At 70.9% G+C, this 230686-nt stretch carries 202 protein-coding genes and 12 pseudogenes (2 of these 214 only partly in view); 112 read left to right on the top strand and 102 right to left on the bottom strand.

Annotation, left to right across the window (positions count from 1 at the left end; all coding sequences use genetic code 11):
* Positions 1–28, bottom strand: partial view of an ABC-F family ATP-binding cassette domain-containing protein gene (locus tag CES90_RS33275; protein ID WP_189787318.1) — the start only. It extends 1592 nt beyond the left edge of the window; only the first 28 of its 1620 coding nucleotides appear in the window; the start codon lies at positions 26–28; its stop codon lies beyond the left edge, outside the window.
* Between the two features lie 148 nt (positions 29–176).
* Between CES90_RS33275 and CES90_RS33270 the strand changes: the two genes are divergently transcribed.
* The 3 genes from CES90_RS33270 to CES90_RS33260 all read left to right on the top strand — a co-directional run bounded on the left by CES90_RS33270 (position 177) and on the right by CES90_RS33260 (position 2823).
* Positions 177–1670 carry a bifunctional phosphatase PAP2/diacylglycerol kinase family protein gene (locus tag CES90_RS33270; protein ID WP_189787317.1) on the top strand — a complete coding sequence of 498 codons (1494 nt, stop codon included), beginning with the start codon at positions 177–179 and terminating at the stop codon, positions 1668–1670.
* Between the two features lie 108 nt (positions 1671–1778).
* Positions 1779–2600: a class I SAM-dependent methyltransferase gene (locus CES90_RS33265; RefSeq protein WP_189787316.1), complete on the top strand. Its 822-nt coding sequence runs from the start codon at positions 1779–1781 to the stop codon at positions 2598–2600.
* A 52-nt stretch (positions 2601–2652) separates the two neighbouring features.
* A complete protein-coding gene (locus CES90_RS33260) occupies positions 2653–2823 on the top strand; it encodes a hydrophobic protein (RefSeq protein ID WP_189787315.1) in 171 nt (56 codons plus the stop codon).
* 25 nt (positions 2824–2848) lie between these two features.
* On the opposite strand, the gene CES90_RS33255 is transcribed toward CES90_RS33260, so the two are convergent.
* The 12 genes from CES90_RS33255 to CES90_RS33195 all read right to left on the bottom strand — a co-directional run bounded on the left by CES90_RS33255 (position 2849) and on the right by CES90_RS33195 (position 11657).
* On the bottom strand, positions 2849–3130 hold the full coding sequence (locus CES90_RS33255; RefSeq protein WP_189787335.1) for a gas vesicle protein K: 282 nt from the start codon (positions 3128–3130) through the stop codon (positions 2849–2851).
* Positions 3131–3144: 14 nt separating this feature from the next.
* On the bottom strand, positions 3145–3333 hold the full coding sequence (locus CES90_RS33250) for a gas vesicle protein (RefSeq protein WP_189787314.1): 189 nt from the start codon (positions 3331–3333) through the stop codon (positions 3145–3147).
* On the bottom strand, positions 3330–4136 hold the full coding sequence (locus CES90_RS33245) for a GvpL/GvpF family gas vesicle protein (protein ID WP_189787313.1): 807 nt from the start codon (positions 4134–4136) through the stop codon (positions 3330–3332). Before CES90_RS33245 ends, CES90_RS33250 begins: the two co-directional genes overlap by 4 nt.
* Positions 4133–4498, bottom strand: coding sequence for a gas vesicle protein (locus tag CES90_RS33240; protein ID WP_189787312.1), 366 nt, complete (start codon positions 4496–4498; stop codon positions 4133–4135). The genes CES90_RS33245 and CES90_RS33240 overlap by 4 nt, the downstream gene beginning before the upstream one ends.
* Positions 4495–5286 (bottom strand): SRPBCC family protein, encoded by a 792-nt coding sequence (locus tag CES90_RS50165; protein ID WP_229914334.1) that lies wholly within the window; start codon positions 5284–5286, stop codon positions 4495–4497. The genes CES90_RS33240 and CES90_RS50165 overlap by 4 nt, the downstream gene beginning before the upstream one ends.
* Complete coding sequence (locus tag CES90_RS33225; RefSeq protein ID WP_189787311.1) at positions 5283–5570, bottom strand: gas vesicle protein GvpG; 288 nt, start codon at positions 5568–5570, stop codon at positions 5283–5285. The genes CES90_RS50165 and CES90_RS33225 overlap by 4 nt, the downstream gene beginning before the upstream one ends.
* Positions 5571–5592: 22 nt before the next feature.
* The gene (locus CES90_RS33220; protein ID WP_189787310.1) at positions 5593–6342 is read right to left on the bottom strand and encodes a GvpL/GvpF family gas vesicle protein; all 750 of its coding nucleotides are present in this window, start codon (positions 6340–6342) and stop codon (positions 5593–5595) included.
* A complete protein-coding gene (locus tag CES90_RS33215; RefSeq protein WP_189787309.1) occupies positions 6339–6758 on the bottom strand; it encodes a gas vesicle structural protein GvpA in 420 nt (139 codons plus the stop codon). Before CES90_RS33215 ends, CES90_RS33220 begins: the two co-directional genes overlap by 4 nt.
* A 61-nt stretch (positions 6759–6819) precedes the next feature.
* The gene (locus CES90_RS33210; RefSeq protein WP_189787308.1) at positions 6820–7146 is read right to left on the bottom strand and encodes a gas vesicle protein GvpO; all 327 of its coding nucleotides are present in this window, start codon (positions 7144–7146) and stop codon (positions 6820–6822) included.
* 52 nt (positions 7147–7198) lie between these two features.
* Positions 7199–8128, bottom strand: a complete 930-nt coding sequence (ligD, locus tag CES90_RS33205) for a non-homologous end-joining DNA ligase (RefSeq protein ID WP_189787307.1) — start codon at positions 8126–8128, stop codon at positions 7199–7201.
* 29 nt (positions 8129–8157) lie between these two features.
* Positions 8158–10005, bottom strand: coding sequence for a transketolase (locus CES90_RS33200; protein ID WP_189787306.1), 1848 nt, complete (start codon positions 10003–10005; stop codon positions 8158–8160).
* Positions 10002–11657 (bottom strand): NAD(P)/FAD-dependent oxidoreductase, encoded by a 1656-nt coding sequence (locus CES90_RS33195; RefSeq protein ID WP_189787305.1) that lies wholly within the window; start codon positions 11655–11657, stop codon positions 10002–10004. Before CES90_RS33195 ends, CES90_RS33200 begins: the two co-directional genes overlap by 4 nt.
* 199 nt (positions 11658–11856) lie before the next feature.
* On the opposite strand from CES90_RS33195, the gene CES90_RS33190 reads away from it, so the two are divergent.
* Positions 11857–12822: an LLM class F420-dependent oxidoreductase gene (locus CES90_RS33190; RefSeq protein WP_189787304.1), complete on the top strand. Its 966-nt coding sequence runs from the start codon at positions 11857–11859 to the stop codon at positions 12820–12822.
* 92 nt (positions 12823–12914) lie between these two features.
* Here the strand turns inward: CES90_RS33190 and CES90_RS33185 are convergent, their stop codons facing one another.
* Both CES90_RS33185 and CES90_RS33180 read right to left on the bottom strand, forming a co-directional pair.
* Positions 12915–13943 (bottom strand): SDR family oxidoreductase, encoded by a 1029-nt coding sequence (locus tag CES90_RS33185; protein WP_229914333.1) that lies wholly within the window; start codon positions 13941–13943, stop codon positions 12915–12917.
* A 54-nt stretch (positions 13944–13997) separates the two neighbouring features.
* On the bottom strand, positions 13998–14513 hold the full coding sequence (locus tag CES90_RS33180; protein WP_189787303.1) for a phage holin family protein: 516 nt from the start codon (positions 14511–14513) through the stop codon (positions 13998–14000).
* Positions 14514–14628: 115 nt separating this feature from the next.
* On the opposite strand from CES90_RS33180, the gene CES90_RS33175 reads away from it, so the two are divergent.
* The gene (locus CES90_RS33175; RefSeq protein ID WP_189787302.1) at positions 14629–14982 is read left to right on the top strand and encodes a VOC family protein; all 354 of its coding nucleotides are present in this window, start codon (positions 14629–14631) and stop codon (positions 14980–14982) included.
* A gap of 10 nt (positions 14983–14992) precedes the next feature.
* Here the strand turns inward: CES90_RS33175 and CES90_RS33170 are convergent, their stop codons facing one another.
* The 4 genes and pseudogenes from CES90_RS33170 to CES90_RS33155 all read right to left on the bottom strand — a co-directional run bounded on the left by CES90_RS33170 (position 14993) and on the right by CES90_RS33155 (position 17257).
* Positions 14993–15397, bottom strand: coding sequence for a DUF5709 domain-containing protein (locus CES90_RS33170; RefSeq protein ID WP_189787301.1), 405 nt, complete (start codon positions 15395–15397; stop codon positions 14993–14995).
* Between the two features lie 61 nt (positions 15398–15458).
* Positions 15459–16375 (bottom strand): annotated as a pseudogene (locus tag CES90_RS33165) (arginase family protein).
* A 46-nt stretch (positions 16376–16421) separates the two neighbouring features.
* Positions 16422–16982, bottom strand: a complete 561-nt coding sequence (locus tag CES90_RS33160; RefSeq protein ID WP_189787300.1) for a GNAT family N-acetyltransferase — start codon at positions 16980–16982, stop codon at positions 16422–16424.
* A gap of 26 nt (positions 16983–17008) precedes the next feature.
* On the bottom strand, positions 17009–17257 hold the full coding sequence (locus CES90_RS33155; RefSeq protein WP_189787299.1) for a LapA family protein: 249 nt from the start codon (positions 17255–17257) through the stop codon (positions 17009–17011).
* A 136-nt stretch (positions 17258–17393) separates the two neighbouring features.
* Here CES90_RS33155 and CES90_RS33150 point away from each other — a divergent pair, with 136 nt between their 5' ends.
* The 5 genes from CES90_RS33150 to CES90_RS33130 are packed head-to-tail and all read left to right on the top strand — an operon-like array spanning position 17394 to position 21565.
* Positions 17394–17954 (top strand): RNA polymerase sigma factor, encoded by a 561-nt coding sequence (locus tag CES90_RS33150; protein WP_189787298.1) that lies wholly within the window; start codon positions 17394–17396, stop codon positions 17952–17954.
* On the top strand, positions 17951–18769 hold the full coding sequence (locus CES90_RS33145) for a zf-HC2 domain-containing protein (protein WP_189787297.1): 819 nt from the start codon (positions 17951–17953) through the stop codon (positions 18767–18769). Before CES90_RS33150 ends, CES90_RS33145 begins: the two co-directional genes overlap by 4 nt.
* Complete coding sequence (locus tag CES90_RS33140; protein ID WP_189787296.1) at positions 18766–19608, top strand: ABC transporter ATP-binding protein; 843 nt, start codon at positions 18766–18768, stop codon at positions 19606–19608. The genes CES90_RS33145 and CES90_RS33140 overlap by 4 nt, the downstream gene beginning before the upstream one ends.
* Entirely contained in the window at positions 19605–20993 is a 1389-nt protein-coding gene (locus CES90_RS33135) for a hypothetical protein (protein WP_189787295.1), read from the top strand. Before CES90_RS33140 ends, CES90_RS33135 begins: the two co-directional genes overlap by 4 nt.
* On the top strand, positions 20990–21565 hold the full coding sequence (locus CES90_RS33130; protein ID WP_189787294.1) for a hypothetical protein: 576 nt from the start codon (positions 20990–20992) through the stop codon (positions 21563–21565). The genes CES90_RS33135 and CES90_RS33130 overlap by 4 nt, the downstream gene beginning before the upstream one ends.
* Before the next feature lie 60 nt (positions 21566–21625).
* On the opposite strand, the gene CES90_RS33125 is transcribed toward CES90_RS33130, so the two are convergent.
* The 4 genes from CES90_RS33125 to CES90_RS33110 form a co-directional block, all read right to left on the bottom strand.
* Positions 21626–22510, bottom strand: a complete 885-nt coding sequence (locus tag CES90_RS33125) for a S66 peptidase family protein (protein WP_189787333.1) — start codon at positions 22508–22510, stop codon at positions 21626–21628.
* A gap of 86 nt (positions 22511–22596) precedes the next feature.
* Positions 22597–24576 (bottom strand): S9 family peptidase, encoded by a 1980-nt coding sequence (locus tag CES90_RS33120; RefSeq protein ID WP_189787293.1) that lies wholly within the window; start codon positions 24574–24576, stop codon positions 22597–22599.
* A 48-nt stretch (positions 24577–24624) separates the two neighbouring features.
* The gene (locus CES90_RS33115; protein WP_189787292.1) at positions 24625–25968 is read right to left on the bottom strand and encodes a M20/M25/M40 family metallo-hydrolase; all 1344 of its coding nucleotides are present in this window, start codon (positions 25966–25968) and stop codon (positions 24625–24627) included.
* Entirely contained in the window at positions 25961–26794 is an 834-nt protein-coding gene (locus CES90_RS33110) for a M55 family metallopeptidase (RefSeq protein WP_189787291.1), read from the bottom strand. The genes CES90_RS33115 and CES90_RS33110 overlap by 8 nt, the downstream gene beginning before the upstream one ends.
* 303 nt (positions 26795–27097) lie before the next feature.
* Here CES90_RS33110 and CES90_RS33105 point away from each other — a divergent pair, with 303 nt between their 5' ends.
* Genes CES90_RS33105 through meaB form a run of 3 tightly spaced genes read left to right on the top strand, consistent with a single transcriptional unit; the run spans position 27098 to position 32054 of the window.
* Positions 27098–28900 carry a methylmalonyl-CoA mutase family protein gene (locus tag CES90_RS33105; RefSeq protein WP_189787290.1) on the top strand — a complete coding sequence of 601 codons (1803 nt, stop codon included), beginning with the start codon at positions 27098–27100 and terminating at the stop codon, positions 28898–28900.
* On the top strand, positions 28900–31074 hold the full coding sequence (scpA, locus tag CES90_RS33100; protein WP_189787289.1) for a methylmalonyl-CoA mutase: 2175 nt from the start codon (positions 28900–28902) through the stop codon (positions 31072–31074). The genes CES90_RS33105 and scpA overlap by 1 nt, the downstream gene beginning before the upstream one ends.
* Positions 31071–32054, top strand: coding sequence for a methylmalonyl Co-A mutase-associated GTPase MeaB (gene meaB, locus CES90_RS33095; RefSeq protein WP_189787288.1), 984 nt, complete (start codon positions 31071–31073; stop codon positions 32052–32054). Before scpA ends, meaB begins: the two co-directional genes overlap by 4 nt.
* A gap of 165 nt (positions 32055–32219) precedes the next feature.
* Here the strand turns inward: meaB and CES90_RS33090 are convergent, their stop codons facing one another.
* The 4 genes from CES90_RS33090 to CES90_RS33075 all read right to left on the bottom strand — a co-directional run bounded on the left by CES90_RS33090 (position 32220) and on the right by CES90_RS33075 (position 38663).
* Positions 32220–32945, bottom strand: coding sequence for a class I SAM-dependent methyltransferase (locus CES90_RS33090; RefSeq protein WP_189787287.1), 726 nt, complete (start codon positions 32943–32945; stop codon positions 32220–32222).
* A gap of 162 nt (positions 32946–33107) precedes the next feature.
* A complete protein-coding gene (locus CES90_RS33085; RefSeq protein ID WP_189787286.1) occupies positions 33108–35588 on the bottom strand; it encodes an ATP-binding SpoIIE family protein phosphatase in 2481 nt (826 codons plus the stop codon).
* Between the two features lie 180 nt (positions 35589–35768).
* Entirely contained in the window at positions 35769–38060 is a 2292-nt protein-coding gene (locus tag CES90_RS33080; RefSeq protein WP_189787285.1) for an MFS transporter, read from the bottom strand.
* A 159-nt stretch (positions 38061–38219) separates the two neighbouring features.
* Entirely contained in the window at positions 38220–38663 is a 444-nt protein-coding gene (locus CES90_RS33075; protein WP_189787284.1) for an SRPBCC family protein, read from the bottom strand.
* Between the two features lie 209 nt (positions 38664–38872).
* Between CES90_RS33075 and CES90_RS33070 the strand changes: the two genes are divergently transcribed.
* Together CES90_RS33070 and CES90_RS33065 are read left to right on the top strand one after the other, a co-directional pair.
* Complete coding sequence (locus tag CES90_RS33070) at positions 38873–39916, top strand: Rv2578c family radical SAM protein (RefSeq protein WP_189787283.1); 1044 nt, start codon at positions 38873–38875, stop codon at positions 39914–39916.
* A gap of 146 nt (positions 39917–40062) precedes the next feature.
* A complete protein-coding gene (locus CES90_RS33065) occupies positions 40063–41634 on the top strand; it encodes an alpha/beta hydrolase (protein ID WP_189787282.1) in 1572 nt (523 codons plus the stop codon).
* Positions 41635–41682: 48 nt separating this feature from the next.
* Here CES90_RS33065 and CES90_RS33060 read toward each other — a convergent pair whose 3' ends face one another.
* Positions 41683–42258 carry an adenylosuccinate lyase gene (locus CES90_RS33060; RefSeq protein ID WP_189787281.1) on the bottom strand — a complete coding sequence of 192 codons (576 nt, stop codon included), beginning with the start codon at positions 42256–42258 and terminating at the stop codon, positions 41683–41685.
* Positions 42259–42562: 304 nt separating this feature from the next.
* Here CES90_RS33060 and CES90_RS33055 point away from each other — a divergent pair, with 304 nt between their 5' ends.
* From CES90_RS33055 to pssA, 9 genes are all read left to right on the top strand, one after another.
* Entirely contained in the window at positions 42563–44362 is a 1800-nt protein-coding gene (locus tag CES90_RS33055; protein WP_189787280.1) for a 3-hydroxyacyl-CoA dehydrogenase family protein, read from the top strand.
* Positions 44363–44543: 181 nt separating this feature from the next.
* Positions 44544–45353 carry a TetR family transcriptional regulator gene (locus CES90_RS33050; protein WP_229914332.1) on the top strand — a complete coding sequence of 270 codons (810 nt, stop codon included), beginning with the start codon at positions 44544–44546 and terminating at the stop codon, positions 45351–45353.
* A gap of 417 nt (positions 45354–45770) precedes the next feature.
* Positions 45771–47108, top strand: a complete 1338-nt coding sequence (ccrA, locus tag CES90_RS33045) for a crotonyl-CoA carboxylase/reductase (protein ID WP_189787278.1) — start codon at positions 45771–45773, stop codon at positions 47106–47108.
* An 18-nt stretch (positions 47109–47126) separates the two neighbouring features.
* On the top strand, positions 47127–49217 hold the full coding sequence (locus CES90_RS33040) for a protein meaA (protein ID WP_189787277.1): 2091 nt from the start codon (positions 47127–47129) through the stop codon (positions 49215–49217).
* A complete protein-coding gene (locus CES90_RS33035) occupies positions 49214–50227 on the top strand; it encodes an HpcH/HpaI aldolase/citrate lyase family protein (RefSeq protein WP_229914330.1) in 1014 nt (337 codons plus the stop codon). Before CES90_RS33040 ends, CES90_RS33035 begins: the two co-directional genes overlap by 4 nt.
* Before the next feature lie 2 nt (positions 50228–50229).
* Positions 50230–50742, top strand: coding sequence for a MaoC family dehydratase (locus tag CES90_RS33030; RefSeq protein ID WP_189787276.1), 513 nt, complete (start codon positions 50230–50232; stop codon positions 50740–50742).
* Between the two features lie 2 nt (positions 50743–50744).
* Positions 50745–51950: an acyl-CoA dehydrogenase family protein gene (locus CES90_RS33025; RefSeq protein ID WP_189787275.1), complete on the top strand. Its 1206-nt coding sequence runs from the start codon at positions 50745–50747 to the stop codon at positions 51948–51950.
* Positions 51951–52131: 181 nt separating this feature from the next.
* Complete coding sequence (locus CES90_RS33020) at positions 52132–52788, top strand: phosphatidylserine decarboxylase (protein ID WP_149829657.1); 657 nt, start codon at positions 52132–52134, stop codon at positions 52786–52788.
* A complete protein-coding gene (pssA, locus tag CES90_RS33015; RefSeq protein ID WP_189787274.1) occupies positions 52775–53647 on the top strand; it encodes a CDP-diacylglycerol--serine O-phosphatidyltransferase in 873 nt (290 codons plus the stop codon). The genes CES90_RS33020 and pssA overlap by 14 nt, the downstream gene beginning before the upstream one ends.
* 345 nt (positions 53648–53992) lie before the next feature.
* On the opposite strand, the gene CES90_RS33010 is transcribed toward pssA, so the two are convergent.
* Positions 53993–55111 carry a glycerate kinase gene (locus CES90_RS33010; protein ID WP_189787331.1) on the bottom strand — a complete coding sequence of 373 codons (1119 nt, stop codon included), beginning with the start codon at positions 55109–55111 and terminating at the stop codon, positions 53993–53995.
* A gap of 232 nt (positions 55112–55343) precedes the next feature.
* Between CES90_RS33010 and CES90_RS33005 the strand changes: the two genes are divergently transcribed.
* From CES90_RS33005 to CES90_RS32995, 3 genes are read left to right on the top strand one after another with little or no spacing between them, the layout of a single operon-like run.
* Positions 55344–56336, top strand: a complete 993-nt coding sequence (locus CES90_RS33005) for an ADP-ribosylglycohydrolase family protein (protein ID WP_232791425.1) — start codon at positions 55344–55346, stop codon at positions 56334–56336.
* Positions 56337–56344: 8 nt separating this feature from the next.
* Positions 56345–57607, top strand: coding sequence for an Hsp70 family protein (locus CES90_RS33000; RefSeq protein ID WP_189780462.1), 1263 nt, complete (start codon positions 56345–56347; stop codon positions 57605–57607).
* Positions 57594–58082, top strand: a complete 489-nt coding sequence (locus tag CES90_RS32995; RefSeq protein ID WP_189780463.1) for a hypothetical protein — start codon at positions 57594–57596, stop codon at positions 58080–58082. The genes CES90_RS33000 and CES90_RS32995 overlap by 14 nt, the downstream gene beginning before the upstream one ends.
* Before the next feature lie 322 nt (positions 58083–58404).
* On the opposite strand, the gene CES90_RS32990 is transcribed toward CES90_RS32995, so the two are convergent.
* The 5 genes from CES90_RS32990 to CES90_RS32970 form a co-directional block, all read right to left on the bottom strand.
* A complete protein-coding gene (locus CES90_RS32990; protein WP_189780464.1) occupies positions 58405–60435 on the bottom strand; it encodes a caspase family protein in 2031 nt (676 codons plus the stop codon).
* A gap of 1 nt (position 60436) precedes the next feature.
* The gene (locus CES90_RS32985; RefSeq protein WP_189780465.1) at positions 60437–63922 is read right to left on the bottom strand and encodes a CHAT domain-containing protein; all 3486 of its coding nucleotides are present in this window, start codon (positions 63920–63922) and stop codon (positions 60437–60439) included.
* Positions 63923–64593: 671 nt separating this feature from the next.
* A complete protein-coding gene (locus tag CES90_RS32980; RefSeq protein ID WP_189780466.1) occupies positions 64594–65907 on the bottom strand; it encodes a hypothetical protein in 1314 nt (437 codons plus the stop codon).
* A gap of 5 nt (positions 65908–65912) precedes the next feature.
* Positions 65913–69458, bottom strand: coding sequence for an Hsp70 family protein (locus tag CES90_RS32975; protein ID WP_189780467.1), 3546 nt, complete (start codon positions 69456–69458; stop codon positions 65913–65915).
* A gap of 36 nt (positions 69459–69494) precedes the next feature.
* Entirely contained in the window at positions 69495–72173 is a 2679-nt protein-coding gene (locus CES90_RS32970; protein ID WP_189780468.1) for a P-loop NTPase family protein, read from the bottom strand.
* 316 nt (positions 72174–72489) lie between these two features.
* Between CES90_RS32970 and CES90_RS32965 the strand changes: the two genes are divergently transcribed.
* Complete coding sequence (locus CES90_RS32965) at positions 72490–73908, top strand: NAD(P)/FAD-dependent oxidoreductase (protein ID WP_189780469.1); 1419 nt, start codon at positions 72490–72492, stop codon at positions 73906–73908.
* Positions 73909–73915: 7 nt separating this feature from the next.
* On the opposite strand, the gene CES90_RS32960 is transcribed toward CES90_RS32965, so the two are convergent.
* The 5 genes from CES90_RS32960 to CES90_RS32940 form a co-directional block, all read right to left on the bottom strand.
* Entirely contained in the window at positions 73916–75133 is a 1218-nt protein-coding gene (locus CES90_RS32960; RefSeq protein ID WP_229913532.1) for an MAB_1171c family putative transporter, read from the bottom strand.
* A gap of 190 nt (positions 75134–75323) precedes the next feature.
* Positions 75324–75731, bottom strand: coding sequence for a peptide-methionine (R)-S-oxide reductase MsrB (gene msrB / locus CES90_RS32955; protein WP_189780470.1), 408 nt, complete (start codon positions 75729–75731; stop codon positions 75324–75326).
* Between the two features lie 13 nt (positions 75732–75744).
* A complete protein-coding gene (gene murC, locus CES90_RS32950; RefSeq protein ID WP_189780471.1) occupies positions 75745–77130 on the bottom strand; it encodes a UDP-N-acetylmuramate--L-alanine ligase in 1386 nt (461 codons plus the stop codon).
* A gap of 240 nt (positions 77131–77370) precedes the next feature.
* Positions 77371–77844, bottom strand: a complete 474-nt coding sequence (locus tag CES90_RS32945) for an indole-3-glycerol phosphate synthase (protein WP_189780472.1) — start codon at positions 77842–77844, stop codon at positions 77371–77373.
* 129 nt (positions 77845–77973) lie between these two features.
* Entirely contained in the window at positions 77974–78747 is a 774-nt protein-coding gene (locus CES90_RS32940; protein ID WP_189780473.1) for a pyrimidine reductase family protein, read from the bottom strand.
* Here CES90_RS32940 and zapE point away from each other — a divergent pair.
* From zapE to CES90_RS32905, 7 genes are all read left to right on the top strand, one after another.
* On the top strand, positions 78746–79894 hold the full coding sequence (zapE, locus tag CES90_RS32935; protein ID WP_229913533.1) for a cell division protein ZapE: 1149 nt from the start codon (positions 78746–78748) through the stop codon (positions 79892–79894). The genes CES90_RS32940 and zapE overlap by 2 nt on opposite strands.
* Positions 79895–80099: 205 nt before the next feature.
* The gene (locus CES90_RS32930) at positions 80100–80501 is read left to right on the top strand and encodes a hypothetical protein (protein WP_189780475.1); all 402 of its coding nucleotides are present in this window, start codon (positions 80100–80102) and stop codon (positions 80499–80501) included.
* Positions 80502–80597: 96 nt separating this feature from the next.
* A complete protein-coding gene (locus CES90_RS32925) occupies positions 80598–81176 on the top strand; it encodes a carbonic anhydrase (protein ID WP_189780476.1) in 579 nt (192 codons plus the stop codon).
* A 17-nt stretch (positions 81177–81193) separates the two neighbouring features.
* Complete coding sequence (locus CES90_RS32920; RefSeq protein WP_229913534.1) at positions 81194–82720, top strand: SulP family inorganic anion transporter; 1527 nt, start codon at positions 81194–81196, stop codon at positions 82718–82720.
* A 209-nt stretch (positions 82721–82929) separates the two neighbouring features.
* Positions 82930–83829, top strand: a complete 900-nt coding sequence (locus tag CES90_RS32915; RefSeq protein WP_229913535.1) for a slipin family protein — start codon at positions 82930–82932, stop codon at positions 83827–83829.
* A 145-nt stretch (positions 83830–83974) separates the two neighbouring features.
* Positions 83975–84826: a polysaccharide deacetylase family protein gene (locus tag CES90_RS32910; RefSeq protein ID WP_189780477.1), complete on the top strand. Its 852-nt coding sequence runs from the start codon at positions 83975–83977 to the stop codon at positions 84824–84826.
* A 36-nt stretch (positions 84827–84862) separates the two neighbouring features.
* Entirely contained in the window at positions 84863–85057 is a 195-nt protein-coding gene (locus CES90_RS32905; protein ID WP_189780478.1) for a hypothetical protein, read from the top strand.
* Here CES90_RS32905 and CES90_RS32900 read toward each other — a convergent pair.
* Together CES90_RS32900 and CES90_RS32895 are read right to left on the bottom strand one after the other, a co-directional pair.
* Positions 85049–85720: an ABC transporter gene (locus tag CES90_RS32900; RefSeq protein ID WP_189780479.1), complete on the bottom strand. Its 672-nt coding sequence runs from the start codon at positions 85718–85720 to the stop codon at positions 85049–85051. The two genes, CES90_RS32905 and CES90_RS32900, sit on opposite strands and share 9 nt — an antisense overlap.
* Positions 85720–86646: an ABC transporter ATP-binding protein gene (locus tag CES90_RS32895; protein ID WP_189780480.1), complete on the bottom strand. Its 927-nt coding sequence runs from the start codon at positions 86644–86646 to the stop codon at positions 85720–85722. The genes CES90_RS32900 and CES90_RS32895 overlap by 1 nt, the downstream gene beginning before the upstream one ends.
* A gap of 81 nt (positions 86647–86727) precedes the next feature.
* Between CES90_RS32895 and CES90_RS32890 the strand changes: the two genes are divergently transcribed.
* Positions 86728–87447, top strand: coding sequence for an aminoacyl-tRNA hydrolase (locus CES90_RS32890; RefSeq protein ID WP_189780481.1), 720 nt, complete (start codon positions 86728–86730; stop codon positions 87445–87447).
* 70 nt (positions 87448–87517) lie between these two features.
* Here CES90_RS32890 and CES90_RS32885 read toward each other — a convergent pair whose 3' ends face one another.
* Positions 87518–87940 (bottom strand): hypothetical protein, encoded by a 423-nt coding sequence (locus CES90_RS32885; RefSeq protein WP_189780482.1) that lies wholly within the window; start codon positions 87938–87940, stop codon positions 87518–87520.
* Between the two features lie 278 nt (positions 87941–88218).
* Here CES90_RS32885 and CES90_RS32880 point away from each other — a divergent pair, with 278 nt between their 5' ends.
* From CES90_RS32880 to CES90_RS32865, 4 genes are all read left to right on the top strand, one after another.
* Positions 88219–88827, top strand: a complete 609-nt coding sequence (locus CES90_RS32880) for a DUF4142 domain-containing protein (protein WP_189780483.1) — start codon at positions 88219–88221, stop codon at positions 88825–88827.
* 128 nt (positions 88828–88955) lie between these two features.
* Positions 88956–89765 carry a DUF4142 domain-containing protein gene (locus CES90_RS32875; protein WP_189780484.1) on the top strand — a complete coding sequence of 270 codons (810 nt, stop codon included), beginning with the start codon at positions 88956–88958 and terminating at the stop codon, positions 89763–89765.
* Positions 89766–89945: 180 nt separating this feature from the next.
* On the top strand, positions 89946–91286 hold the full coding sequence (locus tag CES90_RS32870) for a DUF692 domain-containing protein (RefSeq protein ID WP_189780485.1): 1341 nt from the start codon (positions 89946–89948) through the stop codon (positions 91284–91286).
* Positions 91287–91588: 302 nt separating this feature from the next.
* Positions 91589–92377 (top strand): DUF4142 domain-containing protein, encoded by a 789-nt coding sequence (locus CES90_RS32865; protein WP_189780486.1) that lies wholly within the window; start codon positions 91589–91591, stop codon positions 92375–92377.
* Between the two features lie 116 nt (positions 92378–92493).
* Here the strand turns inward: CES90_RS32865 and hemQ are convergent, their stop codons facing one another.
* Complete coding sequence (gene hemQ, locus CES90_RS32860; RefSeq protein ID WP_189780487.1) at positions 92494–93225, bottom strand: hydrogen peroxide-dependent heme synthase; 732 nt, start codon at positions 93223–93225, stop codon at positions 92494–92496.
* 4 nt (positions 93226–93229) lie between these two features.
* Positions 93230–94684: a protoporphyrinogen oxidase gene (gene hemG / locus CES90_RS32855; RefSeq protein WP_189780488.1), complete on the bottom strand. Its 1455-nt coding sequence runs from the start codon at positions 94682–94684 to the stop codon at positions 93230–93232.
* Between the two features lie 171 nt (positions 94685–94855).
* Here hemG and CES90_RS32850 point away from each other — a divergent pair, with 171 nt between their 5' ends.
* Entirely contained in the window at positions 94856–95794 is a 939-nt protein-coding gene (locus CES90_RS32850) for a DUF4349 domain-containing protein (protein ID WP_189780489.1), read from the top strand.
* A 41-nt stretch (positions 95795–95835) separates the two neighbouring features.
* Positions 95836–97245 carry an FAD-dependent oxidoreductase gene (locus tag CES90_RS32845; RefSeq protein ID WP_189780490.1) on the top strand — a complete coding sequence of 470 codons (1410 nt, stop codon included), beginning with the start codon at positions 95836–95838 and terminating at the stop codon, positions 97243–97245.
* Here the strand turns inward: CES90_RS32845 and CES90_RS32840 are convergent, their stop codons facing one another.
* Both CES90_RS32840 and hemE read right to left on the bottom strand, forming a co-directional pair.
* Positions 97246–97584, bottom strand: a complete 339-nt coding sequence (locus tag CES90_RS32840; RefSeq protein WP_189780491.1) for a hypothetical protein — start codon at positions 97582–97584, stop codon at positions 97246–97248.
* A gap of 60 nt (positions 97585–97644) precedes the next feature.
* Complete coding sequence (hemE, locus tag CES90_RS32835; RefSeq protein WP_189780492.1) at positions 97645–98712, bottom strand: uroporphyrinogen decarboxylase; 1068 nt, start codon at positions 98710–98712, stop codon at positions 97645–97647.
* 238 nt (positions 98713–98950) lie between these two features.
* Between hemE and CES90_RS32830 the strand changes: the two genes are divergently transcribed.
* The 3 genes from CES90_RS32830 to CES90_RS32820 all read left to right on the top strand — a co-directional run bounded on the left by CES90_RS32830 (position 98951) and on the right by CES90_RS32820 (position 101975).
* Entirely contained in the window at positions 98951–99580 is a 630-nt protein-coding gene (locus CES90_RS32830; RefSeq protein WP_189780707.1) for a DUF3000 domain-containing protein, read from the top strand.
* Between the two features lie 307 nt (positions 99581–99887).
* Entirely contained in the window at positions 99888–100547 is a 660-nt protein-coding gene (locus CES90_RS32825) for a helix-turn-helix transcriptional regulator (RefSeq protein WP_033529424.1), read from the top strand.
* 132 nt (positions 100548–100679) lie between these two features.
* Positions 100680–101975 (top strand): HRDC domain-containing protein, encoded by a 1296-nt coding sequence (locus CES90_RS32820; RefSeq protein WP_189780493.1) that lies wholly within the window; start codon positions 100680–100682, stop codon positions 101973–101975.
* 16 nt (positions 101976–101991) lie between these two features.
* Here the strand turns inward: CES90_RS32820 and CES90_RS32815 are convergent, their stop codons facing one another.
* Genes CES90_RS32815 through CES90_RS32805 form a run of 3 tightly spaced genes read right to left on the bottom strand, consistent with a single transcriptional unit; the run spans position 101992 to position 105127 of the window.
* A complete protein-coding gene (locus CES90_RS32815; protein WP_189780494.1) occupies positions 101992–102846 on the bottom strand; it encodes a carbohydrate ABC transporter permease in 855 nt (284 codons plus the stop codon).
* Positions 102843–103787, bottom strand: a complete 945-nt coding sequence (locus CES90_RS32810) for a carbohydrate ABC transporter permease (protein WP_189780495.1) — start codon at positions 103785–103787, stop codon at positions 102843–102845. The genes CES90_RS32815 and CES90_RS32810 overlap by 4 nt, the downstream gene beginning before the upstream one ends.
* On the bottom strand, positions 103787–105127 hold the full coding sequence (locus tag CES90_RS32805; protein WP_189780496.1) for an ABC transporter substrate-binding protein: 1341 nt from the start codon (positions 105125–105127) through the stop codon (positions 103787–103789). Before CES90_RS32805 ends, CES90_RS32810 begins: the two co-directional genes overlap by 1 nt.
* A 158-nt stretch (positions 105128–105285) precedes the next feature.
* Here CES90_RS32805 and CES90_RS32800 point away from each other — a divergent pair, with 158 nt between their 5' ends.
* From CES90_RS32800 to CES90_RS32785, 4 genes are all read left to right on the top strand, one after another.
* On the top strand, positions 105286–107688 hold the full coding sequence (locus tag CES90_RS32800; protein WP_189780497.1) for a glycoside hydrolase family 2 protein: 2403 nt from the start codon (positions 105286–105288) through the stop codon (positions 107686–107688).
* Entirely contained in the window at positions 107685–108710 is a 1026-nt protein-coding gene (locus tag CES90_RS32795; RefSeq protein WP_189780498.1) for a LacI family DNA-binding transcriptional regulator, read from the top strand. The genes CES90_RS32800 and CES90_RS32795 overlap by 4 nt, the downstream gene beginning before the upstream one ends.
* Positions 108711–108925: 215 nt before the next feature.
* Complete coding sequence (locus CES90_RS32790) at positions 108926–110143, top strand: thiolase family protein (RefSeq protein ID WP_189780499.1); 1218 nt, start codon at positions 108926–108928, stop codon at positions 110141–110143.
* Entirely contained in the window at positions 110140–112269 is a 2130-nt protein-coding gene (locus tag CES90_RS32785; RefSeq protein ID WP_189780500.1) for a 3-hydroxyacyl-CoA dehydrogenase NAD-binding domain-containing protein, read from the top strand. Before CES90_RS32790 ends, CES90_RS32785 begins: the two co-directional genes overlap by 4 nt.
* 78 nt (positions 112270–112347) lie before the next feature.
* On the opposite strand, the gene galE is transcribed toward CES90_RS32785, so the two are convergent.
* Positions 112348–113340, bottom strand: a complete 993-nt coding sequence (gene galE / locus CES90_RS32780; RefSeq protein WP_189780501.1) for a UDP-glucose 4-epimerase GalE — start codon at positions 113338–113340, stop codon at positions 112348–112350.
* An 85-nt stretch (positions 113341–113425) separates the two neighbouring features.
* On the opposite strand from galE, the gene CES90_RS32775 reads away from it, so the two are divergent.
* Positions 113426–113794: an NYN domain-containing protein gene (locus tag CES90_RS32775; protein WP_189780502.1), complete on the top strand. Its 369-nt coding sequence runs from the start codon at positions 113426–113428 to the stop codon at positions 113792–113794.
* 25 nt (positions 113795–113819) lie between these two features.
* Here CES90_RS32775 and CES90_RS32770 read toward each other — a convergent pair whose 3' ends face one another.
* The 9 genes from CES90_RS32770 to CES90_RS32730 form a co-directional block, all read right to left on the bottom strand.
* Positions 113820–115289, bottom strand: a complete 1470-nt coding sequence (locus tag CES90_RS32770; protein WP_189780503.1) for a glycosyltransferase family 39 protein — start codon at positions 115287–115289, stop codon at positions 113820–113822.
* A 93-nt stretch (positions 115290–115382) separates the two neighbouring features.
* The gene (locus CES90_RS32765) at positions 115383–116906 is read right to left on the bottom strand and encodes an amino acid permease (protein ID WP_189780504.1); all 1524 of its coding nucleotides are present in this window, start codon (positions 116904–116906) and stop codon (positions 115383–115385) included.
* A gap of 228 nt (positions 116907–117134) precedes the next feature.
* Positions 117135–119054 (bottom strand): 1-deoxy-D-xylulose-5-phosphate synthase, encoded by a 1920-nt coding sequence (gene dxs, locus CES90_RS32760; protein WP_189780505.1) that lies wholly within the window; start codon positions 119052–119054, stop codon positions 117135–117137.
* Positions 119055–119217: 163 nt separating this feature from the next.
* Entirely contained in the window at positions 119218–120564 is a 1347-nt protein-coding gene (locus tag CES90_RS32755) for a sugar ABC transporter permease (RefSeq protein ID WP_189780506.1), read from the bottom strand.
* Positions 120561–121352 carry an ATP-binding cassette domain-containing protein gene (locus CES90_RS32750; protein WP_189780507.1) on the bottom strand — a complete coding sequence of 264 codons (792 nt, stop codon included), beginning with the start codon at positions 121350–121352 and terminating at the stop codon, positions 120561–120563. The genes CES90_RS32755 and CES90_RS32750 overlap by 4 nt, the downstream gene beginning before the upstream one ends.
* Positions 121353–121584: 232 nt before the next feature.
* Entirely contained in the window at positions 121585–122685 is a 1101-nt protein-coding gene (locus tag CES90_RS32745) for a sugar ABC transporter substrate-binding protein (protein WP_373313241.1), read from the bottom strand.
* Between the two features lie 124 nt (positions 122686–122809).
* On the bottom strand, positions 122810–124009 hold the full coding sequence (locus CES90_RS32740) for an ROK family transcriptional regulator (protein WP_189780709.1): 1200 nt from the start codon (positions 124007–124009) through the stop codon (positions 122810–122812).
* A 195-nt stretch (positions 124010–124204) separates the two neighbouring features.
* Positions 124205–125125, bottom strand: coding sequence for a carbohydrate ABC transporter permease (locus CES90_RS32735; RefSeq protein ID WP_189780508.1), 921 nt, complete (start codon positions 125123–125125; stop codon positions 124205–124207).
* Complete coding sequence (locus tag CES90_RS32730) at positions 125122–125379, bottom strand: hypothetical protein (RefSeq protein WP_208921998.1); 258 nt, start codon at positions 125377–125379, stop codon at positions 125122–125124. Before CES90_RS32730 ends, CES90_RS32735 begins: the two co-directional genes overlap by 4 nt.
* A gap of 84 nt (positions 125380–125463) precedes the next feature.
* On the opposite strand from CES90_RS32730, the pseudogene CES90_RS32725 reads away from it, so the two are divergent.
* From CES90_RS32725 to CES90_RS32710, 4 genes and pseudogenes are all read left to right on the top strand, one after another.
* Positions 125464–126147, top strand: a pseudogene (locus CES90_RS32725) (glycoside hydrolase family 32 protein); the annotation flags it as partial.
* A 285-nt stretch (positions 126148–126432) separates the two neighbouring features.
* Positions 126433–127350, top strand: a complete 918-nt coding sequence (locus CES90_RS32720; RefSeq protein WP_189785632.1) for an aminoglycoside phosphotransferase family protein — start codon at positions 126433–126435, stop codon at positions 127348–127350.
* A gap of 104 nt (positions 127351–127454) precedes the next feature.
* A pseudogene (locus tag CES90_RS32715) lies at positions 127455–127733 on the top strand (alpha/beta hydrolase family protein); the annotation flags it as partial.
* A gap of 157 nt (positions 127734–127890) precedes the next feature.
* On the top strand, positions 127891–128493 hold the full coding sequence (locus CES90_RS32710) for a sugar O-acetyltransferase (RefSeq protein ID WP_189785633.1): 603 nt from the start codon (positions 127891–127893) through the stop codon (positions 128491–128493).
* Between the two features lie 555 nt (positions 128494–129048).
* On the opposite strand, the gene CES90_RS32705 is transcribed toward CES90_RS32710, so the two are convergent.
* Entirely contained in the window at positions 129049–129522 is a 474-nt protein-coding gene (locus tag CES90_RS32705) for a nucleotidyltransferase domain-containing protein (protein ID WP_189785634.1), read from the bottom strand.
* Between the two features lie 564 nt (positions 129523–130086).
* Here CES90_RS32705 and CES90_RS51690 point away from each other — a divergent pair.
* Positions 130087–130206, top strand: a pseudogene (locus tag CES90_RS51690) (IS5 family transposase); the annotation flags it as partial.
* 701 nt (positions 130207–130907) lie between these two features.
* Here CES90_RS51690 and CES90_RS32700 read toward each other — a convergent pair.
* The 8 genes from CES90_RS32700 to CES90_RS32665 form a co-directional block, all read right to left on the bottom strand.
* Positions 130908–132665, bottom strand: a complete 1758-nt coding sequence (locus tag CES90_RS32700) for a class I adenylate-forming enzyme family protein (RefSeq protein ID WP_189785635.1) — start codon at positions 132663–132665, stop codon at positions 130908–130910.
* Complete coding sequence (locus CES90_RS32695) at positions 132662–134482, bottom strand: CoA transferase (RefSeq protein WP_229914125.1); 1821 nt, start codon at positions 134480–134482, stop codon at positions 132662–132664. Before CES90_RS32695 ends, CES90_RS32700 begins: the two co-directional genes overlap by 4 nt.
* The gene (locus tag CES90_RS32690) at positions 134479–135300 is read right to left on the bottom strand and encodes a class I SAM-dependent methyltransferase (RefSeq protein WP_189785636.1); all 822 of its coding nucleotides are present in this window, start codon (positions 135298–135300) and stop codon (positions 134479–134481) included. The genes CES90_RS32695 and CES90_RS32690 overlap by 4 nt, the downstream gene beginning before the upstream one ends.
* 250 nt (positions 135301–135550) lie before the next feature.
* Positions 135551–137119, bottom strand: a complete 1569-nt coding sequence (locus tag CES90_RS32685; protein WP_189785743.1) for a class I adenylate-forming enzyme family protein — start codon at positions 137117–137119, stop codon at positions 135551–135553.
* Between the two features lies 1 nt (position 137120).
* Complete coding sequence (locus CES90_RS32680; RefSeq protein WP_189785637.1) at positions 137121–138491, bottom strand: FAD-dependent oxidoreductase; 1371 nt, start codon at positions 138489–138491, stop codon at positions 137121–137123.
* A complete protein-coding gene (locus CES90_RS32675; RefSeq protein ID WP_189785638.1) occupies positions 138488–139462 on the bottom strand; it encodes a UbiA family prenyltransferase in 975 nt (324 codons plus the stop codon). The genes CES90_RS32680 and CES90_RS32675 overlap by 4 nt, the downstream gene beginning before the upstream one ends.
* A gap of 113 nt (positions 139463–139575) precedes the next feature.
* Complete coding sequence (locus tag CES90_RS32670; RefSeq protein WP_189785639.1) at positions 139576–140718, bottom strand: DegT/DnrJ/EryC1/StrS family aminotransferase; 1143 nt, start codon at positions 140716–140718, stop codon at positions 139576–139578.
* Positions 140715–141809 (bottom strand): DegT/DnrJ/EryC1/StrS family aminotransferase, encoded by a 1095-nt coding sequence (locus CES90_RS32665; RefSeq protein ID WP_229914127.1) that lies wholly within the window; start codon positions 141807–141809, stop codon positions 140715–140717. Before CES90_RS32665 ends, CES90_RS32670 begins: the two co-directional genes overlap by 4 nt.
* 356 nt (positions 141810–142165) lie before the next feature.
* Between CES90_RS32665 and CES90_RS32660 the strand changes: the two genes are divergently transcribed.
* From CES90_RS32660 to CES90_RS32635, 6 genes are all read left to right on the top strand, one after another.
* Positions 142166–143242 (top strand): Gfo/Idh/MocA family protein, encoded by a 1077-nt coding sequence (locus CES90_RS32660; RefSeq protein WP_189785640.1) that lies wholly within the window; start codon positions 142166–142168, stop codon positions 143240–143242.
* A gap of 1 nt (position 143243) precedes the next feature.
* On the top strand, positions 143244–144179 hold the full coding sequence (locus CES90_RS32655) for a sugar phosphate isomerase/epimerase family protein (protein ID WP_189785641.1): 936 nt from the start codon (positions 143244–143246) through the stop codon (positions 144177–144179).
* Complete coding sequence (locus CES90_RS32650) at positions 144176–145468, top strand: M20/M25/M40 family metallo-hydrolase (protein ID WP_189785642.1); 1293 nt, start codon at positions 144176–144178, stop codon at positions 145466–145468. The genes CES90_RS32655 and CES90_RS32650 overlap by 4 nt, the downstream gene beginning before the upstream one ends.
* 63 nt (positions 145469–145531) lie before the next feature.
* Positions 145532–146659 (top strand): Ldh family oxidoreductase, encoded by a 1128-nt coding sequence (locus CES90_RS32645; protein WP_189785643.1) that lies wholly within the window; start codon positions 145532–145534, stop codon positions 146657–146659.
* Positions 146656–147606, top strand: a complete 951-nt coding sequence (locus tag CES90_RS32640; RefSeq protein WP_189785644.1) for a Gfo/Idh/MocA family protein — start codon at positions 146656–146658, stop codon at positions 147604–147606. The genes CES90_RS32645 and CES90_RS32640 overlap by 4 nt, the downstream gene beginning before the upstream one ends.
* Entirely contained in the window at positions 147603–148049 is a 447-nt protein-coding gene (locus CES90_RS32635) for a DUF6917 domain-containing protein (protein WP_189785645.1), read from the top strand. The genes CES90_RS32640 and CES90_RS32635 overlap by 4 nt, the downstream gene beginning before the upstream one ends.
* Before the next feature lie 104 nt (positions 148050–148153).
* Here CES90_RS32635 and CES90_RS32630 read toward each other — a convergent pair whose 3' ends face one another.
* From CES90_RS32630 to CES90_RS32615, 4 genes are all read right to left on the bottom strand, one after another.
* Positions 148154–148687 carry an EF-hand domain-containing protein gene (locus CES90_RS32630; RefSeq protein WP_189785646.1) on the bottom strand — a complete coding sequence of 178 codons (534 nt, stop codon included), beginning with the start codon at positions 148685–148687 and terminating at the stop codon, positions 148154–148156.
* Between the two features lie 197 nt (positions 148688–148884).
* Positions 148885–150144 carry a nucleotide sugar dehydrogenase gene (locus tag CES90_RS32625; protein ID WP_189785647.1) on the bottom strand — a complete coding sequence of 420 codons (1260 nt, stop codon included), beginning with the start codon at positions 150142–150144 and terminating at the stop codon, positions 148885–148887.
* Positions 150145–150192: 48 nt separating this feature from the next.
* Positions 150193–150501 (bottom strand): hypothetical protein, encoded by a 309-nt coding sequence (locus CES90_RS32620; RefSeq protein WP_189785648.1) that lies wholly within the window; start codon positions 150499–150501, stop codon positions 150193–150195.
* A gap of 709 nt (positions 150502–151210) precedes the next feature.
* The gene (locus CES90_RS32615) at positions 151211–151915 is read right to left on the bottom strand and encodes a transposase (RefSeq protein ID WP_229914128.1); all 705 of its coding nucleotides are present in this window, start codon (positions 151913–151915) and stop codon (positions 151211–151213) included.
* On the opposite strand from CES90_RS32615, the gene CES90_RS52095 reads away from it, so the two are divergent.
* Both CES90_RS52095 and CES90_RS32605 read left to right on the top strand, forming a co-directional pair.
* On the top strand, positions 151890–152021 hold the full coding sequence (locus tag CES90_RS52095; RefSeq protein WP_189785745.1) for a hypothetical protein: 132 nt from the start codon (positions 151890–151892) through the stop codon (positions 152019–152021). The two genes, CES90_RS32615 and CES90_RS52095, sit on opposite strands and share 26 nt — an antisense overlap.
* A 45-nt stretch (positions 152022–152066) precedes the next feature.
* On the top strand, positions 152067–153020 hold the full coding sequence (locus CES90_RS32605) for an IS3 family transposase (RefSeq protein WP_373313508.1): 954 nt from the start codon (positions 152067–152069) through the stop codon (positions 153018–153020).
* A 112-nt stretch (positions 153021–153132) separates the two neighbouring features.
* On the opposite strand, the gene CES90_RS32600 is transcribed toward CES90_RS32605, so the two are convergent.
* Together CES90_RS32600 and CES90_RS32595 are read right to left on the bottom strand one after the other, a co-directional pair.
* Complete coding sequence (locus tag CES90_RS32600; protein ID WP_189785650.1) at positions 153133–153783, bottom strand: TetR/AcrR family transcriptional regulator; 651 nt, start codon at positions 153781–153783, stop codon at positions 153133–153135.
* Between the two features lie 741 nt (positions 153784–154524).
* Entirely contained in the window at positions 154525–154692 is a 168-nt protein-coding gene (locus tag CES90_RS32595) for a hypothetical protein (RefSeq protein WP_189785651.1), read from the bottom strand.
* Positions 154693–154752: 60 nt separating this feature from the next.
* Between CES90_RS32595 and CES90_RS32590 the strand changes: the two genes are divergently transcribed.
* The 6 genes and pseudogenes from CES90_RS32590 to CES90_RS32565 all read left to right on the top strand — a co-directional run bounded on the left by CES90_RS32590 (position 154753) and on the right by CES90_RS32565 (position 161451).
* Positions 154753–155460, top strand: coding sequence for a nitroreductase (locus CES90_RS32590; RefSeq protein ID WP_189785652.1), 708 nt, complete (start codon positions 154753–154755; stop codon positions 155458–155460).
* A 149-nt stretch (positions 155461–155609) separates the two neighbouring features.
* Positions 155610–155955, top strand: a pseudogene (locus CES90_RS52460) (helix-turn-helix domain-containing protein); the annotation flags it as partial.
* A 175-nt stretch (positions 155956–156130) separates the two neighbouring features.
* Positions 156131–156304, top strand: a complete 174-nt coding sequence (locus CES90_RS32580) for a hypothetical protein (protein ID WP_189785653.1) — start codon at positions 156131–156133, stop codon at positions 156302–156304.
* A gap of 743 nt (positions 156305–157047) precedes the next feature.
* Complete coding sequence (locus CES90_RS32575) at positions 157048–158553, top strand: aldehyde dehydrogenase family protein (protein ID WP_189785654.1); 1506 nt, start codon at positions 157048–157050, stop codon at positions 158551–158553.
* A 22-nt stretch (positions 158554–158575) separates the two neighbouring features.
* Positions 158576–159130 carry an SDR family NAD(P)-dependent oxidoreductase gene (locus CES90_RS32570; RefSeq protein WP_189785655.1) on the top strand — a complete coding sequence of 185 codons (555 nt, stop codon included), beginning with the start codon at positions 158576–158578 and terminating at the stop codon, positions 159128–159130.
* A gap of 398 nt (positions 159131–159528) precedes the next feature.
* The gene (locus CES90_RS32565; RefSeq protein WP_189785656.1) at positions 159529–161451 is read left to right on the top strand and encodes a linalool dehydratase/isomerase domain-containing protein; all 1923 of its coding nucleotides are present in this window, start codon (positions 159529–159531) and stop codon (positions 161449–161451) included.
* Positions 161452–161524: 73 nt separating this feature from the next.
* On the opposite strand, the gene CES90_RS32560 is transcribed toward CES90_RS32565, so the two are convergent.
* Complete coding sequence (locus tag CES90_RS32560; protein ID WP_189785657.1) at positions 161525–162253, bottom strand: TetR/AcrR family transcriptional regulator; 729 nt, start codon at positions 162251–162253, stop codon at positions 161525–161527.
* A 289-nt stretch (positions 162254–162542) separates the two neighbouring features.
* Here CES90_RS32560 and CES90_RS50160 point away from each other — a divergent pair.
* The 13 genes and pseudogenes from CES90_RS50160 to CES90_RS32505 all read left to right on the top strand — a co-directional run.
* A pseudogene (locus tag CES90_RS50160) lies at positions 162543–162824 on the top strand (hypothetical protein); the annotation flags it as partial.
* Positions 162825–162924: 100 nt separating this feature from the next.
* The gene (locus CES90_RS50155; RefSeq protein ID WP_332836406.1) at positions 162925–163599 is read left to right on the top strand and encodes an aldehyde dehydrogenase family protein; all 675 of its coding nucleotides are present in this window, start codon (positions 162925–162927) and stop codon (positions 163597–163599) included.
* A complete protein-coding gene (locus CES90_RS32550; RefSeq protein WP_229914145.1) occupies positions 163524–164564 on the top strand; it encodes an NAD(P)-dependent alcohol dehydrogenase in 1041 nt (346 codons plus the stop codon). Before CES90_RS50155 ends, CES90_RS32550 begins: the two co-directional genes overlap by 76 nt.
* Before the next feature lie 40 nt (positions 164565–164604).
* The gene (locus CES90_RS32545; RefSeq protein ID WP_189785660.1) at positions 164605–165474 is read left to right on the top strand and encodes a cytochrome c oxidase assembly protein; all 870 of its coding nucleotides are present in this window, start codon (positions 164605–164607) and stop codon (positions 165472–165474) included.
* 16 nt (positions 165475–165490) lie between these two features.
* Positions 165491–165679: a hypothetical protein gene (locus tag CES90_RS32540; RefSeq protein WP_189785661.1), complete on the top strand. Its 189-nt coding sequence runs from the start codon at positions 165491–165493 to the stop codon at positions 165677–165679.
* 59 nt (positions 165680–165738) lie between these two features.
* On the top strand, positions 165739–166569 hold the full coding sequence (locus tag CES90_RS32535) for an SDR family NAD(P)-dependent oxidoreductase (RefSeq protein ID WP_189785662.1): 831 nt from the start codon (positions 165739–165741) through the stop codon (positions 166567–166569).
* Between the two features lie 19 nt (positions 166570–166588).
* Positions 166589–167059, top strand: a pseudogene (locus CES90_RS51385) (Nramp family divalent metal transporter); the annotation flags it as partial.
* A 67-nt stretch (positions 167060–167126) separates the two neighbouring features.
* A pseudogene (locus tag CES90_RS52090) lies at positions 167127–167881 on the top strand (Nramp family divalent metal transporter).
* Between the two features lie 27 nt (positions 167882–167908).
* On the top strand, positions 167909–168058 hold the full coding sequence (locus tag CES90_RS32525; RefSeq protein WP_189785663.1) for a hypothetical protein: 150 nt from the start codon (positions 167909–167911) through the stop codon (positions 168056–168058).
* 147 nt (positions 168059–168205) lie between these two features.
* Entirely contained in the window at positions 168206–168547 is a 342-nt protein-coding gene (locus CES90_RS32520; RefSeq protein ID WP_189785664.1) for a hypothetical protein, read from the top strand.
* 268 nt (positions 168548–168815) lie between these two features.
* Positions 168816–169394 (top strand): helix-turn-helix domain-containing protein, encoded by a 579-nt coding sequence (locus tag CES90_RS32515; RefSeq protein WP_208921475.1) that lies wholly within the window; start codon positions 168816–168818, stop codon positions 169392–169394.
* 87 nt (positions 169395–169481) lie between these two features.
* Positions 169482–169871 carry a transposase gene (locus CES90_RS32510; RefSeq protein ID WP_229914130.1) on the top strand — a complete coding sequence of 130 codons (390 nt, stop codon included), beginning with the start codon at positions 169482–169484 and terminating at the stop codon, positions 169869–169871.
* A 335-nt stretch (positions 169872–170206) separates the two neighbouring features.
* Entirely contained in the window at positions 170207–170392 is a 186-nt protein-coding gene (locus CES90_RS32505) for a hypothetical protein (protein WP_189785665.1), read from the top strand.
* 16 nt (positions 170393–170408) lie between these two features.
* Here the strand turns inward: CES90_RS32505 and CES90_RS32500 are convergent, their stop codons facing one another.
* Positions 170409–171014 carry a TetR/AcrR family transcriptional regulator gene (locus CES90_RS32500; RefSeq protein ID WP_208921474.1) on the bottom strand — a complete coding sequence of 202 codons (606 nt, stop codon included), beginning with the start codon at positions 171012–171014 and terminating at the stop codon, positions 170409–170411.
* A gap of 164 nt (positions 171015–171178) precedes the next feature.
* On the opposite strand from CES90_RS32500, the gene CES90_RS32495 reads away from it, so the two are divergent.
* From CES90_RS32495 to CES90_RS32480, 4 genes are all read left to right on the top strand, one after another.
* The gene (locus CES90_RS32495; RefSeq protein WP_189785666.1) at positions 171179–173305 is read left to right on the top strand and encodes an acetate--CoA ligase family protein; all 2127 of its coding nucleotides are present in this window, start codon (positions 171179–171181) and stop codon (positions 173303–173305) included.
* A 40-nt stretch (positions 173306–173345) separates the two neighbouring features.
* Positions 173346–175724, top strand: coding sequence for an acetyl-CoA acetyltransferase (locus CES90_RS32490; RefSeq protein ID WP_189785667.1), 2379 nt, complete (start codon positions 173346–173348; stop codon positions 175722–175724).
* Positions 175725–175849: 125 nt separating this feature from the next.
* Positions 175850–176167, top strand: coding sequence for a hypothetical protein (locus CES90_RS32485; RefSeq protein WP_189785668.1), 318 nt, complete (start codon positions 175850–175852; stop codon positions 176165–176167).
* Between the two features lie 29 nt (positions 176168–176196).
* Entirely contained in the window at positions 176197–176883 is a 687-nt protein-coding gene (locus CES90_RS32480; RefSeq protein ID WP_229914131.1) for a transposase family protein, read from the top strand.
* Here CES90_RS32480 and CES90_RS32475 read toward each other — a convergent pair.
* A complete protein-coding gene (locus CES90_RS32475; RefSeq protein ID WP_189785669.1) occupies positions 176777–177163 on the bottom strand; it encodes an alcohol dehydrogenase catalytic domain-containing protein in 387 nt (128 codons plus the stop codon). The two genes, CES90_RS32480 and CES90_RS32475, sit on opposite strands and share 107 nt — an antisense overlap.
* A gap of 364 nt (positions 177164–177527) precedes the next feature.
* A complete protein-coding gene (locus CES90_RS32470) occupies positions 177528–178301 on the bottom strand; it encodes an NADPH-dependent F420 reductase (RefSeq protein ID WP_189785670.1) in 774 nt (257 codons plus the stop codon).
* 216 nt (positions 178302–178517) lie between these two features.
* On the opposite strand from CES90_RS32470, the gene CES90_RS32465 reads away from it, so the two are divergent.
* Positions 178518–179132, top strand: a complete 615-nt coding sequence (locus tag CES90_RS32465; protein ID WP_229914132.1) for a TetR/AcrR family transcriptional regulator — start codon at positions 178518–178520, stop codon at positions 179130–179132.
* Positions 179133–179604: 472 nt separating this feature from the next.
* Here the strand turns inward: CES90_RS32465 and CES90_RS32460 are convergent, their stop codons facing one another.
* From CES90_RS32460 to CES90_RS32445, 4 genes are all read right to left on the bottom strand, one after another.
* The gene (locus CES90_RS32460) at positions 179605–180300 is read right to left on the bottom strand and encodes an NAD-dependent epimerase/dehydratase family protein (RefSeq protein WP_189785672.1); all 696 of its coding nucleotides are present in this window, start codon (positions 180298–180300) and stop codon (positions 179605–179607) included.
* A 15-nt stretch (positions 180301–180315) separates the two neighbouring features.
* Positions 180316–181194 (bottom strand): TIGR03620 family F420-dependent LLM class oxidoreductase, encoded by an 879-nt coding sequence (locus tag CES90_RS32455; protein WP_189785673.1) that lies wholly within the window; start codon positions 181192–181194, stop codon positions 180316–180318.
* Between the two features lie 96 nt (positions 181195–181290).
* A complete protein-coding gene (locus CES90_RS32450) occupies positions 181291–182787 on the bottom strand; it encodes an MFS transporter (RefSeq protein WP_229914133.1) in 1497 nt (498 codons plus the stop codon).
* Positions 182788–182827: 40 nt separating this feature from the next.
* Positions 182828–183943: an XdhC family protein gene (locus CES90_RS32445; RefSeq protein WP_189785674.1), complete on the bottom strand. Its 1116-nt coding sequence runs from the start codon at positions 183941–183943 to the stop codon at positions 182828–182830.
* A 46-nt stretch (positions 183944–183989) separates the two neighbouring features.
* On the opposite strand from CES90_RS32445, the gene CES90_RS32440 reads away from it, so the two are divergent.
* Genes CES90_RS32440 through CES90_RS32425 form a run of 4 tightly spaced genes read left to right on the top strand, consistent with a single transcriptional unit; the run spans position 183990 to position 188352 of the window.
* The gene (locus tag CES90_RS32440) at positions 183990–184574 is read left to right on the top strand and encodes a (2Fe-2S)-binding protein (protein ID WP_189785675.1); all 585 of its coding nucleotides are present in this window, start codon (positions 183990–183992) and stop codon (positions 184572–184574) included.
* Positions 184571–185584: an FAD binding domain-containing protein gene (locus CES90_RS32435; RefSeq protein ID WP_189785676.1), complete on the top strand. Its 1014-nt coding sequence runs from the start codon at positions 184571–184573 to the stop codon at positions 185582–185584. Before CES90_RS32440 ends, CES90_RS32435 begins: the two co-directional genes overlap by 4 nt.
* Entirely contained in the window at positions 185581–187710 is a 2130-nt protein-coding gene (locus CES90_RS32430) for a xanthine dehydrogenase family protein molybdopterin-binding subunit (RefSeq protein WP_189785677.1), read from the top strand. Before CES90_RS32435 ends, CES90_RS32430 begins: the two co-directional genes overlap by 4 nt.
* Positions 187711–187719: 9 nt before the next feature.
* The gene (locus CES90_RS32425) at positions 187720–188352 is read left to right on the top strand and encodes a TetR/AcrR family transcriptional regulator (RefSeq protein WP_189785678.1); all 633 of its coding nucleotides are present in this window, start codon (positions 187720–187722) and stop codon (positions 188350–188352) included.
* A 171-nt stretch (positions 188353–188523) separates the two neighbouring features.
* On the opposite strand, the gene CES90_RS32420 is transcribed toward CES90_RS32425, so the two are convergent.
* Positions 188524–189168, bottom strand: coding sequence for a TetR/AcrR family transcriptional regulator (locus CES90_RS32420; RefSeq protein ID WP_189785679.1), 645 nt, complete (start codon positions 189166–189168; stop codon positions 188524–188526).
* Positions 189169–189302: 134 nt separating this feature from the next.
* Between CES90_RS32420 and CES90_RS32415 the strand changes: the two genes are divergently transcribed.
* The gene (locus CES90_RS32415; protein WP_189785680.1) at positions 189303–190073 is read left to right on the top strand and encodes an SDR family NAD(P)-dependent oxidoreductase; all 771 of its coding nucleotides are present in this window, start codon (positions 189303–189305) and stop codon (positions 190071–190073) included.
* A gap of 272 nt (positions 190074–190345) precedes the next feature.
* Here the strand turns inward: CES90_RS32415 and CES90_RS32410 are convergent, their stop codons facing one another.
* The 5 genes from CES90_RS32410 to CES90_RS32390 form a co-directional block, all read right to left on the bottom strand.
* A complete protein-coding gene (locus CES90_RS32410; RefSeq protein WP_189785681.1) occupies positions 190346–190501 on the bottom strand; it encodes a hypothetical protein in 156 nt (51 codons plus the stop codon).
* A 732-nt stretch (positions 190502–191233) separates the two neighbouring features.
* Entirely contained in the window at positions 191234–192463 is a 1230-nt protein-coding gene (locus CES90_RS32405) for an epoxide hydrolase family protein (RefSeq protein ID WP_189785682.1), read from the bottom strand.
* A gap of 196 nt (positions 192464–192659) precedes the next feature.
* Positions 192660–193883 carry a cytochrome P450 gene (locus CES90_RS32400; RefSeq protein ID WP_189785683.1) on the bottom strand — a complete coding sequence of 408 codons (1224 nt, stop codon included), beginning with the start codon at positions 193881–193883 and terminating at the stop codon, positions 192660–192662.
* A gap of 47 nt (positions 193884–193930) precedes the next feature.
* Positions 193931–195910, bottom strand: coding sequence for a maltotransferase domain-containing protein (locus tag CES90_RS32395; RefSeq protein ID WP_208921473.1), 1980 nt, complete (start codon positions 195908–195910; stop codon positions 193931–193933).
* Between the two features lie 60 nt (positions 195911–195970).
* Positions 195971–196243, bottom strand: a complete 273-nt coding sequence (locus CES90_RS32390; protein WP_189787265.1) for a DUF5133 domain-containing protein — start codon at positions 196241–196243, stop codon at positions 195971–195973.
* Positions 196244–196558: 315 nt separating this feature from the next.
* On the opposite strand from CES90_RS32390, the gene CES90_RS32385 reads away from it, so the two are divergent.
* The 3 genes from CES90_RS32385 to CES90_RS32375 all read left to right on the top strand — a co-directional run bounded on the left by CES90_RS32385 (position 196559) and on the right by CES90_RS32375 (position 200078).
* A complete protein-coding gene (locus tag CES90_RS32385) occupies positions 196559–197152 on the top strand; it encodes a pep a2 (protein ID WP_189787264.1) in 594 nt (197 codons plus the stop codon).
* 161 nt (positions 197153–197313) lie between these two features.
* Positions 197314–199512: a glycogen debranching protein GlgX gene (gene glgX / locus CES90_RS32380; protein ID WP_229914329.1), complete on the top strand. Its 2199-nt coding sequence runs from the start codon at positions 197314–197316 to the stop codon at positions 199510–199512.
* 47 nt (positions 199513–199559) lie between these two features.
* Positions 199560–200078, top strand: a complete 519-nt coding sequence (locus CES90_RS32375) for a hypothetical protein (RefSeq protein WP_189787263.1) — start codon at positions 199560–199562, stop codon at positions 200076–200078.
* A gap of 16 nt (positions 200079–200094) precedes the next feature.
* On the opposite strand, the gene CES90_RS32370 is transcribed toward CES90_RS32375, so the two are convergent.
* From CES90_RS32370 to CES90_RS32360, 3 genes and pseudogenes are all read right to left on the bottom strand, one after another.
* Positions 200095–200895, bottom strand: a complete 801-nt coding sequence (locus CES90_RS32370) for a VOC family protein (protein WP_189787262.1) — start codon at positions 200893–200895, stop codon at positions 200095–200097.
* 188 nt (positions 200896–201083) lie between these two features.
* A pseudogene (locus CES90_RS32365) lies at positions 201084–201311 on the bottom strand (substrate-binding domain-containing protein); the annotation flags it as partial.
* Positions 201312–201513: 202 nt separating this feature from the next.
* Complete coding sequence (locus CES90_RS32360) at positions 201514–202347, bottom strand: ATP-grasp domain-containing protein (RefSeq protein ID WP_189787261.1); 834 nt, start codon at positions 202345–202347, stop codon at positions 201514–201516.
* Between the two features lie 222 nt (positions 202348–202569).
* Between CES90_RS32360 and crcB (CES90_RS32355) the strand changes: the two genes are divergently transcribed.
* The 10 genes and pseudogenes from crcB (CES90_RS32355) to CES90_RS50135 form a co-directional block, all read left to right on the top strand.
* Entirely contained in the window at positions 202570–203052 is a 483-nt protein-coding gene (gene crcB / locus CES90_RS32355) for a fluoride efflux transporter CrcB (RefSeq protein ID WP_189787260.1), read from the top strand.
* Complete coding sequence (locus tag CES90_RS32350) at positions 203049–203414, top strand: DUF190 domain-containing protein (protein WP_189787259.1); 366 nt, start codon at positions 203049–203051, stop codon at positions 203412–203414. Before crcB (CES90_RS32355) ends, CES90_RS32350 begins: the two co-directional genes overlap by 4 nt.
* Positions 203411–203785 carry a fluoride efflux transporter CrcB gene (crcB, locus tag CES90_RS32345; RefSeq protein WP_189787258.1) on the top strand — a complete coding sequence of 125 codons (375 nt, stop codon included), beginning with the start codon at positions 203411–203413 and terminating at the stop codon, positions 203783–203785. Before CES90_RS32350 ends, crcB (CES90_RS32345) begins: the two co-directional genes overlap by 4 nt.
* A 98-nt stretch (positions 203786–203883) precedes the next feature.
* Entirely contained in the window at positions 203884–204615 is a 732-nt protein-coding gene (locus CES90_RS32340; protein WP_189787257.1) for a FadR/GntR family transcriptional regulator, read from the top strand.
* Entirely contained in the window at positions 204612–206054 is a 1443-nt protein-coding gene (locus CES90_RS32335) for an amino acid permease (RefSeq protein ID WP_189787256.1), read from the top strand. Before CES90_RS32340 ends, CES90_RS32335 begins: the two co-directional genes overlap by 4 nt.
* Before the next feature lie 11 nt (positions 206055–206065).
* On the top strand, positions 206066–207106 hold the full coding sequence (locus CES90_RS32330; protein WP_189787271.1) for an asparaginase: 1041 nt from the start codon (positions 206066–206068) through the stop codon (positions 207104–207106).
* A gap of 256 nt (positions 207107–207362) precedes the next feature.
* A complete protein-coding gene (gene aspA, locus CES90_RS32325) occupies positions 207363–208778 on the top strand; it encodes an aspartate ammonia-lyase (protein ID WP_189787255.1) in 1416 nt (471 codons plus the stop codon).
* A 37-nt stretch (positions 208779–208815) separates the two neighbouring features.
* Positions 208816–209754 carry a glutaminase gene (locus tag CES90_RS32320; RefSeq protein WP_189787254.1) on the top strand — a complete coding sequence of 313 codons (939 nt, stop codon included), beginning with the start codon at positions 208816–208818 and terminating at the stop codon, positions 209752–209754.
* Between the two features lie 101 nt (positions 209755–209855).
* Positions 209856–211247, top strand: a complete 1392-nt coding sequence (mptB, locus tag CES90_RS32315) for a polyprenol phosphomannose-dependent alpha 1,6 mannosyltransferase MptB (protein WP_189787270.1) — start codon at positions 209856–209858, stop codon at positions 211245–211247.
* A pseudogene (locus CES90_RS50135) lies at positions 211244–212080 on the top strand (glycosyltransferase family 87 protein); the annotation flags it as partial. The gene mptB and the pseudogene CES90_RS50135, both read left to right, overlap by 4 nt.
* A 275-nt stretch (positions 212081–212355) precedes the next feature.
* On the opposite strand, the gene CES90_RS32310 reads toward CES90_RS50135, so the two are convergent.
* Positions 212356–213531, bottom strand: a complete 1176-nt coding sequence (locus tag CES90_RS32310; protein WP_189787253.1) for a D-alanyl-D-alanine carboxypeptidase family protein — start codon at positions 213529–213531, stop codon at positions 212356–212358.
* A gap of 210 nt (positions 213532–213741) precedes the next feature.
* A complete protein-coding gene (gene rho / locus CES90_RS32305) occupies positions 213742–214869 on the bottom strand; it encodes a transcription termination factor Rho (RefSeq protein ID WP_189787252.1) in 1128 nt (375 codons plus the stop codon).
* Between the two features lie 336 nt (positions 214870–215205).
* On the opposite strand from rho, the gene CES90_RS32300 reads away from it, so the two are divergent.
* On the top strand, positions 215206–217095 hold the full coding sequence (locus CES90_RS32300; protein WP_189787251.1) for a sulfatase-like hydrolase/transferase: 1890 nt from the start codon (positions 215206–215208) through the stop codon (positions 217093–217095).
* 51 nt (positions 217096–217146) lie between these two features.
* Positions 217147–217317: pseudogene (locus CES90_RS32295) on the top strand (barstar family protein); the annotation flags it as partial.
* 106 nt (positions 217318–217423) lie between these two features.
* Here CES90_RS32295 and CES90_RS32290 read toward each other — a convergent pair.
* Positions 217424–219013: an alpha-amylase family glycosyl hydrolase gene (locus CES90_RS32290; protein ID WP_189787250.1), complete on the bottom strand. Its 1590-nt coding sequence runs from the start codon at positions 219011–219013 to the stop codon at positions 217424–217426.
* A 63-nt stretch (positions 219014–219076) separates the two neighbouring features.
* Between CES90_RS32290 and CES90_RS32285 the strand changes: the two genes are divergently transcribed.
* Entirely contained in the window at positions 219077–219802 is a 726-nt protein-coding gene (locus CES90_RS32285) for a class I SAM-dependent methyltransferase (RefSeq protein ID WP_189787249.1), read from the top strand.
* A 60-nt stretch (positions 219803–219862) separates the two neighbouring features.
* Here CES90_RS32285 and CES90_RS32280 read toward each other — a convergent pair whose 3' ends face one another.
* The 5 genes and pseudogenes from CES90_RS32280 to CES90_RS32260 form a co-directional block, all read right to left on the bottom strand.
* Positions 219863–220837 carry an acetylxylan esterase gene (locus CES90_RS32280; protein WP_189787248.1) on the bottom strand — a complete coding sequence of 325 codons (975 nt, stop codon included), beginning with the start codon at positions 220835–220837 and terminating at the stop codon, positions 219863–219865.
* Positions 220838–220920: 83 nt separating this feature from the next.
* Positions 220921–221034: pseudogene (locus CES90_RS32275) on the bottom strand (acetylxylan esterase); the annotation flags it as partial.
* 111 nt (positions 221035–221145) lie between these two features.
* On the bottom strand, positions 221146–222768 hold the full coding sequence (locus CES90_RS32270; RefSeq protein WP_229914328.1) for a solute symporter family protein: 1623 nt from the start codon (positions 222766–222768) through the stop codon (positions 221146–221148).
* Positions 222762–223100, bottom strand: a complete 339-nt coding sequence (locus CES90_RS51375) for a DUF485 domain-containing protein (RefSeq protein ID WP_373313578.1) — start codon at positions 223098–223100, stop codon at positions 222762–222764. The genes CES90_RS32270 and CES90_RS51375 overlap by 7 nt, the downstream gene beginning before the upstream one ends.
* A 366-nt stretch (positions 223101–223466) precedes the next feature.
* The gene (locus tag CES90_RS32260; RefSeq protein WP_189787246.1) at positions 223467–224051 is read right to left on the bottom strand and encodes an Rv1733c family protein; all 585 of its coding nucleotides are present in this window, start codon (positions 224049–224051) and stop codon (positions 223467–223469) included.
* 244 nt (positions 224052–224295) lie between these two features.
* On the opposite strand from CES90_RS32260, the gene CES90_RS32255 reads away from it, so the two are divergent.
* The 4 genes from CES90_RS32255 to CES90_RS32240 all read left to right on the top strand — a co-directional run bounded on the left by CES90_RS32255 (position 224296) and on the right by CES90_RS32240 (position 228773).
* On the top strand, positions 224296–225057 hold the full coding sequence (locus CES90_RS32255; protein ID WP_189787245.1) for a GNAT family N-acetyltransferase: 762 nt from the start codon (positions 224296–224298) through the stop codon (positions 225055–225057).
* Positions 225058–225219: 162 nt separating this feature from the next.
* Entirely contained in the window at positions 225220–226026 is an 807-nt protein-coding gene (locus CES90_RS32250) for a putative protein N(5)-glutamine methyltransferase (protein ID WP_189787244.1), read from the top strand.
* Between the two features lie 126 nt (positions 226027–226152).
* Positions 226153–228168, top strand: a complete 2016-nt coding sequence (locus CES90_RS32245) for an NADPH-dependent 2,4-dienoyl-CoA reductase (RefSeq protein ID WP_189787243.1) — start codon at positions 226153–226155, stop codon at positions 228166–228168.
* Positions 228169–228200: 32 nt separating this feature from the next.
* Complete coding sequence (locus CES90_RS32240) at positions 228201–228773, top strand: PadR family transcriptional regulator (protein ID WP_189787242.1); 573 nt, start codon at positions 228201–228203, stop codon at positions 228771–228773.
* Positions 228774–228811: 38 nt separating this feature from the next.
* Here CES90_RS32240 and CES90_RS32235 read toward each other — a convergent pair whose 3' ends face one another.
* The 3 genes from CES90_RS32235 to CES90_RS32225 form a co-directional block, all read right to left on the bottom strand.
* Positions 228812–229348, bottom strand: a complete 537-nt coding sequence (locus CES90_RS32235; protein ID WP_189787241.1) for a hypothetical protein — start codon at positions 229346–229348, stop codon at positions 228812–228814.
* 220 nt (positions 229349–229568) lie between these two features.
* Positions 229569–230432 (bottom strand): hypothetical protein, encoded by an 864-nt coding sequence (locus CES90_RS32230; protein ID WP_189787240.1) that lies wholly within the window; start codon positions 230430–230432, stop codon positions 229569–229571.
* Between the two features lie 54 nt (positions 230433–230486).
* Positions 230487–230686, bottom strand: partial view of a right-handed parallel beta-helix repeat-containing protein gene (locus tag CES90_RS32225; RefSeq protein ID WP_189787239.1) — the 3' portion only. Its footprint extends 2485 nt past the window's final position; 200 of the gene's 2685 nt are visible here — the last part of the coding sequence; the start codon falls outside the window, past its right edge; its stop codon occupies positions 230487–230489.

The following is a 230686-nucleotide window of genomic DNA, read 5'->3' as shown; positions in this document are numbered from 1 at the left end:
CCAGGTGAGCGGCTTCGAGGTGTCCCATGGGGCGCATTGTCCGGGGCTCCTGACACGCCGGGCAAATCGATTTCCGACGCCGTCCCAACTGCGGGCCGCTGCGCCCAGCCGCAGCCACGGGGCCTACGTGGACCCCGCCCGACACAGATCCACGGCCATGGGGTACCCGTGGACCCATGACCGCAGACGTCGACCTCACCGTACGCCCGCCCGGCCACCACATCCTCCGCGACCGTTTCCTGGCCGCGGACAGTCGCCTGTTCAACGCGGTGGCGACCCGCCACTGGCCCGGCGCCCATCCCATGCTGCCGAGGCTGAGCCGCGCAGCGAACCACGGCGTGCTGTGGTTCGCCACGGCGGCGGCCCTCGCGGCGACCCGCAGCCCGAGGGCCCGCAGGGCGGCAGCGAGGGGCGTGGCCTCGCTCGCCCTCGCCTCCGCGACCATCAACACCCTCGGCAAGCGCTCGGTACGCCGCCCCCGCCCGGCCCTGGACAACGTCCCGCTGATGCGCCAGCTGAAGCGCCAGCCGATCACCACGTCCTTCCCGTCGGGGCACTCCGCGTCGGCCGCCGCCTTCGCGACGGGCGTCGCCCTGGAGTCCCGCGGCTGGGGCGCGGCCGTCGCCCCAGTGGCGGCCGCGGTCGCGCTGTCCCGCGTGTACACGGGTGTGCACTTCCCGAGCGACGTCCTGGTCGGCGCCGCCCTGGGCGTGGGCGCCGCCTACGCCGTACGGGGTCTCGTGCCGACCCGCGACCAGCTCCCGGCGCCCGGTCGCCCGCACGTGGACGCGCCCGCGCTGCCCGACGGGGACGGCCTGGTCGTCGTCGCCAACAGGGCCGCGGCGACCGCCGACCGCGTACACGCCCTGCGGGACGCGCTCCCCGCCGCCGAGACCGTGGAGTGCGAACCGGAGGATGTGAAGGCCGAGTTGGAGAAGGCGGCCGCGCACGCCCGGGTGCTCGGCGTGTGCGGCGGCGACGGCACGGTGAACGCCGCCGCCGAGGTGGCCCTGCGCCACGGCCTCCCCCTCGCCGTACTCCCTGGTGGCAAGCTCAACCACTTCGCGTACGACCTCGGCGTCGAGGACGCCCGTGATCTGAGCCGCGCGCTGAGCCGGGGCGAGGCCGTCCGCGTGGACCTCGGGCACTTCGCGTCCGGTGAGACGCAAGGGCACTTCCTCAACACGTTCAGCCTGGGCGTCTATCCGGAGCTGGTGGGGGAACGCGAGCGTTGGGAGCGGCTGATCGGCGGCTGGCCGGCCGGGGTGATCGCGGCGCTGCGCGTCCTGCGCTCCGACCGCCGTCCGCTCCAGGCCACCCTCCGGGGCCGCCCGCACCCGTTGTGGCTGCTCTTCGCCGGCAACGGCACGTACCACCGGATGGGCCTGACCCCGGCCCGCCGCTACGACCTGGCCGACGGTCTGCTCGACGTCCGGATCGTGCACGGCGGCCGCCGCCCGGCCCTGCGCCTGCTGGCGGCGGCGATCGCGGGCCCGCTGACCCGTTCCCCGGCGCACGCGGCCGTGCGCGTACGACAGCTCCGGGTCGAGGGCATCGCGCCGGGCACGCCCCTCGCGTACGACGGAGAAGTCGCCGTGGCGGAAGGGGATCTGACACTCCGGAAGCTGCCGGAGGCGCTCACGGTCTACCGCCCCCTGCGCCTCCACTGACGACAACCGTCACCATCCGTCCAACATTCAAGACGGCGGTCTCAATATTCGACATGAGCGCGTACGGTTCGAGTACGACCTCGCGGACCTCGCGGAAGGGGAACGGTCATGTCGAAGGCACGGGAGACCGCCGTCTACACGCACGGACATCACGAGTCGGTGCTGCGCTCGCACACCTGGCGGACCGCCGCCAACTCGGCGGCGTATCTCCTCGGTTCGCTGAGGCCGCACATGAGGATCCTGGACATCGGCTGCGGCCCGGGAACCATCACCGCGGACCTGGCCGCCCTGGTCCCGGACGGGCGCGTCACCGGCGTCGACCACGCCCCCGGCATCCTGGAGCAAGCCCGGGCCACGGCGGCCGAACGCGGCCTGGGCAACGTCGACTTCGCGGTCGCGGACGTCCACGCGCTGGACCACGCGGACGCCACCTTCGACGTGGTCCACGCGCACCAGGTGCTCCAGCACGTCGGCGACCCGGTGCAGGCGCTGCGCGAGATGCGCCGGGTCACGAAACCGGGCGGCATCGTCGCTGTCCGGGACTCCGACTACGCGGCGATGACCTGGTTCCCCGAGTCCCCGGGCATGGACGACTGGCTGGACCTCTACCGGCGCGTGGCCCGCGCCAATGGCGGGGAGCCGGACGCCGGGCGCCGGCTGAAGTCCTGGGCGCTGTGGGCCGGGTTCACCGAGATCACGGCCACCTCCGCCACCTGGACGTACGCGACGGCGGAGGAGCGGGCCTGGTGGAGCGGACTGTGGGCGGACCGGACGGTCGCCTCCGCCTACGCCGAACGGGCCACGGAGGGCGGTCACGCGACGACCGAGCAACTGCGGGCGATCGCGGCGGCCTGGCGGGAGTGGGGGCGGCAGGAGGACGGCTGGTTCGCCGTGCTGCACGGAGAGATTCTCTGCCGTAGAACGGCCTGATCAGGCGTATTCGGGCGTATTCTGGAAACCCGAGCCGTCAGGAGGTTCGGAAATGGTTCCCATCCTGCTGGTACTGCTTCTGGTGCTGATTCTTTTCGGCGCCGGATTTGCGGTGGAAGTTCTCTGGTATCTGGCACTGGCCGTTCTTGTCCTGTGGCTGCTCGGTTTCCTGGTGCGCGGCACATCCGCCACCGGGGGCAGGGGCCGGTGGTACAGGTGGTGAATTCGCTCCCATACAGGTGGTGAATTCACTTCCTGGGGAGCAATGGCCCGAGCGGCCCGAGGTCCAGATTCAGGTCCTCGGGCCGCAGGTCGTAGCGCTCGCGCAGTTCCGTCATGCGGTCGTCGAGGAGCATCAGGGTGAGGCCGATGCGCTCCTCCTGCTCCTCCGTGAGCTCGCCGGTGTCGAAGCGGCGCACGGCTTGGCGCTCCATGAGCTGACGGAGGAGTTCGACGACGGTCAGCACCAGCTTGACCAGGTCGCGTTCCACCGTGTCCGGTTCCAGTTCGAGCCGGTTACGGCCTTCCAGACGGTCGGGGCCGGTCACTCCAACCCTCCCCAGGGCGCCGGGACTTGTGCGTTCACCGAGCTGATGAGCGCGTTGAGGTCGATACGGACGAGGTCGACGTCCGCGATCCGGAGTGTGAGGTCTCCGGTGATGACCACCCCGCCCGCGAGAAGCCGGTCCAGGAGATCGACGAGGGCGACCTCACGGCGTTCTATGACCGTCATGCGCCCACCCCGTCACCGTTCGTCTCATCCCCGTTCATTTCCTCTCCGTCCGGTTCTTCCCCACTGAAGGAATATGCCGCCCAGGGCCCCGTTAGTTCCACGCGCAGCCCCGGTTCCTCGCTTTTCGTGCGGTCCACCAGTTCCACGAACTCCTCGGAATGCGCGCGCGAGACCAAATAGGCCGCGTTGAGCACATTGCGGCCGGGCACGCCGGAAAGCGCGGAATTCTGGGGCGCGTGCAAACGGGTGTCCTCGGCGCGTTCCGCGAGCGTCTCGTGCAGGCGGCGGGCGAACCTGTCCGCCCGCTCCCACAGCTCCTCGTCGGCCCGGTGGCTCAGGCGCCGCTGCCGCAGGTAGTCACGCCCGCTGGCGGCCTTCGCCGGCTCCCGGGGCTCCTGCTGGGCCTCGGGCTCCGCGTACACCTTCACTCCCCACTCCACCCGCCCGGCCAGCCGGTCCAGAGTCCGCCGGAAGCCCTCCTCTCGGGCCTCCAGCATGACCCGTACACCGCTGTCGTCGTGGAAGACGGTGCCGAGCCGCAGCGGCAGGGGTGTGGTGACGGCGGTGAGCGCGTCGATCACGTTCTGGTGGGCGTGGGCGGTCTCGGTCAGCCAGTCCAGGTCCTCCAGATGGGCGCGGAGCGGCCGCTCGGCGAAGTCGCGCTCCGGCACCTCGCTGACGACGGCGACCAGGTCGTGGTGGCGCAGCAGCCGGGGAGGCGCCCCGCCGACCCCGGTGAGCTGGCGTTGGAGAGCCGCGCCGAAGGGGCGGCAGACGGCGTACACATACCGCAGTCCGGTCATGAGGGCTCCTCTCTGGCGCGGCCGCGTTCGATGGCCGGCTCCGGCTCCCGCCGGGGCCCGCTCTCGTCCAGCTCGGCGAGCCGGGCACGCAACTCGGCGTTCTCACGGGAGAGTTCGTCGCGGCGGGCGTGGGACGACAGGGACGGGTCGGTCTCCCACCAGTCGATGCCCATCTCCTTCGCCTTGTCGACGGAGGCGACGATGAGGCGCAGCTTGATCGTGAGCAGCTCGATGTCGAGCAGGTTGATGCGGATGTCGCCCGCGATCACCAGCCCCTTGTCGAGCACGCGCTCCAGGATGTCGGCCAGGTTGGCGCTGCCGTTCTGGCCGTACGGCTCCGGGACTCGGCTCGGGAATGTCATCGTCGGCTCCCGCCCACGGTGGCCCGTTCCACGTCCTCATCCTCGTACGGTTCCTCGTCGATGTCCTCCTCGAAGTCCTCCCCGATGCCCCGCAGTGCGCTGAAGCGGACGAAGTTCTTCAGGTCGAGGCGGGCCCGGCGGCCCCGGGTGCCGTTCGCGCCCTGCGATGTCCAGGCGATGCGGCCGCCGGACACCTGTTCGATGGTGTGTGTGGTGCTCTGGAAGCGGGTCCACTGGTCGTACGCCGTGCGTACGGGTACGCCGACGTCGACGGACTCGATGATCACCGTGGGCTTGAGGGTGCCGAGTACGTTGCCCTTGCCCTTGGCGATGTCGTTGACCTTGACGGCTGTCTCGCCGAGTTTGCGGCCGAGGGTGGTCGGCAGGCGCTGGGCCTGGGCGTCCCCGCCGCCCCTACCCGTCCCATCCCCGGGGCTCCGCCCCAGACCCCGCTCCTCAAACGCCGGAGGGGCTGGATCCTGCTGGTCTCGTACCCGGGCCGTGCGGGCGTGCAGGTGGTCGGCCAGGGCTTCCAGGCGGTCTTCCAGTAGGGCTCCGGTGGCTGCCTTGCCCGTGCCTCGCAGGTCCTCACGGAGCTGGTCACCCATCTCCTTGAACTGCGGGTTGTTCCGCAATTGGTGTGACACCAGGTCCGCGAGCGCCCGTGGGCTCAGGTGCGGGCGCTCGCCGGCGACGATGGTGCCGACGCCGAACGCGAGCTTCATCTTCTTCGTACGTCCGAGGACGTAGCCGGCCCCGATGGCGAGGCCCAGTCCCAGTCGGTTCATCCTGTCGTCCCGTTGGCCCTTCGTGTTCCGGTGCCCCTTCGTGTTCCGGTGCTCCTGGCCAGGCTGATCTCCAGCCGGTCCAGGAGCTCGTCCTCCAGGCGGTCGAACTCCTCCTCATCGATCTCGCCCGCCTCGAGCCGCTGCTCGAGGCGGGCGAGATCGGCGCGCACGGCCGCCGGGTCGTAGTACTGGCGCTCGGCCTCGGCGACCACTTGTCCGATCGCCCAGAAGCTGCCGCGGACGGGCGCGAACGGCAGCAGCAGGACCTCGGTGATCAGTCCCATGTGCTCGTCTCCCTCGGCACCGTCAGTGCGTCGTCTCCGCCGGCTGCGACGGGCCCGGTTCCACGAAGCTGTACGGCGGCAGCGGGCCGTTCACGCGCAGTTCGATGTGCGGGTGGCTCTTGCGGACCTCGTCCACCGCGGCGAGGAACACCTCGGCCGAGCGCCGGTCGACGAGGAACGACACATTGGCCAGCCAGCCGGTGGAGTCGGGGCCCACCTTGACGGCTGAGGCGGCCGGTTCGAGCACGCGCTGGATCTCCACCGCGTCCTCGGCCTCCCGGGTCTGCACGGCGGCGGCCACCATCTCCCCGAGCCGCAGCCGGTCCTCGTAAGTACCGCCGCCCGCCTGCCGGTTGGCCTCGGTGAGGGCGCGCAGCTCGGGGTTCTCCCCCATCACGAGGTGCAGCACGGCCTCTTCGTCATGGCTGGCCTTGACGTTGTACTCGACCTTGCCGTCCAGGGCGCCCAGTCGTTCCAGGTAGTGCTCACCGCGTTCGGCGAGCACACCTGTGACGGCCGGGTCGTCCGGGGCGACGCTGCCGAACCGCATCGGCAGCACGGGGCCGCCCGCTCCCGCCTCGTTCAGGACGTTCTGGTGAGCGAGCAGATCCCGGCGCTTGGGGCGCAGCCCCTCGGGGGCGTCGCTGACGATCGCCGCCAGCTCGCCCTCCTCCAGGACGCGCACGGGGAGCGCGGGGTCGCCCACGCCGCCCATGCCCTCGGGGAGTGCGGGATGTGAGCGCGCGGTGATCCCGTACACGTACGTGCTCACTCCTGTTCCTCCTTCTTGCGCGAGCTCGTGGTCCTGCGCGCCGGCCGCGGTTCGGAATGGCCCTCCTCACGGGCCTGCCGGAAGGCCTCGGAGACCTTCTCGGCGGCACCGGACAGCGCCCCCTTGGACTTGCCGCGCGCGCCGGACTCGGTGATCTCACCGACGAGGTCCGGCAGGCCGGGTTCCTTCCGCGGCCCGGCCTCCAGGTCGAGTCGGTTGCACGCTTCGGCGAAACGCAGATAGGTGTCGACGCTGGCGATGACGACACGCACGTCGATCTTCAGGATCTCGATCCCGACGAGGGATACGCGGATGAAGGCGTCGATGACGATTCCTCGGTCGAGAATGAGTTCCAGGACGTCGTAGAGGCCGCTGGTGCCACCGCCGCCGGACTGCTGTGCCGGGACTACGGTCATGCCGGCCGGTCCTCCTTGTCTGTGGATGGCTTGTCTGTGGATGGGGGAGCGAGAGGGCGGCCTAGCCGCGGCGCGGATGTGGGTCGGCCCTCCCGCGTTCGTAACGGCGAACGCGCCGATAGCCGGTGAGCTCGCCCTCGGGGTCGAGCTCCACCTGATAGCTCGCGAGCAGGCTCATCGTGTCGGGGACCCGGGCGACTTCCAGGACCTCGACCTCCAACGTCCAGCCGTTCTCGGTCTGTTCGAAGGACGACACGGACTCGGGCGCCATGCCGGTCAGCTCCGCGAGCTGGGCCCGCGCGTGGCGCAGCACCTGCATGGGGCCGGGCCGGTCGTCGTCCGGCTTCGGCGAGTCGGATGTGTTGGATGTGCTGGATGTGTTCGACATGGCCACCTCGAACACCGAGTGGCCCCACGGCCGTTGGCCAAACCTTTCGGTGTCAGGCCCGCCGCTCGGCGAGCCGTCGGCGGGCCGGGCCGAGGGCGCGGGCCCTGCTCATCAGCCCCGACCAGGGGTTGGTGTGGGCCTGTTCGACGGCGTCGGCCAGGGTCCAGCGGCGGGCGTGGACGGCAGGGTCGTCGAGTTGCTCCCAGGCGATCGGTGTGGCGACGGGCGCACCGGGCCTGGCCCGTACGGTGAAGGGGGCGACGGCGGTCTGGGCGTAGGCGTTGCGCTGTACGTCGAGGTAGAGCCGCTCGCCGCGGTCCTTCTTGCGGGCGGCGGTCGTGAACCGCTCGGGCTGGGCCCGTACGAGTTCCTCGGCGATGTCCCTGGCGAAGTCGCGCACGCTGTCGAAGTCGTCGTGCCCTTTGAGGGGGACCACGACGTGCACGCCCTTGGAGCCGGTGGTCATCGGCGCGGACGGCAACTCGAGCTCGTCCAGCAACTCCCGTACGTCCCTTGCCGCTTCACGTACCTGTTCGAAGTCGTCCGCGGCCGGGTCGAGGTCGAACACCATCCGGTCGGGCCGGTCGAGGCGGCCGACCCGGGAGAGCCAGCGGTGCAGGGTCAGGCAGGCCTGGTCGGCGAGGAGGATCAGGGTGGCGGTGTCGTCGCACACGGTGTGCACGACCGTGCCGTCCTCCTTGGGCACCTCGACCCGCTCGATCCAGTCCGGGTAGTGCTCGGGGGTGTTCTTCTCCATGAACATGGGCCCGTCGAGGCCGTCGGGGTGCCGTTCCAGCATCAGCGGGCGCCCCCGCAGATGGGGCAGCATGAAGGGGGCGACGGCGCGGTAGTACGCGACGAGATCGCCCTTGGTGTATTCCTTGCCCTCGCCAATTGCAGGGAACAGCACCTTCTCCGGGCGGTGGATCTCGACCGCCCGGCGGCCGACCCGCAGCGTGCTCGCGGTGTCGTCGTCGCCCATTCTCCGACTCCCCTCCTGTGGAAGTCCGTTCAGCGCACGATGGCGTGTTCCACCAGCAGCCGTCCCGCCGCCGCGATCGACTCCGCGTCGATGCCCGCCCCGTGGAGCTGCTCCTCGGGGGTGGCCGAGCCCGGCATGGTGCGGACGGCCAGGCGTACCAGGCGGGGCACCGGGCGGCCGTCGAGGAAGGCGCCGAGGACCGCGTCGCCGAGGCCGCCCTCCTCGTGGTGGTCCTCGACGGTGAGCAGGCAGCCGGTGCGTTCGGCGGCCTCGCGCAGGGTGCGGTGGTCGACGGGCTTGACCGAGTAGAGGTCGATCACCCGGACCTGGATGCCCTCGCCGTCCAGCGCCTCGGCGGCCTTCAGGGCCTCGTGGACGGTGACGCCGGCCGCGACGACGGTGAGCCGGTCGCTGTCCGAGGCGCGCAGCACCTTGCTGCCGCCGATCTCGAACTCCTCGGTGGGGCTGTAGATGACGGGGGTCTCTCCCCTGGACGTCCGCAGATAGCGGATGCCGTCGAGCCCGGCCATGGCTCCCACCAGTTTGGCGGTCTGGTTGGCGTCGCACGGGTACAGCACGGTCGAGCCGTGCACCGCGCGCAGGGTCGCCAGGTCCTCCAGGCCCATCTGAGAGGGCCCGTCCTGTCCGATGGCGACGCCCGCGTGCGAGCCGACGAGGTTGATGCCGGACCCGCTGACCGAGGCCATGCGGATGAAGTCATGGGCCCGGGTGAGGAACGCCGCGAACGTGGAGGCGTACGGCAGCCATCCGCGCGCCGCGATCCCCACCGCGGCGGCCACCATCTGCTGTTCGGCGATGTAGCACTCGAAGAACCGCTCGGGGTGTTCCTTGGCGAAGAACTCCGCGCGTGTGGAGTCGCTGACCTCGCCGTCCAGGGCGACGATGTCGCCGCGCGCGGTGCCGAGCGCGGCGAGGGCCTGCCCGTAGGCATTGCGGGTGGCGACCTCCTCGCCTATCTCGTAACGCGGCAGCTCCAGATGCCCGGTCCGTACGGCGTGCAGCATGCGTGCGGCGGGCGGCCCGGGGACCTCGACGCGGATGTCGCGTACGCCGCCGAGTTCGGCGATCCCCTCGTCCGGGTCCTTGAGCGGTTTGCCGTGCAGTCCCTCGCGGTCCTGGACGGACTCGACGCCCTTGCCCTTGAGGGTGCGGGCGAGGATCACGGTCGGCTGGGCCCTGGTGGACTCGGCTTCGCCGTACGCGCGGTCGACGGCGTCCACGTCGTGCCCGTCGATCTCGATGGTGTGCCAGCCGAAGGCGGCGAAGCGGCGGGCGTAGGCGTCCAGGTCGTGCCCGTGCCGGGTGGGCCCGCGCTGGCCGAGCCGGTTGACGTCGACGATCGCGACAAGGTTGTCCAGATGCTCGTACGAAGCGTGCTCGGCGGCCTCCCACACCGAGCCCTCGGCGAGTTCGCTGTCCCCGCACAGCACCCACACCCGGTATCCGGTACGGTCCAGCCGCTTCTCGGCCAGCGCGATGCCGACGCCGACGGGCAGCCCCTGGCCGAGCGAGCCGGTGGCCGTCTCCACCCAGGGCAGACGCCGTGGCGTGGGGTGTCCTTCGAGGCGGCTGCCGTGCTTGCGGTAGGTCATCAGCTCGGTCTCGCTGATCGCGCCGGCCGCCTTGTACGCGGAGTACAGCAGCGGCGAGGCGTGGCCCTTGGACAGCACGAAGCGGTCGTTGCCCGGGTGCTGGGGGCGGTCGAAGTCGTAGCGCAGGTGCCGGGCGAGGAGCACCGCCATCAGCTCGGCCGCCGACATGGACGACGTGGGGTGCCCGGAACCGGCGGCGGTCGAGGCACGAATGCTGTCGACCCGCAACTGCTGGGCCAGCTCGGTCAGTTGACGGGTGTTCATGTGTCTCCTTCCGAACCCTTGGCGGGCTCCTGCGCGGCGTCGGGCGCCGACGTCCGGGGCTGTCGCCGGGGACTCTCGGGGGCACCCGGCACCGCGGTCGGCCCCGGCTTCGCGGGACCGTCCTGCTGCCGGGCGGGCCCGGACCGCTCCGATGCCCCGGGTACCGGTGAGGCGTGCGGTTTCCCGGCGGCCCCCGGCACCGCCACGGGGCCCGGCTTGTCAGGGGTTTCCTGCCATTGTGCGCCGCCCCGGCCACCGGACGCCGCCGGCGACTCGGCCCCGGTCTTGTCCGGCCCTGCTTTCTTCTGCCCGCCCGGCACCCGCGCCAGCTCCGGTGACGCCGTGTCGAGGGGCACCGACCAGGACCGTACGAGGCCCAACTGGACGCCCTGGCGCGGAAGTACGGCGTCGAGGAGCCAGTCGGCGGCGACGCGGACGCGGTTGCCGGGCATCGCGGCGAGGTGGTAGCCGCGGGTGACCGCTCCGGCGACGGCGCCGGACAGCGGTACGCCGAGCGAAGCGAGATGGGGGTCCCCCCGCCCGAAGGGTGGGGGAGGGTTGGCGGCGGCCTTGATCCCGCCGAGGTCGACGACGAAGCCCAGGTCGCTGTGGCGGTAGGGCTTGGGTTCGCCGATGCCGAGCGAGGCGGCGACGTTGTGGCCGGCGACCTTGCCCTGCCGCCAGGCATGCTGGGCCGTCATCGGCGTGTACTCGCCCGGCTTGGTCAGATCGGGCACGGCGGCCGCGTCCCCGCAGGCGAACACCTCGGGTCGGCCCGGCACGTGCAGCGTGGGCTCGACGAGCAGCCGGCCGCGCTCCATCGGCAGTCCGAGCGACGCGGCGAGCGGATCGGGCCGTACACCCACGCACCACACCAGGGTGCGGGTGTCGACGAACTCCCCGTCGGTCAGCAGCACTCCGGTGTGCGTGGCCTCCTTCACGGAGGTCCCCATACGTACGTCGACGCCCCGCTGCCGCAGGACCCGGTCGGCGGTCCGCGACAGCTTCTCGTCCATCTCCGGCATGACCCGCTCGGCGATGTCGAGCAGCAGCCAGCGGGGCCGCACACCCTGCCACAGCGGCTGCTTGCGTACCAGTTCGTCGGTGAACAGCTGCCCCTGGGCCGCGACCTCGGTCCCCGTGTACCCGGCGCCGACCACCACGAAGGTGCAGCGCGACCGGCAGCTCTTGGGATCCTCGGCACCGGCGGCCAGCTCCACCTGCCGGGTCACGTGGTCCCTGAGGTACAGCGCCTCCGGCAGTCCGCGGAAGCCGTGGGCGTGCTCGGCGACGCCCGGGATGGGCAGCAGCTTGTTGACGCTGCCGGCCGCGAGCACGAGCCGGTCGTAGGTGAGGGTGCCGATGCCGCCCTCGGGGTCCGAGTAGTGCACGGTACGGGCGTCGAGGTCGATGTCGTCGGCCTCGCCGAGCACCAGACGTACGTGGCGCAGGGTGCCGGTGAGGGAGACGGTGACCCGACGCGGCTCCAGGATGCCTGCGGCGACCTGGGGCAGCAGGGGCAGGTACAGAAAGTAGTCGGTCGGGTTGAGCAGGGTGATGTCGGCACGGTTCCGGGTCAGCCGCGACAGGGTGCGGGCCGTCCGGTAGCCGGCGAAGCCGGCACCGACGATCACGATGCGGGGTCGACTCACGTTCGCCTCCGGCGGGGTCGCCCGTAGGAGCCCTCGGACATACGGGTCCTGTGACGTACGGGCCTTCCGCGTCCCCCTGGTCAAGGGGCCCCAAACCGGCGAGGAACCATCGGGGCGCCCGAACGTCCGTGGGTTTCCACGGTGACTCCCGGGTACTCGGACCGCGACCCGGCTCGCACGGTTCGCGGAGGTACCCCCCATGCCCGAGTTCGGCTACTTCCTGGCGACCGAGGAGTTCGGTCCCGCCGACCTGATCGAGCAGGCGAGGATGGCCGAGCAGGCCGGATTCGAGTGCCTGTGGATCTCGGACCACTATCACCCGTGGAACGACACGCAGGGGCACAGCCCGTTCGTGTGGTCGGTGATCGGCGCCCTCTCGGAGGCCGTGTCGCTGCCGATCGAGACGGCGGTGACGTGTCCGACGGTCCGGATCCACCCGGCGGTCGTGGCGCAGGCCGCGGCGACCAGCGCGGTGATGACCGGCGGCCGGTTCCGTCTCGGCCTCGGCTCGGGTGAGGCCCTCAACGAGCACATCCTCGGCACGCACTGGCCGCCGGCGAACGTCCGTCTGGAGATGCTGGAGGAGTCGATCCAGATCATGCGGCGTCTGTTCACCGGCGAGGAGGTCACGCACCACGGCGTCCACTACACCGTGGAGAACGCCCGCCTCTACACGGTGCCCGACGAGCCCGTCCCGATCGACGTCTCCGCCTTCGGCCCGAACGCCGCCGGGCTCGCCGCCCGCGTCGCCGACGGCTTCATCACCATGGGGCCCAACGAGGAGCTCGTGGCGCAGTACCGCAAGGGCGGCGGGGGCGGCAACCTCGTCAGCGGCGGTACGAAGCTGTGCTGGGGCCAGGACCGCGACGCCGCCGTCCGTACGGTCCACCGCCTCTGGTCCAACCAGCTCCTGCCCGGCGAGATGGGCCAGATCCTCCCCTCTCCCCGCCACTTCGAGCAGCTGGAGCCCCTGGTCACCGAGCAGATGGTCGCCGAGAACACGGTCTGCGGCGAGGACGTCGACGAACACGTCGCCGAACTGACCTCCTTCGCCGACGCCGGCTTCGACCGCGTCTACGTGAGCCAGATCGGCCCCGCCCAACGCGGCTTCTTCGACTTCTACCGCACGAAGGTGCTCCCACAACTCCAGCAGGGAAACCGCTGACAGGCCCCCGAGTCCCGACTCCCCCAGTCCTCGGTCCAGATGGTGCTTCCTCTCCCCATCATCTGGGCCGAGCCATCATCCGGGCCGGGCCATCATCCGTTGGCCGCCGAGCGCAGACGGCGGAGACCAGCGGTGGTCGCGGCACTCAGACCGCACACCACCAATGCCGCACACGCGCGGTTCCGGTTGCGTGAAACCCACTCCTGCGCGCTCTTCGGCCGCGCCTCGTCGTCGAAGCGCCCGTGCGCCCCGAAGTCCTCCCCGTGCGGCCCGTCGGCGGGGCTCCACAGGTTCCCGTACCCACCGGAATCCGCCTCACCCTGCTCACCCTGCTCGTCCTGCTCGTCCTGCTGGGCGTCGAATCCCGTACGAGCGAGATACCGGTCGAGCAGGCCCGGGGCCACCGCGTTCGCGACCAGCGTCGCCACCGTGGATCCGCCCACCCAGTACTCCCGCCGCCGCCCATGGGCCGCCGCGTGGACGACGGCGCGCGCGGCGACCTCCGGCTGGTAGATCGGCGCCACGGGGCGCGCTCGCCCCGGCACTCGGCTCAACACCCAGTCGAACTGGGGGGTGTTGACGGCGGGCAGCTGCACCATGGTCGTACGCACCCGCGTCCCGCCGTGCCGCAACTCGCACCGCAGCGCCTCGTTGAAGCCCTGGATCGCGTGCTTGGCCCCGCAGTACGCGGACTGCAGCGGAATCCCCCGGTAGGCGAGCGCGGAGCCGACCTGGACGATCGTGCCGTGGTCGCGCGGCAGCATGTGCCGGAGCGCGGCCCGCGTACCGAACACATAGCCCAGGTAGGTCACTTCGGTGACCCGCCGGTACTCGTCGGGCGTGATGTCCAGGAACGGCGCGAAGACCCCGGCGAAGGCGTTGTTGACCCACACGTCGATGCGCCCGAAGGCGTCGACGACCTGCTGGGCCGCGTCCTCGACCGCATTGGCGTCGGCCATGTCGACGCTGACGACGAGCGCTTCGCCCCCGGCCCGCTCCACGTCGTCGGCGGCGGCCGCGAGCCCCTCGCGTCCCCGGGCGAGCAACGCCACCCGATCACCCCGGGCGGCGAAGGCCACAGCGGTGGCCCGGCCGACGCCACCGCTCGCCCCCGTCACCACGACGGCTCTGCGGCGCCGCGGCAGGGATGACGTACTGGATGGGGTACGCACCACTCACCGGGCCCGGTGATGCGGCGCCTCGGGATCGGTACCGGTCGGCGGCAGACCCCCGGCGGCCGTACCGCCGGGCGCGACGGGCGGCACCGGCGGATAGCCGGCCGGCCCGGCCCCGCCCGGGGGTGCCCCCGGCGCCGTGAAGCCACCCACACCGCCACCACCACCGGCCTGGTCACGCCCCGCCGCGAGCTCCGCCGCACGCTCGGCCGTCGGCCGGGACGCCGAGGGCCGGGCGGCGCTCCGCAGCACGTAGGCCACCGCTCCCAGGACGACGGCCGTGATCAGCGCGGCGGCCCAGTCGGGGAGACCCAGCGCGAGCGCCAGACCGAGGGCGAGCGCCAGGGCGGCACCCGCGTACAGGGCGACGGCGCCGGACGCGGCGTACAGGGCAGCCCTGCGGCGCTGCTTGCGGGTCTGCTGCCGCAGCTCGTCGCGTACGGTCTCACGGGCCACCAGCGCCAGCTCGTCGACCAGGGCCTTGTCCAGATGTTCCAGATGATCCAAGCGGTCCATGGCGCCCGAGTACCCGGGCGCACGCCCGCGTAACGCCGCCCCCCAGGGAGAGCCGGCCGGTTCGAACCGGCCGAAACGATCTCGTCCCCGGTCGGCCCCAACTAGGCTCGTACGCATGGAGATTCTCGGTACCACGCTCCGTATCTGTGTCGACGACCTGGAAGCCGCCGTCCCCTTCTACGAGAGACTCTCGGGCGGACCGGCGATGCGCTTCGAGCGCGGTGGTGTCCAGGTCGCCGCCGTCGGCTGTTTTCTGCTGATGAGCGGGCCCGAGTCCGAGCTGGAGGTGTTGCGGAAGGTCACCGCCACCATCGCGGTCGAGGACGTCGACGAGGCCCATCAGGTTCTCACCGACTCGGGCGCCCGCGTCCTGGCGGGCCCGGTGCCGACCCCCGTCGGCCGCAATCTGATCGCGGTGCACCCGGACGGCTCGGTGTACGAGTACGCGGACCGCCGCGCGGCCGGGTAGCGCAGGTCGCCTACATCAACTCGTCGTCCCCGAAGTCCTCTTCGTCCCTGATCCGCACCGCGGACTCCTCGGCGGACAGCCCGCTCGTCGAGCCCTCCTGGGAGTAGACGTCCTGGTCGCGGGGGAGATCGGGGTCGGGCTCGTCGTACAGCAGTCCGGCCGGGGCCTCGGGCTCGCCGGGCTCGACACCGGGGTCGATCTCCGGCTCCTCGTCCGCCAACCGCTCGTCCAGGGACTCGCGTTCGAGGACCTCGTCGACGGTGGTGTCGCGTTCCTCGGCGATCGTCGGCTCGTCTCCGGCCACGGGCAGCTGCTGCGGATCGCTCGACCGCTGCTGCTCCGGCGTCCCGTCCTGCAGATCGGGCATGCCCTCGTCCTCGGGGTCGGCCCCGGGATCGTGCGGCCTCGTGCTCATGGGTCCGCCTCCTTCCCGCGTTCAGTCGTTCGAGCAGGTCGGGTGCCCCGCAGCCGGCGGATCAGTCCCCGGCGCGAGGGGTGAAGGCGGTCACCACGATGTCGGTGAGCAGCGCGCCCGCCGTGCCGTCCGGATCCAGGTCGGGGTCGTAGATGGTGATGTTGAGGCCGACGCAGTGCGGTGAGGTGAGCAGCGGGCCGAGCAGTGCGGTGAGCTCGTCGGGGAGCAGTCCGTCAGGGTCGGGGCTGTCGACAGCGGGCATGACGGAGGGATCGAGCACGTCGGCGTCGAGGTGCACCCAGAAGCCCTCGAGCTCCGGTGTCCCGAAGCTCTGCGCGGTGACGCGGGCGAGATCGTCGGGGCCCCAGGTCCGCAGGTCGCCGACGGTGACGACGGGGATCTTCAGGGCGGCCAGCTCGGTCCGGTCGTCCTCGAACTCGTCCCGGATGCCGAAGAGTCGTACGTCCTCGTCCCGCAGATACGGCTTCAGTCCCTCCAGATCGGTCAGGTCGTCCTGGCCGCGCCCGGTGGCGAGCGCCAGCTCCTCGCCGCCGGCGGCCCCGATGAGGTCGGAGTTCCCCGGATGCCGGAAGTCGGCGGACGCGTCGATCGCGACCAGCCCGTACCGCCCCATCCGGCGCATGGCGAGCGAGGCGCCGAGCTGGATCGAACAGTCACCGCCGAGGACGACGGGCAGCTCACCGGCGCGCAGATGCCGCTCGATCCGGTCGGCGAGCTTGCGAGTGTACGAGGCGATCGCGGCCGCGTTGAAGACGCCGTCGCCGAGCCGCCAGTCCCCCCGGTCGTAGCGCGGCGGTACGACCACTCCGCCGTCCAGCGCGCCGAGCCGCCGCACGATCCCCTGCTCCCGCAGGGCGCCGGCGAGCTTGTAACAGCCGGGCACGGTGCCCGGGGCGGGCGGCTTGAGACCGAGGTTAGGTTGGAGGGGGCGTCCAGGACGACGATGTTCTTCGGCATGGGACTCATCCTGCGGGACGGCAGGCCGCAGGGGGGCGGGAAACCGTCATCTCCCCGGTCGGCCCCGGCGGCGCATCTCGGTGGTGAGGGCCCAGCGCTCGTGGTCCCGCCACGCCCCGTCGATGAACAGGAAGTCCGGCGAGAACCCCTCCAGCCGGAACCCGCACCGCCGGGCCAGGGCGACGGAGGCGGCGTTCCCGGGCTGCACATTGATCTCCAACCGGTGCAGGCCCAGGACTCCGAACGCGTACTCGACGACCAGCCCGAGCCCCTCCCTCATCAGCCCCCGCCCGGCGGCGTGCGCGAAGGCCCCGTATCCCAGCGCCCCGCACGCGAAACCGCCCCCGACGATGTTGTTGATGTTGATGAACCCGGCGATCCCGCCACCCTCCCGCTCGCACACCAGGAACCCCGCCTTCGTCGGATCCTCGACGAGCCGCCCCGCGTAGGCGGCGTACGCGGCAGGTGTCGTCGGCGGGAACAGCCACGGTTGATGCAGGCTCTTGCTCTCCCGCGCCCGCGCGGTGAACTCGGGACCGTCGTCGAGCGTGAAGTGCCGTATCCCCACGCGGGCCCCTGCGGCGAGGTAGCGAGCGTTCTCGTACACACCGCCACGGTAAGCCGCCCCAGGCGTCACCCGCGCCGCTTCATGAAATAGGCCCCGCAGAGCGCCCCGATCACTCCCGTCCCCAGCAGCGCCAGCCACAGCGGCATGGTGACCTCGGGGATCAGCAGCCGGATCTCGGTGCTCCGGGTGTTCTCGAAGATGAACACCAGAGCCAGCACCATGAGCAGTCCCACGATCACCCTGCCGGGCGTCAGCAGATCACCCCACTGCCGGTGCCCGCGCGTCCGGACACGGTCCGATGTCTTCGGGCTCATACCTCCAGGATGACGCGCGCGAGCCGGATGCGCCCGGTAGGTGGCTCCCGCAGCTGGACTCCAAGTTGCCCACCCGCATGTGGCGCGGATCACATCGAAGGGAAAACCCGCGGCCCGGCTCGGGCGTCTAGCCGGTGTGAGATCAGTCAGGAAGGCACCGGGCGAGCTGGACGAGGAGCGTCTCGTCCGACTGGTGGCCAGAGGCGACCGCGCGGCGTTCGAGGAGTTGTACCGGCGTACCTCGCCGTGGATGGCGGTGCGGCTGCGCCGCCGCTGTGCGGACGAGGAGATCGTCGCCGAGGTCATGCAGGAGACGTATCTGGCGGTGTGGCGCGCGGCGGGTGCCTTCGTCGGGACCGCGGCCGGGGGAACCGCCGTCGGCTGGCTGTGGACGATCGCGGCGCGCCGGCTCGTCGACGCGTTCCGGCGCAGGGCCCACCACGCGGAGCCGCCGCCCGCGGCCGCCCCGCAGCCCATGGCGCCCGCCGCCGAGGAGGAGGCGCTCGCGGCGACCGTCGGCGGTGACGTCGGCGACGCGCTTCGGCGCCTCGCGCCGGAGCTCAGACAGGTACTGCAGGCCATGGTGCTCGACGGGCTGTCCGTCCGGGAGACCGCGGTCCTGCTCGGGCTGCCCGAGGGCACGGTCAAGACCCGTGCCCGCCGGGCCCGGATCGCGATGCGGGAGGCGCTGGCATGAGCGTGGAACACGCGTCGATGCGGATCATCGACGGTTACGCGCGCGGCGACACGGACATCGCCGCCGACGAGGTGTGGGCCCTGGAAGCCCACCTGGAGGCTTGCGGGGTGTGCCGCGACCGGCTGTCGGCCGCCGTCGGGGCCGAGGTCCCCGCCGTGGCGGCGTTGGTCGACACCGTGTGGTCCGGCCTCGAACCCCAGTTGGCCACGGCCGTCACGATGCCGCGCCGGCGGCGCTGGTCGTCGCGGCTGTCGGGGTGGATGACGCCGGCGATGGTGCCGTGGCTGGCCATGGCCATGGGCGTGACGCTGCTCGCGCTCCTGCTGGACCTGGTCGGCCCCGGCTCCGGAGAGGTGTCACTGGTGCTGCTGCTCGCCCCGGTGCTGCCCGTGCTCGGCGTCGCGGCATCGTGGTCGCGCGGTCTGGACCCGGCGTACGAGCTGACGGCCTCGGTGCCCAGGGCCGGGCTCCATCTGGTGCTGCGGCGCACCGCGTCCGTGCTCGCCGTGGTCGTCCCCGCGCTCCTGGTGGGCGGATGGGTGACGGGAGTGATGGTCGCTCAGTGGCTGCTGCCCTGTCTGGCCTTCACCTCCGCGACCCTGGCGCTCGGCGGTGTCGTCGGCGTGACCCGCGCCGCCGCCTCGCTGGTGGCCGTGTGGGCCGCCGTGGTCGTGGCACCGACCCTCGCCACGAGCCGTACGACCTTCGCCCTGCACACCGGCGGCCTGCCCGCGTGGGGGCTGATCCTCGCGCTCGGCATCGGTGTCCTGATCGCCCGCAGGGGCGCGTACGCCGTGCTGGGAGCCCATCGATGACCATCGGACCATCGCGAAAGGAACACCACATGATGCCCGCGGTGAGCGCGGCTGATATCGCGCCTACGCCCTACGCCTGGGAGATCCGGGCCACCGGACTGAAGGTCAGGGTCGGCAGGAACCACATGGCCGTCGACGGGCTCGACCTGTCGCTCGGCCGTGGCGTACACGGCCTGCTCGGCCCCAACGGGGCGGGCAAGACCACCCTCATCCGGACGCTGGCCACCGTGCTGCGCCCCACCGAGGGCACCCTGGAGCTGCTCGGCGAGTCCGCGGGCGGCAGGGGCGAGCACCGTGCGCTGCGCCGCCGGATCGGCTATCTGCCGCAGGAGTTCGGCTACTACAAGCGCTTCACGGTGCGCGAGTTCGTCGAGTACATGGCGTGGCTGAAGGAGGTGCCCAAGGCGGACATCCCCGCGGCGGTGCAGCGTGCCGTGGAGCGGGTGGGCCTGGCCGACCGCGCCGACCAGCGGATGAAGGCCCTGTCCGGGGGCATGGTGCGGCGGGTGGGCATCGCCCAGGCCATAGTCAACGACCCGTCGATCCTGCTGCTGGACGAGCCGACGGTGGGCCTGGACCCGGCGCAGCGACTGCGCTTCCGCGAGCTGCTTCAGCAGCTCGGCACGGACACCTGTGTGGTGGTCTCCACCCATCTGGTGGAGGACGTCGCCGCCGCCTGCACCGACGTGGTGCTCTTTGCCGAGGGACGGCTGGTCTTCCAGGGCCCTCCGGACGAGCTGGCCTCGGTGGGCGGCCCGGAACACGAGGGTGACAGCCCGCTGGAGCGCGGCTATTCGGCCATGCTGCTCAACCCCGAGCAGGGAAGGGGAACTTGGTGAACGTCCGTGTCCTGCGCATCGAGCTGAGGCGCTCCGTCGCCCTGTGGGCCGGCGCCGTGGTCCTCACGACCGCGCTGGCGTTCCTGTACCTGCTGAGCGGCCCCTGGTGGAACGGCACCGCGCTGTGGACGGCCCAGTGGACGTCCATGGCCCTGTGGACCCGCTCTCTGCTGATCTTCCTGTGGCCGCTCGCCGTAGGTCTCGGGGCACTCCAGGGGCTGCGCGACCACCGCTCGAACGTCTCCGAGCTGCTGACGAGCACACCACGGCCCGCCTGGCACCGCGCGGCCACCCTTGCGGGCGCGACGGCGATCACGCTGGCCTCGGCCTTCGGGCTCCTCGTCCTCCAGGGCGCGGTCCACGTACCGGCCGTCACCGAGTACACACACCTCGGATGGCTGCCGATCTCGCTGGTGGGGGCACTCTCGCTGGTCGCGGGGGCCGTGCTCGGCATGGGGGTCGCACGGGCGCTGCCGTCCCCGCTCACCCCGCCGGTGCTGGCCGTGTGCGCCTTCCTGTTCACCAACTTCCTGCGGCAGGTGCCGGACTCGCTGGAGTCGGCGGTGCCGACGGCCATGGTGCCCAACCGGATCTCGCTGCTGTCACCGCCGGTGGCAGGGGTGCGCGAGGTGCTCCTCACCCTCTCGCCCTCCGTACATGTCGGGCAGACGCTCTGGCTGCTCGGCATGATCGCGACGGGCTTCGCCCTGCTGGCCGCCGCGACCCCCCGCGCCCGTCTGCTCGCCCTGACACCCCTCCTGGCGGGCGCGGCGCTCGCCCTGCTGGTCCTTCCCTCCGACCCCCGCCGGACGTACGTCGTCGACGAGGCCGCCGCGGCGATGGTGTGCGACGGCCCGGTGTGCGTGACGAAGGCGCACCAGACACGCCTCGACGACCTCGCGGGCCCCGGCAGGAAAGCGCTGCGCCTGCTGCACGACGCCTTGGGCGGCCAGGCGCCGGTCGCGATCCGGGAGAGCACCGCCCTGCGGTCGCTCAGCGACGCGCCGGAACGGCCCCGTGACGCCGTGCTCTTCGACTTCGACGACGGGGTGATCGCCACCGCGAAGGGCGAGGAGCTGACCCGGGCCCTGGTCGCCCAGGGCATGGCGCCGGTGTGCTTCGCCCGCAGCGACAACGAAAGTGGCACGTCCGGGGAACTCGCCGGGCAGAGCGTCGCGGCGGGCTGGGTCCTCGGAGACCTCAAGCCGCTTGGCGGCACCGTCCACTCCTTGCGCGACCAACTCGACCTGGCCCGCCCGGTGTGGAAGGAACTCAAGGCGCTGCCGCGGTCCGAACAGCTCTCGCGGATCAGGGCCATGCACGCCGCCGCGGTCTCCTGCAAGGGCGACCCGCTCGACGTGCTGGCCGGCGGTGAGTCCCGGTGAGGTGGCTGACGCTGTACGCGCGCTCGCGGCAGGTGCCCGCCTCGTTCGCCGCGGTGGTGATCAGCGCGGTGGCGGTGTGGGCGCTTGCCCGGGACGGCGGCGGGGGGCCCGGTGATCCGCGGCTGTCCGCGCTCGTCCTCGCCGCGGGGGTGACGGCGGCCTCGATCGGGCTCGGCGGGCAGGACGTCGCGCTGGAGCGGACGGCTGCGATCCGCTGGGTGCCCCGCAGGGCGGCGCATGTGCTGCTCATCGGGACGGTCGTCGGGGCGGTGCTGCTGGCGGTGCAGACGATGGGCGAGGACCTGGCCACCACCGCGTTCGTCGTCCGCGACAGCGCGGGGCTGATGGGGCTGGTCGCCGTCGGGGCGACGGTGTTCGGGGCGCAGTACGCGTGGACGCTGCCGATCTCCTGGCTGTCGTTCTCGCTCTTCGCCCCGCCCTCGACGAATACGCCGACGCAGGTGGCGACCTGGATGCTGCTGCCGCCCGGCACGGCGGCGGGCACCTGGACGGCCCTGGTCCTCACGGTCGCGGGCACCGCGGCCTACGCCGTCGCGGGGCCGAGACGGTGACCGGATCGGTCCAGCGGGTGAACACCTAGGGGGTGTTGTGAAAGTCCCGCACAGCACCCCCTAGACGAGCGCCGGCTCGTCCAGCGTCAACGTCCCCGCCTCCGCGTCCAGTTCGGCCGTCACCCCGAACGGGATCGTCAACGCCCCTTCCTCGTGGCCGAAGCCGAACTCCTCCACCATCGGCACCCCGAGTCCGCCCAGCCGGTCGACGAGGAGCGCGCGGACGCTCTCGTACGACTCGCACTGCGCCCAGGAGCCGAGGAGGATCCCGGCGACGCCGTCGAGCCAGCCGGCGCGCAGGAGTTGGGTGAGGTAGCGGTCGAGGCGGTAGGTCTCCTCGCCTACGTCCTCCAGGCAGAGGAGGGCGCCTCGGGCGGAGGGTCGGGCGTGCGGGTGGCCGAGCTCGGCGGCGAGCAGGCACAGGCAGCCACCGAGTACGACGCCTCGGGCCCGGCCTGGTACGAGCGCGGTGCTGCCCTCGGCGGCCGTGATCGTGCGGACCGACTCGGGGGCGAAGAGCGTGGCCCGCAGATGCTCCTGCGCACGGGTGTTCTTGATGAAGTCGACGCCCGCGGCCATCGGGCCGTGCAGGGTGACCAGCCCCGCCCGGCTGGCGAACGCCTCGTGGAGTGCGGTGATGTCGCTGAAGCCGACGAACACCTTCGGGCCCGCCGCCCGTATCGCGTCCCAGTCGAGCAGGTCGACCATCCGCTGCACCCCGTAGCCGCCGCGGGCGCACAGCACGGCGGACACCGACGGGTCGCACCAGGCGGCCTGGAAGTCGGCGGCGCGGTCCGCGTCCGTGCCCGCGAGGTAGTCGAACCCGGGGTGCCGGTCGAGCGTGTGGGGTGCGACGACGGGGTCGAGGTCCCAGCCGCGCAGGATGTCCAGGCCGGCGCTGAGCCGCTCATCGGGCACCGGCCCGCTCGGGGCGACGACGGCCACGCGGGCGCCCGGGGCGAGGCGGGTGGGCCGGGTCAGAGGGGAGACGGCGCGGGCCGAGGTGGCGGGGCGGGTCGGCGAAGGCAGTGTCACTTGGCGAGCTCCAGAGTAGGGATTCCGGGGGGATTCAACCCGAAGACCTGCGCGTACAGCGAGAGTTCGGCCTCCAGTACCCGCACCATCGTCTCCGCCCGCCGGAACCCGTGCCCCTCCCCCTCGAAGGCGATGTACGCGTGCGGCAGCCGCCGCCCCTCCATCCGGGCCAGGAACCGCTCGCACTGCGTCGGTGGGCAGATGACGTCGTCGAGGCCCTGGAGCAGCAGGAAGGGCGCGGTGATCCGGTCGGCGTGCTCGGCGGGCGACCGTTCCGTGTAGCGCATCGGCTCCTCGGCCAACGGCCCGACCAGGCTCTCCAAATACTGGGACTCGAAGTCGTGGGTCTCCCCCGATCCCCAGTTCGTGAGGTCGAGGATCGGATAGAGGATGGTTCCGCAGGCATAGACGTCGGTGGTGGTGAGGGACGCGGCCGTGGTCCAGCCGCCGGCGCTGCCGCCCCGGACGGCGAGTCTGGTCCGGTCGGCGGTGCCCTCGTCGGCGAGGGCGAGGGCGACCGCCGCGCAGTCCTCGACGTCGACGACTCCCCACTGTTCGCGCAGCCGGTTGCGGTACTCCCGCCCGTATCCCGTGGACCCTCCGTAGTTGACCTCGGCGACGCCGATGCCCCGCGAGGTGAAGTAGGCGATCGCCAGGTCGAGGACCAGCGGCGCGCGGCTGGTGGGTCCGCCGTGCGCCCAGATCACGTACGGGGGCAGTTCGGTGCCGGGGGCGACGTGGTCGGGGTGGTGGGGCGGGTAGATGTGGGCGTGGATCTCGCGTCCGGCGGGGCCGAGGAAGGTACGGATCTGGGGTTCCGGGTAGTAGGCGGGGTCCACCGGGTCGTCATGTGCGGCCCCGATCACCCGGGCGTCGCCGGTGGCGGCGTCGAGTTCGACCACCTCGTACGCGCTGCGCGGGCTGGCGCCGACGCCGAGGACGCGGCTGCCGTGCGTGGCGAGGGTCGGGGTGAACTCGGTCCAGGGGCCGGCCGCGTCCACGACCTGGCCGGTCTCCGGGTCGAGGATGCCGAGCGCCGTGGCGCCCCGGCCGTGCACCACGGCGATCTGCCCGTCGTCCAGCAGGGCGAACCAGCGCCGGCCGATCCTCCACAGCGGCCCGCCGAACTCCTCCTCGCGGGCGCAGAGAGCGGTACTGCGGCCGTCGTCGTCGCGGCGGTACAGGTTCCAGTAGCCGGTGCGGTCGCTGGAGTACACGAGGGTCCCGTCGGCGGCCCACTCGACCTGGGCGATCGACTCGTCCGGGCCGCCCTCGACGGTCCGGGCGCCGCGCAGGGTGCCGTCGTCGGCCACCTCGGCGACCACGAGTTCGGTGCCGTCCCAGGGCATGCGTGGATGGTCCCAGGCGAGCCATGCCGCCCGTCGGCCGTCGGGCGACAGCCGCGGCCCGGTGACGAACCGGCGGCTGTCGTCGGTGAGTTCGCGTACGGCGGTCCGGTCCTCGGCGGCCGAGCCGTCCAGCGGTACCGCGGCGACGACCCGGCGTACGTCGGTGGGCCCCTCCCCGGTGAACTCCTCCAGCACGCACCACACCTCGCCCCGCTCCGGGTGCGGCCGGGGCTCGACCCAGCGCAGTCCGCCGCCCACCGCGGACACGGGGGTGAGCGGGCGGGGCTCGCCGCCGGGCTCGTACCGGTAGAGGCGCTGGTCGGCGAAGTTCACGAACACCACGAGGGGGCCGTCGTCCCGCATGACGCCCGCCCAGGGCTGTCCCCCGTACTCGATGACCCGGCTGCGCACGTTCCACGGCGCCGGAAGCACCGGCTCCTCCGCGCCGTCGGCGGTGCGCCGGACGAGGGTACGCCGGCCGCCCTCGGTGGGCCGGGGCTCGGTCCACCACGCCTCGTCGCCGATGAAGCCCACGAACTCGGGATGTCCGTCGTGCGCGGCGGCGAGCGCCGCGTCGATCGGCGAGGGCCACGAACCGTACGCCAGGGTCTGCACGCTGTTCCCCACTTCCCTGCTTCTTTCCGTCCCCGTGTTTCGTCCCCGTGTTCCATGTCCCTAGGCGGCCCGCAGGAAACGGTCGAGAACGCGAACGCCGAAGTGGAGGGCCTCGACGGGGACGCGTTCGTCGACGCCGTGGAACATGGCGCCGTAGTCGAAGCCCTCGGGGAGCCTCAGCGGGGTGAAGCCGTAGCCGGTGATGCCGAGGCGTGAGAACTGCTTGGCGTCGGTGCCGCCGGGCATGCAGAACGGCACGACGTGTCCCTCGGGCGCGAACTCCTCCACCGCGGCCCGCATCCGCGCGTATGTCACCGAGTCCACCGGCGACTGGAGGGCCACCTCGCGGTGGTGGTACTCCCACTCCACATCGGGCCCGGTGAGCAGGTCGAGGGTCTCCCGGAACTCGTCCTCCCAGCCGGGCAGATACCGGCCGTCCACGTACGCGACGGCCTCCCCCGGGATCACATTGATCTTGTAACCGGCATCCATCATGGTCGGGTTGGTGCTGTTGCGCACGGTCGGCTCGACCAGGGCGGCGGCCGGGCCGAGCTTGTCGAGCAGGCGGTCGACATCTTGGAGGCCTTGGAGGTCTTCGAGGTCGGTGCCGATGCCGTACAACGCGGCCAGTTCGGTGAGGGCGGCGCGCACGGTCGGGGTGAGCCGGACGGGCCACTCGTGCGCGCCGATGCGGGCGACCGCCGCCGCCAGGCGGGTCACCGCGTTGTCCCGGTTCACCTGGGAGCCGTGGCCCGCCCGGCCGCGCGCGGTGAGTCTCAGCCAGCCGGTGCCGCGCTCCCCGGCGGCGATCGGGTAGATCTGCTTGCCGCTGCCGTCGTGGAAGGTGAACGCCCCCGACTCGCTGACGCCCTCGGTGCAGCCCTCGAAGAGGCCAGGGTGTTCGTCGGCGAGGAATCCGGAGCCGTCCTCGGCGCTCGCCTCCTCGTCGGCGGTGAACGCGATCACGATGTCCCTGCGGGGCCGTACGCCCTCGCGCGCCCAGTGCCGTACGACCGCGAGGATCATCGCGTCCATGTTCTTCATGTCGACCGCGCCACGGCCCCAGACCACGTCGTCGCGGATCTCCCCGGAGAAGGGGTGCACGCTCCAGTCCTCCGCCCGCGCGGGCACGACGTCCAGGTGACCGTGGAGGAGCAGCGCGTCGGCGGACGGGTCGGTGCCCTCGACACGCGCGACGACGTTCGTACGGCCCTCGGTGCGCTCCAGCAGGGTGGGCTCCAGCCCGGCCTCGGCCAGCAGGGCGGCGGCGTACTCGGCGGCCGGCCGCTCCCGGCAGTCGCCGCCGCCGCGGTTGGTGGTGTCGATGCGGATGAGGTCGGAGGTGAAACGGACCACCTCGTCCAGCGCCTGCTCGTCGACCTGCTCTCGCGTGCTGTCACCCATACTGCTCCTCCACCGCGGCCGAGACGATCGTGGTGACCGCCTTGAAGGTACGGATTCCCTCGTACATGGTCGGGCTGGTGTACGCGACCTTGCGTTCCCCGATACGGGCGACGCCGGGAACGACGGTCGCGGCCATCGCCAGATGCTCGGCGTCGAACTCCAGCGCCACTGTGAACGGCCCTCCGCTGACTGGTTCGTGACGCACCGCGAGCGACGCGGCCTCCTTCGCCGCCGCGCGGATGTCGGCGGCCGTGCGCGCGGGGGTGCGGCACACCGCCGCGTACCTCGACACATGGTCCTTGACCGCCACCTTCAGCGCCTCGGGCGCGTACCCCAACGCGTCTACGCAGGCCACGTCGTCACCGGTGACCAGCACCACCGGTACCCCGAACTCGGCGACGACATGCGCGTTCAGCAGCCCCTCGCTCGCCCGCTCGTCGTTGACCCACACCCCGGTGACGGAGTTCGCGAGATAGGTGTGGGCAAGGACGCCCTCCATGCCGGCGCCCGCGTGATACCCGACGAACGCGATCCCGTCCACGTCCCCGTGCTGGACCCCCTCGACCATGGACAGCGCCTTGTGCCGCCCGGTGAGCATCTGCGCACGCTCGTCCAACCGCTCCAGCAGCAGATTGCGCATCGTCCAGTGCGCCTCGTTGATCAGTACCTCGTCCGCGCCGCCGTCGAGGAACCCGAGCACGGCGGCGTTCACGTCCGAGGTGAACATCGAGCGGCACCGCTCCCACTGCGGCGTACCCGGCAGCACATCGGCCGGCCAGGTGACGCCGGTCGCGCCCTCCATGTCCGCGCTGATGAGGATCTTCATGCAGGACCGTCCTCTCGCGGGTCAGAGACCCGTCGTCCGTCCGGTGACAGCGGCTTCCGACAGCATGCGGCGGTGCCGGGGATCTTCATGCCACTTCACGTTACGCGCCGACGCGGGAGGCCTGTCCGAACGCGTCGCGGCCTGGCCGGCCGCCCGGGCTCTGACATCAGGCGCACGGCCCGCGGGCATCGATGGCGGCCGGGAGCAAGGCCCTTCCGCCGAAGTGTGGTGATCACCCCAAGAGGGATAGGTCACAGCCGGACCCTCTCCTGCTCCTTTGCTAACGACGGCTAACATCCGAACATGACGGTCCTGCCTGACGACGGGCTTTCCCTGGCCGCCGAGTTCCCGGACGCGACCCTTGAGCAGTGGCAGCGCCTTGTGGCGGGTGTGCTGCGCAAGGCGGGCAAGGACGTCTCGGACACGGCGGCGGGAGAGGCCCTCACCACCGCACTGGAAGACGGACTGCACGTCCGCCCCCTCTACAACGCGCTCGACCTCGTGCCCGACCCGGGTGTCCCCGGCTTCGCCCCGTTCGTACGCGGCAGCCGGCCCGAGGGGAACACCCCCGTCGGCTGGGACATCCGGCAGCAGCACTCCGCCGTCGACGGGGACGCCGTACTGGCGGACCTGGAGAACGGCGTCACCTCGCTGTGGCTGGTGCTCGGCGAGGGCGGCATCCCGGTGTCGTCGCTCGGCCGGGCCCTCGACGGCGTCCTTCTCGACCTGGCCCCCGTCGTCCTCGACGCCGGCCGCGAGGTCGAGCCCGCCGCAAGGGAACTGCTGCGGCTGTACGAGGAGCGCGGCGTCCCGAAGTCGGCGGCGCGCGGCAACCTGGGCGCTGACCCACTGGGCCATGAGGCCCGCACCGGCGAGCGGTTGGACTTCGCGCCCGTGACCGGCCTCGCGCGGCTGTGCGCCGACGAGTACGCCGGGGTGCGCGGGCTGACCGTGGACGCGCTGCCGTACCACGAGGCGGGCGGCTCGGCCGCGCAGGAGCTGGGCTGTTCGCTGGCGACCGGGGTGGCCTATCTGCGGGAGCTGACCGATGCCGGGCTGTCGGTCGAACAGGCCTCGGCCCAGCTGGAGTTCCGGTACGCGGCGACCGCCGACCAGTTCCTGACCATCGCCAAGCTGCGGGCGGCGCGCCGACTGTGGGCCCGGGTCACCGAAGTCTGCGGCGCCCCGGCCGGGCAGGTGCAGCACGTGGTGACCTCGCCGGTGATGATGACGCGCCGCGACCCCTGGGTGAACATGCTGCGCACGACCGTCGCCACGCTGGCCGCCGGGGCGGGCGGCGCCGACTCCGTCACCGTGCTGCCCTTCGACCACGCGCTGGGCCTGCCGGACGCCTTCGCCCGCCGTATCGCCCGCAACACCTCCACGATCCTCGTCGAGGAGTCCCATCTCTCCCGGGTCATCGACCCGGCGGGCGGCTCCTGGTACGTGGAACGCCTCACCGACGAACTCGCCCACGCCGCCTGGGAGTTCTTCCAGAAGATCGAGGGCGCCGGCGGCCAGGCGGAGGGCTTGCGCTCGGGCCGTCTGGGCCAGGACCTGGCCGACACCTGGGAGGCGCGCGGCACGAAACTCGCCAAGCGCCGTGAACCCATCACCGGTGTCAGCGAGTTCCCCCATCTCGCCGAGAAGCCGGTGGAACGCGCGCCGGCCCCCGCACGGCCCTCCGGCGGTCTGCCCCGCGTGCGGCGCGACGACGCGTACGAGGCACTGCGGGCCCGCTCCGACGCCCATCTCGCGGCGACCGGCTTGCGCCCGCGGATCTTCCTCGCCGCCCTCGGCCCCGCCGCCGCGCACACCGCCCGCCTCACGTTCGCCTCGAACCTCTTCCAGGCCGGCGGCATCGAACCCGTCACCGGGGGCACCTTCGAGGACAGCGGTGCCGTTGAGGTCTGCCTGTGCTCCAGCGACGCGCTGTACGAGGAGCAGGCGGAAGCCGTCGCCGCGACGTTGAAGGCGGCGGGCGCGGGGCATGTGTTCCTCGCCGGCCGCCCCGCCGACTACACCGGTGTCGACGGCTATGTCTTCGCCGGCTGCGACGCCGTCGCCGTACTGTCCGCCACCCTCGACCGTATGGGAGTGTCCTGATGCCCATCCCCGACTTCTCCGGGATCGAGCTCGGAACCCCGTCCCCCGCCGCCGGCACCGACGAGTGGCGTACGGCGGTCAAGCGGGCCACCGATGGGGACGACCCGCTCTGGGAGACCCCGGAGGGCATCCCGGTCAAGCCGCTGTACACCGGGCAGGACCTGGAGGGCCTGGACTTCCTCGGCACCTACCCGGGCATCGCCCCGTATCTGCGCGGCCCCTACCCGACGATGTACGTCAACCAGCCGTGGACGATCCGCCAGTACGCGGGGTTCTCCACGGCCGAGGAGTCGAACGCCTTCTACCGCCGCAATCTGGCGGCCGGTCAGAAGGGCCTGTCCGTCGCCTTCGACCTGCCCACCCACCGCGGTTACGACAGCGACCATCCACGCGTGACCGGTGACGTCGGCATGGCGGGCGTGGCGATCGACTCGATCTACGACATGCGGCAGCTGTTCGACGGCATCCCTCTGGACAAGATGACCGTGTCGATGACGATGAACGGCGCCGTGCTGCCGGTGCTGGCGCTCTACATCGTGGCGGCCGAGGAGCAGGGCGTACCGGCTTCGATGCTGGCGGGGACCATCCAGAACGACATCCTCAAGGAGTTCATGGTCCGCAACACCTATATCTATCCGCCGAAGCCGTCGATGCGGATCATCTCCGACATCTTCGCCTTCACCTCCCAGCGGATGCCCCGCTACAACTCCATCTCCATCTCCGGCTACCACATCCAGGAAGCGGGTGCGACGGCCGACCTGGAGCTGGCGTACACGCTCGCGGACGGCGTGGAGTACATCCGGGCGGGCCGCGAGGCAGGGCTGGACGTGGACGCGTTCGCACCCCGGCTCTCGTTCTTCTGGGCGATCGGCATGAACTTCTTCATGGAGATCGCCAAGCTGCGGGCGGCCCGGCTGCTGTGGGCGAAGCTGGTCAAGCAGTTCGACCCGAAGAACACCAAGTCCCTTTCGCTGCGCACCCATTCGCAGACGTCGGGCTGGTCGCTGACCGCGCAGGACGTGTTCAACAACGTGACCCGTACGTGTGTGGAGGCGATGGCGGCCACCCAGGGCCACACCCAGTCGCTGCACACCAACGCCCTCGACGAGGCGCTCGCGCTGCCCACCGACTTCTCGGCGCGTATCGCCCGCAACACCCAGCTGCTCATCCAGCAGGAGTCCGGCACGACCAGGGTCATCGACCCGTGGGGCGGCAGCGCGTATGTGGAGAAGCTGACGTACGACCTCGCGCGGCGGGCCTGGCAGCACATCCAGGAGGTCGAGCAGGCGGGCGGCATGGCGCAGGCCATCGACGCCGGTATCCCGAAGCTGCGGGTGGAGGAGGCGGCGGCGCGCACGCAGGCGCGGATCGACTCCGGTCGGCAGCCGGTGATCGGCGTGAACAAGTACCGGGTGGACAGCGACGAGGCGATCGAGGTCCTCAAGGTCGACAACTCCTCCGTGCGCACCCAGCAGATCGAGAAGCTGCGGCGGCTGCGCGAAGAGCGGGACGAGACCGCCTGCCGCGACGCGCTGGACGCGCTCACCCGGGCGGCCGACGGCGAGGGCAACCTGCTGGAGCTCGCGGTGAACGCGGCCCGCGCGAAGGCGACGGTCGGGGAGATCTCGGACGCCCTGGAGAAGGTGTACGGGCGGCACGCGAGCCAGATCCGTACGATCTCCGGCGTGTACCGCAACGAAGCAGGCGAGTCCCCGTCGGTGGAGCGCACCCGGACGCTGGTGGACGCCTTCGGCGAGGCCGAGGGGCGTCGGCCGCGCATCCTGGTCGCCAAGATGGGTCAGGACGGCCACGACCGGGGCCAGAAGGTCATCGCCACCGCCTTCGCCGACCTCGGCTTCGACGTCGATGTCGGCCCGCTCTTCCAGACTCCGGCCGAGGTGGCCCGTCAGGCCGTCGAGGCGGACGTGCACATCGTGGGCGTCTCGTCGCTGGCCGCCGGACACCTCACCCTCGTACCGGCACTGCGCGAGGAGCTGGCGGCGGAGGGCCGGGAGGACATCATGATCGTCGTCGGTGGGGTGATCCCGCCGCAGGACGTGCCCACCCTGCTGGAGATGGGCGCGGCGGCCGTGTTCCCGCCCGGCACGGTGATCCCGGACGCGGCGTACGACCTCGTCGAGCGGCTGTCGGCCGACCTCGGGCACGAACGGTGATGGACCTCGACGCGTATGTGAAGGGTGTACTCGACGGGAAACGGGCGATCGTCGCGCGCGCCATCACGCTCGTCGAGTCCACCCGGCCCGGGCACCGGTCGCTGGCCCAGGAGTTGCTGACCGAGCTGCTTCCGCACAGCGGCCGGGCGCGGCGGATCGGTGTCAGCGGGGTGCCCGGCGTGGGCAAGTCGACGTTCATCGACGCGTTCGGCACGATGCTCACCTCGCTCGGGCACCGGGTGGCGGTGCTCGCCGTCGACCCGTCCTCCAGCCGGACGGGCGGGTCGATCCTGGGCGACAAGACGCGCATGGAACGCCTGGCCGTCGATCCGGCCGCGTTCATCCGGCCCTCCCCCACCGCGGGCACCCTGGGCGGGGTCGCGAAGGCGACACGCGAGTCGATCGTGGTGATGGAGGCGGCCGGCTACGACGTGATCCTCGTCGAGACGGTCGGCGTCGGCCAGTCCGAGACGGCGGTCGCGAACATGGTCGACTCCTTCCTCCTCCTCACCCTCGCCCGCACCGGCGACCAGCTCCAGGGCATCAAGAAGGGCGTCCTGGAACTGGCCGACGTCATCGCCGTCAACAAGGCGGACGGCCCGCACGAGCGCGACGCCCGTGCCGCCGCCCGCGAACTCTCCGGCGCCCTGCGGCTGATGCACGGCAAGGACGCCGCCTGGACCCCGCCCGTCCTGCACTGCAGCGCCCGCGAGTCCACCGGCCTCGACACCGTCTGGGACCGCCTCGAACAACACCGCGCCCTCCTGGACTCCACCGGCCGCCTCACCGCCAAGCGCCGCGAGCAGCAGATCGACTGGACCTGGACCATGGTCCGCGACGAACTCCTGGGCCGCCTGCACGCCGACCCGGCCGTACGAGCCCTCGCGCCGGGCCTGGAACAGCAGGTCAGGGACGGGGAGTTGACGGCGACACTGGCCGCCGAACGCATCCTGGAGGCGTTCGGCGACGCGGCGCACTGAACTGGGGGCGCCCCTGGCTGTTGAGGGGCGCGGGGCTGTGTCGATATGCGGCTCCGCCGCGTGGGCGCGAGCAAGAACAGACAACGGGCACTCGCCGAACCAGCTCCCTCTCCCGAGCTCTTGGGCGTGTGGCGCACACCGAAGAGGGCCCGGGCACCTCCGAGGTCAGGCCGTACGCCCCGCCACGTACCACTTCGACGGCAGCTCGATCCGGGTGCCCTCGGGCGTGTACTCGGTGGTGATCAGCGGCAGTTCACCGCCGCTGAGGACGGTGAGCCCGGCCGCACGCAGGTACTGCGGGATCGCTTCGTCGGTGACCTCGCCGGGGGCGATGCCGTGGCGGAAGATGGGGGCGAGCTTGGCCGGTGGGCCGGAGGGACTCTGCGCCAGGCCCATGAGCACGGGCTTCGCGGCCTCGGCGAGTTCGACCAGGCAGGCCCGGCCGCGCTCCCCCACCAGCGTGGCGACGGTGTCGACGAGGCGCTGCCGGTCGTCGGGCTCGCACTGGTGCAGGACGCCCCGCAGATAGACGTTGGTGTCGCCGAGTTCCGTGTGCAGTGCCTCGGTCTCGGTCTTCTCCGCCGCGTCAAGGAGCCGGTACTCCGCCCGGTGGTCGACGTCGGCGCGCCGGGCGTGGTCGAGGGCGGCGACCGACAGATCGGCGCCGATCACCCGGGCGAAACGGTCCGCCAGGAACCGGGTCTGGGTGCCGTTGCCGCAGCCCAGGTCCACCAGCGGCAGCCCGGGGGCCGTCAAGTACGGTTCGAACAGGGCGAGATGGACGCCCACGGTCCGCTCGGGCTCGGCGTCCCAGAAGACGGCACCCGCTTCCTGGGGCGCCTCCCGCCAGAACCCTTCCCAGGCCTCCTTGTACCGACTCGTCACGCTCATGCCCGACTCCCCTGGGTACGACGCCGACCCGCCCGTCGCGGTGGCCGAGATCGGTCTACCGCGCCCGGCGCACGGCGACAAGCACCACGCGCGTACCTTCACCTCTCGTTCCGAATACGCGCGCCCTCGCACGCCCCTCACGCATCCTGAGAAACCGGCAGCTCAGCGGCGTCGCGGCAGCGTCAGCTCGAACCACACGGTCTTGCCGCCGCCCGTCCGGCTGGTGCCCCACTCCCGCGCCAGCGTGCTCAGCACCCGCAGCCCTCGCCCGAACTCGTCGGTGGGGCCCGCGCTGAGCAGCGTCGGCAGGGTGTGGTCCTCGTCGTAGACCTCGCACAGCAGCGTGTCGCCGCGCACGAGCCGCAGTTCGACGCGGTGGCCACGCGCATGGCGTACGGCGTTGGTGACGAGCTCACCGACCAGCAGTTCGGTGGTGTCCGTGAGCGACTGAAGCCCCCAGACGCAGAGCTGTTCGCGGACGACGGCACGGGCCCGGCCGACCTCGATCGGGTCGGGGGAGAGCCGCCACTCGGCGACGTCCTCCGGCTCGATGCCGTTGAGACGGGCCATGAGCAGGGCCACATCGTCCTTGCGATCCCCGCGGCCCGCTGTGGAAAAGGTCGCGGCGAGGGCGCGGATCACGGTGTCGCAGGCGTCGTCCATGGAGGCCGCGGGATGGGCGGCCGACTCGCAGAGGGCCGCGAGGCCCATCCCGATGTCCTCGCCGCGCACCTCCACGAGACCGTCGGTGCACATCACCAGCCGGTCGCCGGGTTCCACCCGCACGCGTACCGCCTCGAAGGGCACCCCGCCGACGCCGATGGGCGCGCCCGTGGGCAGGTCGAGCAGCTCGCTGCGGCCGTCCTCCGCGCGGACCAGCACGGGTGGTATGTGGCCGGCGTTGGCGATGTGCAGCTCGCTCGCTATGGGGTCGTAGACGGCGTACAGGCAGGTCGCCAGGTAGTGCTCGCCGAGGCGTTGGGCGAGGTCGTCGAGGTTGCGCAGGAGTTGAGCGGGCGGCAGGTCGAGGGCGGCCATGGTCTGCACGGCGGTGCGCAACTGGCCCATCATCGCGGCCGAGTTGAGGCCGTGCCCCATGACGTCGCCGACGACGAGGGCGGTCCGGGCGCCCGGCAGCTTCACCGAGTCGAACCAGTCGCCTCCGACGCGTCCGAGCAGGGTGCCCGGGAGGTAGCGGGTGGCGATGTCGCAGCCCGTCATCCGGTCCGCGATGGTGGGCAGCATGCTGTCCTGGAGCGTCTCGGCGACGTTCTCCTGGTAGGTGTACATGCGCGCGTTGTCGAGGACGAGGCCCGCGCGGGCGGCGAGTTCGGCGCCGGTGACGCGGTCCATGTCGTTGAAGACCTCGCGCTCCGGGTGGCGCAGCAGGATCATGAAGCCGAGCACCACGTGGCGGGCCTTGAGCGGCACGACCAGCATGGAGCGGCCCGTGATCAGCGGCCGGATGTCGCGCTTCTCGAACTGCGCGGCGATCGCGTGCCCCATCTGCTCGCTGATGCGCGGCACGAGCACGGGCTCGCCGGTGGTCATGCACTGGAAGAACGGGGTGTGTGCCGGGAAGGGCATGGCCTCGCCGACCGGGACGACGTCGTCCCAGCGGCCGGGCTCGTCCGTGTGCTCGACGGCGACCCGGTGCCACATGGTGGTGGTGTCCGGGACCCCGTCGGGGAAGCCCTCACCGGCGACGACCTGCTCGCGCAGATAGGTGCCGGCCACGTCCGTGAAGCGGGGCACGACCGCCTTGCTGACCTCGATGATGGTCCGGGAGAGGTCGAGGGAGGTGCCGATGCGTCCGCTCACCTCGTTGAGGAACTCCAGGCGCTCACGTACGGCGGCGTGTTCGAGGTCCTGGCGCTCGTCCTCCAGGTCCTCCGGTACCGGCAGCCCTTCGGCGACGGCGCGCGCCGCGCGCTCCCGGCGCGCCTGCCGCTCGGTGCGCCGGGCCACGCCCCAGTCGGGGGTGACGGGCACCCGGTCGTTCTGGCTGAACTCCAGTACCGGATAGCCCAGTTCGAGTACCTGCGCGACGATGCGAGTGCTCTCGCCGACGCTCATGCTGGGCAGGATCTCGGGCAGGCGGCGGGCGAGTTCCTCGGCGCCGGGGAAGTCGGTGTGCAGGGCGAAGCCGGGCGCGATGCGCTCCATGGCGACGTCCGCCTCGTCGTCTCCCCGGCGCAGCGCCTCGGCGTCGGCGGCCAGCACGAGCAGGCGCTCCGGGCCGGGGACGACGAGCGGATAGCCCCACCACAGGACGTCCACGCGCTCACGCCCGGGCACGGTGATCCGGGCCCGGCCGGCCGCCGGGTAGGAGAGCTGTCCGTCGAGGGAGCTCTCCAGGTCGTGGCCGGGTCCGTCGTACGGGCCGTACGCCCCGAACCGCGGGGTCTCGTCCTCCTCGGGGAGGGCGCCGGAGACGGGCAGCAGGTCCAGGACGGGGCGGCCCACCGCGTCGTCCTTCGTGGCGCCGAAGAGCCGCCGGGCGCCGCTGCTCCAGTGCGACACGAGTCCACCGCGGTCGACGACGACCACGGCAAGGGGGATGCGGCCGACCGCGGCGTGCTCCGCCGTGCCGTCACCGGCTCCGGCGCCGGTTGTCGCGCCCGTGTCGGTGCCACGGTCCATGGCCAAGGCCCTTTCTCCCCACGGCAAGATCTGCCGCGCCCCCACTACCGTACGGCGGCGTAGCGTCGCGATGTGTGCCAATACGCGAATTGCACAGGAGGAGCCTCCCGCGCACCGCCGGTCGCACACGAGGCGCACGATTCACTCGTGCGCCCCCCTGGTCACTTGGCCGGCCAACGCTCAGTCCGTGTACCCCGGGTACCCCAGTTGCAGATCCCGCTCCGTGCTGCCGCCACCGGCGATCTGGAGCACCGTCGCGACCGGTGGGTATCCGGTGGCGATCACCGTGTACTCGCCGGAGGAGAGGTCGACGAACCGGAAGGTTCCGTCGAGGCCGGTGGTGAGGGTGTCGACAACGTTTCCGGCGGCGTCGAGGAGGGTGACACGGGCGTCCTCGACGGGACGGCCGCCGCCGGCGCGGACGGTGCCCTTCAGGACGGCGCCCCCGGCGAGTTCGATGTCCTGGCGGGTCTCGCCGGCGGCCCGGACGGTGACGGGCAGCGCGGCCGGGCGGTAGGAGTGGGTGCCGGCGGCGAGGGTGTACTCGCCGGCGACCAGGTCGGTGATGCGGTACTCGCCCTCCTCGCCGCTGCGCGTGGTCACGACGACGTCACCGTGGACGTCCGTGAGCGTGACCGTGGCGTCGGGCACCGGCCTGCCGTCGGCCGTGTGCACCACACCGATCAGCCGCCCCGCGCCGTCGAGCACGATGTCGACCTCGACGGGATGCTCGCCGACGGTCACGCTCACCGCCTGCGGCTGGTGGCCGCACGCGGCCGCGATCAGCACATACGCCCCGGGCCCGGGCGTGGGCAGCGTGTACCGCCCGTCCTCGCCGCTGCCGCCGCGCCCGGTCTGTCCGCCGGTGGAGTCGATGAGGGTGAGCGCGGCCCGGGGCACGACGGTGCCGTCGGGGTGCCGGACCGTGCCGCGGACGGGGACCCCGGTGGCGTACGGGGATCGCGCCTGCGGGATGCGATCGGGCGGCAGGGGCTCTGCGGGAACCTCGTCGTGGGACACCAGTGGTTCCTCCTTGAGGAAGAAGGCGATGAGCAGCCCGAGGACGAGCACCGGCACGAGGTACAGGAACATCCGGGGCACGGCGTCGGCGTAGGCCTCGGCGGGTGCGTCGCGCACCGAGGCGAGCCGGTTCGTCAGGAGCGTGCCGAGGACGGCCACGCCCACGATCCCGCCCAGCTGCCGGAAGTAGTTGTTGGCGTTGGTGGCACTGCCGGTGTCGGAGGGGCGCACGGAGCTCTGCACGGCGAGGATCAGGACCGGCATCACCATGCCGATGCCGGTGCCGAGGACGGCCGACCAGAGGCCGAAGTGCAGCCGGGGGGTGTCGGTCTCCAGGCGGGACAGCAGCCACGTGCCGACGGCGGCGAGGGCGCTGCCGAGGACCGGGTACGTCTTGTAGTGCCCGGTGTGGCTGATGAGTTGGCCGGAGACGACGGACGCGCCGACGATGCCGGCCAGCATCGGCAGCATGAGCAGCCCGGACTCGGTCGCGGACGTCCCCTCCACGGTCTGCAGATAGGCCGGCAGGTAGCTGACGGCCGCGAAGAGCGCGCCGCCGATGGCCGGTCCCACGAGCCCGGTCACGACGAAGGCCCGGTCCCTGAACAACCGCAGGGGCATGAGGGGTTCGGCCGCGAACCGTTCGACGACGAGGAACAGGACGGTCGCCGCCACCGCCCCGGCGCCGAGTCCGAGGACGACCCGCGAGTCCCACGCGTACGCGTCGCCGCCCCAACCGGCCGACAGTACCAGGCAGGTGGAGGCGACGGTCAGCAGCAGCGCGCCGACCACGTCGAAACGCCCTCTGGGGGCGGTGGTTTTCGGCAGTTTCAGCGCGAGGGTGACGACGGCCAGAGTGATGAGACCGAAGGGCACGTTGACGTAGAAGCACCACCGCCAGGAGAGGTGGTCCGTGAAGTAGCCCCCGAGGAGCGGGCCGGTGAGGGAGGCGAGTGCGAACGCGGCGCCGACCAGGCCCATGAAGCGGCCGCGTGCAGCGGGCGGCACGATCTCGGCGATGATCGCCTGGACGCCGATCATGAGACCGCCCGCGCCGACGCCCTGGAGCGCCCGGAAGGCGATGAGCTGGTCCATCGTCTGTGCGGAGCCGGCGAGCGCGGAGCCGATCACGAAGACCAGGATCGCGAACTGGAAGACGCCCTTGCGGCCACGGCGTTCGCTGAGCCTGCCGTGGATGGGCAGTCCGACGGTGGCGGTGAGCAGGTATGCGGTGATCGCCCAGGACATCCGGTCCGCGCCGTGCAGCTCGCCGACGATTCCCGGGAGGGCGGTGGCCACGATCATCTGCTCCAGCGCGGCGAGGAGCAGCGCGAGCATGAGGGCGAAGAAGACCAACCGCACGCGGCGCGGCTCGAGTCGGGGAGGATCGACGGCCGGTGGTGGTGCGGGGGTGGTGGCCGGTTCGTCCTTCACCAGTGTGATCGCGCTCATGCGTACCGCTCTCCTCGTCGCACTTACCGCACAATTGCCGCGTTAAGCGGCAACTGTCGGCAAGTGCGGCGAGTTACGGCATTCCGGGGAGCGCCACACAGATCCACTCGAACTGGTGAGGGCGGCAACACGCCCGGCTCTGTTGCCCGTTGAGCGGACCTACTTCTCGACCTCGGCGGCGAGGTTGGCGAGGAGGGCGTCGTAGATGCGGCCGAGGCCCTTGGGGGCGAAGGTCTTCTCGAAGAAGCCGCCGATGCCGCCGGCGCCCTGCCAGGTGGTGGTCACGACGACACGGGACTTGCCCTCGCCGGCCGGGGTGACCCGCCAGACGGTGACCATGGAGGAGTTGCGGTCCTTCTCGACGAGCTCACCGTCGGAGGGCTCGGTGACTTCCAGGAGACAGTCGCGGACGCGCTTGCTGGTGGCCTGGAGCTTCCAGTGGACGAGGGTGCCCTCGCCGTCGCCGCCCTCGCGCACCTCGTACTCGCTGAAGTGCTCGGGCAGCATCTTCCCCCGCTCGCCGCTGTAGTCGGCCAGGGTGTCGAACACCGTCTCCGCGTCCGCCGCGACGATTCGCTCCGTCGTGGCCTCGACCTGCGCCATTGCGTTCCTCCAGCACTCGGTAACTCGGGGGTGTGCGGAAAGCCAACCACCACCCGGCCGGACGGCCCAAATCGGGGTGCCCGAACGGCCCGGAGCGGCGGGCTCGGGGACGGCTCGGCGAGACCTCCACACGATGCTCGAAAACCAGTTCGCACGATCAAGGGAACGCTTGTTCTATTCTGGGGCGCAGAGCAACCGAGGAGGCGTCCATGCGCTGGAACCATCTGGCCGAGAACCCCGCCACGGCCCGGGACGCCGCGCTGTTCGGCGCGGAGGCGGTGACGAGCCGCACCTTCGACACCCCCGAGTTCCGAGGCATGACGTTTCACGAAGTCCGGGCGAAGACGATCCTGAACCGGGTGCCCGGAGCCTCCCGGATGCCGTTCGAATGGACGGTGAACCCTTATCGGGGCTGCACGCACGCGTGCGTCTACTGCTTCGCCCGCAAGACCCACAGCTACCTGGACCTCGACACCGGCCTCGACTTCGACTCGCAGATCGTGGTGAAGATCAACGCGCCCGAGCTGCTGCGCCGCCAGCTGGCCTCACCACGCTGGCACGGCGAGCACATCGCCATGGGCACCAACGTGGACTGCTACCAGCGCGCCGAGGGCCGCTACCGCCTGATGCCGGGCATCATCGCCGCCCTGCGCGACCACGCGAACCCCTTCTCGATCCTGACCAAGGGCACGCTGATCCTGCGCGACCTCGACCTCATCCGGCAGGCCGCGGAGGTCACCGAGGTCGGGATATCCGTCTCCGTCGGCTTCACCGACCAGGAACTGTGGCGCACCGTCGAGCCGGGCACGCCCGCGCCCGAGCGCCGGCTGGACATCGTGCGCACCTTCGCCGACCACGGCATCGGCTGCGGAGTGCTGATGGCCCCCGTGCTCCCCTTCCTCAGCGACCACCCCGACCGGCTGCGCGCCACCGTACGGGCGATCGCCGCCTCCGGGGCCACCTCCGTGACCCCGCTGGTGCTGCATCTGCGGCCCGGCGCACGCGAGTGGTACATGGCGTGGCTTGAGCGCCATCACCCGTATCTCGTACGCCGTTACGAGCGGCTGTACGCGGAGGGCGCGTACGCCCCGAAGTGGTACCAGCGGCGGATCACCCGTCAGGTCCACGAACTGGCGCGGGAGTACGGCATGGGGCCGAGGGCCTCTGAGCTGCCGAGAAGGATCCCGCTGCCCGAGTCGGCACCGCCGCAGCCGGCGGCGGAGTCGGCACCGACCCAGCTGACCCTTCTCTGACGCTTCCGGGGTCATCCGGACGCTTCCAACTCCCCGATGGGGTCAAGTCTCGGCAGAACGGGTTCCTCCAGGCACGCATTCCGGGACGATGCGACGAAGGCCGTGGCGTGCACGGCTCGAAATCCTCCGTCCTGGGAGGCCTGACGATGAAGAAACGCGCAGCCGCTCTGAGCGGTGCCGTCGCCGTGTTGGCCGGGATGGTCACGTCCGTCCCGGCCGACGCGAACGCCCGCTCAGCGGCCGCACCGGTGGCGAAACTCGCCTGGAAGAAGTGCGCCACCACTGACTACCCCACGCTCCAGTGCGCGTCCCTGAAGGTGCCGCTGGACCACGACAATCCGCGGGGCCGGAACATCACGATCGCACTCTCCCGTGTCCCGCACACCGCGAAGAAGTACCAGGGGCCCCTGCTGGTCAACCCGGGCGGCCCCGGCGGCAGCGGGATCACGCTCGCCGGATTCGTCGCGTCCACGCTGCCGAAGAAGGTGGCGGCGCAGTACGACGTCATCGGCTTCGACCCGCGTGGCGTCGGCGCCAGCAAGCCCGCCCTCGACTGCAAGTCGGACTACTTCTCGACGGTGCGCCCCAACTCCCTGCCGACGACAGCGAAGACCGAGCAGGCCAACCTGAACCGCGCCCGGTCCTTCGCCAAGGCCTGCGCCACGAAGTACGCGGACGTGCTGCCGTACATCGACACGATCAGCGCGGTCAAGGACATGGACGCCATCCGCGAGGCCCTCGGCGCCCGGCAGATCAACTACTTCGGGTACTCGTACGGCACCTATCTCGGCGCCGTGTACGGCAAGCTCTTCCCGAACCGCGTACGGCGGGCGGTGCTGGACTCCGTCGTCGACGCCACGGGGGTCTGGTACGAGGACAACCTCCGGCAGGACTACGCCTTCAACGACCGCCACCGGGCCCTGATGGCCTGGATCGCCAAGCACGACAAGACCTACAAGCTCGGCACCGATCCGGAGAAGATCGAGGCCAAGTGGTACGCGATGCGGTCGGCGCTGGCCAAGAAGCCCGCGGACGGCAAGGTGGGCCCCTCCGAGTTGGAGGACACCTTCATGCCGGGCGGCTACTACAACGGCTACTGGCCCTTCCTCGCCGACGCGTTCGCGGCCTACGTGAACAAGAAGGACGACGACCCACTGGTCGAGGCGTACGAGAACTTCGGTGCCGTCGACGGGGAGGGCGACAACGGCTACAGCGTCTACGCCGCGGTGCAGTGCCGTGACGCGCACTGGCCGCGCGACTGGGGCACCTGGCGCGACGACAACTGGGAGGTGTACGAGAAGGCGCCATTCATGACCTGGAACAACGCCTGGTACAACGCACCCTGCGCCTTCTGGCCCACCGAGTCCCGCACCGCCGTGGACATCTCCAACACCGCGCTGCCGCCGGTGCTGATCTTCCAGGCCACGGACGATGCGGCCACCCCGTACGAGGGCGGCGCCATCACCCACCACCTCCTGCGCGGCTCCAGCCTGGTGGTCGAGGAGGGCGGCGGAAACCACGGCATCACCCTCAGCGGCAACACCTGCCTGGACAAACACCTGGCGGCCTACCTGTCCGACGGCACGGTACCCCGCGGCGGCGGCGAGGCCGACGCGGTCTGCGCGAAGCTGCCGGACCCGAAGCCCCTGAGCGACAAGGACGCGCCCACCTCCGCACGGGGTTCGACGCTGCACGGCCTGCTCGGCTTCCGCGGCTGAACCCACCCGTGGGAGTCCCGCCGACACACCGGCAGGACTCCCACGGCCCTACCTCTGTTTCGGAATCCGGGCCAACGCGCGCACCGCCGCCTCGGCGAGGTTCGGATGAGCGAGCGCCTCGTTCAACACGGGCCTGGCCCGGGCATCCCCCAGAGCCCCCAGCCCCTCCACGCACGCGAGAGCGACCCGGCGGTACGGGTCATGCGGCCGCAGCCTCCGCTGGAGCGTGGTGATCAGCGCCGGCACAGCCTCGGGCGCACGAAGCTCGACGAGCAGCCGTACCGGATGCAGGGCATAGGCGACCCGTAGCTCATTCGTGGCGAGGGCGGCCGCCGCGCGGGCGGTGCGCGGGTCCGCGAGTCGGGCCAGGGCGTACGCCGCGGAAGCGCATCGCGGCGGATCCCGGTGATTGAGCAGCAGGACGAGCGCCTCGAAGGCCCGTCGGTCCCCCGCGACGCCCAACCGGAACGCGGCCAACTCCCGCGCCCACAGCGGCTGTCCGGGCTCGGTCAGGACGGCCGCCAGCTCATCCGTGCTGTCGGTCACGACAAGCCGCTCGTACCCGGCGGCGCCCCCCGACTCGCCCCGCACACGTTCCGTGAGTGATCGCAACTCTTCGTCCATACCCCGAGCGTACGGGCGCGGCCGTCCTTCGGGGACGTACATCACAAACCCGAGGGCTGGCGCGCTCGTTACCCACCGGTTAAGCTCAGACGAGCGAGTGACCCACTCGTATTGGCTTACGGCGGTTTGGTGACGCGGCCTTCGTGAGCGCAGTCGGTTCGGTACCTGAGTATTCGGTACCTGGAGTACCAGTACGACTCGGCCTCGGGACAGGGCCGGTCGGTTCAGCCGTTCCCCCTGGGCGTGTGCGCGCCCCAGGGCGCGCTCCTCCCTCAGTCGTCACCCTCATTCCTGGAGTTCCGCGATGGCCACTCCCCTGTCCCCCGTCTCTCCCCTGAAGACCATTGCCGTGGTCGGCCTCGGCACCATGGGTACCGGTATCGCCGAGGTGCTCACCCGGGCCGGCCGCGAGGTCATCGGCATCGACATCAGCGAGGCGGCGGCCGGTCGTGCCGTCGTCGCGCTGGAGGCCGCGACCGAGCGCGCCGTGGGCCGCGGACGGCTCACGGAGCGGGAGCGCGGCGACGTCCTCGCCCGCTTCCGCACCTTCACCGATCTGCGCGCCGCCGCCGACGCCGACCTGGTGATCGAGGTCGTCCCGGAGTCGTACGAGATCAAACAGCAGATCTTCCGGGAACTGGACTCGATCGTCCGCCCCGAGACCGTCCTGGCCACCGGGACGAACGCCCTGTCCGTCACGCGTCTCGCCGCCGACTCGGCACGCCCCGAGCGCGTCCTCGGGCTGCACTTCTTCAATCCGGCGCCCGCGATGAAGCTGGTCGAGGTCGTCTCCTCGGTGTTGACGGCGCCGCAGGCCGTGGCCGCCGTCACGGATCTCGCCCTCGATCTGGGCAAGGAGCCCGTCGCGGTCGGCGACCGGCCCGGTTTCGTCGCAGACGGGCTGCTGTTCGGTTACCTGAACCAGGCCGCCGCGATGTACGAGGCCAAGTACGCCTCCCGCGAGGACATCGACGCGGCGATGCGGCTCGGCTGCGGTCTGCCGATGGGCCCGCTGGCCCTGCTCGACCTGATCGGCGTCGACACCGCGCGTACGGTCCTGGAGGCCATGTACGCGGCCTCGCGCGACCGGCTGCACGCGCCGGCGCCGATCCTCAAGCAACTCAGCGGGGCGGGCCTGACCGGCCGTAAGTCGGGGCGCGGCTTCTACACGTACGAGGCTCCCGGCTCCGCCACCGTCGTGCGGGACGCGCTGACGCCGCTGGAGGGGGTGGCCACGGTCGCCGGCCGCACCGTCCGTTCGGTGGGTGTCGCGGGCTCCGGGACCATGGCGTCGGGGATCGCCGAAGTGTTCGCGAAGGCCGGGTACGAGGTCGTGCTGGCCGCGCGCAGCGAGGAGAAGGCGCAGGCCGCCAAGGCCCGTATCGGCAAGTCGCTTTCGCGCTCTGTCGACAAGGGGCGGATGACGGTCGAGTCCGCCGCCGAGGCCCTGGACCGGATCACCCCGGCGGGCTCGTACGACGCGTTCGCGGACGTCGACCTGGCGTTGGAGGCGGTGGCCGAGGATCTCGAGGTCAAGCGGCAGCTGTTCGCGACCTTCGACAAGGTCTGCAAGCCGGGCGCGATCCTCGCCACCACCACGTCCTCGCTGCCCGTCGTCGCCTGCGCCCGCGCCACCTCGCGCCCGCAGGACGTGATCGGCATGCACTTCTTCAATCCGGCCCCGGCGATGAAGCTCGTCGAGGTGGTCCGCACGGTCCTGACCGCGGATGACGTCCACGCGACGGTCCGCGAGCTGTGCGCGAAGGTCCGCAAGCATCCGGTGGACTGCGGCGACCGGGCCGGTTTCATCGTGAACGCGCTGCTGTTCCCGTACCTGAACAACGCGATCAAGATGGTCCAGGAGCACTACGCCTCGCTGGACGACATCGACGCGGCCATGAAGCTGGGCGGCGGCTACCCGATGGGGCCGTTCGAACTGCTGGACGTGGTCGGGCTCGATGTCTCGCTGGCCATCGAGAAGGTGCTGCACCGCGAGTTCCGCGACCCGGGGCTGGCCCCGGCGCCCCTCCTTGAGCACCTGGTGGCCGCGGGCTGCCTCGGCCGCAAGACCGGCCGTGGCTTCCGCGAATATGCCAAGCGCTGAGGGTCCGGGCGACCGGTTCGCGGCGGGCGGGCAGGCGGGCGGGCACTGGGGCGGACTCCTCGCCCCGGGCGGGCATCCCCCGTCCATCCGCTCCGCCCGCCCTGCCGATCCCCCGTCCGAGCAGGGCGGGGGAACCGGTGGACGTGCGCACTCTCCTGCACGGATGCAGTACGTTCGGGGCATGTCCCAGCCCGCCAAGTCCTCACGTACACCAGCTACGCCCGACGCGCCGGAGAGTGCCGCGGGCAGTCGCGCCGCCGCCCAACGGCTCAAGATGCGCCGGGAACTGGCGGCCGCGGCCATGGAGCTGTTCTCGACCAAGGGGTACGAGGCGACCACCGTCGACGAGATCGCGGCTGCGGCCGGCGTCGCCCGCCGCACGTTCTTCCGCCACTTCCGTTCCAAGGAAGAGGCGATCTTCCCGGACCACGACGACACCCTGATCCGCGCCGAGGCGGTGCTCAACGCGGCCCCCGCGCACGAGCACCCGCTCGACACGGTGTGCCGCGGCATCAAGGAAGTCATGAAGATGTACGCGGCCCGGCCGGAGATCTCGGTGGCCCGCTACAAGCTGACCCGCGAGGTGCCCACCCTCCGGGAGGCCGAGATCGCCTCCGTGGCCCGCTACGAGCGCCTCTTCACCCGCTATCTGCTGGGTCACTTCGACGAGCACGCCCACCACGACGACGTGGGCGACGACCCGCTGCTCGCCGAGGTCGCCGCGTCGGCGGTGGTCACCGCGCACAACCACGTGCTGCGGCGGTGGCTCAGGTCCGGCGGCCAGGGAGACGTCGAGAGCCAGCTCGACCGTGCCTTCGCGATCGTCCGCAAGACCTTCGGCACCGGCATCGGCGCGGGTCGGACCATGGCACCCGAGCCGGCCGCCGCGAGGGCCTCCACCCACGGCGAGGTCCTGGTGACGGTCGCCCGGACGGACGCCCCCCTCGACGAGGTCATGCGGACCATCGAAGAGGCACTGAGGGACCGCTGAGACCGCCCTTTACCAATCGGTAACTATGATGACGGCCACCCTGCGGGGTGGCCGTTTTGGCACGTCAGGACCCCTTTTCGACCGGCACCTGATCGATCATCGCTCACCTGTTACGTAAAGATTTCACCTGAGCGAACTTTCTGACACTCCGTGCCTTGCGGGGTGACACGGCGTGCCATACGTTGAAAGGAGTCCGGGCGGCCGGCGTGCAGCGACCTTTCGTATGCCGGCTGTCCCCGCAAGCCAGGTGCTTGCGCGCCCGGACGCCTGCGTCACAGGCACCCTTCCGCGCCACAAAGCGCCGCCGAGAGCACCACCCTCCGCCGAACCGACGGCATCAGACAGACAGCCCAGCAGCACCCGACGTAACCCTCAGCAGCGTCCTCCCCCAGGACACTCGTCGCCGGAGGCACCACCGTGAAGGAAATCCTGGACGCGATCCAGTCGCCGGACTCCTCGTCCGCCGACTTCGCCGCTCTGCCGCTCCCCGACTCGTACCGCGCGATCACCGTGCACAAGGACGAGACGGAGATGTTCGCGGGCCTCACCACCCGCGACAAGGACCCCCGCAAGTCGATCCACCTCGACGACGTGCCGGTGCCCGAGCTCGGCCCGGGCGAGGCCCTGGTGGCCGTCATGGCCTCCTCGGTCAACTACAACTCGGTGTGGACCTCGATCTTCGAGCCGCTGCCGACCTTCGGTTTCCTGGAGCGCTACGGCAAGCTCAGCGAGCTCACCAAGCGCCACGACCTGCCGTACCACATCATCGGCTCCGACCTCGCGGGCGTCGTCCTGCGCACCGGCCCCGGCGTCAACGCCTGGAGGCCCGGTGACGAGGTCGTCGCGCACTGTCTGTCCGTCGAGCTGGAGTCCTCCGACGGTCACAACGACACGATGCTCGACCCCGAGCAGCGGATCTGGGGCTTCGAGACCAACTTCGGTGGCCTGGCGGAGATCGCGCTCGTCAAGTCCAACCAGCTGATGCCGAAGCCGGATCACCTGAGCTGGGAGGAGGCCGCCGCTCCCGGTCTGGTGAACTCCACCGCGTACCGGCAGCTCGTCTCCCGCAACGGCGCCGGCATGAAGCAGGGCGACAACGTGCTGATCTGGGGCGCGAGCGGCGGACTCGGCTCATACGCCACGCAGTTCGCGCTCGCGGGCGGCGCCAACCCGATCTGTGTCGTCTCCAGCGAGCAGAAGGCCGGCATCTGCCGGGCCATGGGCGCCGAGGCGATCATCGACCGCACCGCCGAGGACTACAAGTTCTGGAAGGACGAGCACACCCAGGACCCGAAGGAGTGGAAGCGCTTCGGCAAGCGCATCCGTGAACTCACCGGCGGCGAGGACGTCGACATCGTCTTCGAGCACCCGGGCCGCGAGACCTTCGGCGCGTCGGTCTACGTCACCCGCAAGGGCGGGACCATCGTCACCTGCGCCTCGACGTCCGGCTACAACCACGAGTACGACAACCGGTACCTGTGGATGTCCCTGAAGCGGATCATCGGCTCGCACTTCGCCAACTACCGCGAGGCCTGGGAGGCCAACCGCCTCATCGCCAAGGGCAAGATCCACCCGACGCTGTCGAAGGTCTACTCCCTGGAGGAGACCGGGCAGGCCGCGTACGACGTGCATCGCAACCTCCACCAGGGCAAGGTCGGTGTGCTCTGCCTCGCTCCTGAGGAGGGCATGGGCGTGCGCGACCACGACAAGCGCGCCCAGCACATCGACGCCATCAATCGCTTCCGGAACATCTGAGGACAGCAGGGGTCATAGATGACTGAGCGTCAGACCTCGCCTGCGGCTGAGGGCACAAAGCGCCCTCAGCCGCAGGCGCAAAAGGAAAGGGACCGGCCGTGGCTCATGCGCACGTACGCCGGTCACTCCACGGCCGAGGCGTCCAACGAGCTGTACCGGCGCAACCTCGCCAAGGGCCAGACCGGCCTGTCGGTGGCGTTCGATCTGCCGACGCAGACCGGCTACGACTCCGACCACATCCTCGCCCGTGGCGAGGTCGGCCGGGTCGGCGTGCCGGTGGCCCATCTCGGTGACATGCGCCGGCTGTTCCAGGACATCCCGCTGGAGCAGATGAACACCTCGATGACCATCAACGCCACCGCGATGTGGCTGCTGGCGCTCTACCAGGTCGTCGCCGAGGAGCAAGGTCTTGACGCGGAGGCCATCGCCCAGCTCCAGGGCACGACCCAGAACGACATCGTCAAGGAGTACCTGTCCCGGGGCACCCATGTCTTCCCGCCGGGGCCGAGCCTCCGGCTGACGACGGACATGATCGCGTACACGGTCTCCCACATGCCGAAGTGGAACCCGATCAACATCTGCAGCTACCACCTGCAGGAGGCCGGGGCCACGCCGGTCCAGGAGATCGCGTACGCCATGTCCACGGCGATCGCGGTGCTGGACGCCGTCCGTGACTCGGGGCAGGTGCCGCAGGAACGCATGGGCGATGTCGTCGCCCGTATCTCCTTCTTCGTGAACGCGGGCGTCCGCTTCATCGAGGAGATGTGCAAGATGCGGGCGTTCGGCCGCATCTGGGACCGCATCACGCGCGAGCGGTACGGCATCGAGAACCCCAAGCAGCGTCGCTTCCGGTACGGCGTCCAGGTCAACTCCCTGGGGCTGACCGAGGCGCAGCCGGAGAACAACGTCCAGCGGATCGTGCTGGAGATGCTGGCGGTGACGCTGTCCAAGGACGCACGCGCGCGTGCCGTACAGCTGCCGGCCTGGAACGAGGCCCTCGGTCTCCCCCGGCCGTGGGACCAGCAGTGGTCGCTGCGGATCCAGCAGGTCCTCGCCCACGAGAGCGATCTGCTGGAGTACGAGGACATCTTCGAGGGCTCGCACGTCATCGAGGCGAAGGTGAGCCAGCTGGTCGAGGAGTCGTTCGCCGAGATCGAGCGAATCCAGGAGATGGGCGGCGCGATGGCCGCCGTCGAGTCCGGCTACCTCAAGTCGCAGCTCGTCGCCTCGCACGCCGAGCGCCGGGCCCGGATCGAGTCCGGCGACGAGAAGATCGTCGGCGTCAACATCTTCGAGTCGACCGAGCCCAACCCGCTCACCGCCGACCTGGACGCGGCGATCCAGACGGTCGACCCGGCCGTCGAGGCCCGGGTGATCAAGTCGCTCCAGAACTGGCGGGACACGAGGTACCAGCCGCCGTTCAACCACCCCCGCCCCTGCAAGGCGCTGGAGCGGCTGAAGGAGGTCGCGAAGGGCACCGGCAACCTCATGGAGGCCACCCTGGACTGCGCGCGGGCCGGGGTCACGACCGGCGAGTGGGCCGGGGCCCTGCGTGAGGTGTTCGGGGAGTTCCGGGCGCCGACCGGGGTCTCGTCGGCGCCGGTGGCCGTCCCCGCCGAGGAGGGCTCGGCCATGTCCGAGGTCCGCCGCAAGGTGGAGCTGACGGCGAAGGACCTGGGCGTCGGCAAGCTGCGCTTCCTGGTGGGCAAGCCGGGCCTGGACGGGCACTCCAACGGGGCCGAGCAGATCGCCGTGCGGGCCCGTGACGCCGGGTTCGAGGTGGTCTACCAGGGCATCCGGCTCACCCCCGAGCAGATCGTGGACGCGGCCCTCGCCGAGGACGTGCACGCGGTCGGGCTGTCCATCCTCTCCGGCTCGCACGCGCAGCTCGTGCCGGACGTCCTCGACCGGCTGCGGGACGCCGGTGCCGCCGACATCCCGGTGATCGCCGGCGGGATCATCCCGAACGGCGACGCCGAGCAGCTCAGGGCCGCTGGAGTGGCCGCCGTCTTCACTCCGAAGGACTTCGACATCACCGGGATCATCGGCCGTATCGTCGACGAGATCCGCAAGGCCAACAAGCTCGACCCCCTGGAGGTCCCCGCATGACCGCCCACCCGTCGCCCGCCACCACCCTTCCAACGGGCGGCTTCGCCGCGCCCTCCTTTGATCGTCTCCGCCCGCGGCGTTCCTGCCTGGCGGTACCGGGCTCGAACCCCCGCTTCCTGGAGAAGGCGCAGGGCCTGCCGGCGGACCAGGTCTTCCTCGACCTCGAGGACGCGTGCGCCCCGCTCGCCAAGCCCGAGGCGCGGCACACCATCGTGAAGTTCCTCAACGAGGGCGACTGGACCGGCAAGACGCGGGTCGTGCGCGTCAACGACTGGACGACGGAGTGGACGTACCGCGATGTCGTGACGGTGGTCGAGGGCGCCGGGCAGAACCTGGACTGCATCATGCTGCCCAAGGTCCAGGACGCCCAGCAGATCGTCGCCCTCGACCTCCTCCTCACCCAGATCGAGAAGACGATGGGCTTCGAGGTCGGCAAGATCGGCATCGAGGCGCAGATCGAGAACGCGCAGGGCCTGAACAACGTCAACGAGATCGCGCAGGCCTCCCCGCGCGTCGAGACGATCATCTTCGGCCCGGCCGACTTCATGGCGTCCATCAACATGAAGTCGCTGGTCGTGGGCGAGCAGCCGCCCGGCTATCCGGCGGACGCCTACCACTACATCCTGATGAAGATCCTGATGGCCGCCCGCGCCAACAACCTCCAGGCGATCGACGGCCCCTACCTCCAGATCCGCAACATCGACGGCTACCGCGAGGTCGCCCAGCGCGCCGCCGCCCTCGGCTTCGACGGCAAGTGGGTGCTGCACCCGGGCCAGGTCGAGGCCTCCAACGAGATCTTCTCGCCCTCCCAGGAAGACTACGACCACGCCGAGCTGATCCTGGACGCGTACGACTACTACACGTCCGAGGCGGGCGGCAAGAAGGGCTCCGCGATGCTCGGCGACGAGATGATCGACGAGGCCAGCCGCAAGATGGCCCTGGTCATCTCCGGCAAGGGGCGGGCGGCCGGCATGCAGCGCACCAGCAAGTTCGAGATTCCGGAGGCGTAAGCATGCAGTTCGGGCGCACCTACGAGGAGTTCGAGGTCGGGGCCGTCTACAAGCACTGGCCCGGGAAGACCGTCACCGAGTACGACGACCACCTCTTCTGTCTCCTCACCATGAACCACCACCCGCTCCACATGGACGCCAACTACGCGGAGCAGACGACCGACTTCGGCAAGAACGTCGTCGTGGGGAACTACATCTACTCCCTGCTGCTCGGCATGTCCGTCCCGGACGTCTCCGGCAAGGCGATCGCCAACCTGGAGATCGAGTCGCTGAAGCACGTGGCGCCGACCTTCCACGGCGACACGATCTACGGCGAGACGACCGTGCTCGACAAGTGGCCGTCGAAGTCGAAGAACGACCGCGGCATCGTCCACGTCGAGACCAAGGGCTACAAGCAGGACGGCACGCTGGTCTGCGTGTTCCGCCGCAAGGTCATGGTGCCGACCGAGACGTACATCAAGGAGCGCGGCGGCGAGCAGCCGGGCCGCCCGGAGCTGAAGGCACAGGAGAAGTAGCCATGGCACGACTCGCCCAGACCCACGGGCTGACCGACATCCAGCAGGAGATCCTGTCCACCGTCCGGGACTTCGTGGACAAGGAGATCATCCCGGTCGCGACGGAGCTGGAGCACCGCGACGAGTACCCGCAGCAGATCGTCGACGGCCTCAAGGAATTGGGCCTCTTCGGTCTGATGATCCCCGAGGAGTACGGCGGTCTGGGCGAGTCCCTCCTCACGTACGCGCTGTGCGTGGAGGAGATCGCCCGGGGCTGGATGTCCGTCTCGGGGATCATCAACACGCACTTCATCGTGGCGTACATGCTCAAGCAGCACGGCACCGAGGAGCAGAAGGAGTACTTCCTGCCGAAGATGGCGCTCGGCGAGATCCGGGGCGCCTTCTCGATGTCGGAGCCGGGCCTTGGCTCGGATGTGTCGGCGATCACATCGAAGGCGGTCAAGGACGGCGACGAGTACGTCCTGAACGGTCAGAAGATGTGGCTGACGAACGGCGGGACGTCAACGTTGGTCGCCGTTCTCGTCCGAAGTGACGAAGGACACCCCGAGGGCACGGCACCCCACAAGTCGATGACGACCTTCCTGATCGAGAAGGAGCCCGGCTTCGGAGAGGTCCGCCCCGGCCTCACCATTCCCGGGAAGATCGACAAGATGGGCTACAAGGGCGTCGACACCACCGAACTCATCATGGACGGACTACACATTCCGGCCAATCGTGTACTCGGCGGCGTCACCGGCCGAGGGTTTTACCAAATGATGGACGGCGTGGAAGTCGGGCGCGTAAATGTGGCGGCCCGTGGCTGCGGTGTCGCGCAGCGCGCGTTCGAACTCGGGGTCCAGTACGCCCAGCAGCGGCACACTTTCGGCAAGCAGATCGCCCAGCACCAGGCGATCCAGTTCAAGCTGGCCGAGATGGCTACCAAGGTCGAGGCCGCCCATGCCATGATGGTGAACGCAGCACGCAAAAAGGACTCCGGGGAACGAAACGACCTCGAAGCAGGAATGGCGAAGTACCTGGCCAGCGAATACTGCAAAGAAGTCGTCGAGGACGCCTTCCGGATCCACGGCGGTTACGGCTTCTCCAAGGAGTACGAGATCGAGCGCCTCTACCGCGAGGCACCGATGCTGCTGATCGGCGAAGGTACCGCCGAAATCCAGAAAATGATCATCGGCCGCAGGCTGCTCGAAGAGTATCGATTCCAGGGTTAACGCCGGGAAATATGTTCGTTTCGGGGTGTTTTCTTCGAGAAGAAGATCACACCCCGTCAGCACTCTTCGGCCGTCGACTCGTCTTCCTGCCTTACCCAGTTGCGGGCCGCGACCGGTACGATCCTGAGAAAAGCCGCCGTCCCCTGTCACCGCGCGGCATCGTCCGCTACGAAGGTCATCCATGCCCCACAGCCAAACCTCTGCACCACGCGACAGCCGAGTAGGCGTACGCCTCGCGCGCGGAGCATCGCCGTGGCTTCTCCCGACCGTCGCCACCGCAGCCCTCAGTCTCGCCCGCTCCCGCCGCTCCGGCGTCGCCCGGGCCGTGGCCGTACCCGCCACCGCGCTCGCGGCGGGCATGCTGTGGTTCTTCCGCGACCCCGAGCGTGAGATCGCCCAGGGCCGGGTCATCTCGCCCGCCGACGGAGTGGTGCAGAGCATCATGCCGTGGAAGGACGGCCGCACCCGCGTCGCGATCTTCATGAGCCCGCTGAACGTCCACGTGAACCGCGCGCCGCTCTCCGGCACGGTCACGTCGGTGGAGCACATCCCCGGCGGGTTCGTCCCGGCGTTCAACAAGGAGAGCGAGAACAACGAGCGTGTCGTCTGGCACTTCGACACCGAGCTCGGTGACATCGAGATGATCCAGATCGCCGGCGCCGTCGCGCGCCGTATCGTCCCGTACATCCCCGAGGGCACCAAGGTCGAGCAGGGTGACCGGATCGGGTTGATCCGCTTCGGTTCGCGCGTCGACATCTATCTGCCCGAGGGTGTCGAGGTCGATGTCGAGGTGGGACAGAAAACCGTGGCTGGGGTGACTCGCATTGACCGTGGTTGATCCGGAGACCCAGACCGGCCAGACCGGCTGGGTGACCGAGGCAGAAGAGCGCAGCGGGGACGTGGACGACGCGGAGGAAATGCCGCTGTCGCTCCGCCTGTCAATAGCGGACACGCTCACCCTGGGCAACGCCACGTGCGGCTTCATGGCGGTGTACTTCACCACCACCGGCATCCTGATCCCGCACCTCACCGGCAGCCAGGAGACGGGCATGGCCCGCCACAGCGCGGCCACCGCCGTGATCCTGATGCTGTGCGCGGCGATCTTCGACCTGTTCGACGGCCTGGTCGCGCGCAAGCTGCGCTCCTCGCCGATGGGCGCGGAGCTGGACAACCTCTCCGACCTGATCAGCTTCGGCCTGGCGCCGGCGTACTTCGTCCTCGTCTACGGCATGGTCGCGGACGACGCGCACCAGCGGGTGGCGGCGGTGGGGGCGATCGTCGTCCTGCTGGCCGTGGTGCTGAGGCTCGCGAGATTCTCCTGTGTGACGCCGACGAACGGCATGTTCCAGGGCATGCCGTCCCCCTTCGGGGCCCTGACGGTCGTCTCGATCGTCCTTCTTGAGCTGCCCTTCGTGGCGACCCTCCTCGCCATCGTCGGCACCGCGTGGCTGATGGTGAGCCGCGTCGAGTACCCGAAGCCGCGGGGTCCCCTCGCGGTCGCGATGCTCTCCTGGATCGTCCTCGCGATGGGCCTCCTGGCGGCCTGGGCCTTCGACGCCCCCGGCGGCCAGCTCCTCCTCCAGACCGGCTGCGCCCTGCAGCTCGTCATGGGCGCGGTGATCCCCCTGTTCGCCACGGCGCGCCGAGTGAACAACTTCCGCGACAACAGGCGCGAGGCCAGGGCGGCACAGCCGTAACGCTCCGCTGAGTGCTGGGTAGGGCCCCGGACCCGGGTGGGTTCGGGGCCCTACTGTTTGGGCGCATGAGGAAGGGGGTGGAGCGGTTCGTTCGGCGAGTGCGGGTGGGTCGGGGCTGGTCGCGCCCACGCGGCGGAGCCGCATATCGACACAGCCCCGCGCCCCTCAAAAGCCAGGGGGTGCCCCCAGTTCTTTCAGGGGCGCGGGGAACTGCGCGAACAACCACACACAACCCGCACCCGCCAACACACCCGACCCCCCGAGCTCTCAGGCGCCCAAGCGGGGTCGAAGGGGCGGCAGCCCCTGGGATGGGACGGGTAGGGGCGGCGGGGCGAGGAAACCTCGTCAGGTCAGGAAGTCCCGGGCGATCCGTTCCGCCACGTTCTCCAGGATCGGGCCCGGGTCTGCGAGGCAGCGCTGGATGTCGGGTTCGGCGTCGGTGAGCGGGTAGGCGCGGCGAATGCCGGCGCGCCCCAGCGCCTCCGGAGGGAGGGCGAAGCGGCCGCAGACCGCTACGACCTCCTTGTCGGCGGCTCGGGCCGCCGCCGCGACGCCCGCCGGGGCCTTGCCGTGGAGGGTCTGTTCGTCCAGGGAGCCCTCGCCGGTGATGACGAGGGTCGCCTTCTCCAGAGCCGCCGCGAAGCCCAGGACGTCCAGCATGACCTCGATGCCGGGGCGGAAGCGGGCGCCGAGGATGAGGGCGCCGTAGCCGATGCCGCCCGCGGCGCCCGCGCCGGGGGCGATGGCGTGCTCGGCGGCACGGCCGCCGAGCGTCGTCTCCAGGACGGTCGCAAAGTGGGCCAGCGCCGCGTCCAGCGTCGCGACGTCCTCGGGGCTCGCGCCCTTCTGCGGCCCGTACACGGCGGGCGCGCCCTTCGGACCCGTCAGCGGGTTGTCGACGTCGCTCGCCAGGACGAAGTCGATCGACGCGAACCTCTCGTCGAGGCCCGACAGGTCCGCCGTCACCAGGTCACGCAGGCCCCCGCCGCCGGGACCGACCGGCTCACCGGCGGCGTTCAGGAAACGCGCCCCGAGCGCGGCGAGCATGCCCGCGCCGCCGTCCGTCGTCGCGCTTCCGCCGACACCGAACACGATCGTGCGGGAACCGGCGTCCAGCGCGGCACGCAGCAGCTGCCCGGACCCGTACGTCGACGCCGTGAGCGGCGCGAAGACCCCGGCGGGCAGCCGCTGCAACCCGCTGGCCTCGGCCATCTCGACCACGGCGGTGTCGCCGCGCAGCGCGTACGTGGCGGTGACGGGCTCGCCCAACGGGCCGGCGACCCGTACCTCGCGGCGTTCGAATCCGGCCGCGATCGCCGCGGCCACGGTGCCGTCGCCCCCGTCGGCCACCGGCAGCGCCTCGACCTCCAGGGTGGGCAGCACCCGGCGCAGGCCCGCCGTGACCCGCTCGGCGACCTGGACGGCCGTCAGCGTGCCCTTGAACTTGTCCGCGGCGATCAGCACCCGCGGAGTTGCCCTCTCAGCGTCGATCCCGTCCACAGCGGCGTTCGCCACCTTGCATTCCCCTCGCTCATCGGGCCTTGCGCACGTCAAGGCAGTCGCGCCGCTGCGACCCTAACCGCCCCGGGCCCCGTCCGCCATGCCGCGGGCCGCCCGCCGAACACCACGGGAATACGCCGGCGCCGTACCCGAGCGCCCCCGCCCGGAATCGGGTAGACCTTCAGCCATGACCCCCATGACCCCTGTGGGCACCGAACTCGCCGACCGCGTTCTCGGGGGCTGGCTGGGCCGGATCGCGGGCAACATGCTCGGGAAGCCGGTCGAGCAGGGCGACCACTGGACGCGGGGGCGCATCGACCGCTATCTGCGGCAGGCCGATGCCCTGCCCCTGACCGACTATCTCCCGGAGCCGGCCGACGAGAGCGACGCGCTCGCGATGCGCCCCGAGTGGAGGCAGTGCGTACGCGGCCGTATCCACGGCAGCTGCCGCGACGACGACGTCGACTACGCGATCCTCGGCCTGCACCTCCTGGAGACGCACGGTTTCGGCTTCAGCACCGAGCAGGTCGGCGACCTGTGGCTGCTGCGGCTGCCGTATCTGCAGACCTTCACGGCGGAACGGGCGGCCTACCGCAACCTGGTGAACGGTCTGAAGCCGCCGCTGACCGCCACGTACGACAACCCCTACCAGGAGTGGATCGGCGCCCTCATCCGGGCCGACGTCCACGGCTGGACCTGCCCGGGCGCGCCCCGTCGCGCGGCCTCGCTGGCCCGCCGCGACGCGGTGCTGTCGCACACCGGCAACGGGGTTTGCGGGGCAATGTGGGCGGCGGCGCTGATCTCGGCGGCGTTCACGGCGCCCACCGTGCGAGAGGCGGTGGACCAGGCGTTGACGGTCGTCCCCGGGTCGGCCGGGTCGGCCGGGTCGGCCGGGTCGGCCGGGTCGGCCGGGTCGGCCGGGTCGGCCGGGTCGGCCGGGTCGGCCGCGAAGGATATCGCCCTCGGCGTCGGCGCGGAGGTCGCCATGGGGGCGGCGTTCAGCAGCCTCGGCCCCAGCCCTGGCCCCAGCCCCGATGTCACGGCCGCGGACGCCACGCCGGTCGACGCCCCGACCGACTCGGTTCCCGTCACCGCCACTCCCGTGACGGCCACCGCCGACGACTTCGGCACCACCACGGACGCGGACCTCGGTTCCTCCTTCGACCCCGACCAGTTCGACACCCCATGAGCGGCGACATGAGCGGCGACCGCCAGGCGACAGGCCCGGTGTACGGGATCGACTTCGGCACCTGGACGTCCGCCCTGGTCGTACTCCGGCCGGGCCACCCACCGCTGCCGGTGCGTGACCCGGTGAGCCCGTACGGCGCCACCTCGGTGCGCAGTGCCGTGTGCCTGCTCCCGGACGGATCGCTGGTGGTGGGCCAGGCCGCGCAGAACTCGCGGTTGCAGCGCCCGGAACGGTTCCGCGCCGAGTTCAAGCGGGAGTTCGGCGAGACGTCCCCGCACCAGCTCGGCGAACGCCGTTTCACCACCGAGCAGTTGACCACGGCGGTGCTCGCCTTCCTGGTCGAGCAGGCGCGGACGGCGGTCGACGCGGCCCCTTCCCGGGTGGTGATCACGGTCCCGGCGACCTGGGAGGGCCACCGGCGCGAGCTGATGCTCACCGCCGCCGGGGCCGCGGGACTGCCGCCGGACATCGTCGAGGTGCACAGCGAACCCGTGGCCGCCACCGTCTACGCCCTGCACGACCACGGCATGGACCGGGAGCGCACGGTCCTCGTCTACGACCTCGGCGGCGGCACGTTCGACCTCGCGGTGGCCCAGGGGAACAAGGACGGCTTCGCGGTCCTCGGTTCCCCGGGCGGGCTGTCGGACGTCGGCGGGCTCGCCATCGACCAGGCCGTGCTGGGCCTCGTACGGGAACGCTGCCCGGACGCGGTGGACGCGCTGCGGCAGGCCGCCGCGGAGTCCGACGATCCGGCGGCGCTGCGCCGGGCGATCCTGCTCGCCGAGGCCTGCACGACCTTCAAGCAGCAGCTGTCCGTCTCCTCCGAGCACTCCGACCTGCTGACCATGCTGGACCCGCCGACCGAGGTCACCTTGACCCGGGCCGATCTGCGGGACGCCGTACGGCCCCTGCTGGCGGAGACGGTCGAGGAGTGCGAACGGGTGCTCCGGGCCCATGGGTTGGCGTGGGACGACCTCGACCTGATCGTCCCCGTGGGCGGCAGCTCCCGGCTCCCCATGGTCGGCGACCTGCTCTTCGAGCGCTCGGGCCGGACGGTCCTCACCGTCTCCGAACCCGAACTCGCGGTGGCCACCGGAGCTGCCTGGCTGGCCCGGGGCATCGGCCCGACCCGGGTGGCGACCGCGCCCCTGTCCCTGAAGGACTCCCCACCCGTGCCGCCGCGGCCGCTACCGGTCAAGGTCAAGGCGCTGCTGGCGGCCGGGCTGACCGACGAGATGGTGAGGGAGGCCGCGCGCCATGCCAGGATCTGACCCGACCCCGTATTCCCCGTCTCCGCCTCCGTCGTCGGAGCAGGCGGTCGAGCTGGCCGCCCACTGGCGGCGGTTGGTCAATGACTGGGTGATGCGTCAGCACCGCCCGTACGAGGCGGACGCGTCCTCGGTCGGCGTGGAGTTCGAGCTGCCCGAGGCCGAGCGGAGGATCCAGCTCGGCTTCACCACGACCAACACCGAGATGCTGCTGGTGATGGCCACCGACGACCGGTATCTGAAGCCGGACCAGCTGGCGGTGGCGGCCGCCGCCGCGAACGCCTGGAACATCGAGCGGCTCGCCCCGGTCATGTCCATCTGCAACCTCGCCGGGGAGCAGCCCCCGTACCTGATGGGCTTCAGCACCCTGCCCCTGACCTGCCGGATCACCCGGAGCGCGTTCCGCGCCATGGCCGACCGGTGGCTCAAGGACGCCCGGAGTCTGTTCACCTGGTGCCACCGGGAGTGTCACCTGTGAGCGACGCGCTCGGCACAGACACGGGTGGCACGGACACGGGTAGCACAGACACGGGTAGCACAGACACGGGTAGCACAAACACGGGTGGCACAGACACACGTGGCACAGACACGGGTCGGATCCAGGCGACGGAGGAGAAGTTCTTCGCCGTCCGGACAGTTCCGCGAGGAACGTGCCGTGCGGCCACCCCGCACCTGTCATTCCCATCGGTTCGCTCCCATCATGAAGCCGCCCGCCGAATTCCGCACCGCTGCGCGGAAGGGGCGGCCCTGGGACGCGCATGCTGGGTGCCACAGGGGGACACGCGGGACCCGGCCGGGCATCAGCGGCCGGGTCCCGTGTGGTTTCCCATGGGGTTTTCCGCGTGGTTTCGCGTGTGGGGGAAGGCGTCGGCATGCACCGACCACACCCGGTAGTGGAACTCCTCGCCGCCGAGGGGCCGTTGGTCGCGTACGCCGTCCCAGAGCTCCCGGAGCAGGGTGTTCAGGTCCGGGTCGGCCTTGCGCGAGACCCCCTGGCGGGCGGGCGAGCTCAGCCCGCCGAGGTCCATCGGTCGATCGCCCACGAGGACGTGCACCGTCTCGGGTCGCGGTCCGTGCCGGGGGACGTCGGGGGGCCAGTAGATCTCCACCGGAGGAGTGACACGGGTGCTGAGGGCCGGGGCTCCGTGAGGTTCGGCCCGACAGCCGCTGGGCTGATCGTTCGTGACCAGTTCGACACGGCCGCTCAGTCCCACGCCGATCACCCAGAAGTACAGGGGCTTGTCGGAGCGGTTGGCCACGGTGACCCGGTAACGGTCGCCGTCGTACACGGGCACGCCCGTCCGCTTCCACGGCCGCCAGTTGTCGCTGCGGGCCGTGTCCTCGATCTCGAAGCGGACCTCCGGCACGGCGTCGAGCAGGGCCGCGCCCTCGGGATCGGCCAGCCGCCGTACCCGCTCGCCCCTGGCCAGTTCGTCCAGCAGCGCGGCAAGCCCGGCCGGGTCGGGCCGGACACCGCTCGGCGGCTCCCGGAAGGGGCGTCCCTCGCGGTCCAGCACCTCCGCATCGCCGTACGGCCGCACGCGCACGGTGGCGAAGGCGTCCTGGACCCGACTCGTCTCGGCGAGCCGAGGGCAGCCCTCCAGTTCCTTGCGCAGCGCGTCGACGAAGGGGCCGTCGGTGTCGGCGTCGACGAACACATGCCGGCGGTCGTGGACCGTCACCGGGAGCGCGTACGCACCGGGCGGCAGCGCCGAGGTGAGCAGTTCGGCGGCGGACGGCGCGGCGGCGGAGAGGGCGCCGGTCGGCGGCTCCACCCGGAGAACCGCGTCCCCCGCCCACATCGCGTCCACGACCGCGGACACCGTGAGTTCCCGCACGGCGGACCCGGCGGGCTCGTCGGACCCGGCGGACCCGGCGGACCCGGCGGACCCGGCGGGCTCGTCGGACCCGGCGGGCTCGTCGGACCGATCGGACCGATCGGACCCGGAAGGAAACGACATCGACACCGTGTCCCCCCGCCCCAGGCCGAACACCGAACCGCCCGGTACGACGAACCGCCCCTCCCTTCGCAGCAGCGGAAGCCGTTCCGGTGCGGGTGGTTCCGTCAGGGAGAAGGGCAGCCGCCCCGCAGGACCGCCGGCGTCGGGCCGCTGCTGTACCTGGCGCTGTTTGACCAGGTCCCGGATCCGGGTGATGAGGACGGACCAGGGCAGGTCCCGGCCCTGCCGCGTGCCGAGCACCTCGGCGAGGGCGGCGGTGAACACGCCCTGCCGACCGGCCCCCGGCCGCAGTTCGGCCTCGTACGCCGAACCGTGCTGCTGGCACGCCGTCAGCCGTACGACGCCGGGGACCAGTGGCTCACGGGAGCCGGACAGGCTCTTCAGCCGGGCGAACCCCGCGTCCCACACGCTTCGTTCCAGCGCCACCTCCACCGACCTCAGCGCCGACCGGCCCGCCTCGTACGCCGCCTCCCGCACGGCCCCGGTGGAGTGGCAGGCGTCGAGGACGACGGTGACGTTGGAGGTCTTCTCGGTGAGCGCGCGGACGGCGGCGGTGAGTTCCTCGGCCAGATAGCCGCGGAAGTCCGTGTCCGTACTGTCGGCCATGTCGACAGGCACCAGGCACTGCAGCTCCCCCAGCAGCGCCCCGTGCCCCGAGTAGTAGACGACGAGGCCGTCACCGGGGCGGGCATCCGCGTGGAGTGCGCTCAACGCTCCCTTGATGCGCGCGTAGCCCGCCCGGTCGCCCGTATGGGTCCGGATGTCGGTGAAGCCGTGTCCGGTGAGCAGTTCGCCCATCAGCTCGACATCGGTGTGGACGCCGGTCAGGCCGTAGGTCTCGGCGCCGATCAGCACCGCTCGCAGCGTCATCTCACACCCCTACGTGGATGAAGGGCGCCCAGTGGTACGGGTGCCGGTGGTCTGCCTCGCGGCGACGGAGCGGTGCGGAGTCCCTGAAGTCCCTGGAGTCCCTGAAGTCCCTGGAGTCCCTGGAGTCCCTGGAGTCCCAAGGATTTCCGGCCCGGCTGCGGGCACGCGAGGCCGGGCCCGGATGGACCTCGGCCCTCCGCGTGAGCTCGCGGAACTCCTCGTACCGCTCGGCGCCGGACATGTCGCGTACCTCGCGCTGCGCCCTGGCCAGCGCCGCGCCGAGGGACACGACGGGCGCGGTGGGCAAGGGTTCCGCGGTCAGATGCCGGTAGGTGTGGGCCAGGACGAGGCAGCCGGTGGCGTCGCCGACCGGCCAGAGCGAGACGACCGCGTGCCGGGCGCCGGTGATCAGGGCGGCTCGGGTCAGGCCCAGTACATCTCCGCCGGCGGTGGCGGTGCCCCGTCCGGTGTCGCAGCCGGACAGCACCAGCAGTTGGGGGTCGTGGGCGACGGCCAGGAGGTCGGCGAGGCCGAGGACGTCGTCCCCGGCGAGGGGCAACCGGCTGCGGTTCGGGGCGAGTTCGTCGACCAGCCCGTGGGTGGCGAGATGCAGCACGCCGCATCCGCGCGCCGCCCTCAGCACCTCGTCGCGGGTGGCGGTGGCCCCCGTGAGCGCCCGCCCCCGGGGCAACAACCGGGCGGCTTCGACGACTTCGGCGGCGGTGCCCGGCAGCTCCCGCAGGCCATGGCGGGGATCGCTCGCGGGAGCGCCGACCAGTAGGGCGTCCAGCTCGGTCCAGGGCCGCTCCGGCGGCTGCCGGTGGCGCCGGGTGAGGAGGGAGGCCGCGGGAAGGTACGACACGTCGTGGCCGGCGCCGAGGACGTCACCGTTCCAGGGCAGCGCGTGGAACGGCAGCAGGGCCAACGCGGCCGGGGGCACCACGATCACCCGCCGGTGATCGCGCAGCGCTGCGGCGAAGGGCCGCAGCAGGTCGTCGGCCAGGTCCCGCCCCGCCGCCGCACCGCCGTGGTCGTCCCCGTGGGCGTCCGCCAGCGCGCACCAGTCGCGGAAGCGCCGGGCCGCCGCCACCGTGGTGTGCGGCCGCCGGGTGAACCGCTCGTGAACCAGCGCCTCACGGGTCATCGCCCAGCCGACGAGGATGTCGTCGAAGACGTGATAGGTGAGCAGAAGGGCGTCCTCGGGCAGCGCCTCGGCCACGGACGCCGCGTTCGGCAGTGCGGAGTCGTGGGAGGCGGCGTGCACGGAAGTATGCAAGGCGGTGGGCGAGGCGCTCAGCGATGCGGGAGCGAGCCGCCGTACCTCCGACTCGGCGGCGTCCAGGGCCTGTTCCACCTCGCCGATGTGCGCCTGTGCCTGTTCCGGGTCGGCCGCCCATGTCACCGTCGGCGCGTCCGTACGTTCCGGGTCCGCCCGGCGGCGGATCTCGGCCGCCCGTTCCTCGAACGCGGCCGACCAGCGGACCTCGGCGGCAAGCCAGTCGCGTACCGCCGCGCGGGCGGTCGGCGGCCCGGCGGTGGCCGTGTCGAGGGCGTGGACGGCGTCGAGGAAGCCGGCGCGGCCGCGTTCGGCCTGGTCGAAAGCGGCGGCTGCCGCGTCGGGGCCGCCGGACGACAGCAGGGCGAGCACGGCGGCGTGCTGGAGCCCGGCGATGATCAAGTCGTCGGCCGACGAGGCGCGCAGGGCGTCACGGGCGAGCCTGCGGCGGTGCTCCTCGAACGCGGCGAGCCCCTGCCGGGCATGCGCGGCGGCCTCGTCGTAGGCATGCCCGGCCAGTGCGAGGTCGGCCCGGATCGCGGGCACCTCCCACGGCTGGTCCGGTCCGGGGCCGTCGACACCGATGCGCGGGACATGCGGCGCGGCCCGCTCGGGCTCCCCCAACCGCAGCCACAGCGAGGCGGCGACGATGGCCGGGAGCCTCGGCTCGGCCGCCGCCGTCGCGGCGACGGCCTCGGCCGGCTGCCGCAGGTCCGTGTGGGCGGCGCAGCGCACGAGGAGCCGGAACAGTTCGTCCGGGATGTCCTCGGCCTCCCGCAGGACCTGCCGGGCGAGGCGATCCGCCTCCTCAGCCAGCCCGGCCGCACGGGCGCGACGGGAGCGGAACAAGGTCTCCTGCGCCTGACCGGCGGCGAGATCGGACCAGAGCATGCCGAGGGCCGTGTCCACCTGATCGCCGCCGGCCAGGTACCGCGTCCCGATGTCGAGCGCGAACTCGATCGCGGCGCGCGAGGCGGCCATCAGATCGGGGTCGCGCAGCGCCGACGCCTGGTCGTGGTAGGTCTTGGCGGCCTCGATGACGCCCAGACAGTTCTGTAGTTCCGGAGGCTCGCCCCGGTCGACGAGAGACCGGATCGCGTCCGTGTGTTCCCGCTGCTCCATGTCGGTCAGCACGATCCCGGCAAGCCGGTGCCGCGCCCGCCGGAACGTGCCCGCCACCGACGCAACCGCCATGCCCCCGGTGTCGTCGGATTCCCCGGCCGGCCGGTGGACCAGCCGCTGGGCCAGCGAAACCGCTCGCTTGGCCTTGACTACATCCCCCCGCGCGCTCCAGAACTCGGCACGTTCCACAGCGAGTTGTCGTAACCCCCGCAGCCACGAGGTACTGCCGTCCGTCCGTGCCCAGTGCACGACGGCGTCCACGGCCTCCGCGTCGGTCTCCGCACCGGTGGCGATCGCGTCGACCTCCTGATGTACGCGGATGAGCGCGGCACACGCTCCGTCGCCGGCCTCGAGCGCCGACTCCAGGGCCCGGTGAAGGGTCTCCTGGCAGGTCTCCCGCCGCCCCGCGAGCCGTTGGGTGTGGGCGAGACGCAGCAGCGCCGCCGCCCGGCCCCGCTCCGAACCGGCCTGCCGGTACGCGGCTTCGGCACGCTCGTACTGCGCGGCGGCCCTGGACAGGGCGCGCGAGCCGGGTGGATCCGACACCGCCGCGCACTGCTCCGCCGTACCGGGGACGCCCAGCCGCCAGTCCCCGACAAACAACGCGACGCTTCCGACCGACGCCGGAGTCCGCGAGGCGCACGCCACGCTCCGCCGGGCCAGGGGCTCGGCCGCCTCCCGGTCGCCCGCCCGGACGCGGAGATCGGCGGCCAGCAGCAGGTGATGGGCGAGGGCGTCCTCGTACACGTCGCACAACTCGTACAATTCGTACAACTCATACAACTCGTCGAACCACTTGAGCGGCTCCCGCAGCCCCTCCGACAGGTCCCACCCGGTCCAGGGCGCGTCGGCCCCGTACCGGACGGACTCCTCCTGAGCGGCGCTCATGCCCCTGGTGTGGCCGAGCGTCATCCGGGCGGAGAGGAGTACGGGCCAGACCCGCCCGGCGAGATGCGCGGCGAGCCGGAGCCGCCGGTCGCCGACAGAGGCGACGGCCGCCTCGGTGCCTCCACCGGTGGCGTGCAGTGCCGCGACCGCCTCGGCCCGCAGCGGCACGGTCGAGGTGCCGGGCTGCCAGTTGTGGTCCATGGCGACAGCGGCGGCTCGCAACGCCCGAGCTAGTGCCCCGGCAGGCAACGTTTGCCCGTCAAGGAGCGGCGTCCGGTGCGTGCTCTCGGTGTGCCGGCCGGAAGGCCCCGTAGATGGACCGGATGTACTTGGGCTTTCGGCCGGTGCGGCGGTGGGGCCCCTCCCGCTCATGGGGGCCCCTCCCGCTCGATCGAAGCCGAGAGTGGGGGAGCGTGCCGGACGTCGCGACGGGGCGAACGTTGCCTGTCGGGGCACTAGCTGTACGCCGTCGCGCCCGGGGTGGCCCTCGTCCGGCGGCCACCCGCTCGACAACACCGAGGCCCGCTTGGGCTCCCCGGCAGCAAGCGCGGCCGCCACGGCGAGACACCGCTCCAGGCCGGCCTCCCCCTGCCGGGTGTGTCGCGGCCCGTCGGTCCGATGGGCGGCGGGATCGACCCCCCGCCGCTCGAACAGCAACAGTTCGGTCAACACCCCGCCGAATTCGCTGCCCTGCCCTCCTGAACCACCCTTGCGGCTTTGGCCGCCTCGCCCACTCCGGTCGTCCCCCTCGAAAGCCGCGGCCTCGTATCCGCTCATGCGTTCCCCTCCCTTCTCTTCCCGCCTACCCCGCCCCGGGTCGGCATCGCCCCGGCGGGTCCGGCGGGGTCGACCCTCAGCCACCCCCCGGCCCCTCATCCCCGATACACCACCCGTCCCGGCAGCTCGCGCCCGTCGATCCGGGCCCACAGGCGGAGGCCGGCGAGGATCTGGCCCTTGCGGCCGCCCGCGTCGAGGGGGATGTCGTTGCCGCCGGTTCGGCGGCGGGCCTCGCGGTAGGAAGGGGCCAGAACCTCGACGGCGACGTCGGCGCCGTCCGCGCGGGCCCGGCGGCGTACTTCGAGGACGGCTCGTTGGGAGGTCTCCGCCACCTCGGCCCACCAGCTGCCGGGGGCCGCCGGGGGCAGGTGGACGACCGAGCACAGTGCCTCGTCGACGGCCAGCGCGGCCTGGAGCTCCGCCGCGGAGTCCTGGGAACGGCGGGCGGCGAGCCGGCCGAGCCGCTGGGCGAGTTCCTGCTGGTAGGCGCGTCGGTGGACGGGGTCGGCGAGGGACAGGGTGCCCCGGTGGGTGAGGCTCTCCACGCAGTGGTGCACGTGGTCGTCGAGTTCGGCGAGCGCGGCGACCCAGCCCGCGAGTACGGCCCACGCCCGCACGGGCGACCGGTCGTCCCCCTCGGGTACGGCGTCCTCGATTCCCGCCACGTCCAGCACCCAGGGCGCGACGCCGCCCCGCACGGCCAGCCGTACGCCCGCCATGCCGTACCGGGGCAGGCCCGGCATCAGCACCTGCTCACGGTCGAGCGCCCGCCACTCGATCCACCGCGCGCCCACCGGATCCGCCACCGCCAGCCTCTCCGCCCGCTCCCGCCACTTCGGCACCTGCGCGGCGGGCAGCCGGAGCAGCGTGAGGTGGAACCAGCGCCACAGGGCCGGGGTGTCGGCCCCCGCGGGCAACTGCACCGGCCCGAGATAGTCGACGGCGTCCGCGCTGTTCACCAACTCCCCGGCGAGAGAAGAGAGTTCGGGATCGACGGCGGGGGCGTTCCCGTGCACCCAGGCCGCCGATTGAGTGGTACGGGAGAGGAGACCGGCGGGGGGAGCGGGCGGGGCCGTTCCGGAGGCGGGCGGCCCGGGAACGGGCACTCCGGCAGAGGGCGTCCCCAGCACAGGCATCCCAGGGGCGGTATGGGGCCGGTCCGGCACCGGAAGGGGCACCACCGGCCCGGCCCCCGCAGGCGGCGCCTCGGCCGACACCGGCCCGCCCGGCACCGCGAGCAGCGCCTCCAGTTCGGCCAGCACGGCCCGGCACTCCTCCGCCCCCGGGTCCTCGGGGCGGGTGCCGAGGAGTTCGCGCAGGGCGGCGCACAATCCGGTGAGCTGGGCGCGGGTCATGACGGCGAGCCAGGAACCGGGGGCGCGGCCCAGAAGCGTCCTGAGGGCGTCCACGGCGGTCAGTGCCTGCCGTTGAAGGGGTCGCGCTCGGCGATGTGCGCGGCCGCCGCGTCGTTCATGCCGACCCGGAACACCGCTCCCTCGTTGTGCCACATCTCGGCGACGGTGTCCGCCGCCCAGTACGGCACCGGCGTACGGTGCACCCGCAGTCGGCCGTGCTCGTCCAGCGTCGCCACGTACTCGGTCCCCTCGTGCTGCTCGCCGCCCTCGTCCCGGCGCTCCCCGCGGACGGCCGGGTCCTGCCGGTCCGCGTCGTCGCGGCGGGGCACGGGGACGACGTCCACCAGCTCCAGCGCCCGGTCCGGCTGTGTCGGGCGGCGTACATAGAAGGACCACCCGTCGTGCGGGGGCGGAGGCAACGGCTCACTCATCCGCCCCCGCACCAGTCGCACCCCGGCCGGCCCGTCCTCCCGGAACAGCCGGTCGAACCACCCACCGGCCGCGGCGCCCTGTCGAGCCTCCCCGGCTTCCACGGCCTCCTGCTCGCTCCGCACCCGCGGATCCTCGGCCATGCTGAACACCACCGCCCCCTTGTCCGGCCGGTCCCCGGCGACCCTGGAGTCCACGACGATCTCCAGAGGCGTCCACCGCCCGTCCGGCCCGGCCCCGGAGTCGAGGTCGACCCGGGCCTGGGCCCGGCCGCGCACCTCGTACTGCGGTTCGCCGCGTACGAGATGGAGGTGGAGGGAGAGGTCCGCGTCGACCTCGACCTGGAAGAGGACCTGCTTCGCCCACTCCTCCAGGTCCAGGCCGAAGTCCGGTTCCCGGCGGCTGATCCAATCGTCGGGGTCGAACGCGCCCCACTCGACCCACCCGGTGCCGGTGCCCCGGTGGACGCGCAGGCTCTTGGGCTGCTTCTCCCACCTGCTGCGGATCGCCCAGGTGCCGCCTGGGCCGATGGGGCTGAGCTGGTCGCCCACTTTCAGCAGCGCGTAGGTGGGGGCGGCGGCCGAGCCCAGCTGGAAGGTGGCGCCGAAGTCGCAGGGCAGGTAGTAGCGGAGGTTGTCGACCTCGATGCGCAGCACGTAGCGGCCGCGGCCGAGGACACCCTGCGCATTGCCCTCGTCGTGCGCGAACCGGCGTACGTGGTGGCCCCAGCAGGCCCCGATGGAGGTGGCCAGCTTCCCGTACTGCTCCTCGACGGCGATGCCCGCGGAGTTCCAGCGCACCCCGGCCTCCCGGCACAGCCGGCGCTCCAACGCCCGGCGGATCAGCGGCATCCGGCTGCTCTTGCCGCTGAGGAAGATCCGGTCGAGCTCACCGCCCTGCAGCCCGTTCTCGGCGAGGGCCACGACCAGGTCCATGATCTCGTCGAGTACCGGGGCCATCAGCCGCTCGAACCGGTCGGCGTCCAGACACGGCGCCCACTCCTCGCCGGCCGCGCTTTTCCACCCTTCGACTCCCCTCAACCGGGTCAGCAGCGCCTCCAACGCCTCGGGCGGCGGCCGGTGCTCGGCGACGCCCGCGCCCAGCTGGATCTTCGCCTCCTCGGCGAGCCGCCACAGCAGCCAGAACGTCTGCTCGACCTCCCGCGCCCGCGTCGGCGGCAGATCGTCCCAGCGGGTGGGTACGACGAGGTCGACCAGGTCGCCCGGATAGCCGTCGGTCTCGGTGTCCCGGGCGAGCAGGCTGCCGGGGACGTACGCCCCGTCGCCGGTGGCGTAGGGGACCTTGAGCGTGGCGACGACCCGTTCGTGGCGGTCGGGCCACCGGGTGAGGAGGTGGTCGGCGAACGCGGCCTTGTACCAGCGGAACAGACGCAGCGTCATCAGATCGCCGCCGAGCTGCAGATGGCCGGTGGAGCCGAGCAGCTTGGGGGTGAGGACGTACAGCCGTCCGGTGAACCGGGGGTCCTGGCCGGGCACGGGGTCGGGGGTGTTGTCCTTGAGTTTGAGGTTGATCAGGGCGAGGTCGCTGGTGCCGCCGCCGATGTCGAGGACCATGACGTTCTGCTGCCAGGCCCGGCCGCTGCCGGGCAGTGGGCGACAGCGGGCCCGGAACGCCTCGACGCCCGCCGCGAAGTCCCCGCCGAAGTCCCGCATGATGAAGAACAGGGCCGCCGCCACGGCCTCGTCGAACTGCGTGTCCACGAGCGTGACACCGAGCCCGTCCACACCGTCGCCGCCCGCGCCGACCAGCTGGCGCAGCCGTCGGCGTACGGCGGGCGGTGCGATCGTCGGGTACGTCATGACGAGGTGGTCGATACGGCCCTGGTGGAACTCCTTGGGGTTGGTGGTGATGAACTCGTCGCCCTGGTCCAGGAGATGGCGCAGTCCCTCCCGGATGAGGTCGTCGGCGGTGGTCGGGCTGCCGTCGGCGCGGGCCGGCAGCTCGGGTATCGGCAGGTCACGGCCCAGGTACTGCTTCAGGCCACGGTAGGCGCGGGGCGCGTCGTCCGGGGTGCCCCCGACGGCGACGCGTTCCTCGCCCATCCGTACGCGCAAGTCGGGCCGGGTCTCGACCACCTCGACCCGGCTGGCCAGTTCGGTGCCGCCGGACTGGTCGAGGTCGGCGGGGAACAGCCGCAGCACATCCAGCGGCAGCTCGTCGAAGGCCCGGTCGAAGCAGGCGTGCAGCAGCGGGGCCACGGCGCCGCGCAGCCGGTCGCTCCTGGCTGCGAGGCGCAGTTCGAGCGCGGTGTACAGCGCGTGCAGCCAGCCGTCACCGCCGTACCCGCCCTCCAGCGCGTCGGCCAGCGCCCGCCCGGGCTCGCCGTGGTCCCCGCCCCGCTCGGGGAGGAGCTGTCGGGCCACGTCGCCGAGCAGTTCGCGCCACTGTCCGCGCTCGGCCCCCGGCACGGACGGCTCGGAGAGCAGGGCCACGAGTTCCCGGCGCAGCCGCGCCTCCTGGTGGCGTGACATGGCGCGTACGTCGAGCTGGCGCATGTCGTGGATGGTCACGGTGGAGTTGGTGGTGCCGAAGTCGATGGCGGCGAAGCCGCGGTGGCGCTGCACGTCGTCGGGGACCCGCTGGAACGGGGTGCCGTCCCCGCTCACCTGGGCGCCGGCGTGCGTCCCCGCGGTCTGCGTCGCGGCCGTCTGCGTCACAGCGGTAGGCCGCGCCGGCGTCCACTGGTTCGGGTCGTACCAGGCCCCATTCCCCGCCGCCGGTCCCGGCGGCCCCGGGACCGGCGCGCTCGCCCGGTCCAGATGGAGGGTCGTGGTGACCTCGGTCGTACTCATCACCTGTCCTGCGGCCGTGTCGGTCCCGTGGTGGTGGACGATCAGCAGCAGGGCCAGATCGGTGTCGCCCGGCAGCCGGGTCAGGGCGGCGGGGCCGGAGGCGGCCACCACGGTGGGCTCGGTGATGACACGCCCCTCCACTCCCCGCCACAGCTCGCGCAGGGCGGCCAGCTGGCCCGCGGGCAGACCGGGCGGGGCGATCACCTCGACGCCCCGGACGAGGACGTCGCCGCCCGGTGTCGGCAGCAGCCGCAGGGCGGGCAGCTCCAGCGCGGACAGCGGTCCGAGCAGGGTGAACCCGTTCCCGTAGGAGTCGGCGACGCAGGACGCGCCCGAGGAGACGAAGTGGGCGTGCAGTCCCATGGGTTCTCCCAAATCGGTGACGGGTGGCGGAAGAGGTCAGCGGGTCCTCGTGGGCGGGGGCGTGGCCTCCAGCCGCGCGGCCAGGTCGAGCGGAGCGCCCGCGTGGTCCCCCTCCTTCGCCGCGCTGTCGGAGAGAAGCAGGTCGAGGGTGTCGTGCGCGGTGACGGTGCGTTCCCGGGCGGCGATGACGGACTCGGCCGTCGCGGCGAGGGCGAGCTGCTCCTTCGCCAACTGGCCGTGGACCAGCTGGAGCAGGGCGGTGACCAGTTCGCGCCGCATCCGCACGGCGTGCACGACGTGCCGCTCCAGCGGGTCGCGGCCCGGGGGCTGCTCGGAGTGCCAGGGCAGACAGCGGTCCCGGCGGAGCGGGAACGCGGCGTCCACGGCGGCGGGGTCGGTCTGCGGGGAGTCGGCCCTGCGCAACCGGTCGCGCCACTCCTCAGCCCGGGTGGTGGCGAACAGTTCGAGCATCCGCTGGGTACGGGTCGGGGTCATGGGGCCGCGTTCCCGCTCGGCGGCGATCAACTGCCGCCAGCGGTCGCGGAGTTCGTCCATGGTGTCGACGTGGTCCGCGAGCCGCTCCTCGTAGCCGACCCGGACCCGGTCGTGGACGAGCTTGAGCAGGGCGGCGTGTCCGGCGCGGAACCTCGGCACCAGTTCCTCGGGGTCGCCCGAGACGCCGGGGGGCGGCCCGTCGGCGGGTACGTCGGGCCCGGCGCCCATGTCGAGGTCGAGCCCGATCTCCGCCGCGGCCGCCCACACGCTGTCGGTGAACGCCCGGTCCTCGTCGCTCCAGCCCTGCCCCACCGTGACGAGCTGCTTGTCCCGGTCGACCGCCGCGAACAGCTCCTTCCACTCCGGCCAGCCCGCGACCAGGGTCGCGGCCTCGTCGGCGACGCGCCGTCGCAGGGCGTCGTCGGCCTGGACGGTGCCCGGTCCCAGCCCGAGGACCAGGGTGTCGCGGAGGTCGGTGAGCAGCCGCCGGGTGTCGTCCAGGGCCTGCCGCATCTCCCGGAAGGCGGGCGGGTACTCGGCCTCCGGGTGCGCGGCCCGCTCGGCTGCGATGAGGGCCAGCCGCATCCGGTCCACCGCCCCGGCCCGGCGCCGTACGGCGTCCCGCCGGATGGCGCCGCCGTGCTCCGCGGCATGCCGCACCAACTGCTCGCGCAGCAGGCCGAGCCCGCCGTCCTTGGCGAACTCCCGCAGCACCCTGCTGAGCGGTGCCCCCGGCTGGTCCTCCGCCAGCCGGTCGGCGATCTTGCCCCAGAGCTCGGTGATCCGCGTCAGCCGGTCGGCCTCGGTGCCGGGCCGCAGCCGGGCCCGCGTCGACTCGTCGAGTTCCACGGCGCCCGAGCGGTGCAGCGCGGCCAGTCCGGCCATGGCCGACACCAGTACGAGCTGTTTGCGCTGCCCGGGCGGCAGCAGCCGCTGGGCGGCCTCGACGACCTCGTCCAGTACGGCCGTGCCGGGCAGCCCGCGCAGCCGCCGCTCGGTGAGCGGCTCGGGGGCGCTGCCCAGCAGTTCGCTGAGCACCTCGGGTTCCACGGGCATCTGGTCGAAGCGACCGCCCGCGACGAGCAGGCTCTCCCTGAGCACCTCGTCCGATCGGCGTTCCCGCCCGTCGGCGGTGGGTTCGCGCAGCATGTCGAAGAAGTCCTGCTCACTGGAGACGGGCCCGCGCTGCGCGTTCATCAGGACGAGGACGGTGTGGATGTCCCGCAGCTCCCGGCGGCTGAGGAACCGGTCCCGTTCCCCGGACTGCGGGCTGTTGAGCCCGGGGAAGTCCAGCAGGGTGAGCGCTCCGATGTCGCGCAGGTCCCAGACCCGGCGCGGCACCCGCACCCTCAGCTCGACCCGCCGGATCAGCGGCACACAGGCGGCGAGCACATCGTCGGGTATCCGCTGCCCGGGCCCGCCGACGGCCTGCCCGTACGCCTCGGAGTCCGCCCCCGTATCCGGCCCGGCCCGGCCGCCGCCCTTCTCCCCCAACCGCACGCCCGGCAGGGACATGGCCCGCTTGGCCTGCGCGTCCGACAGCTCGTACCGGCGGCCGAGCAGTGGCGCCCCGCGCTCGTACGCCGCCTGCACCAGCCCGACTTCCTCGGCGACGGACCGCATCTTGGTCCCGCTGACACCTGCGCCGTGCTTCCGGCACCAGGCGGCGAGCGCCTCCCAGCCGCCGGCGCCCGGCCCCGGGGTGGCGGCGCGCAACTCGCCCAGCCACTGGTCACCCAGCCCTTCCTCGAGTCGCGCCAACTCGACCAGCCTGCTGTGGAGATGGGCCATGAGTTCGCTCGTCTCGGCGGCCGTGCAGTAGACGACGGCGCGCCCGTCGAGCACCGAGGATGCCTCGTCGCCGGGCAGTTGGGTGACGTGGAGGGAGGTGACGTTCCCGGTGGTCGCCACATCGCTCACCGACAGCAGACCGGGCAGCCCCAGCAGCGTCTCGATCAGCAGTGACTTGCCCGCGCTGAACTCCCCGACCACCCCCACCGAGAGCGGCCCCCGCGCCTCCCCGAGCAGCCGGGCGACGGCGACCCTGAACTCGGCCCGCTTCCGCGGCAGTTCGAGATCATCGCCCCGATCTCTCCCACCGCTCCCATCGCCCCCATCGCCCTCGCCGCCCTCGCCGCCGAGGCCGCCCGGCTCGGACCGCTCCAGCGCCTCCAGCATGCCGACGGTCCACCGAACGTACCGCTCCACACTGTCGCCCACGGCCACAGACCTCCCCCAGCGCCTCCCCCACGGCGAGGCCCGCCCGGTCACCCCTCGAACCGGTTCCCGCCCCCGCAGCCGACGCTCTGGGCAATGTCCCGCGAGCGTCGGCGTTCAGCAACCCGTTTCGACAAATTCCCGAAATCCAACAACAGTCAGTCTCAATACGACATAGACCTGACAATCCGTGACACCGTCGTCGACTTCTCGTCAACTCCCCATGCACACAAAGCGGTTGCGTTGATCTTCTGTCGCGACCGGGTACGTGAATGTACGGTGAGGCTTCCATCGGGGTCCTTGAAGAGCAGGGGTGTCCATGCCACGCACTGCGGTCGTCATCGGGGCGAGCATGGCCGGCATGCTCGCCGCCGCGGCCCTGGCCAGGTCCGCCGACACAGTGGACGAAGTGATCGTGCTGGAGCGCGACGAGCTCCCGGACGAGCCCCGCCCCCGCAAGGGCCTCCCGCAGGGCCGCCACGCCCACATCCTCCTGCCCAGCGGACGCGACGCCATCGAGGAGATCGTGCCCGGCGGCGGGGTGCGCAAGCGGCTGCTGGCGGCGGGCGCGACGGAACGCGGCCTCACCTCCGGGCTGGTGACGCTGGGCCCGCAGGGCTGGTACCGGCGCTCACGGCATCACGAGAGCCATCCCCTGCTCGTCGCGAGCCGTGATCTGATCGACTGGACCGTACGCGACGCCGTCCTCACGAGCACCACCCGTATCAGCATCCGCCGCGCCTCGGCCGCCGGTCTGCTGGGCACGGCCGAACGCGTCACCGGTGTCCGTATCGGCGGCGGCGAGGGCGCCGTGGGCAACGAGGACCTGCGCGCGGAGTTCGTCGTCGACGCGAGCGGCCGTGGCACCCGGATCGAACACTGGCTCTCCGAACTCGGCATCACCGACATCCCCAAGGACGTCGTGGACGCCGGACTCGTCTACGCCAGCCGCCTCTACCGCACCCCCGAGGGAGCGGAAGCCTTCCCGCCGGCGCAGGTCACCGCCGACCCGGGCGGCGGGCGGCCCGGCCGGTCGGGGCTCCTCCTGCCGATCGAGGGCGGCCGCTGGCTGGTCAGTCTCGGCGGCACCCGAGGCGGCGAACCCACCGCCGACCCCGACGACTTCGTACGCTTCGCACACGGCCTGCGCCACCCCATCGTCGCTGAACTGATCACCGGCGCCGAGCCGTTGAGCGACGTCGTCCTCAGCCGCAGCACCCGCAACGAACGCCGGTACTTCGAGAAGACCGCCCGGTGGCCCGAGGGCCTGATCGCGCTCGGCGACGCCGTCGCCACGTACAACCCCGTCTACGGGCAGGGCATGTCGGTCGCCGCCCTCGGCGCGCGTGCGCTCAGCGGCGAACTGGACCGGACCGGCATCCTCGCGCCCGGCTTCGCGCGCCGCGTGCAGCGGGCGGCCGCGAAGGTGGTGGACGCGGCATGGATGATGTCCGTCGGCCAGGACCAGTGGTTCCCCGACGTACGCGGCAAGTCCCCCACACTCGCGGACCGTTGGCTGTCCGCCTACACCGGCCGCATGGCCCGCGTCGCCACCGGCTCGTACCGCGTCTCCACCGCGATGTGCGAGGTAACCACCCTCCAGGCGGACGCCCTCCACCTGCTCCGCCCGTCCCTCCTCCTGTCCACACTCCTCGGCCCGGTCCTCCCACCCCTCGCGGGCCCACCGCTGACCCCGGAGGAACGCGCCGTCCTCTCGTCCCTGAGCGGCGGGCACTGAGGCCTGGTCACGCCTGACGGCTGTGCGCGCGTTCGGCGCGGACCGCGCCCTCGACGATGGCGGCGCGTACGGCTCGGGACATCCGGATCAGGGACGGCTGGCCGGTGTCCAGGGTCTGCGCGCCGACCACTGGCCCGGTGAATCCGGCGATGGCGTCGAGGGCGACGCTGTCCAGGACGGCCGGGTCGAGACGCGGGGCGCGCCGGCGAGGGTCGGACAGCGCGGCCACGGCCACCATCGCGGCGTCGCCGATGGCCTGCGCCTCGGCCGTGCTGGAACCGACGGACAGCGCCTGGCGGTAGGCCCGCTCCCGGACCCCCTCGTCGAAGTGCACGGACACGTCCCTGAGGCCGTCGCGGATGGCCGTCGTACGGTGGGTCAGCCGAAGCTCGACGTTGCCGAGGGACCGCCAGGACAGCACCGTGTGACGCTTGCCGCTCCGGGAGCCGACGAGCCGGAAGAGCGGGCCGAGCCGCAGGAAGGCGACGAGGCTGTCGATACGCGGCCCCAACAGCGGCAGGATGTACCCGGCCGACGTGAGGGCGGCGCCCACGGTGACCAGCATCGGCGCGAGGCGCGTGCTCAGCGGATCCCACTGCTGCCCGCCCCACCGCCCGGCGACCGCGATCAGCTTGACGACCCCGTACGCGCTCGTGCACAGCCACCCGAGGGCGAGCACGGCCAGCGCCCGCCGTGTCCATCCGCTGATCTGGAGGGTCCAGCGCCAGCACAGGATCGTGGTGGTGGAGGCCGCCGCCAAGTGGGCCAGGAGATAGAGGACGATCATCTCCCGGACGAACGGCGTGTCCGCGTAGTAGGTGTCGAAGTCCGTGCGGCGCTCGACCGGCGCGTCACCGGCGGCGAAGAGGGCGACCTGACCCGCGATCACCACCGCGTACGTGATCAGCCAGCCGTGCGAGATACGCCGTACGTGGTCCGGGCTGTCGGCACCGCGCCAGTGGACGATCAGGACGAGGGAGGCGGCGGAGAACGCGTTCAGGGCCGCGTAGGTGACACACGCCGCGGCGTTGGGCACACCGATGGCGCCGTTGAGGAAGCCGACGGTGGGCGGGGCGCCGAGGGCGAAGCAGAAACCGGCGAGGAAGATCACGGCGCAGAGGGCGCGTTTGAGCGGATCGCGCCAGTCGTGCCACAGGCCGGGCACCTGGGCTGCGAAGCCCGCCCACAGGATCCCGGCGGATATGTAGTAGATCAATCCGTTCACGTCAGGCCCACGGGCCCTGACCGAGGGACTTCTCTCTCCACTTGCCCCGTCAACACCGCGAGCTCCCGACTTCCTGACTCAAAGAGGCCGCATGCCGTCCCTTGCTGCCATCTTCAAACAGTAGCCACGCAGTCAACCCCGACAACCGGCGTACACCCTGCTGGAGATGGTGCCGGTGCCGGTGCCGGTGTCAGCCCTCGTCGGCGGTAAGTCGCAGCGAGATGCTGTTGATGCAGTACCGCTGGTCGGTCGGGGTCGGATACCCCTCCCCCTCGAAGACATGCCCGAGGTGCGACCCGCACCGGGCGCACCGCACCTCGGTGCGCACCATCCCGTACGACCGGTCCTCGATCAGCTCCACCGCGTCGCTGTTCTTGGGGTCGTAGAACGACGGCCAGCCGCAGTGCGACTCGAACTTCGTGTCCGAGGTGAAGAGTTCGGCACCGCAGGCGCGACAGGAGTAGACGCCCTCGGTCTTGGTGTTCGTGTACTCACCGGTGAAGGCGGGCTCCGTGCCGGCCTGGCGCAGCACCGTGTACTCGGCCGGGGTCAGCTCCGCGCGCCACTGCTCGTCCGGCTTCTCGACGTCGTACGACATGAGCGTCAGCCCCTCAGCTCGAAAGACGGTCCAGGATCTGCGGGCCGAGGTCCGTCACGTCACCCGCGCCCATGGTGAGAACGAGATCACCCGCCTTCGCCATTCCCGCGATCACGGCGGGGGCCTCCGCCTTGTCGTGAACAGCCGTGACGTCCGCGCCCGCCGCCCGCGCCGCGTCGATGATCAGCTCACTGGTCACACCCGGGATCGGGTCCTCACGCGCCGGGTAGATGTCGAGGACGACGGACGCGTCCGCGAGCGCCAGGGACTGCCCCATCTCGGCGCCCAGCTCCTGGGTACGGGAGAAGAGGTGCGGCTGGAAGAGCACCAGGATGCGCGCGTCACCGGCCGCGGCCCGCATCGCCTCCAGGTCCGCCGTCATCTCGGTGGGGTGGTGCGCGTACGAGTCGATGACCTGTACGCCGGCCGCCTCGCCCTTCAGCTGCAGCCGCCGCTTCACCCCGGTGTACGCGGCCAGCGCGGGCGCCAGCTCGTCGGCCGGCACCCCGAGAGCGACACCGGCGGCCAGCGCGGCGACCGCGTTGTGCGCGTAGTGCCGCCCGGGGACGGACACCGTGAAGACGATCTCCTGCCCCTCCAGCACCACGGTGACCTGGCTCTTCAGCCCCTGCGGCACGACGGACAGCACCCGCACGTCGGCGTCCTCGCGCTCACCGTAAGTGACGACGCGAACCCCTTCGACCCTCCGAGTCAGCTCACGCGCACCCTCATGATCCGCGGAGATCACCAGCGTGCCCCCCGGCACGATCTTCCCGGCGAACGTCTCGAAGGACTCGTAGATCTCGTCCATGGAGGCGTAGTTGGCGTGATGGTCCAGCTCTACGTTGAGGACGATGGCGACCTCGGGGGCGTACTTGTGGAAGCTGCGATCGCTTTCATCCGCCTCGGCGACGAAGATCTCGCCGTCACCGTGCAGGGCGTTCGACCCGGGCACGTCGAGGTCGCCGCCGATGGCGTACGAGGGGTTGAGGCCCAGCTCGCTCAGGGACACGGCCAGCATGGAGGTGGTCGTGGTCTTGCCATGCGTGCCGGCGACGGCGATCGGGCGCAGCCCGTCCATCAGCCGGGCGAGCGCGTCCGAACGGTGGACCACGGGGATCCCCAGCTCGGCCGCGCGGGCCAGTTCGGGATTGTCGGCCCGGATGGCGGACGACACGACGACACAGGTGGCGTCGTCGGCGAGATGCTCCGCGGCGTGCCCGATGTGCACGGTGGCCCCCAGCGCCCGCAGCGCCTCGGCCGTCTCCGACTCCTTGGCATCGCTCCCGGCCACCTTGGCCCCACGCTGCGCCAGAATCTTCGCGATCCCCGACATCCCCGCCCCACCGATCCCGATGAAGTGCGGTCGGTCCATGGCGGTAGGAAGGCCGGGTGCCATGCGTGTTCTCCCCAAGGTGCGGTACGACGACGGTTCACGCCCCGCGAGGGAGCGCCGCCCCAGCCTATTGCCTAGGCAATGGGGTCCATTCAGCCACCGGCCCAGGCCCACGCTGTCAAGGGGCGCGGGGCTGTGACATGTGCGGCTCCGCCGCGATGGGGGTCCCCCCGCTCGAGCGAAGCCGAGAGTGGGGGAGCGACCAGCCACAACAAACCCGTAGCCAAAGACGCACAGGAACCCCTACGACGCCCCCCCGCCTTGAACCCGCGCGTGGGAAAACAACTTCAACACCGGCACCCCCACCTTGTGCCGAGCCCGAGACGCCCAGTCCCGATGGAAGAACTCCTCCACATAATGCGGATCGGTCAACACCAGCACCTCATCAGCGTCGACCTCCTCCACCAACGCCTTCAACGCATCCAGCGGGTGATCCTCGATCAACCGCCCCTCCGCCGAGCTCCCCGTCCCGCGCAACGCCTGCAACGACACCTCAAGGGCCCGCTCCCCCTCGTCCCTCGCCTGCTCCCCCTCCGGCGTCTCCCCCTCCCGCGCCGCCTCGTCCAGCTCACCGAGGGCGAGGTCGTCGATGGCCCGCAACAGCCTGTCGGCCTGGTTGCCCCGCGGCTGGAGCAGCACATGGAAAGAGGCCTGCTCGTCGCCGTGCAGGGTGGTGACGAACTCGACGTCCGCGGACGTCAGGGCCTTCTCGATCATCAAAACGCTCGTGAACGACACCACAGGCGCCCTTCTCCCGGGAGGACCCCGCGGGCCCTCACTCCTCAGGCTTCTAGTGTGCCCGGCGAAAGCTGAACGGAACGGTGCATTCCGAACACATTCACGCTTTCACGTACGACGGTAACGACCGAACAGGAACCCGGCCTCCTCCAGCAGCGACACGAGTTCGAAGCGTTTGGGAACCGGCACCGAGGGCCCACCGGCGATCCGCTGGGCGTCCCCCGCCGTGAGCATCGGCGACACGGTCAGACACAGCTCGTCGAGGACGCCGGCCGCCACGAACTGCCCCAGCAGTCGCGGGCCACCCTCCGTGAGCAGCCGGGTGAGCCCCCGGTCGGCGAGAGCCCGTACGGCCCGGGACGGGTCGACACCCATGCCGTCCCCGGCGATGACCACCTGGACACCCGCCTTCTCGGCGGTGGCGACCCGGTCGGGAGCCGCGGCGGCACCGGTCAGCAGCAGGGTGGGGACCAGCGGGGAGGTGAACAACGGAAGGGAGAAGTCCAGGTCCAGGCTCGCGCTGACCACCGCCACGGCGGGCGCGGGCCCCTGTCCGGCGGCCCTGCGCGCCTCCGCGAAGGCCTCACGCGCGCGTGCCGGACGGTAACCCTCCTGCCGTACCGTTTCCGCGCCCACGACCACTACATCCGCGAGCCCCCGCAACGTACCGAAGATCCGCATGTCGGCATCGCTGGAGATCGGCTGCGACCGCCCGTCATGCTGAGCGGCCCCATCGAGCGTGGACACCATGTTGGCCCGCAACCACGCCTCCTGCCCGCCGGGGGACAGCTCGGGATAGGCATACGCCACGGCCAGCTCACCAAGACCCCACTCTCGGCTCTGGGGCGCTGTCTCTTCGGTCACAGGGAACAGGCGTCGCATGTCGTGCAGTCTGGCACGGCCTTTAGACTCGGTAACCGTGTCGTCGTCCTCCGCCACCGTGTCCGGAATCGTTCCCTTGTCCGAAGCGGTCCCGCTGTCCCTGTGCGCTCGCGAGCCGCACGTCCCCGCCGACCGGCTGGTCGCCGAGATGGTGCCGCCGCCCCGCTTCGACTCGGTCCGCTTCGATACGTACATCCCGGACCCGAACCAGCCCAGTCAGACCGAGGCCGTCCGCGTCCTGAGCGGTTTCGCGGCGGGCCTCGGCGGGGCACACGCGAGCGGCGCCGGCAAGCGCGGCTTCTTCGGCTTCTTCGGCAAGGCGAAGGCCCCCAAGGTCCCGACCGGCCCCCGCGGCGTCTACCTGGACGGCGGCTACGGCGTCGGCAAGACCCACCTGCTGGCCTCCCTCTGGCACGCGACCCCGGCCGAGCCCGCGCTCAAGGCCTTCGGCACCTTCGTGGAGCTGACGAACCTGGTCGGCGCCCTCGGCTTCCAGAAGACGGTCCAGACCCTCTCCGGGCACCGCCTCCTGTGCATCGACGAGTTCGAGCTGGACGACCCGGGCGACACCGTCCTCGTGTCGACACTGCTCGGCAAGCTCGTGGACGCGGGCGTGGCCCTGGCCGCCACCTCGAACACCCTGCCGGGCAAGCTCGGCGAGGGCCGCTTCGCGGCGGCCGACTTCCTGCGCGAGATCCAGGGTCTGTCCGCCCACTTCCGCGCCCTGCGCATCGACGGCGAGGACTACCGCCACCGCGGCCTGCCGGAGGCCCCGGCGCCGTACTCCGACGAGGTGGTCGCCAAGACGGCGTACGCCACCGAGGGCGCCTCGCTCGACGGCTTCCCGCAGTTGCTGGACCACCTCGCGCGCGTCCACCCCAGCCGGTACGGCGCCCTCACGGACGGCCTGAAGGCGGTGTGCCTGACCGACGTCCAACCGATCCCGGACCAGTCGACGGCCCTCAGGCTGGTGGTGCTCGCCGACCGGCTGTACGACCGGGAGGTGCCCGTGCTCGCCTCGGGGATGCCCTTCGACCAGTTGTTCAGCGAGGAGATGCTGAAGGGCGGCTACCGCAAGAAGTACTTCCGCGCCATCTCCCGCCTCACCGCGCTCGCCCGCGACTCCAAGCGCGTCGTGGAGCACTGACCCCACGAACTCCCCCAGGTCAAGGGCTTTTTCAAGCCAACCAACCCCCGCGTTTCAGGCTCTCTTCAGCTCGAAACGTTAAGTTAACCCTGCAAACAACTTTGCAGGGTTAACGTGTTTCTTGACCAGCGGTTGACCCTCGGTTGACCAAGTCGAGGAACAGACGACGCGCGAGCGGATCCGCGAACTGCCAGTGGGGAGGCATATGTTGCGAGGTACGACGACCCGGACCGTCATTTCGGCCCTCGCCGCCGTCCTGCTCACGCTCCAGCTGTTCGCTCCCGCGGCATCCTTCGCAGCCGCGTACACGCCTGGTCATATCAAGACCAGAGCCGAGCCCGGAAACACTCCCAAGGCGAAGCCGGTCCGTGAGAAGGCCGTCACGTACCGCACGTGCGGCCACCCCGGGGACCCGACCGGTCCCCTCCGCGCCCGTGACCGTCACCGCGCCGCCATCCACACCGTTCCCGGGGCGCACGCGCGTCCGCTGCTGGGGGAGAACCCAGCGGCCGCGAGCGAACCGGAACGGCTCTCGACCCGGCACCACCGGCCGTCGAGACCCCTCGCGGCCCACACCCCGGCCGCGCTCCAGGTCTTCCGCTGCTGAGCGGACCGGAGCATCTCCCCCCACATCTGTCGTGCAAGACATCTGTCGTGCAAGCCCGACGCGCCGCCGAGGCGCGCCAGGAGGAGTCACCACATCATGCAGCCCCTCATCGACAACGCCCGTACGTTCGGACAGCGCCCTGAGGAGTTCGCCAGGCTGGCCGAAGGCCAGTCCCCCGAGGTCCTGTTCATCACCTGCTCCGATTCCCGGGTCGTCCCCGCCCTGATCACGGGCGCCCGCCCCGGCGAGCTCTTCGAACTGCGCACCGCCGGCAACATCGTTCCCCCCTACACCCCGGACCGCCCCACCGGCGAGACCGCCACCATCGAGTACGCCGTGGAGGTGCTCGGCGTCACCGACATCGTGGTCTGCGGACACTCGCACTGCGGTGCCGTCGGCGCACTGGTGCGCGGCGACGATCTCGACGCCGTACCCGCCGTACGCGACTGGCTCACCCACGCGACCCCCCGCCCGGAAGGGGCAATTGAGGACCCGACGGTCGCCGACGGCGTCCAGAACCACATCCTCAGCCAGCTTCTGCGCCTGCGCTCCTATCCGTGCGTGGAGAAGCGCCTCGCGGCCGGCACACTCCGCCTCCATGGCTGGTACTACGAGGTCCACACCGGCGCCGTACGCGAACACCGCGCGGACACCGACAAGTTCGAGACGCTGTGAGCGGCGGAGCACCCGAAATGACCTCCGCAACGCGTTCCACGACCTCCATGCCCCCCACCCGCTCCAAGTTCCCTTACCTGCGGCAGGACTTCGCCGCGTCGCTCGTCGTGTTCCTGGTCGCCCTGCCGCTGTGCGTGGGCGTGGCCGTCGCCTCCGGGGTACCGGCCGAACTCGGCCTGGTCACCGGCATCGTGGGCGGCATCGTCGCCGGGATGATGCCCGGCAGCAGTCTGCAGGTCTCCGGCCCGGCGGCCGGTCTGACCGTGCTGGTCTTCGAGGCGGTGCGCCAGTTCGGGCTGCCCGCGCTGGGTGTCATCGTGCTGGCCGCCGGTCTGCTTCAACTCGCCATGGGCGCACTGAGGTTAGGCCGTTGGTTCCGCGCGATATCCGTCTCCGTCGTCGAGGGCATGCTGGCCGGTATCGGGCTCGTGATCATCGCGGGCCAGCTGTACGCGGCGGCCGGCCTGAAGGCTCCGGCCTCCGGCCTCGACAAGATCGCCGGGCTGCCCGGTGCCTTCGTCGACGCCATGGCCTCCACCACGGCACTCGCCTCCCTCGCCCTGGGCGCGGGCACCGTCGCGGTGCTGGTGCTGTGGAAGCGGCTGCCGAAGAAGGTCCAGGTGGTGCCCGGCGCCCTCGCCGCGGTCGTCCTGGCCACGGCCGCCTCGTCGGCGTTCAGCCTGCCGGTGGCGAACGTCGAGGTGAAGGGCCTGCTGGAAGCCATCCAGCCGCCGGGCCCGGACGCCTTCGGTCAACTGGCGGACGTCGCCGTCATCGGCACGATCCTCGCCTTCACCCTCATCGCCTCCGCCGAGAGCCTGTTCAGCGCGGCGGCAGTGGACCGGCTGCACGACGGGCCACGTACCGAGTACGACAAGGAGCTGATGGCCCAGGGCGCCGGCAACACGGTGTGCGGGCTGCTGGGCGCGCTGCCGATGACGGCGGTGATCGTACGCAGCTCCGCCAATCTCCAGGCCGGCGCGAAGACCAAGGCGTCCCGCGTCCTGCACGGCGTCTGGCTCCTCCTGTTCGCGGCCCTCCTCCCGGGCGCCCTCGCGCTGATCCCGCTCCCCGCCCTGGCCGGCATCCTTGTCCACGCGGGCTGGAAGCTGATCCCGTTCCGCGAGACGGTCTCGCTCTGGCGGGCACACCGGGGCGAGGCGCTGATCCTGGTCACCACGGCTGTGGCGATCGTCGCGGTGAACATGTTCGAAGGCGTGCTCATCGGCCTGGCCCTGTCCGTGGCCAAGACCGCCTGGGAGGCCTCACACATCAAGCTGGAGGTCATCGACAAGGGCGCCGGCCCGGTCCAGGCGTACCTCTCCGGCAACGCCACGTTCCTCCGTCTCCCGAAGATCCTCGACAACCTGGAGTCCCTCCCCCAGGACCGCCCCGTAGAACTCCACCTCTCCGGCCTCCACCACCTGGACCACGCCTGCCGTACCGCCCTCGAAACCTGGGCGGAGCGCCACAGCGCGACAGGCACAGAGCCGGTCAGGGTAACGGGCCCGGACCTGGTGAAGTCCACGTCGGGAACGCCCTGACCCCACCCGCACCCCACCCGTGCCGTCCCAGCCATGCACAGCTGCGGGCAGTCGTGCCGCCGGGGCGGCACCGGTGGGCGCAGCGGCACCCTGTCAGCGCCGGCAAGCGTCTCCAATCCCCGCCCAGCCCCAGCCGCCGGTCGACCAGCCCCCAGTCCCGGGCATATCGTGGGATTCGCGGCAATACGGGACGACTCAAGGGGGTCGTCATGGTCGAAGAACTGCTCGCGGCTGTCGCAGCAACCGGCGCCGCAGCCGTGCTGTACGTCGCGGCCGCAGCCCGAGTCGTCAAACAGTACGAACGCGGCGTGGTCTTCCGCCTCGGCCGCCTCCTCGGCCAACCCCGCTCCCCGGGCTTCACCATGGTCGTCCCCGGCATCGACCACATCCGCAAGGTGAACATGCAGATCGTCACGATGCCGGTCCCCGCCCAGGAAGGCATCACCCGCGACAACGTGACCGTCCGCGTGGACGCGGTCGTGTACTTCAAGGTCGTCGACGCCGCGAACGCCCTGATCAAGGTCGAGGACTACAAGTTCGCCGTCTCCCAGATGGCCCAGACCTCCCTCCGCTCGATCATCGGCAAGAGCGACCTGGACGACCTCCTCTCCAACCGCGAGAAACTCAACCAGGGCCTGGAACTGATGATCGACAGCCCGGCCGTCGGCTGGGGCATCCAGGTGGACCGCGTAGAGATCAAGGACGTCTCCCTGCCGGAGACGATGAAGCGCTCGATGGCCCGCCAGGCCGAGGCCGACCGCGAACGCCGCGCCCGCATCATCAACGCCGACGCCGAACTCCAGGCCTCCCGAAAACTCGCGGAAGCCGCCCACCAGATGGCCGACGCCCCGTCCGCACTCCAGCTGCGACTGCTCCAGACAGTGATGGCGGTGGCGGCGGAGAAGAACTCCACCCTGGTCCTGCCCATCCCGGTGGAGCTGCTGAGGTTCCTGGAGCGGGGCCAGGACAAGCCGCACCCGGACGCCGCCGCACCCCCGCGCTTCCAGGAGCCACCCGCCACCCCACCCCAGCAGACCGAGCAACCTCTCGACCCCACACTGGACACCCCACCCGGAACTCCGCCGACCGCCCCGGGCCTGATCGAGTGACAAGCTGTCCACCAGCCCGGAGCTGATCCTCTCCCTCGCCGCCTGGACCTCCTTCGTCACCCACGCGAGTGACTTCATGCCGGACTCCAGGTAAACGGGTAGCTGAACGGACAATCCGACCGGCTCGCCCGCTTACGTTCATCGGGTGATCAGTCCTGCACGAAGAATCACAGCGCTCTGCGCACTCGGCGCGCTCGGCGCCGCCCTCGTCGCCTGCGGGGCGCCACAGTCCGCGTCCCGTACCGTCGTGACCCGCCCCTCGACGGTCACCGCGTCCCGGCCGCCCACGCTCGCGCCGGGGCCGGCCGGGCTGACTCCCGTCTTCGAGCACGGCCCCCGCACGGGCACGGACAAGACGGTCGCGCTGACGTTCGACGCGGACATGACCGCAGGGCAGGGAGCCAGGGCCGCCGCGGGTGAGCGGTTCGACAATCCGGAGCTCATCGCCGCGCTGCGGCAGCTGAAGGTCCCGGCGACGGTGTTCATGACGGGGCGGTGGGCCGAGGAGTACCCGATCCAGGCGCGGTCGATCGGGCGGGACCCGTTGTTCGAGGTCGCGAACCACTCGTACAGCCACTACGCCTTCACCGACGACTGCTACGGCCTGCCGACGATGGCGCCGGAGCGTATGCGGGCGGACCTGGAGCGGGCGTACACCGTGTTCCGGGAGGCGGGTGTCCCGGAGCCGATGCCGTACTTCCGGTTCCCCGGCGGCTGCTACGACGGGCGCGCGCTGCGGCGGTTGAACGCGTCCGGGGTGACGGCGGTGCAGTGGGACGTGGTGAGCGGGGACGCCTTCGCGACGGACGCGGACGCGGTGGCCCGGGAGGTGGTGGAGGGCGTGCGGCCGGGATCCGTCGTCGTCATGCACTGCACGCGGAGTGCCGCGCCGGTCACGGAGAGGGCCGTACGGATGATCGTGCCGGAGCTGCGGAAGCGGGGTTTCCGGTTCGTGAAGGTGTCGGAGCTGGTGGGGGCGGCGGCGGCCGCGCAGTAAACCCGCTTCTGGAGTCACCCGACCTACGCTGGACATATGAGCGATTACTGCGGAACCGAACCGGCCACCGAGCCGAACCCGGAGCCAACCCTCACCCCAGCCGCCGGGCCGCCCTTCGCCGCCTGTGTGCTGTGCCAGGAGCCCACCGAGTACCCGGAGTCGTACAAGGGGATCACCCTGTGCCCGGTGTGCGAGTGGCGGGAGGCCGAGCGCAACGCCTGTTCAGGGTGAGCGGCGGGTCGTCAGGGCGCAGGCCACGGCGATCGCCACCGCCGTGAGCAGCGCGGCGGCGACCAGGGGCAGGACGGGGACCGGGACGGTCGCGTGCTGCGAGCCTTCGACCAGGGACGTGACCGCCGCGCGGGCCGGGGAGCCCGCGAGCACCAGGGCCAGCAGCGCGCCGAGGAGGAGCGCGGGGACGGCCTGGCCCGGCGAGCGCAGAAGCGGCCAGTTCGTGAGCGTACCGACGGCCGCGCCGAGGAGGGCGCAGACGAGGGCCGCGAGAAGCCCGGCGCCGGCCGCCGGGACCGCCTCGATACGCGTCTGGTGGTCCGTGCTCGTGGGAGCGCTGATGATCGTGACGAAGGCTGTGGCCGCCGCGCCGAGAAGCACGGCCGCCGAGAGCGCGACCAGCAGACACGCCAGGTGCGCCCGGCCCGGTCCGGCCGCCGCTCCCGTACAACTCCGGGCCGCGGGCGGCTCGTTGGTGGCGCAGATACGTACCAGCCAGGCGGCCACGGGCAGCAGCGCGGCCGCCGTGTAGCCGAGCGAGTCGAGCACCGGCTGCCCGCTCTGCACCCCGATGGCGAGGAAGGCCGCGTACAGGATGACGGGCGGCAACCAGCGCTGGGAGCGGAGCAGGAGGGCGGCCTGGTAGCGGAGGAGGGCGGTCATCAGGAGCGTTCCACTTCCAGTTCGCCGGTCACTTCCGGTTCGCTTTCCTCTTCCGGTTCTGCCATCGCTTTCCCGGGCCCCACACTCACCACATGCCACGGCGGCCGAGCCCTCAGCAACGCCCTCAGCAAGGCATCCGACCCCGCCTCCGGAACGGAGAACCGGTGGCTGCCGGCGCCTGTCTCCTCCACATCGGCCGCCAACTTCACCACCTCATCCGGTACTTGCGCACGAGAGGGTCCGCGCGCCTCGACGACCACCGCAGGGCCCTCGCCCACCCCTTCCGAAGTCCCCGCCCCCGTACGGAGGTTGAGGGCGCCCCCGGCAACCGCGTAGGTCGCGTCCGGCACCCCCGCCAGCCGACGCGGATCGTGGTCGACGAACACCACGGCGGCCCCGGCCGCGGTCCGCTCGACGACCACCCGCTCCAACTCCTCGCGGGCGTCGGCGTCGAGGCCGGTCCACGCCTCGTCGAGGACGAGCAACTCCGGTTCCGCGAGGAGCGCTTGGGCGACGGCGACCTTCTGGCTGCTGCCCTTGGAGAGCTGGGCCATCGGCGTACGGGCGTACTCGGCGGCTCCGAAGCGTTCCAGCCAGTCGTCGGCGGCACGGGCGGCGGCAGGGCGGTCAAGGCCGTGGACAGCGCCGAGGTGAGTGAGGTACTCGGCGGCGGTGAACGGCAGCGCGGCGGGGAAGCGCTCGGGAACGTACGCCGTTCGCGGGCGCCCCGCCATCCGGCCCTCCGTGGGGGCGTCGATCCCGGCGAGGACACGCAGCAGCGTCGACTTGCCGGTGCCGTTGGCGCCCTCCACGCGGATCAGCGCGCCGGGGGCGACGGCGAGGTCGACGCCGCGCAGGATCCACGGCCCCCGGAACCCGTAGCGGCGGCCGACACCTTCCAGACTCAGCAGTAACTCACGTCCCATGCCCCCATCCTCGTACAACCGTCGTACGGCTGTACGGGCGGCCCATCCGGGAACGGATCTTCCGGCTGGCAGACTGGGCGGGTGAGCACCGGTGACCCGAACTCCCAGGACAGCCCCTTCCGGCACGAGCGGACCTCCCGCGACGAGGCACCGCAGTTCGTGCTGCCGCTGGTCGTGCACATCGAGAAGGCGTCGCCCCCGGCGCGTACGGACGCGTTGGAGACGGCGGCGCGGGCGGTGCTGGTGATGCTCAGCGACGAGCGGTCGGTGGGCGCGGGAGAGTGGGCCGAGGCGATGCGGGACTGGCAGGACGCCCGGATCCGCAAGGTGGTCCGGCGGGCGCGTGGCGCGGAGTGGCGGCGGGCCGAGGCGCTGCCCGGGATCACGGTGACGGGCAAGTCGGCGGAGGTGCGCGTCTTTCCGCCGGTCCCCCTCGACGGCTGGCCCAAGGACCTGGCCCGTCTCCAGGTGTCCGGCACGGACCTCGACGACCCGGAATCCCCGGCCGAGCCCGACCTCTCCGCCCCGGTCATCTGGATGAGCCCGGACCTCGACATGTCCGCCGGCAAGGCCATGGCCCAGGCCGGCCACGGCGCCCAACTCGCCTGGTGGGCCCTCTCCGAGGAGGCCCGCACCGCCTGGCACGATGCCGGCTTCCCCCTCGCCGTCCGCACCGCCACCCCGGCCGACTGGCCCGGCCTCACCGCCTCCGGCCTGCCGCTCGTGCGCGACGCGGGCTTCACGGAGATCGCCCCGGGCTCGTGCACGGTCGTCGCGGACCATCCGGCGCTGCGCGGCTGAACAGCTGTGTGGATTCCCCGTGCGGCCCGGTCGCCGGACCGCCCCGCACGGGCGGTCCGGGTGATCGGGATCAGCCGCAGTTGAGCGTGGCCTTGGGTCCTACCTTCCACGGGCTGCCCTGGCCGTCGACGACGGCCTGCACGATGACCCTGTGGTCGTGGACCCCGGCGCATCCCGCGGTGAGCCGACGCGACTGGCTGCCGTTCCAGGTCTGCTCGGCGTCATCGGCCCAGCCCCACCAGCGGGAGCTCTGGAGCTTGGCGGTCCACTTGACGCCCTGACTGCAGCCGCTGGTGCGGATCAAGGCGGTCACCCCGGCCCCGCCCCTGGTCGGCGGGTCCAGATCGACCACGCAGGCCAGGGCGCTTACGGGGGAGTTCGTTTCCGGCGTCGCCGCCTGCGCGGGCCCTGCGGCGAGGAGACCGGCGGTGAGGAGCGCGGAACCTGCGGTGGCCGCGGCCGTCATCCGCTTGAGCGGGATTGCCTTCTTCATGGGTTCTCCTTTGATCGACGGTACCGGTCACCTCCAGGTGTAGGGGCCCGGGCGTTGTTCGCGTTCGGGGCACCGGTGCCGAACAAACAACTCCCGAACAACGCGACGACGCCACGGGGGCTGTCCGGCCCGAGTTCTCGTGAGGCGTCCGCCCACCGAACTGGGCGTTCTCGGCCCGTGCAAAGGTCGTTGAACACCCCGGGCTCCCCGTACGTACCTTCCTGCACTGGCCATGTAACTGCCCCAACGACCAGTTGGCTTCACCCGGGAGGATCACTTTGCAGCGTCTCAACGGCTCGGTCATCGCCAGCCTGGCCCTCGTTGTCACCGTCGGCGCGCTGGCGTTCCCCGTATGGTCCTACGCCGACCGGTCGGGCACCGCCCAGGCCAACATGGCGTCCGGCATGGTGAACACCCAGTGGGGTCCGCTGACGGCTTCCGACCGGGACCTGATCGTCCGGGTACGGCTGGCGGGACTGTGGGAGCTGCCGGCCGCCGAGCAGGCGATGCAGCGGTCGGACAGCCCGGCCGTCAGGGAGGCCGCCGACCACCTGATCGTGGGTCACAAGGACCTCGACGAGCGGGTGCGGAACGTGGCCTCCCAGCTGGGCGTCGAGCTGCCCAACGTGCCGAACGCGCAGCAGCAGGCCTGGCTCCAGCAGATGAACAACGCCACGGACGACCAGTACGACCGGGTGTGGGCGAATCTGCTGCGCTCGGCCCACGGCAAGATCTTCCCGGCGATCGGGCAGGTGCGGAACGGCACCCAGAACACCCTGGTGCGCCAGCTCGCCTCGGACACCAACCAGACCGTGCTCGACCACATCACGATGCTGGAGAAGACCGGCGAGGTCGACTTCGACGCCATCGCCAACGGCACGATCTGACGCGGCCCCACGGCACGGACCGGGCCTGTCGCAGCCAGTGACAGGGCCCGGCCAAGCCGAGGCAGCACCCCACCCCCCAAGCAACGTTCAGTCCCCAACGATCAGTTGGTTTCCTCCGGGAGGCTCTTTTGCGACGCTCCAAGGGCTCTGTCCTCGTCGCCGTGGCGGTCGTCGGCACGATCAGTGCGGTCGCCTACCCCGTGTTCTACTCGTACCCCAACCGCAACGCCGCGGCGGCCGCGGCCGTGCCCACCGGGGACACGGTGACCACGCAGTGGGGGCCGCTGACCCCGGCCGACCGCGACCTGCTCATCCGCGTGCGGCTGGCAGGTCTGTGGGAGCTGCCGGCCGGGCAGCAGGCGCTGGAGCGCAGTGGCAGCAAGTCCGTCAGAGAAGCCGCCGACCACCTGATCGTGGGCCACGCCGACCTCGACAAGCGGTCACGGGTCATCGCGGCGAAGCTGGGCGTCGAGCTGCCGAACCAGCCGACGGCGCAGCAGCAGGGCTGGCTGGACCAGATGACCGCCGCCAAGACCGAGGCCGAGTACAACAAGACCTGGGCGAACCTGCTGCGTGCCGCCCACGGCAAGATCTTCCCGGCGATCGCCACCGTGCGGAACTCCACCCGCAACACCCTGATCCGCCAGTTGGCCTCCGACGCCAACCAGACCGTGCTCGACCACATCACGGTCCTGGAGGGCACCGGCGAGGTCGACTTCGAGACCATCGCCAACAACTCGGTCAGCGGTACGGCGAGCCCCACCGGACCGCCGCCGCCCGTCCCCGGTCAGGTGCCGCCCGCCGCGCCCGCCGCCGAGCCGTCCACCAACCCCCGCGTGAGCTCGGTCCCGTCGCCGACCACGCCCGGCCTGGTCCCGACCGGCCGTCCGGACCCGGAGGAGCTCAACAAGGAACAGGGCGAACCGGTCGTCCCGTAGCCACCGAAAGCGGGGCCACCGGAAGCAGTGGCCTCCGGAAGCTCAAATGTTGCTCTGAAGGTCCCCTCCCCGGGGTTCGGCCCCGGCTGCCGGGGCCATGACTCCGTCACGCCGGAACACGGGTCCGCCGTAAGGAGACGACACGCGGGTCCTGGTGAAGCCGTGACCGAGGAGGGGACGATGGAGCAGATCAGGCAGTTGGGGGCGGGGATCGGCTGGCGGCCGGAGATCGCCGACGCCGTCGAGGGCATGGCCGGACCGTCGGGCCGGGTCGACTGGGTCGAGGTCGTCGCCGAGAACGTCTGCCCCGGCCACATCCCCGAGTCGCTGCTCCGCCTGCGCGAGCGGGGTGTCACGGTCGTCCCGCACGGCGTCTCGCTCGGCCTCGGCGGCGCCGACCGCCCCGACGAGCAGCGGCTGCGCGACCTCGCCGAGCGCGCGGAGGTCCTGGGCGCGCCTCTCGTCACGGAGCACATCGCGTTCGTACGGGCGGGGGGTGCCCTCACCGCGTCGCCGCGGCTGGAGGCCGGACACCTGCTGCCGGTGCCGCGTACCCGGGACGCGCTGGACGTGCTCTGCGAGAACGTCCGCATCGCGCAGGAGGCGCTTCCCGTGCCGCTCGCGCTGGAGAACATCGCGGCCCTCATCAACTGGCCCGGCGAGGAGATGACGGAGGGCCAGTTCCTGTACGACCTCGTCGACCGCACCGGAGTCCGGCTCCTCATCGACGTGGCGAACCTCCACACCAACCACGTCAACCGGGGCGAGGACCCCGCCAAGGCGCTCGACGAGCTGCCAGTCGAGGCCATCGCGTACGTCCATGTCGCGGGCGGCTTCGAGCGCGACGGCGTCTGGCACGACAGCCACGCCCACCCGGTCCCCCAGCAGGTCCTCGACATCCTCGCCGACCTGGCCTCCCGCGTGACCCCTCCGGGGGTCCTCCTGGAGCGCGACGAGAACTTTCCCGAGCCGGGCGAGCTGGAGCGGGAGTTGGGGGCGATCCGAGGGGTCCTGGAGAAGGCCGAGGTACGGGGTCCCGAGGAGAAGGCGGCGCCGTCAGCGGAGGCCGAGGCCGAGGCCGCTGAGGAAGCCGGGGAGGCCGAGCCCGCCGCCCGGCAGCGGCTCGGGCTGGCGCAGGCCGCGCTGCTGTCCGCGCTGGTCGGCGGGACGCCCGTGCCCGAGGGGTTCGACCGGGTGCGGCTGGGCGTGCAGGCGCGGGCCCTCGCGGCCAAGCGGGCGGATGTGGTGGGGAAGGTGGCGCCGGAACTCCCGGAGATCCTCGGGAAGGTGTACCGGCCGGCCTTCCTCGCGTACGCGCAGGGCCACCCGATGACCGACGGTTACCGGCGCGACGCCCTCTCCTTCGCCGAGCACGTGCTGCTGGAACAGGGGCTGGAGGACGCGACCGCGAAGCGCGCGTTGCGTACGTGGTGGCTGGAGCGGTCGGGCCCGGCCCCGCTCTCACGGCGCCCGGCCGCCCGCCTGGCGCGTGCGACCCGCAGGGTGCTCCTGCGCCGTTGAGCCGGGGTAGGGGGCTTCTGGTGGATCTCCGCGGCGGCACGGATGTCCACCAGAAGCCCCGTCGCCCCGAGATGTGCTGCGATTAACAAACCCGTGCCCCCCGCACGGGTTTCACGCCTGCTTGAAAGGCATTTCATAGCTTCTGTCCGCCGGTCCGCTTACCCCATCCGGCGCGCTTTGTCCCGTCCTCAACCCTTCCTCCCCGTACGGCAGTTGGCGTAGACCGGGCAGTAACATGCCAGTTCTCAAGCCAATCAGCACCCGAAACGCACTAGCGTGCGGTGCCGCGAGCAGGAGGCACCATGCGATCCACCCACCACAGCGGAAGACTCGTCAGCGGGACCGGACTCATCGTCGCCGGGCTGACCGCGACCCTTGTGGCGATGGTTTTCCCGATCTGGTCGTACGCGGACCGCTCCGGCACCGGCGTGGCCACACTGAACGCGTCCACGGTGTCGACGCAGTACGGTCCGTTGTCCGCGCTGGACCGGGACTTCATCACCAAGGTCAGACTGGCGGGACTCTGGGAGCTGCCGGCCGGGCAGCAGGCCCAGACGAAGGGCACCACCGAGGCCGTACGGACCGCCGGGAACCATCTCGTCGAAGGGCACACCCACCTCGACGCCCGGGTCCGCGATGTCGCCGCCCGGATCGGCCTGCCGCTGCCCAATCAGCCGAGCGACCAGCAGAAGGCCTGGCTGGAGACGTTGAGCGCGGCGCAGGGCGAGACGTACGACCGGGAGTTCGCCAACATTCTGCGTCTGGCGCACGGCAAGGTGTTCTCCGTCGTCGCCCAGGTCCGGGCGACGACTCGTAACTCGCTCGTCCGTGATCTCGCCGACGCCGCCAACACGACCGTGCTCGACCACATCCGGGTCCTGGAGGCCACGGGGTTGGTCGACTACGACGCGATCGCCCGGGAGGCCGCGTCCGCGAGCGCGCCGCCGATCACCAACTCTCCGGCGCCGCCGGCGCCGTTGAACGATCCCGCCTCGCCGATTCCGGTGACGCCGTCCCCGACGGCACCGTCGCCCACGCCGTCGTCGGCGGATTATTCGCTGCCGCCGGCCGCACAGGGGCCCCGCGGGTAGCGCGACACCTCTCCACGGTCCTTTACGGAATCGTCGGGTCGGTTCGCGCCCCGCGGCGAAGCCCCTGATCAACACCGCCCCGCGCCCCTGAAAGACCAGGGGCGCGGGTGATCCGCCTAAGCGAGCCCTGCCACCAGCTCCGCCACCGACTTCCTGCGCCCCGTGTAGAACGGAACCTCCTCGCGGACGTGCATGCGGGCCTCCGAAGCGCGCAGGTGGCGCATGAGGTCGACGATGCGGTAGAGCTCGTCGGCCTCGAAGGCGAGGAGCCACTCGTAGTCACCGAGGGAGAACGAGGCGACCGTGTTGGCGCGGACGTCCGGGAAGCCGCGGGCCATCTTGCCGTGGTCGGCGAGCATGCGGCGGCGGTCCTCGTCGGGCAGCAGGTACCAGTCGTAGGAGCGCACGAAGGGGTAGACGCTCACGTAGTTGCGCGGGGTCTCGTCCGCCAGGAACGCGGGGATGTGCGAGCGGTTGAACTCGGCGGGGCGGTGCAGCGCCATGTTCGACCAGACCGGCGTGAGGGCGCGGCCCAGCCTGGTGCGGCGGAAGAGGTTGTACGCCTCCTGGAGCTGGTCGCTGGTCTCGGCGTGCCACCAGATCATGAGGTCGGCGTCGGCGCGCAGGCCGGACACGTCGTACGTACCGCGGATGGTCACGTCCTTCGCGGCGAGCTGGTCGAACAGCTCCTGGACCTCGTCGGCGTAACCGGCGCGGTCCTCCGGGAGCACGTCCTTCAGCTTGAACACGGACCACAGCGTGTAGCGGATGACCTCGTTGAGGTCCTTGGCCAGCTTGCCCTTGTTCGGGATCCGGCCGGACTCGGTGGTGGGGGCGTCGTCGCTCATGTTCTTATTCTCCCGCTCCGCCGTGCAGGCTCTGCACCGGGTTGGCCGTGAGGTCCTGCACAGCGCGCAGGTCACCGTGGATCTGGTCGACCGCGGCGGCCGCGCTCGCGATGCAGGCCGGGATGCCGACACCGTCGTACGCCGCTCCGCAGACCGCGAGGCCGGGCAGCTTGCCGATGTGCTCGCGGACGCGGGCCACGCGCGCGTGGTGGCCGACGGGGTACTGGGGCAGGCCGTTGTCCCAGCGGGTGACGCGGGTTTCGAGCGGGGTGGCGTCCAGGCCCGTGGCCGCGCGCAGGTCGTTTCTCGACACGTCCACGAGGTGGGCGTCGTCGCGCTGAAGGATCTCCGTCTCGCCGTAGCGGCCGACGGACGTGCGCAGGAGAAGCAGGTCAGGGTTCTGGTCGGCGATCCAGGCCCACTTCTGGGAGGCGAACGTGGACGCCTTGATGGTCCGCCCGTCGACCGGCGGCACCAGGAATCCGCTGCCCTCGGGGAGGGTGATGTCGGCGCGGCGGTAGGCGAGGGTGACGAGGGCCATGGAGGCGTACTCCACGGCGGCCAGCTCGGCCGCTGCCTCGGGGGCCTCGGCGCGGAGCAGGTCGGCGGCGGCCGGGGCGGGGACGGCCACGACGACGGCGTCGGCGTGCAGGACGCGGTCCCCGGTGCTGAGGCGCCAGCCGCCGTCGGCCTCGCGGCGCAGCTCCGTGACCGGGGTCCGGGTGAGGATCTCGGCGCCGCGCGACGACACCGACTCGGCGACGGCGAGCGGCAGTTGGCCCACTCCGCCCTCGATGCCCATGAAGACGGGGCCGGTCTGCCGGTCGGCGGCCGCGCGGGCCTGGATCTCGCGGACGGCCTCGGTGAGGGAGGTGCGGGTCCGGGCCGCCTGGAAGAGCTGCGGGACCGCCGAGCGCATCGAGATGCGGTACGCGTCGCCCGCGTAGACCCCACCGAGCAGGGGCTCCACCAGGCGGTCGACGACCTCGCGGCCGAGGCGGGCCGCCACGTACTCCCCCACCGCCACGTCGTCGCCGACCTCGGTGCGCGGCAGGTCGGCGTCGCGCTCGATACGGGCGAGCCCCTCGTCGGACAGCACCCCGGAGAGGGCGGAGGCGGTGCCGGGGACGCCCATGACGTGGCCCTTCGGCATGGGGCGCAGGGCACCCCGGGTCCACAGGGAGGCCGTGGCGGTGGCGGGCGGCTGGAGCCGGTCGGCGAGACCGACCGCTCTCGCGAGGGCGACCGCCTCGGGGCGGCGGGCCAGCATCGACTCGGCGCCGAAGTCGACCCGCGCGCCCGCGATCTCGCCGGGCAGCAGCTTGCCGCCGACCCGGTCCGAGGCCTCCAGCACCGTCACTCGCACCCCCTGGTCCAGCAGCCCGTGCGCGGCGGCCAGCCCCGCGATCCCGGCCCCGATGACGACGGCATGCCCGGCGCCCGTACGTGATCCGCTCATGGATCCACCCTCTCAGATGCCGCTGACATCCCTGCGGGGGCATGTGGCCTCGCCGAGTCCGGACCGTGACCGCTTCGGGACCGGATGCCGCCAACGTTCCGGCCGGCTCAGGCGTCGAAGGACCGTCAGCAAGGCGAACAAGCCTGTCACGACCCTCGGGGGTACGCCGCAATGGCCGAAACACACGCACGACGTTCCCGGCGGCCCGCTGGGGCCCTGGCCGCCCTGTTCCTCGCCGCCGCCCTGGCGCTCACCGGCTGTGGCGCCAATGGCGACAGCTCGGGTGGCACAACGGCCTCCGACAGCAAGGCGGACATGTCCGGCCGGCAGGAGGGCGCCCTGAACGGCGACAGCGGCAGCGCCCAGAGCAGCGGTGAGGCCGCCGACGCGCCGATCAAGGTCGCCCCGAGCCACATCATCCGCACCGCCTCGCTGACCGTGCGGGTCAAGGACGTACCGAAGGCCCTGGACGAGGCCCGCACCGTCGCCGAGAACGCCGGCGGCTTCGTCGCCGACGAGTCGACGACCCGCGACGGCAAGGATCGCGAACGCACCCGTGTCGTCCTGCGCGTGCCCACCGAGAAGTACGAGGAGGTCCTCGGCGAACTGGAGGGCACCGGCAAGCTGATCGAGCGCAAGACCAAGGCCGAGGACGTCACGGAGCAGGTCGTCGACGTGGAGAGCCGTATCAAGACGCAGCAGGCCAGCGTGGCCCGTATCCGCGAGCTGATGGACCGGGCGACCAAGCTGAGCGATGTGGTCACCCTGGAGGGCGAGTTGAGCACGCGTCAGGCGGACCTGGAGGCGCTGCTGGCCCAGCAGGAGTCCCTGAAGGACCGCACGAGCCTCGCCACCATCACGCTGTCCCTGTCCGAGACGGCGGTGAAGAAGTCGGACAAGGACGACGACCCCGGCTTCGTGGACGCGCTGGCGGGCGGCTGGAACGCGTTTGTCGCCGTGTTCCGCTGGCTGGCCATGGCCCTCGCCGCGGTGTTCCCCTTCGCCGTGGCCACGGCCCTCGTCCTGCTGCTGTGGTTCCGCCTCACCCGCACGCGTCGGCCGCGCCCGGCAGCGGCGACGCCGGACGAGAGCGAGAGTGAGGAGAGTTGAGCCGACAGGACTGAAATGCGGGGCCCTCGTAGCGTGTTCCCATGAACATGAGCCGTACAGATCGCCCTTCTGATCGTTCGAAGGAACGCCTGGTCGTCATCGGCGGTGACGCGGCGGGCATGTCTGCCGCGTCACAGGCGCGACGGCTACGGGGCCCTGACGAGTTGGAGATCGTGGCGTTCGAGCGCGGCCACTTCTCCTCCTACTCCGCGTGCGGGATTCCGTACTGGGTCGGCGGCGACGTCCCCGAGCGGGACCGGCTCATCGCCCGCTCGCCCGAGGAGCACCGGGCCCGCGACATCGATCTCCGGATGCGTACGGAGGTCGTGGAGATCGATGTCGAGGGTGCGCGCGTACGCGCGCGGGACGTCGATTCCGGCGTGGAGTCCTGGACCTCGTACGACAAACTCGTGATCGCGACCGGCGCCCGCCCGATCCGCCCGTCCCTGTCCGGCGTGGACGCGCCCGGTGTGCACGGCGTGCAGACCCTGGACGACGGCCAGGCCCTCCTCGACTCACTGTCCGCCACCGAGGGCCGCCGCGCGGTGGTCGTCGGCGCGGGCTACATCGGTGTGGAGATGGCCGAGGCGCTGATCAACCGCGGGTACGAGGTCACGGTCGTCAACCGCGGCAAGGAGCCCATGTCCACGCTCGACCCGGACATGGGTCGCCTGGTGCACAAGGCCATGGAGGGCCTCGGCATCATCATGGTCAACGACTCCGAGGTCACCGGCTTCCGCACCGGCGACGACGGCCGGGTCGGCGCGGTCGTCACGGCGGACGCCGAGTACCCGGCGGACGTGGTGGTCCTGGGCATCGGCGTACGCCCGGAGACGGAACTGGCGAAGGCGGCGGGCCTGCCGCTGGGCGACCGCGGCGGCCTGCTCACCGACCTCTCCATGCGGGTGCGCGGCCACGAGAACATCTGGGCCGGCGGCGACTGCGTGGAGGTCCTCGACCTGGTCTCCGGCCGCGAACGCCACATCCCCCTCGGCACCCACGCCAACAAACACGGCCAGATCATCGGCGCCAACGTCGGCGGCGGTTACGCCACCTTCCCCGGTGTCGTCGGCACCGCCGTCAGCAAGGTCTGCGACCTGGAGATCGCCCGCACGGGCCTGCGAGAGAAGGACGCGCGCAGGGTGGGCCTCCAGTTCGAAACGGTCACCATCGAGTCGACAAGCCGCGCCGGCTATTACCCCGGCTCCGCCCCCATGACGGTCAAGATGCTCGCCGAGCGGCGCACGGGCCGCCTCCTGGGCGTCCAGATCGTGGGCAGGGAGGGCGCGGGCAAGCGGGTCGACATCGCGGCCGTCGCCCTGACAGCGGGCATGACAGTCGAACAGATGACGAGCCTGGACCTCGGTTACGCCCCACCGTTCTCCCCGGTCTGGGACCCCATCCTGGTGGCGGCGAGAAAGGCGGTGGCGGCGATCCGTTCGAGCGTCTGACTAAACGGCCGAGGAATTCCCACTGATCCGATCAATGGCCTGCATCGCCTGATCCGCCGGAGGCCGCGGCGGCAACGAGGACACCGACGCCGACGCCGAAGTCACCGCGGGCGCCCCCGTGGCCTGCGCCGGCTTGGCATGCGCGGCAGCCGCCCGCACGGACCGCAACCGATGACTGACCGCCTCATCAAGGGTCACCGGCCGCTGCATCCGCGCGGCGAGTCGCCCGGCCTCCTGGCCGAGCGCGGCAACGTCTTCCCAGGGCAGCCTCACCACCAGGGCGATCTCAGCCTCACCGTCGGGCGTGGCGTGCATCGGAGGCATCACTCGGTCGTTCATCGCCTGTTCCTCACGTAGATCCGCGGTTGAGGAGTCATACGCACGCCCAGGCGCCCGCGTTCAGCGCGCGGTCTGTGTGTGGACGTACTCCACGAGGCGGGTCAGCGCGTCCGGGTTCGTGGACGGCAGGACTCCGTGGCCGAGGTTGAAGACGTGGCCCTCCAGGCCGGCTGCCGAGTCCAGCACCTCGCGGGTCTTGGCCTCGACGGCCTCCGTGCCGGCGAACAGGACGGTCGGGTCGAGGTTGCCCTGGAGGGCCTTGCCGGGGCCGACGCGGCGGGCGGCCTCGTCGAGCGGGACGCGCCAGTCGACGCCGACGACGTCCGCGCCGGCCTCGCCCATGAGGCCCAGCAACTCGCCGGTGCCGACGCCGAAGTGGATGCGCGGGACGCCGTACCCGGCGACGGCGTCGAAGACCTTGGCGGAGGCGGGCAGCACCGAGCGGCGGTAGTCCGCGGGAGCGAGCGCTCCGGCCCAGGAGTCGAACAGCTGGACGGCGCTGGCGCCCGCCTCGATCTGCACCTTCAGGAAGGCGGCCGTGATCTCGGCGAGGCGGTCGAGCAGGTCGGCCCAGAGCTCGGGGTCGCCGTACATCATCGCCTTGGCGTTCTCGTACGTGCGGGACGGGCCGCCCTCGACGAGGTAGCTGGCGAGCGTGAAGGGGGCGCCGGCGAAGCCGATCAGCGGGGTCTCGCCGAGCTCGGCGGTGAGCAGCGTGATCGCCTGGGTGACGTAGGAGACGTCCTCGGGGGTCAGGTCGCGCAGCCGGGCGAGGTCGGCGCGGGTGCGGATCGGGTGCTCGACGACCGGGCCGACGCCGGGCTTGATGTCGAGGTCGATGCCGATGGCCTTCAGCGGGACCACGATGTCGCTGAAGTAGATCGCCGCGTCCACCTGGTGCCGGCGGACCGGCTGGAGGGTGATCTCCGTGACCAGCTCGGGCCGCATGCACGACTCGAGCATCGGGATGCCTTCGCGCACCTTCAGGTACTCCGGCAGCGACCGCCCGGCCTGCCGCATGAACCACACGGGTGTGTGCGGCACGGGCTCGCGCCTGCACGCCTTGAGGAAGGCTGAGTTGTACGTGGCGGTCGGCTGGTGGCCCGAGGGGCTGGCGTTGGCACTCACGAGGCAAAGTCTCGCACGCCCGCTTGACAGCGAGGTCCGGGGCTGTGGACAAGCGGAGACGACCGGGGACCCTATGCTTTCAGCCACCGCTCCCGGTGGGCGGCCCGGCCCCCGTTCGCTGAGCGCGATCCGACAGTGACCCAGCGCACGGGTGTCTTGCCCTGCGCCGAGGCCCCGTTCCCCTTAATGTTCCGGCATGGCTGCGGCTCAGGGACGACTGTCGGACGGCGCTGGCGGGATGGACGACGCGAAGGAGGGGGAGCGCGATGCGGTGGAGACGGCGCCGTTGCCGTTCCGCTCCGCCGTCGACGCGCTGAGGGCCACACGGCTGCGGCCGGAGATCGAGATCGACCCGACCAGGCCGCCCCAGCGGCTCGCCCCGTACTCGTACGCGCTGGAGGCCGCGGTCGTCGAGGGCGACGAGGATCTGGCCGACGGCCGTCTCGTCCTGCTGTACGACCCTGCGGGCCACGACGCCTGGCAGGGCTCGTTCCGGCTGGTGACCCTGATCCGGGCCGAGTTGGAGCCCGAGATGGCCGCGGATCCGCTGCTCCCCGAGGTCTGCTGGTCCTGGCTGACCGGCGCGCTGGAGTCCCGCGGCCTGTCGTACGGCGAACCGAGCGGCACGGTGACGCGAGCGAGCTCGCACTATTTCGGCGGTCTGTCCACGCGCCCGGCCGCCTCCCAGATCGAGATCCGGGCGTCCTGGACGCCCCGGGAGGTCCTGGGCGGCGTTCCCGACACCGCCGCGCATCTCGCGTCCTGGTGCGACCTGCTCGCCCAGATCGCGGGGCTGCCGCCGGCTGCCGACCCGGGGGACGCCGCGGTGGTGACGCTGCCGCAGCGGCGGGGCCCGCAGCCGCGCTGAGATCCCCCTCCGGGATTCCGCCTCACCTTCGGACCGTGCTCCATGAGCACGGCCCTTCTTCGTGTGTGCCGCCACGCCGGGTGAGCCGCCACGCCGAACGAAACCATCTCTTTGTCGATACGGCCACTTTCGGCCGCGTATCGACGCGAAGCGACACCGTTCGATCTTCGAATGATCGAAGGCGTGTCCGAATTGCCCGTATTGTTACTCACTAAATCGTGATCATTCTCTAAAGGAGCATGGGTTTGATGCCGAAGATCTCTGTGACCTTGAAACCGCCCCCCATGTCCCGCACCCAGGAGGCCTGGTGTCCGTTCTCCTCGAGCAGCCCGCAAGCCTGGTCGCCTACCGTCCGAACAAGCCGACCGCGATGGTGGTGGTGGCCGATCCGCGCGTTCGGTCGACCGTCACCCGTCACCTGTGGGCTCTCGGTGTACGCGACGTCATCGAGGCCTCGTCCATCGCGGAGGCGCGTCCCCGCGTCGGCAACCCCCGCGACATCTGCGTCGCGGACGTCCACCTGCCGGACGGCTCCGGCCTGACCCTTCTCTCGGAGACCCGCGCGGCGGGGTGGCCCAACGGCCTCGCCCTCTCCGCCGCCGACGACATCGGTGCCGTACGCAACGCCCTCGCGGGCGGTGTGAAGGGGTACGTCGTGACCGGCACCCGCACCAACATCGGACTGCCCACCCGCCCCGGCGCCGCCCCCATCGGCTCCGCCGCCCGTATGCACCGCCGCCCCCCGGGTGCCCCGAGCCACCCGGGCGGCTACCGGGAGCTGTCGGGCCGCGAGGTCGAGGTGCTGCGCCTGGTCGCGGAAGGGCAGTCGAACAAGGCGATCGGCGTCTCGATGGGCCTGTCCGCGCTCACCGTCAAGAGCCACCTCGCCCGCATCGCCCGCAAGCTCGGCACCGGCGACCGGGCCGGAATGGTGGCGGTGGCCCTGCGCACCGGAATCATCCATTGATGTCCGGCTCCTTACGGTACGCCGGGAATATTCACTGACACGTGTGATACATGACTGGTTTACGACCCCTGCAGGCCCGTCGACGGAACGTTCCGTCGGCGGGCCATGTCCATACACGGATACCCTTGACAGGTGACCGACGCCCAAGAGACCGCAGCAGACAGCACCCTGCGAACCACCGGAGGCGCCCCTCCGGACGATGGCGGATCTTCTGAAGCGGGGGCGCCGATCCCTTTGCTGGAGCCCCGAGACGGCATTCCGCCCGTGATCGCCGATGAGTCCTCGCTCGCCGAGGTGATCGCCGCCTTCGCCGCCGGCTCCGGCCCCGTCGCCGTGGACGCCGAACGCGCGTCCGGATACCGCTACGGCCAGCGCGCCTATCTCGTGCAGCTGCGCCGCGAGGGCGCGGGCACCGCGCTCATCGACCCCGTCGCCTGCCCCGACCTCTCCGGTCTCGGTGAGGCGCTGTCCGGGGCGGAGTGGGTGCTCCACGCCGCCACCCAGGACCTGCCCTGTCTGCGCGAGATAGACATGGTCCCGACCCGGCTCTTCGACACCGAGCTGGCCGGACGGCTCGCCGGTTTCCCCCGCGTCGGCCTCGGCGCGATGGTCGAGAGCGTCCTCGGCTACGTCCTGGAGAAGGGCCACTCCGCCGTCGACTGGTCGACCCGCCCCCTGCCCGAGCCGTGGCTGCGCTACGCCGCCCTCGATGTGGAGCTCCTCGTCGATCTGCGCGACGCCTTGGAGAAGGAGCTGGACCGGCAGGGCAAGCTCGAATGGGCCCGGCAGGAGTTCGACGCGATCGCGGCCGCGCCGCCCGCCGAGCCGCGCAAGGATCCCTGGCGTCGTACGTCCGGCATGCACAAGGTACGGCGTCGGCGGCAGATGGCCGTCGTACGGGAGCTGTGGGAGGCGCGGGACCGGATCGCGCAGCGGCGGGACGTGTCGCCGGGCAAGGTGCTCAGCGACGCGGCGATCGTGGAGGCGGCGCTGGCGCTGCCGGGCAACGTGCACGCGCTGGCCGCGTTGAACGGGTTCGGGCATCGGATGGGGCGGCGGCAGCTGGAGCAGTGGCAGGCCGCGGTGGACCGGGCGAAGGCGTTGTCCGACTCCGCGTTGCCGGCGCATGGGCAGCCCGTGGCGGGCCCTCCGCCGCCGAAGGCCTGGGCCGACAAGGATCCGGCCGCCGCGGCCCGACTGTCGGCGGCTCGGGCCGGGGTGAGTGCACTGGCCGAGCAGCTCAACATGCCTCAGGAGAACCTGATCACTCCGGACACCGTGCGGCGGGTCTGCTGGGAGCCGCCGGGCACGATCGACGCCGAGGCGGTGTCCAAGGCGCTGGTCGGGTACGGGGCGCGGGCCTGGCAGGTGGAGCTGGTCACGCCGGTGCTGGTGGGGGCGCTGACGGTGGTGGCGAAGAATGCCTGACCGCCAGGGATGAGCGCTACTTCGTCGCTCCCCTCGTGAAGCCGTTGTAGATGAACCTCTGCAGGGCCAGGAACACGATCAGGGTCGGCAGGATCACCAGGACGGCTCCTGCCGAGATCGTTTCCCAGTGGGCGCCGAAGGGGCCCTTGAAGCGGAAGAGGGATGTGGAGATCACGCCGCGGTCGTCGGAGGGCATGTAGAGGAAGGGGATGTAGAAGTCGTTGTAGACGGTGATCCCCTTCACGATGACGACCGTGGCGACCGCGGGTTTCAGGAGCGGTAGGACGATCTTTCGGTAGATCGTGAAGGCGTTGGCTCCGTCGAGGCGGGCGGACTCGTCGAGGGAGATCGGGATCGACCGTACGAACTGCAGGAAGATGTAGATCGAGACGATGTCGGTGCCCATGTAGAGGGCAATCGGGGCCCACAGCGTGTCGAACATGCCGAAGCTGTCGACGATCTGGAAGGTCGCCACCTGGGTGGTGACACCCGGGACGAGGGTGGCGATCAGGAAGAGTGCCACGACCAGCTTGCGGAAGCGGAACGTGAAGCGGTCGATGGCGTAGGCGGCCATCGAGCCGATGAGGACCGTTCCGGTGATGGCGAAGAAGAGGATGAAGGCCGTGTTGCCGAAGGCGGCGAGCATCTCGCCGTCCTGGAACGCCGTCACGTAGTTCTCGAAGTTCAGGAGATTGTCCGGCAGCGTGAGTGCGCCGCTGTCGTCCGCCATCTGCCGTTCGGTCTTGAGCGAGGTCAGCAGGACCGCCAGGAGGGGCAGCAGGACGACCGCGGACGCCAGCACCAGGGACAGATACGTGAGCGTCCGGGCGACTTGGCGGCGTACGACCGGTGTGGAGAGCGCGAGCGTCATGTGAGGTCCACCTTGTCGTCCGGTACGAGGCGGCGCTGCACCCAGGTCACCGCGAGGATGATCAGCAGGAGGACGACCGCGGCGGCCGAGGCGAGGCCCGTCTTGTTGAAGCGGAAGGCCAGGTCGACGGTCTGGATCACGAAGGTCTCGGTGCCGGTGGCGCCGCCGGTCATGATGTACGGGATCTCGAAGACCGAGAGGGAGCCGGAGATCGAGAGGATCACGCTCAGGCTCAGGACCGGCCTGATGCCGGGGGCGATGATGTGGCGGAACTGGTGCCAGCGGTTCGCGCCGTCGAGCTCCGCGGCCTCGTACAACTCCCCCGGGATCGACTGGATCGCGCCCAGGAACAGGACGAAGTTCAGGCCCATGTAGCGCCAGACGGAGACGCCGGCCAGGGAGATGTTCGCCGAGGTGGAGGTGGAGAGCCAGGCGTGGTCGGACTCGTATCCGAAGAGGGCGAGGACCGAGTCGAGGGTGCCGCCGTCCTGGAAGAAGTAGAGGAAGGCGAAGCCGATCGCGACGCCGTTGATCAGGTACGGGAAGAACAGGACGCCCTTGAAGAAGTTCCGGAAACGGATGTTGAAGCTGAGGATCGTCGCGAAGTAGAGGGCGGCGGCGATCTGGACGGCGGAAGCGGCCAGGTAGTAGGCGCTGACGAAGAAGACCCGGAACAGTTCGGGACGGGTGAAGATCTCGACGTAGTTGTCGGCGCCCGTGTAGTCCAGCTCGGGGCTGACGCCGTCCCAGTCGGTGAAGCTGTACGCCAGCATGTTGGCGACCGGCGCGTACGTGAAGACGATCAGGAGAGCGAGCGGGGCGGCCAGGAAGAGCCAGGGGGTGGCTTTCCCCCAGAGGCGCACCCGGCGAGGGGCGCGCGTCCGGGGAGACGGTGGCGCGACCACCGGAGGCCGCGCCACCTTCTCAGTCGTCTGGGGCATCAGGACCCCACGGTCTTCTGGGCCTCTGTCCAGCGCTTGCCGAGGTCGTCGAGGAAGTCGTCCACGTCGCCGTCCTTGGCGCCGCGGGCGAGGTCGACGAGGTCCTGGCGGTACTCGGGCGCGTAGATGCCGACCTCCGAGGCTCTGTCGATGTCCTTGACCGCTCCGCCCTTGGTGTCGTCGAGTTCGATGAGCTCGACGCCCTGCTCCTCGTACGGCTTGAGGGCCTCGGGCAGTGGGGCATCACTGAGGGTCGCGATCGAGAGGTTGTCCTCGGCGTAGCCCGACTTCTCGGTGAACCAGTCGATCCAGGCGCGGGCCGCCTCCTTGTGCTCGGAGTGGATGCTGACGGCCTGGTTGTAGTCGGGGGTGGCGGTCGCGCAGGCCTTGCCGTCGACGCGGGCGGGGAACGGCATGAACCCGATGTCGTCGGGGTCGGCGCCGGCCTTCTCCGCCGCCTGCCGGAACTGGATGACCGCCCAGCTGCCGAGCCAGGCCGTGGCGATCTCGCCCTTCGCCAACTGGGGCTTGGAACCCTCCCAGTTGGTGGTCGTCGGGTCCTTCTCGATCAGGCCCTGGTTCACGATGTCGTACAACAGCCGGTCACCGACGCGCAGTTCGCCGTCCTCGGCCCACGGATTGCCCTCGGCCAGCGCGGCGGTGGCCCCGGTGTCGCAGCTGACCGAGCCGTTGACGTACGTCCACTGGGTCAGCGGCCACTGGGCCGCGAAGTTGGTGTAGTACGGGACGGCGTCGGTCTTGGACTTGATGGCCTTCAGCGCGGTGAGGAACTCCTCCGGGGTGGTGGGCCACTCGGTGACGCCGGCCTCGGCCCAGATCCGCTTGTTGTAGAGGAAGCCGGGGGTCGCGCCCATCGGGCTCTGGCCGTAGACCTTGCCGTCGACCGTGGTGAAGCCGGTGAAGCGGTACTTCTTGCTGAGCTCCTCCTGGGTGCCCAGCGAGGCGAAGAACCTGGGATAGTCGTTCTTATTGATGACGTTCGGGATCATGAGGACGTCGCCGTAGTTCTCCGTGTTCATACGGATCTTGACTTCTTCCTCGTAGTCCGTGATCGCGTCGAACTTCACCTTCACCTTCGGATAGGTCTTGCTGAACGCATCCGCGTACTTCTTCATCGTGCCGTCCTGCACCAGGTCCGTCCGGTGGGTGAGGACCGTGATGGTTCCGGACACCTGTGACGGGTCGTCGGCCGCCTTGGCGTCGGCGCCCTTCGAACTTCCTCCGCTGCCTGTGCAGCCCGCGGCGAGGAGTACGGCGGCGAGGAGTGTTCCGGTGCGTGCGAGTGTCCTTCGGTTCCTTCGGTTCCTTCGGTGGTTCATGTGCACCAGCTCCGTTCGGGACGGACGAGCACGAGTGGGTTGGCTGGTTCGGCACTCTGGCAGCCGCCACTGAACCGGTAAAGTCGCTATTTCGCCAAGGCTGTCGAAAGATTTCGCAATACTGCCGACTCAAGGACTGGACCGGTTTAGGAGTGCGCATGCTGGAGGCCACACCGCTCACCGACGGCTGGATCCTGCGACACCCCGATGGCTCCGGACGTGCGCTGTCCGCCTCGGTGCCCGGGTGCGTCCACACCGATCTGCTGGCGGCGGGGCTGATCCCGGACCCCTTCCTCGGGCGGAACGAGACCGAGGTGGCGTGGGTGGGGCGCCGGGAGTGGACGTACGAGATCGGGCTGTCCGGCTCCGGGACGGTCGGCCACGACCAGACCGACCTGGTCTTCGACGGGCTCGACACCGCCGCCGAGATCCGGCTCGACGGCCGGCTCCTGGGCTCCGTACGGAACATGCACCGCTCGTACCGCTTCGACATCACCGGGATGAGCGGCCGGCTCTCGGTGCGCTTCGCCTCCGCGTACGCCGAGGCCGAGGCGGTGCGTGAGCGGCTCGGGGACCGGCCGGGCGCCTATCCCGAGCCCTTCCAGTTCATCCGCAAGATGGCCTGCTCCTTCGGCTGGGACTGGGGGCCGACGCTCGTGACCGCCGGTATCTGGCGGCCCGTTCGGCTGGAGCGCTGGTCGACCGCGCGTATCGCCCGCGTACGGCCGGTGGTGACGGTCGACGGTACGACGGGGCGGGTGGAGCTGCTCGTCGACGTGGAGCGGGCGGCCGTCGAGGCGGGGCTGCGGCTGGAGGCCCGGGTGGGCGGCGACGGCGTCCGGGCGGTCGCCGAGGTCGAGGGCGCGAGCGGGGTCGTGCGGCTCGACGTGCCCGACGTGGAGCTGTGGTGGCCGCGCGGATACGGCGAACAGCCATTGTACGAGGTCGAGTTGACCCTGTACGACGAATGCCGGGGCGAGTCGCTGGATGTGTGGCGGCGGCGGATCGGGTTCCGGACCGTGGAGCTGGACCGGCGTACCGATGAGCACGGCACCGGGTTCACCTTCGTCGTCAACGGCGAGCGGCTGTTCGCACGCGGGGTGAACTGGATCCCGGACGACGTCTTCCCGTCCCGGATCACGCGTGAGCGGTACCGTGAGCGGCTGCGGCAGGCGGCCGACGCCGGAGTGGATCTGGTGCGCGTCTGGGGTGGCGGGATCTACGAGAGCGAGGACTTCTACGACGCCTGTGACGAGCTGGGGCTGCTGGTCTGGCAGGACTTCCCGTTCGCGTGCGCGGCCTATCCGGAGGAGCAGCCGCTGCGGGGCGAGGTGGAGGCCGAGGCGCGGGAGAACGTCGTACGGCTGATGCCGCATCCCTCGCTGGTGCTGTGGAACGGCAACAACGAGAACCTGTGGGGGTTCCGGGACTGGGAGTGGGAGGAGCGGCTCGCCGGGGAATCGTGGGGCGAGGGGTACTACCTGGGCGTACTGCCGCGTGTCGTCGCCGAGTTGGACCCGACGCGGCCGTACACGGCGGGCAGCCCGTGGTCGGGGTCGTGGGAGCGGCACCCCAACGATCCGGCGCACGGCACCCACCACTCCTGGGAGGTGTGGAACCGGGAGGACTACGCCGAGTACCGGGCGAACGTGCCGCGGTTCGTCGCCGAGTTCGGATGGCAGGCACCGCCGGCGTACGCGACGCTGCGGCGGGCGCTGGGCGAAGGCGAGTTGTCGGCCGACTCGCCCGGGATGCTGCACCACCAGAAGGCCGATGACGGGAACGGGAAGCTGCAGCGGGGGCTCGCGCGGCATTTCGCCGTGCCCGAGGGCGACTTCGACCGCTGGCACTATCTGATGCAGGTCAACCAGGCGCGGGCCGTCGCCACAGGGATCGAGTACTGGCGGTCGCTGTGGCCCGTGTGCGCGGGCACGGTCGTGTGGCAGCTCAACGACTGCTGGCCGGTGACGTCATGGGCGGCGATCGACGGGGACGGGCGGGAGAAGCCGCTCTGGCATGAGCTGCGGCGGGTGTACGCGGACCGGTTGCTGACGCTTCAGGTGCGGGGCGGGGTATTGGCGTTGGCGGTCGTCAATCAGGCACGGGACGCGTGGGCGGCGGAGGTGCGGCTGCGGCGGATGTCCGTGGAGGGGGACGTGATCGCCTCGGCCTCGGACGTGAGGGTCACCGCCGGTGCCCGTACGGTCGCCGAGGTGCGGGTGCCGCGTGAGCTGGAGCCCGTCGGGGCGAAGGAGTTCCTGGTCGCCGACGCGGACGGGGTGCGGGCGCTGCACTTTCCGGCGCCGGATCGTGACGTGCCTTATGTACGGCCGGAGTTCGACGTCGAGGTCGGTCCGGGGACGGTGATCGTGACCGCCCGGACCGTCGTACGGGATCTGCTGTTGCAGGCGGACCGGCTGGCGTCGGCGGCTCGGGCCGACACCGGGCTGGTCACGTTGTTGCCCGGGGAGCGGGTCACCATCGGGGTACGCGGATGGGAGGGCGTTCCTGACGTGGCTGCCGTGCGAGAGGCGCTGTATTGCGTGGAGCCGGGGCGATGAGCACGCCGCCGACTCCGCGCGTGACCATCAAGGACGTCGCCGCCCGTGCCGGGGTGTCCAAGGGTGCGGTGTCCCTCGCGTTCAACCGTAAGCCGGGGCTGTCCGACGCCACGCGGGACCGGATCTTCGCGGCGGCACGAGAACTCGGGTGGGCGCCGAATCTGGCGGCGCGGTCGCTGTCGAGTCAGCGGGTGGATGTGGTCGGGCTGGCGATCTGCCGGCCCGCGAAGCTGCTGGGGCTTGAGCCGTTCTACATGGAGTTCATCTCCGGGGTGGAGAGCGTGCTGACCGAGCGGTCCTGTTCGCTGCTGCTGCGACTGGTGCGCAATCTGGACGAGGAGGTGGGGCTTCAGGACGCGTGGTGGCGGGGGCGGCAGGTGAGTGGGTCGATCCTCGTCGACTTCCGCGCGGATGATCCCCGGGTGGGGACCGTGGAGCGGCTGGGGATGCCGGTGGTGGCCGTCGGGCATCCGTCGCTGACCGGGGGGCTCACGTCGGTGTGGACGGATGACGCCACCGCCGTGACGGAGGCCGTGCGGTATCTGGCGGCGCTCGGGCATCGGCGGATCGCCCGGGTGGGGGGTGCGGCGGCGTTGGGGCACACGGCCATCCGTACGGCGGCGTTCGACGAGGCGGCCAGGGCACTGGGGCTGGCCGGGGCTTGGCAGGTGGCGACCGATTTCTCGGGGGAGGCGGGGGCTCGGGCGACGCGGTCGCTGTTGACCGGGGCGGATCGGCCTACGGCGATTTTGTACGACAACGACATCATGGCTGTGGCGGGGCTGTCGGTGGCGGGCGAGATGGGGTTGCGGGCGCCGGAGGATGTGTCGTTGTTGGCTTGGGACGATTCACAGCTCTGTCGGCTGACGCGGCCGACGTTGTCCGCGATGAGTCATGACGTGCACGGGTTCGGGGCGGAGGTCGCGCGGACGTTGTTCGGGGTGATCGCCGGGGACGGGGAGTCGCATCCGGTGGCTACGCCTGTGCTGGTTCCTCGGGGGTCCACAGCGCCTGCCCCTTGATCGCCACAGGGGGCTGCGGGTGTGTCGGGGCTGGTCGCGCAGTTACCCACGCCCTTAGGGTAGGTGCATGTAACCGGCGGTAACACGTCAATCCCATGTGACCTTCGCCGCTCCCCCGCCCAGGGGTGTGCAGCACTGTTACTCGTAAGTAGCATGGGCCTGAGCGAGCGCTCAGCGCATCGTGCAGATCCCGCACCCCTTGGAGGAGAGCCATCGTGCCTCGTACCGTCAGGGACGTCGTCTTCGTCGACGGCGTCCGCACCCCGTTCGGCAAGGCGGGCCCGAAGGGCATCTACCACGAGACCCGCGCCGACGACCTCGTCGTGAAGGCGATCCGGGAGCTGCTGCGCCGCAACCCCGGTCTCGACCCGAAGCAGATCGACGAGGTCGCCATCGCCGCGACCACGCAGATCGGTGACCAGGGGCTCACCCTCGGTCGTACGGCCGGCATCCTCGCCGGGCTGCCGCAGTCCGTTCCCGGTTACTCCATCGACCGGATGTGCGCGGGCGCGCTGACCGCCGTCACCACCACCGCCGGTTCCATCGCCTTCGGTGCCTACGACGCCGTCATCGCCGGTGGTGTCGAGCACATGGGCCGCCACCCGATGGGCGAGGGCGTGGACCCGAACCCGCGGTTCGTGAGCGAGAAGCTGGTCGACGAGTCCGCGCTGTTCATGGGCATGACCGCCGAGAACCTGCACGACCGCTACCCGACGATCACCAAGCAGCGCGCCGACGAATACGCCGTGCGCTCGCAGGAGAAGGCCGCCAAGGCGTACGCCAACGGCAAGATCCAGCAGGACCTGGTGCCGATCTCGGTGCGCCGCACCAACGCCGAGGCCGGTGAGACCGGCTGGGGTCTGGTCACCGCCGACGAGCCGATGCGTCCGGGTACGACCATCGACAACCTCGCGGGCCTGAAGACGCCGTTCCGTGTGCACGGGCGGGTCACCGCCGGTAACGCGGCCGGTCTGAACGACGGCGCGACGGCTTCGATCATCGCGAGCGAGGACTTCGCCCGCGAGAACGACCTGCCGGTCAAGATGCGCCTCGTGTCGTACGCCTTCGCGGGCGTCGAGCCGGAGGTCATGGGCTACGGCCCGATCCCGGCGACCGAGAAGGCCCTCGCCAAGGCGGGGCTGTCGATCGACGACATCGGCCTGTTCGAGATCAACGAGGCCTTCGCCGTCCAGGTCCTGGCCTTCCTGGAGCACTACGGCATCGCCGACGACGACGCGCGCGTCAACCAGTACGGCGGCGCCATCGCCTTCGGCCACCCGCTGGCCTCCTCCGGTGTCCGGCTGATGACGCAGCTGGCCCGTCAGTTCGAGGAGCAGCCACACGTCCGCTACGGCCTGACCACCATGTGCGTCGGCTTCGGCATGGGCGCGACCGTCGTCTGGGAGAACCCGCACTTCGAGGGGGACAAGTGAGCACCACCGCTGAGCTTTTGAAGGGCGCGGCCGAGCTGTTCCCCGACGAGGTCGTGACGTCCGCGCACGTACGCCACCTCGACCTGCCGTTCGGGGCCGGGCGCTTCGCCCTGATCACGCTGGACAACGGCTTCGACCACACCAAGCCGACCACCTTCGGCCCGGCGTCGCTGGCGAACCTGAACACCGCCATCGACCAGGTCGAGAAGGAGGCCGCGGCCGGCGAGATCGTCGGTGTCGGTGTCACCGGCAAGCCGTTCATCTTCGCCGTCGGCGCCGACCTCAAGGGCGTCGAGCTGCTCAAGGAGCACGAGCACGCGCTCGCCATCGGCAAGGGCGGCCACGAGGTCTTCAAGCGGCTGGCCGCCCTCGCGGTCCCGACCTTCGCGTACTACAACGGTGCCGCGATGGGCGGCGGTGTCGAGGTCGGTCTGCACTGCACCTACCGGACCGTCTCCAAGGCGCTCCCGGCGTTCTCGCTGCCCGAGGTCTTCCTCGGTCTCGTCCCGGGCTGGGGCGGCTGCACGCTGCTGCCCAACCTGATCGGCGCCGACAAGGCCGTCACGGTCATCGTCGAGAACTCGCTCAACCAGAACAAGCAGCTCAAGGGCCAGCAGGTCTTCGAGCTCGGCATCGCGGACGCGATCTTCGAGGGCGCTGACTTCCTGGAGCAGTCGCTGGTCTGGACGGCGAACGTCCTGAAGGGTGACGTCGAGGTCGAGCGTCCGGTCATCGACCGCGGTGAGGCCTGGGACCAGGCCGTCGCGCGCGGCCGGTTCATCGCGGACGGCAAGGTGCACGGGGCGGCCCCGGCCGCGTACCGCGCGCTGGACATCATCGCCGCCGCCAAGAACGGCGACCTCCAGCAGGGCTACGACGCCGAGGACGTGGCCCTCGCCGACCTGATCATGGGTGGCGAGCTGCGCGCCGGCATCTACGCCTTCAACCTGGTGCAGAAGCGCGGCAAGCGCCCGGCGGGCGCGCCGGACAAGAACCTGGCCCGCCCGGTCACCAAGGTGGGTGTCGTCGGCGCCGGTCTGATGGCCTCCCAGCTCGCCCTTCTCTTCCTCCGCCGCCTGGAGGTGCCGGTCGTGCTGACCGACATCGACCAGGAGCGCGTCGACAAGGGTGTGGGCTACGTCCACGCCGAGATCGACAAGCTGCTCGGCAAGGGCCGTATCAACCAGGACAAGGCCAACCGCCTGAAGGCCCTGGTCACCGGTGTCCTGGACAAGGCCGAGGGCTTCGCGGACGCGGACTTCGTCATCGAGGCCGTGTTCGAGGAGATCGGGGTCAAGCAGCAGGTGTTCGCGGAGGTCGAGGCGGTCGCCCCGGCGCACGCGATCCTCGCCACCAACACCTCGTCCCTCTCGGTCACCGAGATGGCGTCGAAGCTGAAGAACCCCGAGCGGGTCGTCGGCTTCCACTTCTTCAACCCGGTCGCGATCCTGCCGCTCCTGGAGATCGTCCGGGGCGAGGCGACCGACGACGCCTCACTCGCCACGGCCTTCGCCGTCGCCAAGAAGCTGAAGAAGACCGCGGTCCTGGTGAAGGACGCCCCGGCGTTCGTCGTCAACCGCATCCTCACCCGCTTCATGGGCGAGATCCAGAACGTCATCGACGAGGGCACGCCGGTCGACGTGGCGGAGAAGGCGGTCGAGCCGCTGGGTCTGCCGATGTCGCCGCTGGTCCTGCTGGAGCTGGTCGGCCCCGCCATCGGTCTGCACGTCTCCGAGACCCTGGGCGGCGCCTTCCCGGACCGCTTCAAGGTCTCCCCCAACCTCAAGGCCGTCGTCGAGGCCGGCAAGCGCGGCTTCTACGTCTATGACTCCGGCAAGCCGGAGCTCGACCCCGAGGTCGCCGCGCTCCTCAAGCAGGGCGATGTCGTCCTGACCGAGGAGCAGGTGCGGGCCCGCGTCCTCGACGCCGTCGCCCAGGAGATCGGGCTCATGCTCGACGAGGGTGTCGTCGCCGAGGCCCAGGACATCGACCTCTGCCTGATCACCGGCGCCGGCTGGCCCTTCCACCTGGGCGGCATCACGCCGTACCTGGACCGCGAGGGCGTCAGCGAGCGGGTGAACGGCAAGAAGTTCCTGGAGCCGGGCGTGGCTTCGGTTCCGGCGTAACGGCCGTGATGCCCAGATGAAGAGGGCCTCCGCTTTCGGGCGGAGGCCCTCTTCCGCTTCATGCGTTCACGGCCGGACCTACGCCCCGCGCAACGCCCCCGGATGCCGCGCGCACCACCCCGCCCAGGCCGAGGTCACCATCGCGCGGACGTCGTACCGCGCCGACCAGCCGAGTTCCTCGCGGATGCGGTCCGCGGCGGCGACCACGCGGGCCGGATCGCCGGGCCTGCGGGGGGCGGACACCGGGGCCGCGGCCGGACCGTAACCGGTGACCTCGCCGATCAGTTCGATCATCTCGCGTACGGAGACGCCCTCGCCGCGTCCGATGTTGACCGTCAGGTCGCTGCCGGGCTCGCGGCCGGTGAGGGCGCGGGCGGCGGCCAGGTGGGCGGAGGCGATGTCCTCGACGTGGATGAAGTCCCGTACGCACGTGCCGTCCGGGGTGTCGTAGTCGTCGCCGAAGATCACCGGCGCGGCGCCCTCGGTGAGCTTCTCGAACACCATCGGGATCAGGTTGAAGACCCCGGTGTCCGCGAGGAGTTCGTCGGCGGCGCCCGCCACGTTGAAGTAGCGCAGCGAGGCGGTCCGCATGCCGTGCGCGCGGCCGGCGGCGCGCACCAGCCACTCGCCCGCCAGCTTGGTCTCGCCGTAGGGGTTGATCGGGGCGCAGGGCGTGTCCTCGGTCACCAGGTTCACGTCGGGCATGCCGTACACGGCGGCCGAGGAGGAGAAGAGGAAGTTCCGTACGCCGGTGTCGGCGGCCGCTTCGAGGAGGGTGGCGAGGCCCTGGACGTTCTCGCGGTAGTAGTGCAGCGGCCGTGCGACCGACTCGGCGACCTGCTTCTTCGCGGCGAGATGGACCACACCCTCGATCCCCAGGTCGGCGAGGGTACGGCGGAGCGGTTCGCCGTCCAGCACGGAACCCTTCACGAAGGGCACGCCGCGCGGGACGCGGCCGGGGTCGCCGGTGGACAGGTCGTCGTACACCGCGACCCGCTCGCCCGCGTCCAGCATCGCGCGCACGACGTGCGCCCCGATGAACCCCGCTCCGCCTGTGATCAGCCACGTCATGGCTTCATACTACGAACCACTTCGTGGAGATCGACTTCGCCGGCCCTACGAGAGGTCCGCGCGACAGGGACGACAATAGGGACCCATGACGACACTCGTGATCATCGACGCCGCCAACGTCATCGGGTCCGTCCCCGACGGCTGGTGGCGCGACCGGCGCGGCGCGGCGGAACGGCTGCGCGACCGGCTCGCCCGCGACGGGATCCCGGGCCGGTCCGACACCGTGGAGATCGTGCTCGTCGTCGAGGGCGCGGCGCGGGGCGTGGAGCCCGTGCCGGGCGTACGGGTGGCCCCGGCGCCCCGCAGCGGCGACGACCGCATCGTCGAACTGGTCGCCGAGGAGGGCCACGACCGACCCTGCCTCGTCATCACCGCCGACCGTGAACTCCGTCGAAGAGTAGAGGAGTTGGGCGCCGAGGTGGCGGGCCCGCGCACGGTGAGCGGTCAGCCCTGAGAGACCGCTCGGGCCGGTACTCCGGTCAATCCTGACCGAACCCGTCCCCCGCGCGGACGTACAGCACCGCCCCGTCCAGCCTCCCGGCCTCCTCGTACCCGCCGGCCAGGATCCGCCGCAGTGACGGCATCCTTTCCGGGGCGTACGGCTTGTCGCGTGAGTCGTCCACGACCAGGGCCGGTGGCCGGCTCGCCATCTCATCCCGGAAGATCTTCCAGGCGCCCTCCACCCCGTACCGCTCCCCCACCTGTGGTCCGTCCCGGCCTCCGCTGTAGTTGGTGAGCAGGCCGGCGGTCAGATAGCGGGTGGCCGGGTGGCGGTCGGCGAGCCAGTACGTCTCCGGGTGTATGCCCCAGACCAGGACCCGGTCGGCGGGTGCCGTGCGGCGGGCGATCTCGGCGGCGAGGCGGTGTGCGTGGGCGAGTTCGGGGCGGGGTGCGAGCAGGCCCCAGGCCAGGAAGAGCGCACCGCAGCAGCCGGAGACGAGAAGAGCTCTCGCCCACCTCTCGCCCGGCGGGTTTCGCAGGGCGGAAGTGCCCAACAGCGCTACGGGCGGGACGAGTTGCAGGTAGTAGTGGCCGAAGAAGTGGAAGCCGAGAGCCACCGCCAGCGCCGACGAGCCGAGCCACAGCCACAGGTCCACCGAGCCGGTGCGGGTGGCGGTCCGCAGTACCCGCACCACCGGCGGGATCAGCCCCGCACACGCCACGCCCAGAATCGCGGTGTTGGTCAACGCCCTTGCCAATACGTGGAGTTCGGACCCGGTGAAGGAGGCGTACGCGCCGGATCCGGTCACGGTCCAGAACAGGAACCCGGCGGGGTCGGTGAGTGCCGCCGCGCCCAGGACCGGCACGACGGCGCCGACTCCCAGCCGTACCACGCCACTTCGGTGCGCACCGGACCGGTACAGCAGCCAGAGCACCGGCATCAGCACCGCCCCGCCCGTCTGCTTGGCCAGGAACGCGCAGCCGAGCGCCACACCCGCCGCACTCCACCGGCGCCGGTCCGCGCACCACATCGCGCAGGCCGTGAAGGGCAGTATGAAGACCTCGAAGAGCGCGGCCTGGGCGTCCTCCGGGTTGAGCCCGATGGACGTCAGCAGATACAGGACACCCGCCGTACGCCCCTCCCTGTCACCCCAGCGGCGCCGGGCCAGCGAGGCCAGCAGGACGGCGGTCACCAGCTGCGCGCCGGTCGCGAGCACCCGTACCGGGGTCAGCGAGTCGTCGCCGAACACCGCGAACGACGCCGCGTACAGCCACGGCACCAGCGGCGGCTTGCGGTCCACGACCGTCTCGTACAACTCTCCGCCGTCCGCCAACAGCCGTGCCTGTACGGCGAGATAGCCCTCGTCCGGGTTCCACAGCGGCGGGACGAAGGACGGGATCCGGGTGACGCAGGCCAGCGCGGCGAGCACCGGGAGCAGCCGTCTCCAGTAGTCGGCCCCCGGCCGCCCGGGCGCGGAGCGTGACGGCACGAGGAGCGTGACGAGCATGAGCGGCACGCTATCCGGCCCCGTATACCCGCCTGAAGCGGAACATACGGGGCCGGAGAGTTCAGAGAAATCAAACGCTCGACCGAAGGTCGACTACCGTTCGTCACGCCCCGGCGGCTTGAGGACCTCGCCCACCGTGGTCTCCTCGTGGCGTCCCAGGCGACTGTGCGAATAGCCGTAGAGGAAGTAGACGACGAAGCCGGCGGCCATCCAGCCGGCGAAGCGCAGCCAGGTCTCGGCGGGCAGGTTGAGCATCAGCCACAGCGAGGCGAGCACCGACAGGATCGGAATGACCGGCACCCACGGGGTGCGGAACGCCCGGTGCAGATCGGGGCGGGTCCTGCGGAGGATGATCACGCCGATCGCGACGACCACGAAGGCGAACAGGGTGCCGATGTTCACCAGGGCGGCGAGTTCGCTCAGCGGAGTGAAGCCGGCGAGGACCGCGATGACCACGCCGAGCAGAATGGTCGGCCGGTGCGGGGTCTTGAACCTCGGGTGGACATGGGAGAAGAAGCGGGGCAGCAGTCCGTCGCGGCTCATCGCGAAGAAGACGCGGGTCTGGCCGAGCAGCAGGATCATGCAGACCGTCGTCAGGCCGACGGCGGCGCCGAAGCTGATGAAGCCCGCGAACCAGGGATGCCCGGTGGCCTTGAAGGCGTCGGCGAGCGGCGCGCTCACGGACAGCTCGGTGTAGTGCTGCATACCGGTCACGACGATCGACACGGCCACGTACAGGGCGGTGCAGATGAACAGGGAGCCGAGGATGCCTCGGGGCATGTCGCGTTGCGGGTTCCTGGTCTCCTCGGCGGCCGTGGCGACGACGTCGAAGCCTATGAAGGCGAAGAAGACGACGGAGGCGGCGGTGAAGATGCCCATCACCCCGAAGTTGGAGGGCGCCCAGCCGAATATCAGCTGGATGAGCGGGGACTGGAGGCTCTCGCCCGCCGGTACCTCCTGCGCCTTCGGTATGAACGGGTCGTAGTTGTCGCCTTTGATGAAGAAGGCGCCCGCGATGATCACGGTGAGAACGACCGTCACCTTGATGGCGACGACGAGCGAGGTGACGCGCGCGGAGAGCTTCGTGCCGAGCACGAGGATGCCGGTGAGGACCAGCACGAGCGCGGCGGCGAGGATGTCGAAGCCGAAGTCACCGGTCCCTTCCCTGGGGCCGAGCGCCGCCGGCATGTCCCAGCCCGCGTTGTCCATCAGCGAATGGATGTAGCCGGACCAGCCGACCGCCACCACCGCCGTCCCCAGCGCGAACTCCAGCACCAGGTCCCAGCCGATGATCCAGGCGGGCAGCTCACCGAGCGAGGCGTACGAGAAGGTGTACGCGGATCCGGCGACCGGGACCGTGGACGCGAACTCGGCGTAGCACAGGGCGGCGAGCGCGCAGACGACCCCGGCCACGACGAAGGCGAGGGCTACGGCCGGGCCGGCGTTGTTCTTGGCGACCGTGCCGGTGAGGACGAAGATGCCGGTGCCGATGATGACACCGACGCCGAAGACCGTCAGATCGAGCGCGGACAAGGATTTCTTGAGCGCGTGCTCTGGCTCCTCGGTATCGAGGATGGACTGCTCGACCTTCTTCGTCCGGAAGAGTGTGCTGCTCACAGGCGTACCTCCCACGCTTGTCGTCCTCGACATGATCGAGAGGGGGCGATGGGGGTCCCCCCGGTCGAGCGCAGCCGAGACTGGGGGAGCGTATGCCCCGGCGCGGGCGGTTTCACGCGAATGGGCCGGTCTCCCCATCCGTTACGGATGGGGAGACCGGCCCGTTCGGACTCGGCTTCGTACGTCAGTCGCGCATCGGCTTCGTACGTCAGGCACGCATCGGCTACGTCAGTCGCGCGCCGGCTCCGCCTCGACCGCGGTGTCGTCGAACCGGCCGTCGAGCTTGGAGACGAGCCCGGTGACCTGGCGGGCGATGTCGGGGGCGGTGAGCCCGATCTCGGCCAGGACCTCGGCGCGGGAGGCGTGGTCGAGGAAGCGCGGCGGGATGCCGAAGTCACGCAGCGGGATGTCGACGCCCGCGTCGCGCAGCGCCTGCGCGATCGCCGAACCGACGCCGCCGACCCGGGAGTTGTCCTCCACGGTGACGACCACGCGGTGCTTGTCGGCGAGCGGGGCCATGTGCTCGTCGACGGGCTTGACCCAGCGCGGGTCGACGACGGTGGTGGTGATGCCCTGCTTGTCGAGCAGGTCGGCGATCTCCAGGCACATCGGGGCGAGGGCGCCCACGGAGACGAGCAGCACGTCCGGGTTGTCGGTACCCGGCTCCCGCAGCACGTCCATGCCGCCGATCCGGCCCACGGCGGGTACGGCGGGGCCGACGGCGCCCTTGGAGAAGCGGACCACGGTCGGCGCGTCCGTGACCTCGACGGCCTCGCGCAGCTGGGCGCGCACCTGCTCGGCGTCACGCGGTGCGGCGAGCCGGAGCCCCGGCACGACCTGGAGGATCGACATGTCCCACATGCCGTTGTGCGAGGCACCGTCGGTACCGGTGACACCGGCCCGGTCCAGTACGAAAGTCACACCGCACTTGTGGAGGGCGACATCCATGAGGACCTGGTCGAAGGCACGATTGAGGAATGTCGCATACACCGCGAACACCGGATGCAGGCCGCCCGTGGCGAGTCCCGCCGCCGACACGGCAGCGTGCTGCTCGGCGATGCCCACGTCGTACACCCGCTCGGGGAAGACCTTGGCGAACTTGTCGAGGCCGACCGGCTGGAGCATGGCCGCCGTGATGGCGACGATGTCCTCGCGCTCCTTGCCGAGCTTGACCATCTCCTCGCCGAAGACGGAGGTCCAGTCGGCGCCGGAGGAGGCGATCGGCAGGCCCGTGTCGGGGTGGATCTTGCCGACGGCGTGGAAGCGGTCCGCCTCGTCCTGGAGGGCGGGCTGGTAGCCGCGGCCCTTCTCGGTGAGGCAGTGCACGATGACGGGACCGCCGAACCGCTTGGCGCGGGACAGCGCGGACTCCAGGGCCTCGATGTCGTGCCCGTCGATCGGCCCGACGTACTTGAGCCCCAGGTCCTCGAACATGCCCTGGGGGGCGATGAAGTCCTTCAGCCCCTTCTTGGCGCCGTGCAGGGTGTCGAAGAGCGGCTTGCCGACGACCGGGGTGCGGTCGAGGATCTCCTTGGTGCGGGCGAGGAACCGCTCGTACCCGTCGGTGGTCCGCAGCGTGGCCAGATGGTTCGCGAGGCCGCCGATGGTCGGGGCGTACGACCGCTCGTTGTCGTTGACCACGATGACCAGCGGGCGGTCCTTGGCCTCGGCGATGTTGTTGAGCGCCTCCCAGGCCATACCGCCGGTCAGCGCGCCGTCACCGATCACGGCGACCACATGGTCGTCGCGTTTGAGCACCTGGTTGGCCTTCGCGAGCCCGTCGGCCCACCCGAGGACCGTCGACGCGTGGCTGTTCTCGATGACGTCGTGCTCGGACTCGGCCTGCGAGGGGTAGCCGGACAGGCCGCCCTTCATCTTCAGCTTGGAGAAGTCCTGACGGCCGGTGAGCAGCTTGTGAACGTAGGACTGGTGGCCCGTGTCCCACAGCACCTTGTCCTTCGGCGAGTCGAAGACGCGGTGCAGCGCGATGGTGAGCTCGACCACGCCGAGGTTCGGTCCGAGGTGACCGCCGGTCTTGGACACCGCCTCCACGAGGAAGGTCCGGATCTCCTCCGCCAACTGGTCCAGCTGCTCCAGGCTGAGCCGGTCCAGATCGCGCGGTCCCCTGATGCGGGTCAGCAGCGGCACCCGTGCCTCCTTGCGGTAGTGCGTTTCGAGCGTTTCCGGGCTCGTCGAAGTCTAATCTTCCGCGCACAGGGCCAATCCCCGGGCACACCAAAGGGGCACGGGGAACTGCGCGACCGGCCACAAGAGACCGGCACACGCGGAACAACCCGCGCCCCAATGGCGGTTAGGCGCGCCCGGCCGCCTTCTGGCTCTTACGGGAGACGGAGTCGATGACGACCGCACCCAGCAGAACCGCCCCAGTGATCATGTACTGGATCGACGTGTTCATGTTCAGCAGGTCAAGACCGGTCTGAATCGACTGGATCACCAACATGCCGAGCAGCGCGGACCACACCGAACCCCGTCCACCGAAGAGGCTCGTACCGCCGATGACCGCCGCGGCGATCGCGAGCATCAGCGTGTTACCGCCACCGGCGGAAAGCGTCGCACTCGCGGTCTGACCGGCGAAGAACATACCGCCGACCGCCGCGAACCCACCGGAGATGGCGAACACGGTGATCCGGATCATCGGCACGTTGATACCGGCGCGGCGCGCGGCCTCGATGCCGCCACCGACCGCGAACACCTTGCGGCCGTAGGTCGTACGACGCAGCACGAAGTCCACGATCACCAGCGCCGCCAGGAAGATCACCAGCGCGTTGGAGACACCGGCCGAGTCGTTGAGCACGGCGGCGGCGGCGAAGGACGCGACGGCGAGCGCGCCGACGCGCAGCAGGATCTCGCTGGTCGGCCGGAACGGCACCCCCGCGGCCCGGCGGCGGCGCTGCTCGTTGAAGTTGCCGACGGCGGTGAGCACGACGGCGAGGCCGGCCAGCATGTACGCGCCGATGATGGCCTGGTCCATGAAGAAGGAACTCTGGCCGAGCAGATGGACCGGACCCGTGTCGGACGGGATGTTGATCGTGCCGCTGTCGCCCAGCAGCCACAGCATCAGACCGTTCCAGCCGAGGAAGCCGGCCAGGGTGACGACGAACGCCGGTACGCCGATCCTGGCGAAGAACCAGCCGTGCAGCGCGCCGATACCGAGGCCGGTGAGGATCGCCAGCACCAGCGACAGCCAGGCGTTCATGCCGTTGTTCACCACGAACACGGCGAACAGGGTGGAGGCCAGACCGCTGACCGAACCCACCGACAGATCGATCTCGCCGAGCAGCAGCACGAACACCAGGCCGATGGCGAGCATGCCGGTGGCCGACAGGAAGTAGCTGATGTTCGAGAGGTTGTCGGCACTGAGGAAACGGTCGTTCTGCAGCTGGAAGATCGTCCAGATGACGATCAGGCCGATGAAGACCGGCAGCGAGCCCAGCTCACCGCCCTTGACCTTGCGCTTGAACTCGGTGACGTAGCCCTTGAAGCCCTCTTCACGGACCAGCAGCCGCGGGTCGACGACGGCCACCGGGGCGGCCGTGGGGTCGTCGGCGGGGGCGACGGTGGTCTGGCCCTCCACGACGCCCTTGGCCTTCTCGGCCTCATTGGTGTCGCTCTTCACGGTCTTGGACGTGTCGCTCACTTTGCCGCCTCCGCGGTGCGACGCCCCGCACGACGGGTCACGGCGTTGTCCGTGGCGCCCGTGATGGCGGCGATGATCTCTTCGTGGCTGGTGTCCTTCACGGAGAAGGAGCCGTTGTTCTTGCCCAGGCGCAGCACGGCCACGGTGTCCGCGACCGCCTTGACGTCGGCCATGTTGTGGCTGATGAGGATGACGCCGAGGTCACGCTCGCGCAGCCGCTCGACCAGGTCGAGGACCTGCGCGGTCTGCTCGACGCCCAGCGCGGCGGTGGGCTCGTCGAGGATGACGACCTTGGGGTCGCCGATCAGGGCGCGGGCGATGGCGACGACCTGTCGCTGACCGCCGGAGAGGCTGGCGATCGGGATGCGCACGCTCGGGATGCGGATGGAGAGCGTGGACAGCAGCTCGCGGGCCTTCTGCTCCATCGTCACCTCGTCGATGACGCCCCGGTGCAGCAGTTCGCGACCGAGGTAGAGGTTGCCCACGACGTCGAGGTTGTCGCAGAGCGCGAGGTCCTGGTAGACCGTCGCGACGCCGAGTCCCTGGGCGTCGTGCGGCTTGTTGATCTTGACGGCGTTGCCCTCCCACTCGATGACGCCGTCATCGATGGGGTGGACACCCGCGATCGTCTTGACCAGGGTGGACTTACCTGCGCCGTTGTCGCCCACCAGGGCGACCACTTCTCCGGCGTGGACCTCCAGATCGACGTCGGTGAGTGCCTGCACCGCACCGAATCGCTTGGAGACTCCGCGCAACGCCAGCACGGGCGTAGCGGACACGTGAACCATCTCCTTCGCCGCCTGACCGGCGGGGATGCCGCGCTTGGAATCAGGCGCGGAGGTTTATGCGAGGCCCGAGGCGAGGCCCGAAGGCGAGAGCCGGGAGACCGCCGCACAAGGCTTACAAGATGAACATGCGTGAATCCGTTGCACTGGGCAACGGTTCTGTCCGGCGCCCGCCCCGGAAGCGGGGTCTGAAAGGTGGGGCGGGCGCCGGACAGGCTGTGCGGGACTCGAGTGCTTACTCGAGACCAGCCTTCTTGCACGCCTCGGCGTACTCGGCGGTGCAGATGTCGGCGACGGTGTAGAGCTTGTCCTTGACGACCGTGTCCGCGATGTTCTCCTTGGTGACGGACACCGGGGTCAGCAGCTTCGCGGGCACCTTGTCACCGGAACCGCTGGTCACCTCGGTGTCGGCCAGGGACTTGATGTCCTTGCCCTCCAGCAGGTTGACCGCCAGCTCGGCGGCGGTGTCGGCCTCGGGCTTGTAGGCCTTGTAGACCGTGGCGGACTGCGTACCGGCGACGATCCGCTGGATGGCCGCGAGCTCGGCGTCCTGACCCGTCAGCGGGATGTTGCTGATCTTCGCACCCTTGAGGGTGTTGGCGATGCCACCGGCCATGCCGTCGTTGGCGGCGTAGACGCCCGCGATGTTCTTGGCGCCGAGCTGCGTGATCGCCGCGGACATCTTCTGGGCGGCGACGGTGTCCTTCCACAGGCCGGACTGCTCGTAGGCGATGTCGACCTTGCCGTCGAGGACCTTGTGGGCGCCTTCCTTGAACTGGCCGGCGTTCGGGTCGGCGTCGTCGCCGTTGATCATGACGACCTTGGACTTGGTGGTCGCCTTGTCGCCGAGCGCGTCGAGCAGGGCCTGGCCCTGGAGTTCACCGACCTTGACGTTGTCGAAGGAGACATAGGCCGAGACCGGGCCCTGGGCGAGACGGTCGTAGGCGACGACCTTGACGCCCTTGTCCACCGCGGACTGGATGGAGGACTTGATCGCGGCGGAGTCCTGGGCGGAGACCACGATGACCTTCACGCCCTTGGTCACCATGGTGCTCATCTGCTGGGCCTGCTTGGTGGGGTCGGCCGCAGCGTTCGCGTACTGGACGTCACAGTCGGAGCACAGCTCCTTGACCTTGGCCTCGAAGTACGGCTTGTCGAACTTCTCGTAGCGCGCGGTGACAGTGTCGGGCAGGAGCAGACCAATGGACTTGCTGTCCGAGCCGCTGGTGCTGCCGCTGTCCGAGTTGTCGTCGCCGGCCTTGCCGCAGGCGGCCACGGAGAGCGCCAGCGAAACCGCCGTGGCGCCGATCACGACTCTACGCATCTTTGCGTTCATTTGGGTTGTGCCTCCCTGACACGGGCCGCAGCGCTGCGGCCGAGGTGAACGAAAGTCAACTCGGCCACATGTGCGACGTCAAGAAGTAAATCCTTAACGGCTTGGCAACGACGTGTTTCGTTCTCTAAGTGAAGGCAGGGGTGGCGGTGGACAAAGCCCCGTCCAACAGGGTCGAATCACCCATCTCACTGAGGGCCAGTGCGAGGGCCCCGAGGACCTCCGCCCGACCGCCAAGTGCCCCTGGCAGCACCGAGAGTTGACGCGCGGCACTGGGGATCGCGTACCGGCCGACCGACTCCCTTATGGGTCCGAGAACCAGCTCTCCGGCCTCGGCGAGATCGCCACCGAGGACCACGCGGCTGGGGTTCAACAGATTGCAGAGATTGGCGACTCCACTTCCGATGTGTCGGCCGACGTCGGCGACCACCCGGCGGCAGCCTGGGTCCCCGTCCCTCGCCAACCGCACGACGCTCTCCATGGTCAGATCGGTGCCGTGGCTGGACTGGAGGAGCGGCAGCACATAGCGCGCGGCGGCGAAGGTCTCCAGGCAGCCGCGGTTGCCGCAACGGCAGACCGGGCCGGACTCATCAAGAGTAATATGACCGATTTCTCCCGCCGTGCCACCCGGCCCTCTGTAGATCTTGCCATCGATCACCAGTCCGGCCCCAACGCCGCTGGACACCTTGATGTAGGCCAGGTCCCGCACCCCGCGGCCGCTGCCCCAGACCAGCTCGCCCAGGGCGCCGAGGTTGGCGTCGTTGTCCACGTGCACCGGGACACCGAGGCGGTCGCGCATCTCGGCGGCGGGCTTGGTGCCGGTCCAGCCCGGCAGGATGGCGCTGGAGCCCAGCGTGCCGGACTCCACGTCGATCGGGCCGGGCACGCCGAGGCCGACGCCCGCGATCTTCGTACGGTCCACTCCGATGGCGTCGACCAGGCGGTTGACCAGCTGTTCCGCCCGGTCGAAGCCCTGCGTCGAGGAGGCGTCCACATCGACCGGCTCGGCCTCCTCGGCGAGCACCTGGTGGGCCAGATTTCCGATCGCGACGCGCAAATGCGTGTGCCCGAAGTCGACGCCGATGACAATCCCGGCGTCTCCGCTGAGCGAGACCGCGCGGGCCCGGCGGCCACCCGCCGACGTGGGCGTGACCTCGACCGTTCCGCCGTCCTTCAGTTCCCGAACGATATTGGAGACGGTGGCCGCGGACAGGCCCGTCGTCCTGGCGATCTCGGCCTGGGTGAGCGATCCGGCGAGGCGCACCGCCCGGACGACGCGCTCGAGATTTGCTCGGTGCAGCGACGACTGCGACCCCGGAGTCTCCACGACGACCTCCTGCGCACGGGGCCGCGTCGACGAGGCCCCGTCTATGTCCAACTAGTGAACTCTAAGCTGAGCCGTTCGGGTCGCCTCCCGTCAAGAGGTTGAACCGTTTCCGGGGGCAGGCGCACACGTGTGTACACCGCTCCCCCACAAGAGGAACGGTGTACGACGTGTTCGGGAATGTCTTGCTTCAGCGTCTTATTTCAGCGCACCCGCCGTCAGCCCCTGCACGACCTGGCGCTGGAAGACGATGTACGCGGCGAGCACTGGCAGCATCGCCATCACGAGCCCGGCGAAGAGGCCGGACCAGTCGCCCTTGTAGCCCTGGCTGACGGCCAGCTGGACAAGGCCCTGGGTGAGCACCTTCCGGTCGGGTTCGGTGTTGAGCACCGTCGGCAGCATGTACTGGTTCCACTGCCCCAGGAAGTTGAAGATGCTGATGCTGATCAGCCCGGGCTTGGCCATCGGCAGCATGACCTGGAAGAACGTCCTGGTGTGCGAGGCGCCGTCCACGAAGGCCGCCTCCGCCACCGAGGTCGGCAGCGTGCGGAAGAAGGCCGTCATGAAGAACACCGTGAAGGGCAGCGAGTACCCGATGTAGACCAGGATCAGCCCGGGCAGTGTGTTCAGCAGTGAGAGGTTCTGCATGACGTAGAACAGCGGGACCAGCGCCAGGATGATCGGGAAGCTCATCCCTCCGATGAAGAGGAAGTAGATGAAGCGGTTCCCGGGGAAGTCGAAGCGCGCGAGGACGTACGCCGCCATGGAGCCCAGCAGCATGGTGCCGACGAGCGAGCACCCCACCACGATCACCGTGTTGAGGAAGTAGTCGCTCATGTTCGCCTCGGTCCAGGCACGCGACCAGTTCTCGAAGTGCAGCGAGTCCGGCAGCGCCCAGGGCGAGCTGAAGATGTCCCGGTCCGTCTTGAACGAGGTCATCACCGCCCACAGCAGCGGCAGGACGACCATGAACGCCCACAGGATGAGCATGCCGTGCGAGAAGACGTTGAGGAACGTACCCTCGCCGGCCTTCGCCGGCGGCACGGTCGTGCCGGGCACCTGAGCCACGGGCGGCACGTCCTCGGCGGGGTCGAGGGGAGGCGTGTCGGTCGTCTTCATTGGTGTCCTCCTCGCGACGCGATCGGCTGGATCGGCACGGTCGGCCCGCTCCGCACGGTCAGCTGCCCGGTCGGTCCAGTCGGCCGGGCCAGCTGCCCGGTCGGCCCGGCCGACTCGATCAGTACGATCGGCTCGATCAGCGCGGTCGGCCTGGTCAGCGGCACTGTCGGCCGGGTCGGCACGGTCGGCGGCCCGGTCAGCTCGACCGGCACGCTCAGCCCGATCAGCGGCCCGGTCGCCCCAGTCCGCTCCATCGACGCGGTCAGCGCGGTCAGCGCGGTCAGCGCGGTCAGCGCGGTCAGCGCGGTCAGCGCGGTCAGCGCGGTCAGCGCGGTCAGCGGGACTACTACGCGGCGGTGTCCTGGGAGAACGCCCCGGGCGGCAAGCGGTACATGATCGGCTGGATGAACAACTGGGACTACGGCCAGTCCATCCCCACCTCCCCCTGGCGCAGCGCGCAGAGCATTCCCCGGGAAATGGCACTGCGCACGATCAACGGCCGGATCCGGCTGACCAGCAAGCCGGTGGGCAGCCTGGAGTCCCTCCGGAACAAGCGCCCGATCACGGCGTCCGACGTCACCGTCAAGAACACCTCCAAGCCTCTGATCGGCCCCGCGGCCGGGAACAAGGCCCTGGACATCGAGGCGACCTTCTCCCTCAAGGACGCCGACCGCTTCGGCCTGAAGGCGCGCACCGGCGCGGGCGGCGAGGAGACCGTCATCGGCTACGACACCACGACCCAGGAGCTGTACGTCGACCGCACCCACTCCGGCGCCGTGGACTTCAACAGCACCTTCCCCGGCGTCCAGACCGCACCCCTGAAGGCCAAGAACGGCAAGGTCAAGCTGCGCATCCTCGTCGACTGGTCGTCCGTCGAGGTCTTCGGCGGCAACGGCGAAGCGGTGATCACCGACCAGATCTTCCCCGACCCCTCCAGCACCGGCGTCGAGGTCTTCGCCGAAGGCGGCACCGCCACCCTCGACCACATGCAGGCATGGCAGCTGAAGTCCATCTGGCGGTGACAAGCCGCAGGTCCGCGCGCCGGTCGCCCAGGGGCGGCGACCGGCCCGCGGCTCTCGGCAAGGCAGGCGCCAAGAAAGGGGCGTGGAAGCAATCCCCACCAAACCTGGCCCGCACCGATGATGCCAGCCTGTGTCTCTTCCTCCCTTCGCAGGACGGCCGAGGGGGAACCAGGCGCCGATGGGCATTGCCGTGCGGTGCCCAGTTCAGGAAGTGAGGATGGTGAGCGGCACTGAGCGCTGGGCGTCCCAAACGCCCGGGTCAGCGTCCGACTACCGTGGCTCCGCATGACCCATACCGAGATCGACATCACCGCAGATCTGGTCCGGGACCTGCTGCTCGACCAGCACCCGGACCTGGCCGGTCGTCCCCTGAAGCTCGGCGCGCGTGGCTGGGACAACCAGCTGTGGCGGCTCGGCGACGACCTCGCCGTCCGGTTGCCCTGGGCGACACGGTCCGCGGACGCCCTGCTGCGCAAGGAGCACGCCTGGCTACCCGCTCTCTCCCCGCGCCTTCCCCTGCCCGTTCCCGTCCCACAGCGCCTCGGCGAGCCCTCCGAGCGGTTTCCGCGACCCTGGATCGTCACCACCTGGGTGCCCGGCTCGCCCGCCGACCGCGCTCCCGCCACACGTGCCACGGAGGCGGCCGGCACCTTGGCCGCCTTCCTGACAGCCCTTCACCGACCTGCCCCCGACGGGGCGCCCGTCGGCCGTGGCCGCGGGGGGCCACTGGCCGACCATGCCGAGCAATTCGCCGAGCAGTTCGCCTCGGCCATCGAGCTGGGGCTGCTCCCCGAACCGGATGCCGTCCGAGCGGTCTGGGAAGACGCCGTTGCCGCGCCCGAGTGGGCGGGCCCGGCGCTGTGGCTCCACGGCGACCTGCATCCGGCCAACGTCCTCACCGCGGACGGCACCTTCTGCGGCGTGATCGACTTCGGCGACCTCTGCGCGGGCGATCCGGCCTGCGATCTCGCTGCCCCTTGGATACTGCTGCCGGACGCGGCCGCCGACCGCTTCCATGACGCCTACCAGCCGGTGGTGGACGCCGCGACCCTGCGCCGCGCCCGCGGCTGGGCGGTGCTGACAGCCCTCAGCGGCACCCTCATCGGAGAGGCCGGCCTTCATGGCCGCCCCGGCGGCAAGGCCACCTGGGGCCCACCCGCCCACGCCGCGCTGCGACGCCTCATCGCAACGATCCGCCGATGAACGCGCTGTCCACCGTGGGTGACAAACGCCTCCGAGGTTCGGCGCTGGCCCAAGTCTTGTAGAGGTAGGCGGCCGGAAGATCACGGCGACGGACGCAGCGCGAACGGTACGAAGCCAACTCGCCCCACTTCCACGCGGCGAAGGTGACCACGCCGATACTGATCGTGCACGGCGGCAAGGACCACCGCGTCCCGATGGGCCAGGCAGTGAGCCTGCACAGCGATCTGCAGCGGCTCGGGACGCCCGTCAGCTTCCTGCACTTCCCGGACGAGGGCCAACGGCTCAAGGCGCCGAACCACCTTCGCATCAAGTATGAAACGATGCTGAACTTCCTCGATCACCATGTCCTCGGACGGGAGTGGCGGCGCCCCGCAATGCTTTAACTGATCACCTTCCGAATGACTTCGGTGAAAGGGCTTGGCTGCGGGGTGAGGTGCGGCAGACTTCTGCGAGTGTCAGATGATCTTATGCCTGACGCACTGTCAACCGGGGGCATGCCGAGCTTGTGCCCAAGTGATTGAACGACGGGAGCGTTCCGCTGTGACGCATGCTCACGAGGAAGAAGTCCTGGCCCGCATTGCCAAGGGACTCGTCTACACCGAGTCGGAAGCGGCCTTCCTGGCCCCTCGGCGCCGCACCGAGCAGATCTTCGAGTACAACCACACACCACCGAACGAAACGGAGAAACGTCGATCGCTGCTCATCGCGATCTTCGGCTCGGTCGGTGAACGCACGGTGCTGCTGCCGCCGTTCCACGCCGGGTTCGGCAGCAACGTCCACATCGGCGACGACTTTTTCGGGAACGTGAACCTCACGTTCGTGGACGACGTGGAGATCCGCATAGGCAACAGTGTCATGATCGCGCCCAGCGTGACACTGACCACGACGGGACACCCGGTGCACCCCTCGCGACGCGCTGACTTTGGGCGGTTCTCGGATCCGATCGTGATCGAGGACAAGGTGTGGATCGGCAGCAACGCGGTGGTCCTGCCCGGCGTCCGTATCGGATACGGGTCGGTCATCGGCGCCGGCAGCGTCGTCAGTCGCAGCATTCCCCCGATGACCGTCGCGGTCGGAACCCCCTGCCGGGTGGTCCGCCCCATCACGGACGAGGACCTCACCACACGTACCGCCACGCAGTAGTGCCGGTGGCGGAGGACCACGACCACCAGCACCGTCGCTCGGGACGGGCAAGCACCTTGGGTCCTGACGGCAGGTCAGCAGCGCCGGTCACCAGGTGGTGCCGAGGGGCTCCTCGATGGTGGTGCGAATGCGGTTGAAGCCGTTGGTGAAGCTGAGCACGGAGAGCTGCTCCTTTTTGACGGGGTCCACGGCCTCCTTCCACACATCACAGCCTTGTCACCGGACTCAACGCCTCCAGAAATCATGACCGCGTGACCGTCTGACCCGCTCCGCCTGACCGATGCAAGCCACCCCCCGGCAAGCGGACACCGCCTGCGAGGACAAGGGCAAAGCATGCCACCGAACGGTCGCAGGGCCTGCCGGTGGAAACCGTGCCGACGAGGATCGGGCGCTGTCACATCTCGGACCCCGGATCAACTTCCGTGATGCCTGCACGCTGCGTACGACCGACGCCATGACGATCCCTCACCGAAGTTGCCTCGCTGAGGGAAGACCGGGGGCCGAAAGGGAACAGCGACAGGCGCTGGGAACGCGATGCTCGTCTCGCTGACCGGATCAAAAATGAGTGGAGATCCCGAAGACTCGGCGGAGTTGGGCCATGTCGTGACGATCACGATCGGATGGCTCATAACCCTGGTGGAAGTAGACCTGCTGCTCAGCCGAGAGACACGGGACGGTCGTTCCGCTGATGACGCCCGTCACAAAGCATGAGGAGGGATACAGGAACGGTCGCTCCGGCTCAAACGATGCCTGCGCTGCTGAGCCGTCCTCGGCGAAGACCAGCGGGTGAAGGTCGATCGCTCGGCCGTCCAGATCCGTTACGACGAACCGGATAGGCCGCCAGTCGAAGCTCTCTGCGAAACCCATGCCAGACAAGGCTGCCATGACAGCGGCTTCGTGATCCTTCCAATGCATCAAGTCCAGGTCGCGATGCTCCCGGGTCTGCTCGCCGATCAGAGCATCGATCCCCCAACCTCCGCCGATCCAGACATCAACCCGTGCCCTTTGCAGCAGGGCCAAGACAGACATCACGTCCTCAGCTGTTAACGCAGGCTAGAAGCGATTACCTGAGACGGCGAACGAAATCCCTCCGGCCGCCGGGCGAACCTGGGGCACATGCGGCCGAGCCCAGCAGCGCGGGCCGCGCTGGGTGGCGGGCGGGCTGGAGGCGGTCGAGCAGCGAGCTGCTCGCGAGCGGCAGCAGGAAGGGCGTGTACCGCCTGCGCAACTCGCCTCTTTGGGCCGAGTCCGGCGGTCCGGGAAGCGGTTGATCTTTGTTCCGGAACGGGGCGTGCTTGCTGCCAGGACTTGGTGGACTGGGTGGGTGAAGATCCTGTCGCCTCGTCTCCCCGCAAAGCGGCGCAACATAGCTGGGGATTGCCGGTTAGTCCGAGCGAGCTGTCGAGCCACGTATCAAGCCTTCCGAGCAGAGGGACATCGCTTCACGCTGACGAGCAGGCTCCTTGCCTGGACTCCGTGCGAAGCGGGCTGTTGCGCCACCACCGACCAAGCACCCGTTCGAACACTCGCCTAGGAATGTTCGAGGACTGATGCCGGCCAGATGCCGACTTACCTGGCGATACGTCAGGTACGCACGTCGTCGAGCACGGCACCACCCTCGGCATCGACCTGGAAAGCGTTCAACGCACCCCGGTATTCCGGGGCCTCACCCCGGTCCCAAAACGTCAACCGGTCGAGCGGACCTACGGCTGGGCGTTCGGGCCATGGTGACCCGCCGACCTCCGTGAACCGACGCCGCGCCGACAGGAGAGCAGGCGTGGGGAATGACAGCCGGGCCGCCGCCGAGAGAGTGGTAGACCTCGGGAATCCAAGTCCAGCGGCCGGCACGTCACCGTGGCGCCGTGCGTCTTCCACGAACGCCAGCCGCCCTCGGCGCGGAGTTTGGCCGGCCGCCGCCTGGTCTGCTCGATCCGCACCGCGACCACCAGCCCTGGCGCGCCAGGCATACCGCGGTGGTCAGCCCGCCGGCCCCGGACCCGACCACCGCCGCGCCGTACTCGTCCGTCACCCCGCCCGCCGCCAACGGCCGACCCACCAACACGCGACCCGTCGCATCCACCACATTCGCCGCAGCTCCACCGGCCCCGGGAATGAAAACGAGCTGTTCGCCTCCCAGTCACCAACCGCATCGGTCCGGGCGACGACCTGTGACCGGCCCAGGGGACCGAAGTGGCAGAGAAGGTCGGGAGCCTCAGCCGCCGACCCCAGCCGGTCAGGTGGCAGCGGCGCCGCGGCAGCGAGCATGGCGCCACCCGACCTGAGCAGGCTGGTCGTGATTCGACACGATTGCCCGAACCGACGACGTAACAGGCTGGGCGAGCGCGGACAGCGCCGCGTGGATGCCTCCGACGGGGCCTGCGCTGCCGGGGTCTCCCATGCCGGGGACGCCTCCCCTACTCCGGCTCCGCAGGCGGCGTTCCGGGAGATCTGTCCTGGCTGCTCTCCTCAGCCTCGCGAGCGCCCTGCGGTCTTTCCCGAGCGGAGCGCGCGGTCGCTCGGGACATCAGGGTGCGGTAGCAGACCTTTCCGGTGGGGCCGAGGGGCATCTCGTTCAGGACCAGGAGACGTTCGGGGTGTTTCCGGCGGGCCAGGCCACGGACCCCCAAGTGGGCCGTGAGGTCGGACAGTGTGGGAACGGGTGTGCCCGGGGCCGGGCGGATGCAGGCGCACAGTCGTTCCCCCAGGTCCGGGTCGGGCACCGGGACGCAGATCGCCTCGGCCACCGCTGGATGGGTGCCCAGTTCGCGTTCGACCTCGGCGAGACTGATGTTGAGCCCCCCGCGCACAGCGATGCGTTTGAGCCGGCCCAGGACGTGCAGCCTTCCGCGCTCGTCCAGCAGACCGAGGTCGCCCGAGCGCACCCAGCCGTCGGAGGCGCGGTAACGGCTGTCCAGTTCAGGCGCGTTGACGTAGCACAGTGGCGTCATGGGGCCCAGGGCCTCGATCTGACCCGTCCGCCCGGTGGGTAGCGGCGTGCCGTCGGGTCCGGTGATCCTGATGCGGGCCACCGCGGGGTCCGGGGTGCCGACGCTGTCGCCCGGCGGGTGGCGTTCTCCCGCCGTGTGGCAGTTCACGCCGTCCGACGAGCCGTACACGGTCACCACCGGTCGGCCGAACCGTTCGCGGCATGCCTGGGCGGTGGCCGCCGGCAGAGGGGCGCCGCTGGAGACGACGGCACGCAATGACGATGTGTCCTCGTCCGGCCGCGCCGGGAGACCGGCGATTCGCCGGAGCATGGTGGGCACCGCGAAGAGGTGGGTGGGACGATGCTCGGCAACCATCCGCAGCACCCCCGCCGGGTCGAAGGCCGACCGCACGATCAGGGTGCCGCCGAGGGCGGCGAGGGTGACCGGTGTGCCCAGGGAACCGAAGGAGGAGGCCAGCGGGACGAGGACGAGGTGGCGGGGCGGCAGCGTGGTGTCGGGGTGCAGGCTCCGGACGTATCGCGCACGGCCGCCGGCCAGGGCGTGATGACTGTAGGCGACCATCTTCGGCTCGGCTTCGGAACCGGACGACACCAGGATGCGGGCGGGTCCGTACGGGTCGGCCGGCTGTGGCCGCCAGGGATGCCGGGCCGGGGTCGGCAGGGCGTGCAGCCCGTGCGTCCGTCCCTTGCCCGGGCCGGGGGCGAACACGGTGCGCAGGTACGGAAGATCCGCGACAGCCTGTGCCCGGTCGGCCGATGCGAGGACGGCGCCGCGGGCCCGCGAGCGGGCGAGCAGCGCCCGGACGTCACGGTCGTCGCCGCCCGGGGGGGTCGGGAGGGCCACCGAGCCGATCGCGTAGACGGCGAGTTCCGCGGCCACGGCGTCGCGTCCGTTGGGCAGCAGCAGCGCCACCACGTCCCCGTCTCCCAGGTCCGCCTGGGCGAACAAGGCGGCGATCCGGCGGACTTCGGCATCCAGCGCCGCGTAGGACAGCACTCCGGCGTCGTCCACCAGCGCCTGGCGGTCCGGGTGTTCGCGGACCCGGCCGGTGAACAGTGCGTAGAGGTCGGTGTCCGGGCACAGGCCCGCCGTCACCCAGGCGCTTCGCTGTGCGCGAGGCACCAGGTCCGGGAAGCGCACTCCGGCGCGTGAGGTCCACACCGGATGCTCTCCCCGGCTCGCGGGCGGGGCGGTACGGTGCCGGGGCGCGGGGGCGGCTGTCATGCGAACTCCCAGGGGGCGTACGGCCGTGCGTGTCCGGTGACCGGGCCCGGTGGTGCGACGGCCGCCCGGAAGGCCGGGTCGTGGGCCAGAGCTGTCAGGTCGGTGAGTACGGGCGTCGCGGTCAGACCGGCCTCGGCCAGCCGTGCCGTCCACTCCTCGGTGGTGCGGCGGGCGAAGCGGGCCGCGAGGTCCTCGGTGGTCGTGGGGCCGGCCCGGTCCAGGAGGCGGAGCACCGTCTCGGGGCGCGCCCGGGCGTCGGGGCCGAGGCACAGATGACCGTCCGCGGTGGGCAGCGGCCGGTCCAGCCGCGTCCACCGGACCCGGCGCGCGGGACGGGGGACGAGAGCGGCCGCGGAGACCAGGGAGGAGTCGACACGGTAGCCCCGGCCCGTCGTCTCCCGGGCCGCCAGCGCGGCCAGCACCCCCTGGGCACACACCAGCCCGCCGAGCACGTCGGTGAGCGTCATCAGGGAGGGCGCCGGAGGCTGGTCCGCCGGCCGCACCGCCGCGGCGAGGCCGCTGTGCACCTGGGCGAGGTAGTCGGTGCCCAGGGGTGGCCGGTCGCCGAAGGCGTCCCCGAAGCCGGACGCCCAGGCGTACACCAGGGCGGGGCGGCCGTGCAGCAGGTCGTACGCGTCCAGGCCGAGCCGCGCGGCCTTTCCGGGGGCCCAGTTGTGCAGGAAGACGTCGGCCTCGGCGGCCAGCGCGCGGACCGTTTCCCGGCCCTGCGCGGCGGTGAGGTCGGCCTCGACCACCGGCTTGCCCGCGTTGAGAGCCGAGAACCGGGCCGAGCAGTCTCCTGCCAGTGGGGGGAGCCAGCGCATCGGGTCGCCGCCGGGCGGTTCGATCCGGACCACCTCGGCACCCAGCATCCGCAGGATGTGTCCGGCGAGCGGGCCCTGCACCCTGCGGGTGGACTCCACTACCCGCAGGCCCGTCAGGGGCAGGACGGCACCGGAGACCGGGACGGCCGGGCGGGGGCCGGGCACGCCGGTGTCCGGGTGCGACCGGGCCTCGGGGACCAGTGCCGGTCCGGGCGTGAGGCACCAGGCGGCCGGGCGGACGGCGGGGGCCGGGTCGGAGCCGACCGCGAGGAGGCTCACGCCGGTATGGTGCGCGGCGGCCCTCAGCTCCACCAGCGTGCGGCGGCGGGCGGCCTGCCGCAGTTCGTCGGGCAGCGGGCAGTCGGCGGTGGCGAACCGCTGCTGGAAGGGCAGCCAGCCGCGGCCGGCGAGCAGGGGGGCCACGCCGAGCCGGGCCCAGAACTCCCGCCACGCCAGAGGGTCGAGGGTCTCGACCTCTACACGGGCGTCGTCGGACGTCTCCAGGGTTGCCAGACCGCCCGTCAGCAGCGCATCCGGTCCGGCCGACGGCGGGTGTGGCGAATCCGGCTCGGGCGAACCGGAGGTGTCACGGGCCGTCTCGGCGGCGAGGTACTGGACGACCGCCAGCAGCGCTCCCTGAGCCACCGAGGTCCGCACCTCGCGCAGGTCCAGGCCGCGGGCGCGCGCGATGCGGAGAGCGGTGGCGCCCTGGGCGGCGAGCACCCCCGCCACCACCGAGGCGTAGTCGACGGCCAGTGGGAGCGGCCCGCCCGTCGCCCGGCCGTGGACCTGCATGAGACCGCAGGCGGCCTGTACGGCGCGCTCGTCCGGCATGTCCGCACCGACCGGACCCGCCCAGTCGACGGTGTACCGCAGCCTTTCCCGGCCTGGGCCGCTCATCTCCGGCAGGTCCGGCGCGGCGTGCCGCAGCAGCCGGCCGGCGATCGCGGCGGCGACGGCCGACCGGGCCGCGGCGCGCAGGCGCGGCGTCACGATCGCTCCCGGCCGGGCCGGCGGCCCTGCACCGAGTACAGGACGCTGGATGCGGCGCGGAAGGACGGGTCCTGCATCAGCCGTCCCACCCGGTCCAGGTCCTCCTGGGTCATGCCCCGTTCCGTCAGTCGGTCCCGGAGGTTGCGAGTGTGATTCAACTGGAGTCCGAGGCCGGGGTCCTGAGCGTGCCGTACGCCGATGTGGAGGTGGATGTCGATGGCCGTCAGCCCCGCCTCCCGCAGTGCAGCCGGCACCTTCCGTCCCCAGTGCGGATCGCCGCCCGCGGCGCGCAGCGCGGCTGTCTTGGCCCGCAGGAACCGGACATAGAGCGCCTCGGCCTCCGCGTCCGGGGTCAGCAGCGGTGGCTCGTAGGAGGCGTCGATCTCGTCGATCTGCAGCAGGCCGCCGGGTTTGAGAGCGCGTACCAGCTTGTGCAGGATGGCGTCGCGGGTGGGCACGTGCTGCAGGACCAGGCGGGCCACCACCAGGTCGTAGGCCGCCTCCGGAAGCTGGTCGCGGGCCACGTCGAGGGCGGCGACCTCCAAGCCCGGGCCGGGTACCAGGTCGCGCGGGTCGAGGTCGGTGGCGAGCACCGAGCCGCCCGGTGCCACCCGGCCCGCCAGCCAGCGTGCGATGCTGCCGCCGCCGGCGCCGACCTCCAGGCAGTGCCAGCCCGGGCCGACACCGGCGGCGGCCAGGCGGGGCAGGGTCACCGGGTCGTAGGCGGCGGCCAGGCAGCGGTGCTGGTCGCGGCTGTGCACGGTGCCGTTGCCGAAGATCGGGTCGGTGCCCTCCCGGGCGGGAGCGGGCTGGGACACGGTGTGGATCCTCTCGTCAGAGCGCGGCCCGGACAGGCCGGCCCGGCGTCGTCATGTACGGCCCTGACAGGCCCGGCGGCCGACGCCGACGGGCTCGATGCCGTCGCCGCGCACCCTGCGGGGCGGGCGCGCACCCGGGCGGAAGGCCGGCCGTGCCATGGTGAGACTCCTCTCCCCGTGGAGCGGTCCGGACAGCCCGCCGCCGTGAACGGCGGCCCGCACAGGTCGGCCGCGTCGAACGGCGACCCGGTCACGTCCACCGGCCGGTGCCGGCGGGTGCGGCGCCGGTGAGCTGCCGGGCCAGGGCCGCGCGACGGACCTTGCCGGTGCCGGTGCGAGGCACCTCGTCCCAGGTGAGAACGGCCGGGTCGCGCAGCGTCGGCAGTCCGTGCGTGGCCTGTTTCCAGGCGTCCGGGTCCAGTCGGCCGTCGGCGGTGACCACGACGGGCAGCGGATCGCCGTCCGGGGCGCCGAGGATCACGCATTCCAGAGCCCGCGGAAGTCGCTGCTCCAGTACGTCCTCGGTCCGCAGGCAGCTCATACCGGGCAGGGTGTCGGCGGCGCGGTCCAGGATGCTGACGCTGCCGTCACGGTGGTGGACGCCCATGTCACCCGTGGACCACCAGTCGCCGACGCGTTTGGCGTCCCAGCGGTCCACTTCGCCGATGTAGCCCAGGGCGAGGGCGGGCGTGCGGACCAGGAGCAGGCCGGGACGGCCGCGCGGCACCGGGCGCAGCGTGTCCGGGTCCACCGCGCGCAGCCGGGTCCGGCCCGGCACGGGACGGCCGAGCCGACGTGCCGTGGTCTCCGCGTCCGATTCGAGCGTGGAACGCCGCGTGTGGAAGCGGAAGGTCAGCGGCCCGGTCTCGGTCTGGCCCCAGCCCTGCATCCACAGCGGGCGGGCGCGGCGGCTGGCGGTCAGGTACGCGCGCAGGGCGGGCGGGTGCACCGCGTCGTAGGTGCTGATGTAAAGGCGGACGTGCCGGAAGGGGTTGTCCAGCCGGGTGGTGAGCTGCCGCAGCCGGATGTAGGAGGCGGGCAGGGCCTCGACGACGGTGGGCGGATGGGCCCGCAGGAGCGGGTCGGCGGTCTCCGGGTCGTCGCCGGTGAGGATCAGGATCCCGGCGGGGGCGAGCGACACGACGACGGCCGTCCAGCAGAAGGTACGTCCGTGTCCGTACGCGCTGGCGTTGGCCAGGACGTCGTCCGGCCGGATGCCGATGCCCGGGTAGCGCACCGCTTCGAAGCGGGCCAGCTTGTGCACGAGTGTCCGCGTGGAGTGGACCACCAGCTTGGGCACGCCGGTCGTCCCCGACGTGTGATGGATGACCAGGGGTTCGTCGTCGTGGCGCCGCACCGGTTCGCGGGGGCGGGACGCGTCCAGCGCGGCCAGGTGGACCGCGTCGGGCGCCGCGGAGTCGACGGTGACGAGGATCCGGGCCGGTTCGCCGGCGGCGGTGTCCCGGCAGCGGGCCAGCACCTCGGAGGTGGTGACCAGCGCGGCAGGCCGCAGCCGCTCCAGCAGGGTGACGAGGTCCGCGGTGTCGAGCCGGGCGGACAGCAGCGCGGGTACGGCGCCGAGGCGGACCATGGCGCAGGCGAGCAGGTCGTAGTCCCAGTGGTTGTCCTTCACGATCGCCACGCGGTCCCCGGGCCCGACCCCGGCGTCGGCGAGGCGGGCCGCGGTGGCGCGGACCAGGCCGGCGAGTTCGGTGACGGTCCACCGGGTGCCTGCCCGCGGGGCGATGTCGAAGGGCCGGTCCAGGTGGACCACGGTCCGGGCGCCGCCCGCCGCCGCCTCGTCGAACAGGGTGCCCATGTCATGCGGTCGCACGGATCTCCTCCGATCGGTCGGGGTCGGCCGGAGTGTTCCGTCCGAGCCTGCTCAGGACGCGGGACGCGGCCAGCGCGCCCGCCCGGACGGCTCCCTCGGAGGCGGGCCGCAGCATGAGCCAGTCGCCGGCGTACTCCACGGCGCGCGCCGGCCGGGACAGGAAGCCGGCGCGTTCGCGCAGGGCCTGGGGTGTGGCTTCCGGCAGGCCGTGGCGGAAGGCGTGCACGAGACGGTGGCGGCAGGCGTCGCCGATGCCCGGGACATAGCGTTCCGCCGCGCGGACGAGGAGGTCGGCGGCCTCGTCGGGAAGTGCGTCCAGCAGCTCGGGGACCCGGTGCGGACCGGCCACGAGGGTGACCAGGCCCCGGCCGGCGGGGGCCCGGCCGGGGTCCTTGGCGTGTTCGACGACGACGCCGGAGAGCACGTCCTCCTCGGCGGCCGGGGTGAGCAGAATGTGCACCGGGCGCCGGGCTGCGGGGGCGAGGGGGCGGTCCAGCAGGCAGCTGACCTTCATCATGGGTGTGAAGGTGCAGGAGGTGAGGAACGGCAGCTCGTCGGCGGGGGCGTCCGGGCGGAGCGCCGCCGCGACGGGTGCCGGTACGGCGAGCACGGCGGCCCGCGCGGTGACCTGCCCGTCGTCGAACCGCAGTACGGCGTGCCCGCCCGCGTCGGTGACCTCGCGTACGGCGCGGTCGGTGACGACCTCTGCGCCGGTGGCCAGCCGGCGGGCCAGGAAGTCCATGCCGTCGCGGTAGGTGCGCCAGGCGGCGGGCGAACCGGCCTCCAGCAGCAGGCTGACCATGGGGGCGGCCGTGGACCGGGCGGTGTCCCAGCCGAAGAAGCAGCCGGCGACCGGCTGGAAGAGGTAGTCGTGCAGATCGCGGTGGTAGCGGGCGGACACCTCCCGCACGGTGGCGGCGCCGAGCGGGCTGTGTTCGGGACGGTCGCCGTCGAATCCGGCGCGGCGGCGGCCGGTCCAGGCGGAGAAGGCGGCCAGGTCGAGCCGCGCCCGGGCGGACAGGCCCGCTCCGGTGACCACGGCCGTGCTCTCGCCGACGCCCAGGTGGGCGCGTCCGCCACGCCAGACGGCCACCGCGCCGCCGACCCGGGGCACGTCCGCGGGAGTGACGCGCAGCCGGCGCAGCAGCTCCCAGGTCGCGCGGTAACCGCGGGACGGGACCTGCTCGGCGCCCGTGTCCACCGTCCAGCCCTCCTGGCGGATGCTGCGCATCCGGCCGCCTACGTGCGGCAGTTGCTCGTACACCCGGACGGCCAGCCCGGCGCGGCGCAGTTCGTGGGCGGCGGTCAGGCCGGCGATGCCCGCGCCGACGACGGCGACGTCGAGATCGGGCTTCATGCGGCGGCTCCCGTTCCGACGACGACGTTGGCCACGGTCATCAGCACCACGCTCAGCCGGTGCACGGCGAAGCCCGTCCGGCGGGCGGTCATGATGTCGCCGCGGACGAACCCGGTCAGGTACTGACGGGCCCGCAGCGCGGTCGCCGGCAGCATCAGCAGCACGAACCACCAGGGGGCCACCCCGCTGGCCGAGGCGACCGCGCCGATAAGGAACTCGGCAACCGACAGGGCTGCGATGAAGACGGCGTTGCCCCGCTCGGAGACCAGGGCGGCCACGGTCGGACGGCCCACGGCCCGGTCGCCGGCCACGTCGTTGGTGTTGGAGTAGACGCCGAACATCAGCGGCCCGAACCCGAACAGCACCGCCTGCACCATCAGGAAACCGGAGAAGCCCCCCGTCACCAGGCCGTACGGAACGATCACCAGCACGGCGCCGAGGGCGACCAGGAACACCTCCTGGAAACCGTGGTAACTGATCTTCAGGCCGTACGAGTACTGCAGCGACACCGCGAACAGCGCGCCCGCCGTCACCAGCGCCCACAGCGGGTGGTGCGGCGCGAGCGCGGCGGCGCCCGCCCAGAGCACCGCCCCGGCCGCCGCGCAGGCCCAGGCGAAGCGCAGCGCCTGGGGCACCGTCAGTGCCCCGGCGACCAGGGGCTTGCGTGCCTTGCTGCGCAGCGGGTTGTCGGGGCCGTAGTTGGCGAGGTCGCTGCCGTCCCGGAACCCGGTGACGTCGTCCAGGGCGACCATCGCCATGAGGATTGCGACTTCGCCGGCCAGGAACACCGCCAGCACCAGTGCCTGCCGGGCGGTGAAGGCGCCAGCCGGGAACAGCGCGGCGGTCAGGGCGAGGAAGATGCCGAGGTAGTAGTCGTACACGTCCAGCTTGCCGAGCCGCGCGTAGGCGCGCAGTCGGCTGTGGCCTTGGACGGTGGCGGCCGGACGGCCGGCCGCGATGCTGTCCGTCATGAGTGACCTCTTGGGGGGTGTCTGCGTCCGAAGGGAGTGCCGCTCGCCCGGACAACGGAATGGGCGAGGCGGGCGGTCGCGGGTCAACGATGTTCGGGGCGGGCGGTCGCGCGTCAGCTGCGCTCGGTGGCGAAGGCGCACACGAGGTCGGCGACGTGCTGGACCTGTGCGTCGGTCAGCAGGTGATGCACCGGCAGGGCGAGATGGCGGCGGGCGGCCTGTTCGGCGCGCGGCCAGCGGGCACCGGGCGGTGCGTAGGGAGCGAAGGCACGGTGGGCGGGCAGGGGGCACGGATAGTAGACGTGCGTGGCCACCCCCCACTCGGCCAGGTGGGCACCGAGAGCCTCCCGGTCCTCGGCCAGGACCGTGTACACGTAGAAGCACCGGCCGTCCCGGTCGGGCGGCGGCGGGACCACACCCCGGCCGGCCAGGGGCGTGAAGCGCTCGGTGTAGTACGCGGCGATCTCCGCTCGCCGCGCCAGCCGCGCCGGGAAACTGGAGTAGCGGTACGTCTGGAAGGCGGCCTGGATCTCGTCGAAGCGGCTGTTGAGCCCGACGGTGTGGTGGACGAACCGGCGACCGGCGTACTGGCCGTGGTTGCGCAGCATCCGCACTTTCTCGCCCAGTGCCGGGTCCCGGGTGACGACCACGCCGCCCTCGCCGGGCATGCCGCAGGTCTTGACCTGCACGAAGGAGTAGAGCCCCGCCTCGCCCCACAGCCCGGCCGGGACGCCCCGCAGCACGCCGCCCTGGGCGACCGCCGAGTCCTCCAGCAGGCGCAGTCCGTGCCGCCGAGCCAGTTCGGCGAAGCGCGGCATGTCGGCCATGACGGAGAACATGTGGGCCGGCATCACCGCCTTGGTCCGCTCGGTGACGAGCCGCTCCGCCTCGTCCGGGTCCATGGTCATGGTGTCCGGCCGGATGTCGGCGAAGACCGGTGTGGCCCCGACATCGACCACCGAGGCGGCCAGAGGCGCGCAGCCGAACGCCGGCACGATCACCTCGTCACCGGGACCGACGTCCATGGCCCTCAGCACCAGCGAGAGCGCCGAGGTGCCGCTGGAGCAGGCGACCACGTCGGCGGCCTCCAGGTCCTCGCGGAGCCGGTCCTCGAAGGCGGCGGTACGCCTGCCCAGGATGAACCGCTGCTCCGGGTCGAGGCCCACCTCGCGGACCAGCCCGATCAGTGCGGGGCGGTCGGCTTCGAAGAGGGCGGGAGGGAAGAACGGGACGGCAGGAGGGAGCGATGCGGTCATGCGGTCGTCCTCGTTCCGGCGAGGAAGGAGCGGATGGTGTCGCAGACGCGATCCAGGTCGTCGGGTCCGAGATCGGGGTGGAAGGGCAGGGCGACGGCGTGCCGGGCCGCTGCCTCGGCGTGGGGGAACTCGCCCTGCCGGTGGCCCAGGTGCGCGAGGGCGGGCTGGTGGGGCAGGGGCACCGGGTAGTAGACCTCGGTGTCGATGCCGTGCCGGGCGAGGTGGTCGACGAGGGCGTCCCGCTGCTCGGTCTCGATCAGGTAGACGTAGTACACGTCGCGGTCGTCCGGTGTTCCGGCGGTGGTCCGCGGCAGGCGGACGATCCCCGGCGCGTCCCGCAGACGGGCGGTGTACGCGTCCGCCAGTTCGGCCCGGCGCACGATGTGCTTCTCCAGGAGGGACAGCTTGGCGAGCAGGACGGCCGCCTGGATGTCGTCCATCTTGCTGTTCGCGCCGGGCAGGGCGCTTTCGGTGGAGATGGCCGGGAAGTTGTTCAGCGTGCGGCCCGTCCTGCCGTGGTGGCGCAGCGCCGCGACGGTGGCCGCCACCTCCGGGTCGTCGGTGAGTACGGCTCCCGCGTCGCCGAGCGCGCCGAGCGTCTTGGAGGGGAAGAAGGACAGGACGCCGCCGACCCCGTGGAGGCCCGCGTGCACTCCGTGCCGGCGCATGCCGATCGCTTCGGCGCTGTCCTCGACGACGGTCAGGCCGTGCTGCCGGGCCACGGCGGTGACGGCCGCCATGTCGGCCATCGTGTGGAACAGATGCACCGGCATCACGAACCTGCTCCGCGGGGTGACGGCCGCCTTCAGCGCCGCGGGGTCCATCGCGTACGTCTCCGGATCGATGTCGACGAACTGCGGTGTCCCGCCTGCCAGTACGACGGCCGAGGCTGTGGCGAAGAACGAGTACGCCGGCACCAGGACACCGTCGCCGGGACGCACTCCGCAGGCGCGCAGCAGCAACACCAGCGCGTCGGTGCCGCTGTTGACGCCGATCACATGCCGGGCGCCGGTGTAGTCCGCGAGTGCCGCCTCAAACTGCCCGACCTGTTTTCCGTGGGAGAACTTGCCGCTGCGGAAAACCTCGTCCAACGCCTTTTCGATGGAAGGCCACAGTCGTTCGAACGTCGCGGCCTGAGAGAAGAAGGGGATGCGATCGGCCGTTCCCGGCACAGTCGGTAATGCGCCCCCGGCGCGCGCCGGAATCTGTCCACTGGAAGGCAATTTCTCACCTGTCTCCGTCGTGTCGGCGGAATGCCCACGCTAATCGGACTTCCGGTCGACGGAGAAAGGAAAGGATCATCTTCACACGTTCTGGGGAATGACGTTCCGGACGTCTTGACCATTTCCGCACGGGGCCGCAACAGTGGTGCGGCGCACCGGAGTTGTGCGCGGCGCAGCGAATTGAGCGCGCCCGTTTCCTTCCCGTTCCCCTCTCAGGAGGCCCTGTGCTGCAGCCCCTCGTGGTCGGGCTCGGCCGGTCCGGATCAGGACTGCATCTGAACACGCTCGGCCGTCTGGCCCGGCGGACCGCGGCCACGGGAGATCCGCTCGTCGCCCTGCCCGCGGTCGGCTGCGACCCGCGCGCCGGCGGTCTGCGAACCCTGGGCATGCCCGGCGAGGTCACGGCCGTCACCACGCTGGAACAGGCCCTGCAACACGTCGACCCCGCCACCGCGGTGGTCCACGTGTGCACACCGCCCCGGCTGCGCCACGACCTCCTCGCGGAACTGGCCGGACACGGCTTCCGCCGAATGATCGTGGAGAAACCCCTCGCCGCGTCCGCGGACGAACTCGACGCCCTGATCCGGCTGCGTCAGGAGGCCGGCCTCGATCTCGTGGCCGTCGCCCACTGGATCACCTCCCGGCTCGCCGACCGGTTGCGCCGGCTGGTGGGCGGCGGACGACTCGGCTCCCTGCGCCGTATCACCGTCGACCAGCACAAGCCCCGCTTCCTGCGGTCCTTGGCGACCGACGGGCATCCGTCCGCCCTGGACGTGGAGATCCCCCACTCCCTGGCGCTCGCGCTCGATCTGGCCGGGCCGGCCGAACTCCGCGCCGCGCGCTGCTGGGACCTGCGCTGCGAGGACCGGAGCCTGTCCCTCCTGGGCGGCGCGCACGTCGAGTTGGAGCACCGTTCGGGAGTGGTGACGCTGCTTCGTTCCGACCTCGGCGCACCCGTCCGGCAACGCAGCGTCGTCTGTGAGTTCGAGGGCGGGACGGCCACGGCACACTTCCCGCTCAGCGAGGACGACGACCACGCGCAGTTGGTCATCGCCCCCTTCGACAGCGGTACGGCGGCCCCGTCGGCCGGAGTCCTCGACGCGGACGGAGTGCCCGGGATCGGACACCACGTCTTCCGGGACGACGCCCTGATCGACTTCCTGGACGGCGCCTACCGCGGCTTCGCCTCCGGCGCCGGGGGCGTCGGGAACTTCCCGCTCGCCTGCGCGACCGCCCGGCTGCTGTGCGCGGCCCGGGAGCGCTGCTCCGTCACACCGCGCGCCCGCGCCGGGAGCCGCTGACATGTCCCGGCACAGCGCCGCCCAACCCCGCGTCCGGGGGTTCGGGCCGCTCACCGGCATCGGCGACGAGGCGGCACCCGGCACCGACGGGCAACTGGCAGCTCTGCGCAGGCTTGGCTGGAACGCCATCGAACTGCGCACGGTCGACGGTACAGCCCTCGCCGACCTCTCCCCGGCCGCTTTCGGCACGCTGGCCCGGCGGCTAGCGGACGAAGGCGTCACCGTGACCGCCGTCGCCTCCCGGATCGGCAACTGGTCGCGTCCCATCACCGGCGACCTCGGCCAGGACCTGGCGGAACTCGACGTCCTGGCCGAGCGCTGCGCCACCCTCGGCTGCCGTCTGGTGCGGATCATGTCGTACCCCAACGACGGTCTGACGGAGACCGAGTGGGCCGACCGCGTCCTGGCCCGCACGGCCGTCCTGGCGGACCGCGCCGAGCGCGCGGGCCTGGTGCTGGTGCACGAGAACTGCGCGGGCTGGGCCGGGGACCGGGCCGATCGCGCGCTACGACTGGTGCGCGCCGTGGAGAGCCCGGCCCTGCGGCTGCTGTTCGACACCGGCAACGGCGTCCCGTACGGCTACGGCGCCCCGGACATGCTCCGCCACCTCGCCCCTTACGTCGTCCACGTCCATATCAAGGACGCCGTGCGCACCCCGGACGGCGGCACCGCCTACACCCTGCCCGGCGAGGGTGAGGCCGGGGTGGTGGAATGCCTGGAGCTGCTGGCCGCCCACGGGTACACCGGAGCACTGTCCCTCGAACCCCATCTCGCGGTTCGCCCCCACGAGGGGCTGGCCCGGGCCGGTGAGGACGCCGCCGAGCTGTTCGTCCGGGCCGGACAGGCGCTCGCCGGGCTGCTGGGCGCCGGACAGGCGCTCGCCGGGCTGCTGGGCGCCGGACAGCCGGTCACAGGTCCGCTGGACGGCCCGGCGTGAGCGACCTGTTCACCGGCCGGCACCGAAAGTTACTGCTGGACCTGCTGCGCCTGCCGAGCGTCAACCCCCTGGAGGCCGGCCCGGACGATCCGCCGTCCCGGCTGCCCGAGATCCTCCAGCGGTACGCGACGGCCGCCGCCGAAGCGGGATTCAGCACCGTCCGCCTCGCCAGTCCGCCCGCCGCCTGCCTGGACCGTCCGGGCGTGCCGTCCACGGTCCGCGCCGCCGCGCGCGATCCGCGCTTCCTCGCGGACCAGCCCAGCCTGCTGCTGCGGCTGGGCCCCGAGCGCTCCCGTGCGCACACCGTGATGTTCAACGTCCATCTGGACACCGTCGCCGGACACACCCCGCCCGCCTTCGACGGCGTGCGGTTCACCGGCCGTGGTGCGGTCGACGCCAAGGGACCCGCCGTGGCCCTGCTCGCCGGGCTGCGGGCCGCCGCGTCCCACCCCGCCGTCGGACCGGACGTCACCGTGCTGCTCCAGGCCGTCGCCGGGGAGGAGGGCGGCGCCCTGGGCACCTACGGCACCCGCCCGCTGCTGGAGGCCGGGCACCACGGCCGTCTCAACGTGTTCTGCGAGCCGACCGGGCTGCGCGCGCTGCCCCGGGCCACCGCCGCGATGACCGCGCGGATCACCGTCGCGGGCGAGGACGCGGTGGACGACCACCCGGACGCCGGACACAACGCCACCGTGCTGCTGGGATTCCTGGCCCAGCACCTCGCCGCCCGCCTGGACGGGGCCGTACCAGGTACGCGGGTGTGCGTCGCCGGACTGCACACCGGCCGTACGCACAACCGCGTCCACGGCACCGGCACGCTGCTGATGAACCTGTCGTACCGCCGCACCGCCGACGGCGACCGCCTGAAGACCGAGGTCACCCGGCACGTCGCCGACGGCCTGCACCGCTTCACCGAACTCTTCGCCAACGGCCGGGAGTTCGCGCGCACAGCACGGGACGCAGCACGGATCACCCGGCTCGGCTGGGACAAACAGGGCCTGCCCGCCCTGGACGACTCCGACCCGTGGGCCGAGGAACTCCTGGCCCGCGCGGGAGCCCGGCCGGCGGCCGGCGACCCCGGCTTCACGTGCGACGCCATCTGGGCGGCCGGCCTGGACGACGCCTTCACCACCGTCCTCGGACCCGGCTGTCTCGCCGCCAACCGCGCCCACGCGCCCGGTGAGTTCGTCGACCTCGCCGACCTGGAGGAGTTCGCCGGCGTGGTTCGCCGGCTCGTCACGTTCTTCGCCGAAGCGGTGCCGGCGGAGTCAACGCAGCGACCTCCGTAGCGCACCACACCCCCAACCGAACGACCTACGAAGACAACTGGCCCGCCCCGTAAGGAATCCCGTATGACGGCACCCACCGCCCCACGAGCGGCGGTCGAGCGCACACCCGTCCTCGTCGACCACGCGGAGCTGCACGCCTCGCTCACCGGCCTCTTCACCAGCCACGGCATTTCTGATGCCCGCGCCCGGCTCGCCGCGGACGCGCTGTGTCACGGCGACCTGACCGGGCTCGACTCGCACGGCGTGTTCAACCTCACCCGGCTCTACCTGCCGTTGCTGGAGTCCGGCCGCTGCGACCCCCACGCCGAACCGCAGCCCCTCAACGACCTGGGCGCCTGCGCGGTCGTCGACGCCCACCGCGCCCTGGGCCTGTGGGCCGCGGCCGAGGCCATGGACGACGCCGTGGCGCGGGCCGGCCGGCACGGGGTCGGGCTGGTGTCGGTGCGCGGGGCCACCCACTTCGGGTGCGCCGGCTTCCACGCGGTGCGCGCCGCGCAGGCTGGGATGATCGGCGTGGTCGCGAGCAACTGCGGTGGCCAGCGCATCGCACGGCCCCCGGGCGGCGCGGTGGCGATGCTCGGCACCAACCCGCTGAGCGTCGCCGCGCCGGCCCTCGACGGACACCCGTTCCTGCTGGACATGAGCACCACCGTCGCACCCACCGGGCGGGTCCGCGTCGCCGCCCGCCGCGGCACCCCGGTGCCCGCCGGCTGGCTGGAGGACGCGGCGGGCGCCCCGGTGACCGACCCGTCCGCCTTCGACCGCGGCGAGGCCTTCCTGCGCTGGCTGGGCGGCACGGCCGAGGCCGGCGTCCACAAGGGCTACGGCCTCGGCATCGCCGTGGAACTGCTGGCCGCCGTGGTGTCCGGCGCGACCGTGGGGCCCGCGCCCGCCGCGCTGGAAGGCGACGGCCGGCCGCACGGCAGCGACGACGGCATCGGCTTCTTCCTCCTCGCGATCGCCCCGGAGATGCTGCGCCCCGGCGCGGACGTGGCCGCCGCGACCCGGTCCCTGTTCGGCACGCTCGTCGACTGCCCGCCGGTGCCCGGCGGCGAGCCGGTGCGCTACCCGGGCTGGCGGGAGGCGGAACTCGCCGCCGAACGCCGCCGCCACGGCATCCCCCTGCCCCCGCACCTCCACGCGGAACTGACCGCCCTCGGTCTCCTCGGCGGCCCTCGGAGCCCGCGATGAGCCGGCCCTTGCGGCTCGGCGTCGTCGGTCTCGGCGCCATCTCCCCCTACTACCTGGCCGCCGCGGAACGGCTGCCCGAGTGGCAGCTGACCGCCGTGTGCGACGCCCGCGCCGAGGCCCTGGAGCAGTTCCCCGGCCCGGCGGCACGCTTCCGCGACCACCGCACGCTGCTGGACCGGGCACGACCGGACGCCCTCGTCGTGGCCGTGCCCAACGACATTCACCTGCCCTTGTGCCGGGACGCCCTGACCGCCGGCGTCTCGGTCTGCGTCGAGAAGCCCCTTGCCCTGACCGCGGCCGAGGGGTCCGTGCTGGTGGAGCTGGCGCTGCGCTGCGGGGTCCCGCTGATGACGGCGTTCCACCGCCGCTACAACGACGCCGTCCGCGCACTGGCGCGCCGGACGACGGGCCGGGAGATCCGCTCCGTCCGGGTGCGCTATCTGGAGCGCATCGAGGAGCATCTCGGCGGCGAGGACTGGTACCTGGACCCGGCCCGCTGCGGCGGCGGCTGTGTGGCGGACAACGGCCCCAACGCCCTCGACCTGGTGCGGCTGCTGCTCGGTGAACTCGCCGTCACCGGCTGCGAAATCCACCGCGACGGCTCCGGCGTCGACCGTCAGGCGGTGATCCGCCTGCGTGGCCGTACGGGAACCACGGCCTCGGTCGAGCTGGACTGGTCGTACCCGGGGGAACGCAAGGACATCGAGGTGGAGCTGGCCGACGGAGAGGTGCTGCACGCCGACATGCTGGCCGGACACACCGGCTTCAAGGCGTCGCTGTGGCACGAGTACGAGGCGATCCTCACCGAGTTCGCCGCGCTGGTCCGTACCGGTGCCCCGACCGGCCCGGGGGCGCACGGCGGCCTGGCCGCGCTGGAACTGGCTGAGGCGGCCTACCGCTGTGCCCGGCCCGCGTTGGATGCGACGACAGCGGAGGCGGACCGGTGAATCCAGCGGAGGACGGCCCGAAGCGCGTGGTGCGCGGATCACTGGTCAAGGTCCTCGTACACCGCCGCACGGACCGCGGCATGCGGCTGGAGGAGCACGCGGCACGCTGCGTACGCCGGGGCGAGGTGCACGAACTGGTCACCACCGACCAGTGGGACCCGCGCCCAGGCGCCCGGATCGACCGGGTGGGTTTTCTGGGTTTCGCCGAGCTGTTGTGCGCCGGTGTGATCGACCGGGGTGACCTGGTGCGGATCGGGGACACGACGGTCGGCACGGTACTCGGCTTCGACGCCTGCCACCTTCCGAACCACTACAACATCCTGATCCACGCGGCGCGTCCGGTCAGCGGCCGGGAACTGGGCCTGCGGCCGGAGACCGTCGTCACCTTCGTCCAGGGCCGGGCCGGGGACCACGGCACGGTTCCCGCGCCGCCCGGTACCTGAAGGGCGATCCCGGATGGCGCCGGCCCACTGAACGGGCGGCGCCATCCGGTTGCCGTGGAACCCGGGTGGTCGCCCACCCGGGTCACAGCTGCCGCTCTGACAGGTCAGCCGAGCAGCTCGACCTCCAGCTGGCCGAAGTGGAAGTCGCGGATGGTTTGCAGCAGTTCGTCCTCGGACAGCCTTCCGTCGCCGTTCCTGTCCACCTTCTGGAAGATTTCCCCGGCCTGGGAGGCCGGCACGCCGACGGCGGACAGCCAGGCCTGGAACTCACGGGCGTCGATCTCGCCGTCGTGGTTGTCGTCGCACAGGCGGACCAGCGCCTTCACAATGGGAGAGAGCGCACGGTTGAAGCTCGCCTCACCCTCCTTGAACAGCATCTCCCCCGTGGCGTCGAGGAACTGCTCCCGGCTGATGGCGCCACCGGCCGGGACGCCCGCCTTCTGGGCCAGGTGCTCGTACAGCCCCTGGAAGGCGCTGCGGAGCTCCTGCACTTCCGGGGAGTCGGCGCTCATGCCGAGGTTCTGGGCGATCCGGGCGGCCTCGCCCTGGAAGTCGCTCGCCTCCAGGACGCCGTTGCCGTCGGTGTCCCACTTCTCGAAGCGCTTTGCCAGGCGGTCGTTGGCGACAGCGGTGCTCATGTGTCTCTCCATGTCTCGGACGGAGTCCGATGGTCTCGGGTGGTGTCGGATGGATGACGGACCGCGGCACCTAGGCAGGGCCGCGACCGCGCAGGGCAGTACCGCTGCGCGGGCTCTGGGGCCGGCGACGGCCGGCAGGAGGAGACGCCGGCTCAGGCCGGCGCGAGGAAGCACCGGCTCAAGCCGGAGCGAGGGGATCAGAGAAGGGTGACCCGGCCGCCCACGGCCTTGCCGCGAGTGTCGAGCAGGGCACAGCGGGCCTGGCCCAGTGCATCCCTCGCGTAGCAGGCGTGGTCCTGCAACAGGATCGCCACATCGGCCTGGGCCATGGCGTCCCGAAGATTCTCGGCGCGCGGCAGAGACCGGCCGCCGACAGTGAACTCGGCTATATACGGGTCGTGGTAGTACACCTCGGCACCGGCGGCGAGCAGTCCTTCCGCCACCGGGCGCGCCGGCGTCTCCCGGACGTCGGCCACATCCGCTTTGTAGGTGATTCCGAGGAGCAGGGCCCGTGCCCCCTCAGGGCGGCCCCGGACGTCGGTGAGCAGGGCCAGCGCTCGGTCCACGACATGGTTCGGCATACGGCCGAGGACCTCGTGGGCGGCTGCCAGTGTGCGGAAGGCGAAGCCCTGGGATTCGGCCCGCGCGGCGAGATAGCGGGGGTCGACGGGAATGCAGTGTCCCCCGACGCCGGGTCCGGGCCTGAAGGGTGCGAAGCCGAACGGCTTGGACGCGGCGCAGTGCAGCACGTCCCAGATGTCGATGCCGGTCTCGTGGCAGAACAGTGCCACTTCGTCGACCAGGGCCATGTTGACGTACCGGTAGGTGTTTTCCAGGAGTTTGGCCATTTCCGCCTCCCGCGTGCCGCGGGCGACGACGAGGTGGTCCACGAACCGGGAGTAGAACGCGACGGCGTACTTGGCGCACAGAGCGCTGCAACCGCTCACGACCTTCGGTGTGTTGCGGATGGTCCACGTCTCGTTGCCGGGGTCGATCCGCTGCGGCGAATACGCCAGGTGGAAGTCCTCGCCCGCCCGCAGCCCGCTGCCGTGCTCCAGCAGCGGCCGCACGACGTCCTCCGTGGTGCCGGGATAGCTGGTGGACTCCAGGACGACGAGCATGCCGGGACGCAGCCGGACGGCGACCACCCGGGCTGCGTCCTCGACCGCGGACAGGTCGGGTAAGCCCTCCGGTGTGAGTCCGGTCGGCACACAGATCACCACGGTCTGCGCGCCGTCCAGGACCGCTGGGTCGGTCGTGGCATGAAAGCCCGCGTCCAGCATGACCGCGACCTCGGCGTCCAAGACGCCGCCGACGGGGGAGCGGCCTGCGGCGAGTCCGGACACCACCGTGCCGGACACGTCGTACCCCACGGTCGCCAAGCCGGCCGAGACCGCGGATCTGGAGAGCGGCAGCCCGACATGCCCCAGCCCGATGACGACGAGATCGGTGGCCATGTGCGTACGTTCTCCTGAGTGTGTGGGGGGAACGGGAACAGGGGTGGCTCAGGCGGAGAAACTGCCGCTGCCGGGCGCCACGTGCGAGCCGTATCCGGGCTGCACGGTGACGCCGGGGGTCAGACAGAACGGGTCGGCGTAGACGGTGACCGGACGATCGGTGTGGTTCGTCAACACATGCGCGTCGGGCGGAAGCTTCTGGCACCCGTGCGGATCGCGATAAACAGTCAGCGGCGTCAATTCCGTACTGAACACCACCACGTCGCCCTGCTCTGCCGCGGCAGCGGTGCCGGTGGCGGCGTTTGCCACGAGCAGCGCACTGGTGGCGGCCAGCATGAAGACACGGGCGCAGCGCATGAATTGGTCCTTTCGGCAGTGTGTTGTCGAAATGATTCTTTTCGGGAGATGCACCCGCTAAGCACGAGCCCACCCTGATGCGCCCGAACCAGTGATGCAGTCAAATGGAATTGACGCCTCGGTCGGTGATCCGCGCGCCCCGTCGGTATCGGACGCGCACAGGGCCGGGCACCGGTTCACTGTCTCGGCGAGAAACCGGTTCCGGCTCAGGCGATCCCAAGTCGGCTGCCGACCAGCGGCCACCCGGGGAAGATCGAACCGCCCCGCGGCAGCGTTGCCTGCGAACTCGGGTGCGCCGAAAAGGCCTTCCTCGGTGCGGCAGCGCTCACCGGTGTCCTGGGCGAAACCCCCGGCCCGTTGAGTACTCCGTCATCCTGCCCCGGCAAGGACGCCACTCCTTCGCGTGTTCCGCGACGCCCGGGTCGCCTCGGCGCAGTCGGAGTACTCGAAGAAGGACCCCATGCCGCGGGCGAGTTGTCGGGCCGAGTATCGAACCTCCCGGGCAGGGGCCGGGAACGCAGCACCGCGTCTGCGTAGCGGGCGGAGGGCCGGCAAGCGGAGACACTACTGTGGCGCAGGCTGACCTCTCGCTGACCAGGACGCGACGATCACGACTCTGACGCGTAAATAGGTCCAGGTGAGGGTCTGTTTGGGCAGGGCTGGGTGCCCGGTGGTCGTCGTGGCCGCCGGGCGTTTGGCCGTGAGGTGATCAGGCTGCGCTTTCGAGGGGGTTGAGGGTGACGGTGTAGCCGAGCTGGTTGAGCGCGGTGATGGCGCGTCGGGTGGCGCGTTCTGGGTCGCGGTGGGTGAAGTAGGCGCCGCCGAGTTCCTGATAGCCGACGTTGTCGGTGAGCATGTGCCAGATCGCGGTGATGATCGAGTGCTCGATGGCGACGAGGGCCTTGCGCGGGCCGCGGCGGGCGGTCAGTGGCTTGTAGCGGGCCTGCAGGTAGGTGTCCTTGGTTCTCACCGCGCCGAAGGCGGCCAGGCCGAGGGCGCCTTTGAGGTAGGGGTTGCCGGGGCGGACCTTGGTGCTTTTGGTGCGGCCGGCGGACTCGTGGTGGCCGGGGCAGACCCCGGCCCAGGACGCCAGGTGTTTGGCGGAGGCGAAGCGGGCCATGTCACCGCCGGTTTCCGCGATGATCACTTCGGCGGTGGCCTGGTTGATCCCGGGGATGGTGTCGAGCAGGCCGAGGGCGGGACGAAAGGGGGCCATCGCCTCCTCGATCCGCGCGTCCAGTTGTCCGATGGCGTCGGTGAGCTGGTTGTTGAAGCTTCCCCTTGATCGTGGACACCTGGAGACTGGGATCTTGAGGTTCCAGAGGAAGTAGCACCAGGTAGGAAGCAAGTACACGAAGCGGTACACCGAGGAGTTCAAGCGGGACGCGATCGCGCTCGTCGATTCTTCGGGCAAGACGGTGACCGCCGTCGCCCGGGAGCTCGGGATCAGCTCGGAGTCCCTGCGCGGCTGTACCGCCGGGCGAAGGCGGACCGGGGTGAGGGCGAGTCCGATGAGCTGACCAGCGCCGAGCGCGAGGAGCTCAAGCAGCTGCGCAAGGAAGTCCGTGAACAGCAGCAGACGATCGAGATCCCGAAAAAGCGACGGCCTTCTTCGTGAAGGACAACGACCGGTGAGCGAGCTGTACCGGTTGAGCCGTGCGGAGAAGGCGAACCACCCGATCGTCCTGCTGTGCCGGGTGCTGAACGTGGCCCGCTCCTCCTGCTACGCCTGGTGCGAAGGCGAGGCCGCCCGCCACGCTCGGCAGGCTGCCGACGACGCGCTCGCGCACGAGATCACCATGGTGCACATCGCCTCCCGCCACACCTACGGTGTCCCGCGCATTCACGCCGAACTGCGCCGCCTGGGCCGACGGGTGAACCGCAAGCGCGTCGGCCGGGTGATGCCTGAGCGCGACATCCGCGGTGTCACCCGGCGCAAGGGGCGTTCGCTGACCCGGCCGGACGCGAAGGCGAAGCCGGCCCCGGACCTGATCGGCCGCGACTTCCACGCCGAGCGGCCCGGGACCAGGCTGGTCGGCGACATCACCTGCCTGCCCGCAGCCGAAGGCCGGCTCTGCCTCGCCCGCCGGCTGGACCTGGCCACCCGCGAGGTCGCCGGCCATGCCATGGCCGACCACCACCGCGCCGAACTCGTCGTCGACGCCCTCGACATGGGCTACCGCCGGGGCGGACTGGAGCCCGGCTGCGTGATCCACAGCGATCGCGGCAGTGCATACATGTCAGCCCGGTTCCGGGACCGGACAGGGAAGTTGGGACTGCGGCAGAGTTGCGGACGCACCGGATCATGCGTCGACAACGCTGCCGCGGAGAGCTTCTGGGCCCTGCACAAAGAGGAGATCGGCACCCGTATCTGGCCCCACCGGGCCACCACCCGAGTCGAGGTCTTCTCCTTCACCGAGACCTTCTACAACCGCCGTCGCCCGCGCAAGCACAGGACCTTCGGCTACCTCACCCCGACCGAGACCAGGCAGCGGCACCAGCACGCCCTCGCGGCATAACGATCACGCGTCCGAGATCACGGGGAAACTTCATGCCCGCGGCTACACCCGAACCTCCGTCCAGATGATCACCCGCTGCTGCTCGAACAAGATTCGGTTTACCGCAACGCACTCAGTCGTTCCTGGGTGTGTCCGCGAGGGATGCCGGTTCGGGCAGGGGTTCGGTGTTGCGGCTACTGAGGCCGTCGAGTGATATGCGCAGCAGGCGCCGCCAGCGGCCTGGGGGACTGTCGCCGGTCGTCTGCACGGTCTGGCTCAGGGCTGTGAGGAGCAGGAAGAGATCAGCGGTGGTGACGTCGGGGCGCAGAAGGCCGGCGTCCGGGCAGCGGGTGCGCAGGTCGTCAATGATGGAGTGGCAGTGGCTGGCACATGCGTGGGTGGGGCCCCCGGTGGTGGCATAGCTCTCGACGAGGGCGCGGTTGCGGGCCTGGTTGCTGAGGGTCTGCTCGAAGAAGTCGGCCAGTGCCTGCCAGGAATCTTCGGTGGCGACGGCCCGCTGATGGGCGGCGGTGAGCCAAGAGGTGAACTGTTGCTCCAGGACAGTGGCGAGCAGGGCGTCCTTGGTCGGGAAGTGACGGTAGAGAGTGCCCATGCCGACGCCGCTGCTTCGGGCGATCTCACGGACATCGACGGTGCCGCCTTGCTCGGCGAAGACGGCGCCGGCCGCCTCGATGATGGCGGCGCGGTTGCGCTCGGCGTCGGCGCGGCGGGCCGGCTTGGCGGGCGGCTCGGGTGCGGTAGTCGGCTGGTCGGCGAGGGGCACGGCATTCAGGGTACTAGGCATGGGGAGCGTTCGCTCCGGTTGTGCTAAACTTCAAGAGGAGCACTCGCTCCGTTTTTGTGGCGCGCGAGGCCGTGGCCTTCGCCTGCATGTTCCTGCTTGACCCCGGCTCTTGGACACAGCCACCGACGGACGGCACGATCCGCGAGATGAGGAGGCCACACCCATGGCACCACCTGCCTTATCGGAAGCGGCAGCACCGGCACGAAGTCCGCCGCCTCCCCATCGCGGCGGCATTGATTTCGTGCTGCCCCGCTCCCGCGTCACCAGACCCTGGCTGAGACAGTGGGCAGTTCTGCGAGCGGGCCAGCGCCACGCCCCCCGAGGAGGCAGTCCGGGCAGGCGACCGGGCGGTGGTGAGCACCCCGCCGACCCCTACCGGGAGCTTCCGGCCGCCGCACTGGCGGGCAGGGGCGTGCTCGACACGATGACCACCACCCGTTTCGTGCCGGGCAGTTCGAGGCCCTCGGCCAGGACCATCTCAGGCGAACTCGTCCAGGAACACCCGGCCGGCGCGAGGCCCGTCAGGACGTTTAGCAACATCAACGGCCAGCGCGCCCTCGCACTCGCCTGCTCCGCAGGCGCCGCCGACGGCAGGCACTCCGGGCCACATCGCGCTCCCGGTCGCCACCGACTCCAATGAGGCACGGCGCGTGGCCATGCGCCTGGTGGACGAGAGCGCCTCGATCCCCTCGACTCCGCCGTCCTGGCCAACTTCGGGCGTCAGCAGCCGATGAGGCCCGCCTCCCCACCGAGCTGAGCCTTGAGGATCTGGTGCCTGCCCTTCAGGCAGCCGACAGAGCCGAAGCCCCGCGCAACTGCCACCGCCGGATAGAGCGCTCTGCCGCCCTCATCTCCCACACCCACGCTGGAGGAGGTTGTTGAGCTCACCCCCACCTCTCCACCGCTGAAATACCCGGCGCTGCCGTCACGTTCTACCTAGGAGTCACATTGCCCCCCACAGCCACGTCCTTCACCGACATCGCGCGGTCCCGGCGCTCCGTGCGAAGGTTCCTGCCCGACCCGCTGTCCCCCACCGTCATCCGTGGCGTACTGGAAGACGCGCAAACCGCCCCGTCCAACTGCAACGTCCAGCCGTGGACAGTGCATATCGTCTCGGGTGCGGTACGGGACACCCTGAGCAAGGAACTGCTCAAGGCCGATGAGGAGGAGCTGGTCTCCAGCGACTTCACCTTCGACTACGCCGACTTCGGCGAGGGCACCTACCTGGAACGGGCGCACAGCCAAGCCGCGACCGTCTACCAGGCCATGGGCATACCGCGCTCGGACCGGACAGCCAGGAAGACAGCGGCCCGCGAGAACTTGAACTTCTACGGCGCACCCCATGTCGCCTTTCTCTTCATGCCGGCATTCGGCGACGGGGTGCGAGTGGCCGGGGACATCGGCATGTACGCGCAGAACTTCCTGCTCTCGCTGACGGCTCGCGGCCTCGGCGGCGTCCCGCAGACGATGCTCGGGCTCTACGCCGACACCGTCCGCGAGGTCCTGGACATTCCCCAAGACCTCAAACTGCTGTTCGGCATCTCCTTCGGCACCGCCGATCAGACCGCATCCATCAACAGCTTCCGCATGGGACGGGTACCGCTGGAGCAGAACGTCGTCCTGCACGAAACCCCGGGAGTCCTCGACAAGCGATAACTGCCTTCTGTCGACGATCCGCAGCATCACCCCCGGATCAGCCGTCAGCGGATCTGCACCTGGGTCCACCGGCGCCTGCGCGGCCTGCGGCTGTTCTGAAACTGCCGATCGTCGTTGACACCTGGGTCTCTCATCACTAGGAGATCCACATGTCGAAGACACCCCCGCTCGATCGCGAGGCCAAGCGGCGCCGGGTCATACGCCATGTCGAAGAGGTCACCGGCAACGTCGCCATGAGTTGCCGGTACTTCGGCATCAGTCGGCAGGCGTACTACACCTGGTGCCGCCGCTACCTGGCCGAGGCGAGGGCATCAAGGGGCTGCGCACTCACTCGAAGGCGCCCAAGCACAGCCCGAACGCCAGTCTGGCGTGTGGCAGATCCTCAACCGGCTGGACATGGGCCGTCTGCCGCCCCGCCCCAGCGCTAACAGGCGCCACGAAAAGCAACTGCCCGGCCACAGCGTGCAGATCGACGTGAAGTCCATCAAACCGCTCCCCTCCGTGCCCTACGTGACACCAGGAGCGTCGCGCGCAGGCTGGGCGTCAGCGCGGTCGCGCTCTTCGCTCAGCGGGGTTTCGGCAATGTCAACGTCAGTGAGATCGCGGCGCGCGGGGGTGACGTCACGGTGATCCCGATGCCGAAGTCCTGCCGACGTTCACCGAAGCGGTCGTGACGTGGTGCCATGACTATGGGGATCTCTTCCCGGCCCTGGCTCCGATGGTCGAGGAGTCGGAGACCCTCATGGCGGCCATCGGCAGTCGGACTCTGGTCCGGGAGCACAATCTCGCCGAGGCGCTGCGTGTTCGGTATCCGGACCTCGACGAGATGGATGCCAAGGTGTAAAGCTCCACGACGATGGCGCCGCTCCGCCTCTTCCAGCGCAACGCCACCGCTGCGGGGCCCGGCTACGCCGAGGCCCCCCAGGTTGTCTTCGATCGGCTCGGCGCGCTGACATCGGGCTCCTCGTCGAGTCATGCCGGGGTCGGTTCGCGCCGGTCGGGCAGCGTCGGCCAAGCGCTCCACCGGAAGTGCCGCGATGCTTCGTCGGCCGTCCGTGGCGTCGTGGCCGGTCGCGCAGTTCCCCGTGCCCCTTCGGGCACAGCTGGACCCCGGCGGACTTCACCCGAGTTGCTTGGCGATCCGCACCGTTCTCGCGCAGTTGACGCAGTCGCCGGATGCGGCAACGGCCTTGCGAGGAAAGGGAGTTGTGAACCTTGACGGCCCCTGAGGGGGCCGCTTTTCGCGTTGGGCGCCGCCGCTCCTGTGCTGCCTCGAACCGTCCGAGCCGCCTGCTGATCCAGATCTCGCAGGGCGAACGGTCCGGGATGCCCGCACGGGCGATCTACACAGGGTATTGCCGACGCGTTATGTCGGTAATAACATCTGGCGCTCAGAGCCACCCTGCGTGGCCCGCCGGACAGGAACGTCACCGGATCCACGGCGGCTGTCGAACTCCGGCCCACCCACGGCCGGCCTCTCAGTGACCGGCTTCGCGTCGTCTCGACCGACGCCGTAGCCGCCCAACGACCTCTCGACCACCTCCCTCAGACCGGCCGACCGGATCCCTACGAACCAGGGGCGCAACCATGACCACCGATTCCGTCACGGCCGACATCGGAGCGGCGGGCTCCGACGGCCTGTCCGAGCCGACAGCCGAGCAGCTCCGTGCGCTGTTCGACGCACAGCGGGAGGCGTTCCTCTCCCAGGAGCCGCCGACCGTGAAGCAGCGACGCGACCGGCTCGACCGGCTGATCCTGCTGCTGACCGAGAACGCCGACGCGTTCGGCGAGGCATTGCACGCGGACTTCGGGCACCGCCCCTCAGCGGTCAGCAAGATCGCCGATATCGTCGGCGTGCTGGGCGACATTCGGCTGACCAGGGCCCGGCTCGGCGCGTGGATGCGCCCGACCACGCCGGTGCCGGGCCTCGGCCTGCTGGGCGTGGGCAGTACGGTCGAGCGGGTCCCGCTGGGAGTCGTGGGGATCATCGGACCCTGGAACTTCCCTCTCGGCCTGGTGGTGGAGCCCGCGGCGGCGGCCCTCGCGGGCGGCAACAACGTCATGATCAAGTTCTCGGAGGTCACGAACCGGACCGCCGAGCTGTTCATCGCCAAGGTCGCCGAGTACTTCGACCCGACCGAGGTCACCGCGGTGACCGGCGGGCCCGCGGTGGGCTCGGCCTTCAGCGCCCTGCCCTTCGACCACCTGTTCTTCACCGGGTCCCCCAACGTCGGTGCCCTGGTCGCGGAGGCGGCGGGACGCCACCTCGTGCCGGTCACCCTGGAACTCGGCGGGAAGAACCCGGTGGTCGTGGACCCCGCCGCCGACATCGAACGCACAGCGGACCGCATCATGACGGCACGGCTGATGAACGGCGGCCAGCTCTGCCTCTGCCCCGAGCTGGTCTTCGTGCCGAAGGACAAGGCGACGAGCTTCGTCGACGCCGCCCTGCGCCGCGCCCGTACCATCGCGACCTCCGACGGCGGACCGGTCTCCGTCGTCAACGACGCGAACTTCAGGCGACTGGTCGCACTCCTCGACGACGCCCGGACCAAGGGCGCCACCGTCCACGAGGCGCTGCCGGGCCAAGAACCGGACGCCGCCACCCGGCGGATCGCGCCGGTCATCGTGACGGACTTCCACGACGACATGCGGATCACCGGCGAGGAGATCTTCGGCCCGATCCTCATGGTCCGGCCCTACCGGACGATCGACGAGGTCGTCCGCCACCTCGCCCCCCGGCACTCGCCGCTGGCCGCCTACTGGTTCGGTCCTAGGAACCAGGCGTTCCGCACCTTCACCCGGCGGGTCCGCTTCGGCGGGATGACCGTGAACGACATCGCCCTGCACGCCAGCGTCCCGGTCCTCCCGTTCGGTGGTGTCGGGCACAGCGGCTCCGGTACCTACCACGGCAGGCACGGGTTCGACACCTTCACCCACGCGAGGTCGACCACCGTCAGCAGGCTGCCGGTCTCGATGGGCTCGTTCGTCACGCCGCCCGTCAGCGCCCGGGCGAGCGAACTGATCGACGGAATGCTCGCCAGGGCGGCCAAGGCGGCGCGCCGCCGGTCCGGCCGTGCGACCCGATCATGAGCAGCAACAGAAGGAGTGCATCATGAGCATGGCATCACCACCCGTCGCCCTCCTCACCGGCGGCGCGAGCGGCATCGGGCTCGCCGACCTCGGACGCCTGGCCGAGGGCGAGTACCGGATCGCCGTACTGGACCTCGGCAAGCAAGCGCTGGGCAAGGTTGCGGAGCGGTTCGCAGACCGGGTCGCCACCTTCGCCGTGGACGTCTCCGATCCGGACGCCGTGGCTGCCGTGGTCGAGAAGGCCGAGGACGAGATCGGCCCGATCGAGCACGTCGTCGCCTGCGCCGGGATCGCTCGGGCCGGGCCGACGCTGTCCGTCGCCCGCGCGGACGTCGACCTGATGACGCGGATGAACTACGGCGGCATCGTCGACCTCGCGTACGCCGGACTGCCCCGCATGACCGGGGCGGGGCAGCGGCGAGTTCGCGGTCGTCGCGTCGTTCACCGGCATCATGGCGCCCCGCAAGATGGCCGCGTGCGGCGCCACCAAGACCGCGGTGATCGGCTTCATGCAGTCACTGCGCCACGAACTCGAAGGCACGGGCCTGACGCTGGCCTGTGTGTCCCGAGGCCGTGAAAACCCCATGGCGATCCACTTCTTCGCCGATCCCGGCAAGCGGGGCAGGGAGCTTGAGACGGCCATCACGCCTGAGCAGGTCGTCAGGGCGACCGAGAAGGGCCCGGCGCCGCTTCCTGGTACTGCCAGGACCGCCGTCCAGGAGCGGGGGCATCCAGCGTTTCGCACCGAGGCTCACCCGGGCGATGCAGTCGGGCGGCTCTCTGGACTTCGTCCGAGCCGCCCGGCGGCTGCCGCTCCTGCCTGCCTTCGAGGTGACCACGCTGATCCAAGTGGTCCCCGCTCGCTGCCGCCCCGGCCCGGTCCGCCCCGCGACCGGGCACACGGCGATGACGCCGGCCGCTGATCGGCCGTCCGGCGCCCCTCCACACCCGCCCTCGAACAGAAAGCCGCCTCCCATGACCGTAATCGCGGATGTCCGTCCAGCTGACGTCCTGATCCCGAAGAAGCGCCGTGACGAGGGTCCCGTCGTCACCCTGCGGCTGCGTCGCGCGCGTGTTGTGCATGCCGCCCTGTGTCTGCTGGGCGCGGTGCCGTGGCTGCTCGGCCTGTCGGTGCACGTGCAGGCGATCGGCTGGGGCCTGTGGCTGCCGGGCGCCGGGTTCCTGGCGGTGCCCGGGCTGTGGCAGCTGCTCTTCCCGGTGACCCTCCTGCTGTTCGGCGTCGCCTTCATCGCCTGGTTCGGCTCCGGCATGACCACCGCCCCCATCGCGGTGTGGGCACTGGCCGCGCTCGGCGCGGGCGCGGCGGCCGGCGGCCACTCGACGTCATGGGCACCCGCGGCGGTGCCCGGCCTGACGCTGTCCTTCGTCGCCCTGGGCGCCGTCAAGCGCCGGCGCGGCCGTGCCGCCGCGGCGCACACACGCGAGGAGCGCAACAGCTATCTGCCGGCCGCGGTCTCCGAGATCCAGGCCACCGCTGTCCCCGCTCCGCCGCTCGCCACCCGGGAGCTGTCGGACCTCCAGCTGGGCATGATGCGCTACATCCTCGGCCGGGCGCTCCAGCCGGTCGGGCAGCTCGAAGGCTTCGACAAGATCGACCAGTTCCAGACATCGTCGCTGCGGTACCAGCTCAACCAGGTCGGCTGGGCGCTGGCGGTCGCCCAGCGCCACTACACGCCCAACTTCACCGGCTACGTCAGTGAGGGTCAGCGGCGCGCCATCGACCAGTACCTGCAGCGCCAGATCTGGGGATACTGGCGCTGGGAGAGCGCGTGGGGCAATCTCAACTTCGACTTCGACCCCGCCAAGCAGGACAACATCATGTTGACCGGCTACATCAACATCAACACTCTGCTCTACCAGAACAACACCGGCGACGACCGCTACGCCGAGCCGGGGTCGCTCACCTTCGTCTACGACGACCGCCGCTCGTTCCGCCATGACGCGCACACCATCAACGGCTCGCTCATGGACAACTACCGCGGGCAGGTCTACCGGCAGCCGTACTGCCTCTTCCCCTGCGAGCCGAACTGGATCTACACCTCGTGCAACTTTCGCGGTCTCACCGCGGTCCTGCTGCACGACACCGTCTTCGGCACCGATCACACGGGCGAGATCAAGGACACCTTCCGCAAGCGCCTCGAAGAAGAGTTCGTCAACGCCGACGGCAGCATGGTGGCACTGCGCTCGAAGCTCACCGGGCACGCGCTGCCGTTCCCCGTCCCGGACGCCAGCCTTGTCAAAATGCTCAGCCCCTTCTTCCCCGACCTCGCCTACCGCTACTACGCGCTCGCCCGACGCGACATGCTGGCTCAGGTGGACGGTACGGCACGGGTGCTGCTCGACAAGAAGGCCCTCGACTACGGCAACTACAAGTCCACCCACGTCTTCACGCTCGACGGGATCCTCGGTGCCGCCCGGGAGATCGGCGACACGGAGGCGGCGACGGCGGCCGAACAGGCGCTGGACGAGCTGGGCGACGTCGACGACAGCGGTGCCGTCCACTGGGCGACGGGGTCGAACATGGCGAACCTGATGGTGATGGAGTCACACTTCGGAGTGGCCGGCGGCTGGCGGGAGATCATCACCACCCGGCCCTCCGCCGAGGTGCTCAGCGGGCCCGTACTCGCCGAGGCGAGCTACCCCGAGGTCCTCGTCGCCTCGGCGGTCAGCGACGGCACCGCGCTCGACCTGGTCCTGGCCCCCGGTGCCGCGCCGGGATCCCCGCAGTCCCTCACCATCACCAGGCTGCGTCCCGGCGTCCGGTACCAGGTACGAGGCGCCGGGTCGACCACGCTCGACGCCGACGCACGCGGCCAGGCCGTCTTGCGGGTGGCCCTGCACGACCGGACCCGGATCCGCATCGTCCCCGGCACCTGAACCGTCGTCCGCGCGGCGTCGGCGGACGGGTGCTGTTCATCCGCCTGCGCCAGGCCCTGCCCGAACCCGTGGGCTATGCCGACGGGTCGTAGCCGGCGCCGCGCAGCGTCAGGTCGACCAGTCCCACCAGGATGTCGTCGGCGTCCGCGCTCTGCTCCTCGCCGCCGGAGTCCTGGACCGTCAGCAGCGCCTGCAGCAGTACGCCTCCGTAGAGCGCGCGCACGGTGTGGGCGACGGGGGCGTCCGCCGGCAGGTCCCCGTCATCGATGGAGTTCCGCAGCGCGTTCTCGACCTGCGCGAGACCGGGCCGTACGACGGTCTCCTGGTAGCTGCGGTGAATGTCGGGGGTGATGTCAGCCTCTAGATGGATTCGGAGGTTGGCCAGGCCCTCGGGTGATCTGACGTAACGGTATTCCTCCTCGGCCAGCCTGAGCAGCTGGGACCTCAGGTCACCCGGGCCCGGGGTGTACGCGGGGACACCACGGGACGACAGAGCTTCTATCAGCAGTGCCTCCCGGGAGGCGAAGCGCCGGTACAGCGCGTCCCGGCTGACCCCGGCCTCCTTGGCGACCGCGTCGAAGTGGAAGGCGGCCCAGCCCTTCGTGCCGTAGACCACGCGGGCTGCATGCATGATCCGTTCCTGGATCTGTGGGTTACGGGGGCGGCCCGCTCCCGGGGCGCGCTTACGGGGCCGTGGTGTCTCGGCCGTGCGCCTCTTCTCGCTCGCGGCGGGCGGGCGTTCCGCGTCCGTCGTGTCCGCTCTGGTGTCCCGCGCGGTCCCTGTCTTCCTCGTCTCCGTCACGCTTCCACCTTCTCCTATGTGCGCAGGCGCCTGCACGAGCGCATCCGTGAAAGAAATCCGTACAGCTATTGCCTACATGACGCGTCGGTATTAGCGTCAACTTTCAGACCGATGCCGTCCAGAAAGTCCGGAGCGGTTCTCATGAGCATGCCGGAACAGCGTCACTCCATCGATGAGCGGCCCTTCGCCTACACGGGGACGGACACCATCACGGTGATCAATCCCGCGACCGAGAAGGAGATCGGCGGGGTCTGCGACGGCACGGCCTCCGACGTGGACGCCGCGGTGCATGCCCCTCGCCGCGCACTGCCTGGCCGGTCTCATGGAGCGGTTCGCCGACGTCATCGAGGCCGTGGGGGACCGCCTCGCGGTGCCTGGTCGCCTCGGAGAACGGCCGGCCCGTCTCGCTGTCCACCATGGCCGATGTCACCAGCCCCGCCGGACACCTCCGCGGGATCCCGCAGGAGGAGGAGCGCCCGGCGCGATCGGCCCGGTTCCGGTCCGCCGTGAGCCGGTCTGCGTCGCCGGGCTCATCGTCCCGTGGAACTACCCGGTGGGTCTGATCATGATGAAGCTCGCCCCCGCGCTCGCGGCCGGCCGCACCATGATCGTCAAGCCCGCGCCGGAGGTGGCGCCGCGTTCCCGGTACGGCGAGGTCGTGGACATGCCGCGTGGACTCGCCGGCGCCTTCGTCCTCGGCGACCCGACCGACCCGTCCACCACCATGGGCCCCTTGGCGCGAGCGGGTCGAGTCCCGTGTGGCCGCGGCGGTCGAGGACGGCGCCCGGCTGGTGACCGGCGGCGCCCGTCCGGTGGACCTCGCCCGGGGCCGGTACTACGCCCCCACCGTCTTCGCCGACGCCGACCCCGACTCCCGCCTCGCCCAGCTGGAGGTCTTCGGCCCCGTGGTGGCCGTCCTACCGTTCGACGGTGACGACGAGGCCGTGCCCATGGCCGACGACACCGACTACGGACTCGCCGGTTCGGTCTGCACCCGGGACCAGGGGCACGGCCTCGCCGTGGCCCGGAAGGTGAACACCGGAACCATCGGCGTGGGCGGCTGGACGCCTTGGAACACCGCGCCGTTCGGCGGCCGTAAAGCCAGCGGTCTCGGCCACGAATTCGGCCCCCGGGGGGTTCGACGCCTGCATCGCGCTCCAGTCCATCGACATCCCTGCCGCCTGATCCCACACGAAGCCAGAAGGAACACGCCGTGCGCATCCAAGCCGCCCTCGTCGAAGCCACCGGAGGCCCCTTCACCCTCCGCGACATCGACATCGAACCGCCCCGGGCAGACGAGATCCTGGTCCGCGTCACCGCCGCCGGGATCTGCCACACCGACCTGACGACCCGGTCCATGTGGCCCGAGCAGCTCACCCCGATGGTCCTCGGTCATGAGGGCACCGGAGTCGTCGAAGCGGTCGGCGCCGACGTGACGACGATCGCCCCCGGCGACACCGTCTGCCTGAGCTTCCGCAGCTGCGGCGCGTGTCCGTCCTGCGCCGACGGCCACCCCGGCTACTGCGCCGCGTTCCAGGGCCTGAACGTGTCCGGCGGTCGCGGAGACGGCACCTCGCCGCTGTCGCGTGACGGCTCCTCCGTCTTCGGCGGTTTCTTCGGCCAGTCCAGCTTCGCCACGTACGCCATCGCCTACGAGAGCAACACCGTCAAGGTGCCCGCCGACCTGCCGCCCGAGGTCGCCGCTCCCCTCGGATGCAGCGTGCAGACAGGGGCGGGGGCCGTGCGCAACGTGCTGCGGCCCGAGCCCGGCACATCCCTGGTGGTCTTCGGGACTGGCGCGGTGGGGATGAGCGCCATCATGGCGTCCGTTGCCCTCGGCTGCTCCCCGGTCGTCGCCGTGGACCCAGTGGCCTCGCGGCGTGCCCTCGCCGGAGAGCTGGGAGCGAAGGCGACCGTCGATCCCAGCGCTGTGGAAGATGTCGCGGCCACGATCCGGGAGGCCACCGGTGGGGGTGCCCACTTCGCTGTCGACACGACCGCCGTCCCCGCGGTCATCAACCAGGCGATCGGCGCCCTGCGTCCCATGGGCAGCCTGGCCTTGGCCGGGATCGGCGCCCCGGAGGCCGCGCTGGACGTGATGAGCGTCATCGGCAAGGGCCTCACCGTGAGCGGCGTCATCGAGGGCGACGCCCGGCCGGCCGACTTCCTGCCCTGGCTGATCGACCGGTACCGCGAAGGAAAGCTCCCCGTCGACCGGCTGGTCACCTCCTATCCCTTCACCGAGATCGAGACCGCCGCCCAGGCCGCCCTGTCGAGGCAGGCCATCAAGCCCGTCGTCACCTTCGGCTGACCGGGCGCACCGACGCACCCTCAGAAGGAGGCCGACCTCCATGGCTTGCTGTTCCATCCTGCTCCTGCTCATGTCCCGGTTGGCCGGCCTCCACAGCGAACGACCTGCACGGCGCCGCCGCCAGGTCCTCGCCGCAGTCTGCGCCGGGGTGATCTTCGAACTGCTCCTGGCCTGGTGGCTGGCGTACCTCCTGGCCGGGTCGGCACCGCACGCGTCCCACCACATGCACAGGGCAGCGTCGGCATCCGGAGTGCCGGCCCAGGTGGCGGCCGCGATCGTCGTGGTGCTGCTCACGCTCTGGGTGTACGCCGCCTCCCGCAGCCCGGCGGCAGAACGACCCCGTGCCCCGGTGTGGACCGCCGGGGTGATCGCCACGGCCGTCGCCTTCTCCGGCCCGCTGACCCGTGCCGCCGAGACCTCCCACCTGGCGGCCATGGCGCAGCTCGAACTGCTCACCACGCTCGCCCCCGTCCTGCTCGTCCGCGGCTGGCCCGAACGCTCCCGTTCGTCCTCCCTGCCCACGGCATTGGCGGCGGCCGGACTGTGGAGCGCCGTGGTCTACCTGTGGCACATCCCAGCCGTACACCACGCAGACTTCGCCGGAGCGGCCGTCCTCATGCCGCTGTCCTACCTGTGCGCCGGCCTGCTGCTGTGGCGGTGCGCCGGAGAGCGTCCGGCCGTCCTGCTCGCCGCCCAGGAGGCCGTCGCCCTGCTGGGTCTGGCCCTGCTGCTGGCCCCCTCTCCCCTCTATGGCACAGCACTCGCCGACCAACGCGCTGCCGGCGTCCTGATGATGCTCGTCGACAGCGTGGTGCTGGCGGTGCTGCTGCTCCGGCTGACCGGCAGGTCATTCCCGCGCCCCCGTCCCCCCGCCCCGCCGACTCCCGCCCGCCGAAAGGTGATTGCATGATGACGTCGATCCCCCGATGGCGCTCGGCAGTGAGAAGGGGGCCGAACCCCTGGTCCGGCTGGCCTCCGTCGCCGATCCGCACAGCGTGAACGGCCAGTACTTCCACCGGTTCCGGCCGAACGCCCGTACCTCCCGGCAGGCCCGCGATCCGCCGGTCGCCAGGACTCTGTGGGAACGGACGGAGAGCATGCTCGGCCTCGCGTGAGGGCCAGGCGCTCCCGCCATGCCTTGAACGAGCCGCACATCTGAGACAGGAGAGACAACATGGTGGCAACACACACGGAGCGATTCACGGGAAAGACGGCGGTCGTCACCGCCGGAGCCTCGGGGATCGGCCTCGGTATCGTCCGGCGGCTGATCGCCGAGGGGGCCCGAGTCGTCATCGGTGACATCGATGAGGACGGGCTGGGCCGCGCGGAGAAGGAGTTCGGCGCGAGCGTGGTGCCGCTCGTCGTCGATGTGCGGCGGGAGCAGGACATCGAGTCGCTGGTGGCGACCGCGGTCGAGCGGTACGGACGGCTGGACTGCGCGTTCAACGTCGCGGGAGGGGGCAGCGGCGGTCCCCTCGTCGACCTCGGCTCGGAGGACATCGACCGGGTCCTCTCCCTGACGCTGCGCAGTATGTTCCTGTCCGTCAAGCACGAGGCGAAGCAGTTCATCGGGCAGGGTTCGGGCGGGGCGATCGTCAACATCACCTCGATCAACGCGATCCAGCCGCCGGAAGGGGCGGCCCCCTACAACGCCGCCAAGGCGGGCGTGGTGAGCCTGACCCAGTCGGCCGCTCTTGAGCTGGGCGCGCACGGTATCCGGGTCAACGCCGTGGGGCCCGGTCTCGTCGAGACTCCGATGACACGGGACCTCACCGGCAATCCGGCTGTCGCGCAGGCGTACCAGGACGCCACACCGCTGATACGGCGGGGGCGGCCGGAGGACATCGCCGCGGCGGCGGCCTTCCTCGGCAGCGACGACGCCGCCTGGACGACCGGGCAGACCCTGTACGTGGACGGAGGCCAGTCGGTGACCGGACACCCGCGTCTCCTGCGGCTGTTCGCCCAGAGCGACGCCGAGATGCCGACGGCGTCCGCCCTGCGCTAGACCCGACCTCGCGACGCCGGTGAACCACGAACACGAGGCACCTCATGGCTCACGGCATTCCCGCGATCAGTCAGCCCTCCCGGGCGGAGTCCGGCCGAGCCCGGGGAGGGCGTCCCGCACAGCAGTGACCTTCTACGGCCCGGCGTTCGTCGCGGCCGTCGCCTACGTCGATCCGGGGAACTTCGCCACCGACTTCCAATCCGGCGCCCGGTACGGCTACTTGCTCGCCTGGGTGCTGGTGGCAGCTTGCCTGGTGGCCATGTTCATCCAGTACCTGTCGGCCAAGACGGGCCTGGCCACGGGACGTGATCTCGCGACCCTGTGCAGGGAGAACTTCCGGCGGCCCGTCGTGCTGGGTCTGTGGGTGCAGGCCGAGTGCGTGGCCGTGGCCACGGACCTCGCCGAGTTCATCGGCGCGTGCATCGGACTCGATCTCCTCTTCGGCATACCGATGCCGGTGGCCGCGCTGATCGCCGGGGTGGTGAGTTTCGGGATCCTGGCATTCCCGGCGGCGTGGCCACCTTCCCTTCGAACTGGCCATCACCTTCCTGCTCGGGGTGGTCGGACTCGGATTCGTCTACACCCTGTTCGCGGTGGGCGGGCAGTCAGGCCCGGACCTGGCCGCCGGGATGTTGCCGGCCTTCAAGGGCACGGACTCGGTCGTCCTGGCCATCGGGATCATCGGGGCGACGGTCATGCCGCACCTCATCTACCTGCACTCGGCGCTGACCGCCGAGCCCCGGGCTCCTGAGGGACCGGCGGAGCGGAAGCGGGCGCCGCGGAGTCTGCGGTTCGACACCGTGCTGGGGCTCGGCGCCGCCGGGGCGATCAACTTTCCATGCTGTGCGTCGCCGCGGCCGCTTTCCACGGGGCAGGAAGCTTCGACGGCAGCCTGGGGGCCGCCCACGAAGGTTTCGAGCGGCTGGTCGGGGGCGGGGCCGCCCTGGCGTTCGCCGCCGTGCTGCTGGCTTCCGGCCTCTCCTCGTCCGGGGTCGGCACTTACGCGGGCCAGGTCATCATGGATGGTTTCCTGCGGGTACGTATTCCGCTCTTCCTGCGCCGGGCCGTCATCATGGCGCCCGCCCTGATCGTCATCGCACTGGGTGTGCCGCCGGACACCGCGCTCCTGCTCTCCCAGGTCGTGCTCTCCTTCGGGATTCCGTTCGTCCTCGTTCCGCTGGTCCTGATCAGCCGGCGACGGGACCTGATGGGGGACCTGGTCAACCGACCGCTCACGACCCTCCTCGGCATCATCGCGGCGGCGTTCATCTGCGGTGTCAATGTCTACCTGCTCTGCTCCTTCGTCCCCTGACCTGCCATCATCAGACAAGGAACCACCATGGACACGACGGCGTTCCGTTCCTTCACCGAGGCGCTGATGGCGGTCGGCGGCCTGCGAATCGCTTCCATGACCCTGTACAAAACCGCGCTGCGACACGTGGACCGGGCGCTGATCCCGAAAGCGGCTCTGCCCCGTGTCCGGTGGTGAAGCACGCACGCCACGCGTGTTCTCAAACTGAGCGGGCTCCTGCTCTTCCTCGGGCTGGCCGCCCGGATCGTCGCTCACCCGGCGCACTGAGAGAACGCGACATGCCGGCAGCCGGCCGCGCACTTCGCGGGCTGCCGGCTGGTCTTCGTGCTACCCGAGCCCGGCAACAGCGAACTCGAAGGACTGCCCCGGCGAGCCGACCGCGAGGTGCTCCTGTCCGACCCCGTCTTCCAGGAACGTGTCCTGGAGACAATCGGTCAGGTGACGCCGATGCTCTACGGACCGCTGGGTCTACCTGGACTGCCTCACCCGCCGTCTCTCCGCGCCGAGGGTCATCCACTACGCCGGCGCGGCGGCTGCTCCCGCGGCGGCGATGTGCCTCGCCAGGACGAGAACGGATACCTGACCTCGTCGACCGGGGCCCCGCAGCCAAGGACGCGGCTGTCATCGGAGTACCCGGTGCCGACGTCCGGGGTCTTCGGCAGCTGACCCGCCGGATCGTGGACGCGCCGGGAAACCTCTGCACGTCCGTTTCCTACGCGATCGCCCACTCCCTTCCCGGACGACCGTCGGCAAGACGGACAAGAAGGTACTGCGCGCGGCACTCCTGACGGCACGCGTGCAGGCCCCCGGTGTCTCCTCTCGGTGCCGCGATCCTCCGGGCCGCTAGTGGCTCGTCATGCAGCCTTGGCCGGGTAATCGACCCGCTGCCCGTTGGCCAGCAGACTGTCTCCAGGACCTGATCTTGGAGGTGGTCGTGGGACGTCGAGCGAGTGTGTTCGTCCGGCCGGTGAGCATGGAGGAGGGCCGGAGGCTGCAGCGGATCAGCAGGACGGCGAAGGACCCGGTGAGACTCCGTCGGGCGATCGTGGTGCTGATGTCCGCCCAGGGGCAGACCGTCAAGGACATCACCGGGCTGATGCAGGTCGGCGAGGACTACGTCCGCGACGTCATCCACGCCTTCAACGAGCAGGGGCTGGACGCGCTGGACCCGAAATGGAGCGGGGGACGCCCCAGGACGATCAGTGACCAGGTGCGCGAGCACATCTGCCTGATCGCCCGGACGTCCCCCGCCGACTGGAAGATCACCGCGTTCTCCGCCTGGAGCCTGAGCAAGCTCGCCGACCACCTGGTCAAGCAGAAGGTCACCGCGGCCATCAGCCGGGAGACCCTGCGCCGGATCCTCCACGCCGACAAGGTCTCCTGGAAGACCACCACCACCTGGAAGGCGTCCACCGACCCGGACTTCATCGCCAAGATGCACCGCGTCCTGGCGCTGTACGACACCCGCCCGCCGACGGACGGGCGATATGCGTCGACGAGTTCGGGCCGCTGAACCTCATGCCCCGCAAAGGGCAAGGCGTGGGGACCGCTGAGGCATCCGCACAGAGTGCGGGCCACCTGCAACCGCCACCACGGCGTGATGCACATGCTCGCCGCCCTCGACCTGGCCACCGGCAAGCTGTACTACCGCATCCGGCCACGCAAGCGCCGGCAGGAGTTCCTCGCCCTCCTGAAGTCCTTACGCGCCCGCTGGCCCGGCCAGAAGCTGTATGGGGTGCTGGACAGCTTCTCCCCGCACAAGCACGCCGAGGTCCGCACCTGGGCGGCCGACAACGACATCGCGCTGGCCTTCCTGCCGACCTACGGCTCCTGGCTGAACTGGATCGAGGCCGAGTTCGCAGCCCTGCGCTACTTCGCACTCAACGGCACCGACCACCGCAGCCACGACGAACAGAACGCCGCCATCGCCGCCTACATCCGCTGGCACAACACTCGCGCCGAACCGAAGACCAACTTCGCCCCCGACTGACCGATCCGATCATGCACTCATTACCCGGCCAAGGCTGCGTGACGAGCCACTAGATACACCCTCGTCACCGAGCCCATGATGACCATCGCCTACGAGCACGGCCACTGCCAAGCGGCGGAGGCCACCCGGGAGAGAGTCGAAGAACTGTGTGAAGCCGTGATGGAGAACGGCGTCACGCGTTACCGGGCCGCGTCCGACTTAGCAGCCTCACCATCGGCACGGGCCGCTTCCTGCGCGAGGGCTACTACCGGGACTGCCACACCAAGCGCCTGCCCGACACCGTTCTCACCGGCCCCCTGCTCGACCCCGACGCCTATCCCGCCGACCTCGACCTGGTGCTGTACCCCGGTGAGGCCCCCGGCCCGCAGATCCTGCGGCTCAGCCGGCTCGTCCCCGGCCGCACCTACGCCGTCATCGGCGACAGCCCGACCACGGCCCTCACGGCCGAGGCGCAGGGCACGGCCTCGGTCACCGTCGTCCTGGACGGCCGCACGCCGGTGCGGCTCGTACCGGACGCCTGACAGCCGGAGCGGTGGGTCAGGCCTTCGTGAGAACGGACGCAAGAATGAAGTCCACCAACGCCTCGGCGTACTCCCCGGCGTGCTTCGGCAGTTCGGCCCGCAGCCGGGCCGGCGTGGCCAGCGCATGGTTCATGGCCCCGCCGCACAGCGCGTCCAGCAGCAGGGTCACGGAGGTGTCCCTGGGCAGCTCACCACGGTCCATGCCCCGGTGGACCATGGCACGAGCGGCGAGAATCTGCGCCTCGGCCATCGCCTCGTACCGTTCGGCCAGACCCGGCGTGCGCCGGGCCTCAAGACCGAGCCGCAGGGCCGCGTCGGCATGCTCACCGGTGAACAGCTCCAGCAACTGGCGGACGAGCCGCACCAGATCCCCACGGACGGTACCGGTGTCCACGTCCTCGATCCGGCCCAGGCTCTGTGTGAGCGCGTCGGCGAGCAGCTGTTCCTTGCTGCTCCAGCGCAGATACACCGACGCCTTGCCGACCCCGGCGCGGCGGGCGACGGACTCGATGCTGAACGAGGACCAGCCCTCCTCGCCGAAGAGGGCTACGGCGGCCTCGGCAACACGGTGGTCGACCTGCGGGTCTCGGGGGCGGCCCATGGCTCTGGCGTTCTGTGTCACGCCCTCCTTCCTACAGCACGAAACCCTTGAGAGGTATTGCTGAACGATATCCGTCCGTTTTAGCGTACGTTTCAGACGCATGCCGTTCAATATGTTGCCCGGCCGGCCGAGCGCCACCATTTCAAGATCATTTGCCCGTCCCGTCATGTCCTGAGGAGCCGACGATGACCTCACCCATCACCCCGGACCGCCTGCGGTCCCTCTTCCGACCGCGGGGCGTCGCACTGGTCGGAGCCAGCGACAAGTCCCACTTCTCCCACGCCGCCTTCGGCAACCTGGTCTCCTTCGGCCACGGTGAGCGCACTCACCTGGTCAACCGGCGCGGCGTCGAGGTACACGGCCGCCCCACCGTCACCTCGTGCACCGAGATCGAGGGCCCGGTCGATGTCGCTTTCCTGATGGTTCCGCAGGCGGGCACGCTGGCGGCGATGTCGGACGCTGCCGAGGCCGGTATCCGCAACGCCGTGATCCTCTCCTCCGGCTACGGCGAGGCGGGCGCCGAGGGGCGGGCGGCCGAGGCCGAACTGGTCGCCCACGCACAGAAGCTGGGCATGCTGGTGCTCGGCCCCAACCACCTCGGGTTCGCCAACTTCATCGACCGCACCCCGGTCACCCCGGTCACCGGCCTGCCGGAGCGCGCCGGCCGTATCGCCCTGCTGTCCCAGTCCGGAGCCAGCTCCAGCGCGATGCTCGACTTCGCGACGATGAGCGGCAACGACCTCAGCTACCTGGTCACCCTCGGCAACGAGGTCATGATCACCGCCGGGCATGTGCTGGACTTCCTCGTCGACGACGAGTCCACCGACGCCGTGGCCATCTTCATGGAGAGCGTCCGAGAGCCGGACATCTTCCGGCGGGCGGCACTGCGGGCGACCGAGGCGGGCAAGGCCGTGGTCGTCCTCAAGGCCGGCTCCAGCGAACTGTCGGCGCGTACGGCCGCCGCCCACACCGGCGCGCTGGTCGGCGACGACAAAACCATCGACGCGGTCTTCAGGCAGTGCGGTGTCATCCGGGTCGACTCCATCGAAGACATGATGATCACCGCCGGCCTGGCCGCGCACACCGGCCCGTTGGCGGCCTCCGGGATCGGCGTGGTCTCCATCTCGGGCGGCGCCTGCGACATCGTCGCGGACCGGGCGGAGGAGGCGGGCATGGAGCTTCCCGCCCTGAGCCCGGACACCGAGCAGGCGCTGAAGGCGATCATGCCCGTTTACGGCACCGTGCAGAATCCCCTCGACGTCACCGGCGCCGCGATCCTCGACCCCAGCCTGTTCACCAAGGCGGTGACGGCGATGTCCGACGACTCCGCCATCGGCGCGGTGGCCGTCGTCAGCGGAGTACCCGCCTTCGGCGAGGGACCCTGGAACGGGCAGGTCTTCGCCAACGCCATCGGCGCGGGTGTCGCCCAGGCAGCCGTTCCCACCGTGCTGGTCAGCCAGGTCATGCAGCCCGTCACCGACTACACCCGCGGCTGTCTGGAGGAGGCCGGACTCTCCTACGTGGTGCCGGGGCTGAAGCAGGCGGTCACCGCGTTGTCTGGCATCGCCCGCTGGTCCCAGGTGCACCACACGCTCAACAGCGCCCGGGGCTCCGCCGCCGCCCGTGAACTGCCCGTGCCCACGCCCGAACTGCGCACCGGAACCTGGTCCGAGCACGCCGCCCGGCAACTGCTCCGGAACGCCGGCATCCCCGTCGTACCCGGGACGCTCGTGTCCTCCGCCGACGAAGCGATCGAAGCCGCCCTCGGATTCGACGCCCCCGTGGCCATGAAGATCGTCTCCCCGGACATCCTGCACAAGAGCGACGTGGGCGGCGTACGTCTGGACGTCAGCGGAGCCGACGCCGTCCGGGAAGCCTACGAGCAGGTCAGCGCCGGCGCGGCCAAGGTGCCGGGGGCACGGGTGGAGGGGGTCCTCGTGTCCCCGATGCGCTCCGGCGGTACCGAGCTGCTGATCGGCGTCGTCCGTGACCCGCAGTGGGGTCCGATGCTGGCCCTGGCCCTGGGCGGGATCTTCGTGGAGGTGCTCAAGGACTCCGCGCTCTCGCCCTTGCCCGTCACCGCGGAGGCGGCAAGGGAGATGCTGCTCGGCCTGCGCGGCGCTGCGCTGTTGCAGGGCGCACGCGGCAGCGAACCCGCCGACATCGACATGATCGCCCAAGTCGTCGCCACCGTGGGCGACTTGGCCCTCGCCCTCGGCGACGACCTCGAATCCCTGGAGATCAACCCCGTGCGCGTCGCGGGCTCGACCGTCGAGGCCCTCGACGCGCTCGTCACCTGGCGCACGGCCTGAGTGGCCCCGCGCCCGCCAAGAACCATCTGGAGCACACGACATGAACGCCCCTACGCTGACCGACCTCGACCCCAGCACCCCGGTGCTCATCGGGGTCGGCCAAGCCTCCGAACGCTCCCAGGACCCCGGCTACCAGGGCCTGTCCCCCGTCGAACTCGCCGCCGCAGCCGCCCATGAAGCCCTCGTCGACACCGGCGCCGACCTCTCGGCGCTCGCCGCGGCGATCGGCACCGTCGCCGGAGTCCGCCAGTTCGAGATCTCCACCCCGGGCGCCCCCGCCCCGCTCGGCCGCTCCGACAACTACCCCCGCTCGGTCGCCCGCCGCATCGGCGCCGAACCGGCCCGCGCCATCCTGGAGGTGGCCGGCGGCCAGGGCCCCCAGCACCTCGTCAACGAGCTCGCCGCCGCTATCGCCGACGGCCGCGAAGAGGTCGCGCTCATCTTCGGCTCCGAGGCCATCTCCACCGTGCAGCACCTGGCCAGGGCCGAGGACCGGCCCGACTTCACCGAAACGGTCGGCGGACAACTGGAGGACCGCGGCTACGGACTCAAGGGCCTGATCACCCGAGAGCAGCAACTGCACGGCCTGACCGACGCGCCCAGCCAGTACGCCCTCTTCGAGAACGCCCGCCGCGCACGCCTCGGTCTCAGCCGCCAGGAGTACGCGACGGCCATCGGGGAGCTGTTCGCCCCGTTCACAGAGGTCGCCTCCGGCAACCCGCACGCCTCGGCCCCCACCGTCCGCAGCCCCGAGGAACTGACCACCCCCACCGAGAAGAACCGGCCCATCGCCGACCCCTACACCCGTTACGTCGTCGCCCGCGACAAGGTCAACCAGGGCGCGGCCGTCCTGCTCGCCTCCGTCGCCGCCGCCCGCCGGCTTGGCGTACCCCAGGACCGGTGGATCTTCCTGCACGGTCACGCCGACCTGCGCGAGCGCGACCTGATGGACCGCGCCGACCTCGGCCGCAGCCCCGCCGCGACCGAAGCCGTACGCCACGCACTGGAGATCGCCGGTGTCTCGGTCCAGGACCTCGCCACCCTCGACCTCTACAGCTGCTTCCCCGCCCCGGTCTTCAACATCTGCGACGCCTTCGGGATCGGCGCGGACGATCCCCGCGGCCTGACTCTCACCGGCGGCCTGCCGTTCTTCGGCGGCGCGGGCAACAACTACTCCATGCACGCCATCGCCGAGACCGTCCACCGCCTACGGGCCACCCCGGGGACGTACGGTCTCGTCGGCGCGAACGGCGGCAGCATGAGCAAGTACTCCGTCGGCGTCTACTCGACCGCCCCCGCACCCTGGCGCCCCGACGACAGTGCCGTCCTCCAAGCCGACCTCGATGCCCTCCCCGCACCCGCACGCGCCACCCATGCGGACGGCTGGGCCACCGTGGAGACCTGGACCGTCACATACCGGCGCGACGGCAGCCGTACCGGCATCGTCATCGGCCGCCTCGACGACGGCCGCCGCTTCCTCGCGCAGGCAGTCGAAGGCGACAGCGACCTGCTGAACCTGCTCGCCACCGGGGATCCGGGGGGAACCCGCGTCTACGCACGCTCCTTCGGCTTCGGCAACCGCGTCGCACTGACCGACACTCGCATGGAAGAACTGCACCCGACCCGGCCGCCGGCCTTCCGCGACGCCTACGAGCACATCCTCGTCCAGCGGGACGGCCACGTCCTCGAAGTCACCATCAACCGCCCGGAGGCCCGCAACAGCCTGACCCCCGAGGCGAACGCGGAACTCGACGAGGTCTTCGACGCCTACTTCGCCGACCCCGACCTGTGGGTGGCCATCCTCACCGGAGCGGGCGACAAGTCCTTCAGCGCGGGCAACGACCTGAAGTACTCCGCCTCGGGCAAGCCCATGTGGGTCCCCAAGAACGGCTTCGCCGGGCTCACCTCCCGCCGCGACATGAACAAGCCGGTCATCGCCGCCGTCAACGGTCTCGCGATGGGCGGCGGTTGCGAGATCGCCCTCGCCTGCCACCTGGTCGTCGCCGACGAGAGTGCCCAGTTCGCGCTCAGCGAGGTCAAGGTCGGTCTGGTCGCCGGTGCGGGCGGACTGGTCCGGCTGCCCCGCGCGATCCCGCGCAAGATCGCCACCGACATGATCCTCACCGGCCGGCGGATCCCGGCCGCCGAGGCCCTCGACCTCGGTATGGTCAACCGCGTCACGGCCCCGGGCAAGGCGCTGGAAGCGGCCCGCGACCTCGCCGCCGACATTCTCGACGGCTCTCCCACCTCCGTGCGGCTCTCCCTCCAGATCATGTCGGAGACCGAGGGCATCTCCGGCACCGTCGACGCGGCCAGCCACCCGTCACCCGCGATCGACGAGCTCATGGTCAGTGAGGACATGGTCGAGGGCATCATGGCCTTCGCCACCAAGCGCCGTCCGCGCTGGAAGAACCGCTGACGACAGTGGCTCTTCTCCAAGTCATTCCGTGGTAAGTGCTCAGCGAGCCTCTTTCATCCTGTGCTGGTGGGTGAAATGGGCTGGTCAGTGGACGTGGTGACGAGGCAGGGCCCCTCGTCGTTGGCGTGGTGATTCCACTCATCACGCCGGCGACGGAAGGGGCCCTCCTGGTTCCGTATCCTGCCACGCTCGATGTCCCGTACGAGCTCGTCGAGCATGTTTCCTGGCTGTTGTACGAGCACCGACGGCAAGCGAACACACGCTGGCGCAAGCTCGCCCCGGGCGCCCAGGCAGTGATCGTGCTCGCCGTGCTCCGTCACGACCAGCGCCTGGCCGACATGGCCAGCGGCAATCACGTCTCCGCCTCTACCGTGCGCCGCTGGGTGCTGGAACAGGCCTCACCCTGCTTTCCGCCCGGGCCCCGCGGCTGGACCGGGCGCTGAAGAAGATCGCCCACAGCGGCGGAGTCGTAGTGCTGCTGGACGGCACCCTCGTGCGCACTCGCCGCCGCACCGGGGCAGACAACCGGAAGAACTTCTCCGGCAAGCACAAAGCCCATGGCCTGCTGTTTCTCGCGCTGACCGACGAGAAGGGCAACCTGATCTGGATCTCCGCGGCCAAGCCCGGCCGGTCCAGCGAGATCACCACGGCCCGCCACAACAAGATCATCAGACATCTGCGCGAGGCCGGGCTCGGGGCCCTGGCCGACCTCGGCTTCGTCGGCCTGGACGACGATCCCGATGACCCGGTGATCATCACCGGCCGCAAGGCCACCCGCAACCACCGCCTCACCGGCGCGGAGAAGGAGGCGAACCGCCTGCTCAATCGCGAACGCACCGCCGTCGAGCACGGTTTCGCGAACCTGAAGTCCTGGCGCTTCCTGACCAAGATCCGCATGAACGCCCGGCACGCCACCATCCTCCTGCGCGCCCTGCTCGTCCTCGCAAAACACCGAAGTCCACAGGTGACAGACGATCTCCCGAAGAAGATCACGTGCCTGACCGGCGCGAGTAAATCACCACAGCCTCACACCAGCTCCGTGACCAGCGGAATCAGGATGAAAACCTCTCAATGGGCTCGTCCCGTCCCCCCCACAGCCCAAACAGAGTCCGAGGCACAACATCCTTGCAATAGCTCACCTGCCCCGCACGGCAATTGACACACGCACCGCAATAGACGTGACTCATGACGACATGATCACCCGGCGCGAGTCCAGTCACCCCGGAACCAACAGCACGGACCACGCCCGCGCCCTCGTGGCCCCGCACTACCGGCAATGCAGCAGGAATCGACTGATCACGCGCACCGAGATCGGTATGACAGACACCTGTCGCACGCAGTTCGACAAGCACTTCGTCAGTACGCGGATCCTCCAACTCCAGCGACTCCTGGAGGAACGGACCATCCGGCTGACGAATCGCCCTCGCCTCAACCTGCATACCAGCCTTCTTCTTCCTTGATCTCCGAGAGCTTCCTTGATCTCCGAAGGCGCCCATGGTCGGTGGCCGAGCCTCCCCCAGACCCGCAAACGGGAGTCGTCCCGCAGTGCCCGCGGCACCAGGTGTTGGCGCAGGGGTCGCAGTGCTTCACGGCTCAGAGGCCGATCAGCCTCGCAAGCGCATCCCCGGCAACCTGCCCGACTGCGTTGGCTGTCACGGCGATTGCCACCTGGACGAACGCATCGACAACCCTCTTACGGGCAGCTAGGCCCTCCCGGTCCTGCTCAGGCTCATCTGGTTTCTCACCATCAATCGCCTGGCCGCTGGTACCGGTCGGCATATAAAGGCGGGCAATGCCGCAACATCAGCTGAACACGCGGTCGGCGGTGAGCATCCTGGGCGTCTCGGCGAGCAGGGTGCGCAGCCGATGGGCGGGCAGCGGGGCACCTGGAACCTCAGCGTTCGCTTCCTGCTGCGGCGGGCGGCCGGAGGCGACCGCCTCGGCGAGCGCGGCCAACGCCGCCTTGTAGGCGTCGAGATCGGCGACGTAGGGCGTCACGTACGGGGCGGTATCGGGCTCGAAGCGCCAGCTTTCGGAGAGGTTTCCGACGTCGACGGTGTCGAAGCCCAGTCGGTCGATCAGGGTGGCGGCGCTCGCCTTGGCCTGCAGGTCGTCACCGGCTATCGGCAGGGCGGTTCGGTCGGCGGCGCCCGCGGGGCGGGCGAGGTCCGGGATGTGCTGGATGTAGATGTTGTTGAACGCCTTGACGACCTTCGCGCCGGTCAGGTGCGCCTGAATGAGTTCGCTGGTTGTGGTCTTGCCCGAGTCGAGCTCCTCGAAGGCCCCGTCGCGGTACGGGTAGTAGTTGATCGTGTCGAGCACGACCTTGCCGGCCAGCGCGGGGGCCGGAAGATCCCGGTAGGCGACCAGCGGGATGCTCGCCACCACCCAGTCGCCTGCCCGGGCCGCCTCCTCGGGCGTCGCGGCGCGTGCACGCCCCCCGAGCTCAGCCACCTTCTGTGCCAGGCTCTGCGGCCCGCGGGAATTGGACAGGACGACGTCGATGCCCGCCGCGATCGCGAGCCGGGCGAGCGCCGTACCGATGTTGCCGCTGCCGATGATGCCGAGTGTGGCCATGAACGCGTCTCCTCATCCGGCGGACCTGCTGTCCGCCGGTGGTTCGGGTCTGAAAGGACTGGCCGAGCCGCCGGCGAGTAGATGCCGAGCTCGAAGGAAGACGAGCACGTGCAGGTCAGGGCCCGCCAGCCGTTAAGCGGATCACTCGCTCCTCTTGACTGTAACACAAGTGGAGCAACCGCTCCGCAAAAGTCCGCGCGCTGTACCCTGAAACCCGTGACCGACGTCGACCAGCCCGCATCCCCGCCGCCCGCCAGACGTGCCCGCCGAGCGGATGCCGAGCGCAACCGTCATGCGATCATCGAGGCGGCCAGCGCAGTCTTCGCCGAGCAGGGCGCCACCGTCGACGTCCGCGAGATCGCCCGGCGCAGCAGCGTCGGCATGGGCACCCTCTACCGCCACTTTCCGACCAAGGACGACCTGCTCGTGACGGTCCTGGAGCAGGAGTTCACCTCCTGGCTCACCAACGCCCTGCAGACGGCAGCCGCAACCGAAGACCCCTGGCAGGCTCTGACCGGCTTTTTCGAAGAGACCCTCACCCACCAGGCCTGCAACCGCGCTCTTGTCGAGAGTTACGCCACCCAGGACGGCCCCTCGCCCGAGTGTGCGCAACTCCGCGAATCCGTCCTCGGCGAACTCCTCGACCGCTGCCTTGACGCGGGCCTCCTGCGCTCCGACGTCACCACGGCCGACCTGGCCCTGCTCATCATGTCCCTGAGCCACGTCGTCCAGGCGACCGGTGAGAGCCACCCCGCCCAGTGGCGCCGTCTCCTGCGCATCTCCCTCGACGGACTCAGCAGCCGCAACACCGAGGCCCTGCCCGAGTCCTGACCCCACGCATGCGCTCCCGGGAACGACTGCCCGAGACCCACCGCTCGGATCACACCCCTGGAGCAGAAGTCCGTCGGGCGCAAGTGCCGGCGCACCGCAGACACAGGCCCGTCCGCCGGTCGACAGTCGCATCGCCGCAGCGGATGCGGAGCCCCCGTCCGTGGCTGGCCACACATATCCGCGGCAGGGGCCCACCACCCCCTGATACGCCAGACCCCAGGGAGCAACCGCCGCAGCGTTGACTCCTCCAGGTCGGTCGAAGCAGGATGACGACGCCGTCTTCCTCCTGCTGGTCCAAGACCCGCGGGGCGAGCGGGACGCAGGAAGACCCAGGATCCGGCAGTCCCGGTGCCCGCCGCTCGCGTCAGGGAGCTCCGCGACGCTGCCGTCCGATTCCCCGGCTGCCCTACCGGGCCGCGTCAGCGCGACCCGCGCCATGGTGATCGAGCCCAGCCCCGCCCCGGCCCTTCACTCATCGGAGTTCTCCTCCGGGCGCCGCTCCCCCGACGGCGGCTCCCAGCCGGTTGATGTCGGGGCTGTGCAGCACAGCGGGAGCGCTGCCTTGGAGGTGGACGACGGCGATCATCGCGCGGCCCAGGTGCTCGGTCGTGGTCGTGTGTGACGGTGCCAGCCGGTGCAGCAGGGGGTACAGCCACGACGTGAGCCGGTACGTCAGACGGTAGGCCGGGGTTTGAGAGACGGCGCCGTTGCGGGGCCGGATGTAAGCGGGCCGGAAGACATAGGAGTTGAACGGCATCCCCAGCAGTTCGTTCTCGGCACGCCCCAGGACCCGGGCCCACGCCGAGCGGCTCGATTCGGAGGCGCCCTCCCCCGACACGAAGGTGAAGGTCAGGGACGGGTTGGCGGCGCTCACCGCGTCGGCGGCCGCCAGCGTGTGGTCATGGGTGATCCGGGAGTACTCCTCCTCACTGCGGCCGGCCGAGGAGACACCGGCGCAGTAGAAGCAGGCGTCCAGATGCTCGAACTCGCCTCGAACGGCCATGAAATCCGTGAAATCGGTATGGACGACCTGCCGGACCTTCGGATGGTCCACGTCCAGAAGCCTGCGCACCACCAGCAGGACGGAGTCGACCTGCGGATCCAGGAGGCAGGCGCGCAGCACACCCTGGCCGATCATTCCGGACGCCCCGAAGATGACAACCCGCATGAACCGCTCCTGGTGCTAGATCAGGGCGGCGGCGAGGCGACGCCACTGCGCGCGCGAAAGAGCCGTCAGAGGAGAGGCGGCCGACTCGGCGGTGAGGACTTGCAGGGCGACATGGTCGGCACCTGCGGCCCGGTGCTCGTCGACCCGGCGCTTCACCGCCGCTTCGTCTCCCCATGCGATCACGGCGCCGAACAGACGGTCGCTCACCGTCGCCACGTCCTCTTCCGTGAATCCCTGCCGCAGGAGGCTGTTGGCGTAGTTCGGCTGGGCGACATACGACCGCAGCCAGTCGCCCCCGATCGCACGCGCTTCGTCCGCGTCCGCGGCGAGGACGACCGTCTGTTCCGGGAGTACGAGCCCTCCGTCACCCACGGCCTCGCGGGCCCGCCGCGTGTGCTCGGGGGTGACGAGGTAGGGGTGCACGCCCCGGGCCCGCTTCGCCGCCACCTCCAGCATCTTCGGGCCGAGCGCGGCGAGCACCCGGCCCTCGGACGGCACCGGCTCATCCGCCGTGTCCAGCCCGTCGAGGAACGTCGTCATCGCAGCCAGCGGCCGACGGTAGCGACCCGGTTCCAAGGAGTCGACGCGATGGGCGTGGCTCACGCCGACGCCCATCAGAAACCGGTCCCCGTGCGTGGCGGACAACGAGGCGTACGACGCGGCGGCCGCCGTCGGCGTGTGTGCCCACAAGTTCAGTACGCCGGTCGCGACCGCCATCCGGCGGGTAGCGGACAGCAGTCGGCCGACCGCGTCGAACACCTCCGGCCCGCCCGGGTCCGGCACCCACACCACGCTGAACCCCAGCTCCTCCAGCTCCGCCACCGCGTCAGCGGTCTCGGCCGGATCGCCGTAGCCCAGCCCAGCACTCCACACACCCACACCGGAGAGATTCATGCCGTCCTTTCGTCATCGGGCGCAACCCGAAGAGACGCCCACTTATAAAAAACGACCCATGGCCGTTTCCTATTCGATCGTGCAGCTGCGGGTCTGTCAATCAAGGCCCCGAGGGGACTGACCGCGGCAACCATCAGCCAGGAGGGCGGGTGCAGGGAGCGGTGCGGCGGCGGCCTCCTCCACGTCCGGCACACTGTGACGGCCCCGGGTGCGCGGGATGAGCAGCGTCGCGGCGGTGGCGGCGAGCGCGCCGCCGGCGGCGACCACGAAGGAGACCGTGTAGGCGTGGTCGGTGGGCAGTGGGCCGGCCGCCGTCACACTGCCGGCGAGGATTCCGGCGATGACCTGGCTGCCGAGCGAGGAGCCGACCGAGCGCACCAGTGCGTTCACGCCGGTCGCCTCTCCGGTCCTGGCGGCCTCCACCGAGTCGACGATCAGGTTGGGCATAGCGGCGAAGCTCAGGCCGATCCCGGCGAAGGCGAGCACGGTGAAACCGAGCACCGCGCCCTGGGAACCGTGGTTCGCTGCCAGGGCCAACAGCCCCGCGGCGCTGGCCATGCCTCCCAGAGCCAGGGGCACCTTGCTCCCGAAGCGGCTGCTCAGCAGGCCGGAGAACGGTCCTGCGACCAGCATCGTCAGGGAGCCCGGGAGCATGAGCAGTCCCGCGCGGGTCGCGTCGGCGCCGAAGCCGTAGCCGGACGACTCGGGTGTCTGCACGAGTTGGGGCACCAGCAGGAAGACACCGAACATGCCGAAGCCGACCAGCAGGGTGGCCAGATTGGTCATCAGTACGGGCCGCCGTCCGAGGACGGCCATGTCGACCAAGGGCTCGGCCGTCCGCCGCTCCACCAGCACGAACAGCGCCAGGACCGCCACGCCGAGGGCGATCAGCCCGAGGGTGCGGCCGCTTGTCCAGCCCCACTCGGTGGCCTGACTGACGGCGATCAGCGGGGCGCTGATACCCACGGCCAGCAGCAGGGTGCCCCACAGGTCGACCCGGCCCGGGGCTCGGTTCGCGGACTCCGGCAGCAGCGTCTGCGCCGCGACGGCCGCGAGGAGCGCCATCGCCGTACCGGCCCAGAAGATCCAGCGGTACGAGGCGTGGTCCACCAGCAGGCCGCCCATCAGCAAGCCGATACCGCCGCCGATGCCGGAGATGGCGGACACCAGGCCCACGGCTCCGGCACGTCGCCGTTCGGGGAAGGTGTCGCGGACCATGCCGAAGCACAGCGGGAAGATGCCGCCACCCGCGCCCATCACAACCCGCCCGGCCACAACCAGAGCCAGATCGTCCGCCAGCGCGGCCATCGCGCTGCCCGCCGCGAACAGCACCAGCGCGATCACGAGCAGCCGCCGCTTGCCGAACATGTCGCCGAGCCGCCCGATCACAGGCGTCAGGACCGCGGCCGACACCAGGTAGCCGGTGAACGTCCACGCCACGTCCTGCGTGCTGGTGTGCAGCGCGGCGGCCATGTCGCCCAGGGCCGGTGCGATGGACGTCTGCGCCAGTGAGAAGGCCATCGCCGCCAGCCCCAGAATCGCCAGGCCGCGCACCACAGATGGTCCCGACGCGGGCTGTGTCTCCTCGGTCACGTGGTTCGTTCCTTTCCTAATGACTGGTGTGCGGGTGCTTTCAGGACGCCTGATGGATGGGGCCCTCACTGACGGACAACCGTTTCCCGCTCCCGCCCCACCGCTCCGCGATGATCTCCGCCGCGATGCTCACCGCCGTCTCCTCGGGCGTACGGCCGCCCAAGTCAAGGCCCAGCGGGGAAGCCAGGCGGGACAGCTCCCCCTCGGTGAGGCCGGACTCGCGGAGGCGGGCCAGGCGGTCGGCATGCGTACGGCGGGAGCCCATCGCGCCGACGTAGGCCAGGGGGAGGCGCAGAGCGACCTCCAGGACCGGGACGTCGAACTTCGGGTCGTGGGTGAGGACGCAGACGACCGTGCGCTCGTCCACGCGTCCCGCGTCCGCCTCCGCGCGCAGATAGCGGTGGGGCCAGTCCACGACCACCTCGGCGGCTTCGGGGAACCGGCGCTCGGTGGCGAAGACAGGGCGGGCGTCGCAGACGGTCACCCGGCGGCCGAGGAACACGCCGATGCGGGCCGTGGCCGCCGCGAAGTCGGTGGCGCCGAACACGATCATGCGGGGCGGGACGGCCAGGACGGAGACGAAGAGGGTGAGGCCCTCGCCCTCGCACTCGCCCTCGGGGCCGTAGCGCAGCGTGCCGGTGCGGCCGTCGGCGAGCAGGGCACGCACGTCGGCGGCGACCGTGTCGTCGAGGCGTACCGAGCCGAGGGATCCCGCCGTACGGTCCGGCCACACCACCAGGCGGGCCAGCGGGCCGGGGCCGTTCGCGGCGACCCGGACCACCACGGCCACGGGCTCCCCGGAGCGCACGGACGCGGCCACCTCGCCGAGGTGCGGGAAGCCGGCGCGGTCGATCCGCTCCACGAGGACGTCGATGGTTCCGCCGCAGGTCAGGCCGACGGCGAACGCGTCGTCGTCGCCGACCCCGTACCGCTGGAGCGTCGGCGTGCCCGTGGTGAGGACGTCCTGGGCGGTGTCGTAGACGGCGCTCTCCACGCAGCCGCCCGAGAGGCTGCCGACCGCCGTGCCGTCGGCGCCGACCAGCATGGCGGCGCCCGGCGGGCGGGGCGCGGAGTGCCAGGTGGACACCACCGTGGCCATGGCCACCGGTTCGTCCGCCCGCCACCACCGGTCGAGGTCGTCCAGCACGTCACGCATCGGCTCACCGTCACAGACTAATGTAAGGGGCTGTTACATTGCATGTATGAGCCTCTCACATTTACCTCCGGACAGCTCCGTCGCCCCCCACCAGCAGGACTCTCCGAGCAATGCTGTGACCCTGCGGATCAACGCGAGCGAGCACCGCCTCACCCTCGACAACCGCGTCACCCTGCTCGACGCCCTGCGCGAGCGGCTCGGCCTCACCGGCACCAAGAAGGGCTGCGACCACGGTCAGTGCGGCGCCTGCACGGTCCTGGTGGACGGTGAGCGCGTGAACAGCTGTCTGACGCTGGCGGTGACCGCCGAGGGCAGGGAGATCGTCACCGTCGAGGGATTGGCGGACGGTGACAGGCTGCACCCGGTGCAGCAGGCGTTCCGCGACCACGACGGACTCCAGTGCGGCTACTGCACCCCGGGCCAGATCTGCTCCGCCGTCGGCGCGCTGGCGGAGGCCGAACGCGGCTGGCCCAGTCACGTGACCGAGGACCTCGCGGCGGACGTGGCCGCACTGGACGCCGACGAGGTCCGCGAGCGTATGAGCGGCAACCTGTGCCGGTGCGGGGCGTACGGCGGCATCGTCGCGGCCGTCCTCGAAGCCGCGGCCGAAAGCAACAGGGGGGCGGCATGAGGGAGTTCGCCTACGTGCGCGCGACGGACGCGCAGGAGGCCCAGACGCTGGTCACGGGACGGCCCGACGCGGTCTACCTGGGCGGTGGCACCAACCTGGTGGATCTGATGAAGCTCGGTGTGACGAGCCCCGGCCTCCTGGTGGACGTCTCGCGGCTGCCGTACGACCGGATCGAGCACCGTGCCGACGGGTCCGTGCTGATCGGCGCGGCGGTGCGCAACGCCCCGCTGGCCGGGGACCCCGGCATCCGTCGCCGCTTCCCGCTGATCGCCGGGGCGCTGCTCGCGGGGGCGTCCGGGCAGGTGCGCTCGGCCGCCACCATCGGCGGCAACCTGCTCCAGCGCACCCGCTGCGGCTACTTCCACGACGTCACCAAGCCCTGCAACAAGCGCTCTCCCGGCTCCGGCTGCCCGGCCGTCCGGGGCGCGCACCGGGAGCTGGCCGTGCTCGGCACCTCGGACCACTGCGTGGCCACCCACCCCTCCGACCTGGCCGTCGGCCTGGTGGCGCTGGACGCGACGGTGCGGGTGCGCTCCGCCGACGGCGGCGCGTACGCGGTGCCGGTCGAGAATCTGTACCTACTGCCCGGCTCCACGCCGCACCGGGAGACCCAGCTCGCGCCCGGCGATCTGATCACCGGTGTGGAGGTGCCGCCGCCCCCGCCCGGGGCCGCGATGCGCTACCGGAAGGTGCGCGACCGCACGTCGTACGCGTTCGCGCTGGTCAGCGCCGCCGTCTCGGTGTCCGTCGGCGACGACGGCGCGCTGCGGGACATCCGTATCGCGCTGGGCGGCGTCGCCCCGCGGCCGTGGCGGGCACGGAACGCCGAGGAGCGCCTTCGCGGGCGGCGGCCCGACGACTCCGCGGTGCGCGCGGCGATGGACGCCGAACTCGCCGGGGCACGCCCGCTGCCCGACAACGCGTTCAAGCTCGACCTGGCCCGCGACCTGATCACCGCGTGCGTCCGGGACCTGGCCGCGGAACCGACCGGAACCGGTGAGCGGCGATGACCACAGCCGAACGGAGTCAACACCCCACTGTCGGCGCCCCGGTGGTGCGTGCCGACAGCCTGGACAAGGTCACCGGCAGCGCCCGGTACGCCTACGAGTACCCGGTACCGGACGTCGCCTACGTCTGGCCGGTCGGCGCGACCATCGCACGGGGCCGGGTACGGAAGGTCGATCCGTCCGCCGCGCTGGCCGTGCCCGGCGTGCTCGCGGTCCTGGACCAGGACAACACCCCCCGGCTGCGTCCGGGTGCCAGGAGCGCCTTCGTCTCCCTGGACGACCTGCAGGTTCTCCAGTCCCCCGAGGTGGCCTATCGCGGCCAGATCGTGGCGGCGGTGGTGGCCCTGTCGCTGGAAGCGGCCCGCGAGGCCGCCGCCGTGGTGCGCGTGACGTACGAGCGGCAGCCGCACGACGTGGTGCTGCGCGCCGACCACGAAGCGATACGCCAGCCGGAGACGATGGGCGTCGGTATGCCCGCCGCCGTGGCGTTCGGCGACGTGGATCAGGCGTTCGCGGGAGCGCCGGTGCGCGTCGAGGCGACCTACACCACCCCCGCCGCACACGCCAGCCCACTGGAACCGCACGCCACCATCGCCTCCTGGGACGGGGACCGGCTGACGCTGCACAACAGTGACCAGGCCCCGTACCTCAGCGCCCAGGCCATCGCCACGCTGTTCGGTCTGGAGGAGTCGGCGGTGGAGGTCGTCTCCGAGTATGTCGGCGGCGGCTTCGGCTCCAAGGCGATGCCGCGCGTCCCCACCGTCCTCGCCGCCCTCGCGGCGCGCGCCGTCGGGCGCCCGGTGAAGATCGCGCTGACCCGGCGGCAGATGGTGTCCCTGGTCCCCCACCGCTCGCCCACGATCCAGCGGCTGCGGCTCGGCGCCGACCGCGAGGGGCGGCTCGTCGCTCTCGACCATGACGCCGTCCAGCAGTGCTCGACGCTGCTGGAGTACACGGAGGAGACGGTGGCCCCCACCCCGACCCTGTACGCCGTACCCCACCTGCGCGCCACGGCCCGGGTGGCGGCGCTCGACGTGCCGCCGCCCAACTGGTTCCGCGCCCCCGGGTACACGCCGGGGATGTTCGCGCTGGAGTCGGCGATGGACGAGCTGGCCTGCGCTCTCGGCATCGACCCGATCGAGCTGCGGATCCGCAACCAGCCCAAGAGGGACGGCGCTCACGAACGCGCCGCCTGCCTGCGTGAGGGCGCCGCACGGTTCGGCTGGGACCGGCGCGACCCCTCTCCCGGTACGCGGTGGGAGGGCCGCTGGCTGGTCGGCACCGGTGTCGCCGTCTCCTACCACCCGTACGCCGCCATGCGGACCCACGCACGCGCCCGCGTCGAGCCGGACGGCACGTACCGGGTCACGGTCGGCGCCGCCGACATCGGGACGGGCGCGCGCACGGTGCTTCACCAGGTGGCCGCCGACGCGCTCGGCACGCCGCTCGACCGGGTCCGCCTCGACATCGGGCGGGCGTCGTTGGGCTTCGCCGCAGCTGCCGGAGGATCGATGGGTACCGCCTCGTGGAGCCGGGCCGTGTACAAGGCGTGCCGGTCGCTTGCGGCGGAACTCTTCGCGCACGGCGGCACGGTGCCGGACAGCGGTCTTGAGGTGCTGGCCGACACGGCCGGGGACCTGGGGGAGCACACGGCCGGACACACGCACGGGGCGCAGTTCGCGCAGGTGCGGGTGGACACCGACACCGGTGAGATCGTGCTCGACCGGCTGCTCGGGGTGTTCGCGGCCGGCCGGATCCTCAATCCGAGGACGGCACGCTCGCAGTTCCTCGGCGCGATGACGATGGGAGTGTCCATGGCCCTGCTGGAGAGCGGCGAACTCGCCCCGGACTTCGGCGACTTCGCCGAACAGGACCTCGCCGCCTACCACTTCGCGGCCAGCGCCGACATCCGCGACCTGGAGGCGGTGTGGCTGGACGAGCCGGGCGCCCCCTCCGGGCCCACCGACGTCAGAGGCATCGGCGAACTCGGGATCGTCGGCACCGCCGCGGCGATCGCCAACGCGTTCCACCACGCCACCGGGGTGCGCGTGCGTGACCTGCCGCTGCGCGTCGAACGGTCCCGGCTGGCGCTCGCGGCCGGACGCCGCGGTCCCGGCCGGCCTCGGTAAACTGCGGGAATGGCAATGACGGAGCGGGGGCGCGGGCGCGACAACTATCACCACGGCGATCTCGCCACCGCTCTGGTCCGGGCCACCCTGGAGATCGTCGACGAGGTGGGGGTGCGCCGCTTCTCCGTCATCGAGGCCGCACGCCGCACCGGGGTCAGCCCGGGAGCCCCCTACCGCCATTTCGCCGACCGGGACGCTCTGCTGGTCGCCGCCTCCCTCGACATCCAGAACAGGGTGAAGGAGCTCTTCCTGGAGGTGCTCGGCACCGCGACGACGCCGACGGAGCGGCTGGCCTCGGTCGTGGCCGCGTACGTCCGAGTCGCCGCCGACCTCCGTGGCGGGTACGAGCTGCTGACCGCTCCCTCCCTGCTGGAGGCCAACCCCGAACTGCGCGAAGGCAACCGCGCGCTGGCGGACCTGCTGCTGCCGTCCGCACGGGAGCTGGCTCCCGACGCGGAGTCCGCCCACGCCCTGCTGGACGCGACCTGCTCGCTCATGCGCGGGTACGCGGCACGGCTGCTCGACGGGGAGTTCGGCGCCTCGGAGCGGGCCGTGGAGGAGATCGCCGCCCGCGCGACGACGGCGACCCGCGCTCTGGTGGCGGGTCACCGGGACGAAACGGCCGGGCTCCCGGAGAAATGAGGGGGCCGGCGATGATGCTTCGCCCCTTGACGAGCCTCGTCCTCCGCGCCTGTTTCCGGTACTCGCCGTTCGACATCCCGCCAGGGGAGCACCGGGCCTGGTTCTCCGGCGTGAAGCGGCACATACCGGAGTGAGGAAAGACAGGTGCCGGCGCCACCGGTCGTGGGGGAGCTACTCGGCCAGCCGCTGATCAACGGTGCGCAGCGCGGCGCGCACCTCGTCGATCAGCTCGGCCCCGTCGTGGGTCTCCGAAGTGGTGCGGAAGGCGTACTGCTCCACGGCCACCCGCAGTGCGGCAGCCACCAGGGCCGCCTGTACATGGACGGAAGGCGCCTCGGAGGACTGTCCGGCGCGGCGCGCGATCTCCGCGGCGAAGACAGGCTCGGCGTCGGCGTGCACCTCCAACCAGACCCCGCGCAGGGCGGGTTCGGTCCGGGTGAGCCGGGCCAGCGTGAGCAGCATGGGCATGTCGGAGGTGACCGCGCGGCAGTGCCGGTCGAAGCCGTCGAGCAGGACGGCCATGCCCGCCCCGGCGTCCCACTCGCTCAGGGCACGCGCGATGCTGTCGATGCCTGGGGTCAGCAGGGGCTGCACACAGCGTTCCTTGGTGGGGAAATACCGCCACAGTGTCCGGACGGAAATACCGGCCGCGGTGGCGATCTCGTCCGCTGACGTGGCGTCCACGCCATGCGCGGAGAACAGGGCGACGGCCTCGCGCGCGATGTCCAGCCGAGTCTGCTCCTTGCGTCGTTCGGTCAGACGCGGCCGACCCATCCGCGCGCCGGCACGCGCTACGGCTGAGTGCTCGTCGGCCATCTCTTCTCCTGTCGTTCGTCCGTCACCCGTCGCTGTCACTCTACTTTATGACGCTGGATGCCAATGTGGCGCTGAGTGCCATAAAGTCGTACGGTGAGGGGAACGCGATACCGCGCATCTCGAAGGAGACAGCTATGAGCATGAGTGGACTGAAGAACAACAGCGTCATCGTCACCGGTGCCGCCTCCGGCATCGGGCGTGCCACCGCCCTGCGGTTTGCCCGCGAGAAGGCCAAGGTCGTGGCCGCCGATCTCAACGACGAGGGCGTCAAGACGGTCGTCGAGGAGATCCGGGCCGCGGGCGGGGCCGCGGAGGCCGTCAGCGGCGACCTGAGCGACCCCGCCGTGATCGAACGCGTGGTCAGCACCGCCGTGACCGAGTTCGGCGGCGTCGACGTGCTGGCCAACATCGCCGGCATCATCGACTCGCAGTCCGCCGCCGCCGATGTGAGCGACGCGGAGTGGGAGAGGATCATACGGATCAACCTGACCGCGCCCTTCATGCTCGCCCGGGCCGTGTTGCCGCACATGCTGGCCAAGCGCAAGGGTGCGATCGTCAACACCGGGTCCACGGCGAGCCTGCGCGGGAGCGCGTCCGGCGCCGCCTACACGGTGTCCAAGCACGGCGTGATCGGGCTCACCCAGTCCCTCGCGGTCATGTACGGCGGCTCCGGAATCCGCACCAACGCCATCGCGCCGGGCCCCACGATGACGAACATCGTCGCCGACTACACCGGCGACGAGGAGGGGCACGGCCCCATGGTCCTCGCCGGGTACCGGCAGAACATCTCCCGCTACTCCGAAGCGGATGAACCGGCCGCGGCGATCGTCTTCCTGGCGTCGGACGCGGCGAGCAGCGTCAACGGTGTGGTCCTGCCGGTGGACAACGGCATAGCAGCCGCCTGAGCGGTCCTGGTGTTCACCGCGGCCCGGCAGCGCCTTGAAGGGGCGCGGGGCTGTGTCTGGTCTGCGGCTCCGCCGCGTGGGCGCGACCAGCCGGGACGGCGCCGCTTCCAGAGGAGCGCTCAGCACACTCGCCGTGGTGCATACGGGGGACGTGGCAGCGACGGCGCGAGCAGTCAGCTCTCCCGGCCGCGGATGCCGGACTGATGGACATCGCCGGACGCCAGGGCGATGGCAGAGCCGGAGCACGCAGGAGGATCACCGCTGAGGAGACGTCAGGCGACCGTGCACTGACGGGCGTTGCCGACAGGCCCCTGCCATGTCGGCGTCGCCTCCGACCAGGACCGGCTCGTCTTCGTGGCGACATCGTGCCCACCGAGCGCGACGTCGTCCCCGCCCACAGCGACCACGTCGAGGTCCGGTGTTCTCACTGAGACTGCCCCCTCACCAGACTCCCCGCATCACCTCCGGCCGCGAACCCGCAGACGCACACGGCAGGGATGCCATCGCCCCTCGGCGCTCTGCCTCAGGAGCACCGGAGTGCCCGCCGAGGCCCGGCGCATCTCGTGCCGCCCGCGGACGACGGGCGGGTCAGAAGGCGGAGGGTCCGAAGCGGCCCCAGCGACGAACACGGCGGCGCGGGACCAAGGGGCGACCCGGCACGCGCCACCTGCGACCACCTGCCCCACGACTTCGACGCCGTCACGGCCGCTGACGGCGCCGCCTGGACCGTCACCGAAAGCTTCTCCGGTTCTTGTGGCAGGGACGTCGCAAGCCTGCCGCTGCGGGACACGTGGGTGCAGAAGCTCAAGGCAGACCGCAGCGGCACCGCTGCGACGCGCCGCACGAGGGTGCCGAGCAGGATCGTCGGCTACTGCACCGGCCCAGCCACTACGCCACGCGTACCGCTCGCCGCCACCAGGTCACTGCCTCCGATGCCTCTTGCTCCTGCCCCGAGAGGGCCTCCAGGACGTGTCGCGTCTGGTTCGGCGCCGTGTGGTGGCCGGTGATTCGGTCGTCGAGTGGTGGGCTCGGCCGAATCACCCGCCAGGTGCAGCACCGCGCCTGCCACGTCAGGCTCGCCGGGAGTTCGCGTGCAGACCCCGAAACTCCGTTGCCCGCTCAGGGCGCGCGCTCCCGGGCCCGGTCGATCGCCAAAGGCGTCAGCGCAGTTCGCGGAAGGTGGAGCGGAGGTCGTGGATCCAGGCTCCGGGATTCTCCCAGGGACCGAAGTGACCGCCCGTTTCGTGCACGTTGACCGCGCGGATGTCGCCGTAGAAGCCGGTCCTGCCGACCAGCGCCGCACGCTCCTCGGGGGTGTACGTGCCGGGCGGGTGAGCCTCACCGAGCAGGATCGTGAAGCCGGCCGGTGCCTCGATGGGCGGTGTGCGGTCGTGTGCAGGCGTCCAGGGGTGGAGATTCATGTTGCGGTAGGTCCGGATGGACGAGCCGATGGCCTGGTTGGCCCAGTACAGGGTGGCGTTGGTGAGGATGTGGTCGACGGGGAAGACCTCGTCGAAGTCGGCGCGCTGGTCGCTCCATGTGCGCCACCGCTTCAGGAGCCAGGCCAGCATGCCCGCGGGAGAGTCCTGGAGGGCATGGGTGAGCGTCTGGCCGTCGAACATGTGGGTGACGACGTGCGAGACGTAGGTCTCGTGGAACTTCAGCACGTCCTGTCGCATCTGCGGCGAGAGACCGTCGGTCGTCGGATAGCCGGCGGTCACGTCCCAGAACCGGTCGCCCTGGAACATGTTCAGCGGCATCTCGTCGTACAACTGGATGCCGTACAGGGAGTCCGCGTACTTGTGACCCAGCTGGGCTCCGATCAGGCTGCCCTGGTCGGCCCCGCCCACAGCGAACTTCTGGTGGCCGAGGACGCCGGTCATCAGCTCGTGGAAGCGGTCGGCCATGCTGACGAAGTTCTCCCGCTCGTTGGTGAGCGGAGTGGAGAAGGCGTATCCCGGCAAGGAGGCCACCACGACGTCGAAGGCGTCGGCGGGGTCGCCGCCGTAGGCGGCCGGATCGGCGAGCGGGCGGATCACCTTGCTCCAGTCCCAGAACGTCCAGGGCCAGCCGTGCAGGAGCAGAAGCGGGACGGGAGCCGGTCCTTTGCCCCGTTCACGCAGGAAGTGCACGGGGGTTCCCCCGATGTCGACGCGGTGGTGGGTGTAGGTGTTCAACTCCTTCTCCACGGCACGCCAGTCGAAGTCGTCGGCCCAGTACGAGACGAGGGGGCGCAGATATGCCGTGGGAAGGCCGTAGATCTCACTCTCGTTGCCGGGGTCGGGGGCGAACCGGGTCGCCCTGAGCCTGGTCCGCAGGTCGTCCAGGACCTCCTGAGGAATGTGGATGGTGTACGGCTCAGGTCCGGTCGGCTGCGGGGCAGCGGTCATGGTCCGTCCTATCTGTTGATGTGGGTCTGAACTGGTGTGTTCGCAGGTGGTCACGGCTTGACCGGTCGCCGGGGCGACGATTCATCCCCCCCGGCGACCGGTGCGCCGAGTCGGACGGACTCGGCGACGGCTGCGGGCGCGGCCACCTACTGGCTCCTCGTGCTGGTCTCCCAGCCGCGGACCGTCTGTCCCGCCGTCAGGCGGGCAGGACCTCGTCCACCCCGAGCCGCAGCTCCGACGGGCCGCGCAGGTCGGGTGAGTCGCGGTAGGGCGGCGGGTCCTGGAGCAGGCGGGGACCGACCAGGCGCCGGCTCAGCTCCCGGACCGCGATCTGGCCCTCCATCCGGCCGAGCGGGGCACCGAAGCAGAAGTGGGTGCCGCCGGCGAAGCTGAGGTGGGCGTTGTCGGGGCGGGTGATGTCGAAGGTGTCCGGGTCGGTGAAACGGCGCGGGTCACGGTTGGCCGAGGCGAGGTTCAGGATGACCGAGGCCCCCTTGGGGATCGTCTGGTCGCCGATCCGGATGTCGGCGGTGGCGGCCCGGGGCCGCATGTGCGCGGGCGGCTCCATCCGCAAGGACTCCTCGACGGCGCCGTACGCGAGCGAGGGGTCGGCCTTCAGCCGGGCCAGCTGGTCCGGGTGGCGCAGCAGCAGAAGCATGCTGCTCGTGATGAGGTTGACGGTGGTCTCGTGGCCGGCGCCGAAGACCATGAGCGCGGTGCCGAGCAGTTCGCGGAGGTTCAGCGGGGCACCCGGGCCCTCATCGTGGATCATCCGGGACAGCATGTCGTCCCCGGGGTTCTCCCGCAGCCGCTCGACGTGCGTGCTCAGGTAGGCGATCGCCTGCTCCTGGTGGCGGCTGCGTATCTCCACCAGTTCGGCGTCGGTCGGGTCGATCATGAATTCCCGTTCGACGTCGCCGAGGAGGGGGCTGAGGATGGTCGCCCCTTCCTCCAGGGGAATGCCCATCATGTGGCAGATCACCCGGACGGGGATGGGGTGGGAGAACTCCTCGACCAGGTCGAACTCGGCCCGGCCCATCAGGTTGTCGAGGCGCTCGCGGACGAGCCGCTCCACCATCGGCCGGTAATCCTCCACACCGCCGGGGCGCGCGGGCGGGCCGAAGTGGCGCATGGTCAGCCCGCGCAGCCGGTCGTGCTCGGGGTTGTCGCGGATGATGAACGTCGGGGCCGTTCCGGGGGTCGGCACGTTGACGGTCATCCGGGTGCCGGGGGTCGCCTTGCCGACGTCCGAGGAGATGCGCGGGTCGCTCAGCAGCGCTTTCACGTCCTCGTACCGGCTGACCACATAGGTGCCGTCGTCCTGCACGGAGACCGCTTCCTTACGCAGCTCGGCGTACAGGTCCCAGGGATGGGCACGGCTGTCGGGGTGGAGGATCTGCTTGAACAGGGTGGATGCCATGAGGCCGTTCCTCACTTCCGGTATGTGCGGGTCTTCGGGGGAGTTGCTCAGCGGCCGACCGGATGGACGGCGTGGGAGGTGTTGTCGTCGCAGGCGGAGAACCCGGCCGGGAACGGCGCGCCTTCGCGGACGAGGGACTCGTAGTAGGGCAGGTGCCGCCCGTTGTCGAAGGTGACCGCCGCGACAGTGCGGTCGCCGCGCCCGTACAGCACGCTGAAGGAAGCCTCACCGAGCGCGCCCTGGACGATCTCGACGCGGTCGGCGATGCCGGGGTGGCCGACGCCCTTGATGTTCACGCCGAACTGGCTGGACCAGAAGGACGGCAGGCCGGTGTGGGGGACCGGGTCCTGGCCGTCTCGGCGGGTGATGTTGCGGGCGACCGTCTCGGCCTGGGTGCGGGCGTTACTCCAGTGCTCCACCGACAGCAGACGGCCGGGCAGGACGGGGTGCGGGGCGGCGGCGACGTCGCCGGCCACGTACACGTCCGGCACGATCTCGCCCTGCTCGTCGAGGGCGCGGCAGTGGTCGTCGCACCGCACCCCGCCGGCGTCGGCGAGTACGCCGGAGCCGTCGAGCCATTCGACGTTGCGCTGGGCTCCCATGGCGACGACGGCGAGGTCCGCGTCGACGGTGGTGCCGTCGGACAGGCGGACCTGCCGCAGCGCACCGGTCTCGTCGGCTTCGAAGCCCTGGACGGTGGTGGCCAGGCGCAGGTCGACGCCCTTGCCGCGGGCCAGGTCGGCGACCGCGGAGCCGACCACGCTGCCCAAGGGCCCCTGCAACGGGGTGTGCTGGGCTTCGACGAGGGTGACGTCCAGACCGAGTTCCCGGCAGCCGGAGGCCAGCTCACCGCCGAGGAAGCCGGCGCCGATCACGGCCACCCGGCGTGGCTGCAGGGCCAGGCGGCGCTGGAGTTCGACGGCGTCGTCGCGGGTGCGGACGGTGAGGATGCCGGTGATGCCGTCGGCGGCGCCTCCGGGGAAGGGACGGGCCCGGGTGCCGGTGGCGATCACGACGGTGTCGTAGCCGATGCTGCTGCCGTCCGCGAGGCGCACCAGGCGGCGGCCGGTGTCCAGGGCGACGGCTGCCACCCCGAGGCGGAAGTCGGCGTCCAGGGTCTGGGTGACCGGCAGTTCCAGGCGGTCCGGGGGCAGCTTCTCACTCACGCACGCCTTGGTCAGCGGCGGCCGGTCATACGGACGGTGCGGCTCGTCCCCGATGATCGTCAGCCGCCCTGTGAAGCCCGCCTCACGCAGCGACTCGGCGGTCTTCAACCCGGCCAGCGACGCCCCGACCACGACCACATGAGGGTCCTGGCGCGCACTGGTCGCCGCCGACGCCTCCGCGTCCTCGACACCGAGGGTGATGGCCTGGACGGGGCAGGCCACCTGGGCGCGCACGAGCTGTTCCCGCATCTCGTCGGGCGGGTTCGGCACGTAGGTCAGGGCTTCGGCACCGTGCAGGGTGAAGGCGTCGGGGGCGGCGAACACACACTGCCCGTAGCCCGCGCAGTGGTTCAGATCAACGCTGATCTTCATCGTGCACCCTCCCGCCCGGCCGCGAGCACCGGGAGCAGTACGCGGTCCACCAGCGACTCCAGGAACGCGTCGTCCAACTGCCCGTCGGCGACCAGGACATGGTTCAGCTCCACACCCCGGATCCTCCAGGACCAGCTCGGTGTCGATGCCGGCCGGGATCTTGATCTGGGCGTGGTGCCGCCAGGTGGCCACCGGGTCGCCCCAGGCCTCGACCCGGTAGGTCCACCGGCCGACCGAGGTCGGGGTGACACAGGCGCCCCAGCGGTCGGTGCCGCGGGTCAGTTCGCGCATCGGGGTCCACGGGGCCGGGCGGCCCTCCGGGTCCTTGAGCACGACGTTGGCGGCGACCACACCGTGCCCTTCCCGGAAGAGTGTGGCGGTGACCTCGAAGGTCTCGCCCACCACCGCCTTCGCGGGGCGTCTGCCGCACTCGACGAGCGGGCGGACGTCCCTGATGGGGATACGGCCGATGGCCGGGGTCTGGCTCATGGGTCTCACCTCCGCCGTGCTCGGGATGGGAATTGCGCCGAACGGGTGCCGATACGGGTCCTACCGCCCTGCGGCGGAAGACCGGCCGGACGGTGGACCGCGTCTGGCGGCCTGGTTCTTGCGGCGCTGGCCGGACTGTTCCTTGAGGTATCGCTCGGCGGCCGTGACGGCTTCGCGGGCACAGCGTTTGCCCATCAGCACGCACAGTGTGTAGCCCGAGTCCTCGAAGTGCTCCCGGGCCGCGCGGTCGGCGGGGGACGCGAGCATCAGGCGTTCCCACATGCGGTAACGCCGCAGATGCCTGGCCACCTCGTTCTTGGCCGGCAGCAACATGTGCTGGTCACCTCCCGGCACCCTCGACGGAGCACGCTTCCCTGGGGAGGTCGTGCGCTGAGTGGCATCGGCGCCTCGTGCGGCCGAATGCCTTCACTCATGGTGCACGGGTGACGACCGAGCGTCTTGTTGGTGCTTCAACTACTTCGGGAGGGGCTCGTGTTGCACGAATGGCGTAGCACTCTCACTCTTGAGCTACTCAGGAGTGATCGGTGCTCACGCCTCGTGCTCGGGCCTCGTCCGTGGGGACGATCCGGGGCTCGTTCCGCGGGAGCGAGCAGAGGCGGGAGCTTCGCCGGTGAGGAGCCAACGACGATGAAGACCGCAGTGCCTAGCTACTACCACCTCGACGTGGAAGTCAGTCCGGAACGGGTCGGACAGGTCAGCCGCATCCTGGCCGCTCACCTCCGGTTCTGGGATCTGGAGACCCTCGTCGAGCCCGTCTGCCACAGCGCCGAACTGCTGCTGCGGGCGATCGACGAGCACGCGACGGACAAGAACACCTCGATCGAGATGTGGTGGAACGGCCATCACCTGATCGCCGCTGTCGGGGAGAACGACCGCGAGCTGCGCCCGGACCGGGAGCTGCGCCCCTGCCTGACCCGCATCGCGGCGCTCAGCGACGGCTGGGGCGCCTGCGCCACGGACACCGGCAGCACGGTCATCTGGTTCACCCAGCGGGCACCGGTCGACCAGAGTGTCCCGCTCGTCCCGACGAAGCCCGAGCCGACACTGCGGGAGGTGCTCCAGGTGCCCCGCGAGGTACCGGTCGCCGCCCTCGCCGGCTCGCTGAGCGAGGCACCGAGCGGGGCGCCGAGTGCAGCGCCGAACACGGAGGCGGCCGCGAGGCCGAGCCGGGCGGCGGGCACGCAGCCGACCGCGTCGAGCGCCTGCGACGCCGCGCGGTGACCGGGCGGGCGAAGAGGAACGGGCGCGCGCGACCCGGCAGGAGAGGGTCCGCGCGTCCCACCGGCAAGGCGGCCGCGCGGGCAGACAAAGCTACGCCCGCGCGGCCGCCGCACGACAAGCACGAGAAGCACGACAAGCACGACAAGCACGACAAGCGCGAGATGCACGAGATGCAGGAGAAGCGCGAGAACCGCGAGGAAGAGGTGCCCGTGTGGAGCGGGCACCCCTACCCGCTGGGTGCGGCCTTCGACGGCATGGGCACCAACTTCGCGCTGTTCAGCGAGGTCGCCGAACACGTCGAGCTCGTCCTCGTCGACGACGACGGCGGCCATCGCACCGTCCCGCTGACCGAGGTCGACGGCTTCGTCTGGCATGCTCATCTCCCCGGCGTCGGCCCGGGACAGCGCTACGGCTACCGCGTGCACGGCCCCTGGGACCCGGCCGCCGGCCACCGTTGCGATCCGGCGAAGCTGCTCCTCGACCCGTACACCACAGCCGTGGACGGCCAGGTCGACAACCACCGTTCGCTCTACGAACCCGGCGCCGACAGCGCCGGCCACACCATGCTCGGCGTGGTCACCGACCCCTTCTTCGACTGGGGCGACGACCGCCCGCCCCGGCGCCCGTACGCCGACACGGTCGTCTACGAGGCCCACGTGCGCGGCCTCACCCGCACCCACCCGGACGTCCCCGCCGAACTGCGCGGCACCTATGCCGGGTTGGCGCATCCCGCGGTCGTCGAGCACCTCACCTCGCTCGGCGTGACCGCGATCGAGCTCATGCCGGTGCACCAGTTCGTGCAGGACGGTGTTCTCCAGGACCGGGGCCTCGTCAACTACTGGGGCTACAACACGATCGGCTTCTTCGCGCCGCACAACGCCTACGCCGCCCAGGGCACCCGGGGCGAACAGGTCACCGAGTTCAAGTCGATGGTCAAGGCGCTGCACGCGGCCGGTCTCGAAGTGATCCTCGACGTGGTCTACAACCACACCGCCGAGGGCAACGAGAAGGGCCCCACCCTTTCCTTCCGGGGCATCGACAACGCCTCGTACTACCGTCTGGTGGACGGCGACTGGGCCCACTACTACGACACCACCGGCACCGGGAACAGTCTGCTGATGCGGCACCCGTACGTGCTCCAGCTGATCATGGACTCACTGCGCTACTGGGTCACCGAGATGCACGTCGACGGATTCCGCTTCGACCTCGCCGCCACGCTGGCCCGGCAGTTCCATGAAGTGGACCGGCTGTCGGCGTTCTTCGACCTGATCCAGCAGGACCCGGTGATCAGCCGCGTCAAGCTGATCGCCGAGCCGTGGGACGTGGGCGAGGGCGGCTACCAGGTGGGCAACTTCCCGCCGTTGTGGTCGGAGTGGAACGGCAAGTACCGGGACACGGTACGGGACTTCTGGCGTGGCCAGCCGCACATGCTCGGCGAGTTCGCCCTCCGGCTGACCGGCTCCGCCGACCTGTACGAACACAGCCGGCGCCGACCGCGCGCCAGCGTCAACTTCGTCACCGCGCACGACGGTTTCACCCTGCGCGACCTCGTCTCCTACGACGACAAGCACAACAAGGCCAACGGAGAGGGCAACCGGGACGGCGAGAGCGTCAACCGCTCCTGGAACTGCGGCGCCGAAGGCCCCACCGCCGACCCACGCGTCCTCGCGCTCCGCGCCCGCCAGCAGCGCAACCTCCTCGCCACCCTGCTGCTCTCCCAGGGCATCCCGATGCTCTGCCACGGCGACGAACTGGGCCGCACCCAGCGCGGCAACAACAACGCCTACTGCCAGGACAACGAGGTCTCGTGGATCGACTGGCGGCTCGACGAGGAGCAGCACGCCCTGCTGGACTTCACCCGCCGGCTCATCGCCCTGCGCGCCGCCCACCCCGTACTGCGGCGCCGTCGCTTCTTCCGCGGCGACACGGCGACCCACGCGGACCAGCCGCTGCCCGACCTGGCGTGGCTGCGGCCGGACGCCCGTGAGATGACCGAAGCCGACTGGGACCGCCCCGACGCCCACTCCGTCGGCGTGTTCCTCAACGGCGACGCCATCGCCGAGCCCGACCCGTGCGGCCGCCCCGTCGTCGACGACTCCTTCCTCCTCCTGCTGAACAGTCACTGGGAGCCCATGCCGTTCCGTCTGCCCGGCACCGCGTACGGCGAGCGCTGGACGACCCGTATCGACACGGCCGCCGAGCCGGAGGAGGGCCCGGACGAGTCGGAGTACAAGGCGGGCGCGGAGGTCGTCGTGGCGGCCCGTGGTCTTGTGCTGTTGTCGCGGCGGACCCGGGGAGGGGTGAACGAGCGGCGAACATCTGTTCCGGAACGGGGTGTGCCGCGCGGGCAGCGGGCATAGCGGGAGTGCGTCCGGCCGCGGGGAGCCGGGTGCGAAGGGGGAGAACCGTGGTCAGGTATGTCCACCACCAGTTGATCACTGCTGCAGAGGCCGCGGTCGCCCTGTGCGTGACCGTGCCGGTCGTGTTCGGGCTGCGTGATGTGCCCGAGTCCGATGCGGAGCTCTGGCGGGCGGGGGCCGCCCTCGCGCTCGTCCTGGTGATCTCCGGGCTGTTGTCCTGCACCGTCGGCTGGCCGGGCAGCGAGAAACGCGACTTCGAGACTGCCCTTCCACTGACGGACCCCGAGTCCGTCCTGCCCACCCCCGGGGAATCCCTCCGCCGCAGCTTCGGCTGGGGCTTCGTCGGCTTCCTGGTCGTGGCCGGCCTGGTCGTCGCCCTGGCCTGGGAGCCCCTGGCGGTGTTCTGGCCGTTGCTGTTCGTGCCGGTGCGGATGGTCACCGGGGCATACGCGGCGTACTGGGAACGGCGCCACGGCCTGGTGCTGTGGCGCGGACATGTCGCCGACCAGCCGCTGGGGGAGAAGCAGGCGCTCTACTCGTCCGTACGGCGGCCCGCGGCCCCGTAGCTCGTAGCTGCCGCGGTCAGTGTTCGGCGCGTGAGGTGATCGTGAACTGGGCGCCGTCCGGATCGCGCAGCCGCGCCTCGTCCGTGTTCTGCATGAGGACGGTTCCGCCGTGGTGCTGGGCGGCTTCCACACCGGCCGCCACGTCGGAGACCGAGAAGTGGATCTGCCAGTGGGGCCGGATCGTGGGATCGGGCGCCGCCTCCAGCGCCCCGGAGCTGATCCGGGCCACGACCGTGCCCTGGGAACGCAGCACGACCTCGTTCGCCTCGTAGCGGACCTCACAGCAGCCGGGCTTCTCGGAGGCCCACTCAAGGACCTCGCCGTAGAAGATGGCGGCGTCGAAGGCGTCCCGGGTGTGGAGTCTGACGAAGGCGGGGGCGGCCTTGCGCCAGGCCTCCCAGTCCGTGAAGAGCTCGCCCTCCCAGATCCCGAAGGTGGCCCCGTGCCGGTCGGCCAGCAGGGCCGCCCGTCCGGGAGGGAAGGAGAGGGGGCCGACGGCGACCGTGCCGCCGCGCTCCCTGGCCCGGGACGCCGCCGCGTCCGCGTCGGACACCGCGAAGTACGGCGTCCAGGCGACCGCCATCTGCCACAGGACCGCCACCCCGGCGATCCCGGCCACCGGCACACCGTCCGCCAGCGCGATACGGAAGTGATCGCCGAGTTTGCCCGTGCGCCATTTCCAGCCCAGCACGGCCGAGTAGAACTTCTCCGTGGCCGGCACGTCCCGGCTGGTGAGACTCACCCAGCAAGGGGCGCCGAACACGGAGTGGGTGGACACGACGTTCGCCGTGTCCCTGGAGTTCGTGTCACTGTTCATGGCAGTCGCGTCCTGGTCTCGTCCACCGGTACACATCCGGCCGCACTCCAGTGTCCAACCGAATGCGGGACCGGCGCCCGCCGAGTACCCCCGTGCGGCCTTTCGACCCGGTCGCGACGTGCCCTTCGGCGGGCCGTGCGGACAACCGTTCGGAGGATGACCGGAAGCTCCGGGAGGAGACCTGTGGGTCAGGTCAACTCCCGTCGTACCAGCTCCGTCGGATGGATCACCGCCGCCGGGTCCTCGCCGCCGATCTGCGCCGGCAGCACCCGCACCATCTCGTTGCTGATGCGGTCGCAGGGCTGGCGGATCGTGGTGAGGGCGGGGGTGGACTCCGTCGCCGCGGTGGAGTCGTCGAAGCCGCCGACGGACGCGTCCTCGGGGACCCGGCGGCCCGACCGGCGCAGTGCCGTCAGGGGGGAGTCCACCTGGACCGCCGTCACGGACAACGGCTGGGACCCCACCGATGCCTCCTCCGGCAACGGCTGGGAGAACCAGGCCCTGTTCGGCTACGACGACCGGGCGCTCCCGGCGATGGCGTGGTTCAGCCACCGCTGACGATCGAACCGGTGAGTGAAGAAGGGCCCGTACGTCTCGACGCACGGGCCCTTCGGCCGTTCAGGCGCCGGCAGCGTCCAGGAAACCGTGCAGCGAGGCGGCCATGGCCGCGACGAACCTGTCCTGGACCGGCTCGGGCACACGGTCCAGGGACAGATACGGGTTGAGGTCCTCCAGCTCCACCAGCAGCAGCTCGCCCTCTCGGGTACGGCAGGCGTCCACCCGCTGGATGCCGTGGGCGAGGGTGTTCCAGTCGATGAAACGCCGGGCGAAGTCGAGGTCGGCCGCCGAGGCATCGTAGGGCTCCAGGACCCAGCGCCGGTCGGGATCGGGGGCGTGGAGGGCGTACTGGAAGGTGTCGTCGATGTAGTAGAAGGACACCTCGTAGCGGAAGTCGACGCGCGGCTGGACCAGGACGTCATCCCAGGTCAGGCCCTCCAGCTCCGCCCGAGTCACAAAACTCAGCCCTATGGAGTCCGCACCGGCCTTCGGCTTGACCGCGTACGAGACGGCCTCCGGCAGCCGCCCCAGGTCCTCGGGCCGGTCGACGGTGGGGATGACCGGGTATCCGGACTCGGTCAGGTCCGACAGATACTGCTTGCCGACCATGTCGGCCCGGCCGGTCAGCGGGTTGTAGACGAGGGTGCCGCGCGCCGCCGCCCGGTCGCGGAAGGCGTCGTACTCCCGCTGGTAGTGCAGTACGGGCCCGCTGTTGCGCACCACGACGGCGTCGAAACGGTCCATGAGCGCCGCCGCGTCCAGCGGGTGGCACAGGGCGATGTCGAACTCCGCGCGCAACCGCGAGGTCAGGAAGATGTCCTCGTCGCCGTAGCGCCGCCCACGAGCCGGGTAGGCCGGATCGGTCACGTACAGCAGGCCGGGGCGAGCGGGCACGGTGCTCCTCCCTGTTCGGTGGCGGTCACCATAACCCGAGGTCACGGGGGCTTGGTGGGAGCGCGGGTCGCGGTGTGCGAGCTGCCCGGGAGGCCGGGTGAGCCAGGGCCGACGTCCGGCGCCGGGGGGTGTGCGGGCCCGGCAGGCCCGGGGTTACGCTGTTGATCAGCCGTGATCCGCCTCGCGGCGCGGTGGTGGGGCGCGAGGAGGAGACCTACGCACATGACAGTCCCGCACCCCGACGAGGTCGAGGCCCACCGTCCCCCCGCAGTCGTCGCCCGCCGGTCGGCGAGGCATTCCCCCTGGCAGGGCCAGGCACCCGTCGTCGCGGTTGTCGCCCTCGGCGGCGGCATCGGCGCGGCGGCCCGCTACGGCGCGTCGCTGCTGTGGCCCACGCAGTCCGGCGCCTTCCCCTGGACCACATTCTGGGTGAACGTCGTCGGCTGCTTCGTGATCGGCCTCTTCATGGTCGTGATCATGGACATCTGGGCCGCCCACCGCCTGGTACGGCCCTTCTTCGGCACCGGAGTGCTCGGCGGCTTCACCACTTTCTCGACCTACGCCATCGACATCCAGCGGCTGGTCGAGGACGGCCACCCCCGCACCGCCCTCGCCTACCTCGCCGCCACCCTCCTCGCCGCCCTCACGGCGGTCTGGCTGGCGGCGACGACAGCCCGCCTGGCCCTCACAGGGAGGCGACGATGACCAAACCCGAACGGACACCGCTCACCGGCCCCGCCCTCCGCCTCACCGTCCTGATCGGCGAGCACGACACCTGGCACCACAAGCCGCTGTACAGCGAGATCGTGCACCGGGCGCACGCCGCCGGCCTCGCGGGCGCCAGCGTCTTCCGGGGCATCGAGGGCTTCGGCGCCTCCTCGGTCGTCCACACCTCACGGCTGCTCTCGCTCAGCGAGGAACTGCCGGTCGCGGTGATCGTCGTGGACGCCGAGGAGCGCGTACGGGCGTTCCTGCCGCAGTTGGACGAACTGGTCACCGAGGGGCTCGTCACCCTCGATCCATGCGAGGTCGTCGTCACGAACGCGAAGGGCGAAGCATCGTCGTGAACTGGCTCCTCGTCATCGTCGGCGGAATGGTCGGCGCGCCGCTGCGCTACCTCACCGACCGTGTCGTGCAGTCCCGCCACGACACGGTCTTCCCCTGGGGCACGTTCACCGTGAACGTCGCCGGATCCCTGGCCCTCGGCGTCCTCACCGGCGCTGTGACCGCCGGTGCCGCCACGTCCCATCTGCAACTTCTGCTCGGCACCGGCCTGTGCGGGGCGCTCACCACGTACTCGACCTTCTCGTACGAGACCCTGCGCCTCGCCCAGGACGGCGCGCGCTTCCACGCCGTCGCCAACGTCGTCGCGAGCGTGGTGGCCGGGCTGGGCGCGGCTTTTGTGGGGATGGCGCTGGCGGAGGCCCTCTGGGCGTGAGCCCCGCGCCACCGGAGTGATCCACCACGCCCACCAGCCCGAAGATCGAACCCGCGCCCCCTTGACAGCCCCCTCCCGTCACCCGCAGGATCACCCCCGTGAACCTGTCAGACAGCCAGACAGGTGGCTCGGCACCCCGGCGCGTCAGCGCCATGGAAGCGGTGCTCACCCACCTTCGCGGCGCCATCGAGCGCGGCAAGTACGCCATCGGCGAGAAGCTCCCCTCCGAGGCGGAGCTGTGCCGGCAGCTCGAAGTGAGCCGTCCGGTGCTCCGTGAGGCGCTGCGCGCCCTGCAGGTGATGGGCCTGACCCAGTCCCGTACCGGCAAGGGCACCTTCGTGATCGCGAACACCGTCGAGGACCCCACCTTCGGCGACTACGCGGCCAGCGACCTGCTCGAAGTACGCCGCCATGTGGAGATCCCGGTCGCCGGGTACGCGGCGGCGCGCCGCACCCCCGAGAACCTGGACCATCTGGCCCACCTCCTGGACCGGATGGAGCGGGAGACCGACACCACCGCCTGGGTCGCGATGGACACGCTGTTCCACCTGGCCGTGGCCGAGGCCGCCCAAAACCCGGTGTTCCGCCGGGTCATCGAGGAGATCCGGGACGCACTGGCGCGTCAGTCGGCCTTCCTCAACGAACTGGGCGGCCGGCGCGAGCAGTCCAATCGCGAGCACCGGGCCATCGTCGAGGCGCTGATCGACGGTTCCGAACACGACGCGGTGGAGGCCATGTCCCACCACCTCGACCGCGTCGAGACCACCCTCACCCACATCGTGCGTTCCCCACGCACGGACACCCCCACGGAAGGCGGACCCGAGGCGTGAGCGAGCAGCACCTCAAAGACGAGACGCGCACACCGGCCGCACCCCATGTCGACGCGGGCGACCAGGGCTACAGCAAGTCCCTCAAGGCCCGGCACGTCAATATGATCGCCATCGGCGGCGCGATCGGCACCGGCCTCTTCCTCGGCGCCGGCGGCCGGCTCGCCGACGCCGGCCCCTCCCTCTTCATCGCGTACGCCGTCTGCGGCGTCTTCGCCTTCCTCGTCGTCCGCGCCCTCGGCGAACTGGTCCTGTACCGGCCCTCGTCCGGCGCGTTCGTGTCCTACGCCCGTGAGTTCCTCGGGGAGAAGGGCGCGTACACGGCCGGCTGGATGTACTTCCTGAACTGGGCCACCACCGGTATCGCCGACATCACGGCCGTCGCCGTCTACACCCACTACTGGGGCATGTTCTCCGACATCCCGCAGTGGGTGATCGCGCTGATCGCGCTCGCGGTGGTCCTCACCGTGAACCTGATCTCGGTGAAGATGTTCGGCGAACTGGAGTTCTGGTTCGCGATCATCAAGGTCGGAGCGCTCGTCGTCTTCATGTGCATCGGCATCTTCCTGCTGGTCACCCAGCACGAGGTCGGTGACACCACCCCCGGCCCGTCCCTGATCACCGACAACGGCGGCGTCTTCCCCAACGGGCTGCTGCCCATGCTGCTGATCATCCAGGGCGTCGTCTTCGCCTACGCCTCCGTCGAGCTGGTCGGTGTCGCCGCCGGTGAGACCGAGAACCCCGAGCAGATCATGCCGAAGGCCATCAACTCGATCATGTGGCGCGTGGGCCTGTTCTACGTCGGCTCGGTCGTCCTGCTGTCGATGCTGCTGCCCTGGTCCGCGTACTCGAAGGACGAGAGCCCGTTCGTCACCGTGCTCTCCAACATCGGTGTCCCGGCGGCGGGCGGCGTCATGAACCTGGTCGTGCTCACCGCCGCCATGTCGTCGCTCAACTCCGGCCTGTACTCCACCGGCCGCATCCTGCGCTCGATGGCGATGTCCGGCTCCGCACCGAAGTTCACCTCGGTGATGAGCCGCAGCCAGGTCCCGTACGGCGGCATCCTGCTCACCAGCGGTATCTGTGTCCTCGGTGTCGGGCTGAACGCCTTCGTCCCCGCCGACGCCTTCGAGATCGTCCTCAACTTCGCCGCGATCGGCATCATCTGCACCTGGGGCATGATCATGATTTGCCATCTGCTCTTCTGGCAGAAGACACAGAAGGGCGAACTGACCCGGCCGAGCTACCAGCTCCCGGGCTCCCCCTGGACCGAACTCGTGACGCTGTTCTTCCTCGCGTCCGTGCTGGTCCTCATGTACGCCGACGGCGGCGCCGGCCGCACGACGGTGCTGTGCATCCCGCTGATCGTGGGAGCACTCGTGGTGGGCTGGTTCGGTATACGCCGCCGGGCCGCCCGGAACTCGACCGGAGCGGATGCGTGAACCAGGCAGTGATGTACGACCCCACGACCACCGGCGCTGCGGCGATCCCTGCGGCTCCGGTGGCCGCGGCCCCCGCGATCCGGGAACCGCTCCACGCCCCCGTCGCGCACCTCGTACGCGGAGGTGTCATCGAGGGCATCCACTACGGCTCCGTCGTGGTGCTGGGTGCCGACGGGGAGGTGGAACTCCAACTCGGCGACATCGAGGCGGCGTTCTACCCCCGGTCGGCGCTCAAGCCGGTCCAGGCCGTGGCGATGCTGCGCGCCGGACTGCCCCTGGACGGCGAACTGCTGTCGCTGACCGCCGCCAGCCACTCCGGCGAGGAACGCCACCTCGCCGGAACCCGGCGCATCCTGGAACTCGCCGGGGTCACGGAGGGCGACCTGCGCAACGTCACGGACATGCCGTACGACCCCGCCGTCCGCGACGCGTGGATACGGGACCGGCGCGGGCCTTCCCGCCTCGCGCAGAACTGCTCCGGCAAGCACGCGGCGATGCTCTACACGTGCAAGCTGAACGGCTGGTCGCTCGACGACTACCTCGACCCGGCGCACCCGCTGCAGCAGGCCATCGCCGAGATAGTCGAGGACATGACCGGGCAGGCCATCGCCCAGGTGACCGTCGACGGCTGCGGCGCGCCTCTCTTCTCCGTCTCCCTGCACGGCCTGGCCCGTGCCCTCGCCCGCATCACCACCGCCGCCGAGGGCACGCCCGAGCGGGCGGTCGCCGACGCCATGCGCGACCACCCCGAGCTGGCGTCCGGCGCCGGGCGCGACGTGGCCGCGCTGATGCGGGCCGTGCCCGGCCTGCTCAGCAAGGACGGTTTCGAGGGCGTGCAGGTCGCCGCGCTCCCCGACGGCCGGGCCGTCGCCGTGAAGATCGCGGACGGGGCGAACCGGGCGCGCGTCCCGGTGACCGCCGCCGCGCTCGTCCGGGCCGACGTCGACCCCGTGGCTCTCGCCGAGTTCGCCGGCGAGCCCCTCCTGGGCGGCGGCCACCCGGTCGGCCAGGTCCGCCCGGTCCGCGCGCTCGACCCACTGCCGCGCCAGTAGCCGTACCGAAGCCGTTTTCGCCCCCGCCGCCCCCGCGCCCCTGGGGGCGCGGGGACCTGCGCAAGCAACCAACGACAACCCGCACCCGCCATACAAACCGCACCCCCCGAGCTCTCAGGCGCAGCGGGGCCGAAGGGGCAGCCGCCCCCTGGAGACGGGACGGGTAGGGGCGGCGGGGGCGGCAAAAAACCGCACAAGCCGCCGCACACCCTGCTCGCCCCACCCGCACCCTCACGGAAAGAAGGCCCACCCCGCCATGACCGCCGCCGCAGCCACCCGTAGCGAACACGATCTGCTCGGAGACCGCGACGTCCCCGCCGACGCGTACTGGGGGGTCCACACCCTGCGCGCCACGGAGAACTTCCCCATCACCGGCACCCCGATCTCGACCTACCCGCACCTGATCGACGCCCTGGCGGCCGTCAAGGAGGCCGCCGCCCGCGCCAACGAGGAACTCGGTCTGCTCGCCCCCGAGAAGGCGGCCGCGATCATCGAGGTCTGCCGGGAGATCCGGGAGGGCAAGCTGCACGACCAGTTCGTCGTCGACGTCGTGCAGGGAGGTGCCGGCACCTCCACCAACATGAACGCCAACGAGGTCGTCGCGAACCGGGCGTTGGAGCTGCTGGGCCACGAGAGGGGCCAGTACGAGCACCTGCACCCCAACGAGGACGTCAACCTCGGCCAGTCCACCAACGACGTCTACCCGACCGCCGTCAAGATCGCGACCGTCTACGCCGTGCGCGAGCTGCTGAAGGCGATGGCGGTGCTCCAGGACTCCTTCGCCCGCAAGGCCGTCGAGTTCCGCGACGTGCTGAAGATGGGACGCACCCAGCTCCAGGACGCCGTGCCGATGACGCTGGGGCAGGAGTTCTCGGCGTACGCGGTGATGCTCGACGAGGACCGCAGCCGCCTCGCCGAGGCCGTGGAACTGGTCCACGAGATCAACCTCGGCGCCACCGCGATCGGCACGGGCCTGAACGCCCCCGCCGGGTACGCCGAGTCGGCGCGACGGCATCTCGCCGAGATCACGGGGCTGCCGCTGGTGACCGCCGCCAACCTTGTCGAGGCCACCCAGGACTGCGGTGCCTTCGTGCAGATGTCGGGCGTGCTCAAGCGCATCGCCGTCAAGCTCTCCAAGAGCTGCAACGACCTGCGCCTGCTCTCCTCCGGGCCGCGCGCGGGACTCAACGAGATCAACCTGCCGCCGGTGCAGGCTGGTTCGTCCATCATGCCGGGCAAGGTCAACCCGGTGATTCCCGAGGTCGTCAACCAGGTGGCCTTCGAGGTGATCGGCAACGACGTCGCCATCACCATGGCGGCGGAGGCCGGACAGCTCCAGCTCAACGCCTTCGAACCGATCATCCTGCACTCCCTGTCGGAGTCGATCACCCATCTGCGCGCCGCCTGCCTCACCCTCGCCGAGCGCTGCGTCGACGGCATCACCGCCAACGAGGAGGAACTGCGCGCGGCCGTGGAGAACTCCATCGGCCTGGTCACCGCCCTCAACCCGCACATCGGCTACACGGCGGCCACCGACATCGCCAAGGAGGCCCTCGCCACCGGCCGCGGCGTCGCCGAACTCGTCCAGGAGAAGGGCCTGTTGCCCGCCGAACGCCTCCAGCAGCTGCTGAAGCCGGAGGTACTCGCCGGCAGCGGTGTACCCGCGGCCTGACCTGCCACGACGCGACCAGGACCGGCTCGGAGGCACAATGGTGATCATGACAACGACGTCGTCCCTCACCTTCCAGCCGGTCCTGGAACGCATCGCCGAGGAGATGGAACGGACCCCGGGCCGCGGCCGTCCCGCCGACTACATCCCGGCGCTCGCGGCCCGCGACCCCCGCCGTTTCGGGATGGCCGTCGCGGAACTCGACGGCACGGTGTACGGCGTGGGGGACTGGCGGGAGCCGTTCTCCACGCAGTCCATCACCAAGGTCTTCACCCTCGCCCTCGACCTGGCCCGCGAGGGCGACGAACTCTGGGAACACGTCGGCCGCGAACCCTCCGGCAACCCCTTCAACTCCCTGGTCCAGTTGGAGTACGAGAACGGAATCCCGCGCAACCCGTTCATCAACGCGGGCGCCCTGGTCGTCACCGACCGCCTCCAGACCCGTACCGGCGACGCGGCCGGCGAGATGCTGTCCTTCCTCCGCGCGGAGAGCGGCAACCCGGACCTGGGCTTCGACGAGGAGATCGCCGCCTCCGAGTCCGCCCACGGCGACCGCAACGCCGCCCTCGCCCACTTCATGGCGTCCTACGGCAACATCGACAACCCCGTACCGGCCCTCCTGGACCAGTACTTCCGTCAGTGCTCCCTCAACGCCTCCTGCGCCGACCTGGCCCTCGCCACCACCTTCCTGGCCCGCCACGGCGTCCGCGCCGACGGCACCCGCCTGCTGACCCGCAGTCAGGCCAAGCAGGTCAACGCGGTCATGCTGACCTGCGGCACCTACGACGCGGCCGGCGACTTCGCCTACCGCGTGGGCCTGCCCGGCAAGAGCGGCGTGGGCGGCGGCATCATCGCGGTCGTACCGGGGCGCTGCACGCTGTGCGTGTGGAGTCCGGGCCTGGACGAGCGGGGCAACTCGGTGGTGGGAGTGGCGGCACTGGACCGGTTCACGACACTGACGGGTTTGTCGGTCTTCTGACAAACCACTGCTCACATCCTGGCCATGTCGCGGTTCCTGTCCGGAGGGCATCATGTTGCCTGCCCGCCACCCCGCGTTGACATGGTGACAGAGTGTTGGCCATCGCTTTTCCCGTCGACCTTCGCCGCTGCCAGGCCCTTGGCCTGGCAGGATCCGCCTTTCTCGCCCTGGGAGGTGAAACCGCCGGTGCCCTGCCCGTCCAGGATCTGCTCTCGCCGACCTCGGGGCGCGGTGCGCTGGGTCTGGTCGGTGTTTACTTCGGCGTCGTCCTGCTGATAGCCGCCTGGGCGCTGTTGGGGAAGGTGATACGCGGCCCCGAACCACCGACGTCCCGCTCACTGCTGCTCGTTCTGGCCGTCTGGGCGGCCCCCCTGCTGCTCGCGCCGCCGCTGTTCAGCCGGGACGTGTACAGCTACCTCGCCCAGGGCGCCATGGTCGACGCGCACATCGACGTCTACATGCACGGGCCCGCCCGGCTCGGCGGACCGCTCGCTGACGAGGTGGCGCCCATGTGGCGGCACACGGCGACGCCGTACGGCCCGGTCTTCCTCGCCGTGGCGTCCGGGCTCTCCGGCCTCACCGAGGGGCGGATACCGGCAGGGCTCATCGGGATGCGCGTGATCGCCCTGCTCGGCGTGGCCCTGATGGCGGTGGCGCTGCCCCGCCTGGCCCGGCACAGCGGCGCCGACCCGGCCGTCGCGCTCTGGCTCGGCGCGCTCAACCCGCTGGTCCTGCTCCACCTCGTGGCCGGTGCCCACAACGACGCGATGATGCTCGGGCTGCTGGGCGTCGGACTGGTGATGGCGCGGGGCCGCTGGTACCTCCTCGGCGCCGTTCTCGTGACGCTCGCCGCGCTGGTGAAGGCGCCCGCCGCGCTCGGACTGCTGGCCGTGGTCGTGATGCGCGGACGTAGCCACTGGGTACGGACGACCGCGATGACCGCGGCGGTCGCTTCGGCCACCACGGTCGTGGCGACCGCCCTGGCCGGTACGGGATACGGCTGGATCGCCGCCCTGCGCACCCCGGTGTCCCCGGACAACTGGTCGCCGACCAGCGTCCTCGGCCGCGTCACCGGCAACGTGCTCCACGAACTGGGCAGCGACCTCGCCCCGCTCGCCCTGCCGGCCTGGCGTACCGCCGGACTGCTGGTGACCCTGGCCGTCGTCCTCTTCATATGGCTGCGCCTGAGACCCGGCCCGGTCTACGCCCTCGGCCTCAGCCTGGCCGTCGTGGCCGTGCTCGGCCCCGCGATACGCCCCTGGTACGCCCTGTGGGGGCTGTTCCTCATCGCCGCGGCGGCACGGGACGCCTCCGTGCAGCGCAGGATCGCCGCCGCCAGCGGGGTGCTCGCGCTGGCCGTGCTGCCGAGCGGGTACCCGGCGGACTCCGAGCAGATCGCCCTGGCGGTGTGCGGGGGAGTGCTCGCGGTGGTCGTCCTCTGGCAGGCCCACCAGGCCGCGCAGGCCACCCCGGTTCTGGAGCGGACCGCATGAGGGCGCCCAGAACCGACCGCACCCGCGTCCTGCTGGTACTCGCCCTCGTCATCGCCGTCACCGTCTTCACCGCGACCGTCCCCCTGCTGCGCGGCTGGTTCGACCTGCGCGTCTACCACGGGACGATCGACACCTGGGTCCACCACGGCGGCCGGATCTACGACTACCGCGTGCCGGGCACCATGTACGGGTTCACCTATCCGCCGTTCGCGGCCGTGAGCATGCTGCCGATGGCGCTGGTCGACCTGCGCACCGCGGTCGCGCTGTGCCTGCTGCTCAATCTGGCGTCGCTCGCGGCCGTGCTGTACGTCCTCGGAGGGCCGCGCCTGCGGAGCTTCCGCTGGTTCGGCGTGGCCCTCGTGTTCTGCGTGCTCGCCGTGTTCGAACCGGTCCGGGACACCTTCAGCTTCGGCCAGGTGAACCTCATGCTCCTGGCCCTGGTGCTCCTCGACGCGTGGCTGCTGTCCACCGGCCGGGGGCGCTGGGCCGGTATCGGCATCGGTCTGGCGGCGGCGGTGAAGCTGACGCCCGCCATCTTCATCGGCATGCTCCTGCTCGCCCGGCGGTGGCGCGCCGCCGGGCTCGCGACCGCCGTCGCCGCGGCCGCCACCGCGGCGGCGGCCTGGATCGCCCCGGAGGCCTCCCGCTTCTACTGGACCGAGGCACTGTGGGACACCAGCCGCATCGGCCGCCTCGAGTACGTCTCCAACCAGTCGCTGCAAGGCGTCCTGGCCCGCCTCGTGGCACCGGACGAACCCAGCCGCACCGTATGGGCGTTGATGGTGCTCGCGGTGCTGGGCGTGTGGGCGTGGCAGGTACGCAGGGCGGTGCGCGCGGACGACTGGATCGCCGCGTTCGCCGTCACCGGGCTGACCGCGTGCCTGGTCAGCCCGATCACCTGGGTGCACCATCTGGTCTGGCTGCTGCCGTCCTTCGCGGTCCTGCTGAGACATCGCCGGCTGCTGCCGCTCACGGCGTGCCTGTACGTGGTGCTGTGCAGCAGCGTCGTCTGGCTCTGGTTCGACGGCGCGTCCGGCATCGACGGCTTCGTCGGCAGCAACGCCTATGTGTGGATCACCCTCGGCCTGCTGCTGTGGCTGCCCATCGGTCAGTCCCCGGTGAACCTTCCCTTCCTGAACCGCAGGGACAACACCACGGCCGCCGCAGCCAACCCGGCAGCGACCGAGCCCACGATCACGCCCGCCGACGGCCAACCGGGACCCGTCACCTCCTCCTTCTCACGGACGGGAGGCGCCGACTCGGGGCCGGGCTGAGGTGCCGCCGCCGGGCGTGGCGGCAGCAGCGAGCCCACGGGCTCGACGCGTCCGGCGGCACGGAAACCCCAGTCGAGCAGCGAACGGGTCTCCTCGTACACGGCGAGCCCGCCGCCCACCCGGGGCTTCAGCACCGTGGTGACGAGGGTGCGTCCGCCTCGCTCGGCGGCGGCGACCAGGGTGTTGCCCGCGTTGCTGGTGTAGCCGTTCTTGATGCCGATCAGCCCCGGATAGCGGGCGACCCCCGCGCCCGTGAGCAGCCGGTTGGTGTTCCGGATGTCGTACGACGAGCCGCCCGCGGGGAACTTCGCCGTGACCGTGGCGCAGTACGCGGCGAACTCCGCGTTGCGCAGTCCGGCCCGCCCGAACACCGCCAGGTCGTACGCCGATGACACCTGACCGGGAGCGTCGTAGCCGTCGGGTGAGACGACCCGGGTGTCGAGGGCACCGAGGGCCCGGGCCTTGGCCTGCATCTGCTCGGCGGTGGCCCGCCAGCCGCCGTTGAGAGCGGCCAGTACCCGTACGGCGTCGTTGCCCGAGCTGAGGAAGACACCGCGCCACAGGTCGGCCACGCGGTAGGTGTGGTTCTCCTTGACGCCGACCAGACTGCTCCCCGCGCCGAGGTCCGCCAGTTCCTCGCGCTCGACGGTGTGTCTGAGGCCCGCCGGGAGTTCCGGCAGGACGGTGAGCGCGAACAGGGTCTTCAGGGTGCTGGCGGGCGGCAGTCTGAGGTGGGCGTTGTGCGAGGCGAGCACCTCGCCGGTGCGGGCGTCGGCCACCAGCCACGCCACCGCGGAGACGTCCCGGGGAAGCCCGGGCGCCCCGGGGCGTGGCCGCACCTGGACCCCCGGCCGGTACAGCGGCGGCGGCTCCCGCACGGCCTTGGCGTCCAGCGCGGCCGACCCGACCGAGGGACCGGCGCCCCGCGGGCTCGACGCGACGGCAAGCGCGCCGATCGCGCAGAGGGCGGAACAACAGAGGGCGACGCGGGATGAGAATCCGATGGTCATACCGCAAACGTAGGAATGGTCGTGCGCTGGACTCGGGTGCCAGGGCCGAGCGAGCGGATCGAGCACCCGGATGCCGCACGGTGGATGCGTGTCCGCGGTCGGCGGGGGTAAAAAGCATGGGGCGCAGCCCCTGCTTTTCAGGGGCGCGGGGAACTGCGCGAGCAACCACACACGAACCCACAGCAGCCAACGCACCCTGACCCCCGAGCTCTATCGCGACAACTGCCCAAGAAACGTCGCGTTGTCCGGCGTGGCCCGCATCCGCTCCAGCAGTGCCTCGACGTTCGCCTGGCCCTCACGCGAGCGCAGGGCCCGCCGCAGCCCTCGTACGGCGAACAACTCGCCCGGTGTCAGCAGGAGTTCCTCGCGGCGGGTCCCGGACGGGGTGATGTCGACCGCGGGGAAGACCCGCCGGTCGGCGAGGGCGCGGTCCAGGCGGAGCTCCATGTTGCCGGTGCCCTTGAGCTCCTCGAAGAAGAAGTCGTCGGCGCGGGAGCCGGTCTCGACCAGGGTGGTGGCGAGGATGGTGAGGGAGCCGGCCTCCTCGGTCAGCCGGGCGGCACCGAAGAGCCGCTTCGGACCCTGCAACGCGGCGGCGTCGACACCGCCGCTGAGGGTGCGGCCACCGGCGGCGGCCGCGTTGTTGTGGGCCCGGCACAGCCGGGTCAGGGAGTCCAGCAGGATCACGACGTCCTCGCCCTGCTCGACGAGCCGCTTGGCGCGCTCCACGACGAGTTCGGCGAGCGCGATGTGCTGCTTGGGGGACCGGTCGAACGCAGAGGCGTACACCTCGCCCCGCACGGAGCGCCGCATGTCGGTCACCTCCTCGGGCCGCTCGTCGACCAGGACGACCATGAGGTGGGCCTCGGGGTGGTTGGCGGCGATCGCGGCGGCCAACTGCTGGAGCAGCACCGTCTTGCCGGTCTTGGGCGGCGCCACGATCAGCCCGCGCTGGCCCTTGCCGACCGGTGCCACCAGGTCGACCAGACGGCCCGTGACACCGCTCGCCCGGTGTTCGAGCCGCAGCCGCGTGCGCGGGTGCAGCGGGGTGAGATCGCCGAAGTGCGGGCGGCCGCGCAGCTCTTCGGGCGTACGGCCGTTGATCCGCTCGACCTCGGTGAGGGCGCGTCGGCCGTCGCGTACGCCCTCGACTGTGTCGCCCTTGCGCAGGCCGTACCGGCGGATCAGCGCGGCGGGAACCTGTGGATCCGAGCTGGTGGACAGCCCGATCTCGGCGCGCAGGTGTCCCTGCCCGCCCTGTGCGATCTCCAGGACGCCGGTGATCCGGGCCGGGGGCTGCCGATGGGTGGAAGTGCGTTCGAGTGTGGTGGTGGTCATGGGGGAGGTCCTTTCGAGGACGTCATGGAAAACGCATGAGAAGGGGGGAGGAGAGAGAGCACACACCCGGCCGCAGGCGCGAGGCGGTGCGGAGAAGCTGACGGCCGGTCGGGAATCGACGGGCGGTTCAGCGGGAGAGATCTCAGGATATGAGAGAGCGGCACCGGCGCCCGGACCGGGCGAAACACACGTGCCGAGAGAAGCTTACCACTACCGGTCGTACGCCGTGGGGCAGTTCCTTACCGATGAACTTACCCGTGGTCGTTGAACTGATCTCGCGGGTCCCCCGTACAGATGGGCGCACTGCCAGCGGTCTTCGCACGGAAGGAACGTCGCGTGTCGCTCTCCACGCGCTCCAGTCAACTGCCCGACACGGACGAGAAATCAGAGGCCGCCGAGCCGTCGACCGACGAGGCAGAAGGAGGAGCCGCGAAGCCGCCGACCGACGAGGCCGGTCAGGCTGATGAAGCCGGTGAGACCAATGAGGCCGGTGAGACCGATGAGGTCGGCGAGGCCGGTGAGCGCGGCGGCCGTTGGCAGCGGATCCGGGCGTACCCGGCGGCCTTACGGCGGAAGTACCCCCTCGCCGCGCGGAGCGTGTCGTGGGGCCTCACGGCGCTGGCCGCCGCCCTCGTGTTCTTCGCGCTGATGATGCCGGGCAAGGTCGAGTACTTCACGGCGCCGCAGTTCGTGCGCATACCCGTGGAGCCGATTCTCGGGGCGGCTGTGCTGATGGTCCTGCCGCGCCGCACGAGACTGGTCGCGTCGGTGCTCACCGGGGTGTTCCTGGCGGCGCTGATCGTGGTGAAGGCGCTCGACATCGGCTACAACCAGTTCCTCGGGCGCGGCTTCAACGTGGTGCTCGACTGGGGGCTGCTCGACGACGCCGAGTCGTATGTGGGGGACACCCTGGGCGGCACGGGCGCTCGGCTCCTGGTGATCGGCCTGGTGGTGCTGGTCGTGCTGCTGTTCGTCGCCGCGTCGCTGGCGGTGGTCCGGCTGTCGAACGTCCTGGCCCGCCACCGGGATCGGGCGATGCGGGGCACGGTCGTCGCCGGAACGGTGTGGATCACCTGCGCGGCGGTCGGTCTGACTCCCCTGGGGGACACGGCGTTCGCCTCCAGGAACACGATCGGTTTCGTGCAGGACCGCTGGGCCCGGGCGAAGGAGACCATCCGGGACGAGGCCGCGTTCGCCAAGGAGGCAGAGCAGGACAAGTTCGCGGATGTTCCCGCCGACCGGTTGCTGACCGGGCTGCGCGGCAAGGACGTCATGTTCACCTTCATCGAGAGCTACGGCCGGGCAGCGCTGGAGGACGAGGCCATCGCGCCGGGCGTGACCTCGACCCTCGACAAGGCGGACGCGGACCTCCGCGCGGCCGGGTTCGCCGCGAAGAGCGGCTGGCTGACCTCCGCGACGTACGGCGGGAGCAGCTGGCTCGGGCACTCCACCTTCCTGACCGGCCTGTGGATCGACAACCAGAGCCGCTACCGCACGGTCACTGCCGGCGAACGGTTCACCCTGCCCGGCGCCTTCGACAAGACCGGCGCCTGGCGGACGGTCGGAGTCGTACCGGGCGTCCAGTACAACTGGCCGGAAGGCGACTTCTACGGCTTCGACCAGGTCTACGACTCCCGAAATCTCGGCTACCGGGGGCCGAAGTTCAGCTGGTCGACCATGCCCGACCAGTACACCCTGACCGCGTTCCAGCGCCTGGAGGCCGCCAAGAAGGGCGACAAGCCGCTGATGTCGGAGATCATCCTGACCTCCAGCCACCAGCCCTGGGCGCCCCTGCCGGAGATGGTCGGCTGGGACGAGGTCGGCGACGGCTCCGTCTTCAAGGGCATCCAGAAAGCGGGCAAGGACCCGGCGGACGTGTTCACCGACCCCGTGAAGGTCAAGGAGGAGTACGGCAAGTCCGTCCAGTACTCGCTGCGCAGCCTCCTGGAGTACGTGGAGAAGTACGGCGACGAGAACACCGTCCTGGTCTTCCTGGGCGACCACCAGCCCATGGCCAGCGTCAGCGGCAACGGCGCCGACCACGACGTACCCGTCACCATCCTCGCCCGCGACCCGAAGGTCCTCGATCGCATCGACGACTGGGGCTGGTCGGACGGCCTCCGCCCCGGCGACGACGCCCCCGTGTGGCGCATGGACTCCTTCCGCGACCTCTTCCTGACCGCCTACGGCGAGGAGCCGAACGCCGTCAACTCGCCCAAGCCTTAGGGCATCTCGGCAAGACGCGAATAATTGATTCACGGGCGCTCCCGGTCCGGCATGATGCCCACCGTGCATGAGGACCGGGAGCACCGCCGACGAGGGCGGTTCACGCTGATCGAGACGGAGCACCACGCCTGGGGCCGGTGCGCCGAGGTGGAGGGACTGTTCGGGGAGCCGCCTCGGGGGACGTACGAACTCTTCGGCTGGGTCCCCGAGCCGGAAGGGTCCGAGGTGCGCGACGAGGTCCTGGCCGAGGGCCGTATGCACGTCACCCTGGCGTGATCAGCGGCGGGGTGATGCCCGGAGCGGGGGCTCCGGGCATCCGCCGCACCGGCTAACCGCCGAGATCGAAGATCCCGTACCCGAAGCCCCGGGCGGTGATCGTGCCGCCGTCGAGCCGCACGCCCTGTGCCTCCACCGTGCGGTGAGCGGTCGGCGCGTACGAGCAACTCGCCTCTCCCTGCTGGGGATTGACGACGACAAGGTACCGTCCGCCGCGCACGTACACGAACGGATAGCCCAGGTGGACAACTTCCACGGAGCCGGCGGAACCCAGTTCGGGAGTGCTCCGGCGCAGGGCTGTCAGGCGGCGTACGAGATGGAGGAGCGAGGTGTCGTCGGCGCGCTGGGCGGCGACGGTCGGGCGGTCGGGGGTCGGGTCGAGGGGCAGATAGAGACGGTCGGCGGGGGCGCTGGAGAAGCCCGCGTTGGGAGTGTCGTCCCACTGCATGGGGGTGCGGGAGCCCGCGCGGTTGTAGCGGGGGCCGAGGACGCTGCCCTCCTTGTCGGGCAGGCCCGGGACGTAGCGCATGCCGATCTCGTCGCCGTAGTAGATCGCCGGGAGCGTCGGCCAGGTCAGGTGGAAGGCGAAGGCGGCCGGGAGCTGTTCGGCCGTGCGGGGGCCGCAGTTGAGGCGGGAGAAGTCGTGGTTGGCGGTCGGGAGGGAGATGGCGCCGCCCATGCCGTCGACGGCCGTGGACGCCCGCGTCCAGGCCTCGACGAAGGGGCGCGGTGAGCCTTTGCCGCTCGCGTCGAAGAAACAGTCGAGCGGGTCCCAGTCCTCGTGGACCGTGCCTTCGCCGTTGCTCCACAGTGAGCGCAGGGCGAGGCCGTTGGTGGGGCCGCCGAAGTGGAGGAAGAAGTCGGCGTGGAAACCGGCCGGGATCGACACCTCGGGTTCACCCCACTCGGACAGCAACACCGCGTCCGGGTGGGCCGTGTCCAGCCAGTGCCGCAGTTCCGTCCAGACAAGGGCGGTCTCGGCCTTGCCCGGGTCGTCCTTCACGAGTGAGGCGGCCATGTCCACCCGGAAACCGGCGAGGCCCAGGCCCAGCCAGTGGTCCATGATCGTGCGCAGGGCGTGCCGGTTGGCGCGCGGGCCCTCGGCGTCCACCGGGAGCCGCCAGGGCTCGGCCGGATTCTCGCGGGCGTAGCCGAAGTTGAGGGCGGGCTGGGAGTCGAAGAAGTTCGGCAGGTACGCGCCCGGGCGGGAGCCGGGGGAGGCGACGAAGCCCTCGGGGCAGCCCTCCGGCGTCCAGATGTAGCGATGGTCGTCCGGGTCGTTCGCGGAGATCTGGAACCAGGGGTGGTCGATGGACGTGTGCCCGGCGACCAGGTCGAGGAGGATGCGGATCCCACGCCGCCGGGCCTCGTCGACGAGGTCGGCCAGGTCGTCGTCCGTGCCGTAGCGGGGCGCGACCCTCAGATAGTCGGCGACGTCGTACCCGGCGTCACGGAACGGCGAGGCGAAGCAGGGGTTCAGCCAGACGGTGTCGACGCCCAGCCAGGACAGATGGTCGAGATGTTCGGTGATTCCGGCGAAGTCCCCGATGCCGTCTCCGTCGGAGTCGGCGAAGGACTGCGGATAGATCTGGTAGAAGACGGCGTCGGCCAGCCAGGTCGGGGCAGGACGGAACGAAGTCATGCTCCGGACCATAGGGGGTGCACGCCACGACCGCTGCCCCATGCTTGGGCCTAAGCTGAAGTGATGTTCTCCCCGCAAGGCCCCAGCCTCCGCGAACTCGCCGTTCAGGCCCTCTCCTCCGTCGAACGCGGCTACGACCTCCTCGCGCCGAAGTTCGACCACACCCCGTTCCGTACGCCGGACACGATCCTGGAGGCCGTGGAGCGCGCCTTGTCCGCGATGGGGCCTTTCCAGCACGGCCTGGACCTGTGCTGCGGCACCGGGGCGGGAATGGAGGTGTTGCGCGAGGTGTGCCGGGAGAGCGTCACCGGGGTCGACATCAGCGCGGGGATGCTGGCGGTGGGGAAGAAGCAGGTGGGCTCGGGCGGCCCGAGCGTCGCCTGGGTGCGCGGGGACGCCCGCGCGCTCCCTTTCCGGCCGGTGTTCGACCTGGTCGTGAGCTTCGGCGCGTTCGGGCACTTCCTGCCGGGCGAGCTGCCGGGGCTGTTCGCCCAGGTCCACTCGGTGCTGCGGCCGGGCGGCCGCTTCGCCTTCCCACTGCCGGCGCCCGCGCCGCCCCGCTCGCCTTGGTACTGGGCGGCCCTCGGCTTCGACACGGCGATGCGGGTGCGCAACGCGCTCTGGCGGCCGCCGTTCGTCATGTACTACCGGCCGTTCCGGCTCGGCGTCGTACGCGAGGAACTGGAACGGACCGGCTTCGAGGTGGAGCTGCACGCCCTGCCGGAGTTCGGCCACCGGGACGACGGCAGCCCACGGTGCCGCATGGTGGTGGCCACCCGCCGGGGGTGAGACGCCCGACTGGGCCTCACCCCTGGCGCATCCCCGTCCGTCGAGAGGTGGCCGCCCGCCTCAGAGGTGCGACGAGAGCCAGCGCAGCTTGGCCGCCTCCTGGAACGGGCCGCCGCCCTCGTGGTCGTTGAACTCGTAGACCTCGATGTGCTTGTCGTCGCCGGTCCAGGCGTTGAAGGCCGCGAAGACCGTGGAGGGCGGGCAGGTCGCGTCCTCCAGGGCGGCCGAGAACAGAGCGGCGGCCCGGCCGCGCGCGGCGAAGTGCACGCCGTCGAAGTAGGCGAGGGTGCGCCGGATCTGGTCGGCGCGGCCGCGGTGGGTCTTGAGGTAGTTGCCGATCTCGCGGTACGGGTCGCGGTCGGTGATGGTCGTCGAGCGCGGGAAGTCGCACAGGAACGGCACGTCGGGCGCGACCGCGACCAGGTCGGGGACCAGACCGCCGACCGCGATGGAGATGCCGCCGCCCTGGCTGCCGCCGAGCACCGCCGTGCGCGAGGCGTCGGTCAGCGGGTGGGACCGGGCGGCCTCCACCGCACGCACCGCGTCCGTGTACACGCGCCGGTAGTAGTAGTTCTCGGGGGCGTCGATGCCCCGGGTCATGAAGCCGGGGAAGGCGGGCGCGCTGCCCACCGGGTCGGGGGTGTCACCGCCCCCGCCCCAGGCCCCGGCGCTGCCCTGGCCGCGGGTGTCCATCACGAAGTGCGCGTAGCCCGCCGACGCCCACAGCAGATGGGTGTGGGGGAGGTTGCGGCCGCCGCCGTAGCCGATGAACTCCACCACGGTGGGCAGCGGTTCGGTGGCCCCGGCCGGGAGGACCAGCCAGCCCTTCACCGGGTGGCCGCCGAACCCGGCGAAGGTGACGTCGTACGTCCTGACCGTCGTCAGGTGGGTCTCGACCGGCTCGAAACGGGCGTCGAGGTCGTGCTCGCGGGACTCCTGGAGCGTCTTCGCCCAGAAGTCGTCGAAGTCCTCGGGTTCCGTCGAAGCGCTTCGATAACCACGGAGCTCGTCCAACGGCAGGTCGAACAGGGCCATGAAGGACCACCTTTTGAGTTCTTCTGAGTTCTTGAGGTGCGGGTGATCACACCGTACGTGGGCGCCGCGGGCTACGCCAAGAGGTGCTCGCGGGACTCCTGGAGCGTTTTCGCCCAGAAGTCGTCGAAGTCCTCGGGTTCCGTCGAAGCGCTTCGATAACCACGGAGCTCGTCCGACGGCAGGTCGAACAGGGCCATGGAGGACCACCTTTTGAGTTCTTCTGAGTTCTTGAGGTGCGGGTGATCACACCGTACGTGGGTGTCGCGGGCTCGCCATGAGGCGCTCCCGGGCCCGCGACACCCCACGGCTCACCGCTGGTCGGCGCCGATCAGTGCCCTGACCTCGAAGTCCTCGTACACCGTTTCGTCCTGCGGGGGGCTGAGGAAGGAGCCGAGCCACCCCAGCAGGAAGCCCGCCGGGATCGAGACGATGCCCGGGTTCTGCAGCGGGAACCAGGCGAAGTCGGCGTTCGGGTACACCGAGTCGGGGGTGGAGGAGACGACCGGCGAGAACAGCACCAGCAGGACGGAGCAGGCCAGACCGCCGTACAGGCTGAGCAGGGCGCCGCGGGCGGCAAACCCGCGCCAGAACAGGCTGTAGACGATGGTCGGCAGGATGGCGGACGCGGCGATCGCGAAGGCCAGGAACGCCAGCGTGGCGGTGTTGGTGCCCCAGGCCAGCAGGGCGATCACCATGGCGAGGACGCCCATGGCCACCGCGGCGATCCGGGCGACGCCCAACTCCTCGGTCTCCTTGGCCTTGCCCTTGCGGATGACCTCGCCGTAGAGGTCGTGGGCGACCGACGAGGCCGCGGCGAGCGTGAGTCCGGCCGCGACGGCGAGGAGGGTGACGAAGGCCAGTGCGGAGACGATCGCGGTGAGGAACTCGCCGCCGAGTTCGCCGGCGAGGAGCAGCACGGCCGCGTCGCCCTTGTGGTCGATGTCCGCGATGGTCTCCCGGCCGACGACCGCGGTGGCACCGAGGCCCATGATGCCGGCCATCAGACACACGAACGCGACCAGACCGACGGCCCACAGCACCGAGGTGCGCAGCACCCGGGTCTGGCGGGGCGCGAGCAGCCGCATCATCACGTGCGGCAGCGCGGCGAGCCCGAGCACGATGGCCAGTTGGAGGCTGAGGAAGTCGAGCTTGCTGATGGGGCCGCCGCCATAGCGCAGCCCCGGTTGGAGGTACGCGTCGCCCAGGTTGCTGCCCGCGACGGCGGACGACAGAAGACTGTCGACGTTCCAGTTGAAGCGGTTCAACACCATCACGGTCACGATCGTGACCCCGGCGACGAGCATGACGGCCTTGACGACCTGGATGAACGTCGCCCCCGGCATACCGCCGATCGCCGCGTAGATGGTGACGATGGAGCCGATGATGATCACGATCGTCATGCGGGTGTTCGGGCCGGGTTCGCCGACGAACTGGGTCATCAGGGCGATGCTGCCGACCAGTTGGGCCACCAGGTACAGCGTGCACACGGCGAGTGTGCAGACGGTCAGGGCCAGCCGGACCTGCCGCTGTTGCAGGGGCAGGCGCCGGGCCAGGGCGTCGCCGAGCGTGAACTTGCCCGCGTTGCGCAGGGGTTCGGCGATGAGCAGCAGCACCATCATCCAGGCGACGACCGTGCCGCAGAGGTAGAGCAGACCGTCGTACCCGGTCAGGGCGACCAGGCCGGTGCTGCCCAGCAGCGTCGCGGCCGAGAGATAGTCGCCGCACATCGCCAGGCCGTTGCGCAGCGGCGACATGTCGCGGTTACCGAGGTAGAACTCGCTGATCTCGTCCCGTTGCGGGGCGGTCAGAAGTGCCGTGAACAGGGTGATCACGACGACGGTCAGGAACAGCACGAAGGTCAGCCGCAGGCTGAACGCGTCGGCCACGCCGGCGGCCGTCGTGGAGGAAGCCGTGAAGGAAGTCGTCACCACGTGCGGAACCGCCGTCCGGCCGGAATCCGGCGCTGCTGCTGTTCGGCCTCACGCTCTTCGAGCTGGGCACGGAGCCGGCGCGCGACCGGGTCGACGTTCTTGCGCATGTGCCGTACGTACAGCCACGCGGTCACGCCCATGATGGCGAACTGGGCCAGACCGAGGATCAGTCCCACCGTGAGATGACCGATCAGGCGCTCATTCAACAGCCCTGGTACGAAACTCGACAGGAGGACGTAGACCAGGAATCCGCCGACCGAGAGCGTGGTCGCCCACACTCCGAATCTGCGATATGTGGCGCTTATTGAACGGAATTCAGGGTGCGTGTGTATGGGCTGTCGGCCCGCCGGTGCGCGTCCCAGGCCGGGTGCGGGGGAAAACTGATCGCCTCCATGGTCGGACGGGGGAGGAAACGGGACGGAACTGTCGTACCGTGCCGTGTAGTTGGACACAATGCACCCTCTTCGCTGCTTTATGTCTCGCACGCGTCTCCGTGCGGTCGCGGCTTTGGTCCCTGGGGAATTTCGAGCGTTTCGGGAGTCAAGCCGCTGTGCGGAACTGTGGGGGAGACAGCGGATTATGTCAGCGAGGCTATTGAAGTATCAACCGCCTTGCGGGGGTGGATTTTGTGGACGTTTCGAGACTGGCCGGCATGCGCTGCACAGCCTTTGGCTGAGCATTGTTCTCGTTTTTGCAGGTCACGCCCAGCGGTGCCCCCAGTCGGGTCCCGTGCGCGCCCACTCCTGTTCCCATTCGGCCAGCCGGTGCCGGATGGCAACCCGGCGTACGGCGAAATGCAGCACGAGAACGATGCCGACGACACCCCCCGTGGCACACGTGCCCATGGCCAGGGCGTGCTGCCAGACGGCCGTGTCGGTCGGCGGCGGCGGGACACTGCGGCCCGCCGAGTCCAGCCAGACGTCGGCGCGATCACCGCGCTTCGTACCCGCCGGCACCCGCGCCTCGCCGGTCCTGGAACCGCCGTCGGGCTCCGTCCAGCGGGCCTGCACCCAGTGCATGGGCTGCTTGTCGCCGTACGCCGAGGGCACCGGGGCGGGGGCCTTCTCCACGATGACGGCGCTGACCCGGTCGAGCTCGGCACGCTGCGCCACCGCGTGCGCCCGCGCGTCCCCGTGGGCCCACTGGCCCACCGCGATTCCGGCGGCCGGAGCGCCGACGACCAGCAGGAACGCGACGATCAACACCGTCCACGCCTCGACGACGTCCGAGCGCCGGCGCAGCGGGTTGGAACGCCACCGCCACCCGAACACCTGGCCTTGCATCTCACCCTCCCTCACCGGCGTGGTCCTCATGTACGGGAACCCCGGTTAGGACTGGTCCGCACTTCCGGTGTACCCGAAAGTGGACGTCATGGCATGGTTTGGGTCAAAAATCATGGAAGCGCGGCCAAAGGGCGCGTGGTGACCGGTGCGGGAGCGTCAGGGGGAGTGCGTCTCCTCGTCTCCTCACCGTACGAGAATGATTGCCGACGGTGACCCGGTGACAGTGGAGAAGAGTGGAGAGCGCATGTCCGAGTACGCGAGCGAGCTCAAGGGCACCGACGCCGCACCGCACGTCCTCGACAATCCCGCCCTCGCTTCCCTCACCGGGCCGCACGCCCACTTCGCCGAGAAGCGCGGCCGGGTGCTGCGGTACCCGGTGGACGTGTCCCCCTGGCTGGCCCTGCAGGACGAGCCCGACGCCGGTGACTGGGCGGACCTGGCGGCGCTGGCGGGTCCCGGCGCGGAGGTCGCGATCGCGGGCTTCAGCGGCGGCTTCCCGGCCGGCTGGGAGGTGACCCTCGACCTGGCGGGCGTCCAACTCGTCGACGCCGGGGTCGACACCGCCCCGGACGGCGAGGCCGTACGGCTCGGCCCCGCCGACGTCCCCGAGATGCTCGACCTGGTCGCCCGCACGCGGCCCGGCCCCTTCCTGCCGCGCACCGTCGCCATGGGCACCTACCTCGGCATCCGCCGGGGCGGCGCGCTGGTCGCGATGGCCGGCGAGCGGCTGCACCCGCCCGGCTGGACCGAGATCAGCGGTGTCTGCACCGACGAGGCGTGGCGCGGCTCGGGCCTCGGCACCCGGCTGATCCTCGCCGTCGCCCACAGCATCAGGGAGCGCGGCGAAACCCCGTTCCTGCACGCCGCCGCGGCCAACACGAACGCCCTTCGGCTGTACGAGACGCTCGGCTTCCGGCTGCGCCGCACGGTGCGGTTCATGGCGGCCCGGGTGCCGGCCGCCGAAGGGCTGGCGACCACCGGGTCCGGCCTTGAAGTTCCGTCATGACCATGGGGTAAAGTGACCGCGCCAGTCGCCACGTGGACCGAGGAGGTGAGACCCATTACCGCTGTGTCAGGTCGGGTGCTCTCACCTCAACGCGACGCGGTGCACGGCCGATAGGCCCACCGCGAGAGCGCCCTTCGGCCCACCGAAAGGCTCTCGGCTCTCATGCCACCTCTTTCCACTCTCTCCACCGCCTCCGTCGTCACGGCACTTCGTGCCGCCGGCTGCGTCTTCGCCGAGGACGAGGCGGAGTTGATCCTCACCACCGCACGCACCCGTGACGAGGTGGCCGCCATGGTCGACCGGCGCGTCGCGGGCCTGCCCCTCGAACTCGTCCTCGGCTGGGCCGAGTTCGCGGGCCTGCGCGTCACTGTCGAACCCGGCGTGTTCGTCCCCCGCCGCCGTACCGAATTCCTCGTCGCCGAGGCCCTGGCCGCCGTCCCCGGTGCCCGTGTGGTCGTCGACCTGTGCTGCGGCTCGGGCGCGGTGGGCGCCGCGTTGGCCGCCGCGCTCAGCGGGGGAGGCGGCGAGGTCGAACTGCACGCCGCCGACATCGACCCGGTTGCGGTGCGCTGCGCCCGCCGCAACCTCGTGTCGTACGGCGGTCGCGCGTACGAGGGCGACCTGTACGCGGCGCTGCCCGTCGAACTGCGCGGGCGGGTCGGGATCCTCGCGGCGAACGTGCCGTACGTCCCCAGCGGCGAGGTCGGTCTGCTTCCGGCAGAGGCTCGCGATCACGAACCGCTCGTCGCGCTCGACGGCGGTACGGACGGTCTCGACGTTCTGCGTCGGGTTGCCGCGGGGGCCGTTGAGTGGCTCGCTCCTGGTGGCTGTCTGCTGATCGAGACGAGCGAACGTCAGATGTCGTCGGCCCTGGACATCTTCCTCAGCGCCGGCCTCGTCGCTCGGACGGCTGTCTCGGAGGAGATGTACGCGCATGTGGTGATCGGTGGTCGGCCGGTGCCGGTCTGAGGGTTCGCGCCCCGCTTTCTTATCGGCCCGCAGGGCCGTCTCAGGGCCCAGTTTTATGCAACTAGTTGCAAAAACCTGGTGGCGTCGTCTACAACAAGAGGGACGACGCCACGCACGGAGGCCCCCATGAGCCGTTACCCCCATCTGCTGAGCCCGCTGGACCTGGGCTTCACCACGTTGCCGAACCGTGTGCTCATGGGGTCCATGCATGTCGGTCTCGAGGAGGCCCCGCGCGGCTTCGCGCGTATGGCGGAGTTCTACGCGGCCCGGGCACGCGGGGGAGTGGGCCTGATCGTCACCGGCGGTATCGCACCCAACGAGGCCGGACGGCCGTACGAGGGCGGCGCCAAGCTCACCACCGACGCCGAGGCGGACAAGCATCGGGAGATCACCGAGGCCGTACACCGCGAGGGCGGCCGGATCGCGATGCAGATCCTGCACTTCGGACGGTACGCCTACCACCGCGACCTCGTGGCGCCGAGCGCGCTCCAGGCCCCGATCAGCCCGTACGTCCCGCACGAGCTCACCGACGCCGAGGTCGAGCGGACGATCGACGACTACGCCCGTGCGGCCCGGCTCGCCCGGCAGGCGGGGTACGACGGCGTCGAGATCATGGGCTCCGAGGGTTACCTGATCAACGAGTTCATCGCCCAGGGCACCAACCACCGCACCGACCGCTGGGGCGGTTCGTACGAGAACCGCATGCGCTTCCCCGTCGAGATCGTGCGCCGGGTGCGCGAGGCCGTCGGCGAGGACTTCATCGTCGTCTACCGGCTGTCGATGCTCGACCTCGTGCCCGGCGGGTCGAGCTTCGACGAGGTGGTCACGCTGGCGAAGGCCGTCGAGGCGGCCGGGGCGACCATCATCAACACCGGCATCGGCTGGCACGAGGCCCGGATCCCCACCATCGCGACCTCGGTGCCGCGCGGCGCGTACACCTGGGTGACGCGCAAGCTCATGGGCGCGGTCGAGGTGCCGCTCGTGACGACCAACCGCATCAACACCCCGGAACTGGCCGAGCAGTTGCTCGCCGACGGCCACGCCGACATGGTGTCCATGGCCCGCCCGATGCTGGCCGACCCGGACTTCGTGAACAAGGCCGCCGCCGGTACGCCGGAGGCCATCAACACCTGCATCGGCTGCAATCAGGCCTGCCTCGACCACACCTTCAGCGGCAAGATCACCTCCTGCCTGGTCAACCCGCGCGCCTGCCACGAGACGGAGCTGGTGCTCTCCCCGACCAGGCTGCGCAAACGCGTCGCCGTCGTCGGCGCGGGCCCGGCCGGCCTCGCCTGCGCCGTGACCGCGGCCGAACGCGGCCACGAGGTCACCCTGTTCGACGCCGCGAGCGAGATCGGCGGCCAGCTCAACGTGGCCCGCAAGGTCCCCGGCAAGCAGGAGTTCGACGAGACCCTCCGCTACTTCCGTCACCGACTCGACGCGCACGGCGTCGACGTTCGGCTGAACACCCGCGTCGCGGCCGACGACCTCACGGCGTACGACGAGGTCGTCGTCGCCACCGGCGTCACGCCGCGCACCCCCGAACTCCCCGGCGTCGACCACCCCAAGGTCCTCGGCTATCTCGATGTCCTGCGCGACGGCGCCCCCGTCGGCGACCGCGTCGCGATCCTCGGCGCCGGCGGCATCGGCTTCGACGTCGCCGAGTACCTGACCGACGGCGGGGAGAAGACGAGCGAGGACCCGGCGGCGTACTTCCGGCAGTGGGGCGTCGACATGGACTACGCCGCGCCCGGCGGACTCGCACGCCCCGAACGCCCCACCCCGCCGCGCTCGGTCCACCTCCTCCAGCGCAAGACCTCCAAGGTCGGCGCCGGACTCGGCAAGACCACCGGCTGGATCCACCGCACCGAACTCAAGCACCGCGGCGTCACCATGGTCCCCGGCGTCCAGTACGACCTCATCGACGACGCCGGGCTGCACATCACCGTCGACGGAGTCCGCCAGGTACTGGAAGTCGACACGGTCGTCCTCTGCACCGGGCAGGAACCGCGCCGTGACCTCTACGACGACCTGGTCGCCGCCGGACACTCCGCGCACCTCATCGGCGGCGCCGACATCGCGGCCGAACTGGACGCCAAGCGGGCCGTCAAACAGGGAACGGAGCTCGCGGCAGCACTCTGAGGCCCCTTGGCGGGCGTACCTAGGATGAGCCCATGTCACTCCCGCACGCGATCCTCACCGCCCTGCTCGAAAAGCCGTCGTCCGGCCTCGAACTGACCCGGCGGTTCGACAAGTCGATCGCCTACTTCTGGTCGGCGACGCACCAGCAGATCTATCGCGAGCTGGGAAAACTGGAGGGCGAGGGCTACATCCGCGCCCTGCCCACGGAGCGGCCCGCCCGGGGACAGAAGAAGAGCTACGAGGTGCTGCCGGCGGGCCGCGAGGAACTGGCCCGCTGGACCTCCGCCCCCCAGGACCCCAAGCCGTGGCGCGACGCGCTCTTCGTACGACTGCGCGCCGCGGCGGTGGTCGGCACGACCGGTCTGACGGACGACCTGCGGCGCCATCTCGCCTTGCACCAGCGGCAGTTGGCCGACTACGAGGAGATCGAGAAACGGGACTTCGGGCCGGGCCGGGACACCACCCGGGACCGGCTCCAGCATCTGATCCTGCGGGCCGGCATCGACCTCGAGACCTTCTGGACCCAGTGGCTGGCCGACGCCCTGGAGGAGTTCGAGCGGCTACCGGAGAGCGGTGGCCGTGAGGAACGGCCGGAACGCGAGTAGGCGGCCGTCCGCTTCACCGGGCGGCCGCCCACCGGCACTCACAGCCGGTGCGGCTTGGCACGGCGGCGCAGGTACCAGACCGCCGCCACCGTGCCCGTCGCCACGAGCGCTCCACCGCCCACCAGGGTGAGGGTGCCGTACTCCTCGGTGGCTCCGCCGAGACCGCCCATGACCCCCCGTGAGGGCGAGGCGGTCGCGCGGATGGTGGGGGTGGCGGCGGTGACGATGACGGACTGGGTGCCCGCCGTGGTCCCGTCCCTGCACACCACGATCACGGTGTACGTGCCGGGGGTCACGTTCGTCCAGGAGGCGGACTGGGTGGTGCTCGTGCCGGTGAGCGTCACCTGACGGCCCTGGGAGAAATTCGCCTGCCCGGTGGAGAGCAGCGAGGCGGTGCCGAACACGCCGTTGGCGCTGGTGGGGCAATCTCTGGTGGTGACGGTGACCGAGGAGCCCGTGGTGCTCACCGAGATCCCCGTGGGGACGACGGCGACCGACGGCGCGGCCAGGGCGATCGGCAGCGCGGCGGTGGCCACGGTCAGTCCGGAGCGGAGGAGTAGCTGAGACGTACGCATGGGTCTGCCCTCCGGCGGCACGGTCGGCGGGACATCCCTTGCGCCGCCGGGGATCGGGAGACCCGTGCTGCCTCAGGGCCGAGCCAACGTGCCCCGAGCCCCGCCCGCATGCGGACCGCCCCCGAGCAGGTGACGGATTCCGCCGTACGGGGGACGCCGCTCATCCGCGCGATGCCGTCGAGCGCTCCATCAAAGACGTCCCCCGCGTCGCGGGCATCGCTCAGAAGCCGCCCTTCTCGAACTCGGTGGTCGAACCGGTGGACGTGGCGGTGACGTTGTAGAGGTCGCGGCCCGCGTCGCGCCGGCCCCGGTCGTGGTTGTACTGGACCTTGAAGACATAGGTGCCAGGGGCGAGAGTGACACCCGACTTCAGCGTGATGACGTACCCCAGTTGGTCGCTGGTGGAGTTCTGGCCCACGGTCACCTTGTCGCCCAGGGAGGTCCAGGTGCCGGTGCTCGACACGCCGCCGGTCTGGATGATGCGGACGACTACCTTGAGCGAGGTGAGCGGCTTGGTGGTCTCGACCGTGACAGTGCTCTGGTCCCAGTAGTCGTTGGAGTCGGCCTCCACGCTCCCGTCGGACCACAGATACCCGGCCGTCGTCTGCGACCCGGTGTTCTGGGTGGTCGTGCTCTGCTTCTCCTGTGTTCCGGTCGAGCCGGAGGTGCCTCCCGTGCCGGACTCCGTGCCGGAGTCCTGCGTCGACTGTGCCGCGCCTCCCGTTCCCGCTCCGCCGGAGACCGGGACGTAGACGACCTCGGGGTCGCCCTTGCCCTTGCCCTTGTCCTGCTCCTTCGGCGACGGGACGGCGGACGCCTTCTCGGTGTCGTCGGAGGAGGAATTCTCCTCGGCGGGTTTGTCGGCCGCCGTGGTCACCTTCTCGGACGAGTCGGTGCTCCAGTCGATGGCGGCCACGGCCGTGGCGGAGCCGGCGATCACCACGACCGCGGCCGCGGAGCCGCCGACCGCGTTCCAGACCCGGCGGCCGGGCAGGAAGCCACGGAGCGGGGTGCGCGTCCTGCGGGCGAACAGGTCGGCGAACTCGCCATCCGAACGGTCGGATCGAACGGGGGGCTGCGGCATGGGACGGGTCCTTAAGCGATAGTCAGCGGAAATTCAGGGCTTGGGCCGGACGCCCTACGGAAGATCTTGCGGCGTCAGAGTCTTCAGGTCCGACTCCGAGACGTCGGACAGCTCGGCGACGCGATACGCCTGCCGCTCCGTCATCGCCTGGAACAGCTGGCGGGCGGCGCGGCCGTTGCCGAATCCGCGCTCCCGGGGCAGCGTGTCGAAGTGGGCGGTCAGGGCCTCGCGGGCGGGCGGCGTGAGCTCGTACT

The sequence above is a fragment of the Streptomyces capitiformicae genome, from assembly GCF_002214185.1.
GTDB lineage: Bacteria > Actinomycetota > Actinomycetes > Streptomycetales > Streptomycetaceae > Streptomyces > Streptomyces capitiformicae.
The sequence above is the reverse complement of the archived record's forward strand: the minus strand, read 5'-3'. Positions and strand labels throughout refer to the sequence as shown.

Bases quoted from the DNA above. Each gene is read 5' to 3' on its own strand.
- CES90_RS33270 (WP_189787317.1), top strand. From the start codon at position 177: ATGACCGCAGACGTCGACCTCACCGTACGCCCGCCCGGCCACCACATC.
- CES90_RS33265 (WP_189787316.1), top strand. From the start codon at position 1,779: ATGTCGAAGGCACGGGAGACCGCCGTCTACACGCACGGACATCACGAG.
- CES90_RS33260 (WP_189787315.1), top strand. From the start codon at position 2,653: ATGGTTCCCATCCTGCTGGTACTGCTTCTGGTGCTGATTCTTTTCGGC.
- CES90_RS33250 (WP_189787314.1), bottom strand. From the start codon at position 3,333: ATGACGGTCATAGAACGCCGTGAGGTCGCCCTCGTCGATCTCCTGGAC.
- CES90_RS33245 (WP_189787313.1), bottom strand. From the start codon at position 4,136: ATGACCGGACTGCGGTATGTGTACGCCGTCTGCCGCCCCTTCGGCGCG.
- CES90_RS33240 (WP_189787312.1), bottom strand. From the start codon at position 4,498: ATGACATTCCCGAGCCGAGTCCCGGAGCCGTACGGCCAGAACGGCAGC.
- CES90_RS50165 (WP_229914334.1), bottom strand. From the start codon at position 5,286: ATGAACCGACTGGGACTGGGCCTCGCCATCGGGGCCGGCTACGTCCTC.
- CES90_RS33225 (WP_189787311.1), bottom strand. From the start codon at position 5,570: ATGGGACTGATCACCGAGGTCCTGCTGCTGCCGTTCGCGCCCGTCCGC.
- CES90_RS33215 (WP_189787309.1), bottom strand. From the start codon at position 6,758: ATGACCGTAGTCCCGGCACAGCAGTCCGGCGGCGGTGGCACCAGCGGC.
- CES90_RS33210 (WP_189787308.1), bottom strand. From the start codon at position 7,146: ATGTCGAACACATCCAGCACATCCAACACATCCGACTCGCCGAAGCCG.
- ligD (WP_189787307.1), bottom strand. From the start codon at position 8,128: ATGGGCGACGACGACACCGCGAGCACGCTGCGGGTCGGCCGCCGGGCG.
- CES90_RS33200 (WP_189787306.1), bottom strand. From the start codon at position 10,005: ATGAACACCCGTCAACTGACCGAGCTGGCCCAGCAGTTGCGGGTCGAC.
- CES90_RS33190 (WP_189787304.1), top strand. From the start codon at position 11,857: ATGCCCGAGTTCGGCTACTTCCTGGCGACCGAGGAGTTCGGTCCCGCC.
- CES90_RS33180 (WP_189787303.1), bottom strand. From the start codon at position 14,513: ATGGACCGCTTGGATCATCTGGAACATCTGGACAAGGCCCTGGTCGAC.
- CES90_RS33175 (WP_189787302.1), top strand. From the start codon at position 14,629: ATGGAGATTCTCGGTACCACGCTCCGTATCTGTGTCGACGACCTGGAA.
- CES90_RS33170 (WP_189787301.1), bottom strand. From the start codon at position 15,397: ATGAGCACGAGGCCGCACGATCCCGGGGCCGACCCCGAGGACGAGGGC.
- CES90_RS33155 (WP_189787299.1), bottom strand. From the start codon at position 17,257: ATGAGCCCGAAGACATCGGACCGTGTCCGGACGCGCGGGCACCGGCAG.
- CES90_RS33145 (WP_189787297.1), top strand. From the start codon at position 17,951: ATGAGCGTGGAACACGCGTCGATGCGGATCATCGACGGTTACGCGCGC.
- CES90_RS33140 (WP_189787296.1), top strand. From the start codon at position 18,766: ATGACCATCGGACCATCGCGAAAGGAACACCACATGATGCCCGCGGTG.
- CES90_RS33115 (WP_189787292.1), bottom strand. From the start codon at position 25,968: ATGGGTGACAGCACGCGAGAGCAGGTCGACGAGCAGGCGCTGGACGAG.
- CES90_RS33110 (WP_189787291.1), bottom strand. From the start codon at position 26,794: ATGAAGATCCTCATCAGCGCGGACATGGAGGGCGCGACCGGCGTCACC.
- CES90_RS33105 (WP_189787290.1), top strand. From the start codon at position 27,098: ATGACGGTCCTGCCTGACGACGGGCTTTCCCTGGCCGCCGAGTTCCCG.
- scpA (WP_189787289.1), top strand. From the start codon at position 28,900: ATGCCCATCCCCGACTTCTCCGGGATCGAGCTCGGAACCCCGTCCCCC.
- CES90_RS33090 (WP_189787287.1), bottom strand. From the start codon at position 32,945: ATGAGCGTGACGAGTCGGTACAAGGAGGCCTGGGAAGGGTTCTGGCGG.
- CES90_RS33085 (WP_189787286.1), bottom strand. From the start codon at position 35,588: ATGGACCGTGGCACCGACACGGGCGCGACAACCGGCGCCGGAGCCGGT.
- CES90_RS33080 (WP_189787285.1), bottom strand. From the start codon at position 38,060: ATGAGCGCGATCACACTGGTGAAGGACGAACCGGCCACCACCCCCGCA.
- CES90_RS33075 (WP_189787284.1), bottom strand. From the start codon at position 38,663: ATGGCGCAGGTCGAGGCCACGACGGAGCGAATCGTCGCGGCGGACGCG.
- CES90_RS33070 (WP_189787283.1), top strand. From the start codon at position 38,873: ATGCGCTGGAACCATCTGGCCGAGAACCCCGCCACGGCCCGGGACGCC.
- CES90_RS33065 (WP_189787282.1), top strand. From the start codon at position 40,063: ATGAAGAAACGCGCAGCCGCTCTGAGCGGTGCCGTCGCCGTGTTGGCC.
- CES90_RS33060 (WP_189787281.1), bottom strand. From the start codon at position 42,258: ATGGACGAAGAGTTGCGATCACTCACGGAACGTGTGCGGGGCGAGTCG.
- CES90_RS33055 (WP_189787280.1), top strand. From the start codon at position 42,563: ATGGCCACTCCCCTGTCCCCCGTCTCTCCCCTGAAGACCATTGCCGTG.
- CES90_RS33050 (WP_229914332.1), top strand. From the start codon at position 44,544: ATGTCCCAGCCCGCCAAGTCCTCACGTACACCAGCTACGCCCGACGCG.
- CES90_RS33040 (WP_189787277.1), top strand. From the start codon at position 47,127: ATGACTGAGCGTCAGACCTCGCCTGCGGCTGAGGGCACAAAGCGCCCT.
- CES90_RS33035 (WP_229914330.1), top strand. From the start codon at position 49,214: ATGACCGCCCACCCGTCGCCCGCCACCACCCTTCCAACGGGCGGCTTC.
- CES90_RS33030 (WP_189787276.1), top strand. From the start codon at position 50,230: ATGCAGTTCGGGCGCACCTACGAGGAGTTCGAGGTCGGGGCCGTCTAC.
- CES90_RS33025 (WP_189787275.1), top strand. From the start codon at position 50,745: ATGGCACGACTCGCCCAGACCCACGGGCTGACCGACATCCAGCAGGAG.
- CES90_RS33020 (WP_149829657.1), top strand. From the start codon at position 52,132: ATGCCCCACAGCCAAACCTCTGCACCACGCGACAGCCGAGTAGGCGTA.
- CES90_RS33005 (WP_232791425.1), top strand. From the start codon at position 55,344: ATGACCCCTGTGGGCACCGAACTCGCCGACCGCGTTCTCGGGGGCTGG.
- CES90_RS33000 (WP_189780462.1), top strand. From the start codon at position 56,345: ATGAGCGGCGACCGCCAGGCGACAGGCCCGGTGTACGGGATCGACTTC.
- CES90_RS32995 (WP_189780463.1), top strand. From the start codon at position 57,594: ATGCCAGGATCTGACCCGACCCCGTATTCCCCGTCTCCGCCTCCGTCG.
- CES90_RS32990 (WP_189780464.1), bottom strand. From the start codon at position 60,435: ATGACGCTGCGAGCGGTGCTGATCGGCGCCGAGACCTACGGCCTGACC.
- CES90_RS32985 (WP_189780465.1), bottom strand. From the start codon at position 63,922: ATGGACCACAACTGGCAGCCCGGCACCTCGACCGTGCCGCTGCGGGCC.
- CES90_RS32975 (WP_189780467.1), bottom strand. From the start codon at position 69,458: ATGGGACTGCACGCCCACTTCGTCTCCTCGGGCGCGTCCTGCGTCGCC.
- CES90_RS32965 (WP_189780469.1), top strand. From the start codon at position 72,490: ATGCCACGCACTGCGGTCGTCATCGGGGCGAGCATGGCCGGCATGCTC.
- msrB (WP_189780470.1), bottom strand. From the start codon at position 75,731: ATGTCGTACGACGTCGAGAAGCCGGACGAGCAGTGGCGCGCGGAGCTG.
- murC (WP_189780471.1), bottom strand. From the start codon at position 77,130: ATGGCACCCGGCCTTCCTACCGCCATGGACCGACCGCACTTCATCGGG.
- CES90_RS32945 (WP_189780472.1), bottom strand. From the start codon at position 77,844: ATGATCGAGAAGGCCCTGACGTCCGCGGACGTCGAGTTCGTCACCACC.
- zapE (WP_229913533.1), top strand. From the start codon at position 78,746: ATGTCGTGCAGTCTGGCACGGCCTTTAGACTCGGTAACCGTGTCGTCG.
- CES90_RS32940 (WP_189780473.1), bottom strand. From the start codon at position 78,747: ATGCGACGCCTGTTCCCTGTGACCGAAGAGACAGCGCCCCAGAGCCGA.
- CES90_RS32930 (WP_189780475.1), top strand. From the start codon at position 80,100: ATGTTGCGAGGTACGACGACCCGGACCGTCATTTCGGCCCTCGCCGCC.
- CES90_RS32925 (WP_189780476.1), top strand. From the start codon at position 80,598: ATGCAGCCCCTCATCGACAACGCCCGTACGTTCGGACAGCGCCCTGAG.
- CES90_RS32920 (WP_229913534.1), top strand. From the start codon at position 81,194: ATGACCTCCGCAACGCGTTCCACGACCTCCATGCCCCCCACCCGCTCC.
- CES90_RS32915 (WP_229913535.1), top strand. From the start codon at position 82,930: ATGGTCGAAGAACTGCTCGCGGCTGTCGCAGCAACCGGCGCCGCAGCC.
- CES90_RS32905 (WP_189780478.1), top strand. From the start codon at position 84,863: ATGAGCGATTACTGCGGAACCGAACCGGCCACCGAGCCGAACCCGGAG.
- CES90_RS32900 (WP_189780479.1), bottom strand. From the start codon at position 85,720: ATGACCGCCCTCCTCCGCTACCAGGCCGCCCTCCTGCTCCGCTCCCAG.
- CES90_RS32895 (WP_189780480.1), bottom strand. From the start codon at position 86,646: ATGGGACGTGAGTTACTGCTGAGTCTGGAAGGTGTCGGCCGCCGCTAC.
- CES90_RS32885 (WP_189780482.1), bottom strand. From the start codon at position 87,940: ATGAAGAAGGCAATCCCGCTCAAGCGGATGACGGCCGCGGCCACCGCA.
- CES90_RS32870 (WP_189780485.1), top strand. From the start codon at position 89,946: ATGGAGCAGATCAGGCAGTTGGGGGCGGGGATCGGCTGGCGGCCGGAG.
- CES90_RS32865 (WP_189780486.1), top strand. From the start codon at position 91,589: ATGCGATCCACCCACCACAGCGGAAGACTCGTCAGCGGGACCGGACTC.
- hemQ (WP_189780487.1), bottom strand. From the start codon at position 93,225: ATGAGCGACGACGCCCCCACCACCGAGTCCGGCCGGATCCCGAACAAG.
- hemG (WP_189780488.1), bottom strand. From the start codon at position 94,684: ATGAGCGGATCACGTACGGGCGCCGGGCATGCCGTCGTCATCGGGGCC.
- CES90_RS32850 (WP_189780489.1), top strand. From the start codon at position 94,856: ATGGCCGAAACACACGCACGACGTTCCCGGCGGCCCGCTGGGGCCCTG.
- CES90_RS32845 (WP_189780490.1), top strand. From the start codon at position 95,836: ATGAACATGAGCCGTACAGATCGCCCTTCTGATCGTTCGAAGGAACGC.
- CES90_RS32840 (WP_189780491.1), bottom strand. From the start codon at position 97,584: ATGAACGACCGAGTGATGCCTCCGATGCACGCCACGCCCGACGGTGAG.
- CES90_RS32830 (WP_189780707.1), top strand. From the start codon at position 98,951: ATGGACGACGCGAAGGAGGGGGAGCGCGATGCGGTGGAGACGGCGCCG.
- CES90_RS32815 (WP_189780494.1), bottom strand. From the start codon at position 102,846: ATGACGCTCGCGCTCTCCACACCGGTCGTACGCCGCCAAGTCGCCCGG.
- CES90_RS32810 (WP_189780495.1), bottom strand. From the start codon at position 103,787: ATGCCCCAGACGACTGAGAAGGTGGCGCGGCCTCCGGTGGTCGCGCCA.
- CES90_RS32805 (WP_189780496.1), bottom strand. From the start codon at position 105,127: ATGAACCACCGAAGGAACCGAAGGAACCGAAGGACACTCGCACGCACC.
- CES90_RS32800 (WP_189780497.1), top strand. From the start codon at position 105,286: ATGCTGGAGGCCACACCGCTCACCGACGGCTGGATCCTGCGACACCCC.
- CES90_RS32795 (WP_189780498.1), top strand. From the start codon at position 107,685: ATGAGCACGCCGCCGACTCCGCGCGTGACCATCAAGGACGTCGCCGCC.
- galE (WP_189780501.1), bottom strand. From the start codon at position 113,340: ATGACGTGGCTGATCACAGGCGGAGCGGGGTTCATCGGGGCGCACGTC.
- CES90_RS32775 (WP_189780502.1), top strand. From the start codon at position 113,426: ATGACGACACTCGTGATCATCGACGCCGCCAACGTCATCGGGTCCGTC.
- CES90_RS32770 (WP_189780503.1), bottom strand. From the start codon at position 115,289: ATGCTCGTCACGCTCCTCGTGCCGTCACGCTCCGCGCCCGGGCGGCCG.
- CES90_RS32750 (WP_189780507.1), bottom strand. From the start codon at position 121,352: ATGGTTCACGTGTCCGCTACGCCCGTGCTGGCGTTGCGCGGAGTCTCC.
- CES90_RS32745 (WP_373313241.1), bottom strand. From the start codon at position 122,685: ATGAACGCAAAGATGCGTAGAGTCGTGATCGGCGCCACGGCGGTTTCG.
- CES90_RS32735 (WP_189780508.1), bottom strand. From the start codon at position 125,125: ATGAAGACGACCGACACGCCTCCCCTCGACCCCGCCGAGGACGTGCCG.
- CES90_RS32730 (WP_208921998.1), bottom strand. From the start codon at position 125,379: ATGGAGCGGACTGGGGCGACCGGGCCGCTGATCGGGCTGAGCGTGCCG.
- CES90_RS32720 (WP_189785632.1), top strand. From the start codon at position 126,433: ATGACCCATACCGAGATCGACATCACCGCAGATCTGGTCCGGGACCTG.
- CES90_RS32705 (WP_189785634.1), bottom strand. From the start codon at position 129,522: ATGTCTGTCTTGGCCCTGCTGCAAAGGGCACGGGTTGATGTCTGGATC.
- CES90_RS32700 (WP_189785635.1), bottom strand. From the start codon at position 132,665: ATGACAGCCGCCCCCGCGCCCCGGCACCGTACCGCCCCGCCCGCGAGC.
- CES90_RS32685 (WP_189785743.1), bottom strand. From the start codon at position 137,119: ATGGGCACCCTGTTCGACGAGGCGGCGGCGGGCGGCGCCCGGACCGTG.
- CES90_RS32680 (WP_189785637.1), bottom strand. From the start codon at position 138,491: ATGAAGCCCGATCTCGACGTCGCCGTCGTCGGCGCGGGCATCGCCGGC.
- CES90_RS32675 (WP_189785638.1), bottom strand. From the start codon at position 139,462: ATGACGGACAGCATCGCGGCCGGCCGTCCGGCCGCCACCGTCCAAGGC.
- CES90_RS32670 (WP_189785639.1), bottom strand. From the start codon at position 140,718: ATGACCGCATCGCTCCCTCCTGCCGTCCCGTTCTTCCCTCCCGCCCTC.
- CES90_RS32655 (WP_189785641.1), top strand. From the start codon at position 143,244: ATGTCCCGGCACAGCGCCGCCCAACCCCGCGTCCGGGGGTTCGGGCCG.
- CES90_RS32645 (WP_189785643.1), top strand. From the start codon at position 145,532: ATGACGGCACCCACCGCCCCACGAGCGGCGGTCGAGCGCACACCCGTC.
- CES90_RS32640 (WP_189785644.1), top strand. From the start codon at position 146,656: ATGAGCCGGCCCTTGCGGCTCGGCGTCGTCGGTCTCGGCGCCATCTCC.
- CES90_RS32630 (WP_189785646.1), bottom strand. From the start codon at position 148,687: ATGAGCACCGCTGTCGCCAACGACCGCCTGGCAAAGCGCTTCGAGAAG.
- CES90_RS32625 (WP_189785647.1), bottom strand. From the start codon at position 150,144: ATGGCCACCGATCTCGTCGTCATCGGGCTGGGGCATGTCGGGCTGCCG.
- CES90_RS32620 (WP_189785648.1), bottom strand. From the start codon at position 150,501: ATGCGCTGCGCCCGTGTCTTCATGCTGGCCGCCACCAGTGCGCTGCTC.
- CES90_RS32575 (WP_189785654.1), top strand. From the start codon at position 157,048: ATGACCACCGATTCCGTCACGGCCGACATCGGAGCGGCGGGCTCCGAC.
- CES90_RS32570 (WP_189785655.1), top strand. From the start codon at position 158,576: ATGAGCATGGCATCACCACCCGTCGCCCTCCTCACCGGCGGCGCGAGC.
- CES90_RS32565 (WP_189785656.1), top strand. From the start codon at position 159,529: ATGACCGTAATCGCGGATGTCCGTCCAGCTGACGTCCTGATCCCGAAG.
- CES90_RS32545 (WP_189785660.1), top strand. From the start codon at position 164,605: ATGGCTTGCTGTTCCATCCTGCTCCTGCTCATGTCCCGGTTGGCCGGC.
- CES90_RS32540 (WP_189785661.1), top strand. From the start codon at position 165,491: ATGGCGCTCGGCAGTGAGAAGGGGGCCGAACCCCTGGTCCGGCTGGCC.
- CES90_RS32535 (WP_189785662.1), top strand. From the start codon at position 165,739: ATGGTGGCAACACACACGGAGCGATTCACGGGAAAGACGGCGGTCGTC.
- CES90_RS32525 (WP_189785663.1), top strand. From the start codon at position 167,909: ATGGACACGACGGCGTTCCGTTCCTTCACCGAGGCGCTGATGGCGGTC.
- CES90_RS32510 (WP_229914130.1), top strand. From the start codon at position 169,482: ATGCACATGCTCGCCGCCCTCGACCTGGCCACCGGCAAGCTGTACTAC.
- CES90_RS32495 (WP_189785666.1), top strand. From the start codon at position 171,179: ATGACCTCACCCATCACCCCGGACCGCCTGCGGTCCCTCTTCCGACCG.
- CES90_RS32490 (WP_189785667.1), top strand. From the start codon at position 173,346: ATGAACGCCCCTACGCTGACCGACCTCGACCCCAGCACCCCGGTGCTC.
- CES90_RS32475 (WP_189785669.1), bottom strand. From the start codon at position 177,163: ATGCAGGTTGAGGCGAGGGCGATTCGTCAGCCGGATGGTCCGTTCCTC.
- CES90_RS32470 (WP_189785670.1), bottom strand. From the start codon at position 178,301: ATGGCCACACTCGGCATCATCGGCAGCGGCAACATCGGTACGGCGCTC.
- CES90_RS32460 (WP_189785672.1), bottom strand. From the start codon at position 180,300: ATGCGGGTTGTCATCTTCGGGGCGTCCGGAATGATCGGCCAGGGTGTG.
- CES90_RS32455 (WP_189785673.1), bottom strand. From the start codon at position 181,194: ATGAATCTCTCCGGTGTGGGTGTGTGGAGTGCTGGGCTGGGCTACGGC.
- CES90_RS32445 (WP_189785674.1), bottom strand. From the start codon at position 183,943: ATGCGTGACGTGCTGGACGACCTCGACCGGTGGTGGCGGGCGGACGAA.
- CES90_RS32440 (WP_189785675.1), top strand. From the start codon at position 183,990: ATGAGCCTCTCACATTTACCTCCGGACAGCTCCGTCGCCCCCCACCAG.
- CES90_RS32435 (WP_189785676.1), top strand. From the start codon at position 184,571: ATGAGGGAGTTCGCCTACGTGCGCGCGACGGACGCGCAGGAGGCCCAG.
- CES90_RS32430 (WP_189785677.1), top strand. From the start codon at position 185,581: ATGACCACAGCCGAACGGAGTCAACACCCCACTGTCGGCGCCCCGGTG.
- CES90_RS32425 (WP_189785678.1), top strand. From the start codon at position 187,720: ATGGCAATGACGGAGCGGGGGCGCGGGCGCGACAACTATCACCACGGC.
- CES90_RS32420 (WP_189785679.1), bottom strand. From the start codon at position 189,168: ATGGCCGACGAGCACTCAGCCGTAGCGCGTGCCGGCGCGCGGATGGGT.
- CES90_RS32415 (WP_189785680.1), top strand. From the start codon at position 189,303: ATGAGCATGAGTGGACTGAAGAACAACAGCGTCATCGTCACCGGTGCC.
- CES90_RS32405 (WP_189785682.1), bottom strand. From the start codon at position 192,463: ATGACCGCTGCCCCGCAGCCGACCGGACCTGAGCCGTACACCATCCAC.
- CES90_RS32400 (WP_189785683.1), bottom strand. From the start codon at position 193,883: ATGGCATCCACCCTGTTCAAGCAGATCCTCCACCCCGACAGCCGTGCC.
- CES90_RS32395 (WP_208921473.1), bottom strand. From the start codon at position 195,910: ATGAGCCAGACCCCGGCCATCGGCCGTATCCCCATCAGGGACGTCCGC.
- CES90_RS32390 (WP_189787265.1), bottom strand. From the start codon at position 196,243: ATGTTGCTGCCGGCCAAGAACGAGGTGGCCAGGCATCTGCGGCGTTAC.
- CES90_RS32385 (WP_189787264.1), top strand. From the start codon at position 196,559: ATGAAGACCGCAGTGCCTAGCTACTACCACCTCGACGTGGAAGTCAGT.
- glgX (WP_229914329.1), top strand. From the start codon at position 197,314: ATGCACGAGATGCAGGAGAAGCGCGAGAACCGCGAGGAAGAGGTGCCC.
- CES90_RS32370 (WP_189787262.1), bottom strand. From the start codon at position 200,895: ATGAACAGTGACACGAACTCCAGGGACACGGCGAACGTCGTGTCCACC.
- crcB (WP_189787260.1), top strand. From the start codon at position 202,570: ATGACAGTCCCGCACCCCGACGAGGTCGAGGCCCACCGTCCCCCCGCA.
- CES90_RS32350 (WP_189787259.1), top strand. From the start codon at position 203,049: ATGACCAAACCCGAACGGACACCGCTCACCGGCCCCGCCCTCCGCCTC.
- CES90_RS32330 (WP_189787271.1), top strand. From the start codon at position 206,066: ATGTACGACCCCACGACCACCGGCGCTGCGGCGATCCCTGCGGCTCCG.
- aspA (WP_189787255.1), top strand. From the start codon at position 207,363: ATGACCGCCGCCGCAGCCACCCGTAGCGAACACGATCTGCTCGGAGAC.
- CES90_RS32320 (WP_189787254.1), top strand. From the start codon at position 208,816: ATGGTGATCATGACAACGACGTCGTCCCTCACCTTCCAGCCGGTCCTG.
- CES90_RS32310 (WP_189787253.1), bottom strand. From the start codon at position 213,531: ATGACCATCGGATTCTCATCCCGCGTCGCCCTCTGTTGTTCCGCCCTC.
- rho (WP_189787252.1), bottom strand. From the start codon at position 214,869: ATGACCACCACCACACTCGAACGCACTTCCACCCATCGGCAGCCCCCG.
- CES90_RS32290 (WP_189787250.1), bottom strand. From the start codon at position 219,013: ATGACTTCGTTCCGTCCTGCCCCGACCTGGCTGGCCGACGCCGTCTTC.
- CES90_RS32285 (WP_189787249.1), top strand. From the start codon at position 219,077: ATGTTCTCCCCGCAAGGCCCCAGCCTCCGCGAACTCGCCGTTCAGGCC.
- CES90_RS32280 (WP_189787248.1), bottom strand. From the start codon at position 220,837: ATGGCCCTGTTCGACCTGCCGTTGGACGAGCTCCGTGGTTATCGAAGC.
- CES90_RS32260 (WP_189787246.1), bottom strand. From the start codon at position 224,051: ATGCAAGGCCAGGTGTTCGGGTGGCGGTGGCGTTCCAACCCGCTGCGC.
- CES90_RS32255 (WP_189787245.1), top strand. From the start codon at position 224,296: ATGTCCGAGTACGCGAGCGAGCTCAAGGGCACCGACGCCGCACCGCAC.
- CES90_RS32250 (WP_189787244.1), top strand. From the start codon at position 225,220: ATGCCACCTCTTTCCACTCTCTCCACCGCCTCCGTCGTCACGGCACTT.
- CES90_RS32245 (WP_189787243.1), top strand. From the start codon at position 226,153: ATGAGCCGTTACCCCCATCTGCTGAGCCCGCTGGACCTGGGCTTCACC.
- CES90_RS32240 (WP_189787242.1), top strand. From the start codon at position 228,201: ATGTCACTCCCGCACGCGATCCTCACCGCCCTGCTCGAAAAGCCGTCG.
- CES90_RS32235 (WP_189787241.1), bottom strand. From the start codon at position 229,348: ATGCGTACGTCTCAGCTACTCCTCCGCTCCGGACTGACCGTGGCCACC.
- CES90_RS32230 (WP_189787240.1), bottom strand. From the start codon at position 230,432: ATGCCGCAGCCCCCCGTTCGATCCGACCGTTCGGATGGCGAGTTCGCC.